We start from the raw sequence: 230,686 nt of genomic DNA, 5'->3' as shown, positions 1-230,686 counted from the left end.
GCGAGATGTGATTGCGGCAGGGTATAACGTTGTGCCAATTTCAGGGAGCAGTGCATTTCTCAATGCTTTAGTCGCATCAGGGCTAATTGTTCAACCATTCGCATTTATGGGCTTTATGGAACATAAAGAAGGACAACTTAAAAAGCAATTAATACAAAACAAAGATTTACCAATGACAACAATCTATTATTTATCAGTTCATAAATTAGAAAAGACACTTGAAATCGTGTATGATGTGTTAGGTAATCGAAAGATTTGTCTTGTGCGTGAGATTACAAAAATGCACGAGGAGTTTATACGTGGTACGGTTACCGAGGTTATGGAGTCTGTTGAAACGATAAAAGGTGAGTTTGTAATTGTTATTGAAGCAAATACTGAAGTATCAGAAGTTAGTTTTGATGATTTAATCATTCGCATCAAGGAACAGATCAATGCAGGAAATTCTGTTTCGCGTTCAATTTCTTCTGTGGCCAAAGAGAATGGTGTTTCAAAAAATGAACTCTATTCTTACTATCACGAGAATAAATAGGAGGCCGTAATGAAAATATTTGATTACGAAGATATTCAATTAATTCCAAATAAATGTATTGTGAAAAGTCGCTCTGAATGCGATACAAGCGTTAAATTGGGAAATCGAACCTTTGAGATGCCTGTTGTTCCTGCAAACATGCAAACAATAATCGATGAACCACTCGCTATCTGGTTAGCAGAGCATAATTTCTTTTATGTTATGCATCGTTTTAACGAGGAACGTCGTTATGGCTTTATTCAAGATATGAATCAACGCGGTCTTTATGCATCAATTAGTGTTGGTGTTAAAGATTCAGAGTATGATTTTGTACGTCGATTGGCAGCGGAAAATGTAATTCCCGACTATATCACAATCGATATTGCTCATGGTCATTCAGAACAAGTTATCCGAATGATTAAGCATATTAAAGAATTCTTACCAACCACATTTGTGATTGCAGGAAATGTTGGAACCCCAGAAGCGGTTCGTGAACTTGAAAATGCAGGCGCCGATGCCACAAAAGTTGGTATTGGACCGGGTAAAGTATGTATTACAAAATTAAAAACAGGGTTTGGAACAGGTGGATGGCAATTATCCGCATTATCATGGTGTGCTAAAGCAGCCCGAAAACCTTTAATTGCAGATGGTGGAATCCGAGATCATGGTGATATCGCTAAATCAATTCGTTTTGGCGCTACGATGTGTATGGTTGGATCACTCTTTGCTGGACATGAAGAGTCACCTGGAGAAACAATCGATATTGATGGTGTTGCATTCAAAGAATACTTTGGAAGTGCATCACAGTTTCAAAAAGGTGAACACAAAAACGTTGAAGGAAAGCGTATCCTAATAGAGCATAAAGGTAAAATCGAAGATACTCTAAGAGAAATGCAACAAGATCTTCAATCATCAATTTCATATGCCGGAGGTCGTGATTTAGAAGCGATTCGTAAGGTTGATTACGTGATTGTTAAGAACAGTATTTTTAATGGAGATCGTTAGATTAAAGCAAATATTCTTGAAAAAGTATATTTTATGCTATAATTAAGATGGTGATGATAATGAGTATCAAACTTACTAAACAAAGACAAGAGATTTTAGATTTAATTCAAGCATCTGAAGGTCATATGACGGCGCATCAAATTCATACAAAACTTAAAGAAGGTGATGTATCAATTGGAATTGCGACGGTCTATAGAAATTTAAATGTACTCTATAATGAAAAATTAATAAACCGTGTTAGACATCCAGAACTTGGATTTATCTATGATAAAAATCTACACGATCATTATCATTTTAGATGCAGAGAATGCAATCGCATTGAAGATGTGGAATTAGATTACCGAAAGGAATTACATCAACTTGTCGAAGAAGAACTAGGATGTCTTGTGTTAGATCACGACATCACATTCGAGGGTATTTGTAAGGACTGTTTGGCGAAATCAAATCAAAAATAGTAGTAAGAAAAAAAAGGAGCCTGAGCTCCTTTTTTGTGTTGCCGTTCATCATAAGATGAACGGTTTTTATTTGTAACCTAACGCTACTTTACCTACTGCTTCATTTACTTTTTCATAACTATATAAATCTAATTGAGAAAAACATTCAACAAGTTGATCAACTGTAACAGATTGAAGATGTTCAACCATTGCTGTTGCGGTTAAAGCTTCAAGTTCTTCTTCTAAACCTAATAAGTACGTTGGAGTTGTTTCTAAAGCCTCGGCGATATCATAAATTTTTGACTGAGGAAGATCGATCACACCCGCTTCAATTTTAGCGATTGTAGAACGTGATGTATAACCCACAGCAACAGCAAGTTCCTGTTGAGAAATACGTAGTTCTTTACGACGAGCTTTCAGTCTTTGACCTAATATATTCGACATAATTACTCCTTCACCTCAATGAATATAGCATTTATATCTTTAATTTGCAATATCTATTCAGTGAGTGTGAAGTTTCCATATAAAATCAGACTATTCTAGTATTAATTTGGTGAATTACAAGCCCTATTTCGTTATTTATGAATGTGATGGTAAAAAAAGTGGACATTTTATGACAAAAATAATTGACTAAATATGTGAAAACCAATAATATCACTTTGTGATTAAAAATCACTTTGAATGATACTTGTAAGGAGGAAAGAAAATGAAAACGAGAATCATTAAAAGCGGATTAACATTTCTGTTAATCACAATGGTATTATTGTCTATAAGTACATCATTTGTATCTGCAGAAGGACATCCTTCTACAAGTGAAAAAACCATTACAGACTCAATACAAATAGATAATATGGATGAAGGAGAGGTACGAGTGTTTAAAACTGCGAAACCGATTCCAAACAGTATTAACCGTTGGGAAATATCGATAGATGTGTATGGACGTGTAAAACGAGAACCGTCTGATATTGTTATAGTACTCGATACATCTGGAAGTATGGACCCACAGAAAAACCCACAAGGAATTAATCGTATTTCTAAAGCAAAAGCTGAGGCAGTTCATTTTGTGAATGAAATTTTCAAAAGAGATGCCTTAGCACGCGTTGCACTGGTATCTTATGGAACCAAAGTATCTTCAAACTCATTTCATACGAAACAAGAAGCGAATTTATTAATCAACGAAATTAAAAGTCTTAAAGCAGAAGGCGGGACGTTTACACAAGGGGCTCTATATGAAGCAAAATCGTTATTAAATCAAAGTACCGCACCCAATAAAACAATTGTATTATTATCTGATGGACAACCGACTTACCGTTATCCACTTAAAACAAACATAAATCAAGATTTACTTCGTTACGATAACAACGTTATTGTCCAAAAACGTTACAATGGTCAACAACGACCTTTTGATATCGCTATATCCAGTTCAAATAATCATGCGATACCTGGATACCGATTTAAGTCACTACCGAATACGAATGTATTTGATTATAATGCAATGGTTTATGGAACGGGGAATGAATATTATTTAGATGAGCTTGGAGAACTTAGAAACCAAGGAAATCAAAGTTATTTTGTCTATATGTCCTCAGCCGACGCAGCCATTACCGAATCCAATCAAATCCATCAAGAGCAAATTCATTTATACGCAATCGGATTTGATACTGATGTTAAGGGAACAGAAATCCTAAAACGTATCAGTAATGACAATTATTTTGATGCTTCATCAAGTCGCGATAATTTGGATGACATATTCAAGAAAATTTCAAACAATATTTATTCTTCAGCGAAGGACATTCGTATTGAAGATCCAATGACGGATGCCTTTATCGTTGATGAATCTAGCTTAACAGAAGAATTAAAAGCAATGTTTGATGGAACTCATCAACGCTTCAACATTCGAAGTCAAGGTTTACTCGATGAGGAAGGAGACATCCAACATTTTGGATATAAATATAAAGTATCAACCAAGCCAACGTCTTCCATCAGCGAGAAGGATTTCTACGAACTTAATAAAACAACGATGATTACATATAATGATGTTAATAATCAAAGCGTTAAGAAAACAATCAAGGTACCACAAGCTAAGCCCACACCGGTACGACTTAAAACAGAAGTCTATAAGGCTGATAAATCTCGAGATTTAAATACAAAATATCAAATGGATGTTTTATTTAAAGCAAAAGATAAGGAACATAAACTACGTAATGAAAGTGCATTAAATAAAGTATCGACTTCCTGGTCTTTTACCGAACATGGGACATATGATGTCATGATTGAAGCACTGAAAGTTGAAGGGGCAACGCATAATTTAGATGATTATGATGTTGTGTACGAATACTACGAGCATGAAAATGGTGTGCGTAAACCTGTCTCGGGTTTAAACATCCACAAAGATCCCGAATCCTATGAAGTTGTTGTTAAGCTGTATCAAAAACCATTAGGGACCATCACAATTGATAAGCTCGTAAAACAGGGATCAAAAACCGTTTATCCTGATGATACATTCATCTTTGAAGTATATAATGAAGACTATAAAATTGACGAGATTCTATTAAAATCAGGAGAATCACGTACGCTTAATCACCTACCCATCGGTAAATATCAAATCCGTGAGAAAGAACGAGAAGGCTATACATCAAGAAATCCCCACCAAACCTTTGAAGTTACCTATTCCAGTCGTGAGCATGCTTTGCATTTTGTGAATGATGTGGAGAATAAAACATCTTACTTGGTAGAAAAAGTTTGGGTTGGTGGAACGATGCGTCAAAGTGATGTACGTATTGATTTGAAACAAAATGGAATACCACTTAATACTCCTAAAGTTTTAGAAAAGGGACATTTGAAACTCGAGTTTACTGATCTTCCTCGTTTTGATGAGGAAGGGAATGAATATGTATATTCCCCTTATGAAATGGATATTCCGGATCATTTTGAATCTTCTGTAGTAGGGAATAAGATTACGAATACATACGTTATACCTCAAAGAAGCTATACAGTTACAAAAGTTTGGGATGGCGGTCCACTCGTTAAACCAACTATAATGATTCAGCTATATCAAAACAATCAGCCTTACAAATACATTGAACTTGAATCGGGTCAAACCTCATACACCTGGAATGAACTTCCAGAGACGGATGAGCAAGGAAATGCATTCAATTACCATGTAGAAGAAATGAATATTCCCGAGAATTATGAGATGCATGTTGAAGCGTCAACAATCACGAATACCTACATCAGTCCAACTCGTGATATTTCTGTTACAAAAGAGTGGATTGGTGGTCCTGCTACAAAACCAACGATAGAAATTGCATTGCTTGCTGATGGTCATGAGGTAGCACGTCACGTGATGGAATCCGGAAGCACCCAAATTACATTTAAAAATCAACCAATTTATGACCGCAATGGACTACCGATAAGCTATAAGGCAATTGAAACTCAAGGTGCACAAGATTATATCAATATTCCTTCGGATAACCCACTTGTTATTAAAAACGAGTACCGCCAACCACGAATTACTGATCCAATCATCGCAACAAAAGAGTGGATTGGCGGTCCATCGGAAAAACCTGATGTGGAGATGATTCTTTATCGTCAAAGCACATCCACACCGGAACGTGTCGATTCTAAAGTATTAAGTAGTGGACAAACTAAAGTTATATTTTCCGATTTAGAAAAAACGGACAAGGACGGAAATCTTTATACGTATTGGATTGAAGAAGGTAATCAAGAACTCTTGTTCAATGAGCACCACTATACCGCGGAGCGCAAGGATGCCTTCACAATTGTAAATCGTTATCAATCCCCTAAAACAACATTTACGATGAATAAAGTATGGAATGGTGGTCCTGAAATTAAACCAGATATTGAAGTACAACTCTTGAAAAATGGTGAAAATGTAGGGAGGCCAGTAATACTTCATCACGGAGAAACAAGTTACACATGGTCTGATCTTGATGAATTTGACATCAACGGAAATAAAAATGATTATCGCGTAAGAGAGGTTCGTGAACTTAAAGGTTACGTACAAGAAATTGATCCGTCAGGTTCTACGATTACAAATCATTTCGAGCCCGAGATGAGAACAATCAATGCATATCTATATTGGGAACATGGTCCAGATCAAAAGCCTACCGTAACATTTAATCTCTATCAAATGATTGATGGTATTGAAACACCAGTTGGAGATCCAAAGACCTTAGAAACAGGTGTTTCAAGTGTATCGTGGGATGTACCGGCGCAAACAAAAGAAGGTAAAGATATCGAGTATTTCGTGAAGCAAACAAATCTTACTGACGATTATACAATGCGCTATGGTTCAGACCGCTTAATTGTAATCAATACCTACCATCCTCCTGTTCATGAAATTATTCTCAACAAGAAGTGGGTAGGTGGCGCTATGACACACGCAGAAGCAGAATTTACACTTTACCAAAACGGAAACATCTATGATGTTGTGAAACTTGGTAATAATGAAACAAGCTATACATGGCTTGTGGATTCAAAAGATTTAAAAGGTAATGAAATTACGTATAAACTTGAAGAAACGTCAGTACCTGATCATTTCGTTTCTGAAACAATTGATGCATGGACATTCCGAAATACTTATGCATCACCGAAACGAGATGTAACAGTTACGAAGCATTGGATCAATGCACCTGAAAGTGTTCCAACGGTTCGTCTCCAACTTCTAAGAAATAATGAACCAATTGGTGATCCCATCTCATTAGAAAACGGACAAACAACCTATACGTGGTCAAATCTTGATGAAACAGATAATCAAGGAAATGCTTATGAATACCGTGTTCATGAAATTGATCCTCCAAAAGGTTATGTGGTTCAATATAGTGAAGATGGATTGGAAATTTTCAATAAATATCAAGGTGATGTATCAAGCATTCAAAAAGATAAACCAGATCCTCAAACTCCTATAGAAAAAGTTACTGAAGCTAAAAAAGTAAACATTGATAAGACAATGAAACCTGAAGTGCTCCCACAAACAGGCGTTGGGAATCGTGTTTTAGGCATTTCTGGAAGTTTAACGATAGGAATGGGTATCCTTTTATTATTGAAAAAGAGAAATTAATTTGATAAATAGAAACCTCGTATCGTTAAAAGTACGAGGTTTTGTCTTATTGTAGAGCGCACATAAATAGGCTATAATTAAGGGGAAATTCTGGCGGAGGAAATCAAATGAAAAACAATAAAAATTACTATATAACAACCGCTATTGCTTATACATCAGCAAAACCTCATATTGGAAACATTTATGAGATTGTGCTAGCAGATAGTATTGCACGTTTTAAACGTGCTCAAGGTTATAATGTTCGTTTCCAAACAGGAACGGATGAGCATGGTCAAAAAATAGAAGATAATGCAAAAGAACACAATATGTTACCGAAAGATTATGTTGATAATGTTTCAGGTGTGATTCGTGGTCTATTTGATCTGATGAATGTTAAATACGATTATTTTATTCGTACAACTGATGACTATCATAAGGAACAAGTTCAAAAGGTTTTCAAGAAACTTTTTGATCAAGGTGATTTATACAAAGGGAATTATGAAGGATGGTACTGTAAGTCATGTGAGTCATTCTATTCTGATTCGCAGGTAGAAGATGAAACATGTCCTGAGTGTGGTGCGAAAGTTGTACGTCAACAAGAATCATGTTACTTCTTTAAAATGAGTAACTATCAAGAGCGTCTAGTCCAATATATCAAGGATAATCCTTCATTTATTCAACCTGAATCACGTAAGAACGAGATGCTTCAAAACTTCCTTAAAGAAGATCTCTATGATCTTGCGGTTTCACGAACAAGTTTCAAGTGGGGAATCCCGGTAGACTTTGATCCTGAACATGTAGTGTATGTTTGGATTGATGCTTTGATTAACTATATTACTGGTTTAGGATATGATGTTGATGGGAAGAACGGTCCACTCTTTGATGAGTTTTGGCCTGCAGATGTTCATTTAATTGGTAAAGACATTTTGCGTTTCCACACTATTTACTGGCCAATTCTATTAATGGCCCTTGATGTTGAGTTACCAAAACAAATATTCGGACACCCATGGTTACTTACTGGAGACAGTAAGATGAGTAAATCCAAGGGGAATGCAGTTTATGTTGATGATCTTACATCTGTCTTGGGTGTCGATCCTGTTCGATACATCATGCTTCATGAAATGCCATTTGAACGTGATGGCCATCTCACATATGAATTAATGATTGAACGCATTAATACAGATCTTGCGAATATTATTGGAAACCTTGTTAACCGTACAATCTCAATGACAAATAAATACTTTGATGGTGTGTTAACGGTTAATAACGTACATGATGATATGGATGATGAGTTGATTGCTGCATGTAAAAACTTAATTCCAAATGTTGAAACGAAGATGGATACGCTTCATGTAGCGGATGCAATTTCTGAGATTGTTTCCTTATTTAGAAAAGGGAATAAGTATATTGATGATACTCAACCTTGGGTTCTTGCGAAGGACGAAACGAAACAAGATCGCCTTCAAACAGTACTTTATAATCTAACGGAATTGATTCGTATTGGTGGTATCGCCCTTGAATCATTTGTTCCAGAAACATCACAGCGTATTCTTGCACAATTACAAACAGAACATACATCGTTTGAAAGTGCGCAGACATTTGGTCTCTTTGAACTTAATAAACCAGTTGTTTCAAAAACAGACATCATCTTTAATCGTTTAGATGTGAAAGAAACACTTGAGTTATTAGAAAAGGAGGTAGAACCTGTGGTAGAAACAAGCATTGTTGAAGAAGAAACAAAAGAAATAACTTTTGATCAATTCCAAGATGTTGAACTTCGTACGGGTACAATCATTAAAGTTGATAAACACCCTAAAGCAGATAAGCTCTATGTATTACAAGTTGATTTAGGTAGTAAAGAAGTAACTGTCGTAAGCAGTCTTGTAGAATTCTTTACTGAAGAAGAACTCCTCAATCATAAAGTTGTTCTTGTAGCAAACCTCAAACCCGTTAAACTACGCGGTGTTATGTCAAATGGTATGATTCTTACAGCCGAAGAAGGCGATAAAGTAAGACTTGTAACCGGTGGTGATGTAGCAAACGGAACGTTATTACGATAAGATAGGTATTGTATAGAAAAGAGGGTGCTTTATGAAAATTGTATTAGTAAGACATGGTTATACGACTTCTAACGAAGAAGGAACGTATTCAGGTTGGTCTGATGTTCATTTGTCAAAACAAGGAATCGAAGACTTAAAACAATATAAATTGGAGTACGCATATCCAAAAACAGAGCGTTATTACACATCTGATTTAACACGTACCATTGATACGTTTGAGATTCTTTACGGAAAAGAAACACCAATCTATGAATCAAGTAAAGAATTACGAGAAATATACTTTGGTGATTATGAAGATGTACATGGGGATGATGTATCGGAAAACTATTTTGATGGATTCCTTATCAATAAACGCATTGCTCATGGAGAAACGTTAACTGAATTTAGCTACCGCATTATATCTAAGTTGGAATGTATTTTAAAGGATATGAAAATAAACCATGTGGAATCTTCTACGATTGTTTGTCATTCAGGTGTTATTAAAACATTGTTAATATTCTTAGAAAATAGACCTTTCTTGGATTTTAGAGAAATTCATGCACCCAATGGACTGGGATACATACTTGATGTTGATTTCGATGATTCGTTAAATCGCATTATCTTAAATAACGTAGAGGAATTACCTAAAAAATAAAAAAGACACGTATGTATACGTGTCTTTCTTTTATATATTTCTCTATGAATCTTTTCTAACAGAGAGGTAGTATTCAAAATAAACATTAAGATCTATAACTTCAACATTAACCCGATAAACATCGTGAGGTTTGTCTGAAATTACAAATGAAGAAACTTTGTCTTTAAGTAACTTTAATTCGCTTGAAGTAACAAAATCCGAATCAATCTTCATCACTCTGTCACTGACATAGATTGATGAAGATGCACTGATTCCTTTGGAGAATAAAGAATCTCCGTCATCATCACGATAGATCACTGCTTCGGTATTGATGTCATCGATTGGTTTTAAGTTGTTCTTGATGTACTCTGTTGTTTTTGGATGGCGATTATCAATGTTTAGAAGGTAATCATTCACATATTCACGGTCTTTTACCTTATAAGCAACGACAAAGTTAAGTGTATCGCCATTAGGTTGAAGTTCAGTATTTTGAAGGTCTTCTTTATATGTTTCAATGAGTTCGCTACGTGAACCTGTAAATCGGTAACCTTCCGTCAAGGTATTATTGAAGATATAAATTTGATTAATTTGCTTTTCTTCATTGAAGAGAATGTTTGTATCTTTCAAAGTATCAGGATTTACAACAGCAGGGTAAAGTGGTTTTAATAACTCATCCTTAATATTGAAACGACGTTTTATTTTACTTCCATTTTTGAGTTTGTACTCGATGTATATGGGAGTATATTCCGAAGTATAGTCAAGATTTGAGCTTACTAAAGGTTCATTTTCTTTCAATTGGCTAATGATTGAATAATGGAACGTATTTGTAAGTTGGAGTAATTCTGGATGTTCACGCGTAATATGTAGGTCTTTTTGAAAAAGATAGTTTCCGCCATTAGTGAGGACGTTTTCATTATCGTTTCCATAAACCTCACCTTGAGATGTTATAGTGACGGACTCAATTTTATCAATCTTTGGAATGTAGTATGTATATCCGAGCCCATTGGTTACATATAAGATTGTACAGAATACCATTAAAACAAGCGCAAAGATTGTATAGTTTTTTAGAATTCCTGTCATATTTTTCAGTGAGCGATTTTTGATAATGTTTAAAAGCGTAAAGAGCAGTAGCGCAATTAAAATAGGCATAATTACCGAACCTACAGTAAGTGTTCGATTTCCCATCGCAAAGATTGGAAGCAAGAAAACTAATACGATACCTGTAAATAAATAAATGATTAATGGGAAGAACCAATTATTAACAAATGGTGTCTCACTTTTCTCAGATTTACGACCATCGTGAATTACAAGAGATACCGACAAGAGTATGAGTCCAAGGATCAACCAATAGGAAGCATAAAGACCCATATCATAGTGAGAATTCATCGATTTTAATCCGAATAATATGGAAGTAGGCGGTGATAAAAAGGCCAAAGAGTCCATTCTCATAGATGTGTAACCAATTACAAATGTGGATGCAAAGAGTTCCAATGCACCGAACGCTAAAAAAGGTGCTACAAAGATAATTACGGTATAAATCAATGCATCTGAAAGTGTTCCTGTATTCATTAAAACAAACATCACAGGTGTTGTCGTTGCAAAGAAGATTGCGAGCAACTGGAAGTAAGTTTCAATGTGATACAACTTTAAGGACTCATTGAATAATAGATTATTGAGTCCGTAGCCTGAGAAATAGGCGATGGTAAACGGAATAAAAATAATAAGAAGAGAAGCAACATAGTTTGTTAGAAATAAGTCACTGCGCTTAATGGGTAAAGAATGAAATACGTCAACGGATTTCTTGCTACTTAAGTAGTTAAAGAGAATCATTGGTGTCACGATCGATAAAAATATTGTGATGATTATGGGTACATACACCGAACTAGTAGAATAATTTTCATAACTATGTCGGTCAGGAGTTTGAATCCAACGAATTAAAGTTGGTATTGGAAACGAAGTCATTAGAAGAATTGTATAGAATAAGAGTAAACCTTTGTATTTCTTAAAGTTAAACTTTAAGTAATCAAAATTAATTCTTGAGTTAATCAATGTTTTCATGATTTTTCTTCTCCATTTCATAAATAAATATCTCTTCGAGCGTTACATCGTTATGTTCGATGAGTAAGGGATTCATTGAATTGAGGTCCATTTCAATTTTTTTACGATCGCCCTTGAGAATTATCGAAAAGATTCGTGCCGAACCAGTTACATTTAGAGGATTCATAAAATCAAAGTCTGTTATTTTCTTCTCGAAATCAAATGCAATTTGGTAACGGTGATAAATTGAACCAAAGTCATTCGTTGATTGATTCATCATAATATTATTTTCATCAATAATAGCAACAGTATCGCAAATATCTTCAAGTTCTCTTAAGTTGTGAGATGAAATAATAACGGTTGAATTATGATCGATAATCATTTCTCCAAGCAATTGTTTAATTCGAAATCTCATAATCGGATCAAGCCCATCAAACGCTTCATCAAGTAACAAAATCTTTGGTTTTGATGCGAGAGCGAGTAAAAGTGATACTTGACGCTTCATTCCTTTTGATAATGCGTTTATTTTACGATTTTCGTCTAAACCAAATAAGCTAAGAAGCTCGCGGTAATAATTGTCATCAAAGGACTTATAGAAAACTTTATAGAATTGTTGCATATCTTTAATCGTTGATTGACTAAAGAAGAATGGATCATCCCCAACAAAGAACAAGTCTTTTTTAGTTTCGGGGTTATCATAGACCAGTTGGTCATTAATTAAAACGACACCAGCATCTGCATGGAGTACCCCACTTATAAGGCGTAAAAGGGTCGATTTACCCGAACCGTTTTTACCTACAAGCCCGATAATCGAACCATCATTAAATGTAATGTTGATGTCCTCAAGTACTATTTTATTATCAAATTTTTTATTAACATTAGTGAATCGTATCATTATGTGACTCCTTCAATATATTGAGTATTGCATCTTGTGTTTCTCCTAATTCAAGTAATTTATGATAGATTGCAGTGAGTTCTTGATAGGCATCGCTGACAAGGTTACTGACACCTTTCTCATGCTCGCTTACAAAAGATCCCTTTCCGGGAATTGAATAGATAAGACCATTCACCTCGCATTCATGATAAGCCTTAGAAACGGTATTTGGATTTACACCGAGATCTTTGGCAAGGGAACGAACGGTTGGAAGTTGTTCATGTGGTTGGAGTATCCCCATAGCTATAAACTTTCCAACTTGTTGAATAATCTGTTCAAATATTGGTGTTGCGGTTCGTGTATTAATTGTAAACATAGATACCTCCTATCTGTACCACTTACATTAATACAGTATTACATCATGGCGTATGTGTCAAGTTTGAATAAATAAGTGAACTTAAATCATTATCAACTCGAATGTTGTATAATTGTGATAAAATACCAACGGAGGCTTTTATATGTATGATGTTATAGTAGTAGGAGGCGGTCATGCCGGTGTTGAAGCAGCAGTTGCTTCAGCCAGAATGGGGCAAAGAACAGCACTCTTTACGTTAAATGTAGATAAAATTGCATCAATGCCTTGCAATCCATCAATTGGTGGACCTGCAAAGGGTATTGTTGTTCGAGAAATTGAAGCGCTTGGCGGAGTCATGGGGAAGATTGCGGATAAGACAGCTTTACAATTTCGAATATTAAATTCAAGTAAGGGACCCGGTGTTCAATGCTTGCGTGTTCAGTCTGATAAATTAGCTTATTCGCGTGCGATGCGTGATGCAGTGCTTGCTGAACCAGGAATCGAAATCGTTCAGAAAATGGTAGAAGGTGTTGTAGCTGAAAATGGCGTTGTTACCGGTGTTCGTTGTAAAGGTGATGAATTTGTAGCTGCTAAGACCGTTATTATTACCAGTGGAACTTACATGAGTTCAAAGATTTTACTTTCTTCAACAGTTACTGTTAGTGGACCGGATGGAGATCCAACAACGAATAATCTTTCTGAATCTTTACGTGCATTGGGGTTAAAGACATTCCGTCTTAAAACAGGAACGCCTGCACGTGTTTACACAGATAGTATTGATTTTAGTAAAACGACGATTCAACCCGGTGACGATGAACCGTATTATTTCTCTAACAGTACCAAGAAGGATGATGTAATTAAGGAGCAATACCCTTGTTACTTAACTTATACAAATCCTACAACACATGATTTAATTGAAGCTAATCTCGATAAATCGAGTATGTATTCAGGCGTTGTTGAGGGGGTTGGTGCACGTTATTGTCCATCGATTGAAGATAAAATTGTTCGATTCGCAGATAAAAATCGTCATCAAATCTTTTTAGAACCCGAATCTGCGGAGTTAGATACGACTTATGTGCAAGGACTTTCTTCATCATTACCCGAAGATGTTCAAGATGCGATGATTCGTACTGTTCCTGGATTGGAAAATTGTCGTGTTCAACGTTATGGTTATGCAATCGAATATGATGCAATTGATCCGATTCAATTAAAACCGTCACTTGAAATCATGACTGTTGAAAACTTATTTACAGCAGGTCAGATTAACGGAACTTCAGGTTATGAAGAAGCTGCCGGACAAGGACTTATGGCAGGAATTAATGCAGCACTTAAAAACCAAGGTAAAGATCCACTAATTCTTAAACGTGATGAAGCTTATATTGGTGTAATGCTCGATGACCTTGTTACTAAGGGGACTTTAGAGCCTTACCGTCTTTTAACGTCACGTGCTGAATATCGACTCTTGCTGCGTCATGACAATGCATATCGTCGTTTATCACACTTTGGTCACGAGATTGGATTGTTAAGTGATGAGGATTATGAGAAAATAGAGTTAGATATTCAAATCATTGATGAATTTATTGAAGCAAGTAAAACAATCAAATTGCCACATAATCCAGAATTTGAAGCTTATTTCGTTGAAAAAGATTCACCATTCCAAGCACATGATCTAACAATCTATGATGCGGTAAAAAGACCGGGTATAGAGTTGTTAGAGGTATTGGATCTGATGGACATGGAAGTTCGTAAAGACTTAGCATTCCAAATCCAAGTAGAAATCAAGTATGAAGGTTATATTAAGAAAGCCATGAAAGAAGCAGAAAAACTTCGATCAATGGAGAATATTAAATTACCTGAAGATATTAACTATGATTCTATTGACAACTTATCAATTGAGGGGCGTCAAAAACTGACTGCTGTAAGACCGATCACAATGGGTCAAGCATCGCGTATTTCAGGTGTTAATCCAGCAGATATTGCAATTCTTGCTATGGTACTCAAACATAAAGGATAGGGTGGAAATTATGAATATTGGAACAATTGGAACAGGGGTTATTGTAGAAGAATTTATTAAATCAACACAAGATTTATCAGGTGTTTCGTTTAAAGCTGTTTATTCACGAACGCAAGGTAGAGCGGATGCTTTAGCAAAGCGTTTTGGTATCGAACAAACACATACAAGTCTTGATGCTTTATTTTCAGATTCGTTGGTGGATACGATCTATATCGCTTCCCCAAACAGTCTTCACTATGAGCAGGCTTATGCTGCGCTTAAGGCCGGAAAGCATGTGATTGTAGAAAAACCTTTTGTTGAAACGGAAGAACGAGCACAACAATTAACCCGTTATGCTCAGGACCATAATTTATTCCTCTTTGAGGCAATTTGCAATATTCATTTACCGCATTATCAATTTATAAAATCAAATTTAGAGGTTATTGGTAATATAAAACTAGTTCAGTGTAATTTTAGTCAATATTCAAGCCGCTATGATGCACTGTTAGCAGGCGAAACACCAAATGTATTTAATCCTCATTTTTCAGGGGGTGCTTTAGCCGATATCAACATTTATAATATTCACTTTGTTGTTGGAATCTTCGGTATGCCGGATGAGGTAAAGTATTATGCGAACAAACATCCAAATGGTATCGATACATCTGGAATTTTAATTATGAAGTATCCTACGATGATAGTGGAGTGTGTAGGCGCTAAAGATAGTTTTTCTCAAAACTTTGGCCAAATTCAGGGTGATAAAGGTTATATATATATCCCAGAAAGCGTCAGCAGTATTGAGTCGGTAAGTATTGTTACGAAAGATTCAAAAGAATTAATCAACATTCAAGATTTACCAAGATTAGCATATCAAGTAGAAGTATTTGAGCGTGCAATTCGTACTCAAGATTTTGCACTTCGTGATCTGTACTTAGAACAAACATTAAGTGTCGTGAGAGTTGCGGAAAAAGCACGGAAAACTGCTAATAATTATTCAAAGCCAACCCAGTAGGGTTGGTTTTTTTTTGATAATCATCTAAAACCACATTTAGTTGTAAATTCTAAGATCTCTTTAAACTGCTAATAGATAACTAGAACAGCTGTAATGAAATAGTTCGTTAATCTAATGTGTATGGCTACTTCTGCATTTCTTTTCGATAAAATAAAACCACTGTTTTCCAGATTATTTATACTTAAACTCAAAGTTTTGCCACTGATAAAATATTTTTCATATTTGTGCACATATACATAGGGGTCTATTTGTACATGTCGTAATTTTATTAGTGATTTCCTTTCTATTCACGATTCGTACTGATATAAAAAAAATGCAACATCATTGGTAAGGTAGCACATACTGCTTTTTAATTATTAATTATGATATAATGTGCCAAAGCGAGGTTATATCATGTCAACGAACGAACAAATTCTAGTCATGACACCTCCAATACCTATATTATCGAAGTAAATAGAGTGTATTGAAGGTATAAAACAGAACATAAAATATAGTTGTTTTAAGTGTACCTTCCTGTACTGAAATTAATAGATAAATAGGAAGCGAAAAAATAATAATGAAAAAAATAATAAATATTGCCATCATCGCCCATGTCGATGCTGGTAAGAGTACGCTTGTTGATGGGATTTTATCCACGTCAGGTGCTTTTAAACTTGAGCAAAAGGCAGTCGATCGTGTGATGGATCGTAATGATCTCGAGAAAGAACGCGGGATTACGATCTACTCTAAAAACTGTTCGGTCTTCTATAAAGATACGAAAATTAATATTGTAGATACACCAGGTCATGCAGATTTTGCTGGAGAAGTAGAACGTATAATCAAAACGGTTGACACTGTAATTTTGTTAGTAGACTCTGTGGAAGGACCAATGCCTCAAACACGGTTCGTCCTTCGCAAAGCACTTGAACAGAATCTAAAGCCAATAGTCTTAATTAATAAAATGGATAAGTCTGAGCGTCGTCCAGATGAAGTTCTCGAAGAAATTTATGATTTATTCTTGGATCTTGATGCAGATGAATCACAACTGTTTTTTCCAATACTATATGGTGTAACACGGGATTTTAAGGTAAGTCGTCATCAAGATGTACGTGATGCAACGATGGATGTGCTATTTGATACAATTCTCGAACATACGGATGTCTATGCAGATAAAGATACCCAGCCATTACAGATGCAAGTTTCAACACTTGATTACGACGCATATCTAGGACGTTTGGGAATTGGACGTATTCATCAAGGGGTATTGGAACAAGGACAGTGTATATCTGTTATTGATAACTTTGGGAATCATTCTCACTCGCGAATTAAAAAGATGTTTGTTTACAAGGGTGTAACACATAAAGAAGTTATGCGAGCTCATAGTGGAGATATCGTAGTAATAGCAGGAATATCGAGTATCACTGTAGGGGATACAATCTGTTCAATAGATGCTCCGATTCCTATGGAAGCGATTATGGTAGAGCAACCCACGATGTCCATGAACTTTTATGTGAATTCCTCTCCATTACAAGGAAAAGAAGGTAAGTATATTACAAGTCGAAATATTAAAATGCGACTTGATCGAGAGTTGGAGGTTAACGTGGGTATGAAGGTCGAGCCCGGCCTATCATCTGATTACTTCACTGTATCAGGACGAGGTGAGTTGCATCTTTCTGTTTTGATTGAAACGATGCGACGAGAAGGTTACGAACTCTCAATTGGAAAACCGCACGTAATTCTTAAAGAACGCAACGGAATAATGTATGAACCAATCGATCTCGTAATTATTGAAACACCTGAAAAGTATAGCGGTAAGATTATTGAGCAAATGAGCCTTCGCCATGGAAATTTATATGATGTCGAACAAAGTAAGAACAATATTCGACAATATTGGTATATCCCAGCACGCCTCATATTAGGGTTTAGAACAGACCTCATTAATTTGACGCATGGTAACGCGATTATGATGCGTGAACATTATAAGTATGATGTTCAGCAAGGAACCCTGAATACGCCCAAACGTGGGTCACTCATATCTAATGCTTCGGGTAATTCAATGGCATTCCCTATGTTTCATATTCAAGATCGTGGCAGATTTTTTATTGGTGCTCAAACGGAAGTCTATCCAGGAATGATAGTTGGGGTTACGAACAAAGAAAATGATATGTGGGTAAATGTAATTCGAAACAAACGATTAAATAGCTACCGAGGTAATGGACGTGGTGGTAAAGAAGATGCTTTGAAACTTGAGGATCCGATTACACTCACCTTAGAGTATGCTCTTGACTATATTACTGAGGATGATCTTGTTGAGGTGACACCATTGAATATTAGATTACGTAAGAAAAATTTACGTCAATAAATGAAACAAAAATATAATAAATAATTAATCAATTGATTAGGGAGCTTCGGCTCCTTTTTTTGATAAATTAAAGAGTGAAAATTTCTTTAGGTCATTTCGTTGTGAGTAAATCTACAACATTTAGTTGTATATTCTAAGAACTCTTTACAATTTAGGGTTCTATATGTAAAAATTGAACACGCTAATTAATGTGGAGGGGGTTTTATGATACGAAAAACTTGCACTTTTGTAATGTTTATCATGCTTTTCAGCGCTTATCATATAGATAATGTTTCCGCAGAGGTGAAATTCGAATTCCAAGATTTGAATAGCGATATAGGCGCAAACATGCGTGGGATTTGTAATCGTAGGGAATCCTGTGTAGGTGGGTCTAAAACTTACACTATTCAATGGCTTGGAATGGAGAGCGGTGATGAACCGGTCTCCCTAGTAATGCAAGAGGAGTTTAAGAATAATTTTTCGATTGAAATTGGTAAGATTACAAATCTGACTAAGGATACAAAATCAATCACAATTGATAATCTAGTATTACAAGACTCTATGGATTTCAACCTTGAGGATCAAAATATTTATCACAAGATATATGGATTCAAAATTCATAGTGAAACTCCGAATGCCTCGGAATATCGCGTGATTCAAACTCAGAATGTTATTAATATTCTGAGAATAAGAAATCAAACAATTAAGTTTACAGTGGTTCGTGATGGACCAATCAACGATGTTAAGACCTTACAATTTGTATTGACGAAAAATGGAGAACGATCAAAAAGTCTTCAAACAACACATCATTTACGTCTTTTAAATAAGAATTATTCATTTATAACGACAAAGTATGACGATAATAATAAGCCCTTTGTTTTTGATATCATCACAGATGGTGATGAACGAATTCAAGTAGATAAAAAAGTAATCAATGATTCAGAGTTTGAATTCCGAATCAGACAAAATATTACAAAAGAAATTCCGCTTAGAGGTTTAGGATTGGAAGCAGTTACGGGTGAAGTCGTTCTTATAAATGAGAATCAAAAAGAAATTGTGGGTATTGTTAAGGATGAGAAGGTAGTCTTTAAGAATATTTATCATAGCGATTTAGATACACGTTTTAAAATTAAACGCTATTCGCTTAGTGATGCAAGTATCGAATTAAGTATTAATGAAGATAAGTTTAAGAACATATCTGAAATTAACGTAGAACGATTCATCAATAAAAAATTTGAAATTGAATGGGGACCCAATATACTTGCTTATCCAAACGTTAAACAGACCGATACAATTGATATTCATCTTTTAGAAGATAATCAAGCAACAAATATCAAAAAGTCAGTAGCTTTTAATCAGTCGGAACTTTCGTTTAGGCTCAATCTTCTAAAGAGGTCTTCATTTTCAGTTGATGATGGATTTGTGATTGCGGCCAACGCTTCGAAAATATACATTGATCGAGCAATTCAACCACTACATATTGAGATTCAAAAGGCATATAAGCCCAAGAAGGAAGATGATATCGATCTTTCTGTAGAAATTATCACTCCAAACATTAGTAGTGGAAAGATTGACCTGAGTGAATTATTGAATGTCGAAGGTTTTGTAATTCAAGAAAATCCCAAACAAGAAATAAAACCAAATCTTGTAGAGATGCTCTCGATTGAAGGATTTAGTGTGAATGAGCCTATCGATGAAGAACCGAAAAACATACTAAAGCCAGATCCAGTATTCCTTAATGGTTATAGCGTTGAAGCGATGCCCAGTGGAAATTTTTTCCACGGTATGGAAGCAGTTTTGGAGAAGGAAATCATTAAGCAAAAAAACCTAGAGAAGATTTTAGAACAGGATCGTAAGAACCGTATTGCTTATGAATTGAGCATTAAAGAGTATGAGGATCAATTAAAACCAATAAGTGTTCAAAATCACCTCGAAGGTGAGCAGATTGAATTAAGCGAGAACGCAATGAACATAAAAAATACCGATGAAAGATATCAGAAAACAGAAGAGCAAGGATTGTTTTATGATAACCAGCAGGTTTATTCTATGGTAGACGTGAATGGTCACTCGATACCGGGTCATCCATCATTTGATACCATTCCTTTTTTAGTGGGAACGGAAGTCCCTGAAGAAAAAACAGATTTCAGCAAGATGGACGGAGCATACAAGTTTTTAGATTTCATTGAGGTTCAAAAGCGTGTTGAATTGGAACGAATGTTACTTCAAGACATTGAAAATCGAATCCGGCACCAACGTGAGTCGGAAAAGATACTAAATGAACTTTATGAAGCAAATCCAAGCAACGAAGTCCTAATCGATTCTTATGAAATAGCAGTGCCCTACTTAATTGATAGAGACACTGAGGGAAATAAGAATCAAAATAACACGAATAGGAACATTAATACTGAAAGAAAAGATTTATTATGGTTTGAGAAAACACCAGCATCAAATCTTAAATCACTAAAAAAAGACAGAACGCCAATGGGAATTGATAATCATAACGGAACAGATAAGCAAAACTTTGATGAAAAAGAAATTACCCGGGTAATAGGGAATAACAAAGATAGCGTTCTTCCCAAAACCGGGAAACAAAAACACAGTAATAATTGGGGTAAATTCCTCATATTAACGGGTGTTTGTGTATTATTGTCGAAAAGGTATAAAAATAGAATTCTTAAATAGTACATAAAAGGCAGTATTTACTGTCTTTTATGCTTTTTCGACCAAATATTTGTCTCGAGGTTTTGTTGTGGAAATCTGTGAAATACGCTATAATTACAACGTAGTTTCGATTCTAATCATAAGAATCAAATATGATAAAAATGTGTTAATAAAAGATGCATTGCAATTGGAGGCTTCATGAGTTTTTTAGAATTTATTAGTAAAATTGAAGCATTGGGGATTGTTGTTTCAGAAGAGATGAAACAACAATTTTTAACGTACAAGAATCTTATTCAAGAAGTGAATAAAGTCTTAAATTTAACGGGAATCGATGATGATGAGGGTATATTTTTAAAGCATTTCTATGACTCATTGCTTATTTCACCTTTAATAAAAGAAAACAGTAGCATTGCCGACATTGGGAGTGGTGCTGGATTTCCAGGAATCGTTCTCGCAATTGCACGTCCCGATGTCACAGTAACGTGTATCGAGCCAACAACAAAACGAACGAACTTTTTAGAACGTGTTGTACAAGAGTGCGGATTAAAAAATACAACTGTTATAAATGGTCGTGCAGAAGATGTTATCGGAGAACTTCGTGAATCTTTTGATGTCGCAACAGCTCGTGCCGTAGCTTATCTTGATATACTCAGTGAATTATGTTTGCCTTTTGTCAAAGTTGGTGGCGTATTCTTAGCGATGAAAGGAACAAAAGGAATCGAGGAATATGAAGATTCCCTAAAGGCTATCAAAATCCTTGGTGGAGAATTAATTCAAACTCATAAATTTTCTGATGATATCATGGGCGACCGCTATAATTTAGAAATAAAAAAAGTGAAGTCCGCTTCGAAGAAGTATCCAAGAAGTTATGCTAAAATTAAGAAGACACCACTGTCTGGGAGGAATCATGATCGATCGTAGAGAAATAGCTATTGAAAAAATTAAACCTAACCGTAATCAACCACGGCTAACTTTTAACGATGAGAGTTTGTTGGAATTGGGTCAATCGATTAGTGAAAATGGCCTTCTTCAACCGATTGTTGTTCGTGAAGTCAACGAGACAGATGAATATGAAATTATTGCCGGAGAACGTCGTTATCGAGCAATGCGAATGTTTGGTTTTACAGAAGTTCCGTGCATAATAAGTAATATTGATGATGATAAAAGTGCAACATTAGCGCTTATCGAAAATATACAGAGAGAAGACTTAAGTGTATTGGAAGAAGCAAAAGCATATCGCGATATTTTACGAATTCAAAAAATAACTCAAAAGGAACTTGCAACCAAAGTAGGGAAATCGCAATCAGCGATTGCGAATAAAATTCGTTTACTTGAATTGCCTGAACCCGTACTCGAAGCCTTAGGAGAGCGTAGAATTACTGAGCGTCATGCGCGTGCTCTATTAAGTGTTGAAAAAGAAAAAACTGAAGAAGTTTTAGACGAAATCCTAAATAAAAAGTTGAATGTTAAAGAGACAGAGACCCTCATTAACAAACCACGAAAGAAAAAAACAGTAACGCGTGGTATTTCTCAACATATTAAGATTGGAATCAATACAATCAAGCAATCGATTGGAATGATCGAAAAAACAGGGATTACGGTAAAACATGAAATGGAAGAAACGAATGATGAGGTTATCATTACGATACGCTTCCCTAAATAACTTAAGAATATAACAAAGGATGTGAGTCAATGGGGAAAATAATTGCTGTAGCTAATCAAAAAGGTGGCGTTGGTAAAACAACGACGAGTATTAATTTATCTGCTGGGTTAGCCTACTTAGGCCAAAAAGTTCTATTAGTGGACCTTGACCCCCAAGGAAATGCATCTCAAGGTGTAGGTGCAAATAGAATGGCGATTAAAGACAGTACCTATGATTTAATTCTTTCTGAAAAAGAAGTAAGCGACATTAAAATGTCTTTGAATACTCCCCCAATGGATTTGATTCCAGCAACAATTGATCTTGCTGGAGCAGATCTTGAGATGGTTGAGTTTAAGATTGGTCGTGAACGTCTTTTAAAGAATAAATTAATTAAAGCAAAGGATGATTATGATTATATTATTATAGATTGTCCACCATCATTAGGTTTGTTGAATACAAATGCATTGACGGCTGCGGATTCAGTCATAATACCAGTTCAATGTGAGTATTATGCACTAGAAGGATTAACACAATTGTTATCCACAATCCGACTTGTTCAGAAGCTGTTTAATCCAGATTTAAAAATAGAAGGCGTTTTACTTACGATGTTTGATGTTCGTACTCGTTTGAGTGTTGAGGTTCAACAAGAAGTTCGTAAATATTTTAAAGAACGTGTCTATAAGAGTAATATCCCTAGAAATGTTAAGTTGTCAGAAGCTCCTTCTCGTGGAAACTCAATCTTCGAATATGATTTAAAATCGGAAGGCGCTAAAGCATACGCATCTCTAGCGAAAGAAGTCTTATCATATAATAAGAAACGGAGTGACTCGAATGGCAGAGAAAGATAGTAATCGTTTAGGTCGTGGACTTGGTGCAATTTTTGGTGATGATGTATCTTCAGTACTTGAGGATATCCAACAAGGCAATAATGATGAATTTACAGGTGTTAAAACAAGCCTAAAAGTCAAAGATATTCGCACGAACCCATACCAACCACGTCGACATTTTGACGAAGATAAATTAGAAGAATTATCACAATCAATTTCAACACATGGTTTGTTTACACCGATTTTAGTTCGTGAAACGAACAAAGGTTATGAACTTGTTGCTGGAGAACGTCGTTTACGTGCTACCAAACGCGCAAATATTGAAGAAATTGCTGCGATAGTTGTCGATTTTGATGATTCACAAATGATGGAAATTGCGATTATTGAGAATGTTCAACGTGAAGATTTAAATGTAATTGAAGAGGCTATGGGATACAGTTCTTTAATTGATCGTTTAGGTCTAACTCAAGAAGAAGTTGCAAAACGTGTAAGTAAGTCCCGTAGTCATATTACAAACTTATTACGTTTATTAAGACTTCCAAAATCTGTACAAGAAATGGTCAGCGATAATAAACTCACAATGGGTCATGTGCGCCCACTTGTCACAATCGAAGATCCAAAAGAAATTGAACGCATTGCGGAAGAAATTTTAAGTAAGAAGTTATCGGTACGGGAAGCAGAACGTCTCATCAATAAAGAAGATGTGAAACCTGTTGAACCGAAATTACGTAATAAAGATTATGATTATGCACAATCATTATTCGAACGACGCTTACAAACACGCGTTAATATCGCGAATAATAAAGTGATGATTTCGTTTGATGATGATGAAGATTTAAATCGTATTTTAGAGTTGCTTGATATTATTGAGTAAGGACGCACACGCGTCCTTTTTCTATTTTTCATAGTAATTTCTCATATCGCTAAAATGATAATGATATTGTAACGTTAGAGGTGAAATTATGATACAAGAGCGACAAAATAAGTTAGAACAATCCAGTAAAAAGAATCAACGATTAATAATAATTACAGTCGTATTACTGCTCGTTGCAATCGGGCTTTTGATTTATCAAAAATCACAAGTTAAAGACCAAGACGTAAAAGATGATACCTTAGTTCGAAATGTATCAATCCCAGTCGAAAAGTTTGGTGACACACTTAATGAAAATGCAGAAGAATTCTACCAAAATCTCGTAAAAGCAGAGACAATCATATCATTTCGTCTTAACCCCTTAGATATGTGTGTTGGTGGAAATCAAAGTGTTCAAGCACGAGTATATGTCGTGAACATTGAGGAAGAAAATCCAGAAACTAAGAACAAAGAATACAAACCAGAGTACTTAATTTCAGGAGCGACAGAAATTATGTATGATAGTAATGAAGTAAAAGGATATAAACGATGGATTGATCGTTCTTCGACTATAGAAGGAATTCATGAGTTAGTAAAAGTGAATCAACTTGAGTGTTATATTCCTTAAAATAGAATAGAGGGGATTTTATGAAGTATATTTTAGATGTCGACACAGGGATTGATGATACATTTTCTATAGGGTATATGTGTGCGCAAAAAGAATTAGATTTAATTGGAATCACTATAGTTTATGGAAATATTAATGTGGAAGGAGCAACACAGAATACGCTTGATCTGCTGCATTACTTCAATAAAGGTAATGTTCCTGTCTATCAAGGATGTACGCATGCTCGCAGAGATAATGCTTACGAGCATCTTGCTGGCGGGATTAAATTTCATGGAAAAAATGGAATTGGAAATGCTGTTTTAACGCCATCACCGAACCAAAAGTCCACGGAACATGCGGTTGATTTTCTTATCGCCTCTGCGGAAAAGTATGGTAAAGATCTTGTGATTATTGCATCAGGTCCTCTTACAAACCTCGCTAAAGCAATTGAAAGAAATCCTAACGCTATGGCAGGAATTGGTAATCTCGTCTTAATGGGAGGAGCATTTGGTGTTCCGGGTAATGTTAGTAAGTTTGCGGAAGCAAACATTGCGCAAGATGATTTAAGCAGTAAGATAGTTCTTGGAAGTTCAACGCTTATTACAATGATTGGTTTGGATGTTACGACACGCGCAATCATTACGAAAAAAGATGTCGCACACTGGCAGTCATCAGCACCCGAGCTTTATCAAATTATTGTTTATTATCTTGATGCATATAAAGATGCGTATCCGTTGTGGGATGGCTGTGCCTTGCATGATCCACTTGCAGTTTTTGCGGCACTCAATCCCAATTTGATTATAGGACCTCACGTTAATATGGATGTCCTTACAGATCCAGAACAAAAGGGTCGTACGATTCTTAATCTTGAGGCGTATCGTAAGGGCAAAGCCCCCAACGTAAAAGTTGCGCTCGATGCAGATATTGAGGTATTTAAGAAATCATTGCTTGATGATATCGATTGCCTTATCGCTCAAATATCGTGATACAATGGCATAAAGGAGTGGTTTTATGATTTTAGCGTTTACAGGTGCTGGTATTAGTAAGGCATCAGGAATTAGTACATTTATAGAACAACCTGAAGTACGGGATCGTTTGCATCGCAGTTTTGCGACCCAAAATCCCGAAGCATACCGCGAAACAATTTCGGAATTATATTACATCATTCAAAAAGCAGAACCTAATGATGCTCATCGGGCACTTTCGGAATATAACATTCCAATTATCACGATGAATATCGATGGTTTACATGAAAAAGCAGGCAGTTCGCCCATTGCTTTACACGGGTCGATGCCTAATGAAAATGAACTCGCGTATGCTGATCAACTTTTTAATAAACCGGTATTATATGGAGATCCTGCTCCAAATTATCGACGTGCCTACGAAAAAGTAGATTCATTGAAAGATGGCGACATTTTACTTGTCATAGGAGCATCACGGTTTACTGCAGTTGCCACGGATTTACGTGAGATTGCGTATGCGAATGGTGCGGAAATCATAGAGATTCAAGAGAATGCTGTTGAGCAGGTTCGAGAAACGCTCGAATCTTTATTTAACGATTAAAAAGAGAATTCATTGCGCATTCTCTTTTTTTTACCTATAATATGCGTATGATAACAGATACAATAGTAGCAATTATAACGGCACTTCAAGAAAGTGCTATCAATGTTTTAAGAATTAGTGGTGTGGATGCCATCGAAATCGCGAATCGAATATTTTCTCGTGATTTAGAACATGTGGATTCGCATACAGTTCATTATGGTCATATTATTGATCCAGTGAACAAACAAGTTGTTGATGAGGTTCTTGTCAGCGTTTTTAGAGCGCCACGAACGTATACGCGCGAAGATGTGGTCGAAATTAGTTGTCACGGTGGTGTATTGGTGACAAAGAAAGTTTTAAGTTTATGTTTATCCGTTGGAGCACGTATGGCTGAACCGGGAGAGTACACACAGCGTGCATTCCTTAATGGACGCATTGACCTGTCTCAAGCAGAATCGGTGATGGAATTGATTCAAGCTCCAAATGAATTTGCGCAAGAACTTGCAATTTCTGGTGTTCAAGGGAATGTTCGTAAATTAATTGAACCCTTTCTCGAACGTCTAATTCAGATGATTGCAAATATCGAGGTTAATATTGATTATCCTGAATATGATGATGTTGAAGTGCTAACAGAAGCTGTGATTTTACCCGAAGCGAAGCGGTTTTTAGAAGATCTAGGTAAAATTCTTAAAGAATCACAGAGTGGTCGAATCATGAAAGAAGGCGTTAAGACTGTTATACTGGGTAAACCTAACGTTGGGAAATCAAGTATTCTTAATGTTCTCCTTGAAGAAGATAAGGCAATTGTAACGGAGATTGCGGGAACAACACGAGATTTAGTCGAAGGATGGATTCGATTAGAGAATGTAGCCCTTCACTTAATTGATACTGCGGGGTTGCGTGATACTGGAGACCGCATTGAACAAATTGGGATTGAAAAAAGTCGAAAAGCACTCGAATCTGCAGAACTTGTAATTGTGGTTTTCGATGCATCACAAGCTCGTGATCAAGAAGACATCGATTTATTAGAAGCAACAAAACATAAAGAACGGATTATTGTTTACAATAAAAAAGATCTCGTTAATCGAGAACCGGATGGTTTATACGTAAGTGCTTTAGAAGGTGATGTGCATGAACTTGTGAATGAAATTAATAAGCGTTATGTTGAACATACAAAAGCATTAACAAAGCCTACTTTATCCAATGAACGTCATATTGCACAGGTACAAAAAAGTTACCTCGCTATGCAACGTGCTCTTGAAGCATTGGAATTTGGAATGGAACTCGATTTAGTAACGATTGATCTAAATGAGTCTTATGTAGAACTCGCTTCAATTATTAAACCGAAAAAAGATATAAATGTGCTGGATGAAATTTTTGCACGTTTCTGTCTGGGAAAATAAATTTGGCTCCTATGGGAGCCTTTCATATCGTCAGTAAGGAGTAAGAAAATGGAATATGGTTGGATTGATTCGCATGCGCACATTGCTTCGGAAGGTTTAGTTGAATCTTTTGATGAGTTGGTAGCTAATGCGAAAAGTGAAGGCATTGATAAGATATGCATCATTTGTGGATCGTTAAAAGAAATAGAAGTAGCACTTGAAAAAACTAAGTCAGACTCAACGATGTTTGATCTAGCAATTGGTATTCATCCATGTGATGTGAAAGACACACACGAAGGTGAATTTGAAAAGATGATGGCATATATTGAACATCCTCAAGTTGTTTGTATTGGGGAGATTGGCCTGGATTATTATTGGGATGATTCAAACCGAGAAGCCCAAAAAGCCGTCTTCAAGCGACAAATAGAGGTTGCGAATGAATTTGGTAAACCGATTGCCATTCATGTCCGTAATGGAGAACTCAATGCGATGGAGGATGTTCTTGATATTCTTGAGTCCTATCCCGCTCCATTATCAGGAATTGTACATTGTTATAGTGATACGGTAGAGAATGCGAAACGTCTTTTTGAATTAGGCTTTTATATTGGTGTGGGAGGCATTCTTACATTTAAGAATGGTCAAAATGTCCGTGATGTATTAAATATCGCGCCTATTGACCGTATTTTAACGGAAACTGATGCTCCTTATCTTGCACCAGTACCGAAGCGTGGTAAACGCAACGAACCTGCTTTTGTAAGGTATACGGGCGAGAAAATCGGTGAATTGAAAGATTTAACCCCACAACAAGTTAAAGATCAAATCCACCAAAATTATAAGACACTCTTTAAACGTTAAAAAAGAATCCCTTGGGATTCTTTTTTAACGTTTAAAACACAGGGACTGAAGCACCGCTTGTTTCTTCAATAATTAATGCTTTCACTGCATCCGTTTGATACAGTTCCACAATTCGTTTTAGATCTTTACGATCTTTATCTTCAGTTCGAATTGCAATGAGATTTACATAGTCCGCATTTTCTTCCGTTAACGTTTCTAGTTTAATGGCATCTTGACTTGGGGTAAAGCCAGCATCGACCGCAATCCCGGAGTTAATCGCTGCCAGTGGTACCTCTGCAAGTGCACCGGGAAGGTTGGATGCCTCGAGTTCAAAAATATCAAAGTTATGTGGGTTTTCAACGATATCTTTCTTATCTGGAAGCTTCGCATCATTTAATTTCAAAAGACCGTGAGTTTGAAGTAATTGTAATGCACGTGCCCCATTTGTTCGATCACTTGGAATCGCAATCTTGTCCCCATCTTTCAATTCAGATAAGTCTTTAATTGATCGTGAATAAAGTCCCAGTGGTGAATAGAATGTATCTGCAACTGCAGTGAGTTCGTAACCATTTTGTTGACTCTCATCCTCTAAGTAAATATGATGTTGGAACGCATTCATGTCGATTTCTTTTGAGTTTAAAGCTGCATTAGGTTGGGGATAGTCTGAGAAATAAACCAGTTCGACGTTTATACCTTCTTGAGCTGCTTGTTCCACGACATAGTTCCAACTTTTAGTTTGGTCACCACCATGGAGACCGATGCGGACCACGTTTTCTTTAGATTTTGAGCCACAACCGACTAATGTTAATAGTGCTAAAAATAATATAAGTGTTTTTTTCATATTGTTCTCCTTAATGTGTTGTTTTCTTAATAATAAAATTACCAATGCTTTGAATGATCGATACGAATATTAGAATTACGAGTACGGCTACAATTGAAATATCGGTATTGTATTTGTTGTGACCGTATCGGATAACATAATCACCTAAACCACCGCCACCAACAACACCACCAAGTGTTGTAAGCCCGAGAAGACTGATTAGCGTAATTGTAGTAGATCGGACAAGCGAAGGGATGCTTTCACGCAAATAGACTCGCACAACAATTTGGAAGGTAGAGAGACCCATGGATTGTGCGGCTTCGATTAGGCCGCGATCGATTTCAGATAAACTTAAATCGACTTGTCGAACAAAGAATGGTGTACATCCTACTACAAGTGGAAAGATGGTACCTTCGACTCCAATAGCTGTACTCGAAACGATTTTTGTAATTGGAATAAGTGCAGTTAGTAGAATTACGAAAGGTATCGATCTAAAAATATTTACGCAGGCATCGAGAATATGATAGATTATAGCATTTGGTTTCAGTCCATCGTCACGTGTCAAGACGAGGATAACCCCGAAGAATAAACCGGCTAAAATGGAGTATATCCCTGCTTTTGTAAGCATATAAAGTGTTTGTTGGATACTTTCTATAAATTCTGGCCAATATTGTATTAGATTGGGTACAAGGTTATTTACCATTTTCAATCACCTCTACATTAATACTACGTTTCCGTAAATTATCTAAAGCTTCGCGTTTTCGTGCTCCTGCTAAAATCATGAGCATTGTACCTACAATTTCATTTTGGACAATCTCAACATTTGCATGAATGATGCTTGCATTTACATTGAACTGCTGTGATATTTCTGAAATTACGGATTCACGTGTATTTGAACCAATAAAATCGATTCTCACGAGACTTTGATCGCGCTTTAAATCTAAAATATCTGGATTTGTTTTAAAGAGATCGATGGTCTCGAGCGTATTTGTAGTTGTATCCACAAAGTCTTTAGTTATGCGTGCAGTTGGGTTTGCGAATATTTCTTTAACTGAATTTACTTCTTTAACTTCGCCATCTTCCATAACCGCAACGCGATCACAGATGTCTTTTACCACATCCATTTCATGGGTGATAATCACGATTGTTATACCTAAGTCCGTATTTACTTTCTTTAAGAGTTTTAATATTGTTTTCGTTGTTTGTGGATCAAGAGCACTTGTTGCTTCGTCACACAGAAGAATATCTGGATCATTAGCGAGAGCACGGGCAATTCCGACACGTTGTTTTTGACCGCCAGATAATTGACTGGGGTAAGCATTGGCTTTGTCCTGAAGTCCTACAAGCTCTAAGAGGTCCATAACTTTTTTAGTTACAAGGTCCTTCGATAGTTTTTGATCTTTGAGTGGGAATGCGATATTTTGAAAGACAGTTCGTGATTTCATAAGATTGAATTGTTGGAAAATCATGCCAATTTTTTTACGTTGTTTTCGTAATTGTTGATTTTGATGTTTTCGCACCGTATAGCTAGATTTTGATAGATCGGGATTGAGGTGTGTTCCATTAACAATAACATTTCCCGAGGTTGGAACTTCAAGTAAGTTTATACAGCGTACAAGAGTGCTTTTTCCAGCGCCACTGAATCCGATAACACCAAATACCTCACCTTTTTGGATATCGAGGGAAACATCTCTAAGTGCATGGATGGCTTTATCTTTTGTATTAAAAGTCTTACTAATATTTTGGAGTTTAATCATATTGTTTCGCAATCCTTTCTTGGTGTTCGTTTTTGATTGTTTGGAGAAGTTCAGGATTAGTCAATAAATCAAGTGCGGTTAAGGCAAGCAGTTGTGCACCGAGTTGGATGGAACCAAGTCCTTTAGGACTGCATGCTGCTGCTTTAAATTCCGGACTGTGACCTGCGATAAAAGTGTCTGATATGCTTATGGTTGGTTGGATTGTGGGTACAACATAGCTCACATTTCCAACATCACTTGAGCCAAATGTAGAACCATCTCGATCAACAATATCATAACCATATTCTTGAAGATGTTTAAGGTAGAGTTTGTCAAAGGAAGACGTTATAACAGTATCATCTACAGCGTTTTGGAATAAACCAAATTCATACTGACATCCAGTAGATAATGCAGCCCCTTTTACAATATTTTCGAAGCGCTTGTAGACATCTTGGAGGGTAGCCCGGGTATTAGCTCTTAAGTAGAAGCGTCCCTTCGCAAATTCTGGGATGATATTTGGCGCTACGCCACCATCAGTAATGATTCCGTGAATCATGACGTCTTTAGGAAGGTGTTGTCGTAAGGCGTTACTTGCATTAAAGACTTGGATAAGTGCCTCAAGTGCATTGATACCTAATTCGGGAGCAGCTGCTGCATGACTTGGCTTACCGAAGAAAGATACATCAACAGGATCATTCGCTAGAGTTTCCACAGTGAGACTGTGTAAGTAACCGGGATGGACACACAATGCTGCATCCACATCATCAAAGTAATGTTCACGAACAAAACTCGCTTTGGCACTTCCGTTTGGTCCACCTTCTTCTCCAGGTGTCCCATATATACGAATTTCCCCACCGATATCATCGATGATCGACTTTAATGCGGTCGCAGCGAGAATGGATGTGATACCAAAGAGGTTGTGACCACAGGCATGTCCAATACCGGGTAATGCATCGTACTCCGCAAGGAATACAATTACAGGACCGGGTTTGTTTGACGTATAACGAGCATCAAAGCCTGTCGGATGTCCTGCTACCCCAACAGACACCGTAAATCCTTCTTCAGTACAAAGTGAGCTTAAAAGATCACAGGCATAGACTTCTTCATTACATATCTCTGGATGTGCATGAAGATCTAATGCGAGTGCTTTATAATAATCGATACGCTGTATTACAGCTGATTCAATACTATTTTTCATATACTTTCCTCCTGACAAATAAAAAACGCCCATCCCAAAGGATGAGCGTGCTCATGTTACCACCTTAATTTATTAATACCTCACGGATATTAACCTCTTCAAGTTCTATCAAACTCTATCGCTTTAACGGGCGCTCCCGGCGTAGCCTAAATCTTTCGAATTCAACTACACAGCTCCAAGGCCATTTTCAGTACGCTTCCATTCATCTGCTCTCACCAACACAGATTCTCTGTAAAACTTTTCACGAACTTACTTTCCTTTTCATTGCTTTTCATCATTATCTTCCAAAATGTAATATTTGTCAACCAATTCATTTCACATTTCACATTGGGTGACATATGATATACATAAGGAGTGTGATTTAATGAACCTATTCGATAAGCAAAAAAAATATTTTAATTCACAGACTACAAAACCAATAGTATTTAGAAAAGATGCATTAAATAAGCTTGAAAAAGGACTTAAAGCTTATGAAAATCGAATCTATGACGCGTTTAAACAAGACCTGGCGAAACCTAAAATGGAGGTATACACGACAGAAATTGCAGTTGTATATCGATCAATTCGTGATGCGCAAAAAAATATCGCTCAGTGGATGAAACCACAAAAAGTTAAAACACCTTTTGTTCTTGCGGGAAGAACAAGCTTTAAACTTTATGAACCCTTGGGAAATACATTAATTATCGGTCCCTTTAATTATCCATTACAACTTGTCCTCGTACCACTTGTAGGAGCGATTTCGGCAGGGAATACCGCTGTAATCAAAACATCAGAACTTACACCTGCAATATCAAGTGTTATTCATGAGATGATTTCCGAGTTTTTCAGCGAAGATTATATTGCGGTTGTAGAAGGAGATGTGACAGTGAATCAAGCCCTTCTTAAACAACCGTTTGATTTCATTTTTTTCACAGGAAGCACACAAGTTGGGAAAATTGTTATGAAACACGCGGCAGAAAATCTCACGCCTGTTGTTCTGGAACTAGGCGGAAAAAGTCCGTGCGTGGTAACAGAAAATGCGAATATCTCCCTAAGTGCAAAACGCATTGCTTGGGGAAAATTTCTTAATAATGGACAGACCTGTGTAGCGCCGGATTATGTTTTAGTCTCAAGAACGCATAAGGAGGTATTAACCAAAGCCCTTATCAAGGAAATCAGATCCATGTATGGCGCTGATATCCAAAATAATGAAGATTATGGCCGAATCGTGAATATAAAGCACGCTGACCGCCTTAAACAGATTCTGGAAGCACATCAAGCAGATATTGTCTTTGGAGGCAGTAATGAAGGAACATATATCGAACCGACACTTCTATCTCTAGAAAACGCTCATAGTGTGGTGATGGAATCAGAAATTTTTGGACCAATCTTACCAATAATTGCCTTCGATACTTTGGAAGAAGCATATACAATAATCGAAAAAAATCCAAAACCCTTATCATTATATATGTTCACAGAATCCTACGAAGAACAAGAAGCGATTCTTAATCGTATTCAATTTGGTGGTGGATGCATCAATGATACAATATTGCATCTTGTAAATGACGCACTTCCTTTTGGTGGGATTGGAAATTCTGGAATCGGAACGTACCACGGATTTTCGAGTTTTGAAGTTTTTTCGAATTGTAAATCAATCATGAGATCAAATTCATTTCCACTTTCGATAATGTATCCACCCTATCATCAATCCAAATTTAAGTTCATTAAAAAAATATTCCGATAAAATTTGAATAAAAATTTCAAAGAGGATTTGTTTCTATTTAATAATAAAAAAAAGTTATGACTAAAATAGACGTTTCATTAGAATAATAAAGAAGAAAAATCCAAAATAATCATACGTATTTTCAAGTGAAAAAAAGCAAGATTCTTATAGGGAAATAACCGCTCTATATATAAGGATAGGAAATACGAAAAAAAAGTCATTATTTATGGGGGGAAATTGACTCGCAAAAATTTGGAAAACCATAAATATTAAAATTAATTTGAAAGACTTATGATATAATACAAACGATATTAAGAGAGGTAATAATATGAAAACAAAAGATTTAGCCTTAGAGGCATTAATTGCGGCAGTATATATTGCAGTTACGGTTCTTCTAAAACCCATTTCATATAGCTTTATGCAAGTTCGTATTTCGGAAGTTATGTTGATTCTTGTTTTATTTAACCGAAAACACGCTTATGGATTAATTATTGGTTGTCTATTAGCGAATTTTGTAAGTGATGCAGGAATTCTTGATGTAATTTTTGGGACTTTAGCAACAGCAATTACATGTTTATTAATGAGTATTACAAAAGATGATCATTTAGCGCTTGTGTGGCCAGCACTTGTGAATGGGATTATTGTGGGAGCAATGTTAGGTTATGTTCTCAATGTTCCTTACTTACCAGCTATGGGCTGGGTATTTTTAGGTGAATTTATCGCAACATTTGTACCAGGCATTTTCTTGATTAAGCCACTTAAGAAAAATACCAAGATGCAAGAAATTTTTGGATAATCACATAATTTCCCACAATTGAATTGATAACGCCAAAACTCACTTAGATAGTGAGTTTTTTAATTTCACAGCGTCTTCACAAACAAGCGAAACGTAAAATTATTTGCCAAACAAATATTCTTATGCTATTCTTCACAGGTCTTTTTTGAAAGGAGACATTTTAATGAAGAAATACTTAGTGATTATCTACATGGTGGTCATGGTAACAATCATTAGTGGATGTGCCGTGAATGCGGACGCCAATGTGGATATTACCTATCCAGTACTTAATGACATCGCTGAAAATAGCGATGAACCCTATAGGTTTAAAATTAGCGAAAAAATTGAAGATTTAGAAGAGCCTGGTGTTGAAGAACGCGAAGCTTCTGAGGTTGTCTCGGGTGGAGCCAGTTGGATCTATGCCAAGACACAAGATGGTGTACGTGGTACAAAAACAACAAAATACAAAGAAACATATAACATAAAAGACGAATTGTTATCACGTGTAGAAATTCCTGAAGCAGCGGTCATCGAGCCAACAACGCCCACACTTTACGAAGGTGGACAAAAAGCTCAAGCAGGTGCTTATTACGAAGCAAGCCGTATTACACGATACGGAGTTGATTGTGACGGCTGTAATATGAACAGTGCGGGTGAAGGCGGTACTGCTGCCGGAGTTCGTGTAAGTACAACAGCAGTTCAACAAGGAGACGGTTCTTGGTTGCCAGGAATTACATATAACGGATATTACATCATCGCAACATCAAGCTCAATTCCAATGTGCTCGATCGTTGAGATATCAAACCACACAGTAAGTGGTAAAGGAATTGAGTACAATGTACCGTTCCGTGCAATAGTATTGGACCGTGGTGGTGCCATTCAAGGGTCAAAAATTGACTTGTTTGTTGGTACAGAAACCAATATGGGCGTAACCCAAGGTTCAGTTCAGAATGCTCATGTTGAAATTATAAGCGTGGGTAACGGCTGTTAAAGCTAATGATAGGGTCTTAAGTAGCCAAAGGTCCTATCAACAAAGACCGAGTTTACTCGGTTTTTTTTGTTTTTAAAACATGATATAATTGAGCCATGAACAAACTAAAGATACAAGAAGTAATTGTTGTAGAAGGAAAGCACGATAAGGAGAAAATCCTTAAATGTGTTGATGCCGATGTTATTATGTCCAGTGGCACCCACATGTCTGCAGAATTCTTAGCATTATGTAAAAGAATGAATGAAGAACGTGGCATCATTGTTTTTACCGATCCTGATGGACCCGGTGAAATGATTCGACGTCGTATTATTGAGACGGTCGGATCGTGCAAACATGCATCGCTTCATGTCTTACAAACAAAAAAGAAACAAAAAGTAGGTATTGAACATGCAGACTGTGATGATATTGTCGAGGTTCTAAGTACCTGCTCTACTTTTGCTTTAAACAATGAATCCTTAACGCTTCATGAATTCCAATCATTGGGACTCAGTGGCGCAAGTGATAGTGCATTGCGTCGTGATTTGTTATCGGAGGCGTTCCGTTTTCCTAAATCAAATGCGAAATCATGCCTGAAATATCTAAATATGCTTAACATTACAAAAGCAGACTGCCTAATGGTTTTGAAAGAGAGTAATTATGAAAACAATCGCTAACTATTCCGTGAGTATGGAATTATTACGTCGCTATGAACGACGCGCAAAGAAACACTTTGGACAAAACTTTATTATTGATCCTTCGGTTGTCCGCAATATCGCATCACAAAGTGGTGCAGGAGGAACTGTTTTAGAAATTGGTCCTGGCTTAGGTGCTCTAACGCAACAGCTGGCGGAAACGTACGATAAAGTTATTGCCTATGAAATCGATCCTCATATGGTTGAAATATTAAATGAAACACTTGAAGAATATGATAATGTGAATGTTATTCACCAGGACTTTTTAAAAGCGGATTTAAGCATGTATACAGAACCAATAACGGTTTGTGCGAATTTGCCGTATTACATTACAACTCCAATTCTTTTTAGATTGATGGAGTTGGATATCGTCGCGATGACGATTATGGTTCAAAAAGAGATTGCAGATCGTCTTGGAGCGCATCCACAAACAAAGGACTATAGTTCGCTTTCGATTCAAATGCAATATTATTTTGATGTGAAGACTGTTCTAAAAGTTTCGAAGGAATCGTTTCATCCGAGACCAGGTGTTGAGAGTATTGTTATTAAACTAACACCGAAACACCAAACAATGCCTTATGATGAGAAAACATTTTTTGAATTTGTTAAGAAGTGTTTCCAGTTTAGACGTAAGACATTAGTGAATAATTTGAAGACAATTGATAAAGATGTTGATTATGCGAGTGTTTTAGAGTCTTTAGGGCTTGAAACAAACATTCGTGCGGATTATTTAACCTTTGATGATTATATCCGTCTTTATGGAGCTTTATATGCGTAAAAAAGCGTATGCAAAGATAACACTCTATTTGCACGCAGAAAAAAGGGTTGATAATATGCTTCATTTCAAGAATATTATCGTCCCTATTGATCTTTTTGATATGGTTTATCTAGAGAAACATGACACCATGCATATCGAAACAGATAAAACATATTTACCTAATGACAAAAGAAATACAGTTTTTAAAGCACTCATGATCATGAAACGACAATTTAATATTGAAGATAACTTTAAAGTACGTATCGTGAAAAATATCCCCGCGCAAGCAGGACTTGGGGGAGGGAGTGCAGATGCAGCTTGTGTCATTCGAATGATTGATGAAATGTACCAGTTAAATCTTACGGATGAAGCATTAATTCAGATTGCACGTCAAATTGACGAAGACACCCCTTATTGTCTTTTTAATCAACCGATGGTTGTGGAAGGGATTGGCGATGTATTAACACCTTTAGATTTGGATATGGATCTTTATTATCTTATTATCAAACCAAGTTTTGGTGTAAGTACAAAGTCCTTTTTAAAACGATTTAAAGACTTTACTGATCTGAAGATGTTTAATCGTTGTTTGGAGGCAATTCATAACAATGATTACAAGGCTTTAGTTGAGAATACACATAATGATTTCCAACAGCCTGTTATTAAACGTAATACAAGGCTGAAGAAAGTAGTACGTATCCTTGAGAAACAAGGGCTCGAGGGTGTTTGTATGAGTGGAAGTGGAACCTCTATATACGGTCTCTCCGATCAAAAAGAGAAGGTCATGGAGGCATATGAGACACTTGTTTTAGACTATCCCTTTATTAAGTATGGGAGAATTTTAAAATCTAATGATTAAACTGAGTTCTTGTTTTCACAAAGAACTCTTTTTTATAGGATTAAATTCCGAAAGTTGATTATAAAACACATGATAAGGGACATATCACCCATAGTTTACATTTACTTTTATGAAATATGACGGTTTTACCGAATGTAACAGTTTGAAATGTGTTAAAATGGTTGCGGAGGCGGTCACAATGAAATATGCAATTGTTTTAGCAGCGGGTAAAGGTACCCGAATGAAATCAAATCGAAACAAGGTTATGCATGAAATACTTCATAAGCCTATGATTGGTCATTTAGTCGATCATCTTGAAGCGGTTAATACCGATAAAATTGTAGTTGTTACAGGACACCAAAATGAGCAAGTAGAATCCTACTTGGGCGATCGTGTTGAATATGCATTCCAAAGCGAACAAATTGGAACTGGAGATGCTGTATTGCAAGCACAGCAACTTCATGGAAAAGAAGGTTCTACACTTTTAGTATTTGGAGATTGTGCATTGATTCAGCCAGAGACGCTAAATCATATCTATGAACAGCATGAGGGGCATGATTTAACGGTTATCTCTGCGCAATTACAAAACCCGGGGACTTATCGTCGTATTGTACGTGATAACCAAGGACACATTGATCGGATTATCGATTACCGTAATTTGACAGAATCCGAAGTGTCGATTACAGAAATCAGTCTTGGTATTTATTGTGTAAACAATGAGTTACTTTTTAAATATTTACCAGAGATTCGTGATGAGGAAGTTACAGAAGAGATTAATCTCATTCGTCTCGTAGAGATTTTGAAAAAGAATGGTCATTCAATTCAATCTTTACGTGTATCAGATCACCAAGAGTTTTTAGGTGTCAATGATCGTATGCAGCTTAATGTCTCGAATAAATGGTTACAATCACGCGTAAATGCAAAGCATCTTGCGAATGGTGTAACGATTATGGATCCACAATCAACGTACATTGGTACGGATGTTAAGATTGCGGAAGATGTAACGATTTACCCTAATAATTATATTTATGGTAATACAACTATTGGTACTGGAACTACGCTCTTACCGAACTGTTGGCTTGAAGATGCAATTGTTGGTGAAAATTCCACGATTGATGCATCTCGCATTGTAAACAGTGAAGTTAAAGATTTTGTAACATTGGGACCGTCATCACACCTTAGAATGAATACAGTTGTAGGTTCTCACGCTCGAGTTGGAAATTATGTTGAGTTCAAAAACACTCAATTCGGGGACTATTCAAACTGTGCACACTTGACATATTTAGGTGACGCAATAATTGGAAATAAAGTTAATATTGGCTGTGGCGTCGTAACCGTAAATTATGACGGCAAGAAGAAATATCAAACTGAAGTACGCGATGGAGCATTTGTCGGAAGCAATGCAAACCTAATCGCGCCAATTACTATAGGGGAAAATGCAGTGGTGGCGGCAGGATCGACAGTTAATGGCGATGTTGCTGATGGGGAGATGGCTATTGCACGGCCTCGTCAGGAAAACAAACCTGGATATGGTGCGAAATACAAGAATAAAGAGGGTAAATAAAAGACTATGAGAGAAGAAATGAAAGACAATACAGTTATTTTTGCGTTATCGTCGAACGTAGAACTAGCAGATGAGATTTGTGAACATTTAGATTTAGAACGCGGTAAGATTGATGTACGTCATTTTGCAGACGGTGAAATCTTGATTGAACCACTTGTTTCTGTTCGTGGAAAACATGTTTACATTATCCAATCTACAAGTTCACCAGTAAGTGAAACATATATGGAAGTTCTTATTGCAATTGACGCATGTAAACGCGCATCTGCAGAAGAAATTACAATTGTTATGCCATATTATGGATATGCACGCCAAGATCGTAAGGCTCGTGCACGTCAACCAATTACTTCAAAATTGATGGCAAATCTATTACAAACAGCCGGAGCAGACCGTGTTGTGACAATAGACTTGCACGCACCACAAATTCAAGGATTCTTTGATATTCCTACAGATGACCTCACTGCAGTTGCAATGATTGGTCAATACTATAGAAATAAAGACTTCCAAGATGAAGTTGTTGTTGTATCACCAGACCACGGTGGAGCAACTCGTGCGCGTCGTCTTTCAGACACAATTCCTAACTCAACAATCGCAATTATCGATAAGCGTCGTACAAAACCAAATGTTGCGGAAGCAATGAACTTAATTGGTGATGTTGATGGAAAAATTGCCGTTGTTATTGATGATATGGTTGATACAGCTGGATCACTCATGGGTGGAATCAATATGTTATATGAAAAAGGTGCTAAAGAAGTTTATTGTGCATGTACACATGGTATTCTTTCAGGACCTGCTATTGAGCGCATTTCAAATTCTGATATTAAAGAGTTATTGATTACAAATACAATTTCTCTAAAAGAAGAAGCACGTCAAGAGCCGAAAATTAAAGAGATTTCTGTTGGATATATGCTTGCGAAAGCAATTGAAGCGATTCAATTACATACTCCTGTAAGTACACTCTTTGATTTATTCAATGACTAGTCAAACATTTCTTAAAGTTAATCTCGTTATCGTTTTCGACACAAAGGCCGAAAACGTTTTGATGTGTCATCGACAAAAGAATCCTTATAAAGGACTCTACAACTTTGTCGGAGGCAAAAAGAATCCAGGAGAATCCGATATAGAGGGTTCCTATCGAGAACTATTTGAGGAAAGTGGAATAACCGTAGATGATATCGAAATCAGACCATTGTTTTTTACGCAATATTTTGAGGACGGTATCGAGTTGCAAGTATATTACGGTTACCTTAACCACGAAGTAGTTCTCGTTCCAGAAAAAAATCCCCTATTATGGATGCCCATAACAGAGAATTTCTCGGATGACACGCGTTTTGCGGGTCAAGGTAATATCAAACATATGATGGATTTAATTTATGAATCCAAGCAAGGTATGTAATGATTTAAGTGGAAACTATAGATATATGTTTTAATTAAAAGCTCTGGGTATATGATACCGAGGGCTTTTTTATATGCTTTGATCCGATCTTCATAACGCTCAACAATAATTTCTAAAGGAGCATTATCACTTTTAAAGTCGACAAGAATCAGTTCTGATTTGTTGTACACATAGAAGTCAATAACACCAGCATCGCCATCGATTAGATAAGGCATTTCTTGTTGGATATGTGGATAACGATAAAGTTCTTGAGTAAAAGGATGCTCGTTATAAGCTTGAAGTCTGTGCTTGAATTTCGGTTCGAAATTCTCAAGATCAGCTTCAGTCCACAGTCTATGAGGGAGCTTTTCTACCGCCTCGTGTAAGGTAGAACCAAAACCTGTGGCAAATTCAAATGACTTATCGAAATTTAAATCGCGATTTTTAGTAAGGATTGGAACTTCTTGATCTAAAGACAGGGCCAATTTCTCCGTGAAAATTGAGGAGACTTGATCTTGTTTGATGGGGCTGAGACTGTTTTCTGTAAGTTCCATGCCATCGATAACTCGTAAAACGGTATTGTGAGGACTCGCAGCAAGAAGTAAATCAACTTTTCGTTTATGGTTTCGAAGTAATTGATAATCTAAAGATGCTGGTTGATACTCTTTTACCACATCAACAAGAATAAGATGTTTTTGTGGTCTGGTTAGCGCTACATAGAGTAACCGAAGGTTTTCTTCAATCTCTTCATTATCTTGTTTAATCTCCATAACCGTTCGAATGAGATTACGTGAAACAAAGCGCATCGGCAATTCAACATGATTCAAGCCAACGCCAAAGGCATCGTCATTAAGTAAAATATCGCTGTGGTCACGCACTGCATGACGTCCCATCCCCCACAAGAAGACAATTGGAAATTGTAATCCTTTAGATTGATGGATGGTCATGGCAGTTACGATATCTGCATCTTTATTTAAAGGTGATGCTTCGCTGCTTGTATCATCCTTAAACTCGGCAACAAATCGTACAAAGCCTTGCAAGGTTGGGACTGAAGATTCTTGGTACTGGATTGCTTTTTCAAGTAGAAAGTCCAAGTTCGTTTTATCTTGTAGCGAAAGATCGTTATTGTAGACATCGTTTAGTTGAATAATCTCTTGAATAATCGAAATGAGATCTTTAGAACGCCATGATAAAACCATGGTATCAAGGGATTCATAAAGCTCAGGATTTTCTATTTCAAGTGCTTTTCGAATACTTGAAGCATCCATGAGTTTAAGAGCTGCAATTTGATCGTCAGAATAATTATAGAATGGCGATGTGAGTACTGGCACAAGATAAAAATCATGGAATGTCGTCGCGTAGTTAAGTAAAGCGACAACAGAAGCGATGATTTCGGACTTGTAAAAGCCGCTTTGATCATCAATATAATGAGGGATGTTATATTCTTCGAAAGCCTCTTTGAGATACCCTTTACTTGCATGGGATCGAACTAAAATTACCATGTCTTTAAAGCGATAGCCTTGGCTATGATAATTAATAATCTCTTGAGCAATATGTTGGGCACGGAGTTGATCAGATGTTTTATTAAAACGGTTATCAAGTTTTTCAATAATATGAATTTCTACAGGGTGTGTATCTTCGCTTTGAGCAGGAATCCCAACATTTACATGATCATGTTCATCATAAGTAATTCCAAATGTGAGGTTCATAAGTTTATCAAATACGTAGTTATTGTACTCAACAATATCTTTTTTTGAACGGTAGTTAAAGCTAAGGTATAAATTTTGGGTTGTATCATCAAGCATTAAATTCTGCATGATATTAGGTTTGGCACCACGGAATCGATAAATCGATTGTTTAATGTCACCAACTCTAAAAATATTATTACCAGTCGATATTTTAGTAATGATTTCATCTTGATATTCATTAGTATCTTGAAATTCATCAACCATTATTTCTTTATATTTCTGTTTTACCAGATCCGAGATCTCGCCATTATTCTCGTTAAGGATACGAAGTGCCATAGATTCAAAATCGTTGAAGTCTAAACAGTTTTCTTCTTCTTTCAACGATGAGAAAGCGTCTAAATAATCTTGGGTCATTTGAATTAAGAGCGAAACGGTTTCTAATTGATTGTTTAGTAATTGGAAGTGTTCATCCAATTGCATGTAATTCTCAAAAATTCGATTGACTGTTTTCTCGATTCGTTTTCGCTGTTCGGTATAAACATCATTTTTTGTATCCGCAATTACTTTGAAATTACATACCGTCGGTATTTGGTCATAAAATGAGATATCTTGTTGACGGATTAGTGATTCTAAAGTTCGGAGTCCTTCAATAACTTGAAGCAACATTGAACTTTGATCAAAATACTTCTTACCTTTTTTATCGTTTGGATCATATGATTCATCTGAGATTGCAATAATACCTTGAACATCTTTAATAATCTCACGTACTTGACGAAGATAAAAATCAAAGAAGATTTGTTTAAATTCTTGTGGAAAGTCATTGAAATCGTTGATGCTATGAAGTGCTTTAACAGATTGAACCGCGCTTTCCGGATCTTTCTTGCTGATTAGCCAATTAGCGTTATTGTAAATTGCATTTTCTAAGGATTTGTAATCCAGAGGATTTGTTGAGAAAACATCGAGTAGATATTTAAGATTGTCGTAGTCATCTTGCAACCATCGATCAAAAGTTTTTCGCATAGCTTGCCGTTGAAGTAACTTTGTCTGGGCGTCGTCAAGGATATTATCAGCACGTGAAGGATTTACCCCAATAATATAACCATAGTTTTTGATAACTGTAAGACAGAACGAGTGGATTGTGGAAATCTGCGCTGTTTCAACTAAAGATATTTGTTCTGCGATAAAATCGGATTCATGTTTTCGATATTCGTCGTTAAGTGATGCAAGCAAACGTGTTTTCATCTCGGATGCGGCCGCCTCGGTAAAGGTCATAGCACACACTTCATCAATACGGACATTATCCTGAATAATTCGCTTCATTAAACGCGCAATTAAAACTATAGTTTTACCCGCTCCAGCAGATGCGGATACAATTACATTTTGATTTAACGCTTCAATGGCTTGTTGTTGCTGGGGATTAAATGTCGTCATGTTTTATTTCCTCATCATCTTTCTTTAAATCTAAATCCTTGTCAATTTCAATACTTGAATCCTCAGGATCTAAAACTCCATTCATAACATCAGAATAGATGGTTTGATAGATCTGGGTAAGAAGTGGTTTTATTTTATTCATATCATAAGGTTTTGTCCAAGCAGTGATAACCCCATCTTTTGATTCACGCAAACCACCAAAATAGGTTGCACTATCATAAGAGTCTAAGGGTTGTTCAAACAACCAACCTTTATAGCGTTTTGCTTTGAGCCATTCTGCCTCGAAATCGATGTCTTTTACAATAACACCTTTCGCGACTTTATACTCAAGAGCGGTTGTTGTTAGGTTTGGATTTTTAAATCCGTAGTAGTAAACAGCGAGACATTTTTTTTGAAATGCTTTCTCCGCAATCATCGCATACGTAAGTAATTGCAACTGTGTACCGGCTTTAACGTTTTCGGCGGTCATTGCTAATTGAGAACTTTTGTAATCGATAACTTGTACATAATGGTCATTTTCATCAATACGATCAATAATACCGCGAAGCACGATGCCATTAAACATTGTTTCTTCACGGAACCACCGCTCTTTAGATACAACCTGAAATGATGTATCGGCCATTGAAGCATCGACAAAATCAAGATTTTGTTTCATTAAATCTTGATTTCGATCGTAGATCATACGATAGCGCGGATGAGTCATTGGAAATACTTTACGAACATCAGTCCATGGATCAATATTTTTTTTATCGTGGTAATACTCCATTACAGCATGATTAACTGTACCAATAATGCGTGGATCAAATTTAAGAATCTCAGGTTCTCGAATTTTAAGACCTCGTTCCATAAAAAATTGATAGGGGTCATTTAAAAACATTTGAAATGCGGATATGGAACCGATAAGTTTTCCATCTTCTAAGTAAATTTCTTTCGCAAGCGATGGACTTAGGCGGTGTTTGATGGATTTCCGATATGTGTTTTGAGTTAAAATCCAAGATTCAAGGGCTGCGTTGTTTTCCCGTGCAAATTGCTCAACGGGATAAGAAACCTCTTGGCCTTTTCCTTCATACGTTGCGGAGCTATACGATAGAGTCATATTGGCATTATGATCAAAAACGTGATTTTGCATTTTAAGTGTGAATTGCGTACGTTCATCTAATCGTGGATAACCCTTAATACAGCTCAAGTATGCCTCATCAATAATCCCAGTCCGTGATCGAATAGTCGGGAAATTTTTAGCGGATAAATTGACGACATATAAATGATCTTGTGGTATGAGTGGGAGTGAACAATAATCAACGATACGGAGTGGGGAAACATTTTGTTGATGTGCTTGAAGTGAATCAAGATGCTCCAACATTAATAGATAGGTTTCCTCTTTGTATTCTCCTAAATGTTTTTCAAGTAAAGAACAAAGCGGCGTTAAGTCACCATGTGTATGACTTTTGATAACGTTATAACAAGCAATCAGGGTTTCTTTAAAATCTAAATTCATTATCGCACCGAGATATTCTTTGAGTCGAACAACGTCCTCTTGAATACAACTTTGTAGTGCAAATAAATCAGGGTAAGATTCAGTTTCCCCACATAAATCATAAACGCCAAAGACATCGTTAAGTTCAAATTCAAAATGGGTGAGATAAGTAACGATATCTTCACGACGTTTTAAACCAAATGCTCCTGACTCGATTGCTTTAATTAATTGATGAATATTTGGGTCAAATGCGAAATCGAGTAAAGCACGATATTGAGATTTCATGAGATCAAATCGACGATCTTGTAATTTTAGTGGATAACCATAACGCTCGAAAATCGATTCGATAAGTGGTTCCATCATCGATTTGTTCGCAACTGCAATGGTTGCTGATTTGTACCCATTACGAATGATATCCTGCACAACGGCTTCGAGTTCACTTCGAGGATTCAAAGCAACTTTAAAAGCGATTGACTCAGGTTTTTGAGATTGTGCTTCAATAAAAGGAATGTTATGACGCGTTAAAAACGTGTACTCCGCATGGGATAATCCGTAAGCAACCGCTTCATACGCCACATCTTCTCGCACAACTGGTTTCTCAAGATATGGATCAATAAGGGATAAACATTGAAAGATTTCTTCTTGCAAGGGTGTTTCATGAGGACAAGCATCCAAACTCAAACCATATAAATACAGTTCTTGTAATAAGTCTATAAGTACATGCATCGTCTTAGGATATTTCAAGACTTCTTGAAGACGAGGGCAATTACAGGTTTGGAGTTGATTAAACACCGAAATTTCCATAGAGCGACGGTGTGTATCCGATTCAAAAAAAGCAAGCTTAAAATCACGAACAGCTACTCCGAGATAGTAATTTTGTTCAGATAATAAGATATGCTTTAAATCTTCATGGAAGATTCGATTACTAACGATGATTTTGTGCATAAAAATCCCCCTTTAATATCAATTATAAGGGATAATGAGTGGAAGTGTATGGGTCTTTTAAAAATTCCTTAAATATGTCATGATATAGAAGTAAACAAAGGGGGAAACTATGGGGTTAGTTTATGCTATGAGTGAGATCAAAGATAAACGCCAGGGGGGCCATGAATGTACATTTAATGGTTTTCTCGAGGACTATTTAAACTTTGATACTGCTCAATATAAAGAATTACTTGAAAATGTATTAGAAATGGATGATTCCATACGTGTTATGGAAAATGTCCGCATCCATATAAATAAAGATTTAGTAGCGAATAAAATTATACGCTATAAAGATGTCCATAAAATTCCGAAAGGTTATATTAAAGCGCCCTTAATTTTGTATAGTGAAGGACAAGAACGAGAATTCGCATTAATCCTTGTTGATCGTAACTATCTTGAAGCAAAAGGAATTTACTACTGCTTAACCGAACAAGGTGGAATCTTAGGGGCTTATCGTCATAATGTATTGGTATTACCAATTGAAGAAACTGAGATTATATTGGAATTGTTGAAGATATTACCAAGTGATCGACCAACGATTGCATCACTTCAACGCGAACAAGATCGTCGACATTATCGTGATACAGAAATGCTTATTGAAACAGCCATCGCAAAAGGCCAAGAAAACATTACGTATATCAACCAAAGTCTTCGCGATGACCCACAAGGTCGAGCAGATCGAATTCACCAAACAATCGCATCATGGTATTTACTTAAAAAAATGCTGTATGTTCAATATATGATGGATAAGGACACCTTACTTAAAATAAACAATGGCGATATCAAATTACATCGCCAAAAAGCAAAAGAACATTGTAATAAAATAGAATTTATACCATTTAGTGAACTTTGGAGGATATGATGAAACTAATTTCGTGGAATGTTAATGGTTTACGTGCCGTTATGAAAAAAGATTTTGAAGGGATTTTTGAAGCAATGGACACAGATGTTCTTTGTCTTCAAGAAACCAAAATGCAAGCGGGTCAATTAGATTATGATCCAGAAGGCTATTATGCATATTATAACTATGCAGAGAAAAAAGGATATTCTGGCACTGCTGTTTATACACGCATAAAACCACTTAATGTTACCTACGGAATTCAGGAAGACGAACATAATACGGAAGGTCGTGTCATAACATGTGAGTATGAAGACTTCTTTCTCGTTTGTGTTTATACACCCAACTCACAACCAGAATTAAAACGTATCGATTACCGTATGCAATGGGAAGATGATTTCAGGGAATATCTTAAAATGTTGGATGAAACAAAACCTGTTGTCTTGTGTGGGGACTTAAACGTCGCTCATAAAGAGATTGACTTGAAAAATCCTTCAGCGAATCGTAAAAACCCAGGCTTTAGTGATCAAGAACGTGAACAATTTACGAATCTCTTAGAAGCTGGATTTATTGATTCGTTCCGTGAATTACATCCAAACGCAATCGACCGTTATTCCTGGTGGAGTTACCGTGCCAATGCACGGAGTCGAAATACAGGATGGAGAATTGATTACTTCGTTGTCTCAGAGCGATTAAGAGATGCCATTGAAGCGGCAGATATTCTCGATCAGGTTCTTGGAAGTGACCATTGTCCAGTAATGATTAAACTCAATTTCTAAGAGCTACCTCTTGATGATTTCGCATCAAGAGTTTTTTTATGCAATTGTGAATCCGGTGAAAATTTAATGTTAATGATAATCGTTGTATACTCACAATCACGCACACAATGTAAACGGTATCTTAAAAATGATTAAACGATATCGGTGTAAATCCATGACTTTTGTCGATGATAATGGTATACTATCACGGTGTGTTGAAAGAAGTAGGAAAATTAATGACATTTAAAGAACTAGAATTAGAAGAAGAAATCGTAAGAGCAGTAACCGAAAAAGGTTATGAAGAGCCAACTGATATACAATCACAGGCAATTCCAATATTGCTTGGTAATCATGACTTATTAGCTCAATCTCAAACAGGTACAGGTAAAACTGCGGCGTTTGGGTTACCAATGCTAAGTTTGACTCAACCTGGAGATAAGAAACGAACAAATTCGTTAATCCTATGTCCTACACGTGAGTTATGTATGCAAGTGGCTGAAGAAATGAGAAGTTTCTCGAAGTATAAACAAGGCGTTAATATCGCATGTGTATACGGTGGTAGCCCTATTGATAAACAAATTAGAGACCTTAAACGTGGTGCAGACATTGTAGTCGCAACACCGGGTCGTTTAATGGATCATATTCGACGTAAGACAATCCGTTTAGATGATTGCCGTCATATTGTCTTGGATGAAGCTGATGAAATGCTAAATATGGGATTTATTGAGGATATTGAAGAAATTTTTTCATTCCTTCCTGAAGAACGCCAATTCGCATTCTTCTCAGCAACAATGCCTAAGGAAATCGTTAAATTAAGCGAGAAATTTTTGGTTGAACCAGAAAGAATCACACTATCTCGTAACAATCTAACTGTTTCTCGTATTAAACAAATCTATTACACTGTTGAATCAAGAGATAAAGTTGATTTAACAATTCAATTATTACAATTGCATAAAACAAGTGGAACAATGATATTCTGTAATACCAAAAAAATGGTTGATGAACTTACAACGCAATTAAATAAAGCGGGATTCCCTGCTTTAGGGTTACATGGAGACATGAAACAAGAAATGCGTTCAATGGTAATGAGCCGCTTTAAAAAAGGTATGGTTTCTGTGTTAATTGCAACCGATGTTGCAGCACGTGGAATCGATGTTGACAGTATGGATGTAGTTATTAACTACGATATACCTCAAGAATTAGAATATTATGTACACCGTATTGGACGTACAGGTCGTGCTGGTAAAGAAGGTCTTGCGATCACTTTAGTATCACGTAGACAACGTTATGCAATTAAGCAAATCGAACGTTTATCAAATTCAACTATTGTTGAAACACCACTACCAACTAAGGAGCAATTAAACGACTTAATGGTAGATCAACTTGCTCGTGAAATCCGTAAATGGAATGATCATGAACAAGGTAAACTCTTTAATATCGCGTATGAAGGTCTTCGTAATGAGAACTTTACACAGGAAGAAATTATTGTTGCTTTCATTAATAAGATGATTAGTGAATCAAACTTAGAAGCAATCAAAGTTTCAAAACAAAAAGATGTTAAGAATAAAGGTGAAATATCACGTATTGGACTATCAGTTGGAGACCGTGATGGTATCGCTGCAGCTCACCTTGTAAGTGCAATTGCAACTGCAAGTGGAATTCGCGGAAAAGATATCGGACGTATCAAAATTGATGACAATGAAAGTACCGTGGAAGTTCCTCGTGAATTTGCACAAGATATTATTAATAAATTATCAGACACAAAAATTAATAGTAAAGATGTGACCGTTACTATGGTTGATGAATTTGCACAACCAACACCACGTGGTGGACGTAACGGACGCGGAGGACGTGACTCGCGTCGTGGCGGTGGAAACGATCGTCGCCGTGACGGAGGTCGCCGTGATGGTGGTGGACGTCGCGATGGCGGAAAACGTTCAAGCGATCAAGGTCGTCGTAGCAACAAAGGATAGCAAAAAGATGGGTTTACCCATCTTTTTTTTGTGCTTAATTCGAAAATGCTACTATTTATGCTATTATATCAATAACAACACTCTAGGAGGTCTTATGGAATATAAAGCGCTCGTTTTAAATATCAATCAAGATAATGTCATACCGGAAATAAAGATACTCAATACAGATGACCTAAATCATGACGTTTTAATCAAGGTCTCTTACGCCAGTGTTAACTATAAAGACGGACTTGCGATGAGACCCAAGACACGCGTTGTAGGAGAATATCCTATAGTTGTTGGCATTGATTTCACCGGTACGATTGTTGAATCGAAAGTGGATAAATTCCATATTGGTGATGAAGTTATTGTAACCAGTCACGATATCTTAAAATATCAAACGGGTGGTTTTGCGGAATATGCTTGTGTTCCATCTTCGGAAGTGACATTACTCCCCGAATCACTCAGTCTAAAGACTGCGGCAATTATTGGAACAGCAGGTTATACTGCTGCACTTTCAGTTTATCGTATGATGCAACAAACAAATCCAATGAAACGTGAACCTGTGTTGGTTTTAGGGGCAAGCGGTGGTGTTGGTTCTGTTGCATGTGCAATTCTAGATCGACTTGGATACCCAGTCACAGCTGTAAGTCGTAAAAAAGAAATTGCACGTGATTATTTTGACGCTTTAAATGTAAAAGAAGTTCTGCATCCAGATGAACTGACTGCGGAACCTCTCAAACCACTTGGAAAGATGATGTGGACCGCTGTAATTGATCCAATCGGCGGTAAATACAGCTCCTATCTCTTACCACATCTCAATTACGAAGGTGTTTATTTACTAAGTGGTAATACCGCGGGAGCGAAATTTGAAACTACCGTATTTCCATTTATTTTACGAGGAACCCAAGTGATTGGGATTGATTCTGTGAACAATAATCTTAAAGATGTACTGTGGGGATTAATTGCTACAGACTATAAACCACGTAATATTCAAGCACTTTGTGATCGTGAGATAAATTTAGAAGATGTACCTCAAGCACTTGAAGATATTCTTGAAGGTAAAATGATGGGGCGAACAATTGTGAAATTATAAAAAGAAACCGTAGATGTCTACGGTTTCTTTTTTTCTTTGAGCTTTCTTAAGTTATTAGTACGTTGAACTTTTTTTAGTTGTTCATAATTTGAAGCATATGTTTTTTCCGCAGAATTTAGATTTTGAGGACGATAGAATTCTTCGTTTTTAAGTTCATCGGGTAAGTATTGGATTTTATGCCACAAATCATTACGCTCATAATCATACATATCTTTGTCATCAACACCGACAGCATTTAACCGAAGATATTGTGGCACTTGGTGTGCTGTTTCGCGCACTGTTTTTAAAGCAGCATCAATACCATGTTCTCCTGCTTTTGATTTCGGAGATAGTGCACACTCAATTACAACGACACTTAATGGTAGTTTGGCTTCTGGAAATCCAATACGTTTTGCGGCATCAATTGCAGTGACAACACGGGCACATAGTGCGGGATTCGCAAGACCAATATCTTCATATGCAATCGCAATAAGTCGTCGTTCGATGGAATCCATATCGCCAACATGAATTAATTTCGCAAGATAATAGAGTGCTGCTTGCACATCACTTCCACGAATTGACTTTTGGAATGCACTGAGGGCATCATAATGATTGTCACTGTCTTTATCCATGGAAATATTAACAGAGAGACTTAGTTTTTCAAGATGATTTTCTGTGATGATGTCATCACGAGTGGACTGTACGAGTAGGTCAAGTGCATTAAGGGCATAACGTGCATCGCCATTACAACTTGAAGCGATGGATTCCAGCACATCCTCCTGCACGACTTGATCGTTTTCAAATACAGAAGAAGCACGCTTAAGTATGGACACAATATTATTATAATTGAGCGGTTTAAATTCAAATAAATGTACGCGTGATCGAATTGCGGGATTGATCGAAAAATAAGGATTTGCAGTCGTTGCACCAATCATCGTGATCAGACCACTTTCCACATGTGGTAGTAAAATATCTTGTTTATCTTTATTTAAACGATGAACCTCATCGATAATCACAACAAGACCACTGCTCATTTCGGCTTCAAGAAAAAGAGCATCAAGTTTCTTTTTATTATCAGTAACCGCATTAAAAAGACGATACGGTCGTTTTAACGAATTAGCGATGGCCATCGCAGTCGTTGTTTTTCCCGTACCGGGAGGTCCAAAGAATATCATGGAATGCAGGTTACCGCTCTCAACAACATTTCGTAAAATTTGATTTTCACCAAGTAAATGTTCTTGTCCGATGATATCATCAATCGTTTCAGGTCTTACTCGGAATGCTAATGGTTTGTTCATAAAATCACCCTATATATTGTACCATGTTTACGGTAGAATAGAGATGAGGTGATTTCATGAAAATCGTTATACAAAAAGTTAAAGAGGCAAAGGTCATCGTTGAGCAAGAAGTAGTAGGAGAAATTAAGCAAGGTTATATGCTTCTTGTTGGGATGGAGACAGGTGACACAGATGCAGATATTAAAAAGGCAGTGGATAAAATAGCGTCAATCCGCTTATTTGATGATGCAGACGGAAAGATCAATTTAAGTATTCAAGATGTTGGTGGAGCGATTCTTTCAATCTCTCAGTTCACATTAGCTGCGGATTGTCGTAAAGGGAATCGACCAAGTTTTAGTAATGCAATGGAACCAACTCAAGCAAATACGATGTTTGAGGCATTTAATGCGGGATTAAGAAATCATGGCATTGATGTTGAAACGGGGATTTTCCAAACACATATGAATGTTGTTTTGGATAATGATGGACCAATCACCATCGTGCTTAATATTAAAGATGGTAAGGTAATTTAAGGTGTGGTATTATTATAGACGTTAATTGGAGATGATAACATGACAACAATACTTGATGGATTAGCTGTTTCAAAAGCGATACGAGCTTCATTAAAAGATGAAACGGAAGTATTGATCAAACAGGGTAAACGTGCGCCTTCACTAACGGTTGTGATCGTAGGCGATGATCCTGCTTCCCAAACGTATGTGAACTCTAAAGTAAAACAATGTAAGTCTGTAGGGTTTTCTTCGCAGGCTATTTCGTGTGAAGAAGATACAACCCAAGAAGCACTTTTAGAAATCATTCACACATTAAATCACGATGAACATGTGGATGGTATTTTGGTACAGTTGCCGTTACCGAAACATATTGATGAGAATGTTATTATTGAAGCTATTGATCCCAAAAAAGATGTAGATGGATTACACCCATTGAATGTTGGATATTTGGAATTAAATCGTCCAGGATTTGTTTCGTGTACGCCTAAAGGGATTGTACGATTATTAGATTGGTATAATGTGGAGATTGAAGGTAAACGTGCATTAGTGATCGGACGAAGTCGTCTTGTAGGTAAGCCAGTTTCAACGCTTTTAACCCAAAAGAATGCGACGGTAACGTTAGCACACTCAAAAACAAAAAACTTAGAGGAACTTGTTCGATCTAATGATATAATTGTGGTTGCCATGGGTAAACCCGAAGCAATTCCATCTTCATGGATTTCAGATCAACACGTACTTGTTGATGTAGGGATTCATCGCGTAGATGGGAATCTAAGAGGTGACGTAGATCGTCACGCTTATGAGATTGCAGCTTATGCGACGCCAGTTCCTAAAGGCGTAGGCCCGATGACAATAGCCAGTTTATTGGAAAATACAATGATTGCATATAAACTTAAGGAGTGTCAGCATGATTGATAAAACATATGGTTTAGGTGATATTGTACAAATGAAAAAAGATCATCCATGCAAAAAATCACAGTATTTTAAAATTACACGTATGGGTGCAGATATTAAAATTAAGTGCGAAGGGTGTGGGTCGGTCATTATGCTCACACGCCAAGATTTTGAAAAAAAATTAAAAAAAGTAATCGAAAGAAACGAGGAATTATAGATGGCATTAACAGCAGGAATTGTTGGATTACCAAACGTTGGGAAATCCACATTATTTAACGCAATCACGAAGTCACAGGTTGAAGCAGCAAACTATCCATTTGCGACGATTGCACCAAACGTCGGTGTTGTAAAAGTAAACGACCCACGACTTGACACAATTCAAAAATTTATTGAGTCTAAGAAGATTATCCCTACAACTTTTGAGTTCACCGATATTGCGGGACTTGTAAAAGGGGCTTCAAAAGGTGAAGGATTAGGAAATCAATTTCTATCAAATATTCGTGAAGTAGATGCCATCGTGCATGTTGTGCGTTGTTTTGCGAACTCGGATATTGTGCATGAGCACGGTATTGTTGGAGATCCAATCTCAGATATCGAAATTATTGAAATTGAACTGATGCTTGCCGATTTACAAAGTGTGGAAAACCGAATTTCACGTGTAGGCCGAAAAGCTAAATCCAATGATAAAGAAGCAATGGCAGAAATGAAGTTATTGGATCGTGCTAAAGAAACACTTGAAAATAACCGTCCTTTAAGTGATCTAAACTTAAATGAAGATGATGAGAAACTTGCGCGTACATTCCATTTCTTAACTATTAAACCTGTTATTTATGTAGCGAATATCGATGAAGACAGTCTTATGGATATTGAGAGTAATGAAATGTACCAAAAAGTAAAAGCTTATGCGGAGGCACGTTCATGTCGTGTAATTCCTGTATGTGCAAAAGTCGAAGAAGATTTATCAAGTCTTGAAGATGATGAAAAAGCAGCATTTTTATCCGACTTAGGTGTGCAAGAGAGTGGTTTAGATGTCTTAGTTCGAAATAGCTATGAAATCTTAAACTTACGTACATTCTTTACGGCAGGTCCTCAAGAAATTCGTGCTTGGACCTTTGTGGATGGTATGAAAGCGCCGCAATGTGCTGGTGTGATTCATACAGACTTTGAAAAAGGATTTATTCGTTCTGAAACTTATAATGTGGAAGATTTAGAAGCATACGGAAGCGAACAAGCAATTAAAGAAGCAGGGAAAATGCGTTCTGAAGGTAAAGAATACGTCATGAAAGATGGCGATATTGTACACTTTAGATTTAATAATTAGTGAAAAGAACCCCCTATCTCCATTAAATTGGATAGGGGGTTTTATGATAATAAAAAAAAGAACCATCGATTTATTTTATGGTATAATGAAACAAAGGTAAGAGGAGGGAATCTTATGAAATTAGTATTAGCTATTGTTTCAAATGATGACAGTTCTGTAGTTTCAAATGCATTAAATAAAGAAAACTATCAAGTAACACGTCTCGCTACAACCGGAGGATTCTTACGCGCAGGGAACACAACATTAATTATCGGTGTTGATGATGATCGCGTGGAAGGATGTTTAGAAATCATTGGTAATGAATGTAGTAAACGTACGGAAGTCGTACCATCTACAGCATCCTATGATATCGGACGTTATGCATCATTCCCTGTGGAAGTTCAAGTTGGGGGCGCAACAGTATTTGTTATGGATGTAGAACAATTCCATAAACTTTAAAAAAAGAAAGAACGTGAGCGTTCTTTCTTTTTAAATTAATTCAAAGTATTCTGGCCATCGATATTCCCGTATGGGCATGGGCCGGTTATTATCAAAATAGAGGACAAGTGCGGGTTTAATACCATTCCAGTTATCCACAATTTCAAAATGAGTGAGATGTCCATCGGCAATCAGTTGTTTTGCTTTCGCATGATAATTATAATATGCCATACCTTACCCCTCTTTCATCCCTATTCTATACGATTTACTAATAAATATAAAGGCGGTAGCGCAATGAAACTAACACCCAATTTAATGGTCACAAATGTGAATGAAAGTATCCTGTTTTATCAAGATGTTTTAAACATGGTTGTTTATGATAAAGTGGAGACTGAATCGGTCACTATATTCGCAATTCTTGGTATTGGTGAAACAACGTTAATGCTTGAAGAAAAGGAAACTTTGATTGGTGAATATCCAAGTCTTAAAACAGATTCAATCAATCCTTCCTTAACACTTTTTATTAAAGTTGAAGATGTTGAAGCGGAATATGAACGACTTAAGACGCATCCTAACTTAGTAAAAACGCTTCATAAAACATTTTATGATACATGGGAATTTGCTCTGACGGACCCTGATGGTGTGGTGATTACCCTTGCGGGAGGTCCCTATGAAACCGGAGAAAATTAAACAAGCAAGTCTTCAAAATAAAGGGACTGTATATGATTTTAAAGAAGAATGGAATGCAGAACGTGCGCTTGTCGGCGGAAAAATGTATTTAATGAGGGGTACGAATAAAGAGGGGGATTCGATTGTAACTGTGAAGGCGGAACCCAGTGAAGGTGCTCGTTATCGCGAAATGTATCCCGGTATCATTACTGAAGGATATTATATGAATAAAGTTCATTGGATCTCAATTCGTCTTGATAAGGGTGTGGACGAAACACTTATTGAAACACTGATTAACGAATCGTATGAATTGATTTTTGAAAGTCTCACTAAGAAAGTACAGAATGAGATAAAATAAAAAGTTCCGGTAGGAACTTTTTATTTTATTTTGTAGTAACGTCGATGTTCGAAAACAGACTCAAGTGTATATTTCGATGCGTCCGATTTGAGTATTTGATGACTTCCATCGATAACAAGTTGAGCTTTAAACTGTGCTTCATATTCAGTAATTGTTAACTTTGTACGTCGATCAAGATCTGTTTGATGTGTCTTGAGCAAATGATCTTTGTAATTTGGTTGTAAGATTCCCGTGAAGAATTCTCCAACAGCTCCAGAACCATAACTGTATAACCCAATACGATCTCCTGCAGTTAAGGATCCTTGTTCGAGGAGACTGAGTAGACTTAAGTAGAGCGATCCAGTATAAATATTACCGACTTGACGGTTATAGTGAGTACTCTTTTTAAAGTTTTCAAAAAGGGTTGGATGTGTTTCTTCGTTTGCGATGAGCTTTAGCGTTTTTAACCCAAGCTTTGTATAAGGGATATGGAAACAGAGTGCCTTGAAATCATCGATCGTGCGTTCTGTTTTATTGAGATAATCCTCATATACAGTTGTGAATAGTCTCTGGTATTGTTCGTTCGAGTATTTTCCATCTACAAAAGCAACATCACTGTAATTGGGTCTCCAGAAATCCCAAATATCATCTGAGAAATAAGAAGCGTTTGCTTCCAACGTCATGATTTTTGGATCGGTACTTACTAACATCGCTACCGAGCCAACTCCTTGAGTTGCTTCGCCACCAGTATTCAGACCGTATCGTGAAATATCACTTGCAATAACCAACGCTTTTTTACTTGGATTTAAAGCAATATGACCTTTTGCAAGTTGAAGCCCTGCAGTTGCGCCATAGCACGCTTGCTTGATTTCAATGCAACGTGCAAAGGGGTTAATCCCTAATAATGTATGAATTGAGGTTGCACCTGCTTTGGATTGGTCAATACCGGATTCGGTAGCGAGAATCACAAGGTCGATGGCGTCTTTATCCGCATCAGTCAAGATTTTTGAAGCAGCATTAGCGCCTAAAGTAACTGTATCCTGTGATATAGGACATACAGCTTGTAGATCTTGTCCAAGTCCGAGCGTATATTTGTTCGGGTCAATCCCGCGTGCGTTCGCAAGATCAACCATATCTATATACGTTAATGGGGCATAAAACCCTATTTTATCTAGTCCAATTTCCATGGAATATCTCCTTTTTCAATATGCTCTCATTATAATAGTCTCTTGGATAATAAGCAAAAATTATGTGTAATTCAAGAATAATTCACACGAAGTAGGGTTATTTAAGCATAAACTTATGGTATCTTGTGTGAAAATGAGCGGTTTTTCTTCTCAAATGGTAAACTAATGTTCGAGATAGAGATAGGCGTTAAGGAAAATGTTGTGTTTATAAATTGTAAACGGTATAATTGTCTAGCCGACATTTTAGAAGGAGTGATTTTTTGCGAGACGTAGTTATAGTCAGTGCTGCGCGCACTGCGATAGGTAAATTCGGGGGAAGCTTCTTGAAGACTTCAGCTGTAGAATTAGGAACTGCAGTGATTAAAGAAGCGATTCATCGTGCAAAGATTTCGCCGGAAGATGTTGAATACGTAGTAATGGGTAATGTCATCCAAACAGGATTAGGACAAAACCCTGCGCGACAAGCATCGGTGTTTTCAGGGATTCCCTATTCAACACCAGCCATGACCATCAATGAGATGTGTGGTTCGGGGATGAAGTCAATTCATCTTGGAATGCAATCCATTATGCTTGGTGAGAAGGATGTTGTAGTTGTGGGTGGTTTTGAAAATATGTCACAAGCACCTCACATAATAAAAAATGGTCGCTTTGGTTCGAAATTTCAAAACTTAGAAACAGAAGATACAATTCAAAAAGATGGTTTTGTTGACGCGTTTACCAATGAATTGATGGGTGTTACAGCAGAGACTGTTGCCGAACAATTTAATATATCCCGCGAGGATCAAGATGCGTTTGCATTAGAATCACAAATGCGTGCTACACGTGCGCTTGAGGCGGGGCTCTTTAAAGATGAAATTGTTCCAGTTAATAACGGACGTGAGTTGATTGATACGGATGAGTTTATCAGAACAAATTCCACTCTCGAAGGTCTTCAACGTTTAAAACCTAGTTTTAAGCTTGATGGAACTGTCACAGCGGGTAATGCTTCAGGAGTTAATGATGGTGCTGCAGCGCTTGTATTAATGAGTCGTGAAAAGGCAGAGGCAATGAATTTAGATGTTATTGCTACCATTAAAGGTTTTTCAGAAGTTGGGGTCGATCCTGAAATTATGGGTTATGCACCTTACTATGCAGTTAAATCCTTAGCAGAGAAAACAAATACAGATTTAAATACAGTCGATCGATTTGAATTAAACGAAGCCTTTGCTTCACAATCGTTAGCGGTTTGTCGTGATTTAAATTTAGATTTAGATAAAGTTAATGTTAATGGGGGAGCAATCTCAATTGGACATCCAATTGGTGCATCTGGCGCTCGTATTATGGTAACTTTAATTTATGAATTAATTCATTCAGATACAAAACGTGGTATTGCTTCGTTATGTATTGGTGGCGGCATGGGTGTCGCAATGATGATTGAACGAGAAGAACCTACAAAGTAGGTTCTTTTTTGCAGGGATTATCGCGATTGTTTAATATTTAATCCTTGACATAACCATGCTATAATAGTATGGAATTTGGAAAGAGGTACTAAAAATGAAAAAAGTTAGAGTAAGATATGCACCAAGTCCAACAGGATTTCTTCATATCGGTAACGCACGTACAGCGTTATTTGATTATTTAGTGGCAAAACACCATGGTGGTGATTTTGTGCTACGTATTGAGGATACAGACATTGAACGTAATGTTGAGGGCGGTGAGGAATCACAACTTTATTTCTTAAATTGGTTAGGGATTGTACCTGATGAATCTCCAGACAAGCCAAAACCAGAATATGCTCCATACCGTCAAATGGAACGCTTAGAAATTTATAATGAATATGTGGAAAAATTATTAGCTACGGGTGATGCTTATAAGTGTTACTGTACAACTGAAGAACTTGATGAAGATTACAAACGTCAAGTTGCGGCTGGACACCAATCAACTCGTTACAGTCGTACATGTCTTCACCTCGATGATGAAACGAAACAACGTTACGAAACAGAAGGACGTCCTTATTCTGTAAGATTAAGAGTTCCAACGGATGTGACCTATACATTCAATGATATGGTTCGTGGAGAAATCTCATTTGAATCAAAAGATATCGGTGATTGGGTTATTGTGAAGTCAAACGGTATTCCTACCTATAACTTTGCAGTTGTAATTGATGATCACTTGATGGAAATCTCACACGTTTTCCGTGGGGAAGAACATATTTCAAATACACCAAAACAAATGATGCTTTATGAAATGTTAGGATGGGATATACCTTTATTCGGTCATATGACATTAATCGTAAATGAAAATGGTAAGAAGTTATCCAAACGCGACAACTCAGTCATGCAATACATCAGTCAATATAAGGATCAAGGATATCTTCCTGAAGCTATGTTTAACTTTATGGCACTGCTTGGTTGGTCTCCAAAGGGTGAAAAAGAACTCTTTACACATGAAGAACTGATTGCTGAATTTAGTGAAGATCGTTTATCCAAAGCACCATCAATGTTTGATGTTACCAAACTTACATGGATGAATCATCAATACTTAAAAGAAAAAGAAGATGGTGAATGGTTAAGCTTCGTGAGACCCTTTGCGGAAGCAGCACATGATCTTACAAACAAAGATGAAGCATGGATTGAAAAGTGCTTACTTCTCTTTAAAGAGCAATTGCAATATGGTGCAGAAATTGGTTCATTAATCGAACCATACTTTGTTGAACCAGAATTAACCGATTCAGAAAAAGAAGTTTTAGAATGGGAAACAACACCAGTGGTTGCACAAGCATTCTTAGATAACTTACCAGAATCATGGGATGTGGATTCACTGAAAGAAGCATTTAATGCTGCGAAAACTGAATCTGGACTTAAAGGAAAACCGTTATTTATGGGATTACGCGTTAGTGCAACGCATCAAACACATGGACCTGATTTAATGAGTGCGTTATATCTTTTAGGTCGCGACGTTGTTGAAAAACGTTTAAATGAATATATCAATAAAATTTAAGCCAACTTCCGAGCACAAGGTCTTACGAGATCCTGTGCACGGATACATTCATGTACATCATCAAGTTATTTGGGATCTGATTAACGCACCAGAGTTCCAAAGACTTAGACGCATCCATCAATTAGGTGGGACAAATCAAGTTTATCATGGCGCAGAGCACTCTCGTTTTTCTCATTCTGTCGGGGTTTATGAAGTGGTTCGTTTAATGATTGAAAATGTAAATGGTCTAGCAGATACACTGTCTGATTTGGAACACGTTGCATTATTGTGTGCAGGATTGCTTCATGATGTGGGACATGGTCCTTTTTCACATGCCTTTGAGTCCGTGACATCGGTAAATCATGAAACGTTTACGGATCGAATTATTTTAGAGGATACACACGTGCATAGGATTCTTAGCGAGGCTCATCCCGAGTTACCTCAAATGGTTGCGGATATTATTGCGCATCGCCATTCACGTAAACTCTTAACTCAAATTATCTCGAGTCAATTGGATGCAGACCGTATGGATTATCTTTTGCGGGATTCTTATTTTACGGGTGTGAGTTACGGTGAATTTGATTTATCACGAATCTTAAGAACACTTATTGTTATAGATGATAAGCTTGTTGTGAAAGAAAGCGGAATTCATGCCGTAGAGGACTATATTATGGCCCGATATCAAATGTATTGGCAGGTTTACTTACATCCAACATCACGAAGCTTTGAAATGATTCTCTTCGCGATTTTTGAACGCATGAAGGATTTAGTTCAAGAAGGAAAAGAATTGGGCGATGAATTATCGTTTTTTAAGCCTTTTGTTTCGGGTGGTAAAATTAGTACACAAGAGCATTTTGAATTAGATGAATCAACCTGTTATGCTGGATTTATGTCACTTACAAAATCAAAGGATCCAATCTTAAAAGACTTGGCGTTACGTCTTTTAAATCGAAAACTCTTTAAATACGAGGATCTTGAATCTTCATGTCAAGTAGATTCAATTAAAGAACGAGTTCAAAATGCAGGCTTTGACAATCGTTACTATGTTATTAGCGATCAACAGTCTCAGATTCTTTACTCTCCTTATGTGGAAAACGGTGAAGAAGGATTATGGGTTGCACTTAAAAACGGTACGCTTGTTGAATTAACCAGCGCATCCTCAATCGTTCGAGGATTCGCAACAGGTGAAAAGAAACAGGACGAAAAGATTTTCTACCCTGAGGAGGTATAATCATGAAAAAACAAACTTATATCAATATTCGTAAAAAGGTGATGAATGAATTGCCTGAAAAGACAGTTACGTTTTTATTCAGCGGATGCGGCGTTCGTCGTTCAGCGGATGCAGAATACCCTTTCTCAGCGAATCGAAACTTTTATTATGTAACTGGCATTGAAGAACCGGAAGCTGTTGTTGTTTTTGAAAAAGAAACCAATCATGAAATCTTATTTTTACGAGAAATAAATCCAGATATGGAAAAATGGGTTGGATATTTCATGACTAAAGAAGAAGCACAAGCGATTTCAGGTATTGAAGATGTTCGATACTTTAACGAATTTGATGCATATGTAACTTCTGTGTTGGATTCAGGACTTTCAATCGGTGTTGATATGGATCACGATACCATTGGCGATGTTGAACACTCATCAGGACTTGTCTTTGCGGATGCAGTTGGCGAAGAGAATGTTGTCGATGTATTTGAATGTCTTGTACGTTGTCGTCAAATTAAGCATCCTGAAGAAGTTGAAGCAATTCGCAATGCAATCGATGTAACAGATCATGCAATCAAAGCGATGGTGGAAGAAATGAAACCAGGTGCTAATGAAAATGATATGGCTGCACGTTTCTTGTATGAAGGCAATAAGGCGCACGGTGATTTAATGTTTGACACAATTTGTGCAAGTGGTAAGAATGCGACAGTCCTCCATTACATCTCAAACAATCAACCGTTAAATGACGGTGACCTTGTATTATTAGACTTAGGAATTCGTGTAAACGGTTATGGTGCCGACATTTCTCGTACGTTCCCAATTAATGGAACGTTTACACCACGCCAAAAAGAAGTTTACCAAGAAGTCTTGAATACTTTCCACATCATCAATGAATCCGTGAAGCCAGGTATTTCGATAATGGAATTGAATGAAATCTCAAAAGAGACTTTAGGTCAATCATGTATAAAACTAGGACTTATTGATAACGTTGAGGAAGTAGGTCGTTACTACTACCATAGTATTGGGCATTCACTCGGTTTGGACACACATGACGTTTGGCTTGATCGTGGACAACCGCTTGTACCAGGAAACGTTATTACTAACGAGCCGGGGCTTTATATTGCGGAAGAAGGAATCGGAATTCGCATTGAAACAGACCTTCTCGTAACCGAAAATGGGTGCGAAGATTTAGCCCCACAAATCATGCGGGAAGTAAGTGAAATCGAAGCGTATTTTGTGAAGTAATGTGAATGTAAAATGAAAGTGTGTGTATTGAAGCACACTTTTTTACTTTATGTAATAAACATGTTGACATTGTTGTTCAAAGCCATATAATACATAGGTGAAATACGTAAGGGGGATCTCCATCAAAACTAAAGTCACTATTAAGCAAAAATCTCGTGATGAATCATTTCATCGAACGGATAACCAAGCTGATCTTATAAACTACGGATTGTATCAACGCATAATGTATGACGAGGAAGAAGCATATGTTATTCTTGATTTCACCAATGACGAAGTGTCATTTAAGCGGCAAGGTGAATGGTTAACACAAGGAGTTTTCTGTAAAGGCGAACAAACAGAGTTGCTCGTCTCAAGCGCACAGGGAATTTTGGTGTTCGAGGTTGAAGTAGAAACATTAGAAGTTAGAAGTGGTCTTCTTTATATGAGGTATCATTTGAAGCAAGCTGGGTCACATGTTGATACGCTTGAATTCGAATGTAGGTGGGAACCGGAGGTATAAACTATGTCATCAAAATCATTAAGTGATATTGCATATGAAAAATTAAAGAGAAAACGTAAAGAAATTGTATTTAGTAAATTGTGGAAAGAAGTCGCTGAAGAAGTAAATTTCTCAGAAGAAATTTCAAAAAGAAAAGTGGCATCATTCTATAATGCAATGATGATGGATTCACGATTTATCTCATTAGAAGGAAATAAATGGGATTTACGCGAGCGTCATACTTTAGAAAGTTTACAAATTGACCCTGATTTATTAGATACTTATGACGATTATGACGAAGATTTCGAAGAATTTGAGATTGTTCCGAGCATTGAGGAAGAATAATTGAAGTCTTTGGTTGAACTCATATATTAAGTTTGCTAAAATATAAAAGGGCAGCAGCTTCCAAATTTATTGGGAGCTTTTATTTTTGTAGTAGAAGGAGATTAGACATGGCAACAAAGTATATATTCGTAACCGGAGGTGTTGTATCCGGAATTGGTAAAGGAATTATCGCTTCATCGATTGGGCGATTGCTCAAAAATCGTGGCATGAAAGTGTTCATGCAAAAGTTTGATCCATACATTAACGTAGACCCAGGAACAATGTCACCATACCAACATGGTGAGGTTTTCGTAACTAAAGATGGTGCCGAAACAGACTTAGACTTAGGTCATTATGAACGCTTCATTGATGAAGAGTTAACGAGAAATGCCAGCATTACTACAGGTCGTGTCTACTCAAGTGTTATTAATAAGGAACGTAAAGGTGCCTATTTAGGAGCAACAGTTCAAGTTATTCCACATATCACAGATGAAATTAAAAATAAAATCTATGATGCAGGAAAAGAATCGGGAGCCGATGTTGTTATCACTGAAATTGGTGGTACAGTAGGGGACATTGAATCACTTCCATTTTTAGAAGCGGTACGTCAAGTCCATGCGGAAAATAAAACTGAGGATGTTGTGTTTGTTCATACAACACTGATTCCTAAAGTTCCTGCAAGTAACGAATTCAAAACAAAACCAACTCAACATAGTTTTAAAGAGCTTATGTCACACGGTATTAAAGCTAATATTATTGTTACACGTTGTGATGAGCCTTTAACTCAAGATATGAAGAATAAGATTGCGCTTTTCTGTGATGTTAATGACAATGCGATTATTGAATCACGAAATGTGGAAAACTTATATGAACTTCCACTTTCATTCCAAGCGCAAGGACTTGATAATTATATTCTTCATAAATTTGGATTAGGTGATTTACCTGCAGCGGATATGACGGAATGGTCTGCAATGATTGACAGCGCAAAAAACCTACAACATAAAGTTAAAATTGGTCTTGTTGGGAAGTACGTTCAACTTCATGATGCTTATTTATCTGTAAGTGAAGCACTTTTACATGCGGGTTATGCATGCAGTAGTGAGATTGAAATTGAATGGATTGACTCAGCTGAGATTACAGCCGAGAATGTTACAGAAACACTTAAAGGGTTAGATGGTATTCTTGTACCTGGAGGATTTGGATTACGTGGTGTGGAAGGTAAAATCTTAGCCGCACAATATGCACGAGAAAATAATATTCCTTACTTTGGAATTTGTTTAGGAATGCAAGTAGCGATGATTGAGTTCGGGCGTAATGTATGCGCGTTAGAAGGTGCACACTCAACAGAACTTGTACCCGAAACAAATTATCCTGTAATTGATCTTATGGAAGATCAATTACAACATACAGATCTTGGTGGCACATTACGTTTAGGTAATTATCCATGTCAACTTGATCACGAAGGTAAAGCATACGGACTTTATAACAATGAAGATGTAATTTTTGAACGTCATCGTCATCGTTATGAATTTAATAATAAATATCGTGAGCAATTTGAGAAGGCGGGAGTACGCTTTAGTGGTTTAAGTCCTGATGGACAATTAGTGGAAATTATTGAGCTTAAAGACCATGATTATTTCGTGGCATGTCAATATCATCCAGAGTTTAAGTCAAGACCAAACCGTTCACATCCATTATTCTATGGATTTGTGAATGCGTCTTTGCAATTTTCGAAAAAAAGAGTAGAATAGATATATAAATAGGAGGAATTTATTATTATGGCATTAGTATCAGCTAAAGGCATTTTGGAAGCAGCACGTGACGGACACTACGCTGTACCAGCAATTAACATTAATAACTTAGAGTGGACAAAAGCAGCTCTTCTTCAAGCAGAAGAAATGAAGTCACCTATCTTGTTAGCAGTATCAGAAGGTGCTGGTAAATATATGACAGGTTACAAAACAATCGTTGGTATGGTAAACGGTATGTTAGAAGAACTAAATATTACAGTTCCTGTAGCATTACACTTAGACCACGGTAGTTTTGAAGGCGCTAAAGAATGTATCGAAGCAGGATTCACATCAGTAATGTATGATGGATCACACTTACCATTCGAAGAAAACTTAGCACAAACAAAAGCAATCGTTGAATTAGCTCATTCAAAAGGTGTTTCAGTTGAAGCTGAAGTAGGTTCAATTGGTGGAGAAGAAGACGGAATCATCGGTACAGGTGAACTTGCAGATCCAGCAGAATGTAAAACAATCGTTGACACAGGAATTGATTTCCTAGCAGCTGGTATTGGTAACATTCACGGTAAATACCCAGAAAACTGGGCAGGTTTAAGCTTTGAAACTTTAGAAGCAATTAAAGCTGCTACAGGAAGCATTCCTTTAGTATTACACGGTGGATCAGGAATTCCTGAAGACCAAATCAAAAAAGCTATTGAATTAGGTGTTTCAAAAATTAACGTGAACACAGAATGTCAATTAGTATTTGCTGAAGCAACACGTAAATACATCGAATCAGGAAAAGATTTAGAAGGTAAAGGATTTGACCCTCGTAAACTTTTAGCTCCTGGTACAGATGCAATCCGTGCTATAGTTAAAGAAAAAATTGAAATGATGGGTTCAGCTAACCAAGCTTAATTCCAATCAATCAAGCATTTATAAACCATCGTCATCTTAGAGGACGGTGGTTTTTTTGTGCAATCATGTCAGATATAAACAAAGTCTCGTGAAACTGAAACAATTTAAAATATTGATGCCTAAATATTCACAAACTTTAAGTGTGTACCCTTGTATTGGCTTTATACTCAACGTAAGATTACATTTGGAACTTGGAGGAGACTTATGTATTCATTAGATGAAACTATAGAACGTGTATCTGATTTAGGGGTTATGAAGGTACATAAAACAATGAAGCAACGTTGTATTTTAGGGTTTATTGCAGGGGCAATGATTTCTCTAGGCTATCTCGCATATATTAAAATCGTAGCTACCGTCGATGGTGGACTTGGTAATGTTTTGGGTGCCAGTGTATTTCCAATTGGTTTAATTGTGATTTTGCTTGCCGGTGGTGAGTTAATTACAGGAAATATGACTGTAGTGGGTACTTCTTATGCAAATCAGAAAGTTACGTTAAAAGAGCTTTCAATCAACTGGCTTGTTATTACACTTGCGAACTTAGTAGGTGCAGTTTTTGTAGCGCTCATTTTAGGGCGTGGCGAATTAAGTCACTATACAGAAACGGTGAACCGTTTAGCAATGGGGAAAGCATCGTATTCACCGATGGCAACGTTTGTTTCAGGGATTGGTTGTAATTGGTTTGTAGGCTTAGCGGTGTGGCTTAATGTGGCAATCAAAGATGGTGCAGGAAAGATTATGGGGATTTGGTTCCCAGTGATGGTTTTTGTATTACTTGGCTTCCAACATAGTGTAGCGAACATGTTTTTATTAACAGCAGGTATGCAAAATGGGGTGATTCAATTTTCTGAATTCGCATCAAACATTTTCTTTTCTTATATGGGTAATATAATTGGTGGTGCGGTATTAGTAGGTTATCTTTATACGCATGCATCCCATGCAAAGAATCACATTTCGTGATTCTTTTTTTATTCTTGAGGGGATATAGGCTGTTAGAACTGTTTTCACGCTATTTGGATATGTTTTGATCGGTTGTTGGATAAATGATGTCTAGAGATGATAATTATCGCTTATGGCCGCTTTAACGCCCTTGTAGGACAATTGGGTTCTGTTGTAGTTAAACGTTTGAATTGTGAATTGTACTTGATTGATTGCATCTTTTTCAGGGGACTTTAGATGAGATTTTTATGCTTCTATTGAATTTGTGGAAATAGAAAATGAGAGGTCAATTTGTCTCAAATTGTATTTTGCGTTATACTATTTATATCATTATGGTAAAAATTATCATAAGTGACTCTTAATTAAGTTGTGCTTGAATCAACATTCTGAATGAATTTTAAGGGAAATGTCGCGTACATTTTTTTTTATGCGGCTGCATTAAAATAGGAGGAAAATATATGATCGAATACAGAAATGTTAAGAAAGTTTATAACGATAAAGTCGTTATTGAAAACTTAAATCTAACAATAAAACAAGGGGAATTTGTATGCCTTATCGGACCATCAGGTTGTGGTAAAACAACAACATTAAAGATGTTGAATCGGATTATCAAACATGATGGGGGAGAAATATACATTAATGGTCAAAAGATTGATGAGATGAACGTGATTGATTTACGTCGTAATATTGGTTACGTAATCCAACAAATTGGTCTTTTTCCCAATATGACACTCGCTGATAATATAGCGATTGTTCCAAGGCTTTTAAAGTGGGATGAAACGAAGATTGATGAACGGGTAAGGGAATTGATGCCTTTAGTCGGTATGCCTTATGAGACATATGCAAATCGCTTCCCATCTGAACTAAGTGGTGGACAACAACAACGTATCGGGGTTTTGCGAGCACTTGCAGCAAACCCACCAGTGATACTTATGGATGAACCTTTTGGTGCTTTAGATCCTGTAACACGAGATACGTTACAAGATGAAGTTAAGTCTATTCAAGAAAAACTAGGGATTACCATTGTATTTGTTACACATGATATGGATGAAGCAATTAAGATGGCCGACACTATTGTATTTATGGAAGATGGTAAAATTGTTCAGAAAGCAACACCTGAAGAAATGTTACGGAATCCTGCTACCAAGCAAGTTAAACAATTTATGGGGAAACAAATGCATGAGAATGGATCATCATTTGACTTAACTTGTGGTGATTTAATGAAACCAAATGTATTTAAGGTTTTTGATCGAAGACCTATTATGGAATGTTTAGGTTTAATGCGTACGCGTGATTTAAACAGTGTTGTTGTTGTGGATGAACATAAAAAATATTTAGGTGTTGCATGGATTGATGAACTTATTTCAAAACGTGATACGTATCAACGTGTATCGGAAGTGGTTGAAAAAAGTGTTCCTGCATTCAATCAGAATGAGGATGCTCAACAAGCAATTGGAGAAATTACCGAAAACAAACGTGATTATGTCATCGTGATAAATGATGATCGTGAAGTAACTGGAATTATTACTCGTGGTTCGATTGCCCGAAGTCTTACTAATGTTGTTTGGGGTGGTGATGGTAATGAGTAGTGCTATCCTTCCAGAACTTATTAAAGCGATTTTCACGCATATAAAATTTGTGGTGGTTGCGGTAACACTTGGATCAATCATTGCGATCGTCTTAGCGTCCATATTATCCCGTTTTAAAAAGATTTCTAAGTATGTAATGCCTATTATTGGTTTATTTCAAACCATACCGGGGATTGTTTTTATTGGAGTGCTTTTTGTTTATACGGGAATGCGTCCTAAGACAATCTATATTGCTCTTACCGCGTATGCAATTTTCCCCGTCTTAAAAAATACCTATGCTGGAATTTTAGATGTGGATGCCAGTTATGTAGAAGCGGCACGTGGTATTGGAATGACCCAGTGGCAATCACTTCTAAAAGTAGAATTACCGATGGCAGTACCTTCTATATTTGCAGGAATTCGCATGTCGACTGTATATACTGTAAGTTGGGCTGTCCTTGCCGCTATGATAGGTCAAGGTGGCTTGGGCGTCTTTATTTATCGCGGAATTGACACCAATGTTCAAGAAACAATTCTTATTGGAGCGATTCCATCCGCCATCCTTGCGATTTTAATGGGATACTTTGTGGATTATCTCCAAACAAAGTTTATGCCAAAAGGACTAACAACAGGAGGTGCACAACATGACCGTTAATATGGTATTAGAACATCTATTTCTTGTTTTAGTTTCTGCGTTTTTCCTACTTATCTTAGGTCTTATTATTGGAATGATTGCTTATGTATATCCGAAATTTAAGAAGCCTATTTTGTTACTCGTGGATATTCTTCAAACAATACCAACGCTTGCAATGCTTGGGATTTTGATGGCGTTTTTTGGACCTACAAAGAAAACCGTAATTATTGGTTTAGTGCTTTATTCCTTACTTCCCGTTGTTTTAAATACGGTAACAGGATTGGAAAGTGTTGATCCAGGAATTCGAGAAGCAGCACAAGGTATGGGAATGACAAAAATCCAAAGACTGTTTAAAGTAGAATTACCGATTGCATTTCCTTTTATTTTCTCAGGGATGCGTATTGCGGTGGTTACTTCCGTCGGAGTTGCCGTCTTTGGCTCACTTGTCGGAGGTGGTGGTTTGGGATCCATTCTCTATCGGGGAGTTCGAACTCAAAATATGAAATTAATTGGTTATGGAACCCTTGCTTTAATTGTAATATCGCTTGTAATCGATACGGCGATGGGACAATATGAAAAACATCTTAAACTAAAACAAGGAGGTAAAACAATATGAGAAAAAAAATAATCATTTTAATCATCTCCTTACTTTCGCTTAGTGGTTGTGGTAGTCGCCAAGAGGGAGATCTGGTAATTATTGATGGCGATATTGCGGAAATGAATGTCGCAACGTATATGGCTAAAATTATGATTGAAACCTATACAGATTATTCCGTTTATATTCAACCTTCAATGGCCTATAATTTAGCTTTTGATCAAATTAAAAGTGGTGCGATGGATATGACACTCAGTTGGGATGGAACGGTATTAACAACGTTTTTAAAACAAGACCCTCAAGATATTCCTTCAAACCAATCATTATTTGAATTCACAAATAACCTTGCACAAGAAAAAGCTAACGTTAAGTTACTGGAACCTTTAGGATCCGAGAATTCATATGTGGTTGCGGTTACCGATGCTTTAGCGGAAACCCATAGCTTAAAAACAATTTCTGATTTAAAGCCGATTGCTAGTGAACTCATTTTTGCTGCAGAACATTCTTTTTTTGATGATAATGGATCGGTTCGTTATAAGCCATTAACGAAGTTTTACGATATGGAATTTAAAGAAGCAAACTCAATTGATATTGGTTTAAAACTTGCGGGATTGGATAGTGACAATATGGATGTTACGCTTGTGACAAGTGCGGATGGAATGGTGAATCGTTATCCTGTAACGATGCTGGAGGATGATTTGAATTTCTTTCCTCGTTATCAATCGGCATTCCTCGTTCGTTCGGATTTGGAAAAAGACTTCCCCGGTGTAGAAGCGGTGTTGGAAAAACTATCGAATTCGATTACGACCGATGAATCGCGTCAACTAAATTATCATGTTGATGTGGAAGTTAAAAACCCTGAAACGGTAGCTCGAGACTTTTTGGTTAAGAAAAATTTAATTAATAAGTGATGAAATAATTCCCAAATACCTATGTACCATTGCGAATGGGATATTCAAAGATTATGAATATCAAATGAGAGATGGTGGATAGGTATATTTTCTATTCATTATCGGTTATAATATCAATGGACAAAAGGAGTTGTTTGAATGGCAAAAGTTATAAAAATTGAAGGTGGACATCGATTAAACGGCAAGGTAAGAATTAGTGGAGCAAAAAATGCTACTGTAGCATTGATTCCTGCAGCCATTCTCGCATCTGATAGTGAAGTTAATATTTATGGCGTTCCTAATATTTCGGACGTTGAATCTTTATCAGTATTATTAAGAGAACTTAATGTAAATGTATCCTCACCAACCCCTGATCACTTCCAAATTGATACTACAGGTATGAAAAATGTGGATTTAGATCATGAAGCAGTTACAAAATTACGTGCATCATATTATTTTATGGGAGCACTTTTAGGAAAATATCGTTATGTGAAAATGCAAATGCCGGGAGGATGTTATTTAGGACCCCGACCTTTTGATTTACACTTAAAAGGATTTGAAGCATTAGGTGCTTCAATTGAATATAAACATGGTTTTTATGAAATTTCAGCAGAGCGTCTAATTGGTGCGAAAATCTATCTTGATTTTCAATCTGTTGGGGCAACAATCAATATTATGCTTGCAGCGGTTTTAGCTGAAGGTAAGACGATTATTGAAAATGCTGCGAAAGAACCTGAAATTATTGATGTCGCAAACTTTTTAAATAAAATGGGTGCGAACATTCGTGGTGCGGGTACAAACGTGATTACCATTGAAGGTGTCGAACGTTTGACTGGAAAACCACACGAAATGATTCCAGATCGCATTGAAGCAGGAACTTATATTATTATGGCGGCAGCAGCTGCAGATGATATGACCATTGAGAATATCATTCCACAACACTTAGATGCTTTAATTTCGAAATTAATTGAGATGGGTGTTGATATTGAAGTCGGTGTGGATTATGCACATATTCGCAAATCTGAGAAACCACTTGAAGCAATCGATATCACAACGCAAACCTATCCAGGATTCGCAACGGATCTCCAACAACCGCTTACGGCTTTGCTTACACAAACGCAGGGTCATTCTACGGTTAAAGAAACAATCTATGCGGAACGTTTTAAACATTGTAATGAGTTAAACCGTATGGGAGCAAGCATTCAACTGATGCCAGCACAAGCTTCAATTGAAGGTCCTTCAAAATTATATGGATCTAAAGTAGAAGCAACGGATTTACGATGTGGTGCATGTCTTGTGATTGCAGGGCTTATCGCTGAGGGCGTAACAGAGATTAGTGAAATTTATCATATTGATCGTGGTTACGATGATATTGATAACAAACTAACATCTTTGGGCGGCGTTATTTGGCGTGAAGAGAAAGCGTAATTTTAAATCTTAATCTTTGTGAAATCAAAACGTTTGTATACAAATTACAAACGTTTTTTTGTGAAATACGTGAATTTGTGAACATTGTTATTTCGGTAAACGCTTACAATATGAGCCTTAGTCATGTACATTTTTAGATATATGATACACTTGTATTACTAAAAAGGAGATGTGACCATGAAAGACTCAAGAACCGGTTATGTTCGTAAATTTGAAACAATGGGGATGGTGGACGGACCGGGAATTCGTACCATTGCATTCTTGTCAGGATGCCCATTACGTTGTTTATTTTGCCATAATCCTGATATGTGGAAAACTGATCCGGAAGATGCCATTACTGTTGATGAATTAATGGATAAACTCCGCCGATTCAAGCCTTATTTTGGTGAAGATGGTGGTGTAACGTTCTGTGGTGGTGAACCGTTAAATCAACCCGAATTTTTATATGAAGCAATGAAAGCGTGTAAAGCGGAAGGAATCAGTACGTGTTTGGATACTTCTGGCTTTGGTCGTCCGGATACTTTTGATGATATCCTAAGTGTTACAGATACAATTCTCTACGATATTAAGGGATTGGAAGAAAAAAAATATCGTGAAATGACCAGTGCTCCAATTCGTGTTACACATCAATTCCTAGAAAAAGCTCAAGAACATGGTGTTGCGACATGGATTCGTGTTGTAATCGTACCGGGATTTCATGATACCTATGAATATATGGATGAACTTGCGGAATACATTGCACCGCTCAATAATATCGAGCGTATTGAGTTACTTCCATACCATACAATGGGTGTGAATAAGTATGAACTTATTGATAAGGAATATCCACTAGAGGGTGTACCACCAATGAATCGCGATGTATGTGCGGATTTACAAACTTATTTACGAGAAAAAGTAGAAAAATTACGCAAAGAATTATAAAAAAGGCCTGTTCATATGAACAGGCCTTTTTCTTATTTCACCACCAGAGTATTGCTTAAACCGTTTGATTCGTAAGTGATTGTGAACCCATCGGTTCCATGTTTGAAATGATGTTGGAGGGTTCCAAGGGTACTTTGTTTCTGACTATCATTAAGATTTGAATACGAGTTACTCATGCCATTCATTGTGACAGAATAAGATCCAGATGTTCCATGTGGAAATTCTGTATAAGCAGCCATAGCATCCGATTGAATGTTTAAATTTCCAATAACAGAGGTAATGTAAGCCGAGGTATTTAAACCATTAAGTTTAATGGTACCAGCACCATCATTTACCGTTAATTTCGCATTCATACTGTCAACTTCAAAATCAGCGACAAGTTTGTTTGCGGTAATGTTTGTGTTCATCCCATCAATGGAATAGGATCGTAAGACATCATCACCAAGACCTTCGAGAAGGATATTTGATTTGATGGTATCGATATGCATCTTTCCTTTGTAGGAAGCAGGAATTTCAATTTCAAGTGAATCAAAATTAGCGATATCACATTGTCCGAAGGTACATGTGCTTGGGATTGTTGCAACAGTAAGGGTTTTGTTGTTTATTTCACTACGATATTGCTCAAGACTACCAAATCCTTTGACGGTAATTTCAGGTTGATTAACATATTTTACGGTTAAAGTATTGATCTGTCCGGTCTCAATGTTGATCTCGTTGACCGCTTCGTTGAAGACGTGTTTAACTTCTTGATAACTACTTTGGTTTGCTTCAGAAGCACTGTCATTTAAGACGTTTTTTAAAGGGATTCCTATTGCGAAGCTTAGACATAATAAACCACTGACTACAAATACAATGGGTATCCAAATTTTTCGAATGTTTTTCATCTATGCTTTTCCTCCTAAATTCGATTTAAAGAAATTTTTGACACAATAATTGAGACCTCGAAACCCGAATAAAGTAAGCCAAGTCATACCAATTCCGAGAAGGAACAATCCAAGTGATGCGAGTGCGAGAAGACCAAAGGTTGGAATTGTAACCATAGGGAGGACACCTCCAAATAGTAGGGGGATTGAGCAGAATGTAAGGACAACTCCAGATATAAAGAAGGCAAATAAAACAGCATACCCTGCTAGTACTGGTCCAATAAGAATTATTGCGATAAATACTTTTAGAAGTACTGTCATGATATATGTCGATGAAGCACTGTTTGGTTCATGGTGTGGTGGTTCTTCATAAATTCTTCCGCCCGTATATTGGCGTGCCATTTCAATCGGATCACCAAGTGTTCTTGAGATTTCAATTTCATCTTTGCCTTCAGCAAGTCCAAATTCAAAGTGTTCATGAACATCTTGAATAATATCGTCAATTTCATTTTGTGGTAAAATCTGTAGATTTTTTCTGAGTATGTATAGGTATTCGTTTTTAGTCATGGTTTTCTCCTCCCAATAATTCATTTACATGGCCGGTAAATACGTACCATTCATCGATGCGCGCTTTTGTATAAGTTTTTCCGCGATCGGTTAATTCATAATATTTTCGTGATGGACCTTGAGATGATTCCACGAGTTTTGTGGAAACATAACCGTCATCTTTAAGTCGTTTTAAAAGTGGATAGATTGTACCCTCAGTAATTTCGATGGTTTCTGAAATTTTACTGATTAATTCATAGCCATAATATTCTTTTTGAGATAGGAGAGATAGAACACAAAGTTCTAAGACACCTTTTTTAAATTGAGTATTCATAAGCTCACCTCGTTAATACAATATATCACACAGTACCTTTTTATACAAGGTAGTGTTTTGTAATTTATTTCTCACTTGTATTTAATTGGTGAATTTAGAGATATACCGTTGGTGTTTAAGGTATAATAAAGTTAGTTTAGGAAGTATGAAAGGAAATTCAATGGAAAAGACCGAGTATGAAATATTATTAGATGCTTGTATTTTAGCGGGTAAACTTATGATGGAAAATGGTGCGGAAATGCATCGCGTTGAAGATACCATGAACCGTATTTTGGAATCCAAACAAGGTGAGGGTGCCGGTGTTAGTTTTGTCCTACCTACCGGTATTTTTGTGACGACTTCAGATGGGGAACAAATAAAAATGAAGCGAATCCAAAAACGTCGAAGTAATTTAGCCAAGTTGGCAGATGTAAATCAGTTATCGCGTCTTTTTAGTGCAAATCAAATTGATGTTTATGAACTGTACTCAAGTCTTAAAGAGATAAATAGTGATGCTATGCAATATCCTGTTTGGATGAAATATGTTGCTGCTGCATTTGTGAGTGCGTTTATGATGTTGATTTTTGAAGGGTCTCTCTTTGATTTTCCGATTACGATGCTTCTGGGTACAATCGGATTTGGAATTCATTATTATGCATCCAAGAAATTGAATGTTAAGTTTATTGCGGAATTTATTGCTTCTTTTAGTATCGGTATTTTAACAATTTGTCTCCAGAGAAAAGGATTTATTGTTGATTTTGAGACGGTTATTATTGGAAGTATTATGTTGATGGTACCAGGAATTCCAATTATGAATTCAATCCGTGATTTTCTCGTAGGAAATACAATCTCGGGAACCGTATTTATGGTTGAGGCATTATTTATTGCGATTATGATTGGGTCGGGAATTATGGCATCGCTGCAAGTAATGGCGGGGGTGTTTGTATGATGACGATTGTTATTCAACTTGTGAGTGCTTTTGCGGCTGCACTTGGTTTTGGAATTATTATTGATGTTCCGAAACGTGCTCTATTATGTTGTGGAATCACAGGTATGATGGGTTGGATTGTGAATTGGAGTTTAATTCAAAAGGGTTTTGATGCAACCTTAGCAATTTTTATTGGTGCTGCAACGGTTTCGATGCTATCGATGCAATTTGCTAAGTATTTAAAAATGCCAACAACTGTTTTTAATATTCCAGCAATTTTTACGCTCGTGCCAGGGATTATGGCCTATCAAACGGTGAAAGCTTTTATTGGAGCAGATTATATTTTAGGTATTGAGTTACTTGTTCGAACATTTACCTTGTCTGTAACGATTGCGATTGCGATTGTTATGACGGAGGTAATCTATCGACTTATAGTTCGGATAATTCAACGAAATTTTTGTAGTTAGTCATAGATTAAAACAAAAGGGGGAAATATAATGGGTAAACGTATTTTAGATTGTAATGCCAGTGATTTTCGTTCAATGGATGGGGAGAGCCTAAAAACAGCGATTAAGGCTGCAGAGGGGCGTACGATTTGTTCTGAAAACGTTGTTTTTGGATCCGTACAAGGTGGCATCACGAATGCGGAGGTCGCCAAGGCTTTTGGAGCAGACTTAATTCTTCTTAATGGATTTGATACACTTAATCCATTTATTGCAGGTCTTGAGGCCTGTGAACCGAAAAAAATCATTCAAAAACTGAAGGAGTTAGTGGGACGGCCAATTGGAGTAAATTTAGAACCGGTAGATTTCAATGCGGAAATGTTAGAAGCGCAAGGTGTTATTGCAGAAGGTCGCATGTGCTCTGAAAAGACACTCAAAGAAGCTGCGAATCTTGGTTTTGATTTTATCTGCCTTACAGGAAATCCTGGAACCGGTGTTACCAATCATGAAATTGCGAAAGCAATTCGAAGTGCTCGTAAACATTTTGGCGGATTAATCATCGCCGGCAAAATGCATGGTGCTGGGGTAGATGAGTCTGTTGTTCCGCATCCAGAAACAATTAAGGCATTTTGTGATGCGGGAGCAGATGTGATTTTGATGCCAGCAGTTGGGACGGTACCAGGATTTACAGATGAAGAACTTATTCGTGCAATCAAGGTCGTACATCAACATCAAGCACTTGTCCTCACTGCAATCGGAACAAGTCAAGAAGGTTCAAGTAAGGCTGTGATTGAGAATATCGCAATTCGAAACAAAATTGCGGGTGCAGATATTCAACATATCGGTGATGCCGGATATGGAGGTCTTGCTCTTGTGGAAAACATCTTCGCGCTCTCAGTAGCAATCCGTGGAATTCGTCACACCACAACAATAATGTCCCGATCAATTAACCGTTAATACAAATAATATAAAAATGATATCCATTTTATCTGAATTCGTTTATCATTAAGTATAAATTCATTTTTCAGTTAGGATGGTAGACATGAAGAAAAAACTCGGGTTATTCAGTATCGTACTATTAGGAATTAACGCTATTATCGGTTCAGGTATTTTTCTTTTACCAAATAAAGCGATGGCACTTATGGGAACAGCAAGCTTAGCTGTGTTTATATTTAATATGTTTGTTGTGATGAGTATTGGATTGTGTTTTGCGGAAGCGGCAACGTATTTTAATAAAAATGGTGGACCATATGTTTATGCGAAAGAAGCATTTGGTGACTTCATAGGATTTGAAGTTGGTTTTATCAAGTGGGCGATCTGCATCATTGCTTGGGCCACAATGGCTGTGGCATTTGCGACAGCACTTGGACAAATTGTTCCAGCAGCTCAAGATCCAGTGATCCAAAATATTGTAGTCGTTTGTATTCTAGTTGGACTTGGTATTGTGAATATCATAGGGGTTAATATTTCAAAAATCCTCAATAATGTGGTGACGGTTTCAAAACTGGTACCAATGATTATTTTTATTGCAGTTGGTATCTTTTTTATTAAGCCAAGTAATTACAGTCCGGTATTTATTGAAACAACAGGTAACTTTGGGAAAACAGCACTGCTAATGTTTTATGCTTTTACCGGATTTGAGAATATTTCAGTGGCTGCAGAAGATATGGAAAATCCGCAAAAGGATTTACCGAAGGCGACTGTGATCGTTATGATCATTGTTTCACTCTTCTATTTTTTCATACAGTTCGTTTCGATTGGGATTTTAGGCCCTGAACTCGCTCATATACCTGCACCAATTCAAACGGCTATGGGTATGATACTTGGGCCTTTTGGAGCATCCTTTGTTGCGGCGGGGACTCTTGTTTCAATTGGTGGTATCAATATTGCGAATTCATTTGTTACACCCCGATGCGGCGTTGCGCTGGCAGATGATGGCTTACTTCCTTCGTTTATTGGTAAACGGAGTAAACGTGATACACCAACGTATGCGATCTTAATTTCAGTGGCAATTGCGATTCCTATTGCATTATCTGGAAGTTTCGCCACACTCGCTGCAATTAGTGTTGTTTCTCGTTTTGCACAATACATTCCGACATGCCTTTCGGTATTGGTATTCCGCAAAAGAAATCAACCTACTGAGTTTGATTTTAAAATGCCGTTTGGACCTGTAATTCCGATTTTCGCAATTACCGTTAGCTTTTGGATGCTGTCACAAGCAACCATGGAGCAACTTCTCTGGGGACTTGCGGGGCTGCTTATTGCAGTTCCGTTCTACTTTATAATGAAAAAAAATCGTCAAGATCAAATCAAGGTCTGATTACACCAAAAGAAAGGATGGAGTCAAAATAAAAAGAATAAAAGATCATCTATCATTATTTACCCCGATTTATGTCATTATTATGATTGGCTTAGGTTGGCTTATTTGTTCCAGTACAGGGGACTTCTTTTTCATCACAACCTACCTTCTCTACATAGCTATTATCATGTCTGGAATGGGCGTGATTAAATATGACCGTCATCACATACCAGACATGAAAACGGATATCCTAAGAAAAGAAGTTTATTTTTGGGGTGCATTTCTACTATGTTTACTTGGAGTAAGTGTTGTTTCCTTATTTGCTCACATTATTGAACCTGCCTATGTGCTAGTTTTATTGCTTCTTTTTGGTGTAGGATGTATCGACTTTAGGTTCAAATACAAAGAATTAAAGAAGAGGACAACACTAAGCTAAGGCGAAGTGTCAAAAAAAATACCGTTCTGAATATTAATGGTATTTTTTTATTAACTGAAATATAACAACACGGTAAACACAAAATGTCATCACATGTCACGGAAATGATTATTGGATATAGGTTGTGTAAGCAATTTATAAAGCGTACAATAATAAAGGCGGTGATACAGAAATGATTACGTATAAACAAGACGAAGATCTTGAATTAAACGATGTATTAAAACTGTACAATGATGCAGGTTGGTATGCATATACAAATAACCCTGAAAAACTTATGCGTGCCATAAAAAACTCAATGATTACACTTACGGCTTGGAAGGGAAACAAACTCGTTGGACTAATTCGTGCTGTTGGTGATCAAGAAACGATTCTTTATATTCAAGATTTACTGATTCTTAGTGATTGTCAACGTCAAGGAATCGGAAAAACATTATTACTAACACTTTTATCTCTGTATCCCGATGTTAGACAGACTGTATTAATTACGGATAATAATCCGAAGTTAATTGCATTCTATAAAAGTGTTCCGATGAAACTCATAGAGGATGCACAAGGGAAATGCTTCGTAAAATATCTAAAGGAGATATAATGAAAGATCAAGGTTATGGTGTTGGATTTGGATTACTCATCGGTACGGCATTTGGTGTTCTTATCAGCCTTTTGCTTAATATACCCATGATTTATACAATGGTAGCAGGCCCAGGTTTAGGGCTTATATTAGGGATTATCATCGAAAATATTATTAATTCGCAAAAAAGTTAATGCTGCTTAGAGCTCATCTAAATTTGCAAATAAGGCTTAAGTAGACTCTATAAAAGCATTCTTTTCAGTTTAAATAAATATAGGATTTTAAGCATAAAAATTTCATGGAATGCATAAGCGTTTTTTATTGCGCTTTACTATTGGATATGCTATTATAACTTAGCACTTATCTAAAGTGAAAATCTTTAGGCGGAAGGAGACATGTACATATGAAAAAAGGAATTCATCCAGAATACCACCAAACAAAAATTGTTTGTTCATCTTGTAATACTGAAATTGAAGTTGGTTCAACAGCAACAGATCTACGTGTAGATACTTGCGCAAACTGCCATCCTTTCTATACAGGTAAACAACGTTTTGCTAATGCAGCTGGACGTATTGACAAGTTCAATAAGAAATATGGTATAAAATAAGGTTCAACCTTATAAACAATGAAAAGAGTGTTGGCGACAACGCTCTTTTTTATGAGTAAATTATGAAATGTAGAAATATAGTGTTATTTTTAGGACTTTGTGTATAAATTTTGTTAAAATACGATAGAATAATAATGATGAGGTGAAAGAATATGATGTATCATCAATATCAAGAGGGTTATATCGAAGTCATTACCGGTTGTATGTTTGCTGGGAAGACAGAAGAGTTAATTCGTCGTATTAATGTTTTAAAATTTGCACATAAAAACATTATTGTTTTTAAGCCAGCTGTGGATAATCGCTACAGTGACAGTAAGGTCGTTTCGCATGCGGGAACTAGCGTGCAAAGTGTTGTAGTTGATAAGGCGACAGACATCTTAAAATACGTTACTAAAGAAACGGATGTTGTTGCAATTGATGAAGTTCAATTCTTTGATGAAGAAATTGTTAAGGTGTGTGACCATCTTGCCTTAGAAGGTAAACGCGTAATGGTAGCAGGTCTTGACATGGATTTTCGTGGTGAACCTTTTGGCGTAATTCCTAAATTAATGACTACTGCAGAGTTTGTTACAAAACTTACAGCGGTTTGTACTGAATGTGGCGCACCTGCGACACGTACACAACGTTTAGTAAATGGAAAACCGGCATCCTATCATGATCCAGTTGTCATGATTGGAGCAAGTGAATCGTATGAAGCACGATGCCGTCATGACCATATTGTTTTGGATAAACCTCAAATTAATGGAAATAGCGAAGGTGATAAATAATGATGGAAAAAACAATGAGAGACCGTCTTGAGAAGATTCAAGCACGTGATGAAGAAATCACAGAAATGATGATGTCTTCAGAAGTGTTGTCGGATCGTAAAATGATGGCAAAATTAGGTAAAGAACAATCGTCTATGCAGCAAGTCTTGCATGCATACCGACAATTCTTAGAAGCAGAAGACTTTTTTACGCAAGCACAAGAAATGCTTGCTGTAGATGAGCCTGAGTTGCAAGAACTTGCAGCAATGGAATCTGCAGAATATTCTGAAAAAATGGTAAAAATTATCGAAGAACTCGAAGTTCTGTTGGTTCCTAAAGATCCATCAGATTCGTTTGATGCAATTGTGGAAATTCGTGGAGCAGCGGGCGGCGATGAAGGAAATATCTTCGCAGGTGACTTATACCGTATGTACACCCGATATGCAGAAAGTCTTGGATACAAATACGAATTGATTGAAGCAATGGATGCTGAAGCAGGTGGATATTCTTTAATTTCATTCGTTGTGAAAGGTGCGGAACCATTCCGTCACTTTAAATTTGAATCAGGAGCACATCGTGTTCAACGTGTGCCAAAAACAGAAACACAAGGTCGAATTCATACTTCAACCGCAACAGTTCTCGTTCTAGCGGATGTTGAGGATGAAGAAATTGACATCGATCCAAATGATCTTGAGATTGACACAATGCGATCATCAGGCGCTGGGGGACAACATGTTAATAAAACAGACTCAGCTGTTCGTATTGTTCACAAACCTACAGGGATAGCAGTGAAGTGTCAAGATGGACGTTCACAACACGATAATAAAGATAAAGCAATGCGTCTTGTTCGTGCTCGTGTTTATGAAGAACATCAACGTCGTATTCAAGAAGAACGTCATGGCGAACGCCAATCTAAAGTTGGTACCGGTGCACGTTCTGAAAAAATTCGTACATATAACTATCCGCAAAACCGTGTGAGTGATCACCGTATTGGATTAACATTACAAAAATTAGACATAATTATGGAAGGTAAGTTGGATGAAATTGTGAATGCTCTTCTTGAGCAAGAACAAAAAGAAATCCTTGAACAAGGTGCTTAATGACTTATAAAGATTTAGTTAATGAGGGAACAGAGATTCTCGACAAAGCAAATATATATACGGGCTTCGCTCGTGTTTTAATGCTTGAACTCTTACGCGATAAAGATTTAGATATGTTTGCTATTTATAATGAAGAGGTTGAGGCTGTTTTCACTAACGAATATCGAAATAAGATTAATCAATTAACTACCGATGAGCCTTTAGGGTATGTCTTAGGATATGAGTGGTTTTATGGTTATAAGCTGTTTGTGAATGAGGGCGTACTGATTCCTCGTTCAGAAACAGAAGAACTTGTTGGTCATCTATTATCCGATATTGATGCACATTTTGATACACCCGTAATTGCGGATGTCGCATGTGGAAGTGGTGCTATTGGCATTGCTTTAGCAAAAGAATTAAACTTAAAAGTTTATGCTTCCGATATTAGTGAAGAAGCATTGGAAGTGGCACGCCGTAATGCGGACTACAACCAAGCAGATATGGAGATTATGCAAGGGGATATGTTAGAGCCTTTAATTGAGAAAAATATTAAGCTCGATGTTCTAGCATGTAATCCACCATATATTAAAAATACAGAACATATTCAAACTTCGGTATTGAACAATGAACCTCATGTTGCCTTATTTGGTGGTGAGGATGGTTTGTTCTTCTATCGTAAAGTATTTGAAAAGGCACATCTTGTTTTAAACGATAAGGCAGTGATGGCTTTTGAGATTGGTTTTGATATTGGGGAAGCAGTTGTTGCGTTAGCTCAAGAATTTTTTGGTGACGCTAAGATTGTGCTTCGTCAAGACATCAATGGCCTTGATCGTATGGTCTTTGTCTATAAAGGTATTAATCACGAAGATTAGTATCTTTTTTTTGGGGATGTGTGTGATAAAATAGACGTAGAGAGTAGAGGAAACGAAATGGATACAAAACGATTTAATAAAAATCAAAGTGATGACATTGCGCAAATGATTCAAGAGGGTGGGCTTGTCGCAATTATGACGGATACGGTCTACGGATTGGCTGCAAGTAGTGCAGATGGTTCGTTGTATCAAAAGCTAAAGGATGCGAAAGAACGTCCCGAGAACAAACCGTTCCCATTGATGGTTGGTTCCCTTGATCAAATTGAGAGTGTTGCGGAGTTAACAGACCGTGATCGTCATCTCATGAAAACCTTTATGCCAGGTGCGGTTACATTTATCTTTAACATTAAAGATGGAGTGTTTCCTTTCTTAGGCGATCAACGTACGATTGGTATTCGTATGGCTGATGACATATGGGTTCAAGACATTATTAACAAAGTAGGCTATCCAATTTGGCTTCCATCCGCAAATCGTTCAGGGTTTGATACAGCAATTTCATCGGACATGGTAATTGATCAGCTTGATGGTCGTATTGAAGGTGTTGTTTTAGGAGAATGTGTCGGAGGTGTTTCATCCAGTGTGTTTGATATTACAGGAGATGAAATTAAGTGTTTACGACAAGGTGTTATTACTTTAGAAGAAATTAATAAGGAGGTAGGATTATGAAAATCGCTATAGCAGCTGACCACGGAGGGTTTGAAACAAAAGAGGGACTCCGTTTAGTATTAGAGGAAATGGGTCATGAGGTAAAGGATTTTGGGGTTTATTCTGAAGAATCACAAGATTATCCTGACTTTGCTTACCCTGCAGCGAAAGCTGTAGCAGAAGGTTTATATGATCGTGGTGTAGTTGTTTGTGGAACCGGTGTGGGTGTTTCAATTGTAGCGAATAAAGTTAGAGGGATTCGCTGTGCTCTTGTAACAAGTACTGAGGTTGCGCAATTGACACGTGAACACAATGATTCAAACATGCTTGCATTGGGAGGGCGTACAACGCCTTATGAAACCAATGTCGCAATTCTTAAAACGTGGATTGAGACACCATACAGCGAAGATGCGCGTCATGGTCGTCGTATTTGTAAGATATCTGATTTAGAGACCAAGGAGGGCCGTGAATGAGAGATACAAAGGTATTTGAAGCCATTGAATTGGAAGAGCAACGACAACTCGATCATATTGAGTTAATTGCGTCAGAAAATTATGTTTCAGATCAAGTATTGGAAGTAACTGGAAGTATATTAACGAATAAATATGCGGAAGGATATCCTGGAAAACGCTATTATGGTGGCTGTGAGTATGTCGATATAATCGAAAATCTAGCGATCGATCGTCTTAAAGAAATTTATGGTGCAGAGCACGCTAATGTTCAACCTCACAGTGGTTCACAAGCAAATATGGCTGTTTATATGACTGTGTTAGAACATGGTGATGTTGTTTTAGGGATGGATTTAAATTCTGGAGGACATTTAACGCATGGACACCAATTAAACTTCTCAGGTATTAATTACACATTCTTCGGATATGGTGTTGATAAACATACTGAGATGATTGATTATGACTATGTATTAAAGAGAGCTTTAGAAGTTCAACCTAAATTAATCGTAGCAGGAGCAAGTGCATACTCTCGTGAAATTGACTTCAAGCGCTTTAAAGAGATTGCGGATGAAGTTGGAGCATATCTAATGGTAGACATGGCCCATATTGCAGGTCTTGTTGCGACAGGACTTCATCAAAGTCCCGTCCCTTATGCAGACTTTGTAACAACGACAACACATAAAACACTTCGTGGACCACGTGGTGGCGCAATTCTCTGTAAAGAAAAATATGCGCGCAAGTTGGATCGTTCTGTATTTCCTGGTATGCAAGGGGGACCATTGATGCATGTGATTGCTGGTAAAGCTGTATGCTTCTATGAAGCATTGCAACCAAATTTCAAAACATATCAACAACAAGTCATCCTTAATGCGAAAACCCTTGCACAAGAGTTTTCAAACTTGGGATATCGCTTGGTAAGTGGTGGAACGGATAATCACTTAATCCTTGTGGATGTGAAAAATAGTATTGGAATGACGGGCGCTCATGCAGAAAAAGTGCTGGATAAAGTGGGAATTACCATTAATAAAAATGCAATCCCATTTGATACAGAGCGACCAGCTGTTACAAGTGGAATCCGTCTCGGATCTCCAGCGATGACAAGTCGTGGTTTCAAAGAGGAAGAGTTTAAGAAGATAGCTCACTGGATTCATGAAGCGTTAACGCATTATGAAGACGACGAAATCTTGACACGAATTAGTAATGAAGTTAAAACATTAACACGTCAATACCCGGTGAGAGGAGAAAGAATATGATTACAGTATTAAATCACCCATTAATTACACATAAACTGACACAAATGAGAATGGAATCTACAAAGACCAAGGATTTCCGTCAAAATCTCGATGAAATAGCAGGTCTTATGGCTTATGAAATTACACGCGATCTTAAATTAGACCCAGTTACAATTAACACACCATGTGGAGAATATGACACATTCGAAATGAAACGTGATGTTGTTTTAGTTCCAATTTTACGTGCAGGTCTAGGAATGGTAGACGGAATTCAAAATTTAATTCCAACAGCTAAAGTAGGACACGTTGGTGTTTATCGTGATGAGGAAACACTGATGCCACATGAATACTTCGCAAAATTCCCTGAGAATTTAGCTGAGTCTGAGGTGTTAGTTTTAGATCCAATGCTTGCGACAGGTGGTAGTGCTGATGCAGCAATTGAAATCGTAAAAAGACATGGCGCAAAAACAATTAAGCTTGTTTGTCTAGTTGGGGCACCTGAAGGTGTTGAACTTATTAAAAAAGCACATCCAGATGTTGATATTTTCTTAGCAGCACTTGATGAAAAACTTAATGCAGATGGATATATTGTTCCAGGTCTTGGAGATGCTGGAGACCGAATTTTCGGTACAAAATAAATTCTAAACCACAGTTTTACTGTGGTTTTTTTATGTTTTGATATAATAGATACAAAAAGGAGTGAGCAGAATGATTGTTGAGGTATGTGCAGGAAGTGTGGAGGATTGCATCATTGCACAAACATGTGGTGCCAATCGTATTGAATTAAACAGTGGTTTATATTTAGGGGGTTTAACTCCAAGTGCAGGGATGCTTGTGTCTGCGAAACAACATACGAACATTCCAATTATCACCATGATAAGACCAAGAGGTGGGGGATTTTGTTATTCAGAATTGGAAGTGGAATCAATGATTTACGATGCTGAAAATTTAATTCAAAACGGTTCAGATGGACTTGTTTTTGGATTTCTTAACGAAGATTCAACCGTGAATACGAAACTTACTCAAAAATTTGTGGATATCTGTCACAATGCGGGAATCGAGGCCATTTTCCATCGTGCGTTTGATTGTGTTTTGGATCCTATTAAGGCAATTGAAGACTTAATTGCTTGTGGTGTTGATCGTGTTCTAACTAGTGGATTACAGGACCATGCAAGTGATGGCATTGAATTACTTGCAGACCTTCATAAAACCTATTCTAAGGATATCGAGTTTTGTGTAGGATCAGGTGTGAATGAATCGAATGCTTTAGAAATTGTGGGGAAAACAGGTATTAATCAACTCCATAGTTCGTTTAAGACGTGGTATTCGGATCCGACGACAAAAAACGATTCAGTTTCGTACGCTTACAGTCATCTTGGAGATTATGATGGTGTCAGTGAGGACAAACTTAAATCATTTATGAGTACAGTTCAAAAGCAATAAAATATGGTATAATTTACAAAACGGTGATGGAGTTCGCCATAACTGCGACAGCTGATAACTCCTACATAAGGCCATAGGGTCTTTTTGTAGGAGTTTTTTTATGGAGGTACTATGATATATACAATTTTACTAATCTTAATTCTAGGCCAAGTTTCAAAAAAAGTGGCGAAAACGATGCATGTTCCAGCATTACTCCTATTAATCATTCTTGGTATGACAATAGGGCCCTTTGGACTCAATTGGATTCATCCGAGCATTCAAATGTTGTCATCGGAGATTCGAGGTCTTGCTTTGATTATTATTTTACTTCGTGCCGGTTTTGGTCTCGATCGCCAAAATCTTACTCAAGTAGGTCGACCCGCATTTTTGCTTAGTTTTGTTCCAGGTGTTTTTGAAGCGGGAACAGTTATGATTTTAAGTATGCATTTTTTGAATTTTAGTTTTATTCAGGGTGGGATGTTGGGATTCATTTTGGCGGCAGTTTCTCCAGCTGTGGTGGTCCCAATGATGGTTTATTTAGAAAAAAATAAAATTGGCACCCAAAAAAAGATTCCAACTTTAATCCTTGCCGGAGCATCAGTGGATGATGTTGTGGCGATATCAGTATTCTCTGTTTTTCTCGGTTTTGCGAGTACAGGATGGATATCGCCACTTCAAATTATGCTGAGATTCCCCATGATGATTGTCATAGGACTTATTTCCGGGGTAATGCTCGGTCGAGTCTTAAGTGCCTATGGGAAGAATTCAAAGATAACTGTGTTTTTGATGTTGTTGCTTTCCTATTGTCTCCAAAGAGTAGAAAAGGTTTTACCCATAGCCTCATTATTAGGTGTGATGGTGAGTGCAGCAACACTTCGAGAACGTAATCTCTCACTATCCAATTATCTGTCAAATGCGATGGATTCACTTTGGGTTGTCGCGGAGATTTTTCTTTTTGTCTTAGTTGGTGCGAAAGTGGATTTTAAAGCGGCACAATCTTCGGGTATAATCGGAGTTGTAATCATTGTTTGTGCTCTTTTGGTACGTATGGTGGGTGTTTTTGTATCACTAATCAACACAGATTTAACCCTTAAAGAACGAATTTTTGTAGCAATTTCATACATACCGAAAGCGACAGTTCAAGCAGCAATTGGTGGGACACCTTTAGCCTTAGGTTTACCAAATGGTGAAGTAATCCTTGCGATTTCAGTTCTTGCGATTTTAATTACAACACCACTGGGAGCAATCGGAATGAACTTGACGGCGAAGCCACTCTTAGAGTGAACTAAAAATAAGAATATCGTAAATTTTGTTATTTTATATTATCAATGGAATTTCAGTGTGTTATTTGATATAGTAATATAGGTGAATAATTATGCATGATATCCAAAGAATTGTTTTATATTTCGTATGTTTTCTCGCAAGTGCTTATGCACTCAGTGGGATTGATTTTCATAAAGTGATGCGAAAAGGTAGTGAAACGCGTATTCAATTACTCTACATATTCTTATCTCTTGGATTAGGTTATGTTGTAGCGCAGTTTTTGATGGGATTATCATTCGCTTATTTCATGTAGAAAAGACGAGAGAATTGGAGGACAAAGAATGTTTTCAAAAGCAGTCGGAATTGACTTAGGTACCGCAAATATTTTAATTTATGTAAAAGGCGAAGGCGTCGTTTTAGACGAACCTTCAGTAGTATCCATTGATGCTGAAACTAAAAAATGCCTTGCTGTAGGACAATCAGCAAAAGATATGTTAGGACGTACACCAGGACGTGTTTTAGCAATCCGTCCATTGAAGGATGGCGTTATTGCAGATTTTGAAGTAACAGAAATGATGCTTCAATATTTTGTTAGAAAATTAAACCTTAAAGGTATGTTTTCACGACCAACAATCTTAATTTGCTGTCCATCAAATATTACATCTATAGAACGTAAAGCGATCAGTGATGCAGCTTATCGTGCAGGTGCTAAACGTGTTTACATCGAAGAGGAACCAAAAGTTGCTGCTGTCGGTGCAAATCTAGATATTTCAAAACCAGCAGGTTCAATGGTTTTAGATATAGGTGGAGGAACAACAGATGTTGCAATCCTTTCACTTGGTGAAATCGTAACAAGTACATCTCTAAAAGTTGCGGGTGACCGTTTAGATCATGACATTATCAAATATGTTAAAGATACATACAAACTTTTAATCGGTGATCGTACCGCTGAAGAAATTAAAACTCACATTGGTACTGCTCGTATTGACAGTGTCAAAGATATGGAACAAACTACGATTGCAGTTAGTGGTCGTGATTTAGTTACAGGTCTTCCAAATACAATTACATTAAAAGCTGAAGAAACAGCAAATGCAATGCATGAAAGTCTACAGGACATCGTTCGTGCTTGTCGTACTGTTCTTGAACAAACACCTCCTGAATTATCAGCAGATATCGTAGGACGAGGAATCGTACTTACAGGTGGTGGTGCATTATTACATGGCCTTGATGAATTGATTTCACATGAATTAAGTATTCCAGTTTATGTTGCTGAAAACGCATTAACATGCGTAGCTGAGGGAACAGGAATCATGTTAGAAAACTTAGACTTAGTTCGATAATTACAACTAAGTGTTTTAAAAAGAGCCAATGGCTCTTTTTATTTAGGGAGTCTCCATATTCATGTGTATCTAGTTTCGGAGGGGTTCTTATGATGAAACTAGAGCCAGGATGGCTAAAAAAATGTGAAAATCGATCCGTTAATCGGACTGTTGAAGAGTATTTAGAGACTTATCGCAAGTATATTTATTTGTTACCACCATACTATATCCGTAAAGAATGTATAAGCGGACTGAATCGAATGTGTCGCCAGAAAAATTGGTCTTGTGAATCATTAAAAATGACCGTGTCCATTGGTGATATCTGTTATATGGAATTTGGTCAAGCATTTATCAATGAAGCTGGTTATCAACATTTTGGATTAGTTATGGGGATATTCAACTATAAACTTTTCGTTGTTCCTATGACTTCAAATTATGAAATCATTCGACAAGCGAGGAATATAAATCTTTTCGGAAAACGACATCTCTATTACATTGGGAAAATACCAGGGCTCAATAAATCATCGGTATTGTTTCTTAATGATTGTAAGTATGTTAATTCTGCGAGAATTATTTCAATTAATGGTCATATTGATCCAAGCAGTGCGATGTTTAAAGAGATTCGAAATCTAATTATAAAAGAGACGTTTGATATGGAGGTAAGCGATGATGCATAAAAAGTGGATAGTAGGTGTATCGGGAGGGCCAGATTCGATGGCGCTTTTGGATATACTTTCTAAACAAAACATACCATGTGTTGCAGCTCATGTTAACTATGGTAAAAGAGAAACGAGCAAGCGTGACGAAGATATTGTTCGGAAGTACTGTGCAGTAAACCATATCCCGTTTGAATGTTCAAATTATGAGGATGATGGCGAAAACCATAATTTCCAACACCAAGCACGCGTGTTTCGTTATGCGTTTTTCAAAGAATTGGTACTTAAGTATAATGCTGAAGGTGTAGCAATTGCCCATCATTTCAACGATGATCTCGAGACCTATCTTTTCCAGAAACAACGTAAGATGGAAAGTGAACACATTGGATTGGCGCAGTTTACAGAAATCATGGGTGTAACCGTGTGGCGTCCCCTATTGGATATGACTAAAGACATGGTTGTTCAATATTGTGATGACAGCCAAATTCAATATGGAATTGATGAGTCAAACTTAAGTCTTGACTACACACGCAATCAAATTCGTAATGATATTCATTGTATGGATGAAAATTCATATGAAAGTTTAGTAAAAGAAATGCTTGCTGCAAAGCAATATGGTGAAAAAAGGAGTAAAATGGTGAAGAGTATCGCACTTCAGCTGGATTCTAAGGTTAAAGTCGATATGTATGCATTAATACAAGATGGTATACGACCACGCGTCCTAAGATTGTGGATGGCACAAAATGGTGTGGAGACACATGCGATGAGTGGTCCTTATCTTAAAGAGCTCGATACACTTATTTTGCAAGAAAAAGCTTTTATTCAGTTTGGAAACAAACGCCTAAGTTCAAGCTATGGAGAACTTGCAATTAGAGACAACACACCGTATGAATATCATTTTACTCAAATATCGTATGTTACTACGCATCATTTTATCTTAAGCGATTCGGGTCAAACGATACAAGGCGTGACGCTTTCGGCATCAGATTTTCCAATTGTAATTCGAAATGCCCGTGAAGGGGATTCGATAAAGATGAGGTTTGGGACGAAGTCTTTAAATCGATTCTTTATCGATCGTAAAATACCTCGTCATGAACGCGAAATATGGCCTGTTATTGTGAATTCCTCGCAACAAATTGTGTTTGTTGTGGGAATGGGTTGTGATGAGCATCATTACTCTAACAATCCCAATCTTTTTATGTTAGAATTATAGTTATCGCAGGAGGATTATTTATAGTATGCACCAAGATGTAGAGAGTATTTTGATAAGTGAAGAAGAAATTGAAAAAAGATGTGAAGAACTCGGACAAGTTATCACTGAACATTATAAAAATGTAGAAGGTCCGCTCGTACTTGTGGCACTTTTAAAAGGATCCGTACCATTCCTTGCACGCCTCATTAAGTATATTGACCTTGATATCGAATTTGATTTCATGGATGTTTCAAGTTACGAAGGTACGGAATCATCACGCGATATTCGAATTTTGAAAGATTTGGATCGTTCAATTAAAGGCACTAATATCTTGCTTGTAGAAGATATTGTGGATACAGGAAATACCCTTAAAGCAGTTATTAAACTCTTAATGAATAAGGGTGCTAATGACGTAAAAGTTATTACATTATTAGATAAACCATCACGTCGTGAAGTTGATGTTTATGCTGACTTTATTGGGTTTGAAATCGAAAACCTATTTGTTATCGGTTTTGGTATGGACTATTATGAAAAATATAGACAATTACCATACATTGGAATTTTAAAAGATACAGTCTATAAGTAAGGAGTGAATCCCGTTGAAAAACAATAAAAAAAATAATATTATTTTGATGGTAATGACTGTAATGATGGCACTTGTTATCATGCAGTTAGCTGCACATCAAACACAGAAAGTTTTACCCGTTAAAGAGTTCTACAATGTTGTAGAAACTAAAAAAGTAGAAAATACAATTATTAAACCAAATAATAATGTCATTGATATTACAGGTGTATATGTTGAAAATGATCGTAAGATTGGATTCTCAACACGTTTACCAAATACCCCAGAACAACTCAATGCAGTGACGAAACTACTTGCTGAAAAAGATGCAGCGATGTTGACAGCAGATCCAAATGAAAGTAATTTCTTCGTGGATTTCTTGCTCGTAATCATTCCTTACATCTTATTGGGTGGATTTATGTTCTTCCTATTCTCTAAAATGGGAAATGGAGGCAATAATAAAGCCTTTGAATTCAGTAAATCTCGTGCTAAAGTCCAAGGTGATATTAAAGTTCGCTTTAAAGATGTAGCGGGTGCTGAAGAAGAAAAAGAAGAAATGCAAGAGTTAATCGAGTACTTACGTCATCCAAAACGTTTTGAAGCAATGGGTGCGCGTATTCCTAAAGGGATGCTTCTTGTAGGTCCTCCAGGAACAGGGAAAACATTACTTGCTAAAGCAGCTGCTGGTGAAGCAGATGTGCCATTCTATGCAATTTCCGGATCTGATTTTGTGGAAATGTTTGTAGGTGTTGGTGCAAGTCGTGTTCGTGATATGTTTAAAAAAGCTAAGGCAACAGCGCCTTGCATTATCTTTATCGATGAAATTGATGCTGTTGGACGCCAACGTGGTGCTGGTATGGGTGGAGGACACGACGAACGTGAACAAACACTTAACCAACTTCTTGTTGAAATGGATGGAATCGAAGAGAACTCAGGTGTTCTTGTTTTAGCGGCTACTAACCGTGATGACGTATTGGACCCTGCGTTACTAAGACCGGGACGTTTTGACCGTACCATTACTGTTGGTTTACCCGATGTTAAAGGTCGTACAGAAATCTTACAAGTTCATGCACGCAATAAGAAAATTGCGGATGATGTTGTGCTTAAACACATTGCACGCCGTACTCCAGGGTTCTCAGGAGCAGATCTTGAAAACGTATTGAACGAAGCTGCAATTCTTTCGGTTCGCGAAAATAAAACGGAAATCACTATAGATATTATTGATGAAGCGATTGACCGCGTTATTATGGGACCTGCTAAGAAATCTAAAAAATATACTGAAAAAGAACGCTATATGGTTGCTGTTCACGAAACAGGACATGCAATTATTGGTATTAAACTCAAAAGTGCTGATAAAGTACAAAAAGTCACAATTATTCCACGTGGACAAGCAGGTGGCTATAACTTAATGACTCCTCGTGAAGAAACCTTTACTCAAAGTCGCTCAGACTTGATGGGTAAAATCACTGGGTACCTTGGTGGTCGTGTTGCTGAAGAAATTGTCTTTAATGAAATTTCCACAGGTGCATACTCTGATATTCAATCCGCTACCAAAATTGCACGTGCAATGGTTACTCAATATGGTATGAGTGACTTAGGGCCAATTCAATATGATAGTAATGATGGAAATGTTTTCTTAGGAAGAGATATTTCCCAACCTCAAAACTATTCTGGTCAAATTGCATTTGAAATTGACAAAGAAGTTCGTCATATTATCGATCAATGTAAAGAAGAAGCTCGTAAACTCATTGAGGAAAATCGTGAACTTCTTGACCGTATTGTTGAAGCACTTCTTGAATATGAAACAATTACTGCAGAGCAAATTCAAAACATTGTTGAAGGCCGTGAAGCCAATGATAATGGTGTTGTTGATGCTGAAGTTGTCAGTGAAACAGTTCAAGAACCTGATACAACAATTGATAAAGAAATTTAAGCTTAGAGGGAGCCCCAATTCGTTGGGGCTTTTTTAAGAAAAAAGGAGACAATTATGAGTGATAAAATCGTACGCGCAATGGCGCTAAATGGAAATGTTCGAATTTTTGTTGCAAAAACAACGGATCTTGTTCAAAGAGCACATGAATTACATGGTACTTATCCAGCTGCTTCAGCTGCTTTAGGTCGTACCTTAAGTATTGGCGCAATCATGGGGACAACACTGAAAAACGATGACGAAAAACTTGTTATCGAGATTCGTGGTGACGGTGAGTTAGGTAATATTTTGGTTAATGCAGACAATAAAGGCTTTGTGCGCGGACTTGTTTCAAATCCATATGTTCATAAAGTAAACAGTATTGGTAAACTTGATGTCGGCGGATCTATTGGAAAAGGAACACTCAGTGTAACGCATGATGTTTTAGATGGTATGGCATTCAGTTCCCAAGTTGAACTTCAATCTGGTGAAATTGGAGATGATTTCGCATACTATTATGCACAAAGTGAACAAATCCCATCTGCAGTGTCTGTAGGTGTGTTAGTTAATGAAGATTTATCCATTAAATCTGCAGGAGCAATCTTGATCCAAGTACTTCCTTCAGCGACTGAAGATGATATCTCAGAAATTGAAAAAACACTTGCGAAACTTCCACCCGTTTCAAATCTCATGGTAGACAAAGAAGCAATCGAAGTTTGTGCTGATTTGTTTCCGGATGTTCTCATTCTTGAAACAACGGATACTCAGTACTATTGCGGATGCAATAGAGAACAAATGGCTGATGTATTACGAACATTAAGTACAGATGAACTAAAAGAACTCATTGCGGAAGATAAGGGTGCGGTTTTAGAATGTCATTACTGTCATTCAAAATATGAATTTACAGAAGATGATTTAAAAGAGATCGTTTTAGAACGCAAGAAAAACTAAGTTTTATCTTCTATGTTTTGAGGGATACGAATACACAGAAACCATAAATTATGTTATGATACATCACGAAAAGCAATGAATTTTAATAATAATGTATGGTTGGTTTCGTAAGAATTAAAAATAAATTGTTGTTATGTGTGATTTTAACGGCTGTTTCACTAAATTAGATGAATTCATTGATAGAATTTGATAAGATAGAATCAGATTATTTACATAAGAAAGAGTGATAATATGGGACATGAATTAACAGAACAAGAAATTGTTCGTCGTGAGAAAATGGAGGCTTTGCGTGAACAAGGAATCAATCCCTTTGCAAGTGGATTTAAACCTGAAGAACGCTCATCCGACATCGTGGGGGCTTACGATAGCAAATCAAAAGAAGAACTTGCAGAACTTGAAGCTACAACCAAAATAGCTGGTCGTGTTATGACTAAGCGTGTCATGGGTAAAGCTGGATTTATGCATCTTCAAGATCGTGATGGACAAATCCAAGTTTACGTTCGAAAAGATACAGTTGGAGATCTTGCGTTTGAGTATTTTAAAGAACTTGATTTAGGGGATATTTTAGGTGTTGAAGGAACAATATTCCGTACAAACCATGGTGAATTATCCGTTAAAGCGAGTGAATTGACACACCTTACAAAAGCTTTACGACCATTACCAGATAAATTTCATGGTTTACAAGATAAAGAAGAACGTTACCGTCGTCGTTATTTAGATTTAATTATGAACGAAGACTCACGACGTACTGCAATGTTGCGTCCACTAATTATGCGTTCCATTCGAAAATTTTTCGATGACCGTGGTTTGGTAGAAGTTGAAACACCTGTTTTAACTCCAATCTTATCCGGTGCGGCAGCACGTCCTTTTGTAACACACCATAACACTTTAGATATGGAGTTCTACTTAAGAATTGCGACTGAACTTCCTTTAAAACGCTTGATTGTTGGTGGAATGGAAGGTGTTTATGAAATTGGTCGCTTGTTCCGTAATGAAGGAATGAGTCCAAAACATAACCCGGAATTCACGACAATCGAAGCTTATGTAGCTTACGCAGATATGTATGACATGATGGATATCAGTGAAGGTTTACTTGAATATCTTGCACACGAAGTATTAGGAACAACTGAAATCGTATATCAAGGTACTGAACTTTCATTAAAAGGCCCTTACCGTCGTGTCCATATGGTTGATATCATTAAAGATGTTACAGGAGTTGATTTCTGGACTGTCAAATCTGATGAAGAAGCAGTTGCAATTGCGAAAGAACATAATATTAATATGGCAAAACACCAATTATCATTTGGCCATGTTGTTAATGAGTTCTTTGAGACATTCTGTGAAGAAAAGATTGTCCAACCAACATTTGTTTATGGTCACCCTGTTGAAGTGTCACCACTTGCAAAGAAAAATCCAGAAGATCCTCGTTTTACAGATCGATTTGAGATGTTCATTGATGCCCGTGAATATGCGAATGCATTCTCCGAACTGAACGATCCTATTGACCAACGCGAACGTTTTGAAAGTCAATTAAGCGAACGTGAACTTGGAAATGAAGAAGCGAATGAAATGGATGTTGATTATGTTGAAGCGTTAGAATACGGAATGCCGCCAACAGGTGGAATCGGTATTGGTTTAGACCGTCTCATCATGCTCTTAACAGACAGCGCAAGTATTCGTGATGTCTTGTTATTCCCACATATGAAAAAAAGATAAAGAAAAAGATACTAACTGTGTGTTAGTATCTTTTTTTCTACAAGAGCCATAGTAAACCGAGAAATGCTGAAAGAATTAGAATTTGAGTTGTCTGAAGTTTGAATTTATAACTCATTGCAAATACGAGGATGAAAGCAACTACGGTTAAGGCGCTGAAGCTACTTTCATTCAGAAGCAACATAGAAAAAATAGTTACCGTCGCAAGACTGATCAGTGTCGTGGAACTGATGCGTAAAGATTTCAAAAACAATTCCCAAAGGTCTTTGTGACTCGCTTTTTCATAGGACCCATACACACTAAGTGTCAAGCTAACACCAATAAGTACACAACCAAGTGTTGCGATCATTGCGCCCGGTATTCCGGCAATCTTGAGACCCACAAAAGTTGAGATGTTTACCGTCAACGGTCCAGGCGTCATTTGGGAAATGGTTATCATGTTGATAAAGTCTTGGGTCGTAATCCAACCATGAATGTTGATAATTCTATTTTCGATGAGCGGAATGGTCGCGTAACCCCCACCAAGACTGAATAACCCAACATATAAAAACTCAAAAAATAGTTTAATCAACTGTAACATGATGCTGCTCCCAACGATTAAACATAAACACGACCACAAAATTAAAGATTAGAATAAAAACAATATGAATCTTAAAGGCTAGAGATAGCAACAATCCAGTGAGATATAAGATGACCGCAAATTTATGGTCTCTTTGGTACAAATCTTTCACCATATCAAGGACCAATCGCACCATAATCACAGTGACCCCAACTTCTAATCCTTTAAATATTGCTTGTATTAGGGCTTGTCCCATAAAAAAATCATAAAAATAAGTAATGATAGAGATTATAAATAAGGGTGGTAAGATGGTCCCGATAAATGAAGCGAATCCTCCAGCTTTACCATTGATTTTATATCCGACTCCTGTTGCGAGATTTACGGATATGGCACCGGGTGCAGATTGAGCAATCGCAGCAAGATCTTGCAATGTTTCTTCGGTAATTAATTTTTTCTCTTCAACATACTTTGTGCGTAAAATTGGGATGGTAATATACCCTCCGCCAAACGATACAGCAGATAAAATGAAGGACGTATAGAATAGTTCTAAATTTGATATTTGTTTCATAAAAGCCTCCGCTTGTATTATAGTGAATTCTCGTTGATAATTATAATAGATAGAAGTGATGAAGGTATAAGTAAATCATTATGGAGGTGGATTATGAATATTCGACTTTTAAAAATATACAAAGAAGTCTATGAACTTAGATCAATTACAAAAGCAACTGAGACATTGTACATTTCACAGCCTGCAGTATCTCAAGCGATTAAGGAACTGGAGACGGTCTTGAATCGTAATCTCTTCGTGCGTAAGTCGGGAGGGATTGAACCCACACCGTTTGGTGTCCAGTTTTACCTTCAAGTGACACATTTTCTAAAAGGTTATCATCAATTTGAAGCGGATGTATTTAAACTCAATCAGTCGAATCCTCTAAGAATTGGATCAAGCATCACTGTCGCAAAGACAACATTACCTGATATCATCAAAAGATTTGAATCCTTACATTTAGATAATAAAACCGAAACAACAATCGCAAATGCGCAAGATGTGCTTGCACTACTAATTGAGGACAAAGTAGATGTCGCTATAATTGAAGGAACAATGCATGATGAGACATTTGAGACAATACATCTCGGATTTTACAACTTAAAATTTTTCTCCAAGTATGAACTTAATATTTCAAACCTCGAAACTTTACTTCAACATAGAGTATTACTTCGTGAATCAGGAAGTTCAATTCGTAATGCGTTTGAAGCGTTGCTTTTAGAAAATAAAATGATTTATCAGCCGACATGGCAAGCGGTTAACTCAGAAGCGATTCTTTTTGCGGTTAGTCAAGATTTAGGAATTGGTTTTTTACCTGAAGTTCTCATTCATAATGAATTTTATATCTATAACGATATCACAAGTGATATCACAACCCCGATAACCTTATGTTATCGGAAAAACCAAGTTTTTGAGGATCCTTTAAATGAATTTGCGGATATTGTTATCAAGGCATTTGGTAAATAATACGAATTCCTTTAATCCGAGCCTGTGATATGTTAGAATACTAAAAAAGAAGAGGTGACTTATGGATTATTCAGTATTAATTGTTGCCGCTGGAAAAAAAGCAGCAGAAGGTGCAAGTTATGCAAAAGCACTTGCCTCATTTAATGACTCAAAAAGTGTTTTAGGTCAGACAATTTCGGTCTTCATGCATGATGCACAGTGCAAACAGGTTGTAATTGTTGCGAGTTCTGCCGATATGACACGTGTTGTAAAGTCTAATGGCAGTGGTAAGATTGTTTATGTTAAGGGCGGGAAAACACGTCAGGAGAGCGTGCTAATTGGTCTTACAGCGGTTTCAGAGGATGTTGTTCTTATCCATGACGGTGTACGTCCTTGGTTACGTCAAGGTTTAATTGATAAACTGCTTGTTCGCATGCAAACTGAAAAAGCATGTGTACTTGGATTACCTCCAACCAGTCGTATGTGCAGTGTTGTTGATGGGTATATTGAGTCAACAGTTGATACTGATTCATTCATTCAAACACAAACACCGCAGGCATATCACACGTCGTTTATTTTAAGTTGTTATGCGAAAGCGAATCGTTCGGGCGGAACGTTTATGGATGATTCAGAAGTAGTCTCTGCATTCTCAGATGTTAAGATTGCGGTTGAAGCGGGCGATTCGAGAAATCGTCGATTTATTCTAAAAAAAGAAGATTAGGACATTGGGTCTGTGAAACTTATTTAGTGATGACGGAATAGGTTTACATAGACCTTTTTGTTTGGTATAATAAAGAACGGATAAAATATAAAAAAATATCCTTGCTCGAAAGAGCCATAGACCAGAAGGAGGTGTACAAATGCGCAAATATGAAGTAATGTACATCGTGAAACCTACATTAGACGAGGAAGCTCGTACAGCAGTTATTGCTAAATTACACGCTATCTTAACAGATAACGGAGCAACAATTGATGAAGTTAATGAATGGGGTTTACGCGAACTAGCATACGAAATTGAAGACTTCAAAAAAGGTTACTATGTAGTAACTCAATTTACATCAGGTGATGAAGCAGTTAATGAATTTAACCGTTTAACACGTATCAATAACGATGTAATCCGTCACATGATCGTACGTCAAGACGAAATCTAATCAAAAACACAAGGGGTGATTATTTATGATTAATCGCACTATATTAGTGGGTCGTTTAACTCGAGATCCAGAACTTCGTAAAACACAAACTGGTAAATCAGTCGTTTCGTTTACTGTAGCGTGCAACCGCCGCTTTGGACAACAAGATGAAACTGATTTTATCAATTGTGTGGCTTGGAATCAAACAGCTGATTTTATGGCAAATTACTTACTAAAGGGTGCTTTAGTAGGTCTAGAAGGTCGAATTCAATCGAGATCATATGAAGACGCTACCGGTAAACGTGTATATGTTCAAGAGGTTGTTGTGGATACACTTCAATCACTCGAATCGCGTGCACAACGTCAAGAACAAGGCGCAAGCCAAGGTCAATATCAGAATCAAAACAGTAATCAAGGTGCATCAAGTTATACACCTTCATACCAAGCCGATCCTGAACCATCATTCTCAATGGATGATGAGCCAGTTCTCGATATAACCAGTGACGATCTTCCATTCTAATCGAAAGGAGATTTGTTATGTCATTCAGAAAATTCCGTGGACCACGTCGTAAAGTTTGCTATTTTACAAAAAATAACGTAAAAACAATCGATTACAAAGATGTGGAATTACTAAAACGCTTTATCTCAGCAAATGGTAAAATTATTCCTAGACGTGTTACAGGTACAAAAGCTAAATACCAACGTCCATTAGCAACAGCTATTAAACGTGCTCGTCAAATGGCTTTATTACCATACGTATCAGATAACTAAGATATTCAAAAGCCTCTCTAACGAGAGGTTTTTACTTTATGGAGGATACAATTATGAAGAAAACACTGAGCCTGACATATGGCGCAATGACTGTTGCTTTAACAGGGATTATTTTGTTTTTCGATCGCATAACGGCTGGTTTTTTTATGACGTTTCTTGCGCTACCTTTAATTGTCTACGGATCGTATTGTGATTGGTCCGAGGCGTTTGTAGTTTACTTATCATGTATTATAATGGCGGTTATCATGTCGGGGCTTTTCTCAACAATTTTGATGATGGCAGGGTATGGTGCTGTAGGATTAGCGTATATTTACTGTATGAAAAAAGAGGCTTCCCCATCACGGAGTTATCTTGCTATGGGAGTAGTTATTGCTTTGTTTTACTTTATAATGATTCGCTTCTTTGGTCCTGCTTTTGGTATGGACTTTCAAGAAATCATTCACTCTGTGAAAGGGATTCTAAATATTCACAATTCACTTGTACTTTATGGTATTTCAATCGGTATGGTTCTGATTACAATGGCTATGGAACTCTTTATAATGAAAACGAGTGCAGATATCGTTTTAGTGATGTTACATCGTAATAGAAAATAGTGTCGATTTGTGATAAAATTTAAGGTGAAAACCTAGGGGGTTTATTATGTCTAATCAATTTGAGACTCTTAAAACACGTTTAATGATTTTAACTTTGACCCAATTGGTGGTCCTCTTCTTTTTCCATGTTTTTATTAATAAATATTTGTATGTTGTACAGTATATTTTTCTTGTAATTGACTTTGCGATTATCTTCTACATTTTCGCTACTGCGATTACAAGTCGCAAGGAACGCGTTATATCCGTTGCGGATGTATTAGGACAAGAAGCAAGTTATGCTTTTGAATATGCAAATATGGGGATTATCACACTTGATGATCAAAATACTATTACTTGGATGAGTGAGCTTTTTGATGAACTTAATATCCTTGGTACCGGAGAATTGGTTACTGATATCTTTCCGACTATTGTGAAAATTATTAAAGGAAATAATGAAACGATGACAATTCGTTTTGATTCCCACGTTTTTGAAGCATCGACGATGGGTCAAAAAAATATTATCTTCTTTAAAGATGTTACGGATTTAAATGAACTTGAGATTATCAACCGAAATAATCAAGTTGTCTTGGGGATTGCGCACCTTGATAACTATGAAGAAACAACGCAATATGAGGAAGAGCAAACGATTGCTTTTATTGACTCAAATATTCGTCAGGCTGTTGTAAGATGGGCTGATAATCATGAGATGTTCGTGCGTCGTATTCGCCCAGACCGTTATCTTTTAGTCTTAAATGAACAAGTATTTCAAAGGCTTGAAAGTGAACGTTTCTCGATTGTGAATGAGATTCGAAAACAAGCTACAAAGATTGATGCAAGTATTACCTTGTCTCTTGCGTTTGCCCGACATAGTGATAACTTTAAGGATTTAGAGGATATGTCGAATAAAGCACTTGAAATGGCACAGAGTCGTGGTGGTGACCAGGTAGCAATAAATACAAAAAACGAAGTTATGCGTTACTTTGGTGGAAACACAGAGGCTGTGGAGAAACGAAGTAAAGTTCGCGTTCGTGTTATGGCTCAAAATCTTGGTGAACACATTCTAGAATCAAGCAATGTTGTGATTGTGGGCCATCGTATGATGGACTTCGACTGTTTCGGAAGTGCCTTGGGTGTCTCATCAATTGTATCTGTTTATAACAAAGAAGCTTCGATTGTGATTGATTTGGAGGATACCGAGGTTAATCTTGCGGGAGGTATTCGTAAGCATCGTGATGAGTTTGAGAAAGATCATAATCTAGTGACGCATGAACAAGCGCGTTCGCTTATTGGTCCAAATACATTATTAATTATGGTAGACCATCATTCTCTACAACAATGTCAATTCCCAGATTTGGTGGATAAAGCAGAAACAATTGTGATTATCGATCATCATCGCCGTACTGGTGATTTTAAATTTAAACCAACCTTAACATACATTGAATCATCCGCTTCATCAGCGAGCGAACTGATTGTGGAATTATTCCCGTATCATCGACGTAATGTTGTTATTTCTAAACTTGAAGCAACCTTTATGTATACAGGAATGCTTATTGATACCAATCGTTTTAGAAATCGAAGTGGAAGTCGAACATTCCAAGCAGCTGCTGAATTACGCAAGTATGGCGCTGATTTAATGGAAGTTGAAAATATGCTTCGTGATGAATATGAGAGCTTTGAAATGAAGAACAAAGTATTAAGTAAATGTGAGTTTTTTGATGATTACTACGTAATTGCAGCTTATAAAGATGAGTTGCTACCGCGTCCATTAATGTCACAAGCGGCCGATGAGATTCTCACTGTGAAAGAGGTGGAAGCATCGTTTGTAGTAGCTTATGTTGATGAAGACATTGTCGCGATATCATCACGATCAAAAGGTGAATTAAACGTTCAAGTTGTTATGGAACGCCTCGGTGGTGGTGGACACTTTACTGGGGCTGCAGCTCAAATTAAAGGACAATCGATTCATGAAGTCGTAGAGTCACTTAAAAAAGCTATAGAAAATGTAAGAGAGGAAAGTGAATAATATGAAATTAATTTTATTAAAAGACGTTAAAAAAGTAGGTAAAAAGAACGATATCGTTGAGGTTGCGGATGGTTATGCGCGTAATTTTTTATTACCGAATAAACTCGCAGTTATGGCAAGCGATCAAAGTCGTGAAATTTTAGATCACCAAAAACAAGAACATGCTGCCGAAGTTCAAGCAGAAATCGAAAAAGCGAAACTTCTAGCGAAAGAGCTTGAGAAAATCACTTTAGAATTTAAAGTCAAAGTGGGTGAAGGTGGTCGTGTCTTTGGTTCTGTATCCACAAAACAAGTAGAAGACGCATTGAAAAAAGAACACAAGATTAAAGTGGACAAGCGTAAATTTAAACCCAGTGGTCCAATTACTCATTTAGGATCAAATCGTATCCAAGCAACACTTTATGGAGATGTAACCGGAGAAATCCACGTTAAATTAATTGCTGAATAAGAGGAGGAACTATGCGTAAATTGCCTTACAGTCAAGACGCTGAGATGGCTCTTTTAGGAACGCTATTGGTGTTCCCAGAGTCTGTTGCAGTTGTTGAAGAATATGATATGCAAGTCGATGACTTTTATAATACCGAGCACCAAAAAATATTTTCTCATATGATAGAAATTATTGAACGTGGTCGTGTTTTAGATGCGACGACTTTAATAACACGATTAAAAGATCAACATGAAATTGATAGTGTGGGTGGTGTCGAATACTTGTTTGCACTTACAGAAAACAGTGCAACACCAGCAAGTGTGAAACACTATATTGAAGTTGTTCAAGAAAAAGCTCAAATGCGACGCCTCATTGATGTTGGGCAGTCTATCGCTGAAAAGGGTTTTGACTCTACTACTGAACTTACAGCACTGCTTGATGAAGCAGAACAGAGAATTTTAGAAGTAACACGAGTTCGTCGAACAACTGAAATGCAACGCAGTCGTGAGGTCGTAAATGAAGTAATGGAGAATTTAAACCGAATTCGTGATAACCACGATCGCATTACTGGTTTAAAGACCAATTACAGTCATTTAGATAATGTCACAAACGGTTTGCAGCGTGGCGATTTAATTATCTTAGCGGCGCGTCCATCTGTAGGTAAGACGGCTTTTGCCTTAAATCTTGCATTGAATGCAGCACGTCACAATAAAGATGAAAAAGCAGGTATGGCGATCTTCTCCCTTGAAATGCCTGCAACACATTTGATTTCACGTATGTTAAGTGCGCAATCTTCTGTTAAGAGTGAGTATTTACGAACGGGTAATCTAAATGATGAGCAATTAAACAACGTCTATGCAGGAGCCAATGTTTTATCGAAGCTCAATATCTTTATTGATGATAGTTCAACAATTACAGTTCCGGAAATTTTTTCGAAATGCCGAAAACTAAAATCCGAAGGTAATTTAGATATGATTGTGATTGACTATATTCAGTTGATTTCAGGACGTGGGAAAACAGAATCACGTCAACAAGAAGTTTCGGAAATCTCACGTGGACTCAAACAGTTGGCCCGTGAAATGGATTGCCCGGTTATTGCGCTCTCGCAATTATCACGTTTAGTGGAACGACGAGACAGTAAAATTCCTCAATTGAGTGATTTACGAGAATCCGGTTCGATTGAGCAAGATGCGGATATTGTAATGTTCTTGTACCGTGAAGATTATTATAAAGACCGCGAAGGTGAAGAGGATGATGGTCCTCAAATGCCGAAACCAGAACAACAAGAAGTATTACTAAAAATGGCGAAACACCGTAATGGTGCATTGGCAGACATTACACTCATGTTCAATGCTTCCATTAGTAAGTTCTATGGTGTTGCCGGAGACGGAGGTAGAATGTAATATGAAAAAACATAAAAACCTCATTATGATATCTGTCGCATTTCTTTTTGCGATTGGGTTAGGGTACCTTTATAAGTCACCAACTTCAGCATCAGAAATTAAAACAGCGTATGAAGCAATCGATTCATCATCTGCGATATTTCCACAAGAAGTTGTAACTGTAAATGATAAACCTGTAGTGATTACAAAGCTTTATCGCGAACAAAAACTAGTTGGGGTCTTGAAAGATTCGACACGTCTACAGAAGATGTTTGATGAAGTGTATGAAAATGAATATAAAGAAGAATTTCCAGATTCTAAGTTGGGATTCATTGATGACCTTATTCAAGTAGATGAAATGAGTTTCAATGTTTATGAAGATCGTGATAATGATATTTTTGACTATCTTTATAAAGAAAACTTATTTGCGATTGAGGCAAATAAAGTCACATTCTCAAATGGAGCCATCATCTATGTAAAGAATTCTGAAGATTTTGATTCAGCGCGTGATAAATTCATTCAAAACTTTACCAGTGAGAGCACATTTGATGCAATCAAAAATAATAAAAAAATTCCTGCCATTACGGACTATGGAACTAAGGATATTGATGTAAAAGTTAAAGAAACCGTTAAAGTAACGCGGGGACTTGCGACGAAGGATAAAATCCTAAAAGATGAAACAGAAATTCTGACATTCTTAAGTTATGGGTATAATCCAAAAGTTGAAACTTATAAAATTAAACCGTTTGATACATTAGAAGGTATTGCATATCACAGTGGTATGAACGTTAATCAGATTCAATCCATTAATGCGGATAAAATCAAAGATGTGAATCAGGTGCTTGAAGTTGGATCAGAGCTTCGAGTAAGTAAGTTTGATTCACCATTCACAGTTACTGTAACCAAGCAACGTATGACGACGGAACCAGTATATCCTGAAAAAACAGTATATCAATCCGATCCAGAACTTGCGGAAGGTAAAGAAGTTGTGGATGTCGTGGAACAAAATGGTGCTCGTGATGTTATTTATGAAGATGTTTATGAGAATGGTGCATCCATCTCAACGAAAGAAATATCAAGTAAAGAAACTAAGAAACCAGTACGTGGTGTTATTCGATATGGTACAAAAGTTGAACCTAAAGTTGGTAGTGGTGCATGGCGTTGGCCTTTAGATAATGCCTATGTTCTTTGTGGTTATGGTTGTTATCCAAATCACTCGGGTACAGACTTCTCAACACACGGTAGTGGCTATGGACCAATCTACGCAATTGACCGTGGTGTTGTCACAACAAACTCATACGATCCAGGAGGATGGGGTAATTATATCGTTATTGACCATGGTAATGGATACAGATCCCTTTATGCCCATATGGCAAGTCCAGGTTATTTCCAAGCAGGACAAACTGTCGCTAAGGGTGAAAACATTGGTTATGTTGGTATGACGGGTCGAACAAGTTATCCACACGTCCATCTTGAAATTATTGTGGGTGGTGGAACACGTGTTGATGCATGTGGTGTTATTGGCTGTTAGTTTTTATCAAATCGAAGTATAAACGAGATTACGGTCTCGTTTGTGCTTTCCAAAAGGAGTTGGTCTAATGAAGCAACATAAAGAACTGAAATTAATCCTGATAACTTTTATAGTCTCAGTACTTATTGCGTATGCAATCGAAACAGTGAGTGCGAATACGAGTGTTGTGGATTTATACAAATTAACCGACACATCTACATCAATCTTTCCACAAGAGTCTGAAGGAAAGTCTGATAAATCCATTGAAGTCACAAAACTTTATCGTGACGAAAAACTAGTGGGCATTATCAGCGACGGTTCGAAATTAAATAAGATGTTTGATAAGGTTTACGAAGAAGAATATAAATCAGAATTCCCAGATTCAAAGCTAGGTTTTATCGATGACTTAATTCTCGTTAAAGAATTGAGCTTTAATCACTATGAAGATCGTGATGATGAAATATTTCAATATCTCTATGATGAAAAACTGTTTGCGATTGAAGTAAATCAAGTTACATTCTCTAACGGTGCGATCATTTATGTTAAGAATATCGATGACTTCAACAAAGCCCGTGATACCTTTATTCGAAACTTTACAGATGACAAAACATTTGATGCGATGAAAAACAATCGCAAAATTGAAAGTATTAAGGATTATGGAACGCATGATGTTAATGTGGAAGTAGAAGAAACAGTTCAAATTAGCAAAGGATTGACATCCAAAGAAAATATTCTTATGAATGAAAGTGATGTTTTAACCTTTCTAAGTTATGGATATAATCCAAAAGTTGAAATTTATGAAGTTCAACCGTATGACACAATCGCAGGGATTGCTTGGCATAAAGGTATGGATGCAAATCAAATAAAATATATAAATAGTGATATAATTAAAGATGTAAACCAGGTACTTGAGGTTGGATCGAAACTTCGAGTAAGTAAGTTTAATTCTCCTTTTACCGTTAAAATCACTCGAGAACGAATGACCTCAGAAGTTGTTTATCCCGAGTCAACAATCTACGAATCAGACCCGGAATTATCTGAAGGGAAAGAAGTTGTGGATGTTGTGGAACAAAATGGTAAGCGAGATGTGGTTTATGAAGATGTAATTGTGAACGGTGCTCCGAAGTCTTCGGAAGAAATCCGGACTCAAGTAACGAAAGAGCCTATACGTGGTAAAGTTCGCTATGGTACGAAGGTTGAACCACGGATTGGATCGGGGAACTATCGTTGGCCGTTAGATAACGCAAATATTTCATGTGTCTATGGAAATTCGTGTTACTACAACCATAATGGAACCGATTTTGTCCTCAATGGTGGAGGATTTGGTCCAATTTATGCAGTTGACCGAGGTGTTGTTTCGGAAACTGTAAGTGGTTGTTTTGAAGGAAATTATGGATGTGGAAGTGGTTGGGGAAATCATATTGTGATTGATCACGGTAATGGCTACACTACACTTTATGCACATATGGCTACAGGTCCTTACTTCAATGTTGGCGATCTTGTAAAACGTGGTGATAATATTGGATATATGGGTATGACCGGTACAACTTATGGGCCTCATGTTCATTTAGAGTTCCGTTATCACGGCGTGCGGGTAGACCCATGCACCGTAATGGGATGTTAGGTAAAGGAAGATGTTTATGAAATATTCAATGCTTGCAAGCGGTTCTAAAGGGAACTGTTGTCTTGTGGAATCGCATGGGGTTCGAATTATGATTGATTGTGGAACCACAAAGCGTTATCTCAAACAAAGTTTTGAATCGCTAGAACTAACATTTGATGATGTGGATTGTGTATTGATTACACATGATCATAGCGATCATACCAGTCAATTGAAACATTTTTCTCACCATCAAATCTACTGTCCTTCAGAGGTTGTGTTTAACCATACAAAGGTAGAACCGTATATACCCTTTCACGTTGGACCGTTTATAATCACGGCAGTGAAAACATCTCACGACGCGGATGATTCAGTAGGATATATTGTAGATGACGGGAGTCGTAAACTTGTGTATATTACCGATACGGGTTACATTCGTGAACAGGATTTTGAATTGATCAGAGATGCCGATTATTACATCCTGGAAAGTAATCATGATCCTGAATTATTAATGCAAACCAATCGTCCCTACGCCATTAAGCGTCGGATATTATCGGATACAGGTCACTTGTCTAATGAAGAAGCAGGTGTTCTGTTATCAAAAGTTGTTTCGGAAAAAACAAAGGAAATTTTACTAGCCCATCTTAGTTCGGAAGCTAATGATGAATATTTAGCCCTATCAACCGTACGTGAATTGGTTGATAATGAGGGGATTGAATTCAATGTCGCTAAACAATTTGAAATTGTAATTGGAGGATATCAAATATGAAAAAAGATCAAGGTTTTAAAAATACATTTATTGGAATTTTAGTTATTTTACTTGCGTGGAACGGATTTCTTACCTATCAAGTCTACGAGCTAAACAATCGTCCTATAGTCACAGAAAAGACCGAAGATGGAAAGACTGTTGAAAAAGTCGTAACCGAGTTTGAGTCAGATCCAACGAAAGTTGTTGAAAACGTTAGGGATCAAGTTGTCAGTGTACTAAATGTACAAGGTGGACAATTGGCTGGAAGCGGATCAGGAGTTGTGTACAAAAATGAAGGTGGTAAGATTCATATTATCACCAATAATCACGTAACTGAAAAAGGCGATCAATTTTATGTTCAATTCTCAAATGGTGAAAAAGTCGAAGCGAAACTATTAGGTGCGCATCCATTTACCGATTTAGCCCTTCTTCAAGTAGAAACTGATTCTGATGTGAAACCAATGAAACTTGGGGATTCTTCTGTTGTTAAGGTGGGGGAATTTGTTCTCGCTATCGGAAGTCCAGTAGATTTAGAATTCGCAAACTCCGTAACATTTGGAGTTATTTCTGGAAAAGATCGTAAAGTCCCAGTTGACTTAAATGGTGACCGCAATCCAGATTGGGATATGGTTGTAATGCAAACAGATGCTGCAATTAACCCGGGAAATAGTGGCGGAGCACTTGTAAATATGAATGGGGAATTGATTGGAATTAACTCCATGAAACTCTCTTCGGCTCAAGTTGAAGGGATGGGATTCTCAATTCCTGTCAATGAAGTTGTACCAATTATTAAACAAATCGAAGAAACTGGAAAAGTTTCGTATCCTGTTATTGGAATTTCGGGTGTTTCCGTTTCTGAAATGAACCCTTTCTTAAAGAATTACTATAAAGTTCCCTCAGACGTGAATGCGGGAGTCTTTATTGCTGAGTTAACACAAAATGGCCCAGCACGTAAAGCAGACATTAAAGAGGGAGACATTTTAACCCATATTAATGGTAAAGCCATTTCAAGTTACCGTGAGTTTAGACGTGAACTTTATGCACATAAAGTAGGCGATACTGTTAAACTTACGATAAATCGTAATGGAGAAATTCACGAGGTAGAGGTAACATTGCAGTGATAAAAATTATCGCAATTGGAAAAATTAAAGAAAAACCAATGCAAGCACTGATTCAAGAATATGAGAAACGTCTTAAGCCCATACATTCTGTCGAGATGATCGAACTCGTAAATTCTAATAAAACTGATGTTACAAGTATCATTGAGGATGAATGTCAACGAATACTTGAGAAACTCGATGATCGTGACTATGTCGTTTTAATGGACTTAAGTGGAAAAGATTTAGATTCCGTTTCGATGAGTGCAAAGATTATGGATCTCATCGATATGGGAAAGCCAATCACATTTATTATTGGTGGTTCTCACGGTGTAAACCAATCAATCAGAGAACGTTCTAACTATCGTTGGAAGATTTCAAACCTTACTTTTCCACATCAACTTGTCCGTCTTATGTTGTATGAACAAGTGTATCGGTTTTTTATGATTTCAAAAAATCATCCATATCACAAGTAAAAAAAGACTAATCATTGTATTAATCTTTAAAATAGTATAAAATTGAAATGAAAAGTAGGAGGTTATACTTATGAAAGAGATTACAGTAACAGTTATCGATCCTGTTGGATTGCACGCACGTCCTGCAACCGTAGCAGTAAATGCAGCAAGCAAATTCAAGAGCGAAATCAAAATCAGCTACAAAGGTAAAGCTGTAAACATGAAGTCAATCATGGGCGTTATGTCATTAGGAATTCCAACTCAGTCAGAAATCGTTATTTCTGCTGAAGGCGAAGATCAAGATGATGCAATCGCTACAATTGAAGAAGTACTAAAAGCACAAAAAGTAATTGCTTAATTTTATAATTAGAATAAAATAGAAGATGAGAATCTTCTATTTTTTTTATGCAGGAGGGAATTATGTCATTAGATAGATGGAATGAGTTGGCTCGCGATTATTCATGGATTGAGGAAGCAATGCAAACTATGGATGAAAGCACAAAACATGACGCTTTTTATAAGTCATTAGAATTTGGTACTGCAGGTATGCGCGGGTTATTAGGAATCGGACCTAACCGCATGAATGTTTATACGGTAGCGAAAGCAAGTGTGGGATTTGCGAAATACTTAGTTGAGACATTTAAAGATCAAGAATTAAAAATAGCGATTGCGTATGACAACCGTCATATGTCTAAAGAATTTGCGGATGTGAGTGCGATGGTGTTATCAACTTACGGGATTAAAAGTTACATCTTTTCGCAACCACGTCCAACACCTGAGTTATCATTTGCGGTAAGAACGTTAAACTGTGTTGGTGGAATTGTTATTACAGCAAGTCATAACCCTAAAGAATACAATGGTTATAAAGTATACGATGAAAATGGATGTCAATTGGTAGATCACAAGATTGCTCGAGTGATTTCCCTCATCAATGAAGAACCCGATGAAACTAAAGTGGATATCAATCAGGGTAATCGTTCAATGATTACTTATATGGAAGCTGATTTTGATGAAACCTATAAAGATGCAATTCATTCAATTCAATTGCGTCCAGAGGAAGAAAAGACCTTATCGGTTGTGTTTACATCGCAACATGGAACATCCTATCCACTTGTACCGGATATCTTAACGGATGCAGGATACAATGTTATTCCTGTAATGGAACAAAGTAATTATGACCCTAATTTTAGTAATACAAAAACTCCGAATCCTGAGGAAAAGGCATCCTATGATTTAGCCGTTGAATATGCGGTAAAACAGGATGCAGATCTTGTACTCAGTTGTGATCCGGATGCGGACCGTATGGGTATTGTGGTTAAGCACCACGATGAGTATGTTTATCTTACAGGAAACCAAGGCGGATCAATACTTCAAGAATATATCTATGCAACGCGAATCGAAAAAGAAACGATGCCAGAAAATCCAATTATGTTTAATACTGTCGTAACTTCCGATTTAGGAGAAAAAATTGCGCAATCTTACGGGGTGAATGTAGAGAAAACATTAACGGGTTTTAAATACATTGGTGATAGCATCGAAAATCACAATAAAGTGGGTGACTTTAATTTTGTCTTTGGTTATGAAGAAAGTTACGGTTATCTTCTCGCAGATTTTGTACGTGATAAAGATGCCTTGCAAGCATGTATGATGGTTGCGGAAGCGGCAAACTATTACAAAAATCATGGCTTAACACTCGTTGATGTTTTAAACGGTCTTTATGACAGACATGGTGCGTATCATGAAACACAAGTAGCAATTACGTTATCCGGACAAGAGGGTTTAAATCGTATTCAAGAAATCCTAACAACATTTAGAGAATCAAATATCGAAGCGTTTGCGGGAATTAAGGTTCTTTACCGAGATGATTATTTAACATCATCACGTTCAAACGGTGAAAGCTTAACATTACCAAAATCGAATGTTATTAAGTATAGCCTTGAAGATGGATCTTGGATTGCAATTCGACCATCTGGTACGGAACCAAAATGTAAGTTTTACTATTGCGTTGTAGGTAAAACAATTGAAGAATCACTCTTAAAATTTGAAGCACTAAAAAAAGATATTAATGAAAGAGCGCAACTCGATTAAAAAATATGTTGTGCTATGTCTTTTTAAGGCGTAAGCGGTACATTGATATATTCGCTGAAATCATGTATCTTATATATGAAAAAGAAGGAGCACATATAAATTATGAATAATATTGAAAACTTAGCAGTTAATGCACTTCGTGTGTTATCTGTAGATGCAGTTCAAAAAGCAAATTCAGGTCATCCTGGAATGCCTTTAGGCGCTGCACCCATGGCATATACTGTGTGGGCAAATCATATGAACTTTAACCCTGCCGATCCTAAATGGATCAACAGAGATCGTTTTGTTCTGTCAGCAGGACATGGATCGGCACTTCTCTACTCACTACTACACGTGTTTGGATATAAAGTTTCGAAAGAAGACTTACAAAATTTCCGTCAATTTAACTCTTTAACACCAGGTCATCCAGAATATGGTCATACGGATGGCGTTGAAGCTACAACAGGTCCTTTAGGTGCCGGTTTATCAACAGCAGTTGGTATGGCAATGGCCCAAGAACACCTTGCAGCGAAATACAACAAAGACGGATTCGATGTATTCAACAACTTCACTTACGTTATTTCAGGTGATGGTTGTATGATGGAAGGAATTACAAGTGAAGCATCTTCTTTTGCAGGCGCAATGAACTTAGGTCGCTTGATTGTCCTTTATGATTCAAATAACATCACAATCGAAGGAAGTACAGATCTTTCATTCCATGAAGATGTATGTGCACGTTATGAAGCATATGGTTTTGACACATTTGTGGTTGAAGATGGTAATGACATCGAAGCAATTAATGCTGCAATTACTGAAGCTAAATTAAATCTTGATAAACCTTCATTTATTGAAATCCGAACTAAGATTGGTTTCGGTACACCTAAAGAAGGTTCTGCCTCATCACATGGTGCTCCAATTGGTGAGGAAGGAATCAAAGCATTTAAAGAACTTGTGAATTACCCAAGCCTGGAACCATTCTATGTTCCTGAAGAAGTGTACGAACACTTTGGTGCTATTGCTGCTGAAGGTGCGAAAGCACAAGATGCATGGAATGCAATGATGGATTCATATAAAAATGCTTATCCAGAATTAGCAAAACAATTAGATCAAGATTTTACAGATATTACTGTAGAAGAACTAACAAATAATAAATCATTGTTTGAATTTGAAGACAAACCAATGGCAACACGAAATGTTTCCGGTATGATGATTAACCGTCTTAAAGATCAATATTCAAATATTTTTGGAGGGTCAGCGGACTTAGCACCTTCAAATATGACAAATATGAATGATGAAGATTCATTCTCATCACAAAATTTTGCGGGACGTAATATTCATTTTGGTATTCGTGAACATGCAATGGCTGCGATGGGTAATGGTATTGTGCTTTATGGTGGGCTTAAGGCTTATGTCGCAACATTCTTTGTGTTCTCAGACTTCTTAAAACCAATGGCTCGTTTAAGTTCACTTATGAACTTGCCATTAACTTACGTTTTAACTCACGATAGTATTGGTGTTGGGGAAGATGGACCTACACATGAACCGGTTGAACAACTTACTATGTTACGTTCATTACCAAACTTCTATACATTCCGACCAGCGGATGCAATTGAAACTGCATACGGGTGGGTTTTAGCTCTTACATCGAAAACAACACCTGTTGGGCTGATTCTTTCTCGTCAAAATTTACCACAACTTGAAATGTCAGGTGCTAATGCACTTAAAGGTGGTTATGTTGTGAAAGACGCTGAAACGATTGATGCGATTATTATGGCTACAGGATCCGAGGTTTCACTTGCAATTGAAGCTGCTGAGTCTTTGGAGAAAGAAAATATCGGTGTTCGTGTTGTTTCGATGCCATGTATTGAACTTTTTGAAGAACAAAGCAAAGAATATCAAGAATCTGTGCTTCCATCAGCAGTACGTGCTCGTGTTGCCGTTGAAGCGGGTTCATCTCTAAGTTGGGGTAAACTAATCGGACTTGATGGTGCTTATGTAACCTTGGATCACTTTGGTGGTTCTGCACCAGCACCGAAACTCTTTGAAGCATTCGGATTTACAGTGGATAATGTATCTGAAACGGTAAAATCAATACTTAAATAATTTTATAAGATGTGGGCAGCGCTCACATCTTTTTTTTCTTAAAGAGGCGTGCGACGTATTAAAAAATAGGTATAATAGATATAAAGAGAAGAGGTGTACGTAGATGATACGTTATATGGAAATTCCTGAAATAGATCAAGTTATGGAGATTTGGTTAAAATGTAATTTAAAGGTTCATTCATTTGTGGATGCTGCGTTTTGGAACGATAATTATGATAGTGTGAAAGAGATGATGGAGCATGCGAATATCTATGTCTCTGTTGAAGACGGTGTCATTGAAGGATTTGCGGGAGTGATGGAAGGATATTATCTTGCGGGAATTTTTGTTTCTAAAGATTCACGAAATAAGGGCATCGGTAAAGAACTTCTTGATTATATTAAAACACGTTATGATGAACTCACACTTAATGTTTATGATCAAAATACAAGAGCACAAAGTTTTTATAAACGTGAGGGATTTGTTGTGGTGGAGACGCATAATGATGGCCCAACAGAACATACGATGGTTTGGCCGGAAGTCCTATAATCGTCCTCAAAAATGACGCTTGACTTAGACAAGTGTAAGATGTAAAATATATAAGCCTGTAAAAAGGCTTTTGTAATGTGGGAGAGTGATGCAACCATTCATTTAACCACAGCACAGACAAACACACATAAGGAGGAATGTCTCGTGAGTAAAAAAGTTGCAAGAGTAGTTAAACTACAATTCCCTGCCGGTGGCGCTAAACCAGGACCTGCATTAGCTGGTGTTGGTATTAACATGCCTCAATTCTGTACTGCGTTCAATGATCAAAGTAGAGATCGTGCAGGAGACGTCGTACCTGTAGAAATTACAGTATTCGATGACAAATCATTTGATTTTGTCTTAAAAACAACACCTGCTGCTATCTTATTAAAGAGAGCTGCTGGAGTTAAGAGTGGATCAGCAACGCCAAATTCAAACATTGTTGCTACAATCTCAGCAGATCAATTACGTGAAATTGCTGAATATAAAATGCCCGATTTAAATGCAAATAGCATCGAAGGTGCTATGAACATCGTTGCTGGTACAGCACGTAATATGGGTATTGCTATTGAAGGAATGGAGGACTAGAGTATAATGGCTAAAAAATCAAAAAACGTCGTTAAAGCTAATGAATTAGTGGATCGCTCAAAAGTTTACTCAATTTCTGAAGCAATCAAATTAGCAAAAGAAGCAAGTTTCGCAAAATTCGATGAAACATTCGAAGTTTCATACCGTTTAAATGTTGATCCTCGTCATGCCGATCAACAAATCCGTGGTGCAATGGTATTACCTAATGGAACAGGACGTTCACAAAAGGTATTGGTTGTAACTCAAGGCGCTAAGGAACAAGAAGCAAAAGATGCAGGAGCAGATTTTGTTGGTGGTAAAGAAATTCTTGAAGAAATCCAAAAAGGATGGTTCGAGTTTGATATTATCGTTGCTACACCAGATATGATGGGTGAGCTTGGTAAACTTGGTCGTGTATTAGGACCTAAAGGTTTAATGCCAAACCCTAAAACTGGAACAGTAACTATGGACATCACTAAAGCTGTTGAAGAAATCAAAAAAGGTAAAATCGAATACCGTGTTGATAAAGAATCAAACGTTAACACAATTATCGGTAAATCATCATTTACAGATGAAGCATTAGAAGAAAACTTTAACGCATTACATGACGTAATTCTTAAATCACGTCCAGCTGCTGTTAAGGGTGCTTTTATTAAAAACCTTACAATCTCAACATCAATGGGTCCTGGAATCAAAGTTTCAATCGACTAATTTATGTTAAATTAAACAAACCGGTCTCTGACCGGTTTTTCTATATCAATAAGGAGTAATTATGGACTTAAAATTTAAGAAAGAATACTGTGTTATCGTTACAGTGCTCATTAAATATAAAGAAAAGTACTTGTTTGATCGAAACCTTCAGCCAATTCAAGGTGTGTTACAGTATAAAGAGCGAATTGAAGATTGTGCACAACGATTGGTTAAGGAATCATATAATCAAGACATTTCGAATCTTGAGTTTATGGGCATTGGTGAATCATTTGGACGAGATTATGATCATGCACATAACTTTGTATTAATCGCTGAAGTAGATGATCTCAGTGATGAAACATCCTATATGGTTGTTGAAGAGGGCAATTACCCAGATGAGTGGCTCCCTTTTATTAGAGCAGAGGATTTTGATTTTTATGAGTATCGTAATGTAGAGCCAAATTCGTTAACTTCCAAGGATATGAGTTATACGATCATGGAGGGGCATGAATTGACGTTTAGAGTTAGTGCTTTAATACGTTCTGATAAAGGTATTCTTTTCGATGATGCACATAACCTAGTGGGCGGACGTCAAATGTTGAATGAAACAATTTACCAAGCCTTGGAACGTGAAGTTAAAGAAGAGACTGGTTATGATATCGATGATTCTTATTTTATTGGGATTGCGGAAGATATTGTAGAACTTCCAGAGTTTCATAAAACAGTCCATTATGTGAATCTGGTTTTTGAAGTGTCAGGTGACTTTTCAGAACCTGCTGCGTCCTCAGTCTTATGGATTGCGGAAGATGAAATAGAAGACATTAATATGGGGATGGTTGAAGTTAAACAAATCATCCAGAGCATGTAAAAAGACAGCTGGTATTTATAAGCTGTCTTTTTTGTTTATAAGCAATGACGCAGTGTTTCGCGTATAACCGCTTTTATATCCTGTTCAGGTTTAAATTTAAGCGTGGACATGGTTTCATTTGGGTCGAGATAGAGATCTTCTTCTTGCATTTTTTGTGATATCTCAACATGGATTCCATGTTCCTTTCCTTCAGATGCAGCATGTTGGTCTGCCGCGACATATCGATCGCGCATGGACTCGTAATCTACAACCTGTATTTTTGTATCTTGGTTTAATGTCTCAACGATCATTTGGAAAAAGTCTTCGTATTTAAGGTTCGAATCGCAGATTGCGTATGTTGAGCGATGGATTCCGTTTTCAAGAGCCCCTATTGCGGCTTCTGCGACCTGTGTAGCGGTAATTACCGCAGTTCCCCCTTTGTGTATAGGATATACTGGTTGATCGCACACCATGTCTACAAACATCTTCCAAAGGGGTGTTCGCCCAGGCATAGTTCCGAAAATATAGGGAAGTCTAAGACTTGTGACCCGCATGGCACCTTCCCCTTCTGCAAAGGCAATCTGCTCTTGAAGTAAACGTGTACCAGGATAACCCTGGTTTCTTAAATTGTACTGCGGAAGGCGTTCTGCAAATTCAGAAAAGTAAGATCCAAATAACACAAATCGTTCCACACCTGCCTCAACTGCGAGTCGCGCAATTCGCTGTGTGGGGATAACATTGGCTTGATAGAATGAACGATAAGAAGGTGCATCCGGTAACCATCGTTCATCAGCGCCAATAGCATAGATAAATCCATCAATATCATAAAGCATATCTACAATTTCGGAGTCGCTCATTTGATTGATATCTCCTAATTGATTCTCCACATGATCTGGAAATAGATTTTCAGAAGGCATTGGAGGTAGAGACATTGTCTTGACTTGGTACCCCCTTTTTAGTAGTTCGCAAACTGTATGATAACCAAGAAATCCAGTGCCACCGAGAACAAATACTTTTTTCATAAACATAACCCTCGCTTTCAAATACAGTGTAGCATTTCGTTTGGACATGTTTGAAAAAGTATGATGAAATATAGTATAAAAAAAGAAAGTCTTAACTTTCTTTTCGGGTAAATATATAGGATTTGTCTGTAGATAAGGTTTTATTGAATGTGTAACCATCAAACGAAATATTTTTAATGTCATTGAATGTTTGAATACGATTTTGAATGAGGTATGAGACCATTTTTCCACGAGCAATCTTAACATAGGTCGATTTGGTTTTATAGGAATCGTCACTTTGTTCTTTAAAATCTAAGGTAATCATCGGCACACTTAAAGTGTTCACATCAATCATTGAACTATACTCGCCTGAGGCTAGGTTCACAATGGGCTGATTTAACTCATTAAGGTAATCTGTGATCGGCTGTTTCCATATTTGATACGGATCTATGTTAAGTTTCATCAGGAAATCGAAGCGATAGCGTCCAACCGCAGAAGAACACTTAGAGAGTCCGTAGAGTGCGGAGAAAATGTAGAGACGTTTTTGAGCCTCTTGATAATCATCGTGTGACCAAAGTTCTCGATTCATATTTTTGAAAGAAGAACCTTGATAGGACAAAATCGCAGGTGTCGTTTCTGAAAAGTTTTGATAGTTGTGGTAAACGGTATCCGCAATTTTATCAGAAACACGCATTGATTTTTTAATCTCATCGCGCGTAAATGATTGAAGTGAAGCAAGAAGCTCTGACTTTATTTCGGGAAAAAGAGAATTCTCAAGGTTATCTTGAGAATTCTCTTTTTGTGTTTTAGTTGGTGATACGAGAATAATCATTATTTTAATGTCTCATACATCTCTTCATGAAAGCCAACAAATACACCGTGATCGCCAATTAACATAGGTCTTCGGACTAAACGACCTGTCGTTGAGAGTAATTCAAGTGCTTCGTCATCACTCATTTCCGGAAGTTTATCTTTCAACTTCATTTCGCGATAAACGATACCTGATGTATTAAAGAATCGTTTGATGGGTAAGCCACTAATTTGGAGCCATTCTTTTAATTCTGCTTTCGTTGGATTCTCAAGCATCATGTCGCGATAAACAACATCGATGTTGTTTTCTTCTAAATATTTTACGGCACGCTTACATGTAGAACATTTAGGATAGTAGATAAATAATGGTTTCATAAGAACCTCCCTTTAAATATATGTTAATGATAACATATTATTTTAAAGGAATACGTTTTAAAATTGTGGATGCAATTGAAAAGTCGATAAGACTGTGGATAAAACCGCCAACACCAACCGCCAAAAAGACTATCGTAAAGTAAGAACCAGAAGTAGGGGCTTGAGTAAAAAAGAATGAGGTAACGGCGAGACATTCAACGGTTGCATGAATGAAACCAATAATAATATTAAAACTGATGCATTTTTTTCTATGCTTGATAAGGTCTGGATTTTTTTGTATATAAAGTGATCCTAGTAAAGCAAACACACAGTGTGAGAAAGCACGGACCGCAACGATAAATGGCGTAGAGATTAAAAAACCTACTCCTGTCCCCAAAGCTACAGCAAGTGCAACAGCAGGTGATATAAACATTGAAACGAATAATGGAACATGACTTGCGAGTGTATAGGATGCCGGCGGTATGATGATTTTAGGCATAAACATAGGTATAGTAATTCCGAGTGCGATGAGTAGAGCAGTGATACTAAGATTACGAACAGATTTCATGAGGTCCTCCAAAGTGTCTTGACACCTAAAGGTATTGTAGTGGTAAAAGAAAAAGGTGTCAAGACACCTTAGTTACTTTCATAGAGAAATTCATGTTGTTTTAAATCAATCATGAGTTCGGGGTAGTGCTCTTTAGAAATTGCAATGCGATGAAGGTGGATACCATTTGTAAGTGAAGCGAGAAGTTCAGGTTTTTGGTTCATAAAAAGTGTAATATCTTCATAAGTTCGAATATCCAATTGACCGGTAAGGGAACCATAGACGGGATGTTCAACGGTGACATCCAAAACATGTGCGTAGTGTTTAATGAAAATCTCTAATTCTTTTTGTGTATCGTAATGACTGTGTTGCATCGCAAGTGTATAGATTTTCATGTTCTCATCAATGCGATTTATAAGATATCCTTTACCTGTCGCAACAATGTTGTGTCCTTGTGCCCTTAAAAGTGCAATATCCCCGACAATTATTTGTCGTGATACATTAAATGTCTTTGCGAATTGATTTGCGCTAATCGCATGTTCCGAATCGAACAATTTTGTAATAATCTGTGTGCGTCGTAAATCACCATGCATATAAAATCACCTCTTTTTACTTATTGTAACGAATGAGACTCTAAATTGAAAGAGCAAGCTTACACACGAAGCTTTATTGACAGGTTATGATCACAATGATAGGCTTAGAGTACAAAAGACAAAGGCGGTTTATCATGAAAATATTACTCTATCAAAAGGGCGAAAAGGCATTTAGTAAATCGGGAATTGGACGTGCAATGAAGCATCAAGTACGTGCTTTGTCGGAAGCTCATGTTGACTTTACAACAAATATCCAAGATGACTATGATTTGGTTCATATTAATACTGTGGATTTTGGGGCGCGTAAGTTTGCACGTAAGGCACGTAGAATGGGAAAAAAAGTTGTTTATCATGCGCATTCTACTGAAGAAGACTTCCGTAATTCATTTATGTTTTCAAATCAGCTCGCTCCGCTTTTTAAAAAGCATATCGTTTCAAGTTATAAGTTAGGAGATTATATTCTCACTCCAACTCCTTATTCTAAACGCATTCTTGAGGGGTATGGCATTACAATTCCAATTGAAGATATTTCAAATGGAATTGACTTGAGTCGCTTTGAATATTCAGATGATAAAGTTCAAGCATTTAGAGATTATTTTAAGATTGAAGAAGGAAAACAAGTAGTCGTTTCTGTAGGACTCTATTTTGAGCGAAAAGGACTGCCTGATTTTATGGAAGTTGCTCGGAATATGCCAGAGGTCACGTTTATATGGTTTGGCCACACTCCTCTTGCAAGTGTTACGCAAAAAATTCGTGATGCGATTAAAAATAAGCCGGATAATGTAATGCTTCCAGGTTATATTTCAGGAGATATTATCGAAGGGGCATACATGTGCGCAAATATGTTCTTTTTCCCATCATATGAAGAGACTGAGGGTATTGTAGTATTAGAGGCACTTGCTGCACGTTGTCAAACGCTCGTTCGAAATATTGGTGTATACGATCCATGGCTTGTGGATGGGGAGAACTGTTATAAGGGCGAGACGAATGATGATTTTATCCGAATTATTAGAGGTTGTCTCGATCAACAGTTGCCTGCCACAACAGCAGAAGGATACCATGTTGCGAAAGCGCGTAGTATCGGTGCTATTGGAGAACAATTAAAACGTATCTATTCAAATGTTCTGGAGAAGAAGTAGGATATCTTTTCGTAAAATCAAACTTATGATATGATGACAATAATGAGGTGAACATATGAAACGTCTAAGTTCTGTTTTAGTTTTATTGCTTATTTTAACAGGGTGTACAAAGACTCCAGAAGAACCTGAAGTCATTAAACCACCGGTGAATACCTATGAAACCATTGTATTTAAATTAGGAGGCAAAGATTATCAACTTCCTGTATCTTATCAAACCTTATTTGAAGATGGATGGGAACCAACTATAGATATTGATACGATAACGCTCGCTTCCAATAGTTATACAGATGGTTATGCTTTACGTAAAGACCGTAATATTATCTGGATTGCATTTTTTAATCCCGCAGATGAGGAAAAACTTTTAGAAGAAACTCTGGTTGCATCTATCAGTGCAGAAAATCGAGAGTCCTACTACGATGATCCGGTTGATATTGTTGTACATGAAGGTATTACATTTGAAACACCTAAAGAACAAATTATTGAACAATTAGGTGAATTTAAGGAAGATGAGAATGCCCGATTTAAAAACATCACCTTCGAACATAATAAAAAAGCAAAAAGCACTTTCAAATTCGATGTCGATTCAGGATGTATGGAATATATTGAGATCACTAATTATCGAAAACCGATTCAGTAAAATAGATACAATTTCGTATCTATTTTTTTTGTTTTATTCTTGTCAGGAAAACTTCATAAGCGTATGATAATGATGAAAAGTTGGGAGTTGTTGATTTGGAAAGAAAAAAAGATATTTTAAATTATTTTGATAAAACACGTCTGGAATTTATTGGAAAAGGAATTGTGGTCGGTGTATTTGCTGGACTTATTGTAAGTTTGTTTCGGTATTTGATAGAGGAATTATTAGGTTATGTGAAACTTGCCTATGCGCTGTTACGCATTCATCCACAGTGGATATTTGTTTGGGTGTTCGCATCAATTGTGCTTGCGATTGGAATTGGTTTTATTATTAAAAAAGACACAATGATTAAAGGGAGCGGTATTCCGCAAATTGAAGGTCAAATGTTAGGGGTCATGCATATGAATTGGCTCTCTATTATTTTAAGAAAAGGTATCGCCGGGGTCTTGTCAATTGGTTCAGGGCTTTTTTTAGGACGAGAAGGACCTTCGATTCAGTTGGGTGCTGCAGTGGGACAAGGTGTTAATCAGGGCTTCAAGGGAAACACGATGTCTGAAAAGGTTCTAGTTTCAAGTGGTGCGGGAGCGGGTCTTGCGGCTGCGTTCAATGCTCCTGTCGCGGGACTTCTCTTTGTTTTGGAAGAGGTCCATCATAATTTTTCACCATTAGTGCTTTTAACAACCCTTGCTGCAACAACAACTGCAAATTTTATTTCGCTCTATTTCTTTGGGCTGAGTCCAATATTATCTTTTGGTCATTTACAGACGTTTGAGTTAAAGCATTATGGATTTATAATTGTATTAGGTTTGATTTTAGGTGTTGCGGGATTTATTTACCAAAAGATAGTGCTTTGGGTTCCTACTGTTTACAATAAAATAAAAAAAGTCCCAGCACATTTCTATGGTGTCATCCCTTTTGTTCTTGTTATTCCAATTGGGTTCTTTTATCCACACTTAATTGGTGGTGGTAGTGATATTATTCATATACTTGTGGAAAATCCATTCGGACTTTCTGTGCTTATTTCAATTTTTATTCTTAGATTTATTTTCTCAATGGTTTCATATGGTTCTGGTCTTCCTGGAGGAATATTTTTACCAATTCTTTCACTTGGGGCACTGTTAGGTGCCATTTTTGGTTCTTTTTTGATTTCAAAGTTTGGCTTAGATCCCACATTTCTGAAGTCATTTATCGTGATTGCCATGGCAGGTTACTTTACAGCAATCGGAAAAGCACCACTTACTGCAATTGTGTTGATTACAGAAATGGTTGGTAATTTTGACCAACTAATGCCGATTGCGGTGGTATCTTTGGTTGCCTATGTTGTTTCTGATTTATGTGGCGGTGAACCTGTATATGAAGCAATGTTAGAACGACTTGCGGGGGAACGTGCACCCAACATCACCGGTGAAAAAGAGATTATCGAGGTATGTGTTCATGTGGAAAGTGCACTTGATGGGTGTATGGTACGTGACGTCTTTTGGCCGAAGTCATGTTTGTTAGCCGGGCTTGGACGTGGAGAACATGAATTGATTCCACACGGAGATACGATTATTCTTGCGGGAGATACGTTGAAAATTTTAACGGATTTGAGTTCTAGTGCAGAAGTACGGAAGAAACTTTTAGACCAAGTTTCAACAAAAAAACCAGCTTAGGACTGGTTTTTTTTGTATACATATTTAGTAATACGAATTAAGAACTAAAAATATTCTCTAACCCGTTGACAAAATACGAGAATGCGATATGATATTAGCACTTAAGGTATAAGAGTGCTAAGGAGGAATAGAATGGCTCGAACAAAACAATTTAAAGCTGAATCAAAAAGGCTACTAGACTTAATGATTAATTCTATCTATACGAATAAGGAAATTTTCTTAAGAGAATTAATTTCAAATGCGAGTGATGCGGAAGATAAACTTTACTACAAATCTTTACAAGATACTTCAATTGAAATTAATAAAGAAGATTTGAAGATTGAAATAGAATTGGATGAGGAAAACCGTACCCTAACAATTCATGATTACGGTATTGGTATGACCGAGAAAGAATTGGAAACATATCTTGGTACAATTGCGAAAAGTGACTCTCACGCCTTTAAGAAGGCACTTGAAGAAGGTGATGATGCGGTCGATGTGATTGGTCAATTTGGTGTCGGATTTTATTCTGCATTCATGGTAAGTGATCATGTGGATGTAATCTCAAAAGCCTATGGAGAAGAACAAGCATATAAATTTAGTTCTGATGGTTTAAACGGATTTAAGATTGAAGAAGCAGAACGTGAAAAACATGGTTCTACAATTATTTGTAAGATTAAAGACAATACGGATGATGAATTTTATGAACGTTTTATTGATGAATACACGATTAAGAACTTAGTAAAAACGTATTCTGATTACATCCGTTATCCAATTGAAATGAAAGTTGAAGGCGAGACTGAAGTCTTAAACTCAATGATACCAATTTGGAAACGCTCTAAAAATGATGTGACTGAAGAAGCATTAAATCAATTCTACAGAGATAAATTCCATGATTATGATGATCCATTTAAAACGATTCAAATGAAAGTCGAAGGTAATCCTTCCTTTGATGCGTTATTATTTATCCCTAAACATGTACCAATGGATTTCTACTCTCAATCATTTGAACCGGGACTCCAACTTTACAGTCGTGGCGTATTTATCATGGATCATAATAAGTCCTTAATTCCGGAAGAATTTAGATTTGTACGTGGTCTTGTGGACTCACCGGATTTAAATCTAAATATATCTCGTGAAATTTTACAACATGACCGTCAACTTGCTGCGATTTCAAAACGTATCGAGCGGAAGATTAAAAGCGAATTAGAATTGATGATGAAAAATGATCGTGAGGCATATGAATCATTTTGGACTAATTTTGGACTATCCATTAAATACGGAATTTATACTTCATATGGATCGAAGAGTGATGCACTAAAAGATCTTGTTCTCTATAAGAGTTCTCATGGTGAAGATCTTGTATCAATCAAAGAGTATAAGGAACGTATGAAAGAGGATCAAGAAGAAATTTACTTTGTTTCAGGCGAAAATGTAACGAAATGTGCTCATTTACCGCAAACGGAATTTGTTGTTTCTAAAGGATATGAAGTACTCTACTTCACTGATGAAATTGATGAATTTGCAATTCAAATGTTAAGAGAGTACGAGGGAAAAGCCTTTAAATCTATTAATCAAGGAGACTTAGATTTAGTTGATGAAGAAACTAAAAAATCAATTAAAGCGAAAAAAGAAAGTCACAAAGATTTAATTACAGCACTAAAAGAAACATTGAAAGATGAAGTTGATGATGTAACATTGTCTACACGACTTGTAAATCATCCAGTGTGTCTTGTAAGTGAAGAGGGTGTATCCTTTGAGATGGAGAAAGTATTGAATGCAATTCCAGATCAAGGCGAACGCGTGAAGGCAAAACGCATTTTAGAAATTAACCCTGAACACCCATTGTTGGAAGCTCTGGAGCGTGTGCATCAAGAGAAACCGGATGAACTCGGTGATTTCGCAACAATCCTATACGATCAAGCATGTCTTATTGAAGGACTACCAATCAAAGACCCTGTAACATTCTCAAAACGTGTTGCGGACTTAATGGTTGCATCCACAAAATAAATGTTCTACAAAACCCCTTTGTGTTTAATGAAGGGGTTTCTCTTATAATGAGAATAATAAAATTCTGTGGTTTTAGAATGATTGTGCTACAATAGATTTAGAAAAAGAGGATTTGTAATGCGAAGTGTAGGAGAAAATCTACTGAAATTTGTTCCTAATTTCACGGTAATTGATTTAGAAACAACAGGACGTAGTAATAAGTTTGAAGACATAACGGAATTAAGTGCTATAAAGTATCGAAACTATAAACAGGTCGATGCATTTTCCACATTGGTGAAACCAGATAATTCGATTCTTCCTTTCGTGGTAGAACTCACGGGAATTACGGAGGAGATGGTTTCAAGCGCACCCAAAATTAATGAGGTGATTAAACAATTCGTCGATTTTATTGGGTCGGATGTTATTTTGGGTCATAATGTCATGTTTGATTATGGTCTTGTCTATGATGCTTATCTCGAAACCGTTGGACTTCGTATGCATAATGATTACGTTGACACACTCCGCGTTTCAAGACTTCTTAATAAAGATTCTAGGAACCATAAATTGGAAACTTTATGTACTTATTTTGATGTTGAGCGATTAGTAGGTCATCGTGGTTCAGAAGACTGTCTTCAAACGGCAGAAGTCTATATAAAAATGAAAGATAAATACAAACGATTGCGACAAATTCAAAAAGAAAAAGCACCGCAAGTTTATCCAGTAGAGAAGGGGGTAGAGTGAATGAATGTTTATGATTTCGACAAAACCATCTATGATGGTGACAGTTCCATGGATTTCTATAAATACAATCTTAAGCGTGATAAATCCATCATCAAATTTTTGCCACGTCAGATAAAAGCTGCTCTTGACTACAAACGTGGAAAGATTGATAAGACCGAGATGAAAACGGTATTTTATGAGTACTTTACAGCAATCCCAGATATAAAAAAACGCGTTTTAGAGTTTTGGGATGGACACCGTGAAAAAATTAAGCCATGGTATCTAGAGCAAAAACGTGATGATGATTTAATAATTTCAGCTTCACCAGAATTTATGCTTGAACCTATTTGTGATGAATTAGGGATTGCGTTGATCGCTTCAGTGGTTGATCCAAGTACGGGAAAAAATCTGAAGCATAATTGTTGGGGCGCTGAAAAAGTTGCTCGGATGGAAGCACACTATGATTTGGGTCTGATGGAGGCATTTTATTCGGATTCATATTCAGATGATCCTTTAGCACAATATGCAGAGCATGCTTATCTTGTTGATGGAGATACAATTAAACCTTGGTAAACAGAAAACTGATTTTCTTTCTAAAAAGAGAGTCAGTTTTTTTTATTTCAATTATTATTGGTGAAAATATTGAAATTAGTGAAATAAGTGGTATAATTTGAAAAGTAAAGGAGGTCGCTATGTTTGAATGGGTAACAGGAAATGCACAACTTCAAGTTGTGACTTTGACTGAAAAAAGTTTAACATTAAATCAAAATGCTTCATCTCACTTTAAAGACAGCCAATATGTGTTGGTAGGATTTTCGAAAGATGGGCAGGTAGGCATCAAGCCAGTTACAAAACGCGATCTTGAACTGAATGTATATCCAGTTGAGAATTTGCATAAAATTTCAATTGGTAAAGGATATGCGAAAGTTAATAATAAGGCGTTGTGTGATTTAATCTCCGCTAAGGTAGGGAAAAATCTTGACGGTCAAAAGGTAATTGCGAATTATGACAAAAAGGAACGTGTTTTAACATTTGATTTGTCATCACTAAATGAAGAGGGAGTGATACTATGACATTAACGATGGATTGGGTATGGCTAATTGTTTGTTTAGGGATGTTGGTGCTTGAAGTAATCACGGTAGGAAATTTAGTTTCACTTTGGTTTTCATTTGGTGCGCTTGCAGCACTAGGTACAACATTTTTAACAGATAATGTAGCGGTACAGTTAGCGGTTTTCGCTATTGTAAGTGTTGCGGCACTAATTATGATTCGCCCAATGACAAAAAATCTCTTACGAGGGAATGTCGTTTCGACGAATGCAGATCGTCTAATTGGCCGTCAGTTTATACTGAATGAAGAAATCAACCAAGATTCATGGGGAAAAATCAAGGTTCATGGCGAAGAGTGGTCTGCCACAACTGCGCATCAATCTACAATTTCAGCACATACACGGGTTGAAGTTATTGCTATTGAGGGTGTAAAATTAATTGTGAAAAGTGTAGAGGAGGCTTAACATGCCAGGAATAATTTTATTTTTAGTAATTTTAGCATTAGTATTAATAATTATAGGATATTGCATTCGTGTAATTCCTCAATCAAATGCATATGTTGTAGAACGATTAGGTGCCTATAGTCATACACTTGATAAGGGAATGCATTTAATTCTTCCGTTTGTTGACCGTGTTGCGAATAAGGTTTCGCTTAAGGAACGTGTTCAAGATTTTGCACCACAACCGGTTATCACTAAAGATAACGTTACGATGCAAATTGATACGGTTGTATATTTCCAAATTACTGATCCCGTATTGTATACATATGGTATTCATAATCCAATCAATGCTATTGAAAATCTTACAGCAACAACGCTTCGTAATATCATTGGGGATTTAGAATTAGACCAAACGTTAACGTCACGAGACATTATCAACTCCAAGATGAGAGCAATCTTAGATGAAGCAACGGATCCATGGGGTATTCGAGTTCAACGTGTTGAAGTTAAAAATATTATTCCACCACGTGATATTCAAGAAGCAATGGAGAAACAAATGCGTGCTGAACGTGAGCGTCGTGAGTCAATCTTACGTGCTGAAGGTGAAAAACGCTCTGCAATTCTTATTGCTGAGGGTGAAAAAGAATCGACAGTACTCCGTGCTCAAGCTCATAAAGAAGCGATGATTACTGAAGCAGAAGGTGAAGCTCAAGCGATGGAACGTGTTTTCGATGCTCAATCGAAAGGTGCAATTTTGTTATCAACAATTGATCCAGACAGTGCTTATCTAAAACTTAAGAGTTTTGAAGCATTTGAAAAAGCAGCAAATGGTCAGGCAACAAAAATTATTGTTCCTTCTGACTTGCAAAACTTAGCTTCTGTCTTAGCAGCTGGTAAAGAAATCATTAAATAATAAAGAAAGCCGCTCTCAGAGTGGTTTTCTTTATAGGCTTATTTTGGGATAACACATAATTATTAGTGGGTGATTAATATGGAATGTGATCGATGCGGCTTGAAAATCCAAAATGGAGCATGTAGGCGGTGCCTTTATTACAGTCAGTATCTCGTTGATCTCGATGAATGTGATGATTTTGTCCAGGAGAGTATATGTACAATACCTTTTGAGTTGACTGTTTATCAAAGGGGCATCGCAAAACGTTTATGTTCGCTCGTTGAACATAATGATGTTTTTCTTGAAGCGGTATGTGGAGCTGGAAAGACAGAGATTTGTCTGCCGTTAATTGAGAAGACTCTTAAGGATGGAAAATGTGTATGCTGGGCCGTTCCAAGAAGGGAGATTGTTCTGGAACTTTTTGAACGATTTAAGTCTTATTTCAAAACACTTAAAATAGCTTGCGTTTGTGGTGGAAGAACGAATGATGTTGTAGCTCCTTTCGTGATTTGCACAACACATCAGCTCTATCGATATTCGAAGCAGTTTGATCTGTTGATTTTAGATGAACCGGACGCGTTCCCATTTGCGAATAATGATTTGCTTCTTAGGTTTGTGATTTATGCATGTAAGGGACGTATTGTTTATCTCAGTGCAACCTGTAATCAACTTTTAGAAGAACTGTGTCATTCTAAGGACGTCAAGCATCTCTATGCATCACTTCGACCAAGTGGAAGACTGTTACCAATACCAATCTATATTCAAACATGTTTTCCGTTTCTACGAATGATGATTAAATATCGAAGAATAAAAAAAGACCATCTTCTTATTTTTGTACCGACTCGTAGAATCGCTAGAGTCCTTTCGCTTCTTTTAGGTGTGCCTTCAATCACCTCGCAGACCAAAAACCGTGAGGTATATCTTAACCACTTTAGAGAGTTTGGGGGTGTGTTGGTTTGTACTACGGTTTTGGAACGGGGTGTTACGTTCAAAAAATGTAATGTGTTTGTACTTTATGCTGATCACCCAATTTTTGATACAGCATCTTTAATTCAAATTGCAGGTCGTGTCGAACGGGGTATTAATCCTGTGAAAGGAGTGTGTATGTGTTTTTTTCTCGAATTGACACCATCATTGATAAAATCAAAACGTGCTCTTGTGAATGCGAACAATCATGCGACATCTGTTTTGAAAAAATTGGAGTCAAGCCAGTTCTCGACTCATTAATCGGTTCGAAAAATGAAGCGCTCTGTAACCTGTGTTATGAGCGGCTAAGGTGTAAAAAGTTTTATCGTGGAGACCTATCTTTCAAAACCTGTGTCTTATATGAGTATCGGGGTTTTATTCGAAACCTCATTCTCAGATATAAAGTTCATCATGATTACCATCTCAAAAAATATTTGTTTGAGTATCATCGTTTTTGGATTCGATTCCATTATTCCCGTTACGAATATGTTATCGCCCCATCTAATACAACTAATAGTAGTAAGCCCAATCATTTAGATGTTTTAGTAGATAAACTAGGGCTTAAACACAGCGGTATCAATCTTGTGAGTAATGCTCCGATTAAACAGGCTCTCTGTAACTCAAAAGACCGTCGTAAAATACGCGATCATATTGCACTCGAGAAATTACCTCAAAAAAAAACAACGAAGATTTTAATTATTGATGATATTGTGACAACTGGAAATACTTTAGAAGCTATAGCCGATCAAATCAAACCTTTTGTGGATCATATCGAAGCACTGTGCTTAGCGGGTACCCTCACAAACCTTAAGTAAGCGATTTCACTTGCCTTTTAAGTACCTCTATCGTATAATTTTATTGAAATTAAAAGTATATAAATATGCTTAGAAAGGGTCTATACAATGAAGGGGAAAGTTAAAACATTTAACAAAAACAAAGGATTTGGTTTCATCACAGCAGAGGATGGACAAGACATATTTTTTCATTATACTCATCTGATTATGGAAGGATTTAAAACCATTGAAGAGGGTACTGAAGTTGAATTTGAACTTGTGGAATCTGAGCGTGGTTTGCAAGCACATAATATTGTGAGAATCTAGAGTAGAAAAGTTGGTTATGCCAACTTTTTTAGTTATGTATTCTGAATTCGTTATGTGTTACAATATCAAGGAATGGAGGCTTGAATTATGGCTGGATTTTTAAGTAATCTTTTTAGTGGCGATCGTAAGATTTTAAATGAAATTGAAAAAATTGCACATGAAATTGATGCGTTGGCAGAAGAGACGCGTGCTCTATCTGATGAAGCGTTAAAAGAAAAAACTAATGAATTTAAAAACCGTATTGCTCAAGGGGAAACTTTAGATGATCTTCTTGTGGAGGCTTATGCTGTTTCGCGTGAGGCAGCTTACCGAGTTATTGGTGAATTCCCATATGTTGTTCAGCTTATGGGGGCTATAATTCTTCACCGCGGTGATATCGCGGAAATGAAGACTGGAGAAGGTAAAACATTAACAGCAATCATGCCTACTTACCTTAATGCATTAGAGGGTAAGGGAGTTCATGTTATTACAGTTAATGAGTATCTTGCTCAACGTGATGCGGAATGGATGGGAGAAATCCATCGTTTCTTAGGACTTACAGTCGGTATAAACGTACGTGCTTTATCACCTTCAGGTAAACGCGAAGTATATGAATGTGATATTACATATACAACAAACTCAGAAGTTGGTTTTGACTATCTTCGAGACAACATGGTTACTAAGGTTGAACAACGTGTATTGCGTCCTTTAAACTATGCACTTGTTGATGAGGTTGACTCGATTCTGATTGATGAGTCACGTACACCATTAATTATTTCAGGTGGAGCGCGTGATGGTGCTAAATTGTATGAATCATCGGATAAATTCGCAAAAAAATTAAGCGAAGGTTCAGACTATGTTATTGATGTGAAGTCAAAAACTGTTCAACTCACAGAAGCAGGTGTTGAAAAAGCTGAGCGCACTTTCAAAGTAGATAATCTATATGATCTTGACAATACCTCTTTGGTTCATCACATTAATAATGCATTAAAAGCTAACTACATTATGCTTAATGATATCGAGTATGTAGTACAAAATAACGAAGTTGTTATTGTTGACCAATTCACAGGACGATTGATGGAAGGTCGTGAGTATTCTGACGGACTACACCAAGCTTTATGTGCTAAAGAAGGCGTAACAATTAAACAAGAAACGGTTACACTGGCAACAGTTACTTACCAAAATTTCTTTAGACTATATAATAAACTATCCGGGATGACCGGTACTGCGAAAACTGAAGAAGAAGAATTCTTAGAAATCTATAACATGCGCGTTCTGGAAGTTCCGACAAACCGTCCAATCGCACGTGAAGATTTACCAGACCTCGTTTATGGTACACGTAAGGCAAAATTTGAAGCACTTATTGAAACTGTTCGTGAACTCAACGAAAAAGGCCAACCAGTTCTTGTAGGTACTGTTGCGGTTGAAACATCAGAATACTTAAGTATGATGATGAAGCAACGCAAGATTAAACATGAAGTATTAAATGCGAAAAACCATGCTCGTGAAGCTCAAATTATTGAGAAGGCAGGACGTAAAGGTTCTGTAACAATCGCGACCAACATGGCTGGGCGTGGTACTGATATTAAACTTGATGAAGAATCAAGAGCTCTTGGAGGACTTGCGGTTCTAGGTAGTGAACGCCATGAGTCACGTCGTATTGATAACCAGCTCCGTGGACGTTCAGGTCGTCAAGGAGACCCAGGGATGTCACGTTTCTTCGTTTCATTTGAAGATGATTTAATGTTACGTCATGGTAGTGAACGTTTTGAAAATGTTTATAGCCAACTTGGTGATGTAGCAATTGAAAATAAAGTAATAACAAAACAAATTAGTGCTGCTCAACGCCGCGTTGAAGGAGTGAACTTTGATATTCGTAAAACACTTCTTGATTACGATGATGTGTTACGTCAACAACGTGAAATCATTTATGAACAACGCGATTATGTATTGGAAAACGAAGATGTCCATGGAATCATTAAAGAGATGTATAAGCGAGTTGTTTCAGATACAATCGCATCATATACAAATCTAGAATCAAGAGATTTCTCAATTGATAAAGAAGGACTTATAGAAGCGTTGGATAAGCTGGGCTTAATCGATGACTCATTTGATCAAGCGTCTCTAGATAATGCATCTCAAGAAGAAATTCAAACAATTATTACAGATGCAGCTTGGGAAAAATATGAAATTAAAATTACAGATGTACAAGATCAGTTTGCACGTGTTGAAAAAGAAGTTGTGCTCAACATGATTGATCGCTCATGGGTCGATCATATTGATGCTATGAGTAAATTACGAGAAGGAATTCATTTGCGCTCATATGCTCAAGATAAACCACTTCAAGCGTATGTGACTGAAGGATTTGAAATGTTCGAAGAAATGTTAGGACAAATTGCACAAGACATTGTTATGTTCTGTGTAAATGTAAAGATTGAATACAGACAATAGATAGGGTGATACGATGGAATTATTTGAAATAGCACAGATTGTTGACTCAACAACATCTGATTTGAAAGCACTTGGTGATTCACTTTGACTTAGCTCAAAAAGAAGCTAAAATCAAAGAACTCGAATCAGAAATGGTTGAAGACGGTTTTTGGGATGACCATAGACACAGTTCACAACACATTCAAAAGCTGAATCAATTAAAAAAAGTCGTTGAAACACATAACGATTTACTCGAACGATTGATGTCATGCTCTGACAGTATTCTTTTATTAAAAGAAGAAGCGGATGAGGAGTTTCAGAACTCACTAGAAGTAGAAGTTAAAGAAATCCAAAAAGAAATGGAATCTTTCTCAGTACTTGTACTTCTTAGTCATGATTATGATCAAAAAAATGCAATTGTTGAAATTCATCCGGGTGCCGGAGGAACAGAGAGCCAAGATTTCGCAGAAATGCTTTATCGTATGTACACACGATGGGCGCAAGATCATGGTTTTAAAATCAGTGTTCTTAACTATCTTGATGGTGACGAGGCCGGATTAAAATCTGTTTCTTTTTCAGTATCGGGTATGTTTGCCTACGGTTATTTAAAAGCAGAAAAAGGTGTTCATCGTCTTGTTAGAATCAGTCCTTTCGATTCATCTGGACGACGTCACACTTCCTTTGCATCTGTAGATGTAGCACCTGAATTTGACAACAGTATTGAAATTACCATTTTACCGGAAGACATCGATGTCGATACGATGCGTGCTACCGGTGCTGGGGGTCAACATGTTAATAAGACAGACTCTGCAGTACGGATAACACACAAAAAAACAGGTATCGTAGTAACTTGTCAAGCAGGAAGAAGTCAACTTCAAAATAGAGAAGAAGCATTAATGATGCTGAAAAGCAAGTTGTACCAACGAGAAATCGAAGAAAAGCAAGCACAGCTTGCAGCAATAAAAGGTGAACATAAGTTAATCGAATGGGGTTCTCAAATTCGTTCTTATGTAGCTCACCCTTATACAATGGTTAAAGATCATCGCACTAAATTTGAAACAAGCCAATATGGTGACGTATTAGATGGTGACATTGATGATTTTATTGAAGCATTTTTGAAAATGAATGTAGGAGTATAGAATGGATCGTATAAAAGAACATTTAAGCGACTTGCTATTTTTACTTCTAGGAAACTTTGTACTCGCGGTAGCAGTAACGTTTTTTATACTACCCAATAATATTCTTTCTGGGGGCGTATCGGGAGTATCCGTTGCGCTTTACCCTTTTTTAGGGATTGAAAAAGAATTGATGATTAATATTATATATGCATCGTCGTTTTTATTAGGGTTGGTTTTCTTAGGTAAGCGATTTGCGATTAAAACGCTAGCGAGCACAATATTATCCCCGCTGTTAATTAATATTCTATCATCTGTTGGTTATGCTCCAGAAGTAGACCCAATTCTTGCCTCTATTTTTGGAGGAGCACTCATGGGAGTTGGATTAGGATTAACATTTAGAACGGGCGCAAGTACTGGTGGTATGGATATTCCACCATTAATTCTATCGAAATATACAGGAATCAAGGTTTCTGTATGGATTGCACTCATTGATACCATTACAGTTCTTTTGGGACTTAAAAGTTATGGCTTAAATAATGTTTTAATTGGATTTTTATCAATATTTACCTCAGCAATAGCGATTGATAAGATTCAGATGATTTCTGGTGAACAAGCTAAACAAGTGTTTATCATAACAAATGAGGTTAATGAAGTTTTAAATCGAATTCATACTATGATTGATCGGGGATCAACACGTATTCCTGCAACAGGTGGCTATACAAATGAATCTCGAGAAATTATTTTAACAGTATTAATGAAAGACCAATATGTTGAACTCGAACGTCTTGTTAAAGAGGTTGACCCAAATGCATTTTTGATCGTGTCAGATGCAACAGAAGTTCATGGAAAAGGTTTTATGAAGGCTTCAATCACATAGCCTACCATACTTTTTCACATTAAGGTCATAAACGGTGTGGTATAATAACACATGATAAAAGGAGTGAGTTGATCGATGTTATATTTCGAAAATGTATCAAAACAGTATAAAAACGGTGTTAACGCGCTCTATAATATTAATCTTGGAATTGAACAAGGCGAATTTGTTTATATTATTGGACCAACAGGTTCAGGAAAATCAACGATGATTCGTCTTTTAAATGGTGAAGAAATACCTACTAAAGGAACCGTAAAAGTTGGGAAATTTAATGTAGGTAAATTAAAACACTCGAAAGTGCCGTTGTATCGACGACATATCGGAGTAGTATTTCAGGACTTTAAATTATTAGAACGTAAAACAGTATTTGAAAATATTGCTTTTGCACTTGAAGTTGTAAACACGCCACGCGTTGAATTGCGTAAGCGCGTACGAGAAGTTTTAAGACTTGTTGATTTAACTGAAAAAGCAAATGCGTATCCAAATGAATTATCAGGAGGTCAACAACAACGTGTTGCGATTGGCCGAGCTATTGCAAATAGACCTAAGGTTTTAATTTGTGATGAGCCTACAGGAAATCTTGATCCGGATAAATCCACGGAAATTATTCATTTATTAGAACGTATTAATCAAGAAGAAGCAACAACAGTCGTAATGGTCACACACGATGTTGAAATTGTTAATAAAAATAAAAAACGTACAATTGCTTTAGATGAAGGTCACTTAGTGGCTGATTTGACTGCGGGAGGATATATCAACCATGGGTAGAGTCTGGCGTCATATCAAAGATGGTATTACAGGTGTTACACGACACTTTGCATTATCACTATCAAGTATTTCATCAGTTACTGTGACACTGTTATTAATGTCTATATTTCTATTTTTAAGTGTAAATATTAGTACAATCACAAGATCAATGGAGCAAAGTGTTCAAATTCATGCTCAGATTTCAAATGATTTTGAAGAAAAGTCACAGATTAATGAGATTCAAAAACAGATTGAACAATTACCTGAAGTTTTAGATGTTAAGTTCTCTTCAAAAGAAAATGAACTGGATGCATTTATTAGAGCTAATGATTCAGAAGATGCAGAAAGCCTTTATGGTGGGTATCGTGGTGAAAACAATCCGATGTTAAATGCCTTTTTGATCAATGCAAAATCAGGTGATGAAATTAAAGATTTATCAAATAAAATTGCAAAAATCGAAGGTGTATACAAAACAAGTTACGGTGGAAGTGGAACGACTGATTTCCTTGGTATGCTTGAACAAGTTCGGAATGTTGGATTTATTATCGTAGTCACACTTGCTGTGATTGCAGTATTTTTAATTTCAAATACGATTCGTGTATCAATTCATTCACGTCGTCGTGAAATTAGTATTATGAGAACGGTCGGAGCAACCAATTGGTACATCCGTTGGCCGTTTATCATCGAGGGGATGGTAATTGGATTATTGGGAGCAATAATTCCAATTGTTATATCGATATTTGGATATCAATACTTATATCAAGCAACAGGCGGTATTCTAATATCGCAAATGTTTAAATTGGTTGCGGTCTATCCATTATCACTACAAATCTCAGGGATTCTCGCTTTAATTGGAATCGTTGTAGGAGCATTGGGAAGTCTCTTCTCAGTGGGTAAATTCTTAAGGTGGTCACGATGAAAAAAATTTTCAGAAATGTTATAATCATATTAGTAGTTGTATTGATGCTTGCTGGGGTGTTGGCACCCGTTTTTGTTACGGTTCCAATTTATGCTGAAGATATTGAATCACTAGAAAATTCAATTGTAGAACGTGAGAAGGAACTCATTGCACAAAAGTCGAAACAGGCTAATATTAAAGAACAACTTTCTGAAGAAGTCGCAAAGTTGGATGATTATCGCCAACAAATTAAAAATCTTGAAGCTGAAATTGAGTCTATGAAGACTGCAATCGCAACTTCTGAGGAAGAAATTAAACGTCTTCAAGCAAGTATTGAAGAAAGAGCAAAAAAGATTAAAGAAACCGAAGAAAAGGTTAAGGGATATATGGTCAATGCCCAATCCTCTACTCGTGTTAATGGATATTTCGAATTTGTAATGGGAGCTGCAGACTTTGCCGAGATGGTTCGTCGTCTTGAAGGTATGGGAGCAATCAAGCGTTATAATGAAGATTTAATTCGTGAAATGAATGAAATTAAAGCAGAGTTAGAAGCGGATAAAGCAAAACAAGAAGAAGAAAAACAAGCAATTGTACTTCGTAAAGAAGCTTCAGAACTTCAAAAAGAAGAAGCGAAACTTCTTGAAGAGCGAGTTCGTGCTGTTATTTCTGAACTTCACCAAAAAGAAAAAGAAGCTCAGGAACAAATCGCAAGCATCAATGATAAGAATAAAGCGGATGAAGAAAAGATTAAACAAATGCAAATTCCATCTACTCCTGGAACAGGCGGTAATGGGTTTACATTACCACTTCCTTCAGGCTCATTTGATGTAACGGCTGATGTTTGGCATTATCCTGCCGAATATGGTGGCAGTGCTCATGCTGGAGTCGACTTAGGTGTTAATCAGGGTACATCAGTATTTGCGGTTGGTAATGGACTTGTTGTTTCAACCAATTCAGGCTGTTATCCAGGTAACTGGAGTTGTGGTGGTGGATATGGAAACTACATTTCCTATATTGTAAATGTAGGGGGACATAACTACGGTATTCTTGTGGCCCATCTATCGAGCGTATCTGTATCACGAAATCAAGTTGTTTCCGCTGGAAGTCTAATTGGATATTCTGGAAACACAGGTGCTTCAACTGGACCACATCTTCATGTTGAGACCATTGACATGGGACCTGGAACAGTTCTAGATGCTTGGAATCGCTGGAATGGTGACCCTCAATTTGGAACAGGACCGGCCTCTTATGGTGGTCGGCGTTGTGATCAAGGCTATGGTGTACCATGCCGACTTTATCCACGTCAAACATTAGGAATTTAATTATAGAAAAAAGTACAAATATACGTTTGTACTTTCTTTGCCTAGGATCCTACTCGTCTATGATTTGTTCATAGTTCTGCACTATTACGAAATAGGAGTAATTGTATGAAAAAAATAATCAAAAATGGACTGTGTATATTTCTTGCCTTGTTTGTACTTGGTGGAACGCTAACACCTGCTCTTAGTACAACGGTGTTTGCTGTGTCATCAGAGACGACAAAAGAACAAGAAGAACGACGCGCACAAATTGAAGAAAACAAGAAAAAATTAAGTGCGCTTGAAGGATCTCAAAAGGATATTAAGGCAAACTTAACTGAGGAAATGAAAAATCTCAGTGGATATAAAGAACAAATTGCCAGTCTAGATGCGAAAATCAAAGAAATTGAAGGAGAAATCCGTGTTTCAGAGGCACAAATCGTGCAACTGCAAAAATCTATTGATGATCGCCAAGCAAAAATTGAGGAGACTGACGTTAAGGTTAAGTCCTATATGCTTAATGCGCAATCCGCAACGCGTGTTAATGGTTACTTCGAATTTATGATGACTGGCGAGGATTTTTCGCAAATCGTTCGACGATTTGAAGTGTTAAGTTCAATCAAACGTTATAATGAAGAACTAGTACGATCAATTTACAAGATTAAACTTGAACTTGAGGCAGATAAAAAACTTCAAGAAGTTGAACGTGAAGAAATTAAACTCCACAAAGAAGATATTGAACTTCAAAAAGAAACTGCAAAAATATATGAGAAACATGTTGAAGAAATTGTAAAAGAACTTCAAAAACAAGAAGCAGAGTTACAAGATGAACTTGATGAAATAAAATATGTTAATGCGGATCATGAAAGTCAAATTAAAGCATTAGCTGAACAGCTCGCAAATGAACTTGCACAAGAACAAAACAATAATAATTCAGGTTCAGAGGGTTCAAATGGTGGCGAGTCATCGGGAGAATCTTCAGGAAACGGTTCTACGGGTGGTGAATCGAGTGGAGGGGGATCTACAGGAGGGGGATCCACAGGTGGTGGATCTACAGGTGGTGGTTCAACCAGTGGTTTTTCACTTCCTTTAGACCCCGGAGTTTATCGTGTTGGAAATAGTGTTTGGGCTTATGAATGGGGTTCACCTCATATGGGTGTAGACTTAGAGGTCTATTACGGTAACAATGCTCGATCTGTAGGAACCGGAATGGTTGTTGCTACAAATTCAGGGTGTTCTGAAGGTAATTGGAACTGTGGTGGAGGGTATGGAAACTATATCTCTTACCTGGTTCATGTTAACGGTCAAAATTACGGAATTTTATTTGCCCACTTGAGTGCTGTATACGTTTCGGAAGGACAGATTGTTCATCCAGGTTCAGTCCTTGGATTAACAGGGAATACGGGAGCGTCAACAGGACCTCATTTGCATGTGGAAACAATTAATATGGGTGGTGGATCCATTTATGATGCCTGGAGTCTATGGGCTGAGAACAGTACCATGAACTTTGGAACGGGTTCCGCAAGTAGTGGTGGTCGAAGATGCGATCAAGGATATGGTGTACCATGTCGCTTACATCCGCAATCCACACTAGGACTTTACTAAAACAAAATAAAACTGAGCCTCTTGAGCTCAGTTTTATTTTGGGATAAATATCAATTACTTCTTCGCAAAGTGAGATTCCATTTTATGGATAAAATCATCAAAACGCGATTCGAAAATAATGTGGTCAATCTGTTCTTTAGTTGAAAAACCAACACGTTCAGCATTATCTAGATACATTTTAATACCATCATAGTAATGGTCCACATTTAAGAATCCATAGGGTTTATGATGAATCCCAATCTGATTCCATGTTATTACTTCAAAGATTTCTTCCATCGTGCCACATCCGCCAGGAAAAGCGATAAATCCATCTGCCATCTCCATCATAGTCGCTTTACGCTCATGCATATCCTTTACAAGTATTGCTTCTGAGATTCCTTCATGGAGAATTTCTTTAGCCGCAAGAACTCTTGGCATCACACCGATAACATAGCCTCCGTTATCGAGCATTGTATCTGCAATAAGCCCCATAATTCCGACCTTTGCACCGCCATAAATAAGCTGAATATCGTTACTTGAAAAATATTTAGCGAGTCTAACAGCTTCCTCGCGATAAATTGGTAATTCTGGCATTTTTGATCCGCAAAAAACTGCAATTCGTTTCATAATCTGTCCTCCGTGATTTATTTGTGATTATTAATATTATAACATTGAATTCTAATTCCCTTATGCTAGGATTATATTAGATTACTTTTACCAAAGTCTATGTTAACGCTTGATGCTTAGACTATGGTAAACTATAACCATATTGAGGTGATTTCATTGAAAGATAAAAATAAAAAAGTAAGTATAAAACTCGAGCGTCATCGATGGCCTGATGAAATAGCAAAAGACCAACAAAAACGACGTAAGGCTTTTAAAATAGTAATTGTAATTATTGTTGCATTTTTACTTGGTACTCAATTTAATAAAATTTCAAATTTAGCTGCAGGCCCAACGGACGCACATGTCGGCGTGGAGCGTTTTGAACGTGTCTATCGTGATTTACTCGCAAGTTGGTACTTTAAAACAGATATGGAACAACCAGAATCTGAAATGATTGATAATGCGATAAAAGGGATGCTTGAGAAGAATGGGGATCAACATACCTCTTACATGACTCAAGAAGAAATGAATAATTTAAATGAATCTATAAATATGAATTTTGATGGTATCGGTGTTCAATACTACGCAGGTAATGGTGCCAACATTATCACACGTGTATTTAAAGGGTCACCTGCAGAGGGGGCTGGACTTTTAGCTGGAGATGTTCTCTCTAAAGTTGATGGTGTGGAAATAAAAACCGTCGATCGTGAAAAGATTCAAGAATTAATCATGGGAAAAGAAGGAACACCGGTTAAAGTAGAAGTCTTGCGTGATCAAAAACCGATAGAATTTGATATTAAGCGTGGAAAAATTAATGCGCTTGTATGGGGAGAAATTCGTGATGGCGTCGGCTATATCGAAATATCTTCATTTGGGAAAAATCTTGCGGATGCAACCAAACTCTATCTTGATGAATTTTTAGAACAAGGTGTGGATAAGTTAGTGATTGATTTACGTGATAACGGTGGCGGGTATCTACAAGCCATTGAAGATATTGCGCGTATTTTCTTCGATAACGATGAAGTTGTCTATAAAGAAGATTTTATGAACAATTCTGAAAAAGTTTATAAAGTATCAGATAGTGAGAAAGATCAATACCCATTCGAAGATATCGCCGTACTTATTAATGAAAAATCAGCAAGTGCTTCGGAAGTACTAACGCTTGCGCTTCAAGAAAATCGTGGTGTTAAAGTTGTGGGTGTAAATTCATACGGAAAAGGCACAGTGCAAACACAACATGAATACAGTGATAAAAGTGCGCTCAAAGTTACCATTGCAAAGTGGAATTCTCCAAAAGGAAATAATATTCATGGTACAGGCATTAAGCCCGATGTGGAAGTGAAACTTCCAGCAATTTTCTATACAAACTTTGTAGTGCTCGATGATTCTAAAGAAATTCATGTAGATACGGTCCATGAGGCGGTGGTCTACACTCAAAATGCATTAAAATTTTTAGGATATCATAACGGTCGAACCGATGGATATTATGATACCAAAACATCAGAAGCATTAATGAAATATAAAGCAGATCTAAATTTGGAAACGAATGATACAATTGATCATAGTATCCAAGAACAGTTATACAGTTCTGTAGTTTCAGAATGGTCTAGTAATCGCAATGCTCGAGATGTTCAGTTACAAAAAGCAATTGAGGTTGTGAAGAATGGCAAATAAAGAAGAACATAAATTTGAACTTGTATCTAAATTTGATCCTAAAGGCGATCAGGTTAAGGCAATCGCAGAACTTACTCAAGGGATTCTCGATGGAAAAAAGGAACAAGTTCTTTTAGGGGCTACGGGAACAGGTAAAACCTTCACGGTTAGTCAAGTGATTGCGAAGTTAAACAGACCTACGCTTGTTTTTGTACATAATAAAACCCTTGCAGGTCAACTCTATTCGGAGTTTAAGGAATTTTTTCCAAATAATCGTGTAGAATACTTTGTCTCAAACTTTGATTATTATCAACCTGAAGCTTATCTACCAGGTTCAGATACTTATATCGAAAAAAGTTCGATGATTAATCAAGAGTTGGATATGCTTCGCCATGCGGCCCAAAACTCTGTATTACAACGTCGTGATACCATTATTGTTGCATCGGTGGCGAGTATCTATGCAACTGCGCATCCAAGTTATTATAAAGAAATGTTGTATGTAATGCGTGTTGGTCAAGAAATAACGCGAGAAGATTTGATGAGAGATCTTGTAAAGCGTCAATACATCCGTAATGATATGGAACAGAGTGTGGGAACATTTAGAGTTCGTGGTGATGTAATTGAAGTGGTTCGTGGTGATCGTGATGATATTGTAGTACGTGTTGAGTTCTTCGGTGATGAAATTGATCGTATTGTTGAAGTGGATCGCATAACAGGGAATGTCCGCGAAGGGTATTTAGTGTACGATATTTTCCCTGCGAATCAGTATGCTCGGGATATGGATCAAATTCGTCCTGCAGCGCATCGAATCGAAGCTGAGTTGCATGAGCGTTTGGCTTATTTTGAATCTGAGAATAAACTTGTGGAACACCAACGACTTAAACAACGTACAGAGTACGATCTTGAGGCTTTACGAGAATTTGGGATGTGTTCGGGTGTGGAAAACTACTCAATGCATATTGACGGTCGCGATCCTAATCAAAGACCCTACACACTCTTTGATTATTTCCCAGATGATTATCTCTTTGTTGTGGATGAGTCTCACGTTTCACTACCTCAAGTTAGAGGAATGTATAATGGCGATCAGTCTCGTAAGCGCACACTTGTAGAGTATGGGTTCCGATTGCCAAGTGCAATGAATAACCGTCCAATGACTTTCGAAGAATTTACGAGTGTTCAAAAACAAACAATATATGTTTCCGCGACACCCGGTGATTATGAACTTGAAAAGGTAAATCATCAGGTTGTCGAGCAGATTATTCGCCCTACGGGTCTTTTAGATCCCACAATCGAAATTAAAAAAAGTCAGGGTCAGGTTGATGACTTAATTGATCAAATTTTAGAGCGTCGCGAACGTGATGAACGTGTTTTAATTACAACTCTTACCGTTAAAATGGCTCAAGATTTAACCAATTACCTTTTAGAAACAGGTATTAAAGTAGCCTATCTTCATCATGAAACGAAGACACTTGAGCGTATTGAAATCCTAAGAGATTTACGTTTAGGTAAATATGATGTCGTGGTGGGGATTAACCTTTTAAGAGAGGGTCTTGATCTTCCGGAGGTTAGTCTCATTGCGATTCTTGATGCCGATAAAGAGGGATTCCTCCGCTCATACCGTTCATTGGTTCAAATTGTAGGGCGTGCAGCTCGAAATTCAAATGGTCATGTTATCATGTATGCAGATCGAATCACAGATTCGATGAAAAAGACGATCGAAGAAACAAAACGAAGACGTGATATTCAAATTGCATATAATGAAAAACACGGTATTACACCACAAACGATTAAAAAAGAAATACGCGATGTCATTGCAGGTAAAGAAACCGCAGCGTTAACACATCGTATTCGTAACAATAAAGGCAAACGTAAGGATAAAAAAGCTGTGGATGAGCTTATCCAACGCCTCGAAAAAGAAATGCGAGAAGCAGCAGCGCTTCTTGATTTTGAAAGAGCAGCTCAACTCCGCGATATTGTTATGGAGATGAAAGCAAGTTTATAGACCAAGGGTACTTGGTCTTTTTTGTAGTTTGTGCGTACTCGTGAGATAATAGATAAAATAAAGTGTATCAGCGTATTGATTGAAATAGTGTATTTGTGTAGTAAAGAATGAAACTGATTTTAGGAGTTCTTTAAATTGATAATTACTTATTATCAAAAGGAGGCGGGCTATGCGAACAGAAACAGAAATTATGACACTAATTTTGGAGCAAGCAAAATTGAGTCAACATATCCGAATTGTCGCAATGAATGGTTCACGAGTGAATAAAGAAATTGAAAAAGATTCAATGCAAGACTATGATATTGCATTCATTGTGGATAATTTAGAATATTTCATCAATCATCAGTCTTGGTTGGAGCCTTTTGGGAAAGTCCTTATGATGCAAAGACCGGATGATTTTACGCTGTTTGGACAGTCAAAATCGCGCGATTATCATTACTTGGTTCAGTTTGAAGATGGAGTTCGTATCGACTTTACCTTTATTGCTATTGAAAATTTAGAGGCCTACCTTCAAGAAGACCACTTGGTAGAAATCATTCTGGATAAAGATTCCATTATATCAGGTGTCATACCGGCAACTGATCGCGACTATTGGATCAAAAAGCCAAATGAACAAAACTATCGAGATTGTATTAATGAGATGTTATGGTTATCATTTTATGTCGTGAAAGGTATCAAACGTCATGAGCCGATTTATGCGATGGACCATCTCGCATCGATGCGTCAAATGCTTCTTCAAATGATTACTTGGCAAGTTGGTTTTGAAACTGATTTCTCGATTAGTGTTGGGAAAAATTTCAAATATCTTGATCGATATATCAGCTCAAGTATGTGGGATAAGGTGCTTGCGACGTATAATTTAAGTTCAAAAGAGCAGTGTATTGTTGTTTTAGAATCGATGTTGACTATCTTTTCAGTTGTGGCTGATCGGGTGGGAGATTATGGAACGTTTGTATATGATCGTCATGAATATCATGATGTTTCAACTTATGTCTTAAAACAGATTAACGATGAGTAAAGCGGTATTGCGGAAACAAGAAACATGTTATAATTTGTTCAGTAGGTGAGAGATATGGAAAACAATAAAATTATCATTAAAGGTGCAAAAGAAAATAATCTAAAAAATATAAGCCTTGAAATTCCAAGAGATAAACTTGTAATTATGACGGGTTTATCTGGTTCTGGTAAAACGAGTTTAGCGTTCGATACGATTTATGCGGAAGGTCAACGCCGTTATGTTGAATCGCTCAGTTCGTATGCACGCCAATTCTTAGGTAATATGGAAAAGCCCGATGTTGAATTAATTGAGGGTCTTTCGCCATCCATCGCAATCGATCAAAAAACGACAAGTAATAATCCCCGTTCTATAGTTGGAACTGTAACAGAGATTTATGACTACTTGCGTCTTTTGTATGCTCGGGTGGGTATTCCTTATTGCCCAATCCATAATGTTGAAATCACATCACAAACGATTAAACAAATGGTCGATCGAATCATGTTGCTTGAAGATAAAACGCGCTTAGAAATCTTGGCTCCTGTTGTGAAAGCACAAAAAGGAGAGCATCGAGATTTATTGGATAATCTTCGAAAAGAGGGTTATGTTCGTGCCTATATCGATGGTACTTTAGTGATGCTTGATGAAGAAGTAACGCTTGAAAAAAATAATCGCCATGACATCGAAGTTGTGATTGACCGAATTGTGAAAAAAGAAGACAGTCGTTACCGACTCAGTGATTCATTAGAAACAGCCTTGAAACTTAGTGATGGCGTTGTTCTTGTGAAAAATGGCGAAGAAAACATGGTGTTTTCAAGTAATTTTGCCTGTCCTGAATGTGGATTTAGTATTGCGTCCATTGAGCCTCGTCTTTTTTCCTTTAATTCACCAATGGGAGCGTGCCATAACTGTAATGGTTTAGGAATGACCCAATCTGTAGATTTTGAATTTTTAATACCGGACTCAAGTTTATCAATAGCAGAGGGTGGAATTCGCTACTATAAAAATATCGTTAATTCACAAAACATTGAGTGGCAAACTTTTGAACATCTTATCCAATTCGCAAAAGTAGATGTGGATAAGCCAATCAGTAAACTAACAAAAAAACAGATGGATATTTTACTCTATGGAAGTATTGTTCCGGTAAAATATGTTATTGAATCACGCTCAGGTAATAGTTTTCATCGCAACGAGCCCATTGAAGGGGTTGTAAGTCTTATTGAGCGTCGTCATCGTGATACAACGTCTTCATCATCACGTGAATGGTATGGATCATTTATGGGTGAAGCAGTGTGTTCTGAGTGTCATGGTGCCCGTCTCAATCAAGAAGCTTTAAGTGTGCGTGTCGGTGAATTAAACATCAGTCAATTTACGGAACAATCCATTGGAGATGCACTTCACTTCATGGATCGTCTAGAACTTGACGAAATGAAGGCGAATATCGCGGAACTGGTGATTAAAGAAATTGTCTCTCGTCTTACATTCCTAAAAGATGTTGGGCTTGAATATTTAACTTTGGACCGTATTGCTGGAAGTCTTTCCGGAGGCGAGTCGCAAAGAATTCGACTCGCTACGCAAATTGGTTCGCGATTGACCGGTGTTCTTTATGTTTTAGACGAACCATCGATTGGACTTCATCAACGTGATAATGCGCGTCTTATTGAAACTTTAAAGAATATGCGTGATCTTGGAAATACACTTATCGTTGTGGAACATGATGAGGAAACAATGGAAGCCGCAGACTGGATTGTAGATATTGGACCGGGTGCGGGTGCTTTAGGTGGAGAAGTTATTGCGAACGGACCCCTTGCGTCAATTTTAGAAAACGAAGATTCCATTACAGGTCAGTATCTCAGTGGAAAACGAAGAATACCTACGCCTGAAAAACGCCGTAAAGGTAATAAAAAGAAAATTGAAATTATGGGTGCGGAAGAAAATAATCTCAAAGGAATCAATGTTAAGTTCCCACTTGGTACATTCATTGCAGTTACGGGTGTAAGCGGCAGTGGTAAGTCATCGCTTGTAAATGAAGTTTTAAGTAAGACGGTATATCATGCACTTGGAAAACAGCGTGTGAAACCAGGTAAACATAAGAAAATTAAAGGTCTTGAAAATATCGATAAGTTGATTACGATCGATCAAAATCCAATTGGACGAACACCACGTTCAAACCCCGCAACTTATACGGGAGTATTTGATGATATTCGTGATTTGTTTGCGAAAACACCTGAAGCGAAAATGCGTGGATACGATAAAGGTCGATTCTCGTTTAATGTGGCGGGAGGCCGCTGTGAAATGTGTAAGGGTGATGGTGTGAAGCGTATATCAATGCACTTTTTACCAGATGTATTTGTGAAATGTAGTGAATGCGACGGTAAACGATATAACGATGAAACACTTCAAGTACATTATAAAGAAAAAACAATTTTTGATATTCTCGATATGAGCATTGATCAAGCAACTGAGTTCTTTGCGCCAATTTCAAAAATTCGTAAGGGTCTTGAAACGTTACAAGATGTTGGGCTTGGATACATCAAACTGGGTCAATCAGCAACCACATTATCAGGTGGAGAAGCACAACGTGTTAAACTTGCAAGTGAACTCCAAAGACCATCAACGGGTAAGACTATGTTTGTTTTAGATGAACCTACAACAGGTTTACACAGCTACGATGTGGAAAAACTAACGGGTGTATTACAACGTATTGTGGAAAATGGTGATACCGTTGTTGTTATTGAACATAACCTAGATGTTATTAAAAATGCAGACTATGTGATTGATTTAGGTCCAGAAGGTGGCGAAGGCGGCGGTACGCTTGTTGCCTGTGGTACACCTGAAGACATTGCTCAAGTTGAAAATAGTTATACAGGACATTATCTCAAAGGGGTATTAGAAAAGGGGTAGTTTATGGAAGAAAGAGTATCGTGTAGTGTTAAGACACTTGTTGACCATTTCGGGTTCGAACAAGTAGCAGGTGATCGTGAATCATTAAGAAGACGTATTACGCTCCCAAATACAAATAGACCAGGGCTTGAATTAACAGGGTTCTATGCCCATGCAGAACCGAAGCGTGTTGTTATTATCGGTAATAAAGAATCATCATTTATCAAAACACTTGATGAATCAGAGCAAGAAGAACGCTTTGGTACAATACTTAACGAAGAAACACCATTTGCTTTGATTACAGGTGGAAACCCATGTCCACCAACACTTTGTAAAGTAGCGAATCAAAAGAACTTTCCAGTGTTTGTTACAGAACGACCAAGTTCCGATATCATGGTGGAAATCGTTACGTTCTTGGATGAAGTATTGGCCCCTACAGGAAATGTTCACGGTGTATTAATGAACGTTTTTGGGAAAGGCGTACTTATTATTGGTGAAAGTGGAATGGGTAAAAGTGAGGTAGCACTTGAATTGGTATTGCGTGGTCATGCATCGATCGCCGATGATCGTGTTGATATTACGCGTGTTAAAGATAAAATAATTGGAACTGCACCCGAGTTACTACGGAGCATGCTTGAAATTCGTGGAATTGGAATCATTGATGTAAGTCAGATGTTTGGTGTACGATCCTATCTTGAACAAGAAGAAATAAATTTTGTAATTGAGTTTACAAAATGGGATGATAATCAGCAATATTTAAGAGCGGGAATCGAAGAACAGTTACCCTATGAAGCATTAGGATTACAAATTCCGCATTTGGTGTTCCCTGTTAAAGAGGGCCGTAATATGGCTGTGCTCGTTGAATCAGCAGTGCGCGATCATATGCTTAAGCAACGAGGAATTAATAGCGCAGAGATTTTTGACGAGCGCGTAATGGATTTTATTAAACGTCAAGCAAAGGAGCATGTTGATGATTAAGTTTTTTCCAAATACTCAAACATTCGTGCAGATTGGCCCTGTAAGTATTGCGTGGTATGCAATTCTGATTATGACGGGTGCATTTCTTGCATATTATATAAGTCAACGTAACTTACTAAAGGTGGGTTATAAGAAAGACGATATTGAAGATCTATTTATGGGTTCGCTCATTGCCGGTTTTCTAGGCGCGCGTATTTGGTATGTTTTATTTTTTGAATTTAAAACTTACCTTGCTCAACCGTTACGTATCTTCGCGATTCATGAAGGTGGTCTTGCAATTCAAGGAGGCTTGATTGTGGGGGTCGCTTTCGGTTACTGGTTTACCAAACGCCGTCGTCTTAATTTTATACAGTGGGCTGATTTAATTATTCCAAATATATTACTCGCTCAAGCAATCGGGCGCTGGGGTAATTTTATGAATAAAGAAGCCTATGGACGTGTCGTCCAAGAAAGCTTCTATAATCATTTTCCTATGTGGTTTAAAGACATGATGTTTATTGATGGTGCTTTCCGTCAACCTACATTTTTCTATGAAAGTGTCGCAAACATCATCGGGTGGATTCTCATCGTTTTTGTACTTAAACGATTAAGTAAAATTAAGCGTGGTGATTTAACCTTTGCATACATGATGTGGTATGGGGCAACGCGTTTTATCATTGAAGGGTTTAGATCAGACAGTCTGATGTTTGGACCGATTCGCGTTGCGCAATTTATTTCAATTATATTTGTGGTTGTTGGTGTTGCGGGATATTTGGGGTGTTTCAAGAAATACCTCGAGCGTCCAAAACCGATTATTTTATTCGATTTTGATGGAACCATCGCCAATACACAAGCATGTATTTTAGAAACATTCCGTCACGTGTTTGAAATATACAAACCCGAATACCAATTGGATGAGCAAGAAATGAAAACATTCCTCGGACCGACACTTCACGATACGTTTAGTAAATACTTTGAAGAAGAAGAAATCGAAGACATTATTCAAGAGTACCGACGAATTAATCATGAATTACATGAAACCTATGTTGTTCCTATGGAACACGCCATAGAGCTACTAGAAGATTTAAAAAATGAAGGATATCGAATGGGTATTGTTTCAAACAAAATCACATCAACCCTTGAACTCGGAATGAAAGTTACAGGAATTAAACCCGAACTTTTTGAAGTCGTATTAGGCTGTGATTTATTTGAACCGGTTAAACCCGATCCAGCAGGCATCGATAAGGCACTTGAATTGATGAATGCAGATCGTGGACAATTAATATATGTTGGAGATACTGCTTCAGATATTCTCGCTGGACAGCGGGCAGGTTCGTTTACTATCGGATATGTATTTGATAAAATACGTGAGAAGGATTTAGAAGAAAGTAAACCGAATCGTATGATTTCGGATTTAATGGAAATCAAAGAAATATTGAAGGAGGATCACGAATGGACAATAACTATGATGTAATCATTATTGGAGCGGGTCCAGCTGGTTTAACAGCAGCCGTTTATGCAGGACGTGCAGGCTTGAAAACAGCAATGTTGGAATCGGAAGCTCCAGGTGGAAAAATGATTAAAACGGACTTGGTCCAAAATTATCCAGGTGTGGATAATATTACGGGTGTTGATTTATCAATGAAGATGTTTGAACACTCAACCGCTTATGGTACAGAATACCTTTATGGGAATGTGAATGGCATTGTTGATGAAGGGGAATTTAAAGTAATCAAAACTGAAGATGGCACAGAATACCGTGCCCATGTTGTGATTGTGGCAACAGGGACAAACGAACGTACATTAGGATTTGAAAAAGACGATGCACTCTTAGGTCATGGTCTATCTTATTGTGCTGTGTGTGATGGAGCATTCTTTAGAGATAAAAAAGTAGTTGTTATTGGTGGAGGAAACTCCGCACTTGAAGAGGCTGTCTATTTAACACAGTTTGCTAATGAAGTTAATCTTGTGATTCGAAGAGATGTGTTCCGAGGTGATGATTCAGCGCAACGCCAAGTATTTAATAACGAAAAAATTAATATCATTAAAAAACATATTCCAGTGGACTACATCGATAACGATGGGAAGTTAACGGGTATGAAGTTTGAACATGTTGAAACTGGAGAACCGCTTGTAATTGATACAGATGGCGTCTTCCCTTATATTGGAGCGATTCCAGCAACAGGGTTCTTAAAAGATTTAAATGTTCTCGATAACGAAGGTTATTCGATCGTTAATAACCAACTTGAAACTGCAATTCCAGGTATCTTTGGAGCAGGGGATGTTATTCAAAAACATTTACGTCAAATTGTTACAGCAACAAGTGATGGTGCAATTGCAGCGCAAAATGCATTTCACTATATACAAGATCTTAAATCTAAGGCATAGCCTTAGATTTTTGTTATAATTGGGGTAAGAGGTGGAACATGGAAAAACAAAAAGTAGTTTTAGTAACAGGTCTATCAGGTGCAGGTAAAACAAGTGCCATGGCCGTTTTAGAAGACATGGGGTATCATTGTATCGATCGTTTTCCTGTATTTACGATCGAGGATCTTGTAAGAGATATCGAGGCGATGAAAGATGGAACATACAGTAATTTAGCGTTAAGTGTGAATGCAGCGGATTTTGATATTTTCTACCGTACATTTAAAAACTCAGAATGCGAATTAATTGTTCTATTTTTAGATGCGAGCAAAGAGCAGCTTCTGCTGCGTTACAAATATAATCGACGTAACCATCCATTAATTGTTGCGAATTTAGCAAATGGACTTGAAGAAGCAATTGATGCGGAAATTGAACAATTTTCAAACATCAAATCACGTGCATCAATTATTATCGACACAACATTTTTAACACAACAAAACCTAACATCAAGAATTAAGCGATTCTTTAAAATTGAAGGAAACCAATCCTTGTCGCTGAGTTTCATATCCTTTGGTTACCGTAAAGGGCTTCCGATGGATGCAGATCTTGTTTTTGATGTGCGATTCTTAAACAACCCATATTGGGAAGAGTCTTTACGATCGATGACGGGTAACGATGAGCCCGTATTTGATTACGTCATTAACGATGAAAAAACACAAGAGTTCTTGAAATATCTAACCCAATTTTTGGATTATGCTTTTGAACGTTATATCGAAGAATCGAAACATTTATTAACGGTTGCGATTGGATGTACCGGAGGTCAACATCGATCCGTTTCGATCGTTAATTGGCTCTATGAAAATTACGATAAGCAATACAATACACTTAAAGATCACCGAGATATGCCTGAGGACAAAGAGTAATGAAGGTCGCAGTAGTTGGTGGCGGTAAAGGGCAGTCAGCACTCTTACGAGGGCTAAAACATATTGAATCGATTGAATTAAGTGCAATCGTTACAGTTGCAGATGATGGTGGAAGCACGGGGCGATTAAGAGAAGATTTTAATGTGCCTGCGATGGGTGATATACGAAATGTGATGCTTGCCTTAGCTGAGTCCGAAAACTTACTTTCTCAAATCATGAACTACCGTTTCAGTAAAGATTCGCGTTCGACACTTGCAGGTCACAATCTTGGAAACTTAATCCTAACAGCACTTACAGATACAACTGGAGATTTTATGGACGCCGTCGCATCCGTATCTAAAGTCTTAAATGTTATGGGAGATATCATTCCTTCATCCGAAGAAACAATCACGTTATGCGCACGTATGGAAGATGGGACGATTGTACGTGGAGAATCCAACATTCCTAAATATGCAAACTCAATCGATTGCGTCTACTATGATGAACCGGTACATGCAACGGATAAAGCGATTAAAGCGATTTTAGAAGCAGATGTCATTTTGCTTGGGGTCGGGTCTTTGTATACATCAATACTACCCAATATCATTATTCCCGAGATTAAAGAAGCGCTTCAAAAAAGCACAGGGAAAATAATATATTACTGCAATGCGATGAGTCAACCGGGTGAAACAGATGGTTATAGTGGTGAAGATCACGTTAATGCGATTGTAAAACATATCGAAAAACCGATCGATCTTGTTGTTCGTTCTGTTGATGAAATCCCTGTGGATGTGATTCAAAACTATGAAAACGAAGATTCCCATCCAATATACTTTAGAAGTATGGTACACACCTATGCAGTTGTAGACCAAAACTTATTAAGTTTTGATAATGGGAAAATCCGTCATGATCACGATCGTGTTCGCGAAGGATTTTATGAAATTTTGGAGGTGATTGGATGTCCTTTAGCAGTGAAGTAAAACATGAAATATCAACAAACATCTATCACGAGTGCTGTGAGCGTGCTTTTTTGTCGGCTTTCTTACAAATTAATTCAAACCTAATTATCGCAAACAAACGGATGCAGATTCAAATAGAGATTGAAAATGCAGCCATCGCGAAACGATTGTTTTCACTTCTAAAAGAACGTTATCAAGTAGAAATTGACTTAACGGTTGTGAAAAAGCAAAAGTTAAAAAAGAACAATGTTTATATCTTACGGGTGATGGATCGCGGTATGGAAATCTTAGAAGACCTTGGAATTTATTCATCTAAAGGAATGCGAAATACCCCATACAGTGTAATTACACTTAAAGAATGTTGTGCACGTGCTTATCTTGCGGGAGCGTTTCTTGCTAGTGGAAGCATTAACGCTCCCACAACAGCGAATTATCATATGGAAATAACCTGTGAAGGTGAGGAACTTGCCCTCTACTTACAAAAACTCTTAAATCGTTTTGATATCTCCGCTAAAATTACCTCAAGACGCAATCGCCAAGTTGTTTATGTTAAAGCTGCAGACCAAATTGCGGACTTCTTAAAAATTACCGGAGCACATGTGAATACACTTGAATTTGAAGATATAAGAATTCAACGTGATTTTAAGAATTCATTAACCCGCCTTGATAATTGTGAGGTTGCGAATGAAGTTAAAACCATTAAAGCGGGAAGTCAGCAATTAGACGCTATCTATAAACTAATCGAACACAATCGTTATAATCAACTGGAGGATCGTTTAATTCAGGTGGGTGACTTACGAATGAATCATCCTGAAGCAAGTTTAAATGAACTTATTGAATATTATGAAGCAGAGCATAATGCAACCATCAGTAAATCAGGGCTTCAACACCGTTTTAAAAAGTTAATCGAGTTAGCCGATAAATTAGATCAAGAGGAAGCTTAATAATGCATTACGAAGGTGTAAAATTTAACTTGAGAGATGCTAGAGATTCAGATGCTGGTGAACTCTATAATATAATGTGTGACGATCGAGTTACAAAATATTATGGTATGGGTCGTTTCGAAAACATTGATGAGGCTCTCAACGAAATCCATCGATTCAAAGAATCAGAGACTAGTATGGATGGCTTTCGTTGGGTTATTTCCGATGAAATGGATCGTTATATTGGCGATGTAGGATGTTATAATTATGATCTTGATTTTAACTGTATTGAAGTAAGCTTTAAATTAAAATACGAATATTGGAATCAAGGGATTCTGTCCGAAGCATTACAATACGCAATCGATTATGCGTTCAATTTCAAATACTACAATCGTCTCCAAGTTAAAGTTTGTCCTGAAAATAAAGGATGTATTCGGCTTTTAGATAAGACAGGCTTTAAATACGAAGGAACTTTACGTCAAGCGGAGTATGAAGCGGGACAGTACATCGATATTTGCGTCTATTCTCTCCTTCAAACAGACATTATGTGATGATTGGTGAAGCACGCTAAAAATGCTTTAGACATTTTTTTTTCGTGTTATAATTATTAAAAGGCGGTATTTATTATGGGTTCAATTATTTCATTTTTAGTTTTATTTTTAATAACAATGATTATTATCAGAATTTTACCTCAACTGGTGGGTATTGTTGTAATAATATGGGTAATTAGTACTATTGTACGCGTTATTCAAGAAGTGCGTCGTCCTCGCGGAGGTACTCGAGATTTTTACGGAAACCAGAGTACACATTCAGATCAAACGTATTCGGATAATCATAGCGGCGATGTCATTGATGTTGAATATACAACACGTGATGTAACTGATAAAGAAAATAAGTAATGATTAAGGAAGGGGATGCTTCATGATTTCAAAAGCAGTCAGCACAGATAAAAAAGAATTACATATATTGTGGAAAGATGCGTTTCCAAACATTAATCGTGGTTCTGTCGATGCTTATTTTAATAATTTTTATCACGAGAATCAGTGTTACTTGGCTAAAAACAGTCATGATGAAATTTTAGCTGCAATTCAAGTTCACGATAAGGTTTTGTCGTTACATGATAAAAATATTAAAACATCCTATCTCGTGGGAAGTTTTATGCGTCCAAATGTTTTGTTGGATACGATGTCCTCACTTATTGAAACGATATTGGACGAGGTATCGAAGACAGACATTATTACTCTATGTCATACAGATCATCCAGAATGGTTTGAACCATTTGGTTTTGAAACAGTTGTGGAAAACTATATCTATACAATTCCAGCTGTTTCACTTCCTTCTTTAGGAATGGAAGGCATCGTACGTGACCCTAGTCCAGAAAGTCTGTTAGAAGTGTATCGTCGTTTCACAAGTCACTTCACCGGAAATTTTGTTCGCGATGAAAATTATTTTGGAAAACTAAAGAAAACAATGAGAGAACAGAACGGTCAAATTATTGGTCTTCAAGAAAATGGGGAATTGATTGCTTATGCAATCGTCACAAATGGCCCGCATTCAGTTGAAGTATTGGAATGTTGCTACGATAAGAGCGGCTCGTTGGTAAGGCTTCTTGCCTTTGTTTCGCGCTCTGTACAAGATGTACGTCTTCACGCTACAGTCTCAGAGCGCTTAGACAAAATATTTACAGAAGCACAACGCGTGAAGGCACCATTTCTCATAGCGCGTGTAAACGATAAGGAATTATTTGAACGTTTGTATCATATAAAAATTATCAGTGCGTATTCGGCGTTCCATGCCTTTGGGAAGCCACTGTTTAATAGGGATTTTTTATAGATTGTTAGTTGGCTCACAATTGACAATTGGTTGAGATGGTATATAATAAGAATGTCAATTATAAGGAGGATATAGACACTATGACAGTTAAAGTAGCAATTAACGGTTTCGGCCGTATTGGTCGTTTAGCAACACGTTTATTAACAGGTTCAAAAGACATGGAAATCGTGGCAATCAACGACTTAACAGATGCAGCAACATTAGCTCATTTATTAAAATATGATTCAGCACAAGGACGTTTCGAACATGATATCGAAGTTAAAGACGGAGCTTTCGTAATCGACGGACACGAAATCAAAGTTTTAAGCGAACGCGATCCTAAAAACTTACCTTGGAAAGAATTAGGTGTTGACGTAGTTATCGAATGTACAGGTTTCTTCACAACTGAAGAAAAAGCTGGCATGCACTTAGAAGCAGGAGCTCGTAAAGTTATTATTTCAGCTCCAGCAACAGGCGACATCAAAACAGTTGTTTATAACACAAACCATGAAATCCTTGACGGTAGCGAAACAGTTATCTCAGGTGCTTCATGTACAACAAACTGCTTAGCTCCAATGGCTGCAGTATTAAATGACAAGTATGGTATTATTTCAGGAACAATGACAACAATCCATGCTTACACAAATGACCAAAATACATTAGATGGTCCTCATGCTAAAGGTGACTTACGTCGTGGACGTGCAGCTGCACAAAGCATTATCCCTAACTCAACAGGAGCAGCTAAAGCAATCGGTTTAGTAATCCCTGAGTTACAAGGTAAATTAGATGGTGGAGCACACCGTGTTCCTGTAATCACTGGTTCAATCACTGAATTAGTAGCAGTAGTTGAAAAAGCAACATCAGTTGAAGAAGTAAACGCAGCTATGAAAGCAGCAGCAGACGAATCATTCGGTTACACTGAAGAACAACTTGTTTCTACAGACATCATTGGTATGAGCTACGGTTCATTATTTGACGCAACACAAACAAAAGTTTCATCAATCGGTGGTGTTAACTTAGTTAAAGTTGCTTCATGGTATGACAACGAAGCATCATATACAAACCAATTAGTACGTACAGCACATTACGTTGCTTCAAAATTCTAATTGATTCAATTATGATCAAAAAAGCTATCCATTTGGGTAGCTTTTTTTTATGTTTGAAGTGTGCATAAATAAAGGCTATTTATGATATACTTATTGCAAAGGTTTGGAGGCTATTATGAAGTTATATAATTCAAAATCAAATTCCCTTGAAGAGTTTAAACCCATCGAGGAAGGTAAGGTATCCATGTATGTATGTGGTCCAACCGTTTATAACTACGCACATATTGGAAACGCACGTCCCATTGTTGTCTTTGACTTGTTGCGACGCGTTTTGGAGACATTAGGATACGATGTAAAACTTGTATCAAACTATACTGATGTTGACGATAAAATTATTAAAAAAGCATCAGAGGAAGGTGTTGATGAATCGGTTATTTCAAATCGATACATCGAAGCGTACGAAAAAGTTCGAAAAGGACTTCATGCCGATCATGTACAAGCAACTCCAAAAGTAACGAATACAATGCCAGAGATTATTTCATTTATCCAAGACTTAATCGATCATGATTATGCGTATGCGTCCAATGGTGACGTCTATTTTCGTGTGTCTAAGGCAGAAGAATATGGGGCCATTTCTTCACAAAACATTGATGAATTAATGGTTGGTGCTCGCATCGAAGAAAATAGTAATAAAGAAAACCCACTAGATTTTGTATTGTGGAAAGATACAAATGATAACGGAATTAAATGGGATGCGCCATGGGGAAAAGGAAGACCTGGATGGCATACTGAATGTGTTGTTATGATTAATAGCGAGTTCAAACAAGAGATTATTGATATTCATGGTGGTGGACAAGATTTAAAGTTCCCTCATCACGAAAATGAATCGGCGCAATGTAGAGCACTTCATAATCATGATCTTGCGAATTATTGGGTTCATAATGCGATGCTTAACATTGATGGGGAGAAAATGAGTAAGTCCATAGGTAATGTTATGTGGGCTCAAGAGTTTATTGATAAACTGGGTGAAAATGCTACACGATGGTTACTCATGTCGACACATTACCGTCTCACTTTAAATATCACCGAAGACCTTGTGGAACAAACTCATAAAGAATTAGACCGCATTTTCCAAGGTTTAAACAAAGCTTATATTGAACTTGAAAAGTTAGAATTTCAAATTGACACAAATTATGACGAATTAAGATTTAATCAATTTATGGATGCAATGTCTGATGACTTAAATGTAGCCAATGCGAATGTTGTGCTATTTGATACTGTTAAACAATTAAATGCAGTAGTTCGTCAAAGAGAAATCAATGCGAGTGATGTCTCAAAATATATTGTTACGGTTGAGAAGATGTTGGATGTGTTGGGCATTTCTTATACAAGAATTGTCCTTGACGAAGCAGCACGACTCTTATTTAAACAATGGAATGAAGCAAAAGCACGCAAGGACTTTGATGATGCGGATCGCTATCGCGGTGAACTGATAGAACGAGGATTATTATAATATGATGCATTCTGGAAATGTATTGGCTTTTGTTGGAGATGCAGTTTTGTCCCTTCAAGTAAGACAATATTTAGTTGAGCAGGGAATTACGAAAACAAAGCAATTACAAGAAACTTCAGTTAAATTCGTGAGTGCGATGGCACAAGCAGATTATATGAAAACATTATTAGACCGTAATGCGCTGACTGAAGAAGAAATGGGTATCTACAAACGAGGACGAAATGCTAAGAGTGCATCGATGGCTAAAAATGCGGACGTTATGTCATATCGAATTGCGACAGGATTTGAAGCGTTGTGGGGTTATCTCCATATGGAAGGCCATCAAGAACGTTTGGATGAACTTTGGAAAGAATATATAGAAACGGTGGAAATATAATGTCGAATTACATTTTTGGGAAAAATACGGTCACTGCATATTTAAAAAGTGGGCAGAAACCAAAGAATTTATATTTGTTCAATAAAGGAAATTACCAAGAAATTGTTGCGCTTGCGAAAGAACAAGGAATTCGTGCACAGTTTGTGGATAAATTTCGACTGGACAAAATGGCTGATGGTGTGCACCAAGGTGTCGTAATTGAAATTCAAGACTACAAATACCACTCACTTCAAGAAATTATTCAAGGTGCAAAGAACAATCTTATTGTCTTGTGTGACCAACTTGAAGATCCTCACAATTTAGGTGCGATTTTAAGAACGTGTGATGCATGTGGAGTCGATGGCGTGGTAGTTGGAAAACATCGAAGTGTTGGACTAACATCAACGGTTGCGAAAGTTTCTACAGGTGCGATTAATTCTGTAAAAGTAGCTGAAGCTACGAATATGGTTAAAGCAATTGCTGAACTTAAAGAAGCCGGTTATTGGGTAGTGGCTGCAGAGAATGCAGTTGAAGCAGTTGATTATACTGAATTTAATGTTGATATGCCACTTGTATTAGTTGTGGGTTCCGAGGGTAAAGGAATTTCACGATTGGTAAAAAAAGAGTGTGATATATTAACCACAATCCCAATGCAAGGAAGCGTTAATTCATTAAACGTATCCGTCGCAACGGGTGTATTGCTCTTTGATATTGTACGTCGCCGAAAATAATGCAGTGATGGGGGGATTTGCATGATAAGCGATTTTGAGTATCTTTATATGATTCAACAGAATAGTGAAGATGCATTGGATATAGTTATGGGGAAGTTCAAGCGCTTGCTTTGGAAAAGAGCATATGAACTTTATACTCAACAAAAGCCTATCGGAATTAGTATCGAAGATTTATTTCAAGAAGGATTTCTAGGGTTTTATGATGCAATATATACCTTTAAAGAAATAAAAGATGTAGGATTTGCATATTATGTAAACCTCTGTGTAATTTCGACGATGCGTACAGCATTACGAAAATGTCGATCACAATCATACAAACTTTTAGACAGTAAGTGGTCTTTAGATCTGTTTGTTACAGAAGATAAATCGGTATATCTTGCCGATATGATTGAGTCACAAGATATCACAAGCGATCCGGTTGTGGTTGCTCATTATCATGATGCGCGAAAAATAGAACGGAAAGTACTTGAAACTATTTCAGAAAAAGAACGAATGATTTATACAATGCGTGAAGAAGGTTTTGGATATCGTGAGATCGCGCATCGATTTAATATTTCACCGAAAAATGTGGATAATATCATTCAAAAAGTGAGGCGTCGTCTCGTTGCAATGCGGGATGTTTCCCACATGTGAGTTCATTGACACCCCACTGTGATTGTGATAAAGTTAGGTAGCACGAAAGTGGGGTTTTTTAATGACAAATAAAAGAGAAAAAGTAATCTTGGTATGTACTGACTGCCTTTCACGTAACTACTCTACTTTTCGAAATCATTCAAGTGTTACGGAACGACTTGAGATAAAAAAATTTTGTAAACGATGTGGAAGACACACATTACATAGAGAGACAAAATAGGAGGTAAATGCTATGGCTTGGTTTAGTTTTGCTGGAATTAAAGAAGAAATCCATAAAATCAAATGGCCTACTCGTAAGGAAATGACACGAAACACAACAATTGTTTTATGTTTTGTTCTGTTTTTTGTAGCTTACTTTTTACTAACAGAAGTTGTGTTAGTAGCAGCATTGAAATTGATTGGAATTGGTGGATAAAATGGAAGAAAAAAAATGGTATGTTGTTAACACCTATTCAGGACATGAAAACCGTGTTAAAGAAAACTTAGAACGACGCGTAGAATCAATGGGTATCGAAGATGCTTTATTTAGAATTCTTGTAGCTGAAGAAAAAGAAATTGAATATAAGAATGGTAAAAAAGTTGAAAAACTTCGTAACTTATTCCCTGGATATTTATTCGTAGAAATGATTATGACGGATGAAGCGTGGTATATTGTTCGTAATACTCCAGGTGTTACAGGATTTATCGGTTCATCAGGTGGTGGTGCGAAACCATTCCCAGTTTCAGATGAAGAGATTGAATCAATCCTAAGACGCATGGGTATGAGCGATCAAAAACTTATCGTTAATTTCAAAGTAGGCGATACAGTACGCATTCTTTCAGGTCCATTCGCTGGTATTGAAGGAACTGTTGATAGTATGAATAATGATTCTCAAACAGCAATGATTCTTACGATTTTATTTGGTCGTGAGACTCCGACTGAGATTTCATATACAGATATTGAAGCATTATAATAATTCTAAAGCGGGCTTAGCTCGCTTTTTTTTGTCCACAATTATATGAATTAATGTGAATTGGAAAATCTTAAGAATTATGATGTATAATATAGATGCTATTTATGTTTGGAAGGTGTTTATATGAGTCTATATGGAATTGGGTCTGCGACTGGAAAAATTATTTTAATGGGTGAACACTCAGTGGTTTATGGTAAGCCAGCGATTGCATTGCCTTTTGCTTCCGCGCGTATTGAGACAAGAGTGGATTTCCATCAAAATGAAACCACAATTGACTGTCTTTATTACCAAGGTGCTTTATCAAGTTCACCTTCAGTGATTGCAGGCATTAAAGAATTGATTACAATAACCTTAAAATTTATAAATAAAAAGAATTATGGTCTTCATATTTCAATTACATCAACATTACCACCGCAACGAGGATTGGGCTCGAGTGCCGCTGTCTCAGTATCTGTTGTTCGTGGTCTTTTTGATGCATTTAAAATTCACTTATCCGACGAAAACTTAAATTATTTGGTATCTGTTGCCGAACGGATCCATCACAGCAATCCGAGCGGTTTGGATGCGAACACCATTGCGATGGGAAAACCTGTGTTTTTTGAACGCGGTAAACGGGGTGAGGTTATCGAAGTTGATATGGATGCAATTCTTGTGGTTGCTGATACCGGTGATTCTGGGCAAACACGTCTTGCGGTATCGGAAGTGAATGCAATGCTAAAGGATAATCCTGATTATGTTGAATCGCTTATGAATAAGTTAGCGGATTTAACGAATGAAACACGTGTTCACCTTCAAACAAGAAATGTTGGTGAGGTTGGAAATTGTATGAACCTTGCTCATGAAGTTTTAAGAACAATCCGCGTAAGTAATGAAAAATTAGACCACTTGACAGCCGTTGCCTTACAAGAAGGTGCATTAGGCGCTAAATTAACGGGTTCTGGAAAAGGTGGTTGTATTATTGCTTTGTGCGCAAATGAATCGGATTCAGTTCATGTATCTCAAAAATTAAAAGAAGCGGGTGCGGTAGATACTTGGTCTTATAATCTAAATGGAAAACAAATTCATGAATAAAACAGTTCGTGCTCATACTAATATTGCCTTAATTAAATATTGGGGCAAGAAAGATAATGAATTAAAAATACCGCACAATTCAAGTCTTTCGTTGACTTTAGATCAATTTTATACAGAAACAAGGGTAGATTATGATTCAGCGCTTACTGAGGATGTATTTATCCTGGATGGCGTTTTAGTAGAAGGCAAGGAAAAAGATCGTGTTGTTTGGTATATGAACGCTTTACGTGAGCGTTATGATATACATTCTTTTGCGCGAATTCATTCGACGAATGCTGTTCCGAAGGCTGCTGGTCTTGCTTCTTCCGCGTCCGCATTTGCTGCGCTTGCGAAAGCGGCGACTTTGCATCTTAATTTGTCGGATGAAGAAGTTTCGCGTTGTGCAAGATTGGGTTCTGGCAGTGCCTCCCGTTCAATTTATGGTGGTTTTGTTAAGTGGAATCGAGGTACTGAGGATCTTGATAGTTTCGCTCAACCCATAGTGATGAATCCTTGGCCTGAGTTTCGAATGATTGTCTGTATCCTTAACGATCAGGAGAAACCATTTTTAAGCAGTCAAGCGATGAACACGACGGTTGAGTCATCTGTTTATTACCCTGCCTGGGTTGAACAGACTGAAAAAGATATTGTTTTACTTGAACAGGCATTAAAAGACCATGATATTTGGACTGTGGGAGCAATTGCTCAAGGGAATGCGCTTCGGATGCATGCATCTTTGATGGCTGTAAATATGTGGTATTTTGAACCTCAAACAGTCGAAATTATGAATAAAGTTCGTACCTTACAAAAATCAATACCTGCTTTCTTCACAATGGATGCGGGTCCAAATGTAAAGATAATGACGACCATAGACCATGTTGATGCAATTCTTAATGAGTTAGAAGGTATAAACACAGTGGTATGTGCACCGGGAGTGGGGGTTTCAGTTCATGATTCACTCTAAATTTCCTGGGAAACTGTTTCTTATGGGTGAGTATGCAATTATGGAACCTGGACAAAAAGCAGTTATTGCGGCTATTGACCGGTTTCTAAATGTATATATCGAACCTTCAGAGCAGTTTGAGGTGAACAGTCGCTATGGTAATCTTCAAGGAACTGAAATTTTTATGCAGAATGATAATTTAGTTCATGTGAAAGCGGCGATTGAGATATCAAGACGCTATTTAAAATTTAAAAAAACGTCGATGATTTCCTTTAAAATGAAAATTGAAAGTGAACTCGATGCGGATAATCAACGGAAGTATGGATTTGGTTCCAGTGGTGTCGTGATTGTGGCAGTTATTGATGCAATCTTAAAACTTCACGATGTTGAGTTAGATTCTTTAGAACTCTTTAAACTTTCGGTAATGGCTCAAGTTATTGTGGGTGAAATGAGTTCTGGTGGTGATTTAGCCTCGACTTGTTTTGGAGGCGTTGTTACTTATGAACGTTATGATGAGTCATGGTTGATCGTTGAGGATATGTGTAACATGAATCTTGTACATACCGTATGGCCAGGCTTGGTGATTGAACCGCTCGCACCGAATTCCGCGAACCTTTTGGTTGGATGGACCGGAATGGTTAATCAAACGGCTCCATTTGTGGATTCAGTACGAGAGTTAAGCAGTATATATCCCGCGTATTATGAGTCCTTTCTAAAAGAAGCGAATCGCTCCGTCGATTTATTTATAATGGCTTGGAATAGGGATGATTTGGGATTGCTTTCTCAAGCGGTTAATAACTATAGAATGCTGATGCTTGAATTAGGAAATCGTGCGGATATCAATATTGAAACGCATGATCTAACAACGCTTATCGAATCAGCGCTAAATCTTGGCTTTCCTGCGAAGATATCGGGTTCAGGTGGTGGTGATTGTGGATTCGCATTGATATCTGAAAACTTTAATGAAAAAGCCAACACTTTGGTACATGAATGGGAAAAACATGGTATTCTATATCTAGATGTAGGAGTGTATGAAACGTAAATGAGATCAAAAAGAAAAGACGAACATGTAACACTTGCCTTAAAGCAAAATGTGTATCAATCTGATTTTGATACCGTACGGATTATTCACCAAAGTTTACCGAATATAAATCTGAGCGACGTGGATGCGTCCATTCAGTTTTTAGGTCAAACGATGAAGTATCCAATCTATATTAATGCAATGACAGGTGGCAGTGAAAAAACTGAAATTTTAAATCGAAAACTAGCGAGAATTGCTCGTATTTTTGGATTGCCGATGGCAGTTGGATCGCAGCATGCAGCACTTGATGATCCAAGGTTGGAGTCGTCATACCGAGTTGTCCGCGATGAAAACCCTTCGGGTTTTATTATTGGTAATGTGGGTGCGAATGCTACGGTTGAGGATGCAAAACGCGCAATCAAAATGATTGATGCGAATGCATTAGGGATTCACATTAATGTTGCACAAGAGATAGCTATGGATGAAGGGGATCGCGATTTTTCACATTGGATCGAGAACATTACCAAAATTGTGGCATCGGTAGATGTTCCTGTTATTGTTAAAGAAGTAGGATTTGGTATGAGTGATAAGACTGTTGCGCAGCTTTATGCTTGTGGTGTACGCCATGTTGATGTAAGTGGTCGAGGTGGTACCAATTTTGTTTGGATTGAAAATGAACGATCACAAGGTAAACGCTATAATTATTTATCAGATTGGGGTATTACAACCGTAGAGTCGCTTATAATGACGAAGTCGTACCAAAAAAAGTGTAATATTTTCGCATCTGGTGGTGTTCAAAACCCACTTGATGCCATGAAGTGTTTAATTCTAGGCGCACAAGCCGTAGGAATTTCAGGATATTTCCTGAAGGTAGCTCATTTAGAATCAGATGCAATGCTTGAAGAAGTCTCCATGTTTCTGGAAGACTTCAAAAAGTTGATGGTTTTAGTAGGTGCCAAAACGATAAAAGAATTACCAAATGTTGAATATACAATTCATGGGAAGGAGGTGCAGTAAGGATGAGTCAAGAACATCAAGAAGTAAACGTTGAGGAAAATGCAAACGACAAGAAAGAAAAACAACGATTGGTTAAAAATCCTAAAGAGAATAAGAGTGTTATTATTGGCGTTGTCGCAGTCTTGTTACTTGCAGTTTTTTCAACCTCATTCTTTTTCTTAAACAGTCGTTGTACTGTTGATGGGAAAACGGTGTGTTACGATAAAGATAACGAGTATTTCAGTATTGAAGAAAATGCATCACTCACCGTACAAGTTGAAAATAAAGAGCTTGGGGAATACCTAGTTTCCACATGGGATGAAACGCATCCGCAACATAAAGATGCGATTAGTTATGTTGTCCAAGAACCATTAAGTATTGATCAAATGGCTAAAGGCCTCCCTTACGATGTAATGGTAACCTCGCAGAAAAATGCTGTTTACTTTTTAGATCAATTGGTTAATCTAGGCAATGGCCTTGATACGGTCGTTGGAAGTAGAATTCCAGTCCAACTTCAAGATTCAATAAATCTCAAAGGATACTATTTTGTTCAAAATAGTATTGAGGGGGGCCTCTTTGTTTATAATAAAACACTTTTAGAAGAAGCGGGATTTGATTTAAAAGATTCAGATGATTCTGGATTACCGGATGTTTTTGAAACATGGGATCAAATTTATAAAGCTTCCGATAAAATTCTTAAAAAGACCGATATGGTATTTCCATTGTCCTTTAAAGACCAAGAATCCTTTTATCCTTTCTTAACCAGTGGTCGATGGACGTTGAATTTCACGAAAAAAGGATCGGACCCAGGCTTTGAAACCCAAGAATTTAGAGATGGGCTCGTCTTTATTGAAGCGATGAGTACCCACAAAATGGATAAAACATTACCAAAAGATGTGAAGGCAGAAGACCTTCCATGGCAATTGGATGCAGCGTTTTACGAACGACGCTCAGCCTTTAGCTTTATTACTGATTTTGAAATGGCCGATAAATACGAGATGAGTACTAAGGACGAATATGTGTATGCACCTTATCCAGAGTATATGAAGCACCGGATGTCTCCGATGGGTGAGGTTGATGGTTATATCGCACGTAAAGAAACCAAATACCCATCTGCTGCCGCAGAAGTAATTCGTATCTTGCGTAGCGGAGAAGGGGTATCAACTTACAAGAGTTCTGTGGGTAAAACGCCGATTTATCATCGTATTCACCTTGATGAGCTTACAATTACCGATAAGAAACTCATTGAAAAAATGAGAGCGTATAATTTCCATGATACGCCACCAGTGATGGCATTGGATAATAACCCAACCAAACTAGCACGTAGTCTTTATAAAGAAGTTGATTTCATGCCGATATTAAGAGATCTTTATGATCATAAACTAACGGTTGATGAAGCTCAGTCCGAAATTGTTTCACTTGCAAATAAATGGATTGAAGAGAATGATTTAACTGAAGATGAGAAAAAAGCATTAGAAGCCAAAAAAGCTGAAGATGAGAAAAAGGCACTTGAAGCAAAAAAAGAAGAAGAATCAAAGAATGATGCTTCTTCAGAAAAAGAAGAAAAGAAAGACAATTAATTGATAATCACAAATTTGTGATGGAGGTTAGCATGGCTAAAAACAATCGAAAAGAGTTTATATTATTCAGAGACAAAGTAATCGTTTTAATCTTTTTACTTTGTTCACTCGTTACTTTGTATGCAATCTACAAGTTTAATGCAATTCCTACAAAGTATCTAATGATTATAGTAGGGGTTATCCTACTTCTATTCCTTATTGGAGCGCTCATAACCATGCTCACCAAACCCGGTAAGTTAAAAAATTTCGGTAAGGTGTATAGCTTAATTTTAAGTTTACTCTTATTACTTGGAACACGTTATTTAGTTACTGGAAACAGTTTCTTAGGGAAATTAACCGGTGCAAATAAAGATACACACGTTATTTCTGTAGTGGTCATGAAAGATTCAAAATATAAAAGTATTGAAGACGTTAAGGAATTACCAATTGGTGCCAACACACGTCTTGATTCTAAAAACATTACTAAAGGGAAAAAGTTAATTGATGAAAAGTATAAATCAGATATTAACATCGTAGATTACGAAGATTATACAGAACTCGCAAATGATTTATATGATGGCACTCAAGAAGTAATCTTGTTGAGTGAAGCGCATCGAGGCTTTATTCAAGATGAGGTCAAAGATTTTGATGAAAAGACACGTATTATCGGTACGGTCGCTTATGAAGAAGAAGTTGATTTTAAAAATAAGAATGCTGATGTTATGAAGGATACCTTCAGTATGTTTGTGACAGGAATTGATACCTATGGTCCCGTATCATCAGTATCACGATCCGATGTTAATATGATTATGACGGTCGATCCAAAAAACAAACAAATTTTACTCACAAGTATTCCTCGTGATTATCACGTTGAACTGGCATCATTTGGTGCTTATGACAAATTAACCCATGCTGGAATTTATGGTGTTGGGGAATCAATGGCAACACTTGAAAATCTCTTTGATATCGATATTGACTATTTTGTTAAGGTTAACTTTAGTTCAGTAGAAACAATTATCGATGCATTGGGTGGGGTTGAGGTTTATTCACGATACGCATTCCAATCGTTTGCAGGTGTCTACTTTGATGAAGGCATTAACCATGTTGATGGTCGTAATGGTCTCATCTTTGCACGTGAACGTTACAATCTTCCAAACGGAGATAATGACCGTGTAAAAAACCAACAAGCACTTATTACAGGTATTCTTAAGAAAGCAATGTCACCTGCAATTATTACGAACTATACTTCGATTCTAAATTCAGTATCCGACTCATTCCAAATGAGTATGGAAGAGAGTGACTTTAAGAAATTAATAAAACAACAAATTAATGATATGTCAGATTGGGATATTCAATCTTATGCAGTAACAGGAACTGGAAGTTCAAGTACAACGACTTATTCAATGCCTGGTCCAGCACTTTATGTAATGGAGCCAAATTATGATACAGTCCGTCAAGCTCACGACTATATTGAGGCAATGGAACGTCATGAGGTAATTTCAGTAAGTGAATAAAAGCCAGATATCTGGCTTTTATTTTTTAGAAATGTACAGGAGGACGTTATGAACTGGGAACAATTATTTAATGAAGAAATGCAAAAAGAGTATTTTAAAATCCTTGAACGTAAGATCGAAGATGAACGAAAAGCTTTCACAATATACCCACCCAAAGATCTGGTTTATACCGCCTTTGACTACACAAAGTTTGAAGATGTGAAGGTTGTGATTTTAGGACAAGATCCATACCACCAACCCGGTCAAGCAATGGGGATGAGTTTTTCGGTCTTCAAAGATCAAAAATTACCAAAGAGTTTGGTAAACATCTACAAAGAATTGGAAGCCGATCTTGGTATTAAAAATGAACACGGAGATTTATCCGCTTGGGCAAAACAGGGCGTTTTACTTCTTAATACATTACTAACAGTCAGAGAAGGTGAACCCATGTCCCATGCGCAGCTTGGATGGGAGCAATTCACAGATCGTGTTATTTCGGAACTCGGGTGCCGTAAAGAACCGATAATTTTTGTCTTGTGGGGAAAAAAGGCACAGGCCAAAAAATCACTCGTTAAAGATCATCATCAATTTATTGAATCAAGTCACCCATCACCACTTGGAGCGTATCGTGGATTTATTGGGTCACACCCATTTTCAAAAATTAATGCCTTACTTTACGAACGAAATCAAAAAGAAATTAATTGGAGTGTTACATGTTTAGACAAATAGAACCAGCGCTTGAAGCGCTTATGAAACGTAAAAATCAAACGTATGGCATTGACTTATTTCGTCAATGCTTAGCAGATATGGGGAATCCTCAAGATTCACTTACTTGTATCCATATTGGTGGAACCAATGGAAAAGGTTCAACAACAAACTATACACGAGCTATCCTACAAGAAGCTGGGTATTCTGTAGGGACCTTCACGTCACCGCATCTTACGGTACATAATGATCGTATTCGCATCAACAATGAAAATATTAGTGATTCTGATTTATTAATGTACATTAATGTGACGGAGCCATTTTGGGATCAGTACCAATTAAGTATGTTTGAAATCGATGTTCTTATTTCAATTTTATATTTTATTGATAATGACATAGATTATGTGATTTATGAAGTTGGACTTGGGGGGCGTCTTGACGCTACCAATGCGATCCAACCTGTTATTACTGGAATCACGAATATTGGTCTTGACCACATGAATATTTTGGGTGATACCATTGAGAAGATTGCCGCAGAAAAAGCAGGTATCATTAAAACGAATGTTCCGTTTTTGACAACAGAACGTAAAGATTCATGTTTGGAGGTGTTTCGCCACTTTACTGATTTAAAACAAACAAATCTGCACCAAGTGAAGATACCCGAACCGAAACGTGAGGGGTTGGACTATTATTTTGATGTATTAGAAGAACCTTATGTAATCCATAATCAAGGTCTTTACCAAGTTGGGAATGCAAGTCTGGCTATTCATCTTGTAAAAGCATTGCCACATATTTCCATCGATACAAAGACGATTCAAAATGCAATTGCAAGTGCGTCATGGGCGGGTCGTTTTGAGCCCGTCTTGGATGGTGTTTATGTGGATGGTGCTCACAATGAGATGGGCATTGAAATGCTCGTGAGAAGTATGGAAATGCTTCCTAGACCATGGGTTGCGGTCTTTACCGCACTTAAAGATAAAGACTATACGCTTATGATTAATAAACTGGAATCCGTATTCGACGAAGTGATTATTACTCAATTCGATTTTTATCGATCGGAGCGTGCTGAAAACTTGGCACTTGGACATAATGTCACCATTATCGAAGATCAATATAAAGCGATTGATACAGGAATGAAGCATCGAAATAACGGTACTTGTGTCATTACCGGATCCTTATACTTTATTTCAGAAGCACGAGATTATCTCATAAAAAAAAGCAAGTCAATTTAAGACTTGCTTTTTTTTATAAAACTTTACTTAGAAACTCAATAGTACGAGGATGTGTCGGGTTATCAAAGATTGCTTCAGGTGTTCCCTGTTCGCAGATAACACCACCATCCATAAATAACACACGATCACTGATTTCTTTTGCGAAATTCATCTCGTGAGTCACAATAACAATTGTCATCCCACTTACCGCAAGATCTTTAATAACTTCAAGTACATCTTTAACCATTTCTGGATCTAATGCAGATGTTGGTTCATCAAAGAGCATAACTTGAGGTTGCATTGCAAGCGCACGGACAATCGCAAGACGTTGCTTTTGTCCTCCAGATAACTTACGTGGAAATTCATGTGCCTTATCCTTAAGCCCTACCTTATCAAGTAAAGATAAACCTAAAGTATTTGCTTCATCTTTAGACATCCCTTTTTCTAGAGTTGGTGCGAGGGTAATATTTTCCAAAACCGTTAAATTGGGGAAAACATTAAAATGTTGGAAAACCATGCCAATTTCTTGACGTAGCTTATCTAAATTTTTATGATCTGGCTCTAATGCTACGCCATCAAAGATAATGCTTCCTGAACATGGTGTTTCGAGTAAATTTAAACAACGTAGCAACGTTGACTTACCTGAACCCGAAGGACCAATAATAGAAACAACTTCACCCTGGGTAATTGTTTCGTTAATTCCTTGAAGCACGGATAAGTCTCCATATGTTTTATGTAAGTTTTTGATTTCAAGTAGCGGTTTAGTCATTGAGGGCCACCTTTCGTTCAAATGCGGAGATTAATTTCGATGTTGAGAAAGTCATTATAAAGTAAATAACCCCTACAATCATCAAAGACGGTAGTTTTAAGTGGGTTGCACTTGAGACAATTGATTCTGAAGTCATCAAGTTGTTTACAAAGAATACCGATGCTAAAGATGTTTCTTTTATCATTGTAATAAATTCATTTCCTAAAGCAGGTAAGATATTCTTAATCGCTTGTGGGAAAATAATCTTTTTCATCATATTAGCATTTGAAATACCAAGACTTTTTGCGGCTTCAAATTGACCTTTATCAACAGCTTGAATACCAGCACGGAAGATTTCCGCTACATAGGCACTCGAATTAATAATCAAAGCAACCATGATCCACCCTACATCCGGAACAGATGTGGAGATGTACTCAGAGCCTAAAAAATAAAATAAACTTAGTTGAAGTAGAAGTGGTGTTCCACGAATGACTTCGATATAGACATTAATAATTGTTTTTAAGGGCTTAAATTTCGACATCTTTCCCATTGCGAGAAAGGCACCAAGTAAGGTACTAATTAATACAACAACAACAGAAATGGTCAGTGTACCCCAAGCTCCCTTGAGATACACATGTCCATAGCGATTAATGAGCTTTAATATATCTTGAAACATCTTAGTCAATCGCTCCTAATTGTTCTGCAATGCTTGTAGCATCAGCAAGCCATTGTTTATACAAGTCAAGTTCTACTGCTTTCGCAATTGCTTTATTTACTTCATCCATAAGATCTTCTTGACCTTTTTCTAAGATGACTTTTGTACCGTTATCATCGATTGTTGCGAATTTAACTTTACTTACAACAAGATTTTTATTATTTAAGGTAAAACCTTCACCTGATGCACAGGATGCAGCAATCGCATCCACTTTTCCAACATTCAATTGAAGGACAGCATCATCCAATGTATTAACGAGTTGCATTGTTGCTTCTGGAAGTTCTGTCTCCACGTAAGTTTGAGGGAGTGAACCATTTTGAACGGCAACCTTCGCAGTTTTTAAATCATCAATTGTATTAAGTGTTGCTTCTTTTTCTTTCGTTACAAGAAAACCTTGGCACGTGGACTCTGTTGTATCATAAGTATTACTGAAATCAACTTGTTCTGCACGTTCTTCATTAAAGGTAAATCCCGCAATACCCATATCAAATTTTCCAAGTGATACTGCGGAGGCAATATCACCAAAGCTCATCGCTTTAATAACGAGATCTACACCAATTTCGTTCGCAATAAATTTTGCGAGTTCGATGTCTGCACCTACATATTGATCTTGACCTGTTTTTGTTGCATCGATGAATTCATAGGGTGCATAGTCAGGTGATGTTACTAAAACAATTTCACCTTTTGATTTGATTGCTTCAAGTTTCGTTACGGTTGTATCTTTCTTTCCACAACCGCTTAAAAATAATAATGTTACGCAAGCTACTATAAATGTTTTTTTCATTTTGTTTCTCTCCTTGTGATGTTCGCTCTATGTTTGGTTTGTGCTCTTTGCGAAGTCACGTCGTCGTTTGATTCCCATAAAAATTCTCCTCACTTTTATTTGAATCTAGGAACAAAAAAACGTCCCTAGATAGTGTATATCTAGAGACGTGTTAAACGCGGTACCACTCTAATTGCCATATGTTATTCATATGACCTCTCTCCTGTAACGCTAGGTTTGCGGTTTATCCTACTCTTTGTTCAGATAAACATCTCCCAAGTGCGGTTCAACATATTTCATCCATTAGGCTTCCACCGTCCCTAATTCGCTATCGATATCCAAATGTTTACTCTCTTGTTCTGCGATTTAAGTGAAATAATATCGTACTATCAAATCTTTGTCAATACTTTTATTTATCGTTATAAGGGAATTGATCTTTCTTCATCGGATGATTTTGTGCCCAAGTCCTATGTTCTACTGAACAAATGACATCATCACCTAAGTTTCGTAGGCGGTCTAAAATATTATCATTCTTTATTTTAAGGCCATCAAAATCACAATCTTCGATAAAAACATATTTCTGAACAATGCGTGCTCCCATGTAAGATAGAATGGGTTTAAGTTGCTGTTCTGCCATTAAAAAATACTTTGGCGACCCTGCAGTAACCACAATACCGGCACTCTTATCAACCAAGGCATGCATGGGTAATAAGTCGAAAATATTTTTTAGTGCGCCAGGAATCGACGTTTGATAGGTTGGTGTACCAACGATAAGTGCATCTGCTTCCATAATTGAATTAATAACGTATTGTGTGTCTGAATTATATTGGTCAACAGGACGACCGTCACTAAACTGCAGATCATAATCTCCGATATTAATAATTTCCGTGTCAATGGTGTGATTGTGTTTGGTTATCTCTTGTATAACATAGTCCAAAGCGACGCGTGTCTTACGTCCTGCTACGGAACCTGTGATTGCGATTATTTTCATGATGACACTCCGTTTCTAAAAATTGTATCGTTTTCATTATAGAGTTACAGACCGTAAAAAGAAAGGAATTCGCATGACTTTATGACAATTACATAAGTTTCGATAACAATTCAATTTCATTGTATAGAGAATGTGTTAAAATTTTGGTGATAAGGAGGTAGCATATGAAAAAACTCATCGTTCCAGCTTTAATTGCTGCGGCAGGCTATGGTCTGTATAAATATATAAATGAACCTACAACACGAAATCGATTTCTAAAACCTGTTATGGTACCGACACTTGGGCGTGATAAAGATATTTATGTAGGGGAGAAACACCTCTATTCGTTTTACATCAGTAAAGGTGATTTTACACGTATTCTTAAAGAACAAATTCGCATTAAACAAGCAGGTTTTGATTTAAACATTAATGAATCTTATACGAATATGCGTTTTGAAGAAATGATTCTACCGCGAATGGACACAAACAGTGATGATTCAATCCAAGCGGATGTGATTGCAAGTTATCGAGAAAATGGCAGTTTAAAAGTTGGCGTTATTAAAGAAATTAATATTGGTCCTGATACCGATGTGCGAGAGCGAAGAATTACACGTAAAGATTTGGAAATGTTTGCAACGCGATATCAACAAAATGATATTCCCGGAGTGATTACAGTTCGATTCCACCTTAAAGAAGCCGAAGCGTTTAAGGAATCATTAAATCTTGTGGTTCTTAAAGATAAGACCTTGTTTATTTTTGAGCCAGGTCAAGAAAATGAAGAAAGCGGTCAATTCGGTATTCATACGTGGTTTGGTTCAAGAGACCATGAAGCAACGTATACTTATGAAATGGCATATCACTTTGGTGATTTCAAATAAAAGTCCACATATGTGGACTTTTATTATGGTTTTCGAATGACTTCCGTTTGAGGAATGGTATGTTCTGTTGCGAATATAAGATTGTAGGGTATATCCTGATCAACATTAAAAATTAACGTGGCCTGATTATTTCGTGTGCTGAGATCCATTCGTTCATTATTCTTATTTAAAACAAGACGTGGAGATAAGTAGGTTGATGCATCTTCTGAAACAAGCGTAAATGCATTTCTAAAATCAATTATCGGATCATCATTCTGTAGATCAAGCGATACCGAGATGATCGCAAATTCTTGATGTTGTTCGGTGCGTTCAATGTCACCATCGGGTTTCTTATACGTTTCATTAAATTCGATGGAATCAACATTTATTGGAATAAAGCGTAGTGTTTGTCCTTGTGTATTTGGATAGACGCTCTGATTGAAAATTTTAAAGAATTGAGCATGTGGTGCTTCAAGCTCATTGTTTATATCTAAGTTTGCGTAATTTCGATATGTTTTTCGATTGATGGGCGTAAAACGATTAAACTTTAAATGAACCTTGTAGAGATCAAAACGGTGCTCTTCGATAAACGCATCGAAAGCATTATTTGGGTCTTCGAAGATTAACTGAGAATGTTCGTCGAAGCACAATGTGTACTCAGGTTTCGCATCGAGATAACCACTGGGGTCAGTGAATGTTATGGAAGGTTCTTGACATTGTGTTTTCGGCTCGATCACGCGAGGCCAATTTTCTAGATAGAAAGTTAGAATAATGAAAACACAGGATAAAAGAAGATAGACTCCCATTATCGTTATATTAAAACGATGCGGACGTGCTGCGTAGTTCGGTTGGTTAAATCGACTTGGACGTGTTCGTTTTTTAAAGCGGATTCGTTTTGATAAGAAATAAACTGGAAATCCCAATATTGTTAGGAGTACAAAGAGTGGTAATGTGTAGTTAAAAAAGAAATTCATATGTGTTCCCCCTTATACTCCTATTATAGTTGGAATGTTTCATGAATGTGTGTGAGTGTCGTAAAAGAGCAAAAAAAACACAAATCTTAATGATTTGTGTTTAAGTAGTGTGTAGCGAGCGTTTCCAGGTAATTGAGGGTTCCTTCTAAATCTTCAATCGTCGTAATGGGATTTATCGTACACATTCTTAATACCGTATGCCCTTTAAGTTCTGTTGTGAAGATGCCTGCAAATTCATCCGCAACGATTTGTTTTGCGAGATAGGTGTTTAGTGCATCGGTTTCAAGATCACTTAATGAGGGATGAACATAACGGAAGTTAATAATTGAAAATTGTGCGGGTGAAATCATTTCCCAATGATTTGATTTTATAATGCACTCTTGAACATAATCAGCAAGCGTTTGTCCGTAATCTATACGACGGGTATACTCTTCAATACCAATTGTTTGAAGGGATAACCATAGTTTTAAAGCACGTGTTGGTCGTGTGAGTTCAATACCTAAGGAACCGAAATTAGTAACACGATCACCATCGATATCTTTTAAGTACTCAGGGCTTGCGTCAAAACTATTAAGTAAATCTTGCTTGTCCTTCACAAGAATCATGGCGCAACTATAAGTTTGGAACAATAATTTATGTGCGTCCCAACTCACACTATCTGCCTTCTGAATTCCATGAAGACGGTGGACTTGGTTGGTGGATAGGAGAAATGATGCACCGTAAGCGCCATCTACATGCATCCAAAGTTTATACTTAATACACAAATCACCAATCTCATCCAGAGGATCAACGGTTCCTGTATTGGTAGTACCTGCAGTCGCAACGACACAACAAGGTACCAAACCTTGTGCTAAGTCATCTAAGATCGTCTTCTCCAAAACATCGCTTTTGATTTGAAATAGGTCATCTGTTTCAATAAAACGAAATTGACGACTGGTAAATCCAATAATTTTTAATCCTTTTTCCACAGAATGATGTGTTTGGTCTGAAAGGTAGATGACACCTAAATGACGGTTCTCTTCCGTTAATATTTTATCACGAGCAGCGATAAGTCCCGTTAAGTTTGCCATCGAACCACCGGAAACAAACAAACCACCTGCTTGGTTATCATATCCAATTTGCTTTGTAAGCCATTGAATGGTATTTTCTTCGACTGTACTTGCAGCTGAACTGTTTACCCAATTACTTGCATGAACATTGTAAGCACTGGACATTAAATCACCCAGTACGGCAAGTTTTGTTGCAGGACCCGGAATAAAACCAAAATGACGCGGGTGGGAACTTCGTAAACTATAAGGGTAAATATCAGTCATGAGTTCTGAAACAACTGATTTCACATCACGTCCTTGCTTCGGCATTTCTTGATTTTTAAGACGTTCTAAAACATCATCGGGTGCAATAGTACATACAGGGCCTGTACCTGGATTTGCTTCACCTTCATAAAATGTATTAATAAATTCAATCATCATAGCTTCAATCGTAGCATCTTCATCGAGTTCATATCGTTTCATTCATATACCTCCATTAATTTGACTTTATGTTAATGAAAATATACCATAAGTTCTAGAATAAGAATATTTAATAGAATTTATAAAACGGATAAATAAAATTAATAGGAGCGCTTATGAATCTTAGACATTTTCAGACATTTGTTAAGGTAGTGGAGAAAGAAAGTTTTAGTAAAGCAGCAGATGCACTTGGCTATACTCAAGCTGCTGTGACCATTCAAATCCAACAACTTGAGGAAGAACTTCAAACTAAACTTTTTGATCGTATGAATCGCAAAATTCATTTAACTGAAGAAGGCGAAGCATTTATCTTCTATGCGAATGAAGTTTTAAGAACGGTAGAAGAAGCACGCATTTTTAATCAATCCACTAAAAAAGAACATGGAACTATACGGATTGGTACAGTAGGGTCATTAGGGTCAAGTGTTTTTCCAGAACTTATCTACAATTTCCATCTCGAACATCCTAATGTGGAAATCAAAGTTATCATAGGGAAGACGGAAGAACTTCTTGGGATGGTTCGCCGCAATGAAATCGACATTCTCTTTACGTTGGACTACCAAATATACGGTGCGGATATGGTAAAAGTATTTGAGAAAGAAGAAAGCATACTTTTTGTTAGTGCAGATAACTCTATAAGCAGTACAAAAACATACAATTTAGAAGAATTTACGGACGCTCCTTTCTTATTAACAGAACAAGGGGAAGCTTATCGATATGAACTCGAGCGAAGTCTTGCGAAACGTCGCGTAAATTTAAATGCAATCCTAGAGGTTGGGGACACGGAAATCATCATTGCGGTATTAAAAAAAGGCCTTGGCCTATCTTTTCTACCAGAATTCTCGGTTAAAGAGGAATTGGAGCAGCGAATACTAAAAGAAGTAAGTGTTGATATTCCCCCTGTCTCAATGTACGCTCAGGTTCTTTATCACGAAAAAAAATTCCTGACGACCCATATGAAGGCCTTTATCCAGGAAATTGATCAAACCTATATACATAAACAATAAAAAACCCACTCCTAAGAGTGGGTGTTATTTCAATATGGGGCGACCGACGGGACTCGAACCCGCGCAATGCCGGTACCACAAACCGGTGTGTTAACCAACTTCACCACGATCGCCATATCCTTGTCAATTATAACCATAAAATTAAATCTTGTAAAGAGTTGAATGTCAAAAAATGCAAGAATTTATAGTGTTTGGCTTGAATGTGATTGAGGTTCATCATTTTTGGTGTTTTCTTAAGAAAAGATTGTTATAAAAACAAGTATTTTGAAATAAACATTAGAATTCTAGATGAAAATTTGTCGTTTTAGCAAACTATCTTGCTATTTTCGTTAAATGAAAATGACTTTGTAGAACTATCCTTATAGAATGTATGTGTACGTGCGTAAGGATACTAAGAAATGCGTTCGTATCGATGAGTCAAAAGGATTCATTATAGTTCATTTTAAGTCTTGATGACGTGGTAGATTTAGCTCTATAAACAAATAAAAACCCACATAAAGTGGGTGTTATTTCAATATGGGGCGACCGACGGGACTCGAACCCGCGCAATGCCGGTACCACAAACCGGTGTGTTAACCAACTTCACCACGATCGCCATTGCTAGACCATTATAGCGTTTAAAAAAACGTTTGTAAAGGCGCACATCAAAATATAGTGAATTATATAAGAAATATGATATAGTAATCATACTAATGGAGGACATTTATGATGAAAATTGCTGTTATCACAGACTCATCGGCAGGTGTTTCAAAGCAGGAAGCAATTGATCATGAGATTATCGTAGCACGTATGCCTTTAACAATAGATGGAAAAGCATATATGGAAGAAGAAGGTATCTCTCGTGAACAATTAATTCAGGCGATGAAAAACGGATCATCTGTTTCAACATCGCAACCACCTTTAGGTAGGTTGATTGAATTGTTTGATGACGTTTTAAAAACATATGACCATATAATCTTTTTACCAATTTCAAGTAAGCTCAGTGGAACGTATCAAACTGCATGCGGACTTGCTCAAGATTATGATGGACGCGTAACGGTAATTGATTCTAAATTTGTCAGTTGCCCATTGTTTTTATTAAGTCTTGAAGTTAAGGAAATGATAAGGCGGGGTATGGAGCCCGATGCAATAAGGACGCTCATTGAAAATGAAGCAGATATGTATGCATCATTAATCCCCGAGAATATTATCTACCTTAAGCGTGGAGGTCGTATTACGCCAGCTGCTGCAGCCATTGCGAATTTACTTAAAATCGTACCGGTACTCAAAGTATCAAATGGTGAAATTGACTTGGCAGAGAAAGTAAGGACCTACAAAAAAGCAGTTCGTGTTGGTTTTGATCACAGTGTTGTAGATCGAAACAAAGATGATTATGAATGGATTGTTTTAGATGGTGGTTGTGAAGAAAAAATATACAATGCTGTCGTTAAAGATTTAGAAAAACACTTTGGGGTTGAGGTCATAAAACGTCCTTTATATCCTATTGTACTTGCTCATACAGGACCAGGCAGCATCGCGATTGCTTGGCGCAAAAAACTAATTAAAGATAAAATATAGAGAAGGAGCTTTAATATGAATAAAATTGAAACAAAACTAGTTGGACACATCGAAGATATTATTCTTGATGCGTTTGGAATTGAAAAAGAAGACGGACTTGTAATGTTAGAAATCCCTAATAATCCAGAAATGGGAGATTACTCCACAAACATCGCAATGCGTCTTACAAAACGTGTTGGGAAAAACCCACGCGAAATCGCTGGCGTTATTGTTGAAAAATTAGAAGACAACGAAATGGTTGAGTCCATTAGTGTTGCGGGACCTGGATTTATTAACTTTGTAATGAAACCTGCTGTATTAGGTAGTGTTGTTAATGATGTTATTGAAGCAGGTAAAGATTATGGTCGTTCAAATGCTGGAGAAGGAATCCGATTATTGAATGAATATGTATCGGCTAACCCTACAGGACAACTTCATGTTGGTCACGCACGTGGTGCAGCATGGGGAGATTCCCTTTCACGTATTATGTCTTTTGCAGGATATGATGTACTTCGTGAGTACTATATTAATGACCTTGGAAATCAAATTTTAATGTTAAGTCATTCACTTTACGCCCGTTATATACAAGCCTTTGGTATGGAAGCACCTTTACCTGAAGATGGATATCATGGACCGGATATTATTGAAATCGCAAATGATGTTAAAGAAGCTGAAGGGGATAAATGGTTAAGCGCACCTGAAGAAGAGTGGGCACCTTATTTCAAAGAACTGGGTATTAAATTAGAATTAGAACGTATTAAAGAAGATTTAAACACATTTGGTGTTGAAATGGATTCATGGGTTAGTGAAAAATGGCTCTATGATGACGGACGTGTCGAAGAATCTTTAGAAGCACTTAAAGCGAAAGGTGTAACGTTTGAAGAAGATGGAGCTCTATGGCTTCGTTCAACAGATTTCGGTGATGATAAAGACCGTGTTCTAATTAAGAGTGACGGATCATATACTTACCTTGTACCCGATATTGCTAACCATATCTATAAACTTGAACGAGGTTATACACATTTACTTAACTTATGGGGTGGTGACCACCATGGTTATATTGTACGTATGCAAGCAGCTCTTGAAGCACTTGGACATCCAAATGTTCTTGATGTTGATATCATTCAAATGGTTCGTCTTGTGGACGAAGGCGTTGAAGTTAAGATGTCAAAACGTACAGGGAATGCATTGGGTCTCGTAGAACTTGTTGATGATATTGGTGTGGATGCAACACGATATTTCTTTGTAAGTCGTGCACTTGCAACACCACTTGATTTTGACCTTGGTTTAGCTCGTAAAAAATCAAACGATAATCCAGTGTTCTATGTACAATATGCACATGCTCGTATTTGTTCGATTTTACGTCAAGCTGGGGAAGTACCTCATGTCGATGTAATTGATCAACTTACAAACCCTAAAGAAATTGCATTATTAAAAGAAATTAATGAATTTAGTTCTGTTGTTGCAGATGCTGCGAAAAAACGTGAAGTTCATAAAATCGCAAATTATGTTCAAGATCTTGCATCATCATTCCACAGTTTCTATGGTGAAGTAAAAGTTATGGATCCAAGTAATCCAGAACTTCAAGCACAACGTTTGAACCTACTTGTAGCGGTAAAAATTACCCTAAGTAATGCATTGAACTTAATCGGTGTAAATGCACCGGAACAAATGTAATTCTTGTACATTTTGTTGTTCTATTGTATTATTGAAGTGTTACAGGGGGTGATGGTATGTCACTAAAAAATAGTTCCGTAGCCATTTACCGACAAATCATAGAGTATTTTGAATTGGAAATTGCCTCGGGTCGACTTAATGCAGGGGATCGCATTGAGTCCATCCGGGCACTTGCTTTATTCTTTAAAGTAAATCCGAATACGGTTCAAAAAGCGCTCAATGAGCTCGAGCGAGATGGTTTAATTGAAACAGATCGCACAAACGGTAAATTTGTTACAGATAAAAAAGATATAATTAAGAAGTTACGAAGTGAATTGGGACGTCGTTACAGTGTTGTGTTTGTTGAGAAGACGAAGACGCTCGGTCTTGACCTTGAAGAAACATTAAGCCTTCTTAAACATGAATGGGAGGTTGGGAAAGATGAATAATGAAAATGGTTTAGTTATTTCACATTTAAATAAACATTATGGTAAGAATCAAGTTCTTAAAAATATTAACTTAAATCTGGATTCAGGTAAGATTATTGGTCTTTGTGGACCAAACGGTGCCGGAAAAACAACGTTAATTAAAACAATTGTAGGTCTTTTACGTGATTATCATGGCGATATTCAAGTATGTGGATATCCAGTAGGTTCTGATTCAAAGGCTTTGGTTTCTTACCTTCCTGATGTGGAATACTTAGCACCCAATCTTACAGGTTTAAAAGCTGCAAGACTTTATAGTGATATGTACGCTGACTTCGATATGGGCGTCTTAGAAGATTTATTTCTAAAGATGAAATTAGATGGAAGTATGCCTGTTTCAAAAATGTCTAAAGGAATGCGTGAGAAATTTCAGCTCGCTTTATGTTTATCACGTAAAGCTCGTATCTATATATTTGATGAACCGATTGCAGGAGTTGATCCAGCATCGCGAGATTCAATTATTGAAACGATTTTAAGCAATTATACTCAAGATGCACTTCTTATCATTTCAACACACTTAATTCAAGATATTGAAGGTGTATTGGATGAAGTGGTCTTCATTAAAGATGGTGCGATTCTCATGCACGAAAATTGTGATGATTTACGTGAAGCACGTGGTCAAACAATTGATGAAATCTTTAGGGAGGAATTCAAATGGTAGGAAAACTATTTAAAAATGATCTTGTTGATTCTTATAAAGCCTATGCACCCGTTGTGGGAATGATGATTGCAGGATGTGTCCTTACAATCCTAATGATTCAATTAGCGATTAATGATCGTTTTGGAATCTTTGGAACATTTCTTGCCTTAGCGCTCTTTGCTTTGGTTGTGATTGTGACAGTTATGTCGGTACGTGCTAACATTTACGTACTCTATACGAGTATCTATCATAAAAACGGATACAGACTCTTTACCTTACCGGTGAAGACTTGGCAAATCCTTGTTTCAAAATTATTGGTTGCATTCTTCTGGTCAGCGATCATGGGGTTATTACTTATTTTATCCCTATTCATCATTACCTTTACAACTACAGGAAGTATCGCAATCTATGGACAAGCAATTCAGGAAATATCTCAATACTTCGCTCAATATTTTGAGTCAAGCGTCGCATTTTTTGCGGTTATTGACAATCTCTTAAACTTTGCGCTGAGTTCTCTTGTGATTCTGTTTGCAGGTGCAGTGGCTCACTCAAGTTATTTCCAAAATAATCGTGGCTTGGTTGCTGTGGGGATTGCGGTTCTTATTGCAATTATCCTTGGTCAAATTGGAGCATATGTAGATACATCATTTGGAAGTGTATTATTACGCTATGATTCCTATGCATTCTTGCAAGGTGGAAGTATACCAGTGGGTGAACTTGCCCTTGTTGTCCTTTATCAAATTCTTGTTTGTGGTTTCTTAACGTATGGAACACTTTGGTTCTGGAATCATAAATTAGAAGTTATGTAATCAATCTTAAAAGCCTGATGATTCAATCAGGTTTTTTTTCGGAAAACATGTGATAATGCGTGAACTTTTGTGATTTATTGACTTTGTATAGGTTTCGCATTATTGTAATCAAGGTAAAGGAATGTGTAATTATGGAAAAAAATAATAAATTATTACTGATTCTTGTTTTTGTATTATCAATTGGAACACTCAGTGTGGGTGGTTTTTTTGCGCTTCAAGCGTGGCAAAGCCATCAAACGACACTTACAAAAGCAACGATATCAAATCACAGTCAATACAGTCTGCGTAACAATGCGACCGCATACCAAAAAGAAGTTTATGAAGAACTTGCTTCGGTTGAATCAGGTTCGGATGCAATGATTTCTGAATTAATTTCAAAGAATTTTATTGCGGACTTTTATACGTGGACAAATAAAGTTCGAATGAATGATGTTGGAGGCATCCAATTTCTTCATCCAGATATTAAAGTTTGGGTATACGATCAAGCGTTAGATCGATTCTATAATGATATGCGTGTTTATATCGAACGTGAACAAGTTGATCAAACACTTGAAGTAAGCGGCGTTGATGTTACTTCGACGAAGACTAAATTCTTACTTAATGATCAAGAAGTGCCCGCGTATCAAGTCCATGCGACATGGACTTATAAAGAATCAACAGTGCTCGATACTAAGAATTATCAACATGAAGCACAGATCACGGTCGTTAAACAGAACGACACCTATTCAATTGTGGAGGTAGCAAATGGAACTCAAACTTCAACCGAAACAAAACCAGCATAAAGGTAATCGTACTGTAGGAACGTTACTTCTTGTGCTCTCAAATATTTTGCCACTGGGACTTATTATCTTCTTAGGACGATTCGCATCCATTCACGGACGCTATTTCGCGATGGGTATTTTAAGTGTTGTGGTATTTATCCTAATTCTAAATATTTTATATATACTGGGTTATTTAAAAACATACAAGGTGTTCAGATTTTTCTTTTTAACACTAGCTGTATTATGGCTTGTAGTTGGAACGGTTGGGTCGTTTTATGCAATTAAGACCAATGCCATCACAAATGCCATTCTTAATAAAAATGAAGTACGTGAATTTAGTGTCGTGAGTTTTAGTGGTGATGACGTGCTTGATGGTAAAACCGTGGCGTATGCCCCCATGAATGAACCCGAAGTAGAAACTTCTATTAAGAAAAAAATTGCAGACAAGGCTGAAAACGTCGTGTTTGAGAAATATGATAATTATCGTGATTTATTGTCAGCAGTAAGTGAAAAGAAAATTGATGTTGCGGTATTACCCCTTAACTACCACACATTAACTCAAGAATTACCCGATGGATCAAATCCTTTCGCTCAATCAAAAGAGTTATTTACGTTTTCTACTTCGTTAACGAAACAATCGAATACCGATGTGGATGTCATTAAAGAACCCTTTACAATGTTGATGTTAGGATTAAATGATGATCTTGCGGATTCGATTATTCTTGCTTCGTTTAATCCTGAGACTTTAAAAGTTACGATGACAAGCATCGCTCGGGATTCTTATGTACCCATTGCATGTTATCCAAACGAGTCTTACGATAAGATAAACCATTCCCACGGCATCAGTTCACAATGTATGGTGGATACGATTGAAAACTATCTCGGTGTTAAGGTCGATTTTGTCTTCGAGACGGATTTTTATGCCCTTGAAAATATGGTCGATGCAATTGGTGGTCTTGAAATTGAAAGTCCTACGACCTTTGCGGGTTCATTCCCACTTGAGAAGCAATATGATGATTATGGTGAACCGATTATGGAAGGTGTTACGATTCCAAAAGGGAAAAATCTTCTCAATGGAAAGCAGGTTGTAACCTTTGCACGTGAGCGTCGTATTGAAAATATGTCAAATGGTGATTTCGACCGCCAAGTGAATCAACAATATGTCATTAAAGAAATGGCAAATAAGATTTTAGCAACCCGTAATCCGAATACGATTTTAAATGTTTTAGATTCAGCAAAGAAAAACATTACCATGACGCTTCCGCTTGAGACAATCTCCAAACTTATGGGTTATGCCCTTCAAAGTATTGACCGCTCGCCTGTAGATCCGATGTCTACATTTAGAGTCGTGCAAACGCAAATCGCTGGAGAAGGTACGATTATCAATGGTGTTTGGTATGCCAAGCCTTTTGAAAATCAGTACTTGCAAGCAAAGAAAGTCATTCTTGATAACCTTAAATCGGATGCAGACTTACGAAATGAGTATGACTTTACGTTTACTTATGGTAATCCATATCAAACGGATTTAATATCTTCAGAAAACTCTGAAGACACAGGCCCACTCTTGACGGTTCTTAAACCGAGTGAGCGCAGTGCTCAAGCTGTAGATGTTTTAGATTTTAATGGTCTTTCTCAATCTGAAATTCAATCGTGGGCAGATAAAAATAATGTATCGGTTACCTTTGATGTCATTAAACAAGATTCTTCTGAGTTTAAGCATGAGTACGTAAACAATCAAGTTCTTGAACAAGATGTTAAGCCGGGATTCTATAACGAAGGTATTCATACGATTCATATTAAGATTGTGAATAAGTAAAAAGAAAACAAACGGACTGTGGTTGTTTTCTTTTTAAATCTTAATAAGTACCTATCATTTCGATTCAATCGTAGTTTGCATATATACCTTATGATCAAGTCTATAGGTTGTTAGGGTACGACCGTCTAGATATCCATACGTGTTTGGATGATTTTCTTTAGGAAGCGCAATGGATCCCGGATTATATATAATTGTCTGGTCTATTTGTTTTAAGACGGGTACATGTGTGTGTCCGGAAATAAAAAGATCCACTGCTTGACGGGGTCCTTCAAGGTCTGGCTCGAAGAGGTGGCCATGTGTCACCATTATTGTGAGTTCATTCCACTCAGTAATTGTGTAGTCTTGCATGATGGGGAATTGACACAACATCTGATCCACTTCACTGTCACAGTTTCCTCGTACCGCAATGATGGGACAATCAACTTGATTTAAGCGTTCGGAAACGGCTTTTGGATTGTAGTCTTCTAAAATTGGATTTCGGGGTCCGTGATACATAAGATCACCAACAAGTAAGAGACGATCATAAGGAAACGGTGTGTCAAGAACATCGTTTAAACGGTCGATGCTTCCGTGTATATCAGAAATAATTAATGTTTTCATGGTATCCTCCAGTCATATGTAACGAAATTATACCACCAAACATATTAAAATATGGGATTTTCCAATCGTTAATTGATAATTATGAGCGAACATTTTATGATAGAATAAATAGAGGATGTGAAAATATGAAGCAACACAGTAAAGGTCTTACCATTTTTATATTAATTCTTTCACTTACAACTTTGAGTGTGGGTGGTTTTTTTGCGTACCGTGCATACCAATCCAAAACAAGTATTGATGGTGGTACTACAAGCGAGAATAGTTTTTATTCACTTCGAAAAAATGCAACTGAATATCAAAAAGAACTTTATAAGGAACTGACTTCGAAACTTAAAGAAGATCCAAGGGATGATAAAGTGATTTCAGAGCTTATCGCTCAAAACTTCGTCGCAGATTTTTACACATGGACCAATAAGTTGCGTTTTAACGATGTAGGTGGAATGCAGTATATTCATAAAGACCTCGACTGGGTTTATGGACAAGCGCTGGATACCTTCTATAATGATATGCGCTACTACAAAGAAAAAGGAAAATTAGACCAAACACTTGAGGTTACTTCATCAACAGCAAGTGCCAAAAAAGATAAGCTAGTTTTAATTGAACAAGAAGATGAGCTGGTAACGCTTGAAGATGGAACTGTTAATACGGTTACCCACGATGTAGAGCGTACCATTCCAGTCTATCGTGTCTCGATTACGTGGAAATATAAAGACTCAGATGTTTTAAATGTTTCTGAATTCCAACAAAAAGCAGACATTTATGTAACACAAGATGAAGATGGATTGTATTCAATCATGGAGGTAGACGATGGCCAAGTCAAAGAAACAACAAACTAAAACAAAACAACGTAGACCCTCATTCATCCATCGTCCAATATTTGGTTTGTTCATTACTGTAGTCGTCAACATTATCTATATTGCATTATTATTTGTAATTGGACGTTACGTAAATTTACACAGTAAGTATTTTATGCTAGGAATTACAATCATCGTATTGTTTGTCTTAGTTCTCAATCTGTTTTTCTTGTTGGGATATGCCAAGCGAATTCGCTTTTTCCGAAAGGCTGTTGCGGTCTTTGGAATGTTTATGTTGATCATTGGATCAGTCGGCTCTTATTACACATTTAAAACGAATGCAATCGCTAATCAGATGATTAACGAAACAGGTCAGGAAAATAAAGAATTTTCCGTTATCAGTTTTAAAGAAGGCGCTAAGAAGGAAGACCTCGATCACAGTTCACTCGGCTATGTAGAGACAACGCAAGAATTTGAAGATGCGGTTAAGAAAAATGTAGCGAAAGAATCAAGAACAGTAGAGTATGTTAAGTTTAAATCATATGATGATCTGCTTATCGCGAGTTTAAATAATAAAATTCAATTCGCAGTGGTACCGAAAAACTTTAGTTCACTTTCAAAAAGACTTGAAACGGAAGACAGAAATCCAATCGAGTTTTCAAAAGCAATGTTCTCATTTAGTATTAAGAGTAAAGAAACTGTAAATGACAAAGATGTATTAAAGGAACCCTTTACGATGTTAATGATTGGGGTCAACGAAGAACTTGCTGATTCGATTATTCTTACTTCGTTTAATCCTGAAACACTTAAAATAACGATGACAAGTATTCCACGTGATTCGTATTTGCCAATTGCGTGTCAAAATAATTATCCAGATAAAATTACACATGCACGTGCTTTTAGCCGTCAATGTCTCATTGATTCAATTCAAGATTTTATGGGGGTCAATATTGATTTCTACTTTGAAACTGATTTTTATGCTCTCGTGAAAATTGTGGATACTTTAGGCGGACTTGAACTAGAGTCACCAATTGCCTTTGGTGGGTCTTTACCTAAAGAAGAAGATCCAACAGAATTCCATGAAATCTGGATTCCTGCTGGAAAACAAAAAATGGATGGTAAGCAAGTTATTACTTTTGCGCGTGAACGTTATGCCTTCACTGGTGGTGACTATGTTCGCCAAATGAACCAACAATATGTTATTAAGGAACTCGCAAATCAAATATTAAGTACACGCAATGTGAATACACTCGTAAATGTATTGGATGCTGCGAAAGATAATATTCAAATGAATATATCCATTAATGACATCACGTCTCTTATGGGTTATGCACTTCAAAACATCGAGAAATCACCGGTTTCGCCGTATCACACCTTTAGAATTGTTTCAACACAACTTCAAGGTGAGGGCGAGATTATTGATGATGGATACAGTGGAAAATATGTTTCCCATCCTTATATGCGTGATGTTCAAGTGGCACGTGATGTAATTAGCGACAACTTAAAACATGATGCGCATCTTTTAAAAGTTAAATCATTTGGATTTAAACAATCCAAACCCTATCGTTCGGCACTCTTTAATCCAAGCCAAAATGTAGATGGTCTTTACTATCCTGGTGATGTTATTCCAAAACGTCTTGATGAGACCGAAAAAGAAAATGAAACAGAGACATCTAATGTCGTGCCTGATTTGACGTCAATGTCGCGCAGCGAGATTAAGCGTTGGGCACAGAACAATGGTGTAACTGTAGTCTTCAACGATATAGATCAGAATTCAGAGTCTTATCAAGATTACTACAGTGACGGTCAGGTGATTTACCAGAGTGTTGAACCCGGTGACTATCATCAAAAACAATCCTATATTGAACTAACGATTGTGGTGAAATCAGAAATTGAAGAACCAAAAGGAATTACAATCCCTGATTTTGTAGGTGATACTGTTGCGGATGCAATCGCTTGGGCGAATGGAAATGGCTTTACCATCGAAGCAATTCCATCAGGTGACACCAGTGCAATCATTGAGTCACAAAGCATTCGCGCTGGACTTTATAATGGTGAACACCGAAATATCGTAGTGTCAGTACGAATAGAATCTGAGAAACCAGAAAACCAAAGTCCAAACGAATAGGTCTCATGCACATGAGTACCAAAATAAAAAAATAATCGATATAATACTTACGAATCGTGAGGCCTCTATGAAAGTAGAGGCTTTCATTCTTGTATTATTAGGTCATCTGTACCATAATAAACATATGTGAATTGAGGTCGAAATCATGAAACACGTATTTATCATTAATCCAACTTCAGGCGTAGGGCGTTATCGTGACGTAGAAGCATGGATTGAAAACAACTTTAAAGACAAAGAAGACAATTATGAATTGCGTTATACAGAATATCCTGATCACGCACAAAAAATTGCGGAAGAATATCATGGGAATGATGTTGTAATTTACTCAGTAGGTGGCGACGGAACGGCTCATGAAATTCTCAACGGTTTAGATTTGGATGTTCAACTCGCAATTATCCCTGTAGGTACTGGTAATGATTTCTGGCGGATGATTAACTATAACCATCCACTTGAGAAAATACTCGAGGATACGATAAACGGGTCTGTACGACATATTGACATTGGTGAAGCCAATGGTCATCGCTTTCTAAATTGTATGAATATGGGTGTCGATTCGGAAGTTAACCGTGATGTAAATGCAGTACGTAAAACATGGTTTCCTCGTAAACTAATCTATATATACTATGCGATTTACGAACTCATTCGTAAAAAACCAATCCAATGTACGGTCGAGGTAGATGGAAAGACAAGCACTTATAATGCACTTCTTATATCTGTTATGAATGGACGTTGGTATGGAAATGGATTCCAAAGTGCACCGAAAGCAATAATTGATGATGGCGTTTTAGATGTATGCATCGTAGAAGATGTCCCAGCGAAACGCTTACCTAAATTACTTCCGATGTATTATAAGGGAGAGCATCTAGATCTTGATGTCGTTACAACATTCAAAGCAAAAGAGATAAAGATTCAGTGCAATCAAACTGTCGCTTTAGGATGTGATGGTGAGGTCTTTGAATATTCAACCATTCATGCTCGTGTTCTTGATGGAAAACTGAAGCTTCGCGTTCCAAATGCTCTGTGAGCATATTAAGATACATATGAAATACTTGTGATATAATAACTAAGCAAATAGGAGGACACTATCAAATGAAAAATATAACAAAAAATGATTTTAATGAAGCCGTTAAAGATGGCGTAGTACTTATTGATTTTTATGCAAACTGGTGTGGACCATGTAAGATGATCGCTCCAATCTTGACAGAACTTTCAACAACAATGGCAGATGAAGCAACAATCTTAAAAGTTAATGTGGATGAAGAAGGCGAATTAGCTCAACGTTTCGACGTAATGTCAATTCCTACTTTAATTCTCTTTAAAGATGGAAAACCTGTAGGACGTAAGACAGGATTTTTACCAAAACCTGAACTTGAAAAATTTATTCGTTCAGCTCAATAATCTAAAAGATTAATCTCGAAAAGACCAACACTCTGTTGGTCTTTTTATTTTTACATTTTTTTTAATTAATTCGTTTGCTTTTTAGAAAGCATTATGTATAATTAGTTTGTGTTTATACTTACTAATATAAAAGTTTACCAACACTAAACAAGGGAGGAACTATGGAAATTGGAAAACGACTCAAACAGTTGCGTACAAAAAATGGTCTGACCTTAGAAGAACTTGCAAGTCGCAGTGAATTAACCAAAGGGTTTTTATCGCAACTTGAAAATGATTTAACGTCACCGTCCATCGCAACACTCAATGATATTGTGGAAGCGCTGGGGACAAATCTATCAGTCTTCTTTAAAGAAGAGTCTGCGGAACAAGTTGTCTTTACTGCGGATGATTATTTTATCGATGAACGTGAAGACTCTACCATCCATTGGATTGTGCCGAATGCGCAAAAGAATGAGATGGAGCCCATCCTTTTAGAACTTGAACCCGGTGGGGAATCTAATGAAATTTTACCGCATGAAGGGGAAGAATTTGGCTATGTACTCCAAGGTAAGGTATCATTAAGGTATGGTGATGAAACAATTACGGTTTCAAAAGGTCAAACCTTTTACATTAAAGGAAATCGTAACCATGTCTTGGTAAACGAGCATCAACAGAAAGCACGTGTTATATGGGTGTGTACACCCCCAGTATTTTAAGGAGGAAGAATATGGAAGCATTAATTCAATTTACAAATATTGTGAAGAGCTTTGAAGATCAACTTGTCTTAAAAGGCATCAACTTGGATATCTTTGAGAATGAGTTTGTGACACTACTTGGCCCTTCAGGCTGTGGAAAAACAACACTTTTAAGAATCTTAGGTGGATTTTTAGAGCAGAGTTCTGGTGAAGTCTATTTCGAAGGTATTGAGATTTCGAAATTAGCCCCTTATAAACGTGAGATTAATACAGTCTTTCAACGGTATGCACTTTTTCCACATATGGATGTTTATGACAACATTGCATTTGGTCTTCGTATCAAGAAAACCAATGAAGATATTATCAAACAAAAAGTTGAGAAGATGTTGAATCTTGTTGGCTTAAACGGTTTTGAACACCGTCCTGTCACACTCTTATCTGGTGGTCAACAACAACGTGTTGCGATTGCTCGAGCACTTGTAAATGAACCGATGGTATTGCTCCTTGATGAACCCTTAGGGGCACTAGACTTAAAAATGCGTAAAGAAATGCAGCGTGAACTTAAAGAAATCCAAGAAAATGTGGGTATTACTTTTGTTTATGTTACGCATGATCAAGAAGAAGCATTAACCATGTCAGATAAAATTGTCGTGATGAATGAAGGGGAAATCCAACAAATCGGAAAACCCATGGATATCTATAATGAACCTGAAAATCGTTTTGTCGCAACGTTCATCGGAGATTCTAATATTATCGAAGGCACGATGCTTGAAGATCGTCTTGTGGAATTTGATGGTGTTCAGTTTGAATGTGTCGATGCAGGCTTCTCTAATAATGAAGTGGTAGATATTGTAATCCGACCTGAAGATATTGATATTGTTGATGTGGAGCTTGGGAAATTAACTGGCGTTGTCCAGTCAATTCTATTTAAAGGTGTTCATTACGAGATTGTTGTTAAAACGGAACATCGTGACTTTATCATTCATACAACGGATAATTCAGAAGAAGGAAAAGAAGTCGGCATCCATTTCTTCCCTGAAGACATCCATGTTATGTACACAATGGAGTCGTATTAATGAAGAAATATAGACCACTGGTTATTCCCTATGTAGTTTGGATGTCCGTATTTATTGTCGTACCAATGCTCTTGATTGTATTTTATGCATTTACGACCGTAGGGAACCAAATGATTCCATTCCAGTTTAGTCTTATTAACTTTAAAAAATTCTTTGATCCCGTATTCCTAAAAGTACTCCTTGATTCATTCCGTATTGCTGGAATAACAACAGCAATCTGTCTTTTAGTAGGGTATCCTTTAGCTTATTTTATTTCGCGACGTTCAGAACGCATGCAAACACTTCTGATTCTATTGGTAACCATTCCAATGTGGATCAATATGCTCGTTCGTACCTACGCTTGGATTAGTATTCTTTCAGACAAGGGTCTAATAAATAGTTTTCTTGCTTTGTTTGGAATTGCACCACTTAAAATGATGAATACAGATTTTGCGGTTATCTTAGGGATGGTTTATAATTTCCTGCCTTTTATGATTATGCAAATCTATAATGTATTAGCGAAAATGGATGAGTCACTGATTGAGGCAAGTTATGACCTTGGAGCCAATCGTTTTGAAACGTTCCGTAAGATTGTCTTCCCTTTATCATTATCGGGGGTAATCTCCGGGATTACGCTTGTCTTCTTACCATCACTTTCGACCTTCGTCATTCCTCAATTCTTGGGTGGCGGAAGTTATGTCTTGATTGGTAACTTAATTGAAAATCAGTTTATCAATATTGGTGACTATAATTTCGGTAGTGCCATCTCATTAATCATGGCTGTCCTTATTATGCTCTCAATGCATTTTGCGAATAAATTCGATCGTGAATACGATGAATCAAAACCAAAAGGAGGAAAACTCTAATGAAAGAAAAAAATCGTTGGATCGGGCCATTAGGTATTATCTTGATGCTCATCTTCTTCTATGGACCAATTCTTGTCATGATGGTATTTTCCTTCAATGATTCACGCTCATTGACATCATGGTCGGGATTCTCAACAAAATGGTATGGAAAACTCTCACAGAGTAATGACATTACTGCTGCTGTTCGCACTTCACTTTTCATTGCTTTGATTACTATAGTTATCGCAACCGTAGTCGGAACGATGACTGCTATTGGCTTGAGTAAACATAAGAAAATTTTTAAGAAATCAATTTTGACCATTAATAACTTTCCTGTTCTTAATCCAGAGATTGTAACTGCAATTAGCTTCATGTTATTGTTTGCGTCAGTAAATGGACTCCAAAAGGGTTTTGGCACGATGCTTGTTGCCCATATTACCTTTTGTACTCCATATGTCATTCTTACAGTATTACCGAAGCTTAAGTCTTTGGATCCAAGTTTGGCAGATGCTGCCATGGATTTAGGGGCTACGCCCACGGTAGCGCTTCGTAAGGTCATCTTACCGCAATTAACACCTGCAATTATTTCGGGAGCTCTTATCGCATTTACAATGTCATTTGATGATTTTGTAATTTCTTACTTTGCGACTGGAAATGGTGTAAGCAACATTTCAATACTTGTTTATCAAATGTCGAAACGAATTAATCCAACCGTTAATGCCCTCTCAACAATCATTGTTGTGATTATTACCGTTGTTTTAATCATTATAAATGTATTACCAATTCTGAAACGTAGTAAAAGAAAGGTGGCTGTTTCATGAAAAAAATCTTAGTAGCATTGCTTGCATCACTTCTTGTATTAACGGGATGTGGCGCAAAAGAACCCAAAGAAGAACTCCGCGTTTATAACTGGGGAGAGTATATTGATGAATCATTGATTCCTGAATTTGAAAACAAATATAACGTTCGCGTTATTTATGAGAAATTTCTTTCAAATGAACAAATGTACAACAAACTCCAAGACGGTTCAAAATTTGATGTGATTGTTCCTTCTGACTACACAACACAACGTATGCGTGAGGAAGACATGCTTCAAAAAATAGATTACTCAAAGATTACAAACTATGAGAATATCATTCCAAGCCTTAAAGGGCGTCATATGGATCCTGATAACGAATACTCGGTTCCTTATTTCTGGGGAAATGTAGGGATTCTATATAATAAGAACACAGTAGACCGTAAAGATCTTGAAACACAAGGTTGGAATATCTTAATGAATGAAAAGTATAAGGGCAAACTGTTCTTTTATGATTCAGAACGTGATGCTTTTATGATTGCTTTAAAAGCACAAGGCTTTTCAATGAATACGACACAAGAAGACGAACTCAAAAAAGCTAATGATTGGTTAATTGAAATGAAACAAACGATGGATCCTGTTTACGGTACCGATGAAATCATTGATCAAATGATTGGTGGTGCTAAGGACATTGCTGTTATGTATTCAGGGGATGCGAATGCAATTTTACTTGAAAACCCTGATATGGACTTTTATTCCCCGTCTGAGGGCACAAACACATGGGTGGATGCAATGGTCATTCCTGTTGACGCACCCAATCCAGATCTTGCCCACAAATGGATTGATTTTATGATTTCAGAAGATGTCTCAAAACGCATCACTGAAGAAATTGGATATACAAGTCCGATTCAATCTGTGATTGATGATGTGACTGGACCTGATGGTGCATTCAATGGAATCGATTCCTATGTCACACGTACAGGTTATGATAAGGACGAAGAATTTTTCTACGACAAAGAGATGAAAGTAATTCTTTCTGATTATTGGCAAAGAATTAAAGCGACAAAATAACGAAAAAACGCATCAAAAAGGGCTAAAAAGGCCCTTTTTGTTGAATTAAAGGAACAATTAAATCTTTTTTTTAAAAAATGTATTATTTTGTATTTTAAGTGTTGCATTTCTATACTGATGATGTATAATGTAAAAGCACAGTGAGAAACGACAACAACAACAAAGACAATCGTCGAGTTAATGTGTCGCGACACAGTTAATGGTTCCTTAGCCAAGTGGTAAGGCAATAGACTGCAACTCTGTGATCATCGGTTCAAATCCGATAGGAACCTCCAGTAATGGGGATGTGGCGGAATTGGTAGACGCAACGGACTTAAAATCCGTTGAAGGTAACTTCGTATGGGTTCAAGTCCCTTCATCCCCACCATTACTTTATTGATGGAGTTCTAATTTAAATCGATGTATATGCGCCCGTAGCTCAATTGGATAGAGCACTTGATTACGGCTCAAGAGGTTATGGATTCGACTTCTGTCGGGCGCGCCAATTTTCGGGATGTAGCACAGCTTGGTAGTGCACCTGGTTTGGGACCAGGGGGTCGCAGGTTCGAATCCTGTCATCCCGACCAATTTATTATTAAAATTAAATATTCCTATGGCGGGTTAGCTCAGTTGGCTAGAGCGTCCGGTTCATACCCGGAAGGTCGCGAGTTCGAATCTCACACCCGCTACCATTTCTATTTTGAAAAGCGTAATACCGATGTAGCGGACCCTTAGCTCAGTTGGTTAGAGCTACCGGCTCATAACCGGTTGGTCGTAGGTTCGAGTCCTACAGGGTCCACCAATTTGACACTTAGGATTATCGGAATTTAATTACATTAAAATGCAAAAAACTCTATGGAGGAGTACCCAAGTGGCTGAAGGGACTGGTCTTGAAAACCAGCAGACGTGAGAGCGTGCGGGAGTTCGAATCTCCCCTCCTCCGCCATATTATTTCTTTACGAAATAAGGTTGCATTATATACCAGTTATGCTATAATGACATAGCATTAAACATATCGCGGGGTAGAGCAGACTGGTAGCTCGTCGGGCTCATAACCCGGAGGTCGTCGGTTCAAATCCGGCCCCCGCAACCAATGGCCCTGTAGCTCAGTCGGTAGAGCAACGGATTGAAGCTCCGTGTGTCGTCAGTTCGATTCTGACTGGGGCCACCATTTAAACCGATAAGACAAACCACTCATTGAGTGGTTTTTTTTTGTTCCTAAAAAGAGATCACTTTTTAAAATTGCTGAATAAGTATTTAAGATACGATTCTTAATGAAGCAACGATTTGTATGAACATAACAAACTTTTTTTAGAGGTAATACTTTTTTGAATTTCAAATTAAGAAATGCGATGGTTTATATTAGAAATAGTAGTATAATAACTATATGAAACTATTACTTGTAGAAGATGATCGAGCAATATCTCGAAGTCTAAAATATATCTTAGAAAAAGAAGGGTATCTTGTTGATGCTGTATTTTCTGTGCAAGAAGCTGAACGCTTTCTTGGATTGAATCACTACAACATTCATATTCTTGACGTTCGACTACCAGATGGCAATGGATTTGATATTTGCACTTTTATTCGGCAACATAGTGAAGCCCCAATTCTATTTCTAAGTGTTGAAAATGAAGAAGATAGCATAGTTGAAGGTCTGACTCGTGGTGGTGATGATTATATTATTAAACCTTTTAGATCAAAGGAACTTTTAGTTCGATTACAAAAGCTTTTAAAGAAACATGAAAAGCATGTATTTATAGACGGTGACATGAGTATCGATATGCAGTCAGGAATCATAAAGTTTGGTCATGAGATGGTTAATCTTTCAACTATAGAATATAGATTACTCTTATTCTTTATAAGCCATAAAAATGAAATCGTTAAACGAGAAGATCTCTACGAATTGATTTGGGACTCTATTGAATATGTGAATGATAATGCACTCTCAGCGTCCATTAAACGCTTAAGGGAGAAGTTTAATGGAGAATTAGATATAGTTACTGTTCGTGGACAAGGATACCGATACAAGCATGAAAATATTTAGAGATAAGAAAATTGCTCATCTTTTTGCACAAAGTATCATCTTAGGGGTATCTGTTGGTTTTTTATGTGCATATTTCATGGATTCATATTTTGGTATCTTAGCCGGGATCCTATGCAGCTTGATTTTGGTGTATCGCTATCTCTTGCATCGAAATAGAGAGATAGAAGAACTAACTGAGTATTTAAAACGTCTCAATGATAACAGCCACGAATATGAACTCAACACATATGAAGAAGGAGAACTATCAATTCTGCATTCAGAACTCAATAAAATAACCGTTCTTCTCAAGACAATGAATCGAAACTTAGATGCCAACAATACCTTTCTAAAGAAGTCCTTAACTGATATCTCTCATCAGCTTAAGACGCCAATTACCTCCTTACTTCTTACCAATGACATTTTACGAGATGAATCACCAGACAATGATTTCTTACTTCAAAATCAAGAACAATTGGAGCGACTTGAATCATTGATAACCTCACTTTTACTTCTAGTTCGCTTGGAATCAAATACGATTGAAATGAATAAGAAACGCGTTAATACCGATGATTTTGTAAAGAGCTTGAAACTAAATATATCATCGAAAAGTAATAAGCTCGACATTGAAACTAGAGTAGCTGCAAACACAATATATGTAGATGAAAAGTGGTTTTTAGAAGCAATCATTAATATACTTGATAATAAAGCACGATACGCCCAAAATGCAATCTTCATGTCAATTGAAGAAAATGTATTTGAAACACAGATAATGATCTCTGATGATGGTGAAGAAATTGCGACGGATCTAAGAGAAAAAGTTTTTGAGCGGTTCTTTAAAACAAATAGTGTTAACTCCAAGAGTGTTGGAGTTGGACTTGCAATATCTAAGGAAATAATCGAAAAACAAGGCGGTTCGGTTCGAATTGTTGAGAAAAATACGTTTGAAATAAGAATACCTACTAAGTGACGAACAAATCACTTATAACACTCTCATGAAAGATATAATAAAAGTGAGGTGATACTATGTCATTATTAGTGCTGGAAAATGTTTCAAAAACGTACAAGCAAGGCGATGCAGAAATTAAGGCTCTTGATAACGTCTCTGTTTCTGTGGATAGAGGAGAGTTTATCGCAATTATGGGTGCAAGTGGAAGTGGAAAGTCGACACTTCTTCATGTTATTGGAGGTGTTGATACTGTATCCACTGGTGTTATTCGATTGGATAACACCAATCTCGTAGCATTAAGTGAAGAAGCACTCACGATTTTTCGAAGACGTCATATAGGTTTAATCTATCAATTTTACAATCTGATTCCACTATTAGATGTAAAGGAAAACATTATCCTTCCTTTAGAGCTCGACAATCAAAACGTTGATGAAATCTATCTGGAAGAACTTCTAAAGTCCTTAGAACTTGTGAATCGTGTAAACCACTTACCAAGTCAATTATCCGGAGGGCAACAACAGCGTGTTTCTATAGCTAGAGCGCTCATGAATCGACCAACTCTGATTCTTGCGGATGAGCCAACGGGTAACCTAGACAAAAACACATCTAAGGAAATCATTAAAATTCTTAGAGAAACCAATGAGATGAGCGAACAAACAATCATAATGGTTACTCATGATGAAACTATTGCATCACAGGCCAAAAGAATTATTGAAATAGAAGATGGTCGCATTATTAGAGATGAGAGAATACGATGAAATCACTTCTAAAAGTTCAATATAGACACCTAAAAAAATATTGGAAGCAAACACTAATGTCATGGTTGTCCATTATTATTGTAGTGAGTCTTATGACGGCCGTGATCGCAACATTTTCAGGATTTTATAATAGTTACAAGTTATCGTCGCTTAAATACGGAGAACAATACAATGTCTATTTTCGAAATGTAAAAGATGTGGATGCATTGATTAAAAGTGGAGGAGATATTGTTAAGTATGAGTATGCATCAAAAGTTGGAGACATATCGAGGGTTGATTTTAATGCTGAACAACATAGCCCTCAAACGTTTTTACTTTATACTCTATATAACAAAGATTTTTCTTTCATCAAACAAGGTTCTCAGCAAACGCTTCTTAGTGGAAGATTGGCAGAAAACAATGAGGAAATGCACGTTTCTGAAATGATGCTTGAGGCATTGAATTTAGATGATCCTATAGGTCACAAACTTGATGTAACATGGGTAGATGGCTCAAAATCGGTCGTTACAATTGTTGGTGTTGTAGATAGACAATATACATACGACAATCAAACTAAGAGTGCTATGATGTCATATGACAATACAGTCTATGTTCAATTCGAAAATGACACAAAGAGTTTTGAGAAATCGGTTATTTCAATGATGGAGTCTAACAATCTCATTGATGAAGATGTAGTATTCAACGATTTTCGTAATGAACTACTAGGACTAAGTGACAATAAAAATATTATGTGGAAGGTTGTAGTGGTAATGGCAAGTGTGCTATTGGGATTATTTACGCTAACATCAATTTTTACACTTTATAACACGCTTAACATTAGCCTTGAAAGTAAAACAAAATCTTTAAGTCTCTTATCAACAATTGGAGCAACTAAAAAGCAGATACGAAGGTCACTGTTTTTTGAGATGTTTCTGACTACAATTCCTTGTGTGGTTATAGGATTAATGGGAGGGTCTCTTGTCTCTCAAGGAATCTTTAACATGAGTTATCCCATATTATCTAACACGTCTCTGTTTGGATACAATATTATGGAATTTGCGAAGCCAACATTAACAATGGAGCTAGTTTTAGGAATATTTATAGCCTCATTTATAGTTGTTTATATCCCGTTATTACATTCTATAAGAAATATATTTAAAGAAAGTTCTATTGAACTGATACGTGAAAACAAGCGGATAACAATCAATAAGAAAAAAGAAAAAACAAGATTCATCAAGTTGTTTTTTGGGCAAGCAGGTGTTCTGGCATATAAAAATACGGTTAGAGATCGAAGAAAATACTTGGGTCTTAAACGTTCTTTAGTTATAGGTACCGTATCCATGGTATTAGTTGCTTCTTTCTTAGCTTCTTCCCTAGATTTAGCTTCTGCCAAATTGGATTATAGTAATTATGCTATTCAAATCGAAAAACAAAATATCGATTCGAATACTTTTGAAGATATAAGAAAACAAATCGAAGAGAATGAAGACGTAAAATCAACATTTAAGGTCACAACAGAATCAGGACGGCTTGGAATTTGGCGATATAATGATGTATTTGATGAAGAATTAAAATATTTACTGAGACATAAAATAATCGTCTTAGATGATAAAGATTTCAACATATTATACCCATCAGTCAATCTTCATGAAATTGTAGTAAACGACTATTTTGAAGGCGTCATTTCAGACTATAATAGCGGAAGAATGCAGATATCTCGCCATTTAACAGACTTGCAAGTTGGTGATTTTGTACCTTTTTATACATATGATGGAACAGATGGGAAAAGTATGGAAAAATCATCTGAGTATCCCATCGGTTTAAAGGTCGACACATTTGATGGTGAATCCTCAGTGCTCAAATTTTTCTATAATGAGTCGATCATACGTAGTGAGGTATCAGTAAATTATATTGTATCGCAAACTTTGTTTGATAGAATTGAAAGTCAGAGTCCCTATCAATTTATACTTAATAGGATTTTATTGATTGATACGGAAAAAGCTGAATCAGTTGAAACAAGCTTCAATAAAACGTACCCGTTATTTTATATTAGAAACTTAGCCTCAGACTATGCACAAGATAAGAATGTTTATGAGGTGATTGTAAAAATATTATTTTCGGTGATGGGTATGATTCTATTGATGACAGTTACAATTATTCTTAACACAACGATATCTGAACAGGATAGACGCAAGGGTGAGTATGCAATCTTAGAGTCAGTGGGAATGACACGCAAGGAAATGTGTAAGATGTTATTTTTTGAATCTGTATTTACAATGGGGAGAGTGATTGTTTACTCAATTGTATTAAGCTTTGGATTATCCTATGGACTATATGCAATTGTAAGAAAAATGATTTGGATGCCTGAATTTAACTTTAGAATGGACTATCTCTTTTACGCAATTATGGGTTCTACGCTAATACTGATCACTCAAACTTTAATATCAACAAGTATGTTCAATCGAGAATCGGTTATTGAACGTTTAAAGTCTCAAAAATATTGAGAGTAGTTCTAATATTGTGACTCAGCTCCCAAAGTGATTTTTTAATAAATGATTTAACTCTTATTTGATGAATCGGTAGGCGCATCGATTCTTTTAAACTCGTTGATAGGAATCGTAGATAAACGATGTTCAGGTGGCCAACGATTTTCTTGCGCATCAATAATGAATTTGGTATCATTTTTTTATTAAAGGGGGGATTATTATAATGGTGGTATTTAACCAAGAAATGATAGCTATAAGATCAATACGGAGTGGAAAGTTTGTTTCGCCAAAGGATATTCTGGAAAGAAGTTTTTTTGGAAGAACACGGTACTAGATATCATGAAAAAAATATTTTACTGTATTCTAATGATATTACTCATTGCAGGCTGTTCTTCAAGACCTTCCACAAATGCACTTAAAGATACTAAAACAATAGTACTAGGGAACGATACTTTCCATAGTGCCAAATCATCAGAAATTCTAAAATTATTGAATCACACGGAGTTTAAGTTTCTCGATACGAGAGGGCACGTTCTAGGCTCGAAAAAATATCGAGGAAATTATTATAAATTAAAAATTGATAAGAATTTTTACTACCTAATATCATCCGATAAATTTATAAAGGGAGAATTATCGGACCAAGATGAAAAAGTATACAACTTCGAACCATCTCTGAATGCGATTGATTCACAGGTATATCTTTATGAAGAAGATTTGTATTTCATTGATAACCAAGGCTTTAGATCCGAACCTACAAATTATTTGACCTCAATATATAAAAACAACGAGAAACTTTTCGATATTGAAGATGATCAAGCAACTTCTCTTGCAGTAATTGGTTCCGATGTTTATGTACTTACGGAAAATAACCATAATCATAAAGATTCCGAACGTGGAATTATACGAAAGCTCTATAGATATAATATTGAAAATAAAATGATTGAGAAGATGTCTGAAACATTGGAATCAAGCCACTATACCTCACAACTCATCACGGATTCAAAAAAACTATATCTTTATTTGTATATAGCGGATAATGTACCAATTCCAGATAGTATTGCCCCAATAGAAGATCAGCTTATTGTAATTGATAAGGATTTAAATGTTGAGTCAATCTCAGATTTTAAGCGATTTGGACCATCCTTTACGAGTGATGTACAGAATTCTATCATCAATAACAAGCTCTACATTAAAAGTGAACGTCACGAACTTCGAATGATTGATTTAAGTACTATGGAGAGTCGAGATCTTAAACTTGAGCCAATAAGTGATACCGCGCAGTATCACTATTGGTCTCAGTATTGGTATGATTCGAGTAAAGAAAATCTTATTCTATTTGGCAACTTTGAATCCAAGCCCCACTACACACAGTATGTTTATGATTTGAATAGTGGTGAACTAATCGAAACAATAGAATGTCCGGATGTGAGTGCGTTGTATCGCTCTAGCAGCGTTGAATCAATAGAGTAAAGGATTTGTGTCGAATCAATACATTGATTGCTTAATTCGTGCCCAAAAGCGTTCTTTTATGTAAAGTTTATTATATAATAAGGGGACTTAGTAAAAGGAGCGTTACAAATGACAAATGCCATAAATAATTACACACAAAACATTGCGAAAACATTGGAATGTGAGATTGATTCCATTTTGAACTTTACCCCACTATTTGGCGGACTTACCAATCATTCTTACACATTCGAGGTTGATGGAAAAAAGTATGTATATCGTGAACCTGGTGTTGAAACGGATGTTTATATTAATCGGAAAAGTGAGTTCTATGCTCAATTAAAAGCGAAAGAACTTGGCTTAGATAACAGTCTTGTATTTATGGATCAGACTGAGGGCTGGAAGATATCGAATTATATTGAGAATGCACGCTATTTTGATTATATGAACGAAGAAGATGTTAAGGTTGTGATTGAGAAAGTACGTTACCTTCATGATGCAAACATTCAAGGAGAATGGGAGTTTGACTTATTCCAAAAAATTCAAGACTTTAAGCAAGAAATTGGTGATGTTGGTCGTTCCCATTTCTCAGATTATGATGATTTAAGTGAACGCGTAGAACGCATTTATGAGTGTGTTTCACGCGAAAGTTATGCGAAGACGCTTTGTCACAATGATATCTACACGACTAATATTCTCTTCCAAGATGATAATTTTTATTTAATAGATTGGGAGTTCGCTATGGTTGCCGATCCAGCCGCTGATCTTGCGACCTTTATTGTTTGTTCACCTTATGATTACCCAACCATCCTTAAAGTTCTTGATCAATATGCAGGGGGAACGATGACTGAAGCAGATAAACATCATTTTATCGGAACTTTTGCGGTTACAGGATTCTATTGGATGAATTGGGCAATATTCCAAGAACATAATGGTACTGATGTCGGGGACTTTTTTGAAAATTACGCTGCCTATACACGTTTATTTGTGGAACAGGCTGAAATTTTATATAATCTCTAAATAACAAAAAACCAAACATATTCTAAAAACGACTCGCACAAGAAGCAGTCGTTTTTTTGTTTGAAGATCAAACACAACAAGAGGCAATTTACTACAAAAGTTACTAACAATAAACATTAACCTCCTTAGCACAAATAAGATTGGATTATGCATAAGAGATGCAAGCAATAATATTTCGGCTATAATCAAATCGTTGGAGTATTGATGCATTCTAACGAATACACATATAAGGAGGCGCTATGAAAAAGTTCATAACGATTGTATTTTTAGGTGTTGTATTATCAATAACTCAGTTCAAGGCTGTACAAGCACTTGATTCCTCTGTGTCAATTATTGGCATGACTGTTGAAGAAATTATTGAAGATCCCACGTTAAGAAAAAATGTGGTAAAAGAAGCTGAGGTAGAGAATGCAACGACGCCTTTAACCGCTGCTGCGATTAATCGTGTTAAACGTATTTCCCCAACATCTGTGGAAGCGGCATCAATCGCGTCATTTAAGGGTATTGAACACTTCAGTAATATTACATATATTAATCTTAATGCTGGTGGTAAAGACCCTAAACTGAAAGCTTTCCCTGAAGAGGTATTCTCACTCCCGAACTTAGTTCGACTGAATATTCAAGGGTATCATCATATGCCAGGTCCAATTCCGGATCGATTTGATGAAATTCCTCAGTTGGAAGCTTTAAATGTACAATTGACAGGGCTCGAGAGTGAAAAGCATGAGTTGCCGGAGTCACTGACACGTCTACCGCGACTTACGAGTCTTATATTTGGAAACTCATTTATTAAGGGGCCTACAAACATACCAAACCGAGATGTGCTTAAAGAGATTAACGGATATGGATTGAAGAGTGAAACGTTGCCTGAAAATCTCTTTGTGGGTCCACAATTAAGTGATGTGAATCTTATGTTTAATGAAATCACAAACCTAACGGATGAGGAGTATGAATTACTCCAAGATAACCTCATAAATTATAAGGTTCGTGACCAACAAAAAACGTATTATTTCGAACAAGGGATTTCGCAGGGAGATTTTGTGCATCTTTCTTCCGATAACCTTTATCAAAAATTAGTAAAACATAATGAAACAACAAATTTTAAACTCTATAAAGTAGAAGGAAATGCTTTGGAGTATGTTTCGGATTTAGTGCTTGAAGATCATGTGGATAACAAGGGGATTTATATTGATCAATCCATCAGCCAAACACCTGGACAATATTGCTCCGTATTGAATGTTGAGTCTGGACCCTTTAAAGGTTCACGTTTAATTTTTAATTTTGAAATACTTCAAACACTCACAAGAGAGGTTAGATTTATTTCTTCTAAGACAAAAGCGGTGATTGGTGATCCAATCTATCTTTCAGGTCCAGTCGGTTCATTCAAGGGGATTCCATCAACGAATATTCGAGGATATGCACCCTCAATGTACGGTACCGAAGAACTCATGTTTGAAGATGAAGCGGTTCACTATGTGTCATTGAATCCGCTCAAAGTAGCTGTAAAGGTTCAATATCTTAATGCATTAGGTCAACAGATCGCTCAGGAGGAAATCATTGAGGGGTATCACGAGGATGAGATTGTTTGGAATGGACTCGATCGTGAGGGTTATGAGTCGTTGTTTGATGTTAAATCCTTACCGGATATGTTTGATGTAGATATGGAACCTGTTGTTCTTAAATACAAGAAACTAAAGGAAGACATGACTTCGACACCCGGGGATAAACCTCAAGAAGAAATCGATAAGCCGGGTCAACCAGAGCATCCAAATGAAGAAACACCAACTACGCCAGATCAAGAAGTACAGAATCCTGGTGAATCTGATGAAAAAGCAAATGATGTTGTGGTTGTGGAACATAAAGTGGATCCGGTTAAGATAGAGTCGAATAAACCGATTAAAGAAACTCGAACTCAAGATACTCAAGATACTCAAGATACCTTGTTGCCACCAACAGGCATTCGTCTCATCTTAAGTCAAATTGGAATTGTTTTTATTGTAATTGGACTTTTTATACGTAAGAAAAGTATTGTTTCAAAATAGATTTAAAAGCAATTAAAAGATACACCCTAATCGTGGTGTATCTTTTTTATATGTATTTAAATCTTAGGAGAAGCGTATTATCTTGTGGTTTCTAAAATACAATAATACGCGCGTAAAGTCTCTTAGACCGTGATTACAGCCAAATAGATACTGAAACTCTTGTGAAATTGAAAATGGAAAAGATGGTGTGGTAATCCTAGTGAAGCACCTACTATCTTGCTGATTTAACGAAAAACATTAAATATGATTTAATATTTTTTTATTATTCACTTTATTGTCAAATATTTTTTAAAAAAATATTCTGAATTTTATTATTTGTTCATTTTGTACAAAATTAAAAATATGAGCTTTCTATTATAAGATATGATTAGACCACGTGATTAAAAGTACACATTCCGATATATAAGAAAGCGTATGGACTTGATCATACATAGAAACGAGGTATCTTTATGAAAAAAATGAAGAAACAATTAAGAAGGTTTAGTCTTGTATTGCTATCGATGTTGATGCTCACCGCTCAGATTAGTATCAATGCTCTTGAGACATCAAGTAATGACAAAAACCAAAAAATTGTCGAAAAGATGATCGATCCGGATTTTTCTAAAGTGGAGCATATCAACCACGAAAATAAATTAGAAACGGATTTTTCATTGCGATTAAAAATTGATGAAACGCTTTGGGAAGAAGTGAAACAAACAGATCCCATTCGTTTTACGTTACCGAAATCCATGAGATTTATTGCAGATAAAGAAACATTTATTGATGAAAATGAATCCATGAAAATCTTTAAAGACGGTGAGGGTATTACGACTTCGCATCATGAAGTGACGCTTGATTTTAAAGATATACTAAATCCTAAGACACTTGATGTGCGTTTTCGTGTGGAGAGTTCACACGATGTGGAAGCGCTCAAAAAGTTAGATTCAACAGATTACCCAATGATCAAGAGGACGTTACCTTCAATGATTGCGTATCTTGAATCTTTAATTGAAGTGGAAACACCGGAGGAAGAAACGCCTTTAGTTGAAGCACCCGAAGGTACAGAAGTAGAAGCTGAAAAACCAGAAACTGGAAATGAAGATGGCGATCCGAAAGATCCAGAGTCTACTGGGAATCAAATTATGCTTGAAGGACAAATTTCAATTGAATTTGATGGAGATCCTGTCGCCAAAATTTCAAACTCTAAAGGTTTTTTAAGTTCTAATAATAAATTGAACATGAACAATTACGAAACAGAAAAATATAGTGCTGATTTCGTTACTGAGAAGGATGGAACAGTTCATGATAAGCTTAACGTTAAGTATATCGTCAAGTTGGATGAAGCATCCATCGCGAAAATTCTTGAGAGTGGCTGGGCAGAGAATGTTTATGACTTTAGTCATATGAATAATGGTACTCGTGTACCGTTTGTTTATGAAAAGGAAATTGATGATTCATTAACCTTGCCAGACTTTGGTCAATTACATGAAATCATCTCTACAAAAATTCCAAGTGCGATAACTCAAATTGCACGTCGTGGTTATGTTCCCGGAGGGCTTGAGCCGGGTTTTGATGAAGTTAAAATGACACTTCATGTTGCTGAGAATACCACAATGGATGATGGTAGTAAAGATAAGGAACCAGACGTGTTCGAGCTTCAGAGTGAGATGGGCCTTATTATCAGTCGCTATATTGAAGAAGAGTTAAAAGCCGGAACGCCAATTGAAACCATTCAAGAAACATTCCGCGAAGGTTATGCTGTAATGACAGATGGTTGGAATATCAATAACCGTAAACTTGTACTAAAACCCATCGCTGATATCGAAAAAGAAATCGATTTTGTTTATGATTATGCTGATTTTTTAGGTCTAGGTAAGGATATTGGTCAAGATTATGCTGTAACACCTTTGAACCCAATTAATAACCGTTTAACCCTTGATTCGAATGGAATCGAAAACATTCCACATGGTTTTAAAGTTGCTTGGGATGGTGTTGCGAATACATCAAGAACGGTAAACATGAATGCATTGAACCTTGATTTTGTAGCACCAATTATTGTGCGCCAAAGCGGTATGAGTAAGTGGAAGATTACCACAAAAGTTCTAGTCGATAAATATACAGTACTCAATGATGGGACGCTTGTTCCTTTCGCAGAAGATCCTCAGATTATAAGCGAAACAGAAAATACCTTAAATGTTGCGATTCCACTACCTGAAGGAAATTATGCGATTAAGTATCGCGTTGAACAAGAATATGAAATGTTGGATGACTCAATAGAAATTGAAGGAACCCAAGAGTTTACATTGTCTACAAAACTAAACAACGCATACGGACAATCACAAAAACACAGTCATGATTACCCAAGTTCAATTACGATTAGTGGAGATGTCGATGATCAATCAAACCCAACTCGTTTACGTTGGGATGTTCGCTACAACAATAACGAATTAATTCGTGAAGAGGGTAGTGGTTTTGTATTCACCTTTGATGATGAAAAATACATGTATCATCGTCGTTCAAGTAGTGGTGGAAACGAACAATCAGAAGTTATCGATCTGACAGATGAGAATGTTGAAATTAAGGTCATGATCGGTGGTAAAACACTTGAGGAAGATGGTCGTTTTGAGTATGTGATTAACACAGAAAAAAATAAGATTGAGGTTAAAGTTAAAGAGGGTATTAAGATAGAAAAACCCGTAACAATCGCGATTACTTATACATATATCAATAATGATCAACTGAAAAACGATTTACTTTCTTACCCTGCTATTCGATTTGATGGCAGTGCAGAAGTTAAGTCATTGAATAATGGACAAACCATTGAACCTTCAAAACCAATTGATGCAACGTCAACCAATATTCTTAAACTGTTGGATAAACGACCAATCATGGTCGACTACCGTACGAAAGAAATTGTATGGGGTGTTAATATTAACAGTGCGACGATGTATCGTCTTGATCTTATTGGGTTGACCTATGCCGATACATTGAGCGGTAGTCAGGTTCTGGAACCATTTAACGACGAAAATCAAATTCTACTTTATAAAGTGGATAGTACTAAAGGTACTTCAAACTCTGATTATATGAAATTTATTAGAGAAAGTGAGAAGTTAATTCGTGAAACTGAAGCATTTACCGAAGATATTCCAGCAGAGATGGATGCCTTGTTAGGTTCAAAGATCAATGCGAGTACTCCAGGATCAACACAAACTTATGCGGATGTTCTTTCAAAAATTAACCCAAGTGAAATAGCAGTTTTAACGGACCCAGCTTCGACGTTAACGAATGAAAAATATATCTATACAGAGCCCGCTAAAGATCCCGGTTATCTTTCAAAAATTGCCGGTGTCATTAAGGATGGATCACCGGGTAGAGATGGAAAAGGGAAAATACTTGAGAACGCAAGTTTTAGACTTGATTTTGTGGACTCAAACGGATTCTTAACTAGCGGTGGTGGAAAACGCGGAGATAACAATGCGTATTTCTTAATGTATAAAACACGCCTTGATAATGATGAAGCAATCGCAAATATTTCTAACGGCGGTCGTCTCGTGTATGCGAACATCGTGGATGGAACAGGATCAGGTTTTGATTGGTCAACACCATCTACAGAAAGTAATAATAACCTTGAAGATCCAGGTAAGTATAATACAGCACCGAAAAAAGTAGGGGAACAAAAACTCATCGTGGATTCAGAAGGGAATTTACGACATGGTGTTGAGTGGGAAATTACCTTTAACTTTGATACTGTTCGAGAAAAAGATATTGAAGATTATCGTGTACGTTTAACAGATACGATTGATAAAAACATCAACGTAAGTGGTAAAAACTTACAAAATAAAAATCTATACTTAGATCAGTTGGAAACATTAACCTTAGTTCCATATCATGTAACGAAAGATGGTGAATTAACGGAAGTTGATAAAGCGGAACAAGCACCTTTTGTCTTGAATAAAGGCACAGACTTTACGGTTGTTGAGGATGATCAAAAAATTGAAATTATTATCAACAGTAGTGAGTTAACACCAAAATATGCGTATCGTTACAAAATTAATACACTAATCGATACAGGTGCTTCGACGATTCCAACTGCTACAGATCCTAAGGCAAATTACATTAGTACAGATGGTAGTTTCACCAATAAAGTTGACTACGAAGTATCTTATACCAGTACGGATCCTGTAGGAGATAAAACATCAGCTGAAGCGACGGTTGAACTCAAAGAAACCAATCGAATTATGAAGTTTGCGGAGAATTTACCAGCAATCAATCTTTCGAACCAACGTGTGTTGTGGACAACCACAATTAATGAAACATACGAAACTTTAGAAAACTTGGTGATAACGGATCATCTAGATGGAAAACATTCATATCTTCTTTTAGATCCATTGCAAACAGGTGCACAAAAAGCCAGTCTGGATAACTTTACCGTTTCGATTAAAAATGGAGATTCATGGGCAACCATGAATACTGCAGACTATACCTTAACAAACAAGGATGGTCTTGATGAACCTGTGGATAGTTGGACAACCGGTGAAAGTGGATTTACGTTAACATTCAATAAAACGATTAATAAACCTGTCCGTATTACATATGGAACATATGGTAAAGTTGTTGATGTGAACGACCGCGATCTCTACAACAACATCGCTGCAAAATATGTTACTGCAGGAAGAAATGTCGATTTGGATATTCAAGCGAAACACACTATTCCTATCAAAAATACGGTAGAAGAATATAAAGATCGTAAAGATGTAGAATTAACTCTTCGTTATGATAAGAATGCGATGTACCAACCAAACGTTATTGATAAAGGTGATGTCGTACAACATGAATCTAATAAAAAAGTAAGTGTGATGTTATACCGTTATGATAGTACTTCTTTAGACAACAACTACATTTATCGTTCCGCATCCTTTGATGAAAACGGTAAGTTAAAACTCTTTAATGTTGAAGAGGGAAATTATGTCGTTAAAGCTGTAGGCGCACCGGATAATTATTACTTATCAAATGGACTTGGCTACCGTGCAACGTCTAACGTACCGGCAAAAGATAAGGCACTTCAAATCACAAATAGTAATAAGAAGAATTTATTATTCCTTCAAGTTGGGGAACAACCCATCTTACCATTTATGAGTCGTGCAAATGAAATTGAAGAAGGTGCGATCTATCTGAATACACCTGTTCTTGATGTTAAGAAACAAGGTGTTCTGAAGAATGCGAATGGAACGGATAAAACAGAAATGTTGAAGGATGTAACCCTCAACTTTAAGCATGAAAATTTTGATAATTCTTATCCAACGGATGCAAGTGGAATTATCAAGGTAGGGCACTGATCTGTTAATGCCGATCGTGTGAACCTTGGTAGTCATATTGTTTCTGAACCAAGACAAGGTTTAAATGGCTATGTACGTAACCGTGACACAATCGAATTAAAACCTACTCGAAATGTGAGTGGTACGATTGAAGATGGTTCAATGTCGGGAACATTCTCAAACTATAAAGTTAACATCCAATTGAAAGATGTCGATCGTAATACAGGAGCTGGTGTTAAAAATTCAGAGTTCTCACTCGAAATTAATACCGGCACGAAGGAGAATCCGGTTTGGGAAGACTTTGTGAATGCGGAATCACCTCATAAAAAATCAGGCAATCTCTTTGCAAGCAATACGGATACATTCCTCATCTATAACTTAGATGTCGGACATTACCGACTTGTACAAAACAGTGCTGGAGATGACTATCTCTTAAATGAGACACCGTTAGAATTCTATGCACTCGGTAAAGATGAACTGGTTACCGAATTTGGTGGTCGAACAAACACTATCGAACTTGAATTCACAAATATTAAAGCTCAAGTTCAAATTAAAAACTACCTCAATGGACCGGATGCTTATATTAAAGGGTCAATCTTTGAAGTTGTGAATAAGGATAATGTCGTGGTGGATACACTTGAAATTCTTGATGAAAATGCAGGAATTAGTGCTAATATCGCACCAGGTGAATATACATTACGTCAGAAATCCACAACGGAAAACAGACCGGTAAATCAAAAAACAGTAGCCTTCACCATTGCAGGTGTTGAAGTTGAAGATAACACAACAGCACTTGATTTCCAAAATCATTTAGGAACAACAACAGTGCTTACACATAACCATTTAAGTTCACCATTCACAATTAAGTCAATGGCTGTAGATTATAATGGAACAAAGACACCGGTAACGGATGTCAATACGATAAAAAATCAACACAGTGGTATCAGTAAACTTGTGGATGTTGTGATTGATGAGAAATTAATATATATCACTACAAATCCACAGTATGAAATCCCTGCAACTTATCTTGAACCAAGTGAATTGGATACTGAAGTTCACCTGTATGCAACCCAAGCGACCTTACCATTTGATTATATTGATGGTGATGATGCAAGTGTTGTGATGAGCGATAAAGGACAATTTAAACTTGAAAATACGGATACACGTGATGTACCGTTTGCTCAAGATGGAACGGATGAGTTTGTACGTGTAATTCCTGGAACGTATAAGATGACACAAGAAGTAGCTGTTAGTGGTTATGGATTAAACACAAAAGTCATCGAAAACATTACAATTCCTACAACATTAGGAAATGACTTGGGACTTGTAAATACTACCGATCATAGTGTACAAATTCATACAATGCCTGTCATCCATACAAACCACTATCGTGGTCGTGTGGTATTGACGAAGACATCATCTGAAACACAAGGACCTTTACCGAATGTAACCTTTAACCTCGGAAAAGCCGGGTCTGATGATGCGCTTATGACTGACCTTGTAACGAACACACAAGGTCAAATTGAACTTGATAAATTAGCACCGGGTGATTATTGGTTTGAAGAAACGAAGGGAGACGGTAACCATACCGTAATTCCTGAAAAAGTACCATTCACCATTGATGATCGCTCAGAAGATGCATATGAACCAAAACAAGTTGGTGTGGATAACCATACCGCTAAAGCCATCTTTAAAAATACAGATCCACGTGGCGAAAAGCTTTATACAGACGGAATTTTCAAACTTGAAAAAGATGTAGCTGGTGTCTGGGAACCGGTAGATGGTTACCAAACATTAACGGTTACCGGTGATAACGATTTCTTTGAAATTGCATCGATTAAGCCGGGTGACTATCGACTTCTACAAGTTCAAGCTCCAACGGGTACAGTTCAAAATACCTTTGAACAAACCTTTAACATTCCTGACTATCAAGTCGACAAAACTCGCAGTGCAAAACCGGTGTTTGAGTTAGAGGATTACATTAACTACACGGGAACGATGACCATCGATCTTGTAAATCGCTTTGGCGCAACCGATCTTATGGTTAAAGCGATGTTAGTGGATAACGCAGGTCTTGAGTTAGGCGTTGTGGAACAAAGTGGAACACAACTTATAATCAAAGATTTAGCGCCAGGAACATATGAAGTGAAAGTACTCGAAATTGAAAAGGGAATCATTGTGGATGACAGTGTCATTTTCGAAATCCCAACAAGCTCGTTAAATGACGATGATGTTCATAAAGATGGCATCATTCGAATGACGGATGCGGAACAACACGTAGTACTAAATGATGGTGATAACCAAACACCATTAAATTCAGGAAGCTTCACATTGAATGACGATCCAACGTTAGAGATTAAAGATGACGCAGGTATTATCTTTACAATGATGGGCCCAGGAACGCATACAGTCTTACAAACAAAAGCGGCTGAAGGTATGATTCTAAATACACTCAATACGCAAGATGTAACGATTGAAAAACGTTTATCAGACTTCCCTGAAGCATGGATTGATAATACAGACTTCCCTTACGTCAAATTACCCGTTATGGAATTTGAAAACTATCGTCAAGATGTGATTGTTCATAAAACTGATGACAAAAATAACGTATTGGAAGGCGTAACCTTCGGTTTAAATGATTCCTTAACAGCATTAACCGATCATGAGGGAAACGCTCATTTCAAACAACTCAGTCCAGGTCAATATGAAATGAAAGAAACAAAAGGATTAGAAGGTTATCAAGTATTAGAAGAAACCTTCGATCTTGAAATACAAGCAGAACATCCAGGTAAACCAGAAGTAATACTCCTGAATGTTATCAACGAGAAAATTATTATACCAGAAGTTGTCGATCCAAAAGTAGATGATGACTTACCACCAACTGGTGTAGGTAATATCAGCGTTGAAATTTCACTCCTGCTTATGGCTATGGGTCTTGTATTAAAGCAACGTTCAAAACGTCGCGAAGTACAATAATGCATAAAAAAAGAGACTGATTTAAGCATCAGTGAACTGACCTAGTTTAGTGGTACTTAATAAAAAAAGAATACTTCTATCAATTCATTGTAAAATGGAAAGATGGAGGTATTTTTTATATGAAAAACAAGTTTTATACAAGAGAAGTTAAATTAAAGGCAGTTGAAATGAGGCTCGCTGGAGTTCCTGTAATGGAAATTATGTCTGAGTTAAACATCAAGAGTGCTTCGCAAGTCTATACGTGGTATTATCGGCATCGAGATGGAAAATTCTATCGTTTCGATCAACCAATTGGAAAGCAATACAGTTATGGACATGGTCCGGATACAATTCAGAATACGAGTGATAAAGAAAGAATAAAGCAGTTGGAAATGCAGAACGATATCTTAAAAAAGTATCGGGAGTTGGAAAGGAAGTGGAACCGGAAGCAATCATTCAGCTCGTAGATTTCTATAGAGGCAAAATAACTCAAAAGAAAGTCTTGGAAACCTTAAACATCTCAAGAACTACTTACAACAGATGGAAAAAAGAGATTCCAATCGGTAAAGAAGACTCAAAGCTTGTCAAACTAATGAAGACTCTTTGTGCAGAGAATAAGTATAGATATGGATATCGTAAAATTACATATCTTGTGAATAAAGAAATGACAGCTAATAAGAATACCGTTCAAAGGATAATGCAAAAGAATAACTTGAACTGTAAAGTAAGGCCAAAACGCAGAAATTCAACTGGACAACCATTTAAGATAGTAGAAAATATCATCAATGTAGATTTTAACGCAGATCGTTCCTTTGAGAAGTTATCGACAGACATAACTTATTTGCCTTTTGGAAAGTCAATGCTTTATTTATCGAGTATTATGGACTTATATAATCGAGAAATTATTGCGTATACGATTAGTGATAATCAGGATCTCGAGTGTGTGCTAGATACCTTAAACCAACTTCCAAATTTAAATGAATCGTGTATCCTTCACAGTGACCAAGGATCAGTATATACAGCACACTCATATCAAATTAAGGTAAAAGAAAAAGGCACTACGATGAGTATGTCCCGACCAGGAAAACCATCTGATAATGCCCCAATAGAAACGTTTCATGGTTACTTGAAACACGAAACATTCCATTTAGAACCTCAACTAAAGAGTTCTAATGAAATTGTATCACAAACAGTGATACAATTTATAAAATATTACAATGAATATAGAATACAAGAAAAGCTGGGGTATAAATCTCCGATCGAATATCGAAAATCACACTCCAGCTCGTAACTTTTTTTATTTGGTACCAAAACTATAGGTCAGTACCCAGTCTCTTTTTTTTTTATGCTGCCACAATATCAATTTTACGATAGATAGCATTATAGATCTCGGTAAAGTCATATTGACCCAGTAAGTCCGAAACAGTGATTAACTCATCAAAATTATGAAACTGACTGACATAAGCCGTAGAAGTAGTAATAACGATATCGTAATGGTCATAAGGATTGTAGATTTGTAGGTTTTGAACTGTAAAGTGTTTACGAATGCCAAGGACAAGGGAGCGGTTATGGTTAATCCCCAAATCACTATATACACCAATTTTTAGAATTGGGTACTTCCGTAAATCGTGAACATGAGAATAGAGTTCAAACATGATTTCACCGGCATACTCACTTACATCGATCTTAAACCGAGTTTTGAAATTGAGTAAGTACTGTTCATAGATTTCTGCGAAGTAAGGATTTTTTTTTCTAAATTTGGAATAGAATAAATCAAAACGGTTTGAAAAGCGATCAATTTTTTCAGGGAAAAGATAAGCCTTGATAACAATAATTGTGTATAAATCAAGCAATTCTTTTAGCTTGATTTTACTTAGAATAAATCCATTCTTTTTAAGGAATTTTGTAATGTGAGCATCAAAATATTCCCGTGTTTCTTCTAAGAAATTTGAGATCATCAACACTTCTAGTGCTGTTTGAAAATCATGGGATAAACGGTCCATTGAATAGAACTTTTGATTAATACGTAGATTACAAACATTCAATGCACATTGAAGGATCTCTGTCGAATGTGTTGATAGGAAAATATCTGCTTCATGAAACTGATTCCAAAACTTAGCATCGATAAAATTTTCAATTTTGGGTATGACATCCGGCATATTCATAATGATTAATATTTCCGCAATCAAGAAACAAAACGTCAACGAGTTATAGGTAACAAGAGCATACTTACGTGTTTTCGGATCATAGAAGATTTGACTGTTATAAACGGTAAGGTACATATTAATTTCGGAAATTTGTTTTCGGATGTAGGACTCGCTGTATTGAAGCGAATCGACCAAATCATAAAGTGTACAATAAGGATTTAGAAATATATGAATGAGGAGGTTCATCGAAAATTCAGATTGAAGTAAGTCTGTCTTAAAATCAATTAAATCGCACATCGCATAGTTACGCATGGTAATTTGAGTTTTATCAGTCGTGAGTTCAAGGTAAGAGCCCCATTCCTTAATTAAAAAATCAATATCATCGTATACAGTTGTACGACTGCATTGATTAAACGTTTGAATCTCAGAGATGTAGATCGATTTCGAATAGGTTAAAGCCTCCATAATTAGCAACAAACGTTGTGTTTTATAACTTACGAGTTGTTTCAAAGGAATACCTCCCATTATTAATCGTATTATAGCACAGTTTAAGGGAATGTGATTTATAAGGAACATGAAGATTGTGTGGAATATGTAAATAAATATGAGTGCATATCATTAAAATAATAATGAAATTTGAAGGTATAATTGTAACGAAATGTTTGTGGAGGGGAATATGCTTAAATTACTAAATACTACAGATCGTAATCATTATCGAGTTATTATGTATTTAAACAGTGATGCAAGACCACATGTCTCGATTGCGGACTTGTCTAAGGAGTGTCGTTGTTCTGAAAAAGCAATCTATAACTATATCGATCAGATTACTCAAGAATGGCATTCAGAACTTAAAATACATAATCTTAATGGAAGATACTTTGTAGATCATTATAATCAAAAGTTAAACGATAAAATATTGCGGACTTATTTATTAAGATCCACAGCAATTGCTCTATTTATAGATATTATATTGCATCCTCATACTTCAAATGAACATAGAATGGAACAATTTTTTATCAGTGAATCAACATACTTTCGAGCATTACGATCGATTAACGAAGAATTTAAATCTAACGCGATACAGATTCAACGAAATGGTTCCGATCCAGTAAGCATTGTGTCTGACCAAGAACATTACATTCGTAAGTTTGTAACATGTATGGTTTTGGAACTGTATGGATCCGGGCCTTTGGATACAATATTAAAAATGAATACTGCGGCGTGTATGCATCTCATTCAAAAAGTTTTTGAAGAACGAGGAAGCTATTACGATAGTTTGACCTTACTGTTTAGTGTGACATTGTTTGCAGTGTCGGAATTAAGGGAACGTCAAGGATTCCACAGTAACCTTTGTATCATGGAGAAAACATCAGTAAATAATGCTTGCTTTGACTCGATTTTTGAGGGATATCGTCCCTTTGATACACAAGTATGTATTCATAGTCTTTCTGAAGTATTGTATTACCACACACCCGTATTAGAGCCAATTATTACTAACGCTTATACGAAAAAAATATTGGATTATGTCATGGAAGCAACGAATAAAAAACTATCACTAAAATCTCAAACCTTTATAAAAACAACGCATCAAACACTTTTAAACAATTATGTCTTGTACCCCTTTAAGACATCTCTATTTATCGATCGGGTCGCAGGGTTTATGGATGGAATGAATTCTGAACGACCTTGGTTACAGAAGCAATTCTTATGTGCGTTTGATAAGGTAAAGCCGATTATCCAACTTGACCCCAATTTGTACTTAAATGATCCGCTTTACTGGACCATCATGAACTGTCCTGAAATTCTCGACTCTAAATTCCAACAGATTTCGGTGTTATGTTATTCGGATTTAGGTGTTCAGCACGCTCATTATATTTATACTGACCTCGTACGTAGATTCCAACTGAACGAAAGAGATTTTACGGTTGTATGCAGCGGTATTAATGAGATTCCTCAAGAACACTACGATTTAGTCATCGGAAATACGGATATTGCACAATACTCTAATGTAATTCTTGTCGATGATTATCCGACTCAAAATCAATATTTAAAGATCCTTGAAGCACTGTATCATCTTCATCGAACTTTCAATATGGACGAGAATCAGAATTTAGAACCCGTTCATTCACAAGAAAACCACTCTGTTTGAAACAAAGTGGTTTTCTTTTTGCTTATAGATCTGAGACACCTCTAACGAAAATATCAATCATTTCACTCAAGTTGCGAGCGTCATCTTTATCGAGCTTTGGTTTGATATATACAGAAAGAATTCTCAAAAATTGAAGGGAAGTTTGTTGGAGGCTTAAGTCTTTTCGAAGTGAATTCGAATGAATCTCGAAAACATAATAGAACGGATCAAAGTAATTTTGTTTCCAAACATGGTAAAGTTCCGTTTTTAAATCGTGAGACTTTAGTGTGTCCATGTCTTGCATTAACATATTGAAATTCATCGGATGTTTTTCTTGTATGAACTGACTCATTAATTTGAGATGTTGATTTAAATCTAGAGAAGGTTGCTTTGCGATTGTGTCCAAATCTTGACCGATTTCGGTAGCAAAAGCGAGAAGCACTTCATAGTAGAGCGCTTCTTTATTTTTAAAATAATGATAAACAGCTGGCTGAGTAATCTTTAATTCACGAGCAATTTCCCGCGTAGATGTTTTATCGTAGCCATAATTCATGAAGTGCCAATGTGCAATCTCAAGAATACGTGTTCGAATTGATTTCATATAATCACCTTTATATCATTAAACCAAAAAAAAACTTAGAGTTCAATGTTAAAGCAAAACACTTATCATGTGATAAGCATTTTGTTAGAATGTACTTATCACATGATAAGGAGACATTATGTATTTAGCGATTAAAGAAATTAAAAAAGAAAAAGGACGTTTCGCGATGATTGTTTTAGTTATGGCTTTTATTGCGTATTTAGTATTTTTTCTGTCAAGTCTTGCATACGGTTTAGCCTCGATTAATCGAACCGCGATTGACCACTGGGATTTTGACGAAATAACCCTACGCAGTGATGCCAACGAAAACATCCTTGCATCTTTTATAACACAACAAGATCTGGAGGCTTCAAATTCAAACGAAACGGATACAATGCGTATTCGAGGCGTATCATTTAAATTAGTCGATGAACCCATTGATGCAATATTAGTGGGTGCATCCAAAGAACGTTATCCAGAAATTGTTCGTCTAAAATCAGGACATTACCCTGAATCAAAGAACGAAGTTCTACTGAGTTATGACGTATTTAAATCAAATGATTATCAGCTTGGGGATACGCTTGCACTTACAAAGTATGGAACTTATGAGATTGTAGGCGTTACGGAATCTTCAAACTACAATACCCGACCGGTTCTATATACAAATTTGGAGGGTTCCCAACTTGGTAAGGATGATCCCGTTAGTCTCGTTATAGGTTCTAAAGTGGTTTCGGATGAATTTGTCAGTCTTACAAAATCTCAAGTAATTGATAATTTACCTGGTTATCAGGCACAAATCCTAACTTTTGGATTAATGATTGGATCGCTGTCCATTATCTCTGCTCTGATTATTGGAGTGTTTATGTACATTCTTACGATGCAGAAAAAACCAATCTTTGGAATCTTGAAGGTTCAAGGATTTAAGAATAAAACGATCATTCAATCCATCATTATTCAGACGTTTTTACTAACAATTGTTGGATTGGCATTGGGATTTGTTTTATCTGAAGTTACATGTATTTTTCTAAAAGGATTGGTTCCTGTTGCAACGTACTTACCACTGTCACTTGGCGTTACGTTAGCAATGGTTGCTTTTTCACTTTTTGGGTCATTATTTTCATCACGCATTATTTTGAAAATCGATCCCCTTAAATCATTGTAGGAGGTAAAATATGATTTATTTAGATGCAGTTACGAAGTCTTTTACGGATGGTAAGCAAACGGTTGAGGTATTACATCCTGTTTCATTACACATTGAACGTGGATCGTTTGTTGCGATTGTAGGTCCAAGTGGTTCGGGGAAATCAACACTTCTTACCATTATGGGAGCTTTACAAAAGCCAAGCTCTGGAAATATTACAATTGAAAATCAACAACTCTCAAATCTTAATGAGAAACAACAATCCACACTCCGTTTCAACACATTGGGTTTTATTCTTCAAACATCCAATTTAATCCCATTTTTCACAGTCTACGAGCATTTTGAATTTAAAATAAAGCAATCAAAAAATCATATCGCTTCAACCGCTATTGATGATCTACTAAAGTCTTTAGATATTTACGACATTAAAAATCAATATCCTGAAAGTTTGTCTGGAGGTGAGCGTCAACGTGTTGCGATCGGTCTTGCACTTATTTTAAACCCTACAATTATTCTTGCGGATGAACCGACTGCAAGTTTGGACACAGAACGTGCTTTTGATGTGATTAATCTGTTAAAAAAAGTTGCTAAAGAATATGATACATCCGTTATTATGGTTACTCATGACCTACGGATGATTGAAGATTGTGATGAGACATATCAGATGATTGATGGAACTCTAACACATCTTTAATCAGTCCAAAATGATTCATTTCTTAGTCTACAAATATGTAGACTTTTTTTCATAAGTCCAATTTATACAATGCAATTGTAAATTATGAACGCCATTAAATCGATGCTCCAATTATAATGATGAAACAAAGGAGTGTTATGATGAAAAAGAAATTGATGATTGCATTATCCAGTTTTTTATTACTTCTATCTATAGTTCCCTTAAGCGCTAATTTTGAAGCGTTTAATCTCGAAAGTCATGCTGCTATGACCTACGACACCTTTAACAGTGGTGAAAAAAACAGTATTGAGTTCAAGTTGAAGGCAACGGGTTCTCATACAACATTTACAAATCTAAGCATAGAGGTATCCAAGCCGGATTTTGTGGAAATGGACATAAACTCTATTAAAAATGCTTTAGGTGATGGATATCAGATAAATGTAACTAAGCAAAGCCTTGTAATCTCACGAAACGTCTTTGAATCGGGAACATACCTTGAAGTTCCTTTGATTTTTACGGTACCAAATGGTATTACGAAAACAACTGAAAATGTATCGTTTGATATCAAGGTATCAACCGATCAACGATCCAACCCAACGCTTAACTTAAATACAAAAGTTCAAGCGAGCAGTCCCTTAAAGATTACGAAAGGATACGACGGGTTAAAGAATCAAAAGTATCAAGGTTCTTTAGGATTAAGTCCTGGTATGGAGAGTGTTTGGGTTACTAAAGCACAAATTGATCGTCAACCTCAAGGACAACTTTTTATTAAAGAAGGAACCCAAATAAAAATCCAAGAAATTTACCATGAATCTTTAGAGTACAAAGGAATGATTGAAGGTCCAAGTCCTGATTCAGTCGATTTGGAGACGCGTACTTTAGTATGGTATTTTGATGCTCCAACGTACAATGAACAAGAACAATTCGATACAAGCCTATTCCAGAAAAATCTTAAAGTAAATTATCAAGCCAAACCTGGAACTTTGGATGCACCAGTAAAAGGTGTAGGGGTTACCTCGCAACTTGAGTTTGTGAATGTGGATGATGTGGTTCTTGAAGATAAAGGGTATGCGGAAACGACGCTATATCCATCGGAAAGCGAAACTCCAGAAGTTGATGGGAACTGGTATGTTCCTGGACACTTTAGTCCTATTGATCCATTTGGAAAACATTCAACTGATTTTGATGCCTTGAATAAGCGTCCAACGGTATACCCTTGGGCAACGTTAACGTACGCGCATCAAATGACAGCTCTAGAACACGGTGCAGATGGGCGTTATGCTGAATATAAATGGAACTACTATATTAATAAACATTTGCGTTTGGAGTCATTTAAAGCGCCAGGACGCTTCGATTATCGACCAACAACAGATTATGGAGATGCAACACCGTTGCACGAACAACCCATACTTCATGCTCATGTATATGATGAACAAAAACAACGCATCGCAACATTTAAAGATTTAAAACATGATCAGATTATAACTCGTAAAGAAATTTTAGAGAAAAATAATTTACCGGAGACAACGCAAATTGCGCACATCCAATATGATTTTGAGACAACAGTTCCCGGAATGATGATTGATGAACCACTTCCTCAAGAAAATAATGGTCTATCCCGCATGCCTACCTACACATTTACAATCAAAGACACATGGCGTGAAGATGCGAAAGAGAACATCACAGCTTTAAAAAATGAAATGGATATTGAAACTGCATTTACCTATGGAAGCAGCACTGCCTTCGTACGTGAACTTTATGATTTTAAAAACAATGCAGAAAATGATTACACAATCACATTCCCAGATGGACGTGTGAATGCATGGTTTGAAGGATTTCATTTCCTCGCTGCACCGCGCTGGGCTAATGTAACTGAGAATCAGGAAGCATATCACCCAACGGTAACCAACAGTATTGAGTTACTCGATCAATATAAAGGTCAAATCTATAAAGGATCAAATAAACTCAAGGTTCAAATAGTGAATGAACCATCATCCGTAGGTGCGGTGAAGGATAATGTTCATTCAATTATTTATGTACCAAAGAGTGTGCACTTTAAAGATCTTAGTCCACATGGAAATATTAAATCAATTGAACGTCTCAACCAAAGTGCAGGAAATCACGATGTTTATCATGTTACATGGAATCTTGAATACCTTGCACCCTATGAATCGACAAACCAAATCTTTGATGTGGATATCACAGGTGAGTTGCAAGATCTTAATCTGAAAATATTTACATTACTTGAAGCAAATGATACATTTGAAACCCTTGCGGTCACCAATCCTACAATCCAAGACACGCTTATCATTGACTATGATCGCCACACAACACAAAGTCTCTTTGAATCTAAAAAGATGCTTCAAAGTCAAAATCATTATCAGATGATTTCGGATTATCAACTCGAAATCAAAAAATGGGTCAAAAATGCACAGGACACATTCTACGATACTCAAGCTCATATTGAATTGGATGATAAAATTGATTATAAACTTCACCTTACAAATCGTACGGGGAAAGTGATTAATCAATTTGTGTTAATGGACATTCTTCCAAGTATTGGTGATCGTGGAATTACAGACTTTACACAGCGTAATAGTGAATTTGATGTAAGTTTAAATGGTCCGATAGGTGTTGATGAAACGCTATTTAATGTGTTTTATAGTACGACTTCCAGTCCAAGTCGTCAGGATTTAAATGATGTCCTTACAACTGAAGGATTTGATGTTATTGAGGACCATGATACATCGAATCCAAATTGGGTGCTGGCAGAAAATGTAACGGATTGGAGTACAATTCAAAGTTTTAAGATTGAATTAAAGGATCAACAACAACTTTCAGAACTTCAGGATTTTGAATTTGTTTTCCAATCTAAAATTACCAATCCCGATGTGGTTGCTCGTAAATTAGAAAGTACACCAAATCTTACTGCATGGAATTCATTTGCAGTCGCAATCAATGGTAACCCTGCCATTGAACCGTTAAAGGTTGCGGTTCGAACTGGCACCACAATACCCGAAGACAAGCCAAATGAACCCTATGAAGAAGATCCAAAGGAAACACCTAAAGAAACGCCTAAAGAGTCAGATAAACCAACTCCAACACTACCAAACACAGGAATTGCATCGTCAAAAATGCCCTACCTAGCAATTGGGTTAGGAAGTCTCTTTGTATTTAAAGGATATAAGAAGCGACGAAAATAAATAAACAGAAATAAAAACAAACAGTTTTAAACTGTTTGTTTTTATTTTTAGTTACATGATAGAATAGAAATATAGTTTAAGTTTATATCAAAGTAGAAGTATGGCTAAATAGTTTTAGATTATTTAACTATATCTCTAATAAAAGGGGATAAGAATGAAGAAGAGATCGTATGGATTGGATTTACTAAAAGTTTTTGCAGCTGCAATGGTAATTGCAGTTCATCATTTTAATACAATTGGATTTTATAATATAAAATACACTGGTGGAAAAACTATGTATCTTGCCACGTCAATCTACATTATTACTCTAACGTGTGTACCATTATTTCTTATATCGACGGGCTATTTACTTCAAGGTAGAAAAATAGAAAAAAAGCACTTCACGAAGATTTTATATTTTTTAATTGAAGTTGCACTAATTTATCTTTTAGGAATTTTAGTTTCTTTATTAATGAATGATAATTTCACCCTCTTAAATTGGGCAAAAACTTGGATAAAAAGTTTACTGAATCCTGCATACTATATTGGTCTATATTTTTCAATCTACTTAGTCTCTCCATTTTTGAACAGATTCTTTATCTCGCTTTCAGATAAAGAGAAGAATTTATTTATGATTGTGTTAATTGTTTGTATATCTTTGCCAATTGCTTTGAATAAAGTATTCCATATTAGTTTTTTCGATACAAGACCTTCCGCAATCTGGTCAGTCATGTATTATTTTGTGGGCTTGTATATATATCATTTTCAACCTCATATTAAGTATAAAAAACTTTTTTTAATATTAATTCTAAATTCAATTATCTATGGATTGATAATCAGCCACTATCGTGTTGGAAATACATATGAACATGTTATGGGATATTATCAAAATCCATTTGTACTTGTTAATGCTTATCTCATTACTGTTGGTTTGTATAATGTACAGATTAAAAATACTATTCTTAAAAAAGGCATATCACTCCTTTCATCATTAACGCTGTCATTTTACATACTTAGTGGATTGTATAGTGATAGAATAGCAATGACGTTCATTAATTTGAGAGGAACCTTATTGTTCGATATGTGGACAATAATCCCCAAAATATTCTTAAGTATTATTTTTTCGCTTCCGATTGGTTTAATTGTTTATTTCGCTATGAGAAGTTTTTCGAATCTATTTAAACAAAAAAGTATTAACTGATATAATAGAAAGAAGAGGAATGTTTAATGGAATATCTTTGGCCAATTACAGGTATTTGTTCTGTTGTGATCGTGCTCTTGAACCTCTTTAGAAGTTTAACGGGACGCATGAAACATTGGTATCTTTATTATTCTTTATCGTTTATAGTTCCAATCATGTTTTTATTGAGCGAATATTATCTTATCGTACGCTTGGTCAATCACAATGATTTTGGTACAATTGGAGATATAGCACCAACAATGTTCACGATTATTATGGGTTGTTGTCTGGTGGCATTTATCCTTAACGGCATTTCGTTATATTTTTATGTCAAACACTATAATTTAAGAGAAAGCTACTCATAAGTAGTTTTTTCTTTGCCGCAACCAAACGGTTCTAGGCTAAAAAATGAGGTTATGCTAGGATTTGGATAGAAGGAGTGGTGATCATGATAATAAACCAACAAATTAAATTTTATCGCACAGAACAAAAAATGAGTCAGGATATGTTGGCGGAGAAGCTGAACATTTCACGTCAATCAATTTCTAAATGGGAACGTGGTGAAAGTCTACCTTCCATCGATAACCTCATTCGCTTGAGTGAAATACTAGGTATTCCCTTAGACGATTTGGTGAAAGGAAAAGATAGCTTTCCAATACCCTTTAGCTTCGGTCAAAACACATCGAAAATCTTTTTCACAGTGTTTGTCCTCTTGACAGCACTTATATGTTTTGTGACTTACGCCATCAAACCGAATCTCATAGTCCTGTTTCTTGCTTTTGGGTATTGTTATGGGATGGTAAGTTTAATAGGATTTCGTAATTTCAAAGATTACTATGATTACTTTGTAGTTTGGCACCAAGGCATCGAGGTGTACACGGGAACGAAGTTCAAACTAACAGCTACATTGTTAAGTTTCATGGGTAAACGTAAAACCAAACAAATCCCTTATGATTCAATTGAGTCACTCGAAATCTATTTTAATAATGAAGGATATGATCCTGGCACGCATGAAGGTTTAAATTATCGAAGAAGACAGACCGTTGTCGGTAGAGAAGTGTTTAATCTAATTCTTACAACCAAAGATCAAGAAAACTATACCTTAAATCTTGACCGTCTATTTTATCCACAAAGTGATGAATATAAATACTTTTCCGCAATCATGAGTTTTTTTGAAAAACATGAAATAAAGATTGAGGATGCTTATGGAATTCTGACGGCAATCTCTGATGAATATGACCTAATTGAAGCTGCGTATCGAAAACGATAATAGGTTTTAGCCTCACGCCAAGTATTTGCCAGAAACGTAAAATTCAAATCGTAGATACTATAAAAGTATTGCCTTTAATAATATGGTATTATAATATTGGTATTTAACGAGAATACAAATATGTATTTTTAATAATGATTTAAATCATTACCAAATATTAATGTAGTAGTTTAATGAATGTGAGGAGCTTATTGTGTATTATTTTAGTTTTATTTACTTATGTGCATTTTTATACTTTGGGAAACATTTAGACTCAAAGAAAAAATTCATCGTAGCTGCACTACCGTTTATCTTAATTATCTTTTTAAGGTTTGGTGTAGGGGCAGATTATTTTTCATATCAAACGATTTACGAGTCTATTGATCCTCACCGGATTAATGAGTCTTTCGCAAGCCTACCTAAAATTGAAACTTTGTTTAAGGTACTAATGCTTGGTGGTCGTGCAGTGGGTATGAATTATCATATTTTTTCAGGATTACTATGTACGGCAATTCTACTTGTAGCATTATTTTGGATTAAGGACAGTTCTGATAATTTTGAGATGGCAACGTTACTCTACTTCTCAACATTTTTCTTATACTGGAATTTGGGTGCGTTAAGACAAGTTATTGTTATTGTTGGATCAATGTATGTTTACTTTAACCGTGATCGAGATTTCGATTGGAAAATCAAAGGTTTGACCACGTTTATCTTGTTCTTAATTCATGGAACTGCACTAATAGTTCCAATAATATTCATTGCCACTAAATTCAAATGGAATTTCAAAATTTTTGCTATAATATTCGTATTATTTCCTTTGACACGACTTATATACACACCGGCATTTTTTTCAGTTTTTGAAAATGTACCAGTCTTGTCAAAATTTCTCCTATACTCCGATGCAGAAAATATAAAAGTTCTAAGTGTACCTTTTTTATTGAGATTCGCAATTTTTTCGGTTACACTTTTGCATTACAATAAATTAACTAATAAATACTCAAAACAAAAAAATCTTATCGATTTTGTGTTGTTGAATATGTTGCTTTACTTCTATCTTCCATTCTCAAAAGTTTTAGGGACTCGAGTTACCGTTTTTGGTTATTATGCATCAATAATTATTTTACCGATGATTCTAAGTTTGTATGAAGATAAAAAACTATATAAATTAGCATTTATCATTTTATTATGTTTTAACGGTACTCAGTTTTATAATGAGTTAACAAAACAGGTAAAGCGCACTGGATATGAGTTTACAGCAACTCGATTAAATTTCGAGACTATTTTCCAAAAAAATTATGCTAGTTTTAATAACATGTACGCATTTGAAGTTCAAAATAGTGAATTAGTTAAAGCCCAAGTTAAAGATTATCAACAAAATAAGATGCGCACTGTTTACGCCCAAGAAGCGCTATATGATCCAAATCTAGTTCATTTATCTGTGAAGTTCCCAGATAGCGAAAAAGTTAAAAAAGGTGAAGACTTCTTAACTTATGGTATCGTGAATGAAAAAGGACAAATTGTTGAATTACCGACTGCCAAGAGCCGATTCAAGATATATGGACCGTTTGTTGAAGAAACGATTGGTGAAAGGACCTTTACAAGTAAATTGTATCGTAAGATAGGCAATCCACTAGTAGTTGATTTTGATTTGGTCAAACCTGAAATTGAAAGTAGATTTTCAGATAATTTGAAAAGGGAATCTAAGCATTTCCCAATGACAATTGTGCATAAACATAAATTTACAGATTACAAACAACTTGAGGCATACAATAAAAATACGATTTGGAGAGGTGCTACTTACAAAGATTTACTCTTTAATGATCGATCATATTTTATGATTCAAACTCAATTTTCAAATTATTTTTCAATTGTAGATGAAAATGGATCAATTCTTACAGACAAATTCTACTCTTCCATCAGTCCGTTTGACGCTGATGGTATAGCGGTTGCCACGACTAAGTACTCTCGGGAGTTCTTAGATTACGATGGGAATGTAATTTGGATGGAGTTATATGAGTAGATATTTGGTGATGATACTTGATCATAAGGAGGTATATCCACATGACTAATACTAAAATTGACTTTGTAGTACCATGGGTTGATGGGAATGACAGTGAATGGCTCAGGGATCGTATGAAGTTAGAAGGAAAAGATGAACAACCTGTAATAAATGACTATCGTGATTGGGATATTTTTAAGTACTGGTTCAGAGCTGTTGAAACTTACACCCCTTGGGTTAACAACATCTATTTTATTACTTATGGCCATCTCCCTGATTTTTTAAACACGGATCATCCAAAATTGAAAATAATACGTCATGAGGATTACATCCCTAAAGAGTATCTACCAACATTTTCATCGCATGTTATTGAATTAAACTTACATCGCATTGAAGGTCTAAGTGAGCATTTTGTCTATTTCAATGATGATACATTTATTAATAGGCCTATGAGTCCAAAAGATTTTTTTATTAATGGTCTTCCTTGTGATACGGCAGTCATCAATCCAATAGTCCCTGCGCGTTATGATACGATCTCGAATATCATGATTAATGATATCGGTATAATCAATCAAAATTTCAATAAACGACAAGTGATTAAAAAAAATCCATTGAAATGGTATAACTATCGTTATGGTGTGCTTAACGCGTTAAACCTCATATTTACACCATGGTCACGGTTTCCAGGACTGTATCAGCAGCATTTGCCTACTTCATTTTTAAAGTCTACATTTGAGACAATTTGGGAAAAAGAATACGATGTATTACATCAAACATGTTTACATCAAATACGTGACTACAAATATGATGTCAATCAATGGGTCATCAAAGAATGGCAAATGTGTGAGGGTAATTTCATGCCAAGAAGCCATAAAATTGGCGATCGTTTCCTTATTGATAGCATTGAAGAGGCTGAAAAAGGTGCACAGGCCTTAAAGTCAAAGAAATATAAGATGGTGTGTCTTAATGATCATTATGATGGAGAAAATCTTGACGAAATCATTAATAAACTAACAAATGCTTTTGAAATGAAACTATCCGACATAAGTGATTATGAGAAAAATTAATAGATAATAATCTAAACAGAGATGAGTTTGTAGTTGATTCCAGAACTCATCTTTTTCTTTGACTAATTCATAGAATTATTAACTCTATAAAGGCCTATTGTGTTATATTGGTGATAATTAAGAAAAGTAATGTCACATTGATAAAACGATATTTATTGATATTATGTGATATAATATTTTCGTTGTATATACATATAAAAAGTAATAGGGGAAGGTTTGGGGAAATTCATGAAAAAGAATAAAGTTGTCATAGTGTTTTTTGATGTTCTGGTTTTAATTCTTTCGATTATTGGTGGCTTAGCAATACTGGATAATTCACATTATGCAATGGAATTATTGTATCAGCGAGTGGGACTCTTTGAGGTTGGATTAATTGCTTTAGTGTATCTTGTGTTTTATAAAGTGTTTTCACTGGATAAGATGGTATGGAGAAAGATATCTATTCACGAAACAATTCGTATTGGTATGGCAAATATCATGGCGTTTTTAACTTGCATGGTAATAATAATTATTCGTAATGACGAACTCATTGGAGTACGTGCTATGATTATTATTACAGGGTTAAATGTCTTATTACAACTTGCAGTACGTTTTGTTGTTCGTTACTATTACGACAAAAAAGAACGAGTCGCAATAAAAGGAAAAAAACTTCAGTCAATTCTGATTTATGGTGCTGGTAGTGCGGGTCAAATGATACTGAATGAAATAAGTCGCAACAATGAATATGGGTATAAAGTGATTGGTTTTATCGATGATAATCCAAATTTAAAAAATAGCATAATTTATTCCGTTCCAGTTCTTGGCTGTAATGATGATATCGAAAAAGTTGTGAAAAAACATGAAGTAGAATGTGTTTTCGTAGCGATGCCGTCTCAACCCTTAAATATTCAAAAAGAAATTATTAATAAGCTTGTGAAGATTGGAGTTGACGTGAAGACGGTAGAATCTGCTCAAAAGTTAATTCAAAATAAAAATTTAAAGAATAGTCTTCGCAAAATTGAAATTAGTGATTTACTTAATAGACCTGAAATTATAATTGATGATGTAGAAATTTTTAAAAATTTAGATGGCCAACGTGTTCTTATAACAGGAGCGGGTGGATCTATTGGTTCTGAGTTAGTGAGACAAGTGGTAAAATATTCTCCAAAATCTCTAACTTTAGTAGATATAAACGAAAATGGATTATACGATATTCAGCAAGAATTAAGAATCATGGAGCGTGAAGGAATTATTCCCAAAATTAATGTTTCAGCAATTATTACTTCAGTACGTGATCAAACTTCACTTGAAAAAGTATTCAAGAATACAAACCCTACAATAGTTTTTCATGCAGCTGCACATAAGCATGTTCCTCTAATGGAAGATGCTCCCGAAGAAGCAATCAAAAACAATATTTTCGGAACATTTAACGTTATTCAAACTTCTATAAAATACAAAGTTGAAAAAGTTATAAATATTTCTACGGATAAAGCGGTAAACCCTACCAATATTATGGGTGCAACGAAGC

At 36.7% G+C, this 230,686-nt stretch carries 218 protein-coding genes, 11 tRNA genes, 1 riboswitch and 2 other annotated features (2 of these 232 only partly in view); of the genes, 194 read left to right on the top strand and 35 right to left on the bottom strand.

From position 1 onward, the window contains the following. The 3 genes in view from rsmI to LLS04_RS03195 are tightly spaced (at most 59 nt apart) and all read left to right on the top strand, a layout consistent with a single transcriptional unit that may run on beyond the window. Nucleotides 1-529, top strand: the 3' portion of a protein-coding gene (gene rsmI / locus LLS04_RS03205; protein ID WP_323611893.1) for a 16S rRNA (cytidine(1402)-2'-O)-methyltransferase. Its footprint begins 317 nt before the window's first position; only the last 529 of its 846 coding nucleotides appear in the window; its start codon lies off the left edge, out of view; its stop codon occupies nucleotides 527-529. A 9-nt stretch (nucleotides 530-538) separates the two neighbouring features. Continuing rightward, nucleotides 539-1,513: a GMP reductase gene (guaC, locus tag LLS04_RS03200; protein ID WP_323611892.1), complete on the top strand. Its 975-nt coding sequence runs from the start codon at nucleotides 539-541 to the stop codon at nucleotides 1,511-1,513. Nucleotides 1,514-1,572: 59 nt separating this feature from the next. Next, nucleotides 1,573-1,968: a Fur family transcriptional regulator gene (locus LLS04_RS03195; RefSeq protein ID WP_323611891.1), complete on the top strand. Its 396-nt coding sequence runs from the start codon at nucleotides 1,573-1,575 to the stop codon at nucleotides 1,966-1,968. A 66-nt stretch (nucleotides 1,969-2,034) separates the two neighbouring features. Here the strand turns inward: LLS04_RS03195 and LLS04_RS03190 are convergent, their stop codons facing one another. After that, the gene (locus LLS04_RS03190) at nucleotides 2,035-2,391 is read right to left on the bottom strand and encodes a helix-turn-helix transcriptional regulator (RefSeq protein ID WP_323611890.1); all 357 of its coding nucleotides are present in this window, start codon (nucleotides 2,389-2,391) and stop codon (nucleotides 2,035-2,037) included. A gap of 262 nt (nucleotides 2,392-2,653) precedes the next feature. Between LLS04_RS03190 and LLS04_RS03185 the strand changes: the two genes are divergently transcribed. The 3 genes from LLS04_RS03185 to LLS04_RS03175 all read left to right on the top strand — a co-directional run bounded on the left by LLS04_RS03185 (nucleotide 2,654) and on the right by LLS04_RS03175 (nucleotide 9,703). After that, nucleotides 2,654-7,030, top strand: a complete 4,377-nt coding sequence (locus LLS04_RS03185) for a Cna B-type domain-containing protein (RefSeq protein ID WP_323611888.1) — start codon at nucleotides 2,654-2,656, stop codon at nucleotides 7,028-7,030. 107 nt (nucleotides 7,031-7,137) lie between these two features. Next, nucleotides 7,138-9,069: a methionine--tRNA ligase gene (gene metG / locus LLS04_RS03180; protein WP_323611886.1), complete on the top strand. Its 1,932-nt coding sequence runs from the start codon at nucleotides 7,138-7,140 to the stop codon at nucleotides 9,067-9,069. 31 nt (nucleotides 9,070-9,100) lie between these two features. Further along, a complete protein-coding gene (locus LLS04_RS03175) occupies nucleotides 9,101-9,703 on the top strand; it encodes a histidine phosphatase family protein (RefSeq protein ID WP_323611885.1) in 603 nt (200 codons plus the stop codon). 42 nt (nucleotides 9,704-9,745) lie between these two features. Here LLS04_RS03175 and LLS04_RS03170 read toward each other — a convergent pair whose 3' ends face one another. Genes LLS04_RS03170 through LLS04_RS03160 form a run of 3 tightly spaced genes read right to left on the bottom strand, consistent with a single transcriptional unit; the run spans nucleotide 9,746 to nucleotide 12,969 of the window. Then, nucleotides 9,746-11,740, bottom strand: coding sequence for an ABC transporter permease (locus LLS04_RS03170; RefSeq protein ID WP_323611883.1), 1,995 nt, complete (start codon nucleotides 11,738-11,740; stop codon nucleotides 9,746-9,748). Then, on the bottom strand, nucleotides 11,724-12,614 hold the full coding sequence (locus LLS04_RS03165; RefSeq protein WP_323611882.1) for an ABC transporter ATP-binding protein: 891 nt from the start codon (nucleotides 12,612-12,614) through the stop codon (nucleotides 11,724-11,726). Before LLS04_RS03165 ends, LLS04_RS03170 begins: the two co-directional genes overlap by 17 nt. Further along, complete coding sequence (locus LLS04_RS03160) at nucleotides 12,598-12,969, bottom strand: GntR family transcriptional regulator (RefSeq protein ID WP_323611881.1); 372 nt, start codon at nucleotides 12,967-12,969, stop codon at nucleotides 12,598-12,600. The genes LLS04_RS03165 and LLS04_RS03160 overlap by 17 nt, the downstream gene beginning before the upstream one ends. Before the next feature lie 142 nt (nucleotides 12,970-13,111). On the opposite strand from LLS04_RS03160, the gene mnmG reads away from it, so the two are divergent. From mnmG to LLS04_RS03095, 13 genes are all read left to right on the top strand, one after another. Next, entirely contained in the window at nucleotides 13,112-14,962 is a 1,851-nt protein-coding gene (gene mnmG, locus LLS04_RS03155) for a tRNA uridine-5-carboxymethylaminomethyl(34) synthesis enzyme MnmG (RefSeq protein ID WP_323611878.1), read from the top strand. Between the two features lie 10 nt (nucleotides 14,963-14,972). Then, a complete protein-coding gene (locus tag LLS04_RS03150; RefSeq protein WP_323611876.1) occupies nucleotides 14,973-15,950 on the top strand; it encodes a Gfo/Idh/MocA family protein in 978 nt (325 codons plus the stop codon). Between the two features lie 556 nt (nucleotides 15,951-16,506). Further along, the gene (typA, locus tag LLS04_RS03145) at nucleotides 16,507-18,291 is read left to right on the top strand and encodes a translational GTPase TypA (protein WP_323611874.1); all 1,785 of its coding nucleotides are present in this window, start codon (nucleotides 16,507-16,509) and stop codon (nucleotides 18,289-18,291) included. 204 nt (nucleotides 18,292-18,495) lie between these two features. After that, complete coding sequence (locus tag LLS04_RS03140) at nucleotides 18,496-20,952, top strand: hypothetical protein (RefSeq protein WP_323611872.1); 2,457 nt, start codon at nucleotides 18,496-18,498, stop codon at nucleotides 20,950-20,952. Nucleotides 20,953-21,129: 177 nt separating this feature from the next. Then, nucleotides 21,130-21,852 carry a 16S rRNA (guanine(527)-N(7))-methyltransferase RsmG gene (gene rsmG / locus LLS04_RS03135; protein ID WP_323611869.1) on the top strand — a complete coding sequence of 241 codons (723 nt, stop codon included), beginning with the start codon at nucleotides 21,130-21,132 and terminating at the stop codon, nucleotides 21,850-21,852. Next, nucleotides 21,839-22,594 carry a nucleoid occlusion protein gene (gene noc / locus LLS04_RS03130; protein WP_013853481.1) on the top strand — a complete coding sequence of 252 codons (756 nt, stop codon included), beginning with the start codon at nucleotides 21,839-21,841 and terminating at the stop codon, nucleotides 22,592-22,594. The genes rsmG and noc overlap by 14 nt, the downstream gene beginning before the upstream one ends. A gap of 29 nt (nucleotides 22,595-22,623) precedes the next feature. Beyond that, on the top strand, nucleotides 22,624-23,421 hold the full coding sequence (locus LLS04_RS03125) for a ParA family protein (protein WP_003774236.1): 798 nt from the start codon (nucleotides 22,624-22,626) through the stop codon (nucleotides 23,419-23,421). After that, nucleotides 23,405-24,274, top strand: coding sequence for a ParB/RepB/Spo0J family partition protein (locus LLS04_RS03120; RefSeq protein WP_003774239.1), 870 nt, complete (start codon nucleotides 23,405-23,407; stop codon nucleotides 24,272-24,274). The genes LLS04_RS03125 and LLS04_RS03120 overlap by 17 nt, the downstream gene beginning before the upstream one ends. An 88-nt stretch (nucleotides 24,275-24,362) precedes the next feature. Continuing rightward, entirely contained in the window at nucleotides 24,363-24,878 is a 516-nt protein-coding gene (locus LLS04_RS03115; protein ID WP_323611867.1) for a hypothetical protein, read from the top strand. A gap of 20 nt (nucleotides 24,879-24,898) precedes the next feature. Continuing rightward, a complete protein-coding gene (locus LLS04_RS03110) occupies nucleotides 24,899-25,843 on the top strand; it encodes a nucleoside hydrolase (protein ID WP_323611866.1) in 945 nt (314 codons plus the stop codon). A 25-nt stretch (nucleotides 25,844-25,868) separates the two neighbouring features. Continuing rightward, nucleotides 25,869-26,420, top strand: a complete 552-nt coding sequence (locus LLS04_RS03105; RefSeq protein ID WP_323611863.1) for an SIR2 family NAD-dependent protein deacylase — start codon at nucleotides 25,869-25,871, stop codon at nucleotides 26,418-26,420. A 41-nt stretch (nucleotides 26,421-26,461) separates the two neighbouring features. After that, nucleotides 26,462-27,802, top strand: a complete 1,341-nt coding sequence (gene mnmE / locus LLS04_RS03100; protein WP_323611862.1) for a tRNA uridine-5-carboxymethylaminomethyl(34) synthesis GTPase MnmE — start codon at nucleotides 26,462-26,464, stop codon at nucleotides 27,800-27,802. Between the two features lie 48 nt (nucleotides 27,803-27,850). Continuing rightward, nucleotides 27,851-28,636, top strand: a complete 786-nt coding sequence (locus tag LLS04_RS03095; protein ID WP_323611860.1) for a TatD family hydrolase — start codon at nucleotides 27,851-27,853, stop codon at nucleotides 28,634-28,636. 31 nt (nucleotides 28,637-28,667) lie between these two features. On the opposite strand, the gene LLS04_RS03090 is transcribed toward LLS04_RS03095, so the two are convergent. Genes LLS04_RS03090 through LLS04_RS03075 form a run of 4 tightly spaced genes read right to left on the bottom strand, consistent with a single transcriptional unit; the run spans nucleotide 28,668 to nucleotide 32,369 of the window. Next, nucleotides 28,668-29,456 carry a MetQ/NlpA family ABC transporter substrate-binding protein gene (locus LLS04_RS03090; RefSeq protein WP_323611857.1) on the bottom strand — a complete coding sequence of 263 codons (789 nt, stop codon included), beginning with the start codon at nucleotides 29,454-29,456 and terminating at the stop codon, nucleotides 28,668-28,670. A 10-nt stretch (nucleotides 29,457-29,466) separates the two neighbouring features. Beyond that, nucleotides 29,467-30,138, bottom strand: coding sequence for a methionine ABC transporter permease (locus tag LLS04_RS03085; RefSeq protein ID WP_323611856.1), 672 nt, complete (start codon nucleotides 30,136-30,138; stop codon nucleotides 29,467-29,469). Next, entirely contained in the window at nucleotides 30,128-31,192 is a 1,065-nt protein-coding gene (locus LLS04_RS03080; RefSeq protein WP_323611853.1) for a methionine ABC transporter ATP-binding protein, read from the bottom strand. The genes LLS04_RS03085 and LLS04_RS03080 overlap by 11 nt, the downstream gene beginning before the upstream one ends. Continuing rightward, the gene (locus tag LLS04_RS03075; protein WP_323611851.1) at nucleotides 31,185-32,369 is read right to left on the bottom strand and encodes a M20 family metallopeptidase; all 1,185 of its coding nucleotides are present in this window, start codon (nucleotides 32,367-32,369) and stop codon (nucleotides 31,185-31,187) included. Before LLS04_RS03075 ends, LLS04_RS03080 begins: the two co-directional genes overlap by 8 nt. Nucleotides 32,370-32,403: 34 nt before the next feature. Further along, nucleotides 32,404-32,643, bottom strand: a binding site (T-box leader). A gap of 90 nt (nucleotides 32,644-32,733) precedes the next feature. Here LLS04_RS03075 and LLS04_RS03070 point away from each other — a divergent pair. The 9 genes from LLS04_RS03070 to LLS04_RS03030 all read left to right on the top strand — a co-directional run bounded on the left by LLS04_RS03070 (nucleotide 32,734) and on the right by LLS04_RS03030 (nucleotide 41,057). Then, nucleotides 32,734-34,092: an aldehyde dehydrogenase family protein gene (locus LLS04_RS03070; protein ID WP_323611850.1), complete on the top strand. Its 1,359-nt coding sequence runs from the start codon at nucleotides 32,734-32,736 to the stop codon at nucleotides 34,090-34,092. A gap of 307 nt (nucleotides 34,093-34,399) precedes the next feature. Continuing rightward, complete coding sequence (locus tag LLS04_RS03065) at nucleotides 34,400-34,867, top strand: QueT transporter family protein (RefSeq protein ID WP_003774257.1); 468 nt, start codon at nucleotides 34,400-34,402, stop codon at nucleotides 34,865-34,867. 163 nt (nucleotides 34,868-35,030) lie between these two features. After that, nucleotides 35,031-35,837, top strand: a complete 807-nt coding sequence (locus tag LLS04_RS03060; protein WP_003774258.1) for a 3D domain-containing protein — start codon at nucleotides 35,031-35,033, stop codon at nucleotides 35,835-35,837. A 95-nt stretch (nucleotides 35,838-35,932) separates the two neighbouring features. Then, a complete protein-coding gene (gene rnmV, locus LLS04_RS03055; protein ID WP_254007022.1) occupies nucleotides 35,933-36,490 on the top strand; it encodes a ribonuclease M5 in 558 nt (185 codons plus the stop codon). After that, nucleotides 36,474-37,286: a 16S rRNA (adenine(1518)-N(6)/adenine(1519)-N(6))-dimethyltransferase RsmA gene (gene rsmA, locus LLS04_RS03050; RefSeq protein ID WP_323611847.1), complete on the top strand. Its 813-nt coding sequence runs from the start codon at nucleotides 36,474-36,476 to the stop codon at nucleotides 37,284-37,286. Before rnmV ends, rsmA begins: the two co-directional genes overlap by 17 nt. Next, a complete protein-coding gene (gene ispE / locus LLS04_RS03045; RefSeq protein WP_323611846.1) occupies nucleotides 37,279-38,121 on the top strand; it encodes a 4-(cytidine 5'-diphospho)-2-C-methyl-D-erythritol kinase in 843 nt (280 codons plus the stop codon). Before rsmA ends, ispE begins: the two co-directional genes overlap by 8 nt. Before the next feature lie 178 nt (nucleotides 38,122-38,299). Next, nucleotides 38,300-39,664, top strand: coding sequence for a bifunctional UDP-N-acetylglucosamine diphosphorylase/glucosamine-1-phosphate N-acetyltransferase GlmU (glmU, locus tag LLS04_RS03040; RefSeq protein WP_323611845.1), 1,365 nt, complete (start codon nucleotides 38,300-38,302; stop codon nucleotides 39,662-39,664). Nucleotides 39,665-39,670: 6 nt separating this feature from the next. Then, complete coding sequence (locus tag LLS04_RS03035; protein ID WP_003774263.1) at nucleotides 39,671-40,642, top strand: ribose-phosphate diphosphokinase; 972 nt, start codon at nucleotides 39,671-39,673, stop codon at nucleotides 40,640-40,642. Then, entirely contained in the window at nucleotides 40,635-41,057 is a 423-nt protein-coding gene (locus LLS04_RS03030; RefSeq protein ID WP_323611843.1) for an NUDIX hydrolase, read from the top strand. The genes LLS04_RS03035 and LLS04_RS03030 overlap by 8 nt, the downstream gene beginning before the upstream one ends. Here LLS04_RS03030 and LLS04_RS03025 read toward each other — a convergent pair. Together LLS04_RS03025 and LLS04_RS03020 are read right to left on the bottom strand one after the other, a co-directional pair. Further along, nucleotides 41,033-44,155: a UvrD-helicase domain-containing protein gene (locus tag LLS04_RS03025; RefSeq protein ID WP_323611842.1), complete on the bottom strand. Its 3,123-nt coding sequence runs from the start codon at nucleotides 44,153-44,155 to the stop codon at nucleotides 41,033-41,035. The genes LLS04_RS03030 and LLS04_RS03025 overlap by 25 nt on opposite strands. Beyond that, nucleotides 44,142-46,574 (bottom strand): PD-(D/E)XK nuclease family protein, encoded by a 2,433-nt coding sequence (locus tag LLS04_RS03020; protein ID WP_323611840.1) that lies wholly within the window; start codon nucleotides 46,572-46,574, stop codon nucleotides 44,142-44,144. The genes LLS04_RS03025 and LLS04_RS03020 overlap by 14 nt, the downstream gene beginning before the upstream one ends. Before the next feature lie 109 nt (nucleotides 46,575-46,683). On the opposite strand from LLS04_RS03020, the gene LLS04_RS03015 reads away from it, so the two are divergent. From LLS04_RS03015 to LLS04_RS03000, 4 genes are all read left to right on the top strand, one after another. Beyond that, a complete protein-coding gene (locus LLS04_RS03015; protein ID WP_323611839.1) occupies nucleotides 46,684-47,475 on the top strand; it encodes a hypothetical protein in 792 nt (263 codons plus the stop codon). Then, a complete protein-coding gene (locus LLS04_RS03010) occupies nucleotides 47,475-48,230 on the top strand; it encodes an exodeoxyribonuclease III (RefSeq protein WP_323611837.1) in 756 nt (251 codons plus the stop codon). Before LLS04_RS03015 ends, LLS04_RS03010 begins: the two co-directional genes overlap by 1 nt. Nucleotides 48,231-48,445: 215 nt before the next feature. Then, nucleotides 48,446-50,182 (top strand): DEAD/DEAH box helicase, encoded by a 1,737-nt coding sequence (locus LLS04_RS03005; RefSeq protein ID WP_323611835.1) that lies wholly within the window; start codon nucleotides 48,446-48,448, stop codon nucleotides 50,180-50,182. 94 nt (nucleotides 50,183-50,276) lie between these two features. Then, nucleotides 50,277-51,257 carry an acrylyl-CoA reductase family protein gene (locus LLS04_RS03000; RefSeq protein WP_323611834.1) on the top strand — a complete coding sequence of 327 codons (981 nt, stop codon included), beginning with the start codon at nucleotides 50,277-50,279 and terminating at the stop codon, nucleotides 51,255-51,257. 17 nt (nucleotides 51,258-51,274) lie between these two features. On the opposite strand, the gene LLS04_RS02995 is transcribed toward LLS04_RS03000, so the two are convergent. Next, nucleotides 51,275-52,534, bottom strand: coding sequence for a replication-associated recombination protein A (locus tag LLS04_RS02995; RefSeq protein WP_323611833.1), 1,260 nt, complete (start codon nucleotides 52,532-52,534; stop codon nucleotides 51,275-51,277). Between the two features lie 56 nt (nucleotides 52,535-52,590). On the opposite strand from LLS04_RS02995, the gene dtd reads away from it, so the two are divergent. The 5 genes from dtd (at nucleotide 52,591) to LLS04_RS02970 (ending at nucleotide 55,678) form a co-directional block, all read left to right on the top strand. Beyond that, nucleotides 52,591-53,046 (top strand): D-aminoacyl-tRNA deacylase, encoded by a 456-nt coding sequence (gene dtd, locus LLS04_RS02990; protein ID WP_123170908.1) that lies wholly within the window; start codon nucleotides 52,591-52,593, stop codon nucleotides 53,044-53,046. Between the two features lie 39 nt (nucleotides 53,047-53,085). After that, a complete protein-coding gene (folD, locus tag LLS04_RS02985; RefSeq protein WP_323611832.1) occupies nucleotides 53,086-53,940 on the top strand; it encodes a bifunctional methylenetetrahydrofolate dehydrogenase/methenyltetrahydrofolate cyclohydrolase FolD in 855 nt (284 codons plus the stop codon). Beyond that, a complete protein-coding gene (locus tag LLS04_RS02980) occupies nucleotides 53,933-54,136 on the top strand; it encodes a DUF951 domain-containing protein (RefSeq protein WP_003774276.1) in 204 nt (67 codons plus the stop codon). Before folD ends, LLS04_RS02980 begins: the two co-directional genes overlap by 8 nt. Then, the gene (gene ychF / locus LLS04_RS02975; RefSeq protein WP_123170910.1) at nucleotides 54,137-55,240 is read left to right on the top strand and encodes a redox-regulated ATPase YchF; all 1,104 of its coding nucleotides are present in this window, start codon (nucleotides 54,137-54,139) and stop codon (nucleotides 55,238-55,240) included. Nucleotides 55,241-55,354: 114 nt separating this feature from the next. After that, on the top strand, nucleotides 55,355-55,678 hold the full coding sequence (locus tag LLS04_RS02970) for a cyclic-di-AMP receptor (RefSeq protein WP_013853459.1): 324 nt from the start codon (nucleotides 55,355-55,357) through the stop codon (nucleotides 55,676-55,678). Between the two features lie 30 nt (nucleotides 55,679-55,708). Here LLS04_RS02970 and LLS04_RS02965 read toward each other — a convergent pair whose 3' ends face one another. After that, a complete protein-coding gene (locus tag LLS04_RS02965; RefSeq protein WP_003774282.1) occupies nucleotides 55,709-55,888 on the bottom strand; it encodes a hypothetical protein in 180 nt (59 codons plus the stop codon). 63 nt (nucleotides 55,889-55,951) lie between these two features. Between LLS04_RS02965 and LLS04_RS02960 the strand changes: the two genes are divergently transcribed. Further along, nucleotides 55,952-56,347 (top strand): VOC family protein, encoded by a 396-nt coding sequence (locus LLS04_RS02960; RefSeq protein WP_323611830.1) that lies wholly within the window; start codon nucleotides 55,952-55,954, stop codon nucleotides 56,345-56,347. Then, a complete protein-coding gene (locus LLS04_RS02955) occupies nucleotides 56,328-56,684 on the top strand; it encodes an MmcQ/YjbR family DNA-binding protein (protein ID WP_323611829.1) in 357 nt (118 codons plus the stop codon). The genes LLS04_RS02960 and LLS04_RS02955 overlap by 20 nt, the downstream gene beginning before the upstream one ends. Before the next feature lie 20 nt (nucleotides 56,685-56,704). Here LLS04_RS02955 and LLS04_RS02950 read toward each other — a convergent pair whose 3' ends face one another. Then, nucleotides 56,705-57,850 (bottom strand): hydroxymethylglutaryl-CoA synthase, encoded by a 1,146-nt coding sequence (locus tag LLS04_RS02950; RefSeq protein ID WP_323611828.1) that lies wholly within the window; start codon nucleotides 57,848-57,850, stop codon nucleotides 56,705-56,707. 260 nt (nucleotides 57,851-58,110) lie between these two features. Between LLS04_RS02950 and LLS04_RS02945 the strand changes: the two genes are divergently transcribed. The 15 genes from LLS04_RS02945 (at nucleotide 58,111) to pflA (ending at nucleotide 73,681) form a co-directional block, all read left to right on the top strand. Further along, on the top strand, nucleotides 58,111-59,289 hold the full coding sequence (locus LLS04_RS02945) for an acetyl-CoA C-acetyltransferase (protein ID WP_323611827.1): 1,179 nt from the start codon (nucleotides 58,111-58,113) through the stop codon (nucleotides 59,287-59,289). A 94-nt stretch (nucleotides 59,290-59,383) separates the two neighbouring features. Then, nucleotides 59,384-60,829 carry a glutamate--tRNA ligase gene (gene gltX, locus LLS04_RS02940; protein WP_323611826.1) on the top strand — a complete coding sequence of 482 codons (1,446 nt, stop codon included), beginning with the start codon at nucleotides 59,384-59,386 and terminating at the stop codon, nucleotides 60,827-60,829. Continuing rightward, nucleotides 60,807-62,039 carry an HD domain-containing protein gene (locus LLS04_RS02935; protein ID WP_323611825.1) on the top strand — a complete coding sequence of 411 codons (1,233 nt, stop codon included), beginning with the start codon at nucleotides 60,807-60,809 and terminating at the stop codon, nucleotides 62,037-62,039. Before gltX ends, LLS04_RS02935 begins: the two co-directional genes overlap by 23 nt. 2 nt (nucleotides 62,040-62,041) lie before the next feature. Further along, entirely contained in the window at nucleotides 62,042-63,262 is a 1,221-nt protein-coding gene (locus tag LLS04_RS02930; RefSeq protein ID WP_323611824.1) for an aminopeptidase P N-terminal domain-containing protein, read from the top strand. 97 nt (nucleotides 63,263-63,359) lie between these two features. Continuing rightward, a complete protein-coding gene (locus tag LLS04_RS02925) occupies nucleotides 63,360-63,761 on the top strand; it encodes a DUF1934 family protein (RefSeq protein ID WP_323611823.1) in 402 nt (133 codons plus the stop codon). Nucleotides 63,762-63,764: 3 nt separating this feature from the next. Further along, a complete protein-coding gene (gene rpoE, locus LLS04_RS02920) occupies nucleotides 63,765-64,085 on the top strand; it encodes a DNA-directed RNA polymerase subunit delta (protein ID WP_003774292.1) in 321 nt (106 codons plus the stop codon). Between the two features lie 107 nt (nucleotides 64,086-64,192). Then, nucleotides 64,193-65,815: a CTP synthase gene (locus LLS04_RS02915; RefSeq protein WP_323611821.1), complete on the top strand. Its 1,623-nt coding sequence runs from the start codon at nucleotides 64,193-64,195 to the stop codon at nucleotides 65,813-65,815. Nucleotides 65,816-65,842: 27 nt separating this feature from the next. Next, nucleotides 65,843-66,709: a class II fructose-1,6-bisphosphate aldolase gene (gene fba / locus LLS04_RS02910; RefSeq protein ID WP_323611818.1), complete on the top strand. Its 867-nt coding sequence runs from the start codon at nucleotides 65,843-65,845 to the stop codon at nucleotides 66,707-66,709. A 204-nt stretch (nucleotides 66,710-66,913) separates the two neighbouring features. After that, entirely contained in the window at nucleotides 66,914-67,666 is a 753-nt protein-coding gene (locus LLS04_RS02905; protein WP_323611816.1) for a formate/nitrite transporter family protein, read from the top strand. A gap of 437 nt (nucleotides 67,667-68,103) precedes the next feature. After that, nucleotides 68,104-69,234, top strand: a complete 1,131-nt coding sequence (locus LLS04_RS02900) for a betaine/proline/choline family ABC transporter ATP-binding protein (protein ID WP_254007002.1) — start codon at nucleotides 68,104-68,106, stop codon at nucleotides 69,232-69,234. After that, the gene (locus tag LLS04_RS02895) at nucleotides 69,227-69,868 is read left to right on the top strand and encodes an ABC transporter permease (protein ID WP_123170921.1); all 642 of its coding nucleotides are present in this window, start codon (nucleotides 69,227-69,229) and stop codon (nucleotides 69,866-69,868) included. The genes LLS04_RS02900 and LLS04_RS02895 overlap by 8 nt, the downstream gene beginning before the upstream one ends. Then, nucleotides 69,858-70,463, top strand: a complete 606-nt coding sequence (locus LLS04_RS02890) for an ABC transporter permease (protein ID WP_013853449.1) — start codon at nucleotides 69,858-69,860, stop codon at nucleotides 70,461-70,463. The genes LLS04_RS02895 and LLS04_RS02890 overlap by 11 nt, the downstream gene beginning before the upstream one ends. After that, entirely contained in the window at nucleotides 70,460-71,353 is an 894-nt protein-coding gene (locus LLS04_RS02885) for a glycine betaine ABC transporter substrate-binding protein (protein ID WP_323611815.1), read from the top strand. The genes LLS04_RS02890 and LLS04_RS02885 overlap by 4 nt, the downstream gene beginning before the upstream one ends. A gap of 138 nt (nucleotides 71,354-71,491) precedes the next feature. Then, nucleotides 71,492-72,760, top strand: coding sequence for a UDP-N-acetylglucosamine 1-carboxyvinyltransferase (locus LLS04_RS02880; RefSeq protein ID WP_323611814.1), 1,269 nt, complete (start codon nucleotides 71,492-71,494; stop codon nucleotides 72,758-72,760). Between the two features lie 177 nt (nucleotides 72,761-72,937). Continuing rightward, a complete protein-coding gene (pflA, locus tag LLS04_RS02875) occupies nucleotides 72,938-73,681 on the top strand; it encodes a pyruvate formate-lyase-activating protein (RefSeq protein WP_323611812.1) in 744 nt (247 codons plus the stop codon). 32 nt (nucleotides 73,682-73,713) lie between these two features. Here pflA and LLS04_RS02870 read toward each other — a convergent pair whose 3' ends face one another. From LLS04_RS02870 to LLS04_RS02860, 3 genes are read right to left on the bottom strand one after another with little or no spacing between them, the layout of a single operon-like run. Then, on the bottom strand, nucleotides 73,714-74,565 hold the full coding sequence (locus LLS04_RS02870; protein ID WP_323611810.1) for a hypothetical protein: 852 nt from the start codon (nucleotides 74,563-74,565) through the stop codon (nucleotides 73,714-73,716). Beyond that, entirely contained in the window at nucleotides 74,566-75,111 is a 546-nt protein-coding gene (locus LLS04_RS02865) for a DUF1700 domain-containing protein (RefSeq protein ID WP_323611808.1), read from the bottom strand. It abuts the gene before it with no gap. Then, the gene (locus LLS04_RS02860) at nucleotides 75,104-75,424 is read right to left on the bottom strand and encodes a PadR family transcriptional regulator (RefSeq protein WP_123170926.1); all 321 of its coding nucleotides are present in this window, start codon (nucleotides 75,422-75,424) and stop codon (nucleotides 75,104-75,106) included. The genes LLS04_RS02865 and LLS04_RS02860 overlap by 8 nt, the downstream gene beginning before the upstream one ends. 145 nt (nucleotides 75,425-75,569) lie before the next feature. Between LLS04_RS02860 and LLS04_RS02855 the strand changes: the two genes are divergently transcribed. The 24 genes from LLS04_RS02855 to lysS all read left to right on the top strand — a co-directional run bounded on the left by LLS04_RS02855 (nucleotide 75,570) and on the right by lysS (nucleotide 96,697). Next, nucleotides 75,570-76,352, top strand: coding sequence for a threonine/serine exporter family protein (locus LLS04_RS02855; protein ID WP_003774308.1), 783 nt, complete (start codon nucleotides 75,570-75,572; stop codon nucleotides 76,350-76,352). Then, the gene (locus tag LLS04_RS02850) at nucleotides 76,349-76,798 is read left to right on the top strand and encodes a threonine/serine exporter family protein (protein ID WP_323611805.1); all 450 of its coding nucleotides are present in this window, start codon (nucleotides 76,349-76,351) and stop codon (nucleotides 76,796-76,798) included. Before LLS04_RS02855 ends, LLS04_RS02850 begins: the two co-directional genes overlap by 4 nt. A 30-nt stretch (nucleotides 76,799-76,828) precedes the next feature. Continuing rightward, nucleotides 76,829-77,731: a DUF7916 family protein gene (locus tag LLS04_RS02845; protein ID WP_323611803.1), complete on the top strand. Its 903-nt coding sequence runs from the start codon at nucleotides 76,829-76,831 to the stop codon at nucleotides 77,729-77,731. An 85-nt stretch (nucleotides 77,732-77,816) separates the two neighbouring features. Continuing rightward, the gene (locus LLS04_RS02840) at nucleotides 77,817-79,094 is read left to right on the top strand and encodes an APC family permease (protein ID WP_323611801.1); all 1,278 of its coding nucleotides are present in this window, start codon (nucleotides 77,817-77,819) and stop codon (nucleotides 79,092-79,094) included. A gap of 587 nt (nucleotides 79,095-79,681) precedes the next feature. Further along, entirely contained in the window at nucleotides 79,682-80,098 is a 417-nt protein-coding gene (locus LLS04_RS02835) for a GNAT family N-acetyltransferase (RefSeq protein ID WP_323611800.1), read from the top strand. Then, nucleotides 80,098-80,271, top strand: coding sequence for a hypothetical protein (locus tag LLS04_RS02830; RefSeq protein WP_275158072.1), 174 nt, complete (start codon nucleotides 80,098-80,100; stop codon nucleotides 80,269-80,271). Before LLS04_RS02835 ends, LLS04_RS02830 begins: the two co-directional genes overlap by 1 nt. A 209-nt stretch (nucleotides 80,272-80,480) precedes the next feature. Next, a complete protein-coding gene (rpmE, locus tag LLS04_RS02825; protein WP_003774316.1) occupies nucleotides 80,481-80,684 on the top strand; it encodes a 50S ribosomal protein L31 in 204 nt (67 codons plus the stop codon). A gap of 155 nt (nucleotides 80,685-80,839) precedes the next feature. Next, nucleotides 80,840-81,451 carry a thymidine kinase gene (locus LLS04_RS02820; protein ID WP_034886764.1) on the top strand — a complete coding sequence of 204 codons (612 nt, stop codon included), beginning with the start codon at nucleotides 80,840-80,842 and terminating at the stop codon, nucleotides 81,449-81,451. Next, nucleotides 81,451-82,530: a peptide chain release factor 1 gene (gene prfA, locus LLS04_RS02815; RefSeq protein ID WP_003774318.1), complete on the top strand. Its 1,080-nt coding sequence runs from the start codon at nucleotides 81,451-81,453 to the stop codon at nucleotides 82,528-82,530. The genes LLS04_RS02820 and prfA overlap by 1 nt, the downstream gene beginning before the upstream one ends. Continuing rightward, entirely contained in the window at nucleotides 82,530-83,381 is an 852-nt protein-coding gene (prmC, locus tag LLS04_RS02810; protein ID WP_275158074.1) for a peptide chain release factor N(5)-glutamine methyltransferase, read from the top strand. Before prfA ends, prmC begins: the two co-directional genes overlap by 1 nt. Nucleotides 83,382-83,438: 57 nt before the next feature. Next, a complete protein-coding gene (locus tag LLS04_RS02805) occupies nucleotides 83,439-84,047 on the top strand; it encodes an L-threonylcarbamoyladenylate synthase (protein ID WP_013853437.1) in 609 nt (202 codons plus the stop codon). After that, the gene (gene rpiB, locus LLS04_RS02800) at nucleotides 84,044-84,499 is read left to right on the top strand and encodes a ribose 5-phosphate isomerase B (protein WP_003774323.1); all 456 of its coding nucleotides are present in this window, start codon (nucleotides 84,044-84,046) and stop codon (nucleotides 84,497-84,499) included. Before LLS04_RS02805 ends, rpiB begins: the two co-directional genes overlap by 4 nt. Next, nucleotides 84,496-85,728, top strand: a complete 1,233-nt coding sequence (locus tag LLS04_RS02795) for a serine hydroxymethyltransferase (RefSeq protein ID WP_323611795.1) — start codon at nucleotides 84,496-84,498, stop codon at nucleotides 85,726-85,728. The genes rpiB and LLS04_RS02795 overlap by 4 nt, the downstream gene beginning before the upstream one ends. After that, nucleotides 85,725-86,345, top strand: coding sequence for a uracil phosphoribosyltransferase (upp, locus tag LLS04_RS02790; RefSeq protein WP_003774326.1), 621 nt, complete (start codon nucleotides 85,725-85,727; stop codon nucleotides 86,343-86,345). The genes LLS04_RS02795 and upp overlap by 4 nt, the downstream gene beginning before the upstream one ends. Before the next feature lie 70 nt (nucleotides 86,346-86,415). Beyond that, on the top strand, nucleotides 86,416-87,150 hold the full coding sequence (locus LLS04_RS02785; protein WP_323611794.1) for a copper homeostasis protein CutC: 735 nt from the start codon (nucleotides 86,416-86,418) through the stop codon (nucleotides 87,148-87,150). Nucleotides 87,151-87,163: 13 nt separating this feature from the next. Beyond that, nucleotides 87,164-87,221, top strand: a riboswitch (Fluoride riboswitch). Between the two features lie 40 nt (nucleotides 87,222-87,261). After that, nucleotides 87,262-88,413 (top strand): cation:proton antiporter, encoded by a 1,152-nt coding sequence (locus LLS04_RS02780; protein WP_323611793.1) that lies wholly within the window; start codon nucleotides 87,262-87,264, stop codon nucleotides 88,411-88,413. A 91-nt stretch (nucleotides 88,414-88,504) separates the two neighbouring features. Beyond that, on the top strand, nucleotides 88,505-88,705 hold the full coding sequence (locus LLS04_RS02775) for a DUF1146 domain-containing protein (RefSeq protein ID WP_018580299.1): 201 nt from the start codon (nucleotides 88,505-88,507) through the stop codon (nucleotides 88,703-88,705). Nucleotides 88,706-88,733: 28 nt separating this feature from the next. Further along, complete coding sequence (mreB, locus tag LLS04_RS02770) at nucleotides 88,734-89,732, top strand: rod shape-determining protein (RefSeq protein ID WP_323611790.1); 999 nt, start codon at nucleotides 88,734-88,736, stop codon at nucleotides 89,730-89,732. Nucleotides 89,733-89,821: 89 nt separating this feature from the next. Further along, on the top strand, nucleotides 89,822-90,388 hold the full coding sequence (locus tag LLS04_RS02765) for a hypothetical protein (protein WP_323611788.1): 567 nt from the start codon (nucleotides 89,822-89,824) through the stop codon (nucleotides 90,386-90,388). Continuing rightward, entirely contained in the window at nucleotides 90,378-91,580 is a 1,203-nt protein-coding gene (tilS, locus tag LLS04_RS02760; protein ID WP_323611786.1) for a tRNA lysidine(34) synthetase TilS, read from the top strand. The genes LLS04_RS02765 and tilS overlap by 11 nt, the downstream gene beginning before the upstream one ends. 25 nt (nucleotides 91,581-91,605) lie before the next feature. Then, a complete protein-coding gene (gene hpt / locus LLS04_RS02755) occupies nucleotides 91,606-92,145 on the top strand; it encodes a hypoxanthine phosphoribosyltransferase (protein ID WP_003774344.1) in 540 nt (179 codons plus the stop codon). A 13-nt stretch (nucleotides 92,146-92,158) separates the two neighbouring features. Beyond that, the gene (gene ftsH / locus LLS04_RS02750) at nucleotides 92,159-94,054 is read left to right on the top strand and encodes an ATP-dependent zinc metalloprotease FtsH (protein WP_323611784.1); all 1,896 of its coding nucleotides are present in this window, start codon (nucleotides 92,159-92,161) and stop codon (nucleotides 94,052-94,054) included. A 54-nt stretch (nucleotides 94,055-94,108) separates the two neighbouring features. Further along, entirely contained in the window at nucleotides 94,109-94,981 is an 873-nt protein-coding gene (gene hslO / locus LLS04_RS02745; RefSeq protein ID WP_323611782.1) for an Hsp33 family molecular chaperone HslO, read from the top strand. A gap of 231 nt (nucleotides 94,982-95,212) precedes the next feature. Beyond that, entirely contained in the window at nucleotides 95,213-96,697 is a 1,485-nt protein-coding gene (lysS, locus tag LLS04_RS02740; protein ID WP_323611780.1) for a lysine--tRNA ligase, read from the top strand. A gap of 37 nt (nucleotides 96,698-96,734) precedes the next feature. Here the strand turns inward: lysS and LLS04_RS02735 are convergent, their stop codons facing one another. Then, entirely contained in the window at nucleotides 96,735-97,274 is a 540-nt protein-coding gene (locus tag LLS04_RS02735) for a chromate transporter (protein WP_323611779.1), read from the bottom strand. Then, nucleotides 97,258-97,821, bottom strand: a complete 564-nt coding sequence (locus LLS04_RS02730) for a chromate transporter (RefSeq protein ID WP_323611778.1) — start codon at nucleotides 97,819-97,821, stop codon at nucleotides 97,258-97,260. The genes LLS04_RS02735 and LLS04_RS02730 overlap by 17 nt, the downstream gene beginning before the upstream one ends. Nucleotides 97,822-97,914: 93 nt before the next feature. Between LLS04_RS02730 and LLS04_RS02725 the strand changes: the two genes are divergently transcribed. The 21 genes from LLS04_RS02725 (at nucleotide 97,915) to LLS04_RS02625 (ending at nucleotide 117,260) form a co-directional block, all read left to right on the top strand. Then, nucleotides 97,915-98,766 (top strand): LysR family transcriptional regulator, encoded by an 852-nt coding sequence (locus tag LLS04_RS02725; protein WP_323611775.1) that lies wholly within the window; start codon nucleotides 97,915-97,917, stop codon nucleotides 98,764-98,766. 61 nt (nucleotides 98,767-98,827) lie between these two features. Continuing rightward, entirely contained in the window at nucleotides 98,828-99,466 is a 639-nt protein-coding gene (locus LLS04_RS02720) for an IspD/TarI family cytidylyltransferase (protein ID WP_323611773.1), read from the top strand. Between the two features lie 139 nt (nucleotides 99,467-99,605). After that, complete coding sequence (gene rpsF, locus LLS04_RS02715) at nucleotides 99,606-99,896, top strand: 30S ribosomal protein S6 (RefSeq protein ID WP_003774354.1); 291 nt, start codon at nucleotides 99,606-99,608, stop codon at nucleotides 99,894-99,896. 25 nt (nucleotides 99,897-99,921) lie between these two features. Beyond that, nucleotides 99,922-100,395 carry a single-stranded DNA-binding protein gene (gene ssb / locus LLS04_RS02710; RefSeq protein WP_323611771.1) on the top strand — a complete coding sequence of 158 codons (474 nt, stop codon included), beginning with the start codon at nucleotides 99,922-99,924 and terminating at the stop codon, nucleotides 100,393-100,395. A gap of 17 nt (nucleotides 100,396-100,412) precedes the next feature. After that, a complete protein-coding gene (gene rpsR, locus LLS04_RS02705; protein ID WP_003774357.1) occupies nucleotides 100,413-100,646 on the top strand; it encodes a 30S ribosomal protein S18 in 234 nt (77 codons plus the stop codon). A 53-nt stretch (nucleotides 100,647-100,699) separates the two neighbouring features. After that, entirely contained in the window at nucleotides 100,700-101,239 is a 540-nt protein-coding gene (locus LLS04_RS02700) for a DUF2232 domain-containing protein (protein WP_323611768.1), read from the top strand. A 46-nt stretch (nucleotides 101,240-101,285) separates the two neighbouring features. Further along, nucleotides 101,286-103,241, top strand: coding sequence for a GGDEF domain-containing protein (locus LLS04_RS02695; RefSeq protein WP_323611767.1), 1,956 nt, complete (start codon nucleotides 101,286-101,288; stop codon nucleotides 103,239-103,241). Nucleotide 103,242: 1 nt separating this feature from the next. Beyond that, entirely contained in the window at nucleotides 103,243-103,689 is a 447-nt protein-coding gene (gene rplI, locus LLS04_RS02690) for a 50S ribosomal protein L9 (protein WP_013853429.1), read from the top strand. 11 nt (nucleotides 103,690-103,700) lie between these two features. Continuing rightward, nucleotides 103,701-105,071, top strand: a complete 1,371-nt coding sequence (gene dnaB / locus LLS04_RS02685; protein WP_323611766.1) for a replicative DNA helicase — start codon at nucleotides 103,701-103,703, stop codon at nucleotides 105,069-105,071. A 1-nt stretch (nucleotide 105,072) separates the two neighbouring features. Further along, nucleotides 105,073-106,581, top strand: coding sequence for a M23 family metallopeptidase (locus LLS04_RS02680; RefSeq protein WP_275165222.1), 1,509 nt, complete (start codon nucleotides 105,073-105,075; stop codon nucleotides 106,579-106,581). A gap of 67 nt (nucleotides 106,582-106,648) precedes the next feature. After that, nucleotides 106,649-108,184 (top strand): M23 family metallopeptidase, encoded by a 1,536-nt coding sequence (locus tag LLS04_RS02675; RefSeq protein ID WP_323611764.1) that lies wholly within the window; start codon nucleotides 106,649-106,651, stop codon nucleotides 108,182-108,184. A 16-nt stretch (nucleotides 108,185-108,200) separates the two neighbouring features. Beyond that, the gene (locus tag LLS04_RS02670; protein WP_323611763.1) at nucleotides 108,201-108,929 is read left to right on the top strand and encodes an MBL fold metallo-hydrolase; all 729 of its coding nucleotides are present in this window, start codon (nucleotides 108,201-108,203) and stop codon (nucleotides 108,927-108,929) included. After that, nucleotides 108,926-110,029: a S1C family serine protease gene (locus LLS04_RS02665; protein ID WP_323611762.1), complete on the top strand. Its 1,104-nt coding sequence runs from the start codon at nucleotides 108,926-108,928 to the stop codon at nucleotides 110,027-110,029. The genes LLS04_RS02670 and LLS04_RS02665 overlap by 4 nt, the downstream gene beginning before the upstream one ends. Beyond that, nucleotides 110,026-110,481, top strand: coding sequence for a 23S rRNA (pseudouridine(1915)-N(3))-methyltransferase RlmH (locus LLS04_RS02660; RefSeq protein WP_323611760.1), 456 nt, complete (start codon nucleotides 110,026-110,028; stop codon nucleotides 110,479-110,481). The genes LLS04_RS02665 and LLS04_RS02660 overlap by 4 nt, the downstream gene beginning before the upstream one ends. Nucleotides 110,482-110,551: 70 nt before the next feature. Further along, nucleotides 110,552-110,818 carry a phosphocarrier protein HPr gene (locus tag LLS04_RS02655; protein WP_003774368.1) on the top strand — a complete coding sequence of 89 codons (267 nt, stop codon included), beginning with the start codon at nucleotides 110,552-110,554 and terminating at the stop codon, nucleotides 110,816-110,818. A gap of 62 nt (nucleotides 110,819-110,880) precedes the next feature. Then, on the top strand, nucleotides 110,881-112,548 hold the full coding sequence (locus tag LLS04_RS02650) for a phospho-sugar mutase (RefSeq protein WP_323611759.1): 1,668 nt from the start codon (nucleotides 110,881-110,883) through the stop codon (nucleotides 112,546-112,548). Between the two features lie 102 nt (nucleotides 112,549-112,650). Continuing rightward, the gene (gene tkt, locus LLS04_RS02645; RefSeq protein WP_323611758.1) at nucleotides 112,651-114,630 is read left to right on the top strand and encodes a transketolase; all 1,980 of its coding nucleotides are present in this window, start codon (nucleotides 112,651-112,653) and stop codon (nucleotides 114,628-114,630) included. A gap of 103 nt (nucleotides 114,631-114,733) precedes the next feature. Beyond that, nucleotides 114,734-115,156 carry a GNAT family N-acetyltransferase gene (locus LLS04_RS02640; RefSeq protein WP_323611757.1) on the top strand — a complete coding sequence of 141 codons (423 nt, stop codon included), beginning with the start codon at nucleotides 114,734-114,736 and terminating at the stop codon, nucleotides 115,154-115,156. Nucleotides 115,157-115,300: 144 nt separating this feature from the next. Further along, a complete protein-coding gene (rplK, locus tag LLS04_RS02635) occupies nucleotides 115,301-115,723 on the top strand; it encodes a 50S ribosomal protein L11 (RefSeq protein WP_013853423.1) in 423 nt (140 codons plus the stop codon). A 6-nt stretch (nucleotides 115,724-115,729) separates the two neighbouring features. Next, nucleotides 115,730-116,413, top strand: a complete 684-nt coding sequence (rplA, locus tag LLS04_RS02630) for a 50S ribosomal protein L1 (RefSeq protein WP_003774385.1) — start codon at nucleotides 115,730-115,732, stop codon at nucleotides 116,411-116,413. Between the two features lie 61 nt (nucleotides 116,414-116,474). Continuing rightward, entirely contained in the window at nucleotides 116,475-117,260 is a 786-nt protein-coding gene (locus LLS04_RS02625; protein ID WP_323611756.1) for an NUDIX hydrolase, read from the top strand. Between the two features lie 35 nt (nucleotides 117,261-117,295). Here the strand turns inward: LLS04_RS02625 and LLS04_RS02620 are convergent, their stop codons facing one another. The 5 genes from LLS04_RS02620 to LLS04_RS02600 form a co-directional block, all read right to left on the bottom strand. After that, nucleotides 117,296-118,261 carry an NAD-dependent epimerase/dehydratase family protein gene (locus LLS04_RS02620; RefSeq protein ID WP_323611755.1) on the bottom strand — a complete coding sequence of 322 codons (966 nt, stop codon included), beginning with the start codon at nucleotides 118,259-118,261 and terminating at the stop codon, nucleotides 117,296-117,298. A 91-nt stretch (nucleotides 118,262-118,352) separates the two neighbouring features. After that, complete coding sequence (locus LLS04_RS02615; protein ID WP_323611754.1) at nucleotides 118,353-119,072, bottom strand: YaaA family protein; 720 nt, start codon at nucleotides 119,070-119,072, stop codon at nucleotides 118,353-118,355. Then, nucleotides 119,072-119,425, bottom strand: a complete 354-nt coding sequence (locus tag LLS04_RS02610) for an arsenate reductase family protein (RefSeq protein ID WP_003774392.1) — start codon at nucleotides 119,423-119,425, stop codon at nucleotides 119,072-119,074. Before LLS04_RS02610 ends, LLS04_RS02615 begins: the two co-directional genes overlap by 1 nt. Nucleotides 119,426-119,462: 37 nt before the next feature. Then, complete coding sequence (locus LLS04_RS02605; RefSeq protein ID WP_323611753.1) at nucleotides 119,463-119,972, bottom strand: hypothetical protein; 510 nt, start codon at nucleotides 119,970-119,972, stop codon at nucleotides 119,463-119,465. A 68-nt stretch (nucleotides 119,973-120,040) separates the two neighbouring features. Continuing rightward, complete coding sequence (locus tag LLS04_RS02600) at nucleotides 120,041-120,544, bottom strand: transcription repressor NadR (RefSeq protein WP_323611752.1); 504 nt, start codon at nucleotides 120,542-120,544, stop codon at nucleotides 120,041-120,043. Between the two features lie 134 nt (nucleotides 120,545-120,678). Between LLS04_RS02600 and LLS04_RS02595 the strand changes: the two genes are divergently transcribed. The 19 genes from LLS04_RS02595 to LLS04_RS02505 all read left to right on the top strand — a co-directional run bounded on the left by LLS04_RS02595 (nucleotide 120,679) and on the right by LLS04_RS02505 (nucleotide 140,056). Beyond that, complete coding sequence (locus tag LLS04_RS02595) at nucleotides 120,679-121,683, top strand: glycosyltransferase (protein ID WP_323611751.1); 1,005 nt, start codon at nucleotides 120,679-120,681, stop codon at nucleotides 121,681-121,683. 55 nt (nucleotides 121,684-121,738) lie between these two features. After that, entirely contained in the window at nucleotides 121,739-122,320 is a 582-nt protein-coding gene (locus LLS04_RS02590; protein WP_323611750.1) for a hypothetical protein, read from the top strand. A 95-nt stretch (nucleotides 122,321-122,415) separates the two neighbouring features. Next, nucleotides 122,416-123,972 (top strand): ClC family H(+)/Cl(-) exchange transporter, encoded by a 1,557-nt coding sequence (locus tag LLS04_RS02585; protein WP_323611749.1) that lies wholly within the window; start codon nucleotides 122,416-122,418, stop codon nucleotides 123,970-123,972. 132 nt (nucleotides 123,973-124,104) lie between these two features. Continuing rightward, nucleotides 124,105-125,961: a molecular chaperone HtpG gene (htpG, locus tag LLS04_RS02580; protein WP_323611748.1), complete on the top strand. Its 1,857-nt coding sequence runs from the start codon at nucleotides 124,105-124,107 to the stop codon at nucleotides 125,959-125,961. A gap of 117 nt (nucleotides 125,962-126,078) precedes the next feature. After that, nucleotides 126,079-126,681 (top strand): 3'-5' exonuclease, encoded by a 603-nt coding sequence (locus tag LLS04_RS02575; RefSeq protein WP_323611747.1) that lies wholly within the window; start codon nucleotides 126,079-126,081, stop codon nucleotides 126,679-126,681. Then, the gene (locus LLS04_RS02570) at nucleotides 126,682-127,233 is read left to right on the top strand and encodes a haloacid dehalogenase-like hydrolase (RefSeq protein ID WP_323611746.1); all 552 of its coding nucleotides are present in this window, start codon (nucleotides 126,682-126,684) and stop codon (nucleotides 127,231-127,233) included. Nucleotides 127,234-127,352: 119 nt separating this feature from the next. Then, the gene (locus LLS04_RS02565; RefSeq protein ID WP_013853417.1) at nucleotides 127,353-127,733 is read left to right on the top strand and encodes a hypothetical protein; all 381 of its coding nucleotides are present in this window, start codon (nucleotides 127,353-127,355) and stop codon (nucleotides 127,731-127,733) included. Further along, a complete protein-coding gene (locus tag LLS04_RS02560) occupies nucleotides 127,730-128,173 on the top strand; it encodes an NfeD family protein (protein ID WP_323611745.1) in 444 nt (147 codons plus the stop codon). Before LLS04_RS02565 ends, LLS04_RS02560 begins: the two co-directional genes overlap by 4 nt. A 1-nt stretch (nucleotide 128,174) precedes the next feature. Further along, entirely contained in the window at nucleotides 128,175-129,062 is an 888-nt protein-coding gene (locus tag LLS04_RS02555; protein WP_003774413.1) for an SPFH domain-containing protein, read from the top strand. A gap of 78 nt (nucleotides 129,063-129,140) precedes the next feature. Next, nucleotides 129,141-130,268: a DEAD/DEAH box helicase gene (locus LLS04_RS02550; protein WP_323611744.1), complete on the top strand. Its 1,128-nt coding sequence runs from the start codon at nucleotides 129,141-129,143 to the stop codon at nucleotides 130,266-130,268. Nucleotides 130,269-130,441: 173 nt separating this feature from the next. Beyond that, nucleotides 130,442-130,822 carry a phosphoribosyltransferase family protein gene (locus tag LLS04_RS02545; RefSeq protein WP_323611743.1) on the top strand — a complete coding sequence of 127 codons (381 nt, stop codon included), beginning with the start codon at nucleotides 130,442-130,444 and terminating at the stop codon, nucleotides 130,820-130,822. 87 nt (nucleotides 130,823-130,909) lie between these two features. After that, a complete protein-coding gene (locus tag LLS04_RS02540; RefSeq protein WP_003774419.1) occupies nucleotides 130,910-131,107 on the top strand; it encodes a cold-shock protein in 198 nt (65 codons plus the stop codon). Nucleotides 131,108-131,194: 87 nt separating this feature from the next. After that, nucleotides 131,195-133,537: a preprotein translocase subunit SecA gene (gene secA / locus LLS04_RS02535; protein WP_323611742.1), complete on the top strand. Its 2,343-nt coding sequence runs from the start codon at nucleotides 131,195-131,197 to the stop codon at nucleotides 133,535-133,537. A 13-nt stretch (nucleotides 133,538-133,550) separates the two neighbouring features. Then, a protein-coding gene (gene prfB / locus LLS04_RS02530; protein WP_323611741.1) for a peptide chain release factor 2 occupies nucleotides 133,551-134,655 on the top strand; the annotation gives its coding sequence in 2 pieces (ribosomal slippage) (nucleotides 133,551-133,622 and nucleotides 133,624-134,655; 1,104 coding nt in all). A gap of 1 nt (nucleotide 134,656) precedes the next feature. Then, on the top strand, nucleotides 134,657-135,511 hold the full coding sequence (locus LLS04_RS02525) for a YitT family protein (protein WP_003774425.1): 855 nt from the start codon (nucleotides 134,657-134,659) through the stop codon (nucleotides 135,509-135,511). 75 nt (nucleotides 135,512-135,586) lie between these two features. Continuing rightward, nucleotides 135,587-136,276, top strand: a complete 690-nt coding sequence (ftsE, locus tag LLS04_RS02520) for a cell division ATP-binding protein FtsE (protein ID WP_003774426.1) — start codon at nucleotides 135,587-135,589, stop codon at nucleotides 136,274-136,276. After that, complete coding sequence (ftsX, locus tag LLS04_RS02515; RefSeq protein WP_115355107.1) at nucleotides 136,269-137,174, top strand: permease-like cell division protein FtsX; 906 nt, start codon at nucleotides 136,269-136,271, stop codon at nucleotides 137,172-137,174. The genes ftsE and ftsX overlap by 8 nt, the downstream gene beginning before the upstream one ends. Then, the gene (locus LLS04_RS02510; RefSeq protein WP_323611740.1) at nucleotides 137,171-138,475 is read left to right on the top strand and encodes a murein hydrolase activator EnvC family protein; all 1,305 of its coding nucleotides are present in this window, start codon (nucleotides 137,171-137,173) and stop codon (nucleotides 138,473-138,475) included. Before ftsX ends, LLS04_RS02510 begins: the two co-directional genes overlap by 4 nt. Nucleotides 138,476-138,580: 105 nt before the next feature. Then, nucleotides 138,581-140,056, top strand: a complete 1,476-nt coding sequence (locus tag LLS04_RS02505) for a murein hydrolase activator EnvC family protein (RefSeq protein ID WP_323611739.1) — start codon at nucleotides 138,581-138,583, stop codon at nucleotides 140,054-140,056. 54 nt (nucleotides 140,057-140,110) lie between these two features. Here LLS04_RS02505 and LLS04_RS02500 read toward each other — a convergent pair whose 3' ends face one another. After that, nucleotides 140,111-140,662, bottom strand: a complete 552-nt coding sequence (locus tag LLS04_RS02500) for an LOG family protein (protein ID WP_323611738.1) — start codon at nucleotides 140,660-140,662, stop codon at nucleotides 140,111-140,113. A 147-nt stretch (nucleotides 140,663-140,809) separates the two neighbouring features. Here LLS04_RS02500 and LLS04_RS02495 point away from each other — a divergent pair, with 147 nt between their 5' ends. The 29 genes from LLS04_RS02495 (at nucleotide 140,810) to LLS04_RS02355 (ending at nucleotide 170,320) form a co-directional block, all read left to right on the top strand. Further along, nucleotides 140,810-142,315: a S41 family peptidase gene (locus tag LLS04_RS02495; RefSeq protein WP_323612130.1), complete on the top strand. Its 1,506-nt coding sequence runs from the start codon at nucleotides 140,810-140,812 to the stop codon at nucleotides 142,313-142,315. Next, the gene (gene uvrB, locus LLS04_RS02490; RefSeq protein WP_323611737.1) at nucleotides 142,305-144,296 is read left to right on the top strand and encodes an excinuclease ABC subunit UvrB; all 1,992 of its coding nucleotides are present in this window, start codon (nucleotides 142,305-142,307) and stop codon (nucleotides 144,294-144,296) included. The genes LLS04_RS02495 and uvrB overlap by 11 nt, the downstream gene beginning before the upstream one ends. Nucleotides 144,297-144,465: 169 nt before the next feature. Beyond that, nucleotides 144,466-145,314: an aminoglycoside 6-adenylyltransferase gene (locus LLS04_RS02485; protein ID WP_323611736.1), complete on the top strand. Its 849-nt coding sequence runs from the start codon at nucleotides 144,466-144,468 to the stop codon at nucleotides 145,312-145,314. 54 nt (nucleotides 145,315-145,368) lie between these two features. Further along, nucleotides 145,369-148,194, top strand: a complete 2,826-nt coding sequence (gene uvrA / locus LLS04_RS02480) for an excinuclease ABC subunit UvrA (RefSeq protein WP_323611735.1) — start codon at nucleotides 145,369-145,371, stop codon at nucleotides 148,192-148,194. 3 nt (nucleotides 148,195-148,197) lie between these two features. Next, nucleotides 148,198-149,151, top strand: coding sequence for an HPr(Ser) kinase/phosphatase (hprK, locus tag LLS04_RS02475; protein WP_323611734.1), 954 nt, complete (start codon nucleotides 148,198-148,200; stop codon nucleotides 149,149-149,151). Next, a complete protein-coding gene (gene lgt, locus LLS04_RS02470) occupies nucleotides 149,144-150,604 on the top strand; it encodes a prolipoprotein diacylglyceryl transferase (protein ID WP_323611733.1) in 1,461 nt (486 codons plus the stop codon). Before hprK ends, lgt begins: the two co-directional genes overlap by 8 nt. Beyond that, on the top strand, nucleotides 150,583-151,518 hold the full coding sequence (locus LLS04_RS02465) for an NAD(P)/FAD-dependent oxidoreductase (RefSeq protein WP_323611732.1): 936 nt from the start codon (nucleotides 150,583-150,585) through the stop codon (nucleotides 151,516-151,518). The genes lgt and LLS04_RS02465 overlap by 22 nt, the downstream gene beginning before the upstream one ends. 38 nt (nucleotides 151,519-151,556) lie before the next feature. After that, on the top strand, nucleotides 151,557-152,417 hold the full coding sequence (gene rapZ / locus LLS04_RS02460) for an RNase adapter RapZ (protein WP_323611731.1): 861 nt from the start codon (nucleotides 151,557-151,559) through the stop codon (nucleotides 152,415-152,417). Further along, nucleotides 152,417-153,376 (top strand): gluconeogenesis factor YvcK family protein, encoded by a 960-nt coding sequence (locus LLS04_RS02455; RefSeq protein WP_323611730.1) that lies wholly within the window; start codon nucleotides 152,417-152,419, stop codon nucleotides 153,374-153,376. The genes rapZ and LLS04_RS02455 overlap by 1 nt, the downstream gene beginning before the upstream one ends. Next, on the top strand, nucleotides 153,355-154,299 hold the full coding sequence (gene whiA / locus LLS04_RS02450) for a DNA-binding protein WhiA (protein ID WP_115355099.1): 945 nt from the start codon (nucleotides 153,355-153,357) through the stop codon (nucleotides 154,297-154,299). The genes LLS04_RS02455 and whiA overlap by 22 nt, the downstream gene beginning before the upstream one ends. A gap of 2 nt (nucleotides 154,300-154,301) precedes the next feature. Then, nucleotides 154,302-154,829 carry a GNAT family N-acetyltransferase gene (locus tag LLS04_RS02445; RefSeq protein WP_323611728.1) on the top strand — a complete coding sequence of 176 codons (528 nt, stop codon included), beginning with the start codon at nucleotides 154,302-154,304 and terminating at the stop codon, nucleotides 154,827-154,829. A gap of 75 nt (nucleotides 154,830-154,904) precedes the next feature. Continuing rightward, a complete protein-coding gene (locus tag LLS04_RS02440) occupies nucleotides 154,905-155,177 on the top strand; it encodes a hypothetical protein (protein WP_003774458.1) in 273 nt (90 codons plus the stop codon). 22 nt (nucleotides 155,178-155,199) lie between these two features. Beyond that, entirely contained in the window at nucleotides 155,200-156,111 is a 912-nt protein-coding gene (locus tag LLS04_RS02435; protein WP_323611727.1) for a GNAT family N-acetyltransferase, read from the top strand. Nucleotides 156,112-156,191: 80 nt separating this feature from the next. Next, entirely contained in the window at nucleotides 156,192-157,196 is a 1,005-nt protein-coding gene (gene gap, locus LLS04_RS02430) for a type I glyceraldehyde-3-phosphate dehydrogenase (protein ID WP_323611726.1), read from the top strand. Nucleotides 157,197-157,311: 115 nt separating this feature from the next. Continuing rightward, complete coding sequence (gene cysS, locus LLS04_RS02425) at nucleotides 157,312-158,649, top strand: cysteine--tRNA ligase (protein WP_323611724.1); 1,338 nt, start codon at nucleotides 157,312-157,314, stop codon at nucleotides 158,647-158,649. A 1-nt stretch (nucleotide 158,650) separates the two neighbouring features. Beyond that, complete coding sequence (locus LLS04_RS02420; protein WP_003774465.1) at nucleotides 158,651-159,025, top strand: Mini-ribonuclease 3; 375 nt, start codon at nucleotides 158,651-158,653, stop codon at nucleotides 159,023-159,025. Beyond that, entirely contained in the window at nucleotides 159,025-159,735 is a 711-nt protein-coding gene (rlmB, locus tag LLS04_RS02415) for a 23S rRNA (guanosine(2251)-2'-O)-methyltransferase RlmB (RefSeq protein WP_323611722.1), read from the top strand. Before LLS04_RS02420 ends, rlmB begins: the two co-directional genes overlap by 1 nt. A 21-nt stretch (nucleotides 159,736-159,756) precedes the next feature. Then, nucleotides 159,757-160,368, top strand: a complete 612-nt coding sequence (locus LLS04_RS02410) for a sigma-70 family RNA polymerase sigma factor (RefSeq protein ID WP_323611721.1) — start codon at nucleotides 159,757-159,759, stop codon at nucleotides 160,366-160,368. A gap of 61 nt (nucleotides 160,369-160,429) precedes the next feature. Further along, nucleotides 160,430-160,588, top strand: coding sequence for a 50S ribosomal protein L33 (rpmG, locus tag LLS04_RS02405; RefSeq protein WP_016357467.1), 159 nt, complete (start codon nucleotides 160,430-160,432; stop codon nucleotides 160,586-160,588). Between the two features lie 12 nt (nucleotides 160,589-160,600). Further along, on the top strand, nucleotides 160,601-160,783 hold the full coding sequence (gene secE, locus LLS04_RS02400) for a preprotein translocase subunit SecE (protein WP_003774473.1): 183 nt from the start codon (nucleotides 160,601-160,603) through the stop codon (nucleotides 160,781-160,783). A gap of 1 nt (nucleotide 160,784) precedes the next feature. Further along, complete coding sequence (gene nusG, locus LLS04_RS02395; RefSeq protein WP_323611718.1) at nucleotides 160,785-161,321, top strand: transcription termination/antitermination protein NusG; 537 nt, start codon at nucleotides 160,785-160,787, stop codon at nucleotides 161,319-161,321. Nucleotides 161,322-161,444: 123 nt separating this feature from the next. Next, nucleotides 161,445-162,392, top strand: coding sequence for a mevalonate kinase (gene mvk, locus LLS04_RS02390; protein ID WP_323611716.1), 948 nt, complete (start codon nucleotides 161,445-161,447; stop codon nucleotides 162,390-162,392). Beyond that, nucleotides 162,385-163,335: a diphosphomevalonate decarboxylase gene (gene mvaD / locus LLS04_RS02385; protein WP_323611715.1), complete on the top strand. Its 951-nt coding sequence runs from the start codon at nucleotides 162,385-162,387 to the stop codon at nucleotides 163,333-163,335. The genes mvk and mvaD overlap by 8 nt, the downstream gene beginning before the upstream one ends. Further along, a complete protein-coding gene (locus LLS04_RS02380) occupies nucleotides 163,322-164,356 on the top strand; it encodes a phosphomevalonate kinase (protein WP_323611714.1) in 1,035 nt (344 codons plus the stop codon). Before mvaD ends, LLS04_RS02380 begins: the two co-directional genes overlap by 14 nt. Next, on the top strand, nucleotides 164,357-165,352 hold the full coding sequence (gene fni, locus LLS04_RS02375) for a type 2 isopentenyl-diphosphate Delta-isomerase (RefSeq protein ID WP_323611713.1): 996 nt from the start codon (nucleotides 164,357-164,359) through the stop codon (nucleotides 165,350-165,352). A gap of 2 nt (nucleotides 165,353-165,354) precedes the next feature. Continuing rightward, entirely contained in the window at nucleotides 165,355-166,911 is a 1,557-nt protein-coding gene (locus LLS04_RS02370; RefSeq protein WP_323611712.1) for an extracellular solute-binding protein, read from the top strand. Nucleotides 166,912-166,943: 32 nt separating this feature from the next. After that, the gene (locus LLS04_RS02365) at nucleotides 166,944-168,404 is read left to right on the top strand and encodes an LCP family protein (RefSeq protein ID WP_323611711.1); all 1,461 of its coding nucleotides are present in this window, start codon (nucleotides 166,944-166,946) and stop codon (nucleotides 168,402-168,404) included. Between the two features lie 48 nt (nucleotides 168,405-168,452). After that, on the top strand, nucleotides 168,453-169,112 hold the full coding sequence (locus LLS04_RS02360) for a uracil-DNA glycosylase (protein ID WP_323611710.1): 660 nt from the start codon (nucleotides 168,453-168,455) through the stop codon (nucleotides 169,110-169,112). Further along, complete coding sequence (locus tag LLS04_RS02355; RefSeq protein WP_323611709.1) at nucleotides 169,097-170,320, top strand: bifunctional folylpolyglutamate synthase/dihydrofolate synthase; 1,224 nt, start codon at nucleotides 169,097-169,099, stop codon at nucleotides 170,318-170,320. The genes LLS04_RS02360 and LLS04_RS02355 overlap by 16 nt, the downstream gene beginning before the upstream one ends. Nucleotides 170,321-170,333: 13 nt before the next feature. On the opposite strand, the gene LLS04_RS02350 is transcribed toward LLS04_RS02355, so the two are convergent. From LLS04_RS02350 to LLS04_RS02335, 4 genes are all read right to left on the bottom strand, one after another. Next, the gene (locus LLS04_RS02350; RefSeq protein ID WP_323611708.1) at nucleotides 170,334-171,068 is read right to left on the bottom strand and encodes an amino acid ABC transporter ATP-binding protein; all 735 of its coding nucleotides are present in this window, start codon (nucleotides 171,066-171,068) and stop codon (nucleotides 170,334-170,336) included. Beyond that, nucleotides 171,061-171,723, bottom strand: a complete 663-nt coding sequence (locus tag LLS04_RS02345; RefSeq protein ID WP_013853395.1) for an amino acid ABC transporter permease — start codon at nucleotides 171,721-171,723, stop codon at nucleotides 171,061-171,063. The genes LLS04_RS02350 and LLS04_RS02345 overlap by 8 nt, the downstream gene beginning before the upstream one ends. A gap of 1 nt (nucleotide 171,724) precedes the next feature. After that, the gene (locus tag LLS04_RS02340; RefSeq protein ID WP_003774498.1) at nucleotides 171,725-172,546 is read right to left on the bottom strand and encodes a transporter substrate-binding domain-containing protein; all 822 of its coding nucleotides are present in this window, start codon (nucleotides 172,544-172,546) and stop codon (nucleotides 171,725-171,727) included. A 139-nt stretch (nucleotides 172,547-172,685) separates the two neighbouring features. Beyond that, nucleotides 172,686-172,896, bottom strand: a binding site (T-box leader). Between the two features lie 38 nt (nucleotides 172,897-172,934). Further along, nucleotides 172,935-173,516, bottom strand: a complete 582-nt coding sequence (locus LLS04_RS02335) for an NADPH-dependent FMN reductase (RefSeq protein ID WP_323611707.1) — start codon at nucleotides 173,514-173,516, stop codon at nucleotides 172,935-172,937. A 164-nt stretch (nucleotides 173,517-173,680) separates the two neighbouring features. On the opposite strand from LLS04_RS02335, the gene LLS04_RS02330 reads away from it, so the two are divergent. Next, nucleotides 173,681-174,373, top strand: coding sequence for a hypothetical protein (locus tag LLS04_RS02330; RefSeq protein ID WP_323611706.1), 693 nt, complete (start codon nucleotides 173,681-173,683; stop codon nucleotides 174,371-174,373). Between the two features lie 23 nt (nucleotides 174,374-174,396). Here the strand turns inward: LLS04_RS02330 and LLS04_RS02325 are convergent, their stop codons facing one another. Together LLS04_RS02325 and LLS04_RS02320 are read right to left on the bottom strand one after the other, a co-directional pair. Then, the gene (locus tag LLS04_RS02325; protein WP_323611705.1) at nucleotides 174,397-175,326 is read right to left on the bottom strand and encodes a hypothetical protein; all 930 of its coding nucleotides are present in this window, start codon (nucleotides 175,324-175,326) and stop codon (nucleotides 174,397-174,399) included. An 86-nt stretch (nucleotides 175,327-175,412) separates the two neighbouring features. Continuing rightward, on the bottom strand, nucleotides 175,413-176,837 hold the full coding sequence (locus LLS04_RS02320) for a pyridoxal phosphate-dependent decarboxylase family protein (protein ID WP_323611704.1): 1,425 nt from the start codon (nucleotides 176,835-176,837) through the stop codon (nucleotides 175,413-175,415). A gap of 113 nt (nucleotides 176,838-176,950) precedes the next feature. On the opposite strand from LLS04_RS02320, the gene LLS04_RS02315 reads away from it, so the two are divergent. Further along, nucleotides 176,951-177,841 carry a LysR family transcriptional regulator gene (locus LLS04_RS02315; RefSeq protein WP_323611703.1) on the top strand — a complete coding sequence of 297 codons (891 nt, stop codon included), beginning with the start codon at nucleotides 176,951-176,953 and terminating at the stop codon, nucleotides 177,839-177,841. A gap of 35 nt (nucleotides 177,842-177,876) precedes the next feature. Here LLS04_RS02315 and LLS04_RS02310 read toward each other — a convergent pair. Then, a tRNA-His gene (locus tag LLS04_RS02310) sits at nucleotides 177,877-177,954 on the bottom strand. 404 nt (nucleotides 177,955-178,358) lie between these two features. Then, nucleotides 178,359-178,436 (bottom strand) — tRNA-His (locus LLS04_RS02305). Between the two features lie 110 nt (nucleotides 178,437-178,546). Between LLS04_RS02305 and LLS04_RS02300 the strand changes: the two genes are divergently transcribed. The 7 genes from LLS04_RS02300 (at nucleotide 178,547) to LLS04_RS02270 (ending at nucleotide 185,544) form a co-directional block, all read left to right on the top strand. Continuing rightward, nucleotides 178,547-179,398, top strand: coding sequence for a DegV family protein (locus LLS04_RS02300; protein ID WP_323611702.1), 852 nt, complete (start codon nucleotides 178,547-178,549; stop codon nucleotides 179,396-179,398). 15 nt (nucleotides 179,399-179,413) lie between these two features. Next, on the top strand, nucleotides 179,414-181,054 hold the full coding sequence (argS, locus tag LLS04_RS02295; RefSeq protein WP_323611701.1) for an arginine--tRNA ligase: 1,641 nt from the start codon (nucleotides 179,414-179,416) through the stop codon (nucleotides 181,052-181,054). 56 nt (nucleotides 181,055-181,110) lie between these two features. Next, on the top strand, nucleotides 181,111-181,482 hold the full coding sequence (locus tag LLS04_RS02290) for a GntR family transcriptional regulator (protein WP_013853387.1): 372 nt from the start codon (nucleotides 181,111-181,113) through the stop codon (nucleotides 181,480-181,482). Beyond that, entirely contained in the window at nucleotides 181,475-182,179 is a 705-nt protein-coding gene (locus tag LLS04_RS02285) for an ABC transporter ATP-binding protein (RefSeq protein WP_003774517.1), read from the top strand. The genes LLS04_RS02290 and LLS04_RS02285 overlap by 8 nt, the downstream gene beginning before the upstream one ends. Further along, nucleotides 182,173-182,967 carry a hypothetical protein gene (locus LLS04_RS02280; RefSeq protein ID WP_323611697.1) on the top strand — a complete coding sequence of 265 codons (795 nt, stop codon included), beginning with the start codon at nucleotides 182,173-182,175 and terminating at the stop codon, nucleotides 182,965-182,967. The genes LLS04_RS02285 and LLS04_RS02280 overlap by 7 nt, the downstream gene beginning before the upstream one ends. Nucleotides 182,968-183,098: 131 nt before the next feature. Further along, nucleotides 183,099-183,749, top strand: a complete 651-nt coding sequence (locus LLS04_RS02275) for a hypothetical protein (RefSeq protein WP_323611696.1) — start codon at nucleotides 183,099-183,101, stop codon at nucleotides 183,747-183,749. Next, on the top strand, nucleotides 183,712-185,544 hold the full coding sequence (locus tag LLS04_RS02270) for an LCP family protein (protein ID WP_323611694.1): 1,833 nt from the start codon (nucleotides 183,712-183,714) through the stop codon (nucleotides 185,542-185,544). The genes LLS04_RS02275 and LLS04_RS02270 overlap by 38 nt, the downstream gene beginning before the upstream one ends. 54 nt (nucleotides 185,545-185,598) lie before the next feature. On the opposite strand, the gene yfcE is transcribed toward LLS04_RS02270, so the two are convergent. After that, nucleotides 185,599-186,144, bottom strand: coding sequence for a phosphodiesterase (gene yfcE / locus LLS04_RS02265; protein ID WP_323611692.1), 546 nt, complete (start codon nucleotides 186,142-186,144; stop codon nucleotides 185,599-185,601). A gap of 125 nt (nucleotides 186,145-186,269) precedes the next feature. Between yfcE and LLS04_RS02260 the strand changes: the two genes are divergently transcribed. The 28 genes from LLS04_RS02260 to LLS04_RS02125 all read left to right on the top strand — a co-directional run bounded on the left by LLS04_RS02260 (nucleotide 186,270) and on the right by LLS04_RS02125 (nucleotide 215,124). Beyond that, nucleotides 186,270-186,980, top strand: a complete 711-nt coding sequence (locus LLS04_RS02260) for a hypothetical protein (protein ID WP_323611691.1) — start codon at nucleotides 186,270-186,272, stop codon at nucleotides 186,978-186,980. Then, complete coding sequence (locus LLS04_RS02255; protein WP_323611690.1) at nucleotides 186,952-189,066, top strand: LCP family glycopolymer transferase; 2,115 nt, start codon at nucleotides 186,952-186,954, stop codon at nucleotides 189,064-189,066. Before LLS04_RS02260 ends, LLS04_RS02255 begins: the two co-directional genes overlap by 29 nt. A gap of 145 nt (nucleotides 189,067-189,211) precedes the next feature. Beyond that, nucleotides 189,212-190,090, top strand: coding sequence for a diacylglycerol/lipid kinase family protein (locus tag LLS04_RS02250; protein ID WP_323611689.1), 879 nt, complete (start codon nucleotides 189,212-189,214; stop codon nucleotides 190,088-190,090). A 65-nt stretch (nucleotides 190,091-190,155) separates the two neighbouring features. Further along, nucleotides 190,156-190,464 carry a thioredoxin gene (trxA, locus tag LLS04_RS02245; protein WP_125163760.1) on the top strand — a complete coding sequence of 103 codons (309 nt, stop codon included), beginning with the start codon at nucleotides 190,156-190,158 and terminating at the stop codon, nucleotides 190,462-190,464. A gap of 161 nt (nucleotides 190,465-190,625) precedes the next feature. Beyond that, nucleotides 190,626-191,159 (top strand): helix-turn-helix domain-containing protein, encoded by a 534-nt coding sequence (locus tag LLS04_RS02240; RefSeq protein WP_123171008.1) that lies wholly within the window; start codon nucleotides 190,626-190,628, stop codon nucleotides 191,157-191,159. A gap of 11 nt (nucleotides 191,160-191,170) precedes the next feature. Further along, nucleotides 191,171-192,214 (top strand): spermidine/putrescine ABC transporter ATP-binding protein, encoded by a 1,044-nt coding sequence (gene potA, locus LLS04_RS02235; protein ID WP_323611688.1) that lies wholly within the window; start codon nucleotides 191,171-191,173, stop codon nucleotides 192,212-192,214. Next, on the top strand, nucleotides 192,214-193,059 hold the full coding sequence (locus LLS04_RS02230) for an ABC transporter permease (RefSeq protein ID WP_123171010.1): 846 nt from the start codon (nucleotides 192,214-192,216) through the stop codon (nucleotides 193,057-193,059). The genes potA and LLS04_RS02230 overlap by 1 nt, the downstream gene beginning before the upstream one ends. Continuing rightward, nucleotides 193,059-193,859, top strand: coding sequence for an ABC transporter permease (locus LLS04_RS02225; RefSeq protein WP_323611687.1), 801 nt, complete (start codon nucleotides 193,059-193,061; stop codon nucleotides 193,857-193,859). The genes LLS04_RS02230 and LLS04_RS02225 overlap by 1 nt, the downstream gene beginning before the upstream one ends. Then, on the top strand, nucleotides 193,856-194,905 hold the full coding sequence (locus LLS04_RS02220) for an ABC transporter substrate-binding protein (RefSeq protein ID WP_323611686.1): 1,050 nt from the start codon (nucleotides 193,856-193,858) through the stop codon (nucleotides 194,903-194,905). Before LLS04_RS02225 ends, LLS04_RS02220 begins: the two co-directional genes overlap by 4 nt. A gap of 201 nt (nucleotides 194,906-195,106) precedes the next feature. Beyond that, nucleotides 195,107-195,180: transfer RNA gene (locus tag LLS04_RS02215), tRNA-Cys, on the top strand. Nucleotides 195,181-195,185: 5 nt separating this feature from the next. Next, nucleotides 195,186-195,272: transfer RNA gene (locus LLS04_RS02210), tRNA-Leu, on the top strand. Between the two features lie 40 nt (nucleotides 195,273-195,312). After that, a tRNA-Arg gene (locus LLS04_RS02205) sits at nucleotides 195,313-195,389 on the top strand. A gap of 5 nt (nucleotides 195,390-195,394) precedes the next feature. Next, nucleotides 195,395-195,471, top strand: a tRNA-Pro gene (locus tag LLS04_RS02200). Between the two features lie 28 nt (nucleotides 195,472-195,499). Next, nucleotides 195,500-195,576: transfer RNA gene (locus tag LLS04_RS02195), tRNA-Met, on the top strand. Between the two features lie 33 nt (nucleotides 195,577-195,609). Further along, nucleotides 195,610-195,686 (top strand) — tRNA-Ile (locus LLS04_RS02190). 55 nt (nucleotides 195,687-195,741) lie between these two features. Further along, nucleotides 195,742-195,830: transfer RNA gene (locus LLS04_RS02185), tRNA-Ser, on the top strand. A gap of 70 nt (nucleotides 195,831-195,900) precedes the next feature. Then, nucleotides 195,901-195,977, top strand: a tRNA-Met gene (locus LLS04_RS02180). A gap of 2 nt (nucleotides 195,978-195,979) precedes the next feature. Next, nucleotides 195,980-196,055, top strand: a tRNA-Phe gene (locus LLS04_RS02175). Nucleotides 196,056-196,271: 216 nt separating this feature from the next. Beyond that, the gene (locus LLS04_RS02170) at nucleotides 196,272-196,928 is read left to right on the top strand and encodes a response regulator transcription factor (protein WP_323611685.1); all 657 of its coding nucleotides are present in this window, start codon (nucleotides 196,272-196,274) and stop codon (nucleotides 196,926-196,928) included. Then, nucleotides 196,915-197,874 (top strand): sensor histidine kinase, encoded by a 960-nt coding sequence (locus LLS04_RS02165; RefSeq protein WP_323611684.1) that lies wholly within the window; start codon nucleotides 196,915-196,917, stop codon nucleotides 197,872-197,874. The genes LLS04_RS02170 and LLS04_RS02165 overlap by 14 nt, the downstream gene beginning before the upstream one ends. Before the next feature lie 56 nt (nucleotides 197,875-197,930). Continuing rightward, nucleotides 197,931-198,611 (top strand): ABC transporter ATP-binding protein, encoded by a 681-nt coding sequence (locus tag LLS04_RS02160; RefSeq protein ID WP_323611682.1) that lies wholly within the window; start codon nucleotides 197,931-197,933, stop codon nucleotides 198,609-198,611. After that, a complete protein-coding gene (locus LLS04_RS02155) occupies nucleotides 198,608-201,094 on the top strand; it encodes an ABC transporter permease (protein ID WP_323611681.1) in 2,487 nt (828 codons plus the stop codon). Before LLS04_RS02160 ends, LLS04_RS02155 begins: the two co-directional genes overlap by 4 nt. A gap of 321 nt (nucleotides 201,095-201,415) precedes the next feature. After that, nucleotides 201,416-202,546, top strand: a complete 1,131-nt coding sequence (locus LLS04_RS02150) for a putative periplasmic lipoprotein (protein WP_323611680.1) — start codon at nucleotides 201,416-201,418, stop codon at nucleotides 202,544-202,546. Between the two features lie 108 nt (nucleotides 202,547-202,654). Further along, a complete protein-coding gene (locus tag LLS04_RS02145) occupies nucleotides 202,655-203,542 on the top strand; it encodes a choline kinase family protein (RefSeq protein WP_323611679.1) in 888 nt (295 codons plus the stop codon). A 239-nt stretch (nucleotides 203,543-203,781) separates the two neighbouring features. After that, complete coding sequence (locus LLS04_RS02140; RefSeq protein ID WP_323611678.1) at nucleotides 203,782-205,584, top strand: leucine-rich repeat domain-containing protein; 1,803 nt, start codon at nucleotides 203,782-203,784, stop codon at nucleotides 205,582-205,584. A 449-nt stretch (nucleotides 205,585-206,033) separates the two neighbouring features. Next, a complete protein-coding gene (locus LLS04_RS02135) occupies nucleotides 206,034-210,899 on the top strand; it encodes a hypothetical protein (RefSeq protein WP_323611677.1) in 4,866 nt (1,621 codons plus the stop codon). Nucleotides 210,900-210,917: 18 nt separating this feature from the next. Beyond that, nucleotides 210,918-213,854: a SpaA isopeptide-forming pilin-related protein gene (locus LLS04_RS02130; protein ID WP_323611676.1), complete on the top strand. Its 2,937-nt coding sequence runs from the start codon at nucleotides 210,918-210,920 to the stop codon at nucleotides 213,852-213,854. A 119-nt stretch (nucleotides 213,855-213,973) separates the two neighbouring features. Continuing rightward, nucleotides 213,974-215,124 (top strand): IS3 family transposase gene (locus LLS04_RS02125; RefSeq protein WP_407933724.1). Its coding sequence is split into 2 segments (ribosomal slippage): nucleotides 213,974-214,238 and nucleotides 214,238-215,124, totalling 1,152 coding nucleotides; the frame shifts between segments, so codons are not numbered across the junction. A 52-nt stretch (nucleotides 215,125-215,176) separates the two neighbouring features. On the opposite strand, the gene LLS04_RS02120 is transcribed toward LLS04_RS02125, so the two are convergent. Next, on the bottom strand, nucleotides 215,177-216,490 hold the full coding sequence (locus tag LLS04_RS02120) for a hypothetical protein (protein WP_323611673.1): 1,314 nt from the start codon (nucleotides 216,488-216,490) through the stop codon (nucleotides 215,177-215,179). Nucleotides 216,491-216,656: 166 nt separating this feature from the next. Here LLS04_RS02120 and LLS04_RS02115 point away from each other — a divergent pair, with 166 nt between their 5' ends. Further along, nucleotides 216,657-218,129: a helix-turn-helix domain-containing protein gene (locus tag LLS04_RS02115; RefSeq protein ID WP_323611672.1), complete on the top strand. Its 1,473-nt coding sequence runs from the start codon at nucleotides 216,657-216,659 to the stop codon at nucleotides 218,127-218,129. Between the two features lie 22 nt (nucleotides 218,130-218,151). Here LLS04_RS02115 and LLS04_RS02110 read toward each other — a convergent pair whose 3' ends face one another. After that, entirely contained in the window at nucleotides 218,152-218,709 is a 558-nt protein-coding gene (locus LLS04_RS02110; protein ID WP_323611671.1) for a TetR/AcrR family transcriptional regulator, read from the bottom strand. Between the two features lie 118 nt (nucleotides 218,710-218,827). Between LLS04_RS02110 and LLS04_RS02105 the strand changes: the two genes are divergently transcribed. The 9 genes from LLS04_RS02105 to LLS04_RS02065 all read left to right on the top strand — a co-directional run. Then, nucleotides 218,828-219,850, top strand: coding sequence for an ABC transporter permease (locus tag LLS04_RS02105; RefSeq protein ID WP_323611669.1), 1,023 nt, complete (start codon nucleotides 218,828-218,830; stop codon nucleotides 219,848-219,850). Between the two features lie 10 nt (nucleotides 219,851-219,860). Continuing rightward, nucleotides 219,861-220,523: an ABC transporter ATP-binding protein gene (locus tag LLS04_RS02100; protein ID WP_323611668.1), complete on the top strand. Its 663-nt coding sequence runs from the start codon at nucleotides 219,861-219,863 to the stop codon at nucleotides 220,521-220,523. A 140-nt stretch (nucleotides 220,524-220,663) separates the two neighbouring features. Beyond that, the gene (locus tag LLS04_RS02095) at nucleotides 220,664-223,705 is read left to right on the top strand and encodes a peptidase (RefSeq protein WP_323611666.1); all 3,042 of its coding nucleotides are present in this window, start codon (nucleotides 220,664-220,666) and stop codon (nucleotides 223,703-223,705) included. A 154-nt stretch (nucleotides 223,706-223,859) separates the two neighbouring features. Beyond that, nucleotides 223,860-224,885: an acyltransferase gene (locus tag LLS04_RS02090; RefSeq protein ID WP_275142743.1), complete on the top strand. Its 1,026-nt coding sequence runs from the start codon at nucleotides 223,860-223,862 to the stop codon at nucleotides 224,883-224,885. 26 nt (nucleotides 224,886-224,911) lie between these two features. Further along, nucleotides 224,912-225,229, top strand: coding sequence for a hypothetical protein (locus LLS04_RS02085; RefSeq protein WP_123171041.1), 318 nt, complete (start codon nucleotides 224,912-224,914; stop codon nucleotides 225,227-225,229). A gap of 83 nt (nucleotides 225,230-225,312) precedes the next feature. Next, nucleotides 225,313-226,134: a helix-turn-helix domain-containing protein gene (locus LLS04_RS02080; protein WP_323611665.1), complete on the top strand. Its 822-nt coding sequence runs from the start codon at nucleotides 225,313-225,315 to the stop codon at nucleotides 226,132-226,134. A 193-nt stretch (nucleotides 226,135-226,327) separates the two neighbouring features. Next, nucleotides 226,328-228,133, top strand: coding sequence for an EpsG family protein (locus tag LLS04_RS02075; protein ID WP_323611663.1), 1,806 nt, complete (start codon nucleotides 226,328-226,330; stop codon nucleotides 228,131-228,133). 41 nt (nucleotides 228,134-228,174) lie between these two features. After that, nucleotides 228,175-229,179, top strand: a complete 1,005-nt coding sequence (locus LLS04_RS02070) for a stealth family protein (RefSeq protein WP_323611661.1) — start codon at nucleotides 228,175-228,177, stop codon at nucleotides 229,177-229,179. 228 nt (nucleotides 229,180-229,407) lie between these two features. Then, nucleotides 229,408-230,686, top strand: partial view of a polysaccharide biosynthesis protein gene (locus LLS04_RS02065; RefSeq protein WP_323611660.1) — the 5' portion only. 569 nt of this gene lie beyond the right edge of the window; the window shows 1,279 of its 1,848 coding nt (coding positions 1-1,279); the start codon lies at nucleotides 229,408-229,410; its stop codon lies off the right edge, out of view.

The sequence above is a fragment of the Erysipelothrix enhydrae genome, assembly GCF_035066605.1.
Taxonomy (GTDB): domain Bacteria; phylum Bacillota_I; class Bacilli_A; order Erysipelotrichales; family Erysipelotrichaceae; genus Erysipelothrix; species Erysipelothrix amsterdamensis.
This window is presented reverse-complemented; position numbering and strand designations above follow the sequence as displayed.

Coding starts and splice junctions, on each gene's coding strand:
- guaC (WP_323611892.1), top strand. CDS start 539: ATGAAAATATTTGATTACGAAGATATTCAATTAATTCCAAATAAATGT.
- LLS04_RS03195 (WP_323611891.1), top strand. CDS start 1,573: ATGAGTATCAAACTTACTAAACAAAGACAAGAGATTTTAGATTTAATT.
- LLS04_RS03190 (WP_323611890.1), bottom strand. CDS start 2,391: ATGTCGAATATATTAGGTCAAAGACTGAAAGCTCGTCGTAAAGAACTA.
- LLS04_RS03185 (WP_323611888.1), top strand. CDS start 2,654: ATGAAAACGAGAATCATTAAAAGCGGATTAACATTTCTGTTAATCACA.
- metG (WP_323611886.1), top strand. CDS start 7,138: ATGAAAAACAATAAAAATTACTATATAACAACCGCTATTGCTTATACA.
- LLS04_RS03175 (WP_323611885.1), top strand. CDS start 9,101: ATGAAAATTGTATTAGTAAGACATGGTTATACGACTTCTAACGAAGAA.
- LLS04_RS03170 (WP_323611883.1), bottom strand. CDS start 11,740: ATGAAAACATTGATTAACTCAAGAATTAATTTTGATTACTTAAAGTTT.
- LLS04_RS03165 (WP_323611882.1), bottom strand. CDS start 12,614: ATGATACGATTCACTAATGTTAATAAAAAATTTGATAATAAAATAGTA.
- LLS04_RS03160 (WP_323611881.1), bottom strand. CDS start 12,969: ATGTTTACAATTAATACACGAACCGCAACACCAATATTTGAACAGATT.
- mnmG (WP_323611878.1), top strand. CDS start 13,112: ATGTATGATGTTATAGTAGTAGGAGGCGGTCATGCCGGTGTTGAAGCA.
- LLS04_RS03150 (WP_323611876.1), top strand. CDS start 14,973: ATGAATATTGGAACAATTGGAACAGGGGTTATTGTAGAAGAATTTATT.
- typA (WP_323611874.1), top strand. CDS start 16,507: ATGAAAAAAATAATAAATATTGCCATCATCGCCCATGTCGATGCTGGT.
- LLS04_RS03140 (WP_323611872.1), top strand. CDS start 18,496: ATGATACGAAAAACTTGCACTTTTGTAATGTTTATCATGCTTTTCAGC.
- rsmG (WP_323611869.1), top strand. CDS start 21,130: ATGAGTTTTTTAGAATTTATTAGTAAAATTGAAGCATTGGGGATTGTT.
- noc (WP_013853481.1), top strand. CDS start 21,839: ATGATCGATCGTAGAGAAATAGCTATTGAAAAAATTAAACCTAACCGT.
- LLS04_RS03125 (WP_003774236.1), top strand. CDS start 22,624: ATGGGGAAAATAATTGCTGTAGCTAATCAAAAAGGTGGCGTTGGTAAA.
- LLS04_RS03120 (WP_003774239.1), top strand. CDS start 23,405: ATGGCAGAGAAAGATAGTAATCGTTTAGGTCGTGGACTTGGTGCAATT.
- LLS04_RS03115 (WP_323611867.1), top strand. CDS start 24,363: ATGATACAAGAGCGACAAAATAAGTTAGAACAATCCAGTAAAAAGAAT.
- LLS04_RS03110 (WP_323611866.1), top strand. CDS start 24,899: ATGAAGTATATTTTAGATGTCGACACAGGGATTGATGATACATTTTCT.
- LLS04_RS03105 (WP_323611863.1), top strand. CDS start 25,869: ATGATTTTAGCGTTTACAGGTGCTGGTATTAGTAAGGCATCAGGAATT.
- mnmE (WP_323611862.1), top strand. CDS start 26,462: ATGCGTATGATAACAGATACAATAGTAGCAATTATAACGGCACTTCAA.
- LLS04_RS03095 (WP_323611860.1), top strand. CDS start 27,851: ATGGAATATGGTTGGATTGATTCGCATGCGCACATTGCTTCGGAAGGT.
- LLS04_RS03090 (WP_323611857.1), bottom strand. CDS start 29,456: ATGAAAAAAACACTTATATTATTTTTAGCACTATTAACATTAGTCGGT.
- LLS04_RS03085 (WP_323611856.1), bottom strand. CDS start 30,138: ATGGTAAATAACCTTGTACCCAATCTAATACAATATTGGCCAGAATTT.
- LLS04_RS03080 (WP_323611853.1), bottom strand. CDS start 31,192: ATGATTAAACTCCAAAATATTAGTAAGACTTTTAATACAAAAGATAAA.
- LLS04_RS03075 (WP_323611851.1), bottom strand. CDS start 32,369: ATGAAAAATAGTATTGAATCAGCTGTAATACAGCGTATCGATTATTAT.
- LLS04_RS03070 (WP_323611850.1), top strand. CDS start 32,734: ATGAACCTATTCGATAAGCAAAAAAAATATTTTAATTCACAGACTACA.
- LLS04_RS03065 (WP_003774257.1), top strand. CDS start 34,400: ATGAAAACAAAAGATTTAGCCTTAGAGGCATTAATTGCGGCAGTATAT.
- LLS04_RS03060 (WP_003774258.1), top strand. CDS start 35,031: ATGAAGAAATACTTAGTGATTATCTACATGGTGGTCATGGTAACAATC.
- rnmV (WP_254007022.1), top strand. CDS start 35,933: ATGAACAAACTAAAGATACAAGAAGTAATTGTTGTAGAAGGAAAGCAC.
- rsmA (WP_323611847.1), top strand. CDS start 36,474: ATGAAAACAATCGCTAACTATTCCGTGAGTATGGAATTATTACGTCGC.
- ispE (WP_323611846.1), top strand. CDS start 37,279: ATGCGTAAAAAAGCGTATGCAAAGATAACACTCTATTTGCACGCAGAA.
- glmU (WP_323611845.1), top strand. CDS start 38,300: ATGAAATATGCAATTGTTTTAGCAGCGGGTAAAGGTACCCGAATGAAA.
- LLS04_RS03035 (WP_003774263.1), top strand. CDS start 39,671: ATGAGAGAAGAAATGAAAGACAATACAGTTATTTTTGCGTTATCGTCG.
- LLS04_RS03030 (WP_323611843.1), top strand. CDS start 40,635: ATGACTAGTCAAACATTTCTTAAAGTTAATCTCGTTATCGTTTTCGAC.
- LLS04_RS03025 (WP_323611842.1), bottom strand. CDS start 44,155: ATGACGACATTTAATCCCCAGCAACAACAAGCCATTGAAGCGTTAAAT.
- LLS04_RS03020 (WP_323611840.1), bottom strand. CDS start 46,574: ATGCACAAAATCATCGTTAGTAATCGAATCTTCCATGAAGATTTAAAG.
- LLS04_RS03015 (WP_323611839.1), top strand. CDS start 46,684: ATGGGGTTAGTTTATGCTATGAGTGAGATCAAAGATAAACGCCAGGGG.
- LLS04_RS03010 (WP_323611837.1), top strand. CDS start 47,475: ATGAAACTAATTTCGTGGAATGTTAATGGTTTACGTGCCGTTATGAAA.
- LLS04_RS03005 (WP_323611835.1), top strand. CDS start 48,446: ATGACATTTAAAGAACTAGAATTAGAAGAAGAAATCGTAAGAGCAGTA.
- LLS04_RS03000 (WP_323611834.1), top strand. CDS start 50,277: ATGGAATATAAAGCGCTCGTTTTAAATATCAATCAAGATAATGTCATA.
- LLS04_RS02995 (WP_323611833.1), bottom strand. CDS start 52,534: ATGAACAAACCATTAGCATTCCGAGTAAGACCTGAAACGATTGATGAT.
- dtd (WP_123170908.1), top strand. CDS start 52,591: ATGAAAATCGTTATACAAAAAGTTAAAGAGGCAAAGGTCATCGTTGAG.
- folD (WP_323611832.1), top strand. CDS start 53,086: ATGACAACAATACTTGATGGATTAGCTGTTTCAAAAGCGATACGAGCT.
- LLS04_RS02980 (WP_003774276.1), top strand. CDS start 53,933: ATGATTGATAAAACATATGGTTTAGGTGATATTGTACAAATGAAAAAA.
- ychF (WP_123170910.1), top strand. CDS start 54,137: ATGGCATTAACAGCAGGAATTGTTGGATTACCAAACGTTGGGAAATCC.
- LLS04_RS02970 (WP_013853459.1), top strand. CDS start 55,355: ATGAAATTAGTATTAGCTATTGTTTCAAATGATGACAGTTCTGTAGTT.
- LLS04_RS02965 (WP_003774282.1), bottom strand. CDS start 55,888: ATGGCATATTATAATTATCATGCGAAAGCAAAACAACTGATTGCCGAT.
- LLS04_RS02960 (WP_323611830.1), top strand. CDS start 55,952: ATGAAACTAACACCCAATTTAATGGTCACAAATGTGAATGAAAGTATC.
- LLS04_RS02955 (WP_323611829.1), top strand. CDS start 56,328: ATGAAACCGGAGAAAATTAAACAAGCAAGTCTTCAAAATAAAGGGACT.
- LLS04_RS02950 (WP_323611828.1), bottom strand. CDS start 57,850: ATGGAAATTGGACTAGATAAAATAGGGTTTTATGCCCCATTAACGTAT.
- gltX (WP_323611826.1), top strand. CDS start 59,384: ATGAAAAAAGTTAGAGTAAGATATGCACCAAGTCCAACAGGATTTCTT.
- LLS04_RS02935 (WP_323611825.1), top strand. CDS start 60,807: ATGAATATATCAATAAAATTTAAGCCAACTTCCGAGCACAAGGTCTTA.
- LLS04_RS02930 (WP_323611824.1), top strand. CDS start 62,042: ATGAAAAAACAAACTTATATCAATATTCGTAAAAAGGTGATGAATGAA.
- rpoE (WP_003774292.1), top strand. CDS start 63,765: ATGTCATCAAAATCATTAAGTGATATTGCATATGAAAAATTAAAGAGA.
- LLS04_RS02915 (WP_323611821.1), top strand. CDS start 64,193: ATGGCAACAAAGTATATATTCGTAACCGGAGGTGTTGTATCCGGAATT.
- fba (WP_323611818.1), top strand. CDS start 65,843: ATGGCATTAGTATCAGCTAAAGGCATTTTGGAAGCAGCACGTGACGGA.
- LLS04_RS02905 (WP_323611816.1), top strand. CDS start 66,914: ATGTATTCATTAGATGAAACTATAGAACGTGTATCTGATTTAGGGGTT.
- LLS04_RS02900 (WP_254007002.1), top strand. CDS start 68,104: ATGATCGAATACAGAAATGTTAAGAAAGTTTATAACGATAAAGTCGTT.
- LLS04_RS02895 (WP_123170921.1), top strand. CDS start 69,227: ATGAGTAGTGCTATCCTTCCAGAACTTATTAAAGCGATTTTCACGCAT.
- LLS04_RS02890 (WP_013853449.1), top strand. CDS start 69,858: ATGACCGTTAATATGGTATTAGAACATCTATTTCTTGTTTTAGTTTCT.
- LLS04_RS02885 (WP_323611815.1), top strand. CDS start 70,460: ATGAGAAAAAAAATAATCATTTTAATCATCTCCTTACTTTCGCTTAGT.
- LLS04_RS02880 (WP_323611814.1), top strand. CDS start 71,492: ATGGCAAAAGTTATAAAAATTGAAGGTGGACATCGATTAAACGGCAAG.
- pflA (WP_323611812.1), top strand. CDS start 72,938: ATGAAAGACTCAAGAACCGGTTATGTTCGTAAATTTGAAACAATGGGG.
- LLS04_RS02870 (WP_323611810.1), bottom strand. CDS start 74,565: ATGAAAAACATTCGAAAAATTTGGATACCCATTGTATTTGTAGTCAGT.
- LLS04_RS02865 (WP_323611808.1), bottom strand. CDS start 75,111: ATGACTAAAAACGAATACCTATACATACTCAGAAAAAATCTACAGATT.
- LLS04_RS02860 (WP_123170926.1), bottom strand. CDS start 75,424: ATGAATACTCAATTTAAAAAAGGTGTCTTAGAACTTTGTGTTCTATCT.
- LLS04_RS02855 (WP_003774308.1), top strand. CDS start 75,570: ATGAAAGGAAATTCAATGGAAAAGACCGAGTATGAAATATTATTAGAT.
- LLS04_RS02850 (WP_323611805.1), top strand. CDS start 76,349: ATGATGACGATTGTTATTCAACTTGTGAGTGCTTTTGCGGCTGCACTT.
- LLS04_RS02845 (WP_323611803.1), top strand. CDS start 76,829: ATGGGTAAACGTATTTTAGATTGTAATGCCAGTGATTTTCGTTCAATG.
- LLS04_RS02840 (WP_323611801.1), top strand. CDS start 77,817: ATGAAGAAAAAACTCGGGTTATTCAGTATCGTACTATTAGGAATTAAC.
- LLS04_RS02835 (WP_323611800.1), top strand. CDS start 79,682: ATGATTACGTATAAACAAGACGAAGATCTTGAATTAAACGATGTATTA.
- LLS04_RS02830 (WP_275158072.1), top strand. CDS start 80,098: ATGAAAGATCAAGGTTATGGTGTTGGATTTGGATTACTCATCGGTACG.
- rpmE (WP_003774316.1), top strand. CDS start 80,481: ATGAAAAAAGGAATTCATCCAGAATACCACCAAACAAAAATTGTTTGT.
- LLS04_RS02820 (WP_034886764.1), top strand. CDS start 80,840: ATGTATCATCAATATCAAGAGGGTTATATCGAAGTCATTACCGGTTGT.
- prfA (WP_003774318.1), top strand. CDS start 81,451: ATGATGGAAAAAACAATGAGAGACCGTCTTGAGAAGATTCAAGCACGT.
- prmC (WP_275158074.1), top strand. CDS start 82,530: ATGACTTATAAAGATTTAGTTAATGAGGGAACAGAGATTCTCGACAAA.
- LLS04_RS02805 (WP_013853437.1), top strand. CDS start 83,439: ATGGATACAAAACGATTTAATAAAAATCAAAGTGATGACATTGCGCAA.
- rpiB (WP_003774323.1), top strand. CDS start 84,044: ATGAAAATCGCTATAGCAGCTGACCACGGAGGGTTTGAAACAAAAGAG.
- LLS04_RS02795 (WP_323611795.1), top strand. CDS start 84,496: ATGAGAGATACAAAGGTATTTGAAGCCATTGAATTGGAAGAGCAACGA.
- upp (WP_003774326.1), top strand. CDS start 85,725: ATGATTACAGTATTAAATCACCCATTAATTACACATAAACTGACACAA.
- LLS04_RS02785 (WP_323611794.1), top strand. CDS start 86,416: ATGATTGTTGAGGTATGTGCAGGAAGTGTGGAGGATTGCATCATTGCA.
- LLS04_RS02780 (WP_323611793.1), top strand. CDS start 87,262: ATGATATATACAATTTTACTAATCTTAATTCTAGGCCAAGTTTCAAAA.
- LLS04_RS02775 (WP_018580299.1), top strand. CDS start 88,505: ATGCATGATATCCAAAGAATTGTTTTATATTTCGTATGTTTTCTCGCA.
- mreB (WP_323611790.1), top strand. CDS start 88,734: ATGTTTTCAAAAGCAGTCGGAATTGACTTAGGTACCGCAAATATTTTA.
- LLS04_RS02765 (WP_323611788.1), top strand. CDS start 89,822: ATGATGAAACTAGAGCCAGGATGGCTAAAAAAATGTGAAAATCGATCC.
- tilS (WP_323611786.1), top strand. CDS start 90,378: ATGATGCATAAAAAGTGGATAGTAGGTGTATCGGGAGGGCCAGATTCG.
- hpt (WP_003774344.1), top strand. CDS start 91,606: ATGCACCAAGATGTAGAGAGTATTTTGATAAGTGAAGAAGAAATTGAA.
- hslO (WP_323611782.1), top strand. CDS start 94,109: ATGAGTGATAAAATCGTACGCGCAATGGCGCTAAATGGAAATGTTCGA.
- lysS (WP_323611780.1), top strand. CDS start 95,213: ATGGGACATGAATTAACAGAACAAGAAATTGTTCGTCGTGAGAAAATG.
- LLS04_RS02735 (WP_323611779.1), bottom strand. CDS start 97,274: ATGTTACAGTTGATTAAACTATTTTTTGAGTTTTTATATGTTGGGTTA.
- LLS04_RS02730 (WP_323611778.1), bottom strand. CDS start 97,821: ATGAAACAAATATCAAATTTAGAACTATTCTATACGTCCTTCATTTTA.
- LLS04_RS02725 (WP_323611775.1), top strand. CDS start 97,915: ATGAATATTCGACTTTTAAAAATATACAAAGAAGTCTATGAACTTAGA.
- LLS04_RS02720 (WP_323611773.1), top strand. CDS start 98,828: ATGGATTATTCAGTATTAATTGTTGCCGCTGGAAAAAAAGCAGCAGAA.
- rpsF (WP_003774354.1), top strand. CDS start 99,606: ATGCGCAAATATGAAGTAATGTACATCGTGAAACCTACATTAGACGAG.
- ssb (WP_323611771.1), top strand. CDS start 99,922: ATGATTAATCGCACTATATTAGTGGGTCGTTTAACTCGAGATCCAGAA.
- rpsR (WP_003774357.1), top strand. CDS start 100,413: ATGTCATTCAGAAAATTCCGTGGACCACGTCGTAAAGTTTGCTATTTT.
- LLS04_RS02700 (WP_323611768.1), top strand. CDS start 100,700: ATGAAGAAAACACTGAGCCTGACATATGGCGCAATGACTGTTGCTTTA.
- LLS04_RS02695 (WP_323611767.1), top strand. CDS start 101,286: ATGTCTAATCAATTTGAGACTCTTAAAACACGTTTAATGATTTTAACT.
- rplI (WP_013853429.1), top strand. CDS start 103,243: ATGAAATTAATTTTATTAAAAGACGTTAAAAAAGTAGGTAAAAAGAAC.
- dnaB (WP_323611766.1), top strand. CDS start 103,701: ATGCGTAAATTGCCTTACAGTCAAGACGCTGAGATGGCTCTTTTAGGA.
- LLS04_RS02680 (WP_275165222.1), top strand. CDS start 105,073: ATGAAAAAACATAAAAACCTCATTATGATATCTGTCGCATTTCTTTTT.
- LLS04_RS02675 (WP_323611764.1), top strand. CDS start 106,649: ATGAAGCAACATAAAGAACTGAAATTAATCCTGATAACTTTTATAGTC.
- LLS04_RS02670 (WP_323611763.1), top strand. CDS start 108,201: ATGAAATATTCAATGCTTGCAAGCGGTTCTAAAGGGAACTGTTGTCTT.
- LLS04_RS02665 (WP_323611762.1), top strand. CDS start 108,926: ATGAAAAAAGATCAAGGTTTTAAAAATACATTTATTGGAATTTTAGTT.
- LLS04_RS02655 (WP_003774368.1), top strand. CDS start 110,552: ATGAAAGAGATTACAGTAACAGTTATCGATCCTGTTGGATTGCACGCA.
- LLS04_RS02650 (WP_323611759.1), top strand. CDS start 110,881: ATGTCATTAGATAGATGGAATGAGTTGGCTCGCGATTATTCATGGATT.
- tkt (WP_323611758.1), top strand. CDS start 112,651: ATGAATAATATTGAAAACTTAGCAGTTAATGCACTTCGTGTGTTATCT.
- LLS04_RS02640 (WP_323611757.1), top strand. CDS start 114,734: ATGATACGTTATATGGAAATTCCTGAAATAGATCAAGTTATGGAGATT.
- rplA (WP_003774385.1), top strand. CDS start 115,730: ATGGCTAAAAAATCAAAAAACGTCGTTAAAGCTAATGAATTAGTGGAT.
- LLS04_RS02625 (WP_323611756.1), top strand. CDS start 116,475: ATGGACTTAAAATTTAAGAAAGAATACTGTGTTATCGTTACAGTGCTC.
- LLS04_RS02620 (WP_323611755.1), bottom strand. CDS start 118,261: ATGAAAAAAGTATTTGTTCTCGGTGGCACTGGATTTCTTGGTTATCAT.
- LLS04_RS02615 (WP_323611754.1), bottom strand. CDS start 119,072: ATGATTATTCTCGTATCACCAACTAAAACACAAAAAGAGAATTCTCAA.
- LLS04_RS02610 (WP_003774392.1), bottom strand. CDS start 119,425: ATGAAACCATTATTTATCTACTATCCTAAATGTTCTACATGTAAGCGT.
- LLS04_RS02605 (WP_323611753.1), bottom strand. CDS start 119,972: ATGAAATCTGTTCGTAATCTTAGTATCACTGCTCTACTCATCGCACTC.
- LLS04_RS02600 (WP_323611752.1), bottom strand. CDS start 120,544: ATGCATGGTGATTTACGACGCACACAGATTATTACAAAATTGTTCGAT.
- LLS04_RS02595 (WP_323611751.1), top strand. CDS start 120,679: ATGAAAATATTACTCTATCAAAAGGGCGAAAAGGCATTTAGTAAATCG.
- LLS04_RS02590 (WP_323611750.1), top strand. CDS start 121,739: ATGAAACGTCTAAGTTCTGTTTTAGTTTTATTGCTTATTTTAACAGGG.
- htpG (WP_323611748.1), top strand. CDS start 124,105: ATGGCTCGAACAAAACAATTTAAAGCTGAATCAAAAAGGCTACTAGAC.
- LLS04_RS02575 (WP_323611747.1), top strand. CDS start 126,079: ATGCGAAGTGTAGGAGAAAATCTACTGAAATTTGTTCCTAATTTCACG.
- LLS04_RS02570 (WP_323611746.1), top strand. CDS start 126,682: ATGAATGTTTATGATTTCGACAAAACCATCTATGATGGTGACAGTTCC.
- LLS04_RS02565 (WP_013853417.1), top strand. CDS start 127,353: ATGTTTGAATGGGTAACAGGAAATGCACAACTTCAAGTTGTGACTTTG.
- LLS04_RS02560 (WP_323611745.1), top strand. CDS start 127,730: ATGACATTAACGATGGATTGGGTATGGCTAATTGTTTGTTTAGGGATG.
- LLS04_RS02555 (WP_003774413.1), top strand. CDS start 128,175: ATGCCAGGAATAATTTTATTTTTAGTAATTTTAGCATTAGTATTAATA.
- LLS04_RS02550 (WP_323611744.1), top strand. CDS start 129,141: ATGGAATGTGATCGATGCGGCTTGAAAATCCAAAATGGAGCATGTAGG.
- LLS04_RS02540 (WP_003774419.1), top strand. CDS start 130,910: ATGAAGGGGAAAGTTAAAACATTTAACAAAAACAAAGGATTTGGTTTC.
- secA (WP_323611742.1), top strand. CDS start 131,195: ATGGCTGGATTTTTAAGTAATCTTTTTAGTGGCGATCGTAAGATTTTA.
- LLS04_RS02525 (WP_003774425.1), top strand. CDS start 134,657: ATGGATCGTATAAAAGAACATTTAAGCGACTTGCTATTTTTACTTCTA.
- ftsE (WP_003774426.1), top strand. CDS start 135,587: ATGTTATATTTCGAAAATGTATCAAAACAGTATAAAAACGGTGTTAAC.
- ftsX (WP_115355107.1), top strand. CDS start 136,269: ATGGGTAGAGTCTGGCGTCATATCAAAGATGGTATTACAGGTGTTACA.
- LLS04_RS02510 (WP_323611740.1), top strand. CDS start 137,171: ATGAAAAAAATTTTCAGAAATGTTATAATCATATTAGTAGTTGTATTG.
- LLS04_RS02505 (WP_323611739.1), top strand. CDS start 138,581: ATGAAAAAAATAATCAAAAATGGACTGTGTATATTTCTTGCCTTGTTT.
- LLS04_RS02500 (WP_323611738.1), bottom strand. CDS start 140,662: ATGAAACGAATTGCAGTTTTTTGCGGATCAAAAATGCCAGAATTACCA.
- uvrB (WP_323611737.1), top strand. CDS start 142,305: ATGGCAAATAAAGAAGAACATAAATTTGAACTTGTATCTAAATTTGAT.
- LLS04_RS02485 (WP_323611736.1), top strand. CDS start 144,466: ATGCGAACAGAAACAGAAATTATGACACTAATTTTGGAGCAAGCAAAA.
- uvrA (WP_323611735.1), top strand. CDS start 145,369: ATGGAAAACAATAAAATTATCATTAAAGGTGCAAAAGAAAATAATCTA.
- hprK (WP_323611734.1), top strand. CDS start 148,198: ATGGAAGAAAGAGTATCGTGTAGTGTTAAGACACTTGTTGACCATTTC.
- lgt (WP_323611733.1), top strand. CDS start 149,144: ATGATTAAGTTTTTTCCAAATACTCAAACATTCGTGCAGATTGGCCCT.
- LLS04_RS02465 (WP_323611732.1), top strand. CDS start 150,583: ATGGACAATAACTATGATGTAATCATTATTGGAGCGGGTCCAGCTGGT.
- rapZ (WP_323611731.1), top strand. CDS start 151,557: ATGGAAAAACAAAAAGTAGTTTTAGTAACAGGTCTATCAGGTGCAGGT.
- LLS04_RS02455 (WP_323611730.1), top strand. CDS start 152,417: ATGAAGGTCGCAGTAGTTGGTGGCGGTAAAGGGCAGTCAGCACTCTTA.
- whiA (WP_115355099.1), top strand. CDS start 153,355: ATGTCCTTTAGCAGTGAAGTAAAACATGAAATATCAACAAACATCTAT.
- LLS04_RS02445 (WP_323611728.1), top strand. CDS start 154,302: ATGCATTACGAAGGTGTAAAATTTAACTTGAGAGATGCTAGAGATTCA.
- LLS04_RS02440 (WP_003774458.1), top strand. CDS start 154,905: ATGGGTTCAATTATTTCATTTTTAGTTTTATTTTTAATAACAATGATT.
- LLS04_RS02435 (WP_323611727.1), top strand. CDS start 155,200: ATGATTTCAAAAGCAGTCAGCACAGATAAAAAAGAATTACATATATTG.
- gap (WP_323611726.1), top strand. CDS start 156,192: ATGACAGTTAAAGTAGCAATTAACGGTTTCGGCCGTATTGGTCGTTTA.
- cysS (WP_323611724.1), top strand. CDS start 157,312: ATGAAGTTATATAATTCAAAATCAAATTCCCTTGAAGAGTTTAAACCC.
- LLS04_RS02420 (WP_003774465.1), top strand. CDS start 158,651: ATGATGCATTCTGGAAATGTATTGGCTTTTGTTGGAGATGCAGTTTTG.
- rlmB (WP_323611722.1), top strand. CDS start 159,025: ATGTCGAATTACATTTTTGGGAAAAATACGGTCACTGCATATTTAAAA.
- LLS04_RS02410 (WP_323611721.1), top strand. CDS start 159,757: ATGATAAGCGATTTTGAGTATCTTTATATGATTCAACAGAATAGTGAA.
- rpmG (WP_016357467.1), top strand. CDS start 160,430: ATGACAAATAAAAGAGAAAAAGTAATCTTGGTATGTACTGACTGCCTT.
- secE (WP_003774473.1), top strand. CDS start 160,601: ATGGCTTGGTTTAGTTTTGCTGGAATTAAAGAAGAAATCCATAAAATC.
- nusG (WP_323611718.1), top strand. CDS start 160,785: ATGGAAGAAAAAAAATGGTATGTTGTTAACACCTATTCAGGACATGAA.
- mvk (WP_323611716.1), top strand. CDS start 161,445: ATGAGTCTATATGGAATTGGGTCTGCGACTGGAAAAATTATTTTAATG.
- mvaD (WP_323611715.1), top strand. CDS start 162,385: ATGAATAAAACAGTTCGTGCTCATACTAATATTGCCTTAATTAAATAT.
- LLS04_RS02380 (WP_323611714.1), top strand. CDS start 163,322: ATGATTCACTCTAAATTTCCTGGGAAACTGTTTCTTATGGGTGAGTAT.
- fni (WP_323611713.1), top strand. CDS start 164,357: ATGAGATCAAAAAGAAAAGACGAACATGTAACACTTGCCTTAAAGCAA.
- LLS04_RS02370 (WP_323611712.1), top strand. CDS start 165,355: ATGAGTCAAGAACATCAAGAAGTAAACGTTGAGGAAAATGCAAACGAC.
- LLS04_RS02365 (WP_323611711.1), top strand. CDS start 166,944: ATGGCTAAAAACAATCGAAAAGAGTTTATATTATTCAGAGACAAAGTA.
- LLS04_RS02360 (WP_323611710.1), top strand. CDS start 168,453: ATGAACTGGGAACAATTATTTAATGAAGAAATGCAAAAAGAGTATTTT.
- LLS04_RS02355 (WP_323611709.1), top strand. CDS start 169,097: ATGTTTAGACAAATAGAACCAGCGCTTGAAGCGCTTATGAAACGTAAA.
- LLS04_RS02350 (WP_323611708.1), bottom strand. CDS start 171,068: ATGACTAAACCGCTACTTGAAATCAAAAACTTACATAAAACATATGGA.
- LLS04_RS02345 (WP_013853395.1), bottom strand. CDS start 171,723: ATGTTTCAAGATATATTAAAGCTCATTAATCGCTATGGACATGTGTAT.
- LLS04_RS02340 (WP_003774498.1), bottom strand. CDS start 172,546: ATGAAAAAAACATTTATAGTAGCTTGCGTAACATTATTATTTTTAAGC.
- LLS04_RS02335 (WP_323611707.1), bottom strand. CDS start 173,516: ATGAAAATAATCGCAATCACAGGTTCCGTAGCAGGACGTAAGACACGC.
- LLS04_RS02330 (WP_323611706.1), top strand. CDS start 173,681: ATGAAAAAACTCATCGTTCCAGCTTTAATTGCTGCGGCAGGCTATGGT.
- LLS04_RS02325 (WP_323611705.1), bottom strand. CDS start 175,326: ATGAATTTCTTTTTTAACTACACATTACCACTCTTTGTACTCCTAACA.
- LLS04_RS02320 (WP_323611704.1), bottom strand. CDS start 176,837: ATGAAACGATATGAACTCGATGAAGATGCTACGATTGAAGCTATGATG.
- LLS04_RS02315 (WP_323611703.1), top strand. CDS start 176,951: ATGAATCTTAGACATTTTCAGACATTTGTTAAGGTAGTGGAGAAAGAA.
- LLS04_RS02300 (WP_323611702.1), top strand. CDS start 178,547: ATGATGAAAATTGCTGTTATCACAGACTCATCGGCAGGTGTTTCAAAG.
- argS (WP_323611701.1), top strand. CDS start 179,414: ATGAATAAAATTGAAACAAAACTAGTTGGACACATCGAAGATATTATT.
- LLS04_RS02290 (WP_013853387.1), top strand. CDS start 181,111: ATGTCACTAAAAAATAGTTCCGTAGCCATTTACCGACAAATCATAGAG.
- LLS04_RS02285 (WP_003774517.1), top strand. CDS start 181,475: ATGAATAATGAAAATGGTTTAGTTATTTCACATTTAAATAAACATTAT.
- LLS04_RS02280 (WP_323611697.1), top strand. CDS start 182,173: ATGGTAGGAAAACTATTTAAAAATGATCTTGTTGATTCTTATAAAGCC.
- LLS04_RS02275 (WP_323611696.1), top strand. CDS start 183,099: ATGGAAAAAAATAATAAATTATTACTGATTCTTGTTTTTGTATTATCA.
- LLS04_RS02270 (WP_323611694.1), top strand. CDS start 183,712: ATGGAACTCAAACTTCAACCGAAACAAAACCAGCATAAAGGTAATCGT.
- yfcE (WP_323611692.1), bottom strand. CDS start 186,144: ATGAAAACATTAATTATTTCTGATATACACGGAAGCATCGACCGTTTA.
- LLS04_RS02260 (WP_323611691.1), top strand. CDS start 186,270: ATGAAGCAACACAGTAAAGGTCTTACCATTTTTATATTAATTCTTTCA.
- LLS04_RS02255 (WP_323611690.1), top strand. CDS start 186,952: ATGGCCAAGTCAAAGAAACAACAAACTAAAACAAAACAACGTAGACCC.
- LLS04_RS02250 (WP_323611689.1), top strand. CDS start 189,212: ATGAAACACGTATTTATCATTAATCCAACTTCAGGCGTAGGGCGTTAT.
- trxA (WP_125163760.1), top strand. CDS start 190,156: ATGAAAAATATAACAAAAAATGATTTTAATGAAGCCGTTAAAGATGGC.
- LLS04_RS02240 (WP_123171008.1), top strand. CDS start 190,626: ATGGAAATTGGAAAACGACTCAAACAGTTGCGTACAAAAAATGGTCTG.
- potA (WP_323611688.1), top strand. CDS start 191,171: ATGGAAGCATTAATTCAATTTACAAATATTGTGAAGAGCTTTGAAGAT.
- LLS04_RS02230 (WP_123171010.1), top strand. CDS start 192,214: ATGAAGAAATATAGACCACTGGTTATTCCCTATGTAGTTTGGATGTCC.
- LLS04_RS02225 (WP_323611687.1), top strand. CDS start 193,059: ATGAAAGAAAAAAATCGTTGGATCGGGCCATTAGGTATTATCTTGATG.
- LLS04_RS02220 (WP_323611686.1), top strand. CDS start 193,856: ATGAAAAAAATCTTAGTAGCATTGCTTGCATCACTTCTTGTATTAACG.
- LLS04_RS02170 (WP_323611685.1), top strand. CDS start 196,272: ATGAAACTATTACTTGTAGAAGATGATCGAGCAATATCTCGAAGTCTA.
- LLS04_RS02165 (WP_323611684.1), top strand. CDS start 196,915: ATGAAAATATTTAGAGATAAGAAAATTGCTCATCTTTTTGCACAAAGT.
- LLS04_RS02160 (WP_323611682.1), top strand. CDS start 197,931: ATGTCATTATTAGTGCTGGAAAATGTTTCAAAAACGTACAAGCAAGGC.
- LLS04_RS02155 (WP_323611681.1), top strand. CDS start 198,608: ATGAAATCACTTCTAAAAGTTCAATATAGACACCTAAAAAAATATTGG.
- LLS04_RS02150 (WP_323611680.1), top strand. CDS start 201,416: ATGAAAAAAATATTTTACTGTATTCTAATGATATTACTCATTGCAGGC.
- LLS04_RS02145 (WP_323611679.1), top strand. CDS start 202,655: ATGACAAATGCCATAAATAATTACACACAAAACATTGCGAAAACATTG.
- LLS04_RS02140 (WP_323611678.1), top strand. CDS start 203,782: ATGAAAAAGTTCATAACGATTGTATTTTTAGGTGTTGTATTATCAATA.
- LLS04_RS02135 (WP_323611677.1), top strand. CDS start 206,034: ATGAAAAAAATGAAGAAACAATTAAGAAGGTTTAGTCTTGTATTGCTA.
- LLS04_RS02115 (WP_323611672.1), top strand. CDS start 216,657: ATGCTTAAATTACTAAATACTACAGATCGTAATCATTATCGAGTTATT.
- LLS04_RS02110 (WP_323611671.1), bottom strand. CDS start 218,709: ATGAAATCAATTCGAACACGTATTCTTGAGATTGCACATTGGCACTTC.
- LLS04_RS02105 (WP_323611669.1), top strand. CDS start 218,828: ATGTATTTAGCGATTAAAGAAATTAAAAAAGAAAAAGGACGTTTCGCG.
- LLS04_RS02100 (WP_323611668.1), top strand. CDS start 219,861: ATGATTTATTTAGATGCAGTTACGAAGTCTTTTACGGATGGTAAGCAA.
- LLS04_RS02095 (WP_323611666.1), top strand. CDS start 220,664: ATGAAAAAGAAATTGATGATTGCATTATCCAGTTTTTTATTACTTCTA.
- LLS04_RS02090 (WP_275142743.1), top strand. CDS start 223,860: ATGAAGAAGAGATCGTATGGATTGGATTTACTAAAAGTTTTTGCAGCT.
- LLS04_RS02085 (WP_123171041.1), top strand. CDS start 224,912: ATGGAATATCTTTGGCCAATTACAGGTATTTGTTCTGTTGTGATCGTG.
- LLS04_RS02080 (WP_323611665.1), top strand. CDS start 225,313: ATGATAATAAACCAACAAATTAAATTTTATCGCACAGAACAAAAAATG.
- LLS04_RS02070 (WP_323611661.1), top strand. CDS start 228,175: ATGACTAATACTAAAATTGACTTTGTAGTACCATGGGTTGATGGGAAT.